The sequence below is a fragment of the Bordetella bronchiseptica genome (assembly GCF_900636925.1).
Lineage (GTDB): Bacteria > Pseudomonadota > Gammaproteobacteria > Burkholderiales > Burkholderiaceae_B > Bordetella > Bordetella pertussis.
In genome coordinates this window covers 3,904,015-4,125,162 of the sequence record NZ_LR134326.1, presented here as the reverse complement: position 1 = coordinate 4,125,162, position 221,148 = coordinate 3,904,015, and the positions used below count along the sequence as shown (strand labels likewise).

General features: G+C 69.7%; 218 protein-coding genes (2 of these 218 cut by a window edge). 118 read left to right on the top strand and 100 right to left on the bottom strand.

The window, feature by feature from the left end; translation table 11 throughout:
• Positions 1 to 596 carry the 5' portion of an NAD(P)-dependent oxidoreductase gene (locus EL288_RS19340; RefSeq protein WP_225665673.1) on the bottom strand. It extends 313 nt beyond the left edge of the window, so 596 of the gene's 909 nt are visible here — the first part of the coding sequence; its start codon is at positions 594 to 596; its stop codon lies off the left edge, out of view.
• A gap of 253 nt (positions 597 to 849) precedes the next feature.
• Positions 850 to 1,536, bottom strand: coding sequence for a hydrolase (locus EL288_RS19335; protein WP_010926001.1), 687 nt, complete (start codon positions 1,534 to 1,536; stop codon positions 850 to 852).
• A 544-nt stretch (positions 1,537 to 2,080) separates the two neighbouring features.
• Between EL288_RS19335 and EL288_RS19330 the strand changes: the two genes are divergently transcribed.
• Genes EL288_RS19330 through EL288_RS19315 form a run of 4 tightly spaced genes read left to right on the top strand, consistent with a single transcriptional unit; the run spans position 2,081 to position 6,106 of the window.
• The gene (locus tag EL288_RS19330) at positions 2,081 to 3,712 is read left to right on the top strand and encodes an L-lactate permease (protein ID WP_003808649.1); all 1,632 of its coding nucleotides are present in this window, start codon (positions 2,081 to 2,083) and stop codon (positions 3,710 to 3,712) included.
• Between the two features lie 11 nt (positions 3,713 to 3,723).
• A complete protein-coding gene (locus EL288_RS19325) occupies positions 3,724 to 3,921 on the top strand; it encodes a hypothetical protein (RefSeq protein WP_010927725.1) in 198 nt (65 codons plus the stop codon).
• A 43-nt stretch (positions 3,922 to 3,964) separates the two neighbouring features.
• Positions 3,965 to 5,626, top strand: coding sequence for a gamma-glutamyltransferase (gene ggt / locus EL288_RS19320; RefSeq protein ID WP_003808651.1), 1,662 nt, complete (start codon positions 3,965 to 3,967; stop codon positions 5,624 to 5,626).
• Between the two features lie 18 nt (positions 5,627 to 5,644).
• Positions 5,645 to 6,106, top strand: coding sequence for a universal stress protein (locus tag EL288_RS19315; protein ID WP_003808652.1), 462 nt, complete (start codon positions 5,645 to 5,647; stop codon positions 6,104 to 6,106).
• Between the two features lie 17 nt (positions 6,107 to 6,123).
• On the opposite strand, the gene EL288_RS19310 is transcribed toward EL288_RS19315, so the two are convergent.
• The 4 genes from EL288_RS19310 to EL288_RS19295 form a co-directional block, all read right to left on the bottom strand.
• Complete coding sequence (locus tag EL288_RS19310) at positions 6,124 to 6,612, bottom strand: GNAT family N-acetyltransferase (RefSeq protein WP_225665679.1); 489 nt, start codon at positions 6,610 to 6,612, stop codon at positions 6,124 to 6,126.
• A 95-nt stretch (positions 6,613 to 6,707) separates the two neighbouring features.
• Positions 6,708 to 8,555: an acyl-CoA dehydrogenase family protein gene (locus EL288_RS19305; RefSeq protein ID WP_003808654.1), complete on the bottom strand. Its 1,848-nt coding sequence runs from the start codon at positions 8,553 to 8,555 to the stop codon at positions 6,708 to 6,710.
• A gap of 33 nt (positions 8,556 to 8,588) precedes the next feature.
• On the bottom strand, positions 8,589 to 9,815 hold the full coding sequence (locus tag EL288_RS19300; protein WP_003808655.1) for a CaiB/BaiF CoA transferase family protein: 1,227 nt from the start codon (positions 9,813 to 9,815) through the stop codon (positions 8,589 to 8,591).
• Between the two features lie 48 nt (positions 9,816 to 9,863).
• Positions 9,864 to 10,853 (bottom strand): Bug family tripartite tricarboxylate transporter substrate binding protein, encoded by a 990-nt coding sequence (locus tag EL288_RS19295; protein ID WP_003808656.1) that lies wholly within the window; start codon positions 10,851 to 10,853, stop codon positions 9,864 to 9,866.
• Positions 10,854 to 10,993: 140 nt separating this feature from the next.
• On the opposite strand from EL288_RS19295, the gene EL288_RS19290 reads away from it, so the two are divergent.
• On the top strand, positions 10,994 to 11,887 hold the full coding sequence (locus EL288_RS19290; RefSeq protein WP_003808657.1) for a LysR substrate-binding domain-containing protein: 894 nt from the start codon (positions 10,994 to 10,996) through the stop codon (positions 11,885 to 11,887).
• 171 nt (positions 11,888 to 12,058) lie between these two features.
• Positions 12,059 to 12,715: a hypothetical protein gene (locus EL288_RS19285; RefSeq protein ID WP_232018704.1), complete on the top strand. Its 657-nt coding sequence runs from the start codon at positions 12,059 to 12,061 to the stop codon at positions 12,713 to 12,715.
• Here EL288_RS19285 and EL288_RS19280 read toward each other — a convergent pair.
• From EL288_RS19280 to EL288_RS19265, 4 genes are all read right to left on the bottom strand, one after another.
• Positions 12,699 to 13,682: a tripartite tricarboxylate transporter substrate-binding protein gene (locus EL288_RS19280; protein ID WP_003808659.1), complete on the bottom strand. Its 984-nt coding sequence runs from the start codon at positions 13,680 to 13,682 to the stop codon at positions 12,699 to 12,701. The genes EL288_RS19285 and EL288_RS19280 overlap by 17 nt on opposite strands.
• Before the next feature lie 80 nt (positions 13,683 to 13,762).
• Entirely contained in the window at positions 13,763 to 14,503 is a 741-nt protein-coding gene (locus tag EL288_RS19275) for a sulfite exporter TauE/SafE family protein (protein ID WP_003808660.1), read from the bottom strand.
• Positions 14,504 to 14,518: 15 nt separating this feature from the next.
• Complete coding sequence (locus tag EL288_RS19270) at positions 14,519 to 16,048, bottom strand: M81 family metallopeptidase (protein ID WP_003808661.1); 1,530 nt, start codon at positions 16,046 to 16,048, stop codon at positions 14,519 to 14,521.
• 12 nt (positions 16,049 to 16,060) lie between these two features.
• Positions 16,061 to 17,059: a Bug family tripartite tricarboxylate transporter substrate binding protein gene (locus EL288_RS19265; RefSeq protein ID WP_003808662.1), complete on the bottom strand. Its 999-nt coding sequence runs from the start codon at positions 17,057 to 17,059 to the stop codon at positions 16,061 to 16,063.
• 109 nt (positions 17,060 to 17,168) lie between these two features.
• On the opposite strand from EL288_RS19265, the gene EL288_RS19260 reads away from it, so the two are divergent.
• Positions 17,169 to 18,086, top strand: a complete 918-nt coding sequence (locus EL288_RS19260; RefSeq protein WP_003808663.1) for a LysR family transcriptional regulator — start codon at positions 17,169 to 17,171, stop codon at positions 18,084 to 18,086.
• On the opposite strand, the gene EL288_RS19255 is transcribed toward EL288_RS19260, so the two are convergent.
• The 13 genes from EL288_RS19255 to EL288_RS19195 form a co-directional block, all read right to left on the bottom strand.
• Entirely contained in the window at positions 18,083 to 19,246 is a 1,164-nt protein-coding gene (locus EL288_RS19255) for a GGDEF domain-containing protein (RefSeq protein WP_003808665.1), read from the bottom strand. The genes EL288_RS19260 and EL288_RS19255 overlap by 4 nt on opposite strands.
• A 140-nt stretch (positions 19,247 to 19,386) precedes the next feature.
• Positions 19,387 to 20,829 carry an FAD/NAD(P)-dependent oxidoreductase gene (locus tag EL288_RS19250; RefSeq protein WP_010926009.1) on the bottom strand — a complete coding sequence of 481 codons (1,443 nt, stop codon included), beginning with the start codon at positions 20,827 to 20,829 and terminating at the stop codon, positions 19,387 to 19,389.
• A complete protein-coding gene (locus EL288_RS19245) occupies positions 20,826 to 21,134 on the bottom strand; it encodes a (2Fe-2S)-binding protein (protein ID WP_003808669.1) in 309 nt (102 codons plus the stop codon). The genes EL288_RS19250 and EL288_RS19245 overlap by 4 nt, the downstream gene beginning before the upstream one ends.
• Entirely contained in the window at positions 21,118 to 22,272 is a 1,155-nt protein-coding gene (locus tag EL288_RS19240; RefSeq protein ID WP_003808671.1) for an NAD(P)/FAD-dependent oxidoreductase, read from the bottom strand. The genes EL288_RS19245 and EL288_RS19240 overlap by 17 nt, the downstream gene beginning before the upstream one ends.
• A gap of 27 nt (positions 22,273 to 22,299) precedes the next feature.
• Positions 22,300 to 23,349, bottom strand: coding sequence for a dipeptidase (locus EL288_RS19235; protein WP_003808674.1), 1,050 nt, complete (start codon positions 23,347 to 23,349; stop codon positions 22,300 to 22,302).
• Positions 23,350 to 23,407: 58 nt separating this feature from the next.
• A complete protein-coding gene (locus tag EL288_RS19230; RefSeq protein ID WP_003808676.1) occupies positions 23,408 to 24,526 on the bottom strand; it encodes an ABC transporter ATP-binding protein in 1,119 nt (372 codons plus the stop codon).
• Positions 24,523 to 25,296, bottom strand: coding sequence for an ABC transporter permease (locus tag EL288_RS19225; protein WP_010926011.1), 774 nt, complete (start codon positions 25,294 to 25,296; stop codon positions 24,523 to 24,525). The genes EL288_RS19230 and EL288_RS19225 overlap by 4 nt, the downstream gene beginning before the upstream one ends.
• Positions 25,293 to 26,159, bottom strand: coding sequence for an ABC transporter permease (locus EL288_RS19220; protein WP_033451774.1), 867 nt, complete (start codon positions 26,157 to 26,159; stop codon positions 25,293 to 25,295). The genes EL288_RS19225 and EL288_RS19220 overlap by 4 nt, the downstream gene beginning before the upstream one ends.
• A gap of 94 nt (positions 26,160 to 26,253) precedes the next feature.
• Positions 26,254 to 27,315 carry an ABC transporter substrate-binding protein gene (locus EL288_RS19215; RefSeq protein ID WP_003808682.1) on the bottom strand — a complete coding sequence of 354 codons (1,062 nt, stop codon included), beginning with the start codon at positions 27,313 to 27,315 and terminating at the stop codon, positions 26,254 to 26,256.
• Between the two features lie 239 nt (positions 27,316 to 27,554).
• Positions 27,555 to 28,475 carry a LysR substrate-binding domain-containing protein gene (locus EL288_RS19210; RefSeq protein WP_003808684.1) on the bottom strand — a complete coding sequence of 307 codons (921 nt, stop codon included), beginning with the start codon at positions 28,473 to 28,475 and terminating at the stop codon, positions 27,555 to 27,557.
• A 218-nt stretch (positions 28,476 to 28,693) separates the two neighbouring features.
• Positions 28,694 to 29,467 (bottom strand): enoyl-CoA hydratase/isomerase family protein, encoded by a 774-nt coding sequence (locus EL288_RS19205; protein ID WP_003808686.1) that lies wholly within the window; start codon positions 29,465 to 29,467, stop codon positions 28,694 to 28,696.
• Between the two features lie 44 nt (positions 29,468 to 29,511).
• The gene (locus EL288_RS19200) at positions 29,512 to 31,131 is read right to left on the bottom strand and encodes a class I adenylate-forming enzyme family protein (RefSeq protein WP_003808688.1); all 1,620 of its coding nucleotides are present in this window, start codon (positions 31,129 to 31,131) and stop codon (positions 29,512 to 29,514) included.
• Between the two features lies 1 nt (position 31,132).
• A complete protein-coding gene (locus EL288_RS19195; RefSeq protein WP_003808690.1) occupies positions 31,133 to 32,101 on the bottom strand; it encodes a Bug family tripartite tricarboxylate transporter substrate binding protein in 969 nt (322 codons plus the stop codon).
• Between the two features lie 168 nt (positions 32,102 to 32,269).
• Here EL288_RS19195 and EL288_RS19190 point away from each other — a divergent pair, with 168 nt between their 5' ends.
• Positions 32,270 to 33,181, top strand: a complete 912-nt coding sequence (locus tag EL288_RS19190) for a LysR family transcriptional regulator (RefSeq protein ID WP_010926012.1) — start codon at positions 32,270 to 32,272, stop codon at positions 33,179 to 33,181.
• Between the two features lie 16 nt (positions 33,182 to 33,197).
• Here EL288_RS19190 and EL288_RS19185 read toward each other — a convergent pair whose 3' ends face one another.
• The 6 genes from EL288_RS19185 to phnA all read right to left on the bottom strand — a co-directional run bounded on the left by EL288_RS19185 (position 33,198) and on the right by phnA (position 40,872).
• Complete coding sequence (locus EL288_RS19185) at positions 33,198 to 34,847, bottom strand: dipeptide ABC transporter ATP-binding protein (RefSeq protein ID WP_033451776.1); 1,650 nt, start codon at positions 34,845 to 34,847, stop codon at positions 33,198 to 33,200.
• An 8-nt stretch (positions 34,848 to 34,855) separates the two neighbouring features.
• Positions 34,856 to 35,776: an ABC transporter permease gene (locus tag EL288_RS19180; protein WP_010926014.1), complete on the bottom strand. Its 921-nt coding sequence runs from the start codon at positions 35,774 to 35,776 to the stop codon at positions 34,856 to 34,858.
• Positions 35,773 to 36,606 carry an ABC transporter permease gene (locus tag EL288_RS19175; RefSeq protein WP_003808706.1) on the bottom strand — a complete coding sequence of 278 codons (834 nt, stop codon included), beginning with the start codon at positions 36,604 to 36,606 and terminating at the stop codon, positions 35,773 to 35,775. Before EL288_RS19175 ends, EL288_RS19180 begins: the two co-directional genes overlap by 4 nt.
• Positions 36,606 to 38,129, bottom strand: a complete 1,524-nt coding sequence (locus tag EL288_RS19170) for an ABC transporter substrate-binding protein (protein WP_225665683.1) — start codon at positions 38,127 to 38,129, stop codon at positions 36,606 to 36,608. The genes EL288_RS19175 and EL288_RS19170 overlap by 1 nt, the downstream gene beginning before the upstream one ends.
• 23 nt (positions 38,130 to 38,152) lie before the next feature.
• A complete protein-coding gene (locus EL288_RS19165) occupies positions 38,153 to 39,460 on the bottom strand; it encodes an alkaline phosphatase family protein (protein WP_003808711.1) in 1,308 nt (435 codons plus the stop codon).
• Between the two features lie 152 nt (positions 39,461 to 39,612).
• Positions 39,613 to 40,872 (bottom strand): phosphonoacetate hydrolase, encoded by a 1,260-nt coding sequence (gene phnA, locus EL288_RS19160; protein WP_003808715.1) that lies wholly within the window; start codon positions 40,870 to 40,872, stop codon positions 39,613 to 39,615.
• Positions 40,873 to 41,011: 139 nt separating this feature from the next.
• Here phnA and EL288_RS19155 point away from each other — a divergent pair, with 139 nt between their 5' ends.
• Positions 41,012 to 41,905: a LysR substrate-binding domain-containing protein gene (locus EL288_RS19155; RefSeq protein WP_010926018.1), complete on the top strand. Its 894-nt coding sequence runs from the start codon at positions 41,012 to 41,014 to the stop codon at positions 41,903 to 41,905.
• Between the two features lie 19 nt (positions 41,906 to 41,924).
• Here the strand turns inward: EL288_RS19155 and lhpI are convergent, their stop codons facing one another.
• The 9 genes from lhpI to EL288_RS19110 form a co-directional block, all read right to left on the bottom strand.
• Positions 41,925 to 42,857 (bottom strand): bifunctional Delta(1)-pyrroline-2-carboxylate/Delta(1)-piperideine-2-carboxylate reductase, encoded by a 933-nt coding sequence (gene lhpI / locus EL288_RS19150; protein WP_015064444.1) that lies wholly within the window; start codon positions 42,855 to 42,857, stop codon positions 41,925 to 41,927.
• Between the two features lie 36 nt (positions 42,858 to 42,893).
• Positions 42,894 to 43,940, bottom strand: coding sequence for a histone deacetylase family protein (locus EL288_RS19145; protein WP_003808723.1), 1,047 nt, complete (start codon positions 43,938 to 43,940; stop codon positions 42,894 to 42,896).
• A gap of 40 nt (positions 43,941 to 43,980) precedes the next feature.
• The gene (gene leuB / locus EL288_RS19140) at positions 43,981 to 45,093 is read right to left on the bottom strand and encodes a 3-isopropylmalate dehydrogenase (RefSeq protein ID WP_003808725.1); all 1,113 of its coding nucleotides are present in this window, start codon (positions 45,091 to 45,093) and stop codon (positions 43,981 to 43,983) included.
• Positions 45,094 to 45,096: 3 nt separating this feature from the next.
• Entirely contained in the window at positions 45,097 to 45,726 is a 630-nt protein-coding gene (gene leuD, locus EL288_RS19135) for a 3-isopropylmalate dehydratase small subunit (protein WP_010926020.1), read from the bottom strand.
• A gap of 40 nt (positions 45,727 to 45,766) precedes the next feature.
• Positions 45,767 to 47,161, bottom strand: coding sequence for a 3-isopropylmalate dehydratase large subunit (gene leuC, locus EL288_RS19130; protein WP_003808729.1), 1,395 nt, complete (start codon positions 47,159 to 47,161; stop codon positions 45,767 to 45,769).
• 4 nt (positions 47,162 to 47,165) lie between these two features.
• A complete protein-coding gene (locus tag EL288_RS19125; RefSeq protein ID WP_003808730.1) occupies positions 47,166 to 48,230 on the bottom strand; it encodes an ABC transporter substrate-binding protein in 1,065 nt (354 codons plus the stop codon).
• Between the two features lie 92 nt (positions 48,231 to 48,322).
• Positions 48,323 to 49,075: an ABC transporter permease gene (locus EL288_RS19120; RefSeq protein ID WP_080707688.1), complete on the bottom strand. Its 753-nt coding sequence runs from the start codon at positions 49,073 to 49,075 to the stop codon at positions 48,323 to 48,325.
• 46 nt (positions 49,076 to 49,121) lie between these two features.
• Positions 49,122 to 49,955, bottom strand: a complete 834-nt coding sequence (locus EL288_RS19115) for an ABC transporter ATP-binding protein (RefSeq protein ID WP_003808734.1) — start codon at positions 49,953 to 49,955, stop codon at positions 49,122 to 49,124.
• 152 nt (positions 49,956 to 50,107) lie between these two features.
• Positions 50,108 to 51,019, bottom strand: coding sequence for a LysR family transcriptional regulator (locus EL288_RS19110; protein ID WP_003808735.1), 912 nt, complete (start codon positions 51,017 to 51,019; stop codon positions 50,108 to 50,110).
• 143 nt (positions 51,020 to 51,162) lie between these two features.
• Here EL288_RS19110 and EL288_RS19105 point away from each other — a divergent pair, with 143 nt between their 5' ends.
• Positions 51,163 to 51,549: a YkvA family protein gene (locus EL288_RS19105; RefSeq protein WP_003808737.1), complete on the top strand. Its 387-nt coding sequence runs from the start codon at positions 51,163 to 51,165 to the stop codon at positions 51,547 to 51,549.
• A gap of 7 nt (positions 51,550 to 51,556) precedes the next feature.
• On the opposite strand, the gene EL288_RS19100 is transcribed toward EL288_RS19105, so the two are convergent.
• From EL288_RS19100 to EL288_RS19090, 3 genes are read right to left on the bottom strand one after another with little or no spacing between them, the layout of a single operon-like run.
• Positions 51,557 to 52,087, bottom strand: a complete 531-nt coding sequence (locus tag EL288_RS19100; protein WP_033451403.1) for a GNAT family N-acetyltransferase — start codon at positions 52,085 to 52,087, stop codon at positions 51,557 to 51,559.
• Positions 52,088 to 52,134: 47 nt separating this feature from the next.
• Positions 52,135 to 52,272 (bottom strand): hypothetical protein, encoded by a 138-nt coding sequence (locus EL288_RS19095; protein WP_010926024.1) that lies wholly within the window; start codon positions 52,270 to 52,272, stop codon positions 52,135 to 52,137.
• A 19-nt stretch (positions 52,273 to 52,291) separates the two neighbouring features.
• Complete coding sequence (locus EL288_RS19090) at positions 52,292 to 53,215, bottom strand: LysR family transcriptional regulator (protein ID WP_010926025.1); 924 nt, start codon at positions 53,213 to 53,215, stop codon at positions 52,292 to 52,294.
• A gap of 98 nt (positions 53,216 to 53,313) precedes the next feature.
• Between EL288_RS19090 and EL288_RS19085 the strand changes: the two genes are divergently transcribed.
• Complete coding sequence (locus EL288_RS19085; RefSeq protein WP_010926026.1) at positions 53,314 to 54,645, top strand: arylsulfatase; 1,332 nt, start codon at positions 53,314 to 53,316, stop codon at positions 54,643 to 54,645.
• A gap of 40 nt (positions 54,646 to 54,685) precedes the next feature.
• Positions 54,686 to 55,648: a tripartite tricarboxylate transporter substrate binding protein gene (locus tag EL288_RS19080; RefSeq protein ID WP_033459305.1), complete on the top strand. Its 963-nt coding sequence runs from the start codon at positions 54,686 to 54,688 to the stop codon at positions 55,646 to 55,648.
• A gap of 115 nt (positions 55,649 to 55,763) precedes the next feature.
• Here EL288_RS19080 and EL288_RS19075 read toward each other — a convergent pair whose 3' ends face one another.
• The gene (locus EL288_RS19075; RefSeq protein ID WP_003808741.1) at positions 55,764 to 56,720 is read right to left on the bottom strand and encodes a LysR family transcriptional regulator; all 957 of its coding nucleotides are present in this window, start codon (positions 56,718 to 56,720) and stop codon (positions 55,764 to 55,766) included.
• Between the two features lie 128 nt (positions 56,721 to 56,848).
• Between EL288_RS19075 and EL288_RS19070 the strand changes: the two genes are divergently transcribed.
• Positions 56,849 to 57,823: a Bug family tripartite tricarboxylate transporter substrate binding protein gene (locus tag EL288_RS19070; protein WP_003808742.1), complete on the top strand. Its 975-nt coding sequence runs from the start codon at positions 56,849 to 56,851 to the stop codon at positions 57,821 to 57,823.
• A complete protein-coding gene (locus tag EL288_RS19065) occupies positions 57,820 to 58,596 on the top strand; it encodes an enoyl-CoA hydratase/isomerase family protein (RefSeq protein ID WP_003808745.1) in 777 nt (258 codons plus the stop codon). Before EL288_RS19070 ends, EL288_RS19065 begins: the two co-directional genes overlap by 4 nt.
• A gap of 38 nt (positions 58,597 to 58,634) precedes the next feature.
• Here the strand turns inward: EL288_RS19065 and EL288_RS19060 are convergent, their stop codons facing one another.
• Entirely contained in the window at positions 58,635 to 59,606 is a 972-nt protein-coding gene (locus EL288_RS19060) for a Bug family tripartite tricarboxylate transporter substrate binding protein (RefSeq protein WP_003808748.1), read from the bottom strand.
• 317 nt (positions 59,607 to 59,923) lie between these two features.
• Here EL288_RS19060 and EL288_RS19055 point away from each other — a divergent pair, with 317 nt between their 5' ends.
• The 4 genes from EL288_RS19055 to EL288_RS19040 are packed head-to-tail and all read left to right on the top strand — an operon-like array spanning position 59,924 to position 63,779.
• On the top strand, positions 59,924 to 60,844 hold the full coding sequence (locus EL288_RS19055) for an NAD(P)-dependent oxidoreductase (protein WP_003808750.1): 921 nt from the start codon (positions 59,924 to 59,926) through the stop codon (positions 60,842 to 60,844).
• 2 nt (positions 60,845 to 60,846) lie between these two features.
• Entirely contained in the window at positions 60,847 to 61,701 is an 855-nt protein-coding gene (locus tag EL288_RS19050) for a hypothetical protein (protein ID WP_232018703.1), read from the top strand.
• Between the two features lie 24 nt (positions 61,702 to 61,725).
• Entirely contained in the window at positions 61,726 to 62,421 is a 696-nt protein-coding gene (locus tag EL288_RS19045) for an HpcH/HpaI aldolase family protein (protein ID WP_003808754.1), read from the top strand.
• Complete coding sequence (locus EL288_RS19040) at positions 62,418 to 63,779, top strand: four-carbon acid sugar kinase family protein (protein ID WP_010926028.1); 1,362 nt, start codon at positions 62,418 to 62,420, stop codon at positions 63,777 to 63,779. The genes EL288_RS19045 and EL288_RS19040 overlap by 4 nt, the downstream gene beginning before the upstream one ends.
• A gap of 40 nt (positions 63,780 to 63,819) precedes the next feature.
• On the opposite strand, the gene EL288_RS19035 is transcribed toward EL288_RS19040, so the two are convergent.
• The gene (locus tag EL288_RS19035) at positions 63,820 to 65,091 is read right to left on the bottom strand and encodes a ribulose-bisphosphate carboxylase large subunit family protein (RefSeq protein ID WP_003808758.1); all 1,272 of its coding nucleotides are present in this window, start codon (positions 65,089 to 65,091) and stop codon (positions 63,820 to 63,822) included.
• 175 nt (positions 65,092 to 65,266) lie between these two features.
• Here EL288_RS19035 and EL288_RS19030 point away from each other — a divergent pair, with 175 nt between their 5' ends.
• Entirely contained in the window at positions 65,267 to 66,148 is an 882-nt protein-coding gene (locus EL288_RS19030) for a LysR family transcriptional regulator (protein ID WP_003808761.1), read from the top strand.
• Between the two features lie 10 nt (positions 66,149 to 66,158).
• Here the strand turns inward: EL288_RS19030 and EL288_RS19025 are convergent, their stop codons facing one another.
• Positions 66,159 to 67,058 carry a LysR substrate-binding domain-containing protein gene (locus EL288_RS19025; RefSeq protein WP_003808763.1) on the bottom strand — a complete coding sequence of 300 codons (900 nt, stop codon included), beginning with the start codon at positions 67,056 to 67,058 and terminating at the stop codon, positions 66,159 to 66,161.
• 128 nt (positions 67,059 to 67,186) lie between these two features.
• Here EL288_RS19025 and EL288_RS19020 point away from each other — a divergent pair, with 128 nt between their 5' ends.
• Genes EL288_RS19020 through EL288_RS19010 form a run of 3 tightly spaced genes read left to right on the top strand, consistent with a single transcriptional unit; the run spans position 67,187 to position 70,214 of the window.
• Entirely contained in the window at positions 67,187 to 67,963 is a 777-nt protein-coding gene (locus EL288_RS19020; RefSeq protein WP_003808764.1) for an enoyl-CoA hydratase/isomerase family protein, read from the top strand.
• Positions 67,964 to 68,008: 45 nt separating this feature from the next.
• Positions 68,009 to 68,974, top strand: coding sequence for a Bug family tripartite tricarboxylate transporter substrate binding protein (locus EL288_RS19015; RefSeq protein ID WP_003808766.1), 966 nt, complete (start codon positions 68,009 to 68,011; stop codon positions 68,972 to 68,974).
• Complete coding sequence (locus EL288_RS19010; protein WP_232018702.1) at positions 68,958 to 70,214, top strand: CaiB/BaiF CoA transferase family protein; 1,257 nt, start codon at positions 68,958 to 68,960, stop codon at positions 70,212 to 70,214. Before EL288_RS19015 ends, EL288_RS19010 begins: the two co-directional genes overlap by 17 nt.
• 4 nt (positions 70,215 to 70,218) lie before the next feature.
• Here the strand turns inward: EL288_RS19010 and EL288_RS19005 are convergent, their stop codons facing one another.
• A complete protein-coding gene (locus EL288_RS19005) occupies positions 70,219 to 71,109 on the bottom strand; it encodes a LysR family transcriptional regulator (RefSeq protein ID WP_003808771.1) in 891 nt (296 codons plus the stop codon).
• 124 nt (positions 71,110 to 71,233) lie between these two features.
• Between EL288_RS19005 and EL288_RS19000 the strand changes: the two genes are divergently transcribed.
• Genes EL288_RS19000 through EL288_RS18980 form a run of 5 tightly spaced genes read left to right on the top strand, consistent with a single transcriptional unit; the run spans position 71,234 to position 77,102 of the window.
• Entirely contained in the window at positions 71,234 to 72,217 is a 984-nt protein-coding gene (locus EL288_RS19000) for an ABC transporter substrate-binding protein (RefSeq protein WP_003808773.1), read from the top strand.
• 27 nt (positions 72,218 to 72,244) lie between these two features.
• Positions 72,245 to 73,309, top strand: a complete 1,065-nt coding sequence (locus EL288_RS18995) for an ABC transporter ATP-binding protein (RefSeq protein WP_003808774.1) — start codon at positions 72,245 to 72,247, stop codon at positions 73,307 to 73,309.
• A complete protein-coding gene (locus EL288_RS18990) occupies positions 73,306 to 74,964 on the top strand; it encodes an ABC transporter permease (RefSeq protein ID WP_003808776.1) in 1,659 nt (552 codons plus the stop codon). The genes EL288_RS18995 and EL288_RS18990 overlap by 4 nt, the downstream gene beginning before the upstream one ends.
• Positions 74,961 to 76,187: a pyridoxal phosphate-dependent aminotransferase gene (locus tag EL288_RS18985; RefSeq protein WP_003808777.1), complete on the top strand. Its 1,227-nt coding sequence runs from the start codon at positions 74,961 to 74,963 to the stop codon at positions 76,185 to 76,187. Before EL288_RS18990 ends, EL288_RS18985 begins: the two co-directional genes overlap by 4 nt.
• A 42-nt stretch (positions 76,188 to 76,229) precedes the next feature.
• Positions 76,230 to 77,102, top strand: a complete 873-nt coding sequence (locus EL288_RS18980; protein WP_003808778.1) for a phosphonopyruvate hydrolase — start codon at positions 76,230 to 76,232, stop codon at positions 77,100 to 77,102.
• 15 nt (positions 77,103 to 77,117) lie between these two features.
• Here the strand turns inward: EL288_RS18980 and EL288_RS18975 are convergent, their stop codons facing one another.
• The 7 genes from EL288_RS18975 to EL288_RS18945 are packed head-to-tail and all read right to left on the bottom strand — an operon-like array spanning position 77,118 to position 83,475.
• The gene (locus tag EL288_RS18975; RefSeq protein WP_003808780.1) at positions 77,118 to 78,089 is read right to left on the bottom strand and encodes a Bug family tripartite tricarboxylate transporter substrate binding protein; all 972 of its coding nucleotides are present in this window, start codon (positions 78,087 to 78,089) and stop codon (positions 77,118 to 77,120) included.
• A 46-nt stretch (positions 78,090 to 78,135) separates the two neighbouring features.
• Positions 78,136 to 79,056: an SMP-30/gluconolactonase/LRE family protein gene (locus tag EL288_RS18970; protein WP_003808782.1), complete on the bottom strand. Its 921-nt coding sequence runs from the start codon at positions 79,054 to 79,056 to the stop codon at positions 78,136 to 78,138.
• Positions 79,057 to 79,096: 40 nt separating this feature from the next.
• Positions 79,097 to 79,942, bottom strand: a complete 846-nt coding sequence (locus tag EL288_RS18965; protein WP_010926031.1) for an HpcH/HpaI aldolase family protein — start codon at positions 79,940 to 79,942, stop codon at positions 79,097 to 79,099.
• Positions 79,939 to 80,940, bottom strand: coding sequence for a 2-hydroxyacid dehydrogenase (locus EL288_RS18960; protein WP_003808786.1), 1,002 nt, complete (start codon positions 80,938 to 80,940; stop codon positions 79,939 to 79,941). The genes EL288_RS18965 and EL288_RS18960 overlap by 4 nt, the downstream gene beginning before the upstream one ends.
• Positions 80,937 to 81,248, bottom strand: a complete 312-nt coding sequence (locus tag EL288_RS18955; protein WP_033448261.1) for an AtuA-related protein — start codon at positions 81,246 to 81,248, stop codon at positions 80,937 to 80,939. Before EL288_RS18955 ends, EL288_RS18960 begins: the two co-directional genes overlap by 4 nt.
• On the bottom strand, positions 81,248 to 82,609 hold the full coding sequence (locus EL288_RS18950) for an acyclic terpene utilization AtuA family protein (protein ID WP_033452074.1): 1,362 nt from the start codon (positions 82,607 to 82,609) through the stop codon (positions 81,248 to 81,250). Before EL288_RS18950 ends, EL288_RS18955 begins: the two co-directional genes overlap by 1 nt.
• Positions 82,606 to 83,475, bottom strand: coding sequence for a TauD/TfdA dioxygenase family protein (locus EL288_RS18945; RefSeq protein WP_003808787.1), 870 nt, complete (start codon positions 83,473 to 83,475; stop codon positions 82,606 to 82,608). Before EL288_RS18945 ends, EL288_RS18950 begins: the two co-directional genes overlap by 4 nt.
• Before the next feature lie 121 nt (positions 83,476 to 83,596).
• On the opposite strand from EL288_RS18945, the gene EL288_RS18940 reads away from it, so the two are divergent.
• Both EL288_RS18940 and EL288_RS18935 read left to right on the top strand, forming a co-directional pair.
• Complete coding sequence (locus tag EL288_RS18940; RefSeq protein WP_033459297.1) at positions 83,597 to 84,565, top strand: LysR family transcriptional regulator; 969 nt, start codon at positions 83,597 to 83,599, stop codon at positions 84,563 to 84,565.
• Between the two features lie 145 nt (positions 84,566 to 84,710).
• The gene (locus EL288_RS18935; RefSeq protein ID WP_003808794.1) at positions 84,711 to 86,006 is read left to right on the top strand and encodes an O-acetylhomoserine aminocarboxypropyltransferase/cysteine synthase family protein; all 1,296 of its coding nucleotides are present in this window, start codon (positions 84,711 to 84,713) and stop codon (positions 86,004 to 86,006) included.
• A 47-nt stretch (positions 86,007 to 86,053) separates the two neighbouring features.
• On the opposite strand, the gene EL288_RS18930 is transcribed toward EL288_RS18935, so the two are convergent.
• From EL288_RS18930 to EL288_RS18920, 3 genes are all read right to left on the bottom strand, one after another.
• A complete protein-coding gene (locus tag EL288_RS18930; RefSeq protein ID WP_003808796.1) occupies positions 86,054 to 86,578 on the bottom strand; it encodes a carboxymuconolactone decarboxylase family protein in 525 nt (174 codons plus the stop codon).
• Between the two features lie 100 nt (positions 86,579 to 86,678).
• The gene (locus EL288_RS18925; RefSeq protein ID WP_003808798.1) at positions 86,679 to 87,473 is read right to left on the bottom strand and encodes a DUF899 domain-containing protein; all 795 of its coding nucleotides are present in this window, start codon (positions 87,471 to 87,473) and stop codon (positions 86,679 to 86,681) included.
• A gap of 125 nt (positions 87,474 to 87,598) precedes the next feature.
• Positions 87,599 to 88,258 carry a GntR family transcriptional regulator gene (locus tag EL288_RS18920; RefSeq protein ID WP_003808801.1) on the bottom strand — a complete coding sequence of 220 codons (660 nt, stop codon included), beginning with the start codon at positions 88,256 to 88,258 and terminating at the stop codon, positions 87,599 to 87,601.
• Between the two features lie 195 nt (positions 88,259 to 88,453).
• On the opposite strand from EL288_RS18920, the gene EL288_RS18915 reads away from it, so the two are divergent.
• The 8 genes from EL288_RS18915 (at position 88,454) to EL288_RS18880 (ending at position 96,162) form a co-directional block, all read left to right on the top strand.
• A complete protein-coding gene (locus EL288_RS18915; protein WP_003808803.1) occupies positions 88,454 to 89,641 on the top strand; it encodes a CaiB/BaiF CoA transferase family protein in 1,188 nt (395 codons plus the stop codon).
• Positions 89,642 to 89,720: 79 nt separating this feature from the next.
• Positions 89,721 to 90,725: a TRAP transporter substrate-binding protein DctP gene (gene dctP, locus EL288_RS18910; protein WP_003808804.1), complete on the top strand. Its 1,005-nt coding sequence runs from the start codon at positions 89,721 to 89,723 to the stop codon at positions 90,723 to 90,725.
• A 23-nt stretch (positions 90,726 to 90,748) separates the two neighbouring features.
• Entirely contained in the window at positions 90,749 to 91,276 is a 528-nt protein-coding gene (locus tag EL288_RS18905; RefSeq protein WP_003808807.1) for a TRAP transporter small permease, read from the top strand.
• Between the two features lie 21 nt (positions 91,277 to 91,297).
• Entirely contained in the window at positions 91,298 to 92,554 is a 1,257-nt protein-coding gene (locus tag EL288_RS18900) for a TRAP transporter large permease (RefSeq protein WP_003808809.1), read from the top strand.
• Between the two features lie 2 nt (positions 92,555 to 92,556).
• Entirely contained in the window at positions 92,557 to 93,357 is an 801-nt protein-coding gene (locus EL288_RS18895) for a sugar phosphate isomerase/epimerase family protein (protein ID WP_010926035.1), read from the top strand.
• Positions 93,358 to 93,362: 5 nt separating this feature from the next.
• The gene (locus tag EL288_RS18890) at positions 93,363 to 94,256 is read left to right on the top strand and encodes an alpha/beta fold hydrolase (RefSeq protein ID WP_003808813.1); all 894 of its coding nucleotides are present in this window, start codon (positions 93,363 to 93,365) and stop codon (positions 94,254 to 94,256) included.
• On the top strand, positions 94,253 to 95,260 hold the full coding sequence (locus tag EL288_RS18885; protein WP_003808814.1) for an NAD-dependent epimerase/dehydratase family protein: 1,008 nt from the start codon (positions 94,253 to 94,255) through the stop codon (positions 95,258 to 95,260). Before EL288_RS18890 ends, EL288_RS18885 begins: the two co-directional genes overlap by 4 nt.
• On the top strand, positions 95,257 to 96,162 hold the full coding sequence (locus tag EL288_RS18880) for a DMT family transporter (protein WP_033459292.1): 906 nt from the start codon (positions 95,257 to 95,259) through the stop codon (positions 96,160 to 96,162). The genes EL288_RS18885 and EL288_RS18880 overlap by 4 nt, the downstream gene beginning before the upstream one ends.
• 46 nt (positions 96,163 to 96,208) lie before the next feature.
• On the opposite strand, the gene EL288_RS18875 is transcribed toward EL288_RS18880, so the two are convergent.
• Complete coding sequence (locus tag EL288_RS18875; protein ID WP_225665688.1) at positions 96,209 to 97,168, bottom strand: tripartite tricarboxylate transporter substrate binding protein; 960 nt, start codon at positions 97,166 to 97,168, stop codon at positions 96,209 to 96,211.
• Between the two features lie 14 nt (positions 97,169 to 97,182).
• On the bottom strand, positions 97,183 to 98,664 hold the full coding sequence (locus EL288_RS18870; protein WP_003808822.1) for an aldehyde dehydrogenase family protein: 1,482 nt from the start codon (positions 98,662 to 98,664) through the stop codon (positions 97,183 to 97,185).
• Between the two features lie 123 nt (positions 98,665 to 98,787).
• Here EL288_RS18870 and EL288_RS18865 point away from each other — a divergent pair, with 123 nt between their 5' ends.
• The 5 genes from EL288_RS18865 (at position 98,788) to EL288_RS18845 (ending at position 103,950) form a co-directional block, all read left to right on the top strand.
• Positions 98,788 to 100,383, top strand: coding sequence for a GMC family oxidoreductase (locus tag EL288_RS18865; RefSeq protein WP_225665690.1), 1,596 nt, complete (start codon positions 98,788 to 98,790; stop codon positions 100,381 to 100,383).
• 32 nt (positions 100,384 to 100,415) lie between these two features.
• Positions 100,416 to 101,213 (top strand): N-acyl homoserine lactonase family protein, encoded by a 798-nt coding sequence (locus EL288_RS18860; protein WP_003808825.1) that lies wholly within the window; start codon positions 100,416 to 100,418, stop codon positions 101,211 to 101,213.
• A 154-nt stretch (positions 101,214 to 101,367) separates the two neighbouring features.
• Entirely contained in the window at positions 101,368 to 102,189 is an 822-nt protein-coding gene (locus EL288_RS18855; protein WP_033459289.1) for an ABC transporter permease, read from the top strand.
• Positions 102,190 to 102,201: 12 nt separating this feature from the next.
• Positions 102,202 to 102,954, top strand: coding sequence for an ABC transporter ATP-binding protein (locus EL288_RS18850; protein WP_010926036.1), 753 nt, complete (start codon positions 102,202 to 102,204; stop codon positions 102,952 to 102,954).
• A 42-nt stretch (positions 102,955 to 102,996) separates the two neighbouring features.
• Positions 102,997 to 103,950 (top strand): aliphatic sulfonate ABC transporter substrate-binding protein, encoded by a 954-nt coding sequence (locus EL288_RS18845; RefSeq protein ID WP_003808831.1) that lies wholly within the window; start codon positions 102,997 to 102,999, stop codon positions 103,948 to 103,950.
• A 20-nt stretch (positions 103,951 to 103,970) separates the two neighbouring features.
• On the opposite strand, the gene EL288_RS18840 is transcribed toward EL288_RS18845, so the two are convergent.
• A complete protein-coding gene (locus EL288_RS18840; protein WP_003808833.1) occupies positions 103,971 to 104,657 on the bottom strand; it encodes a GntR family transcriptional regulator in 687 nt (228 codons plus the stop codon).
• Positions 104,658 to 104,800: 143 nt separating this feature from the next.
• Here EL288_RS18840 and EL288_RS18835 point away from each other — a divergent pair, with 143 nt between their 5' ends.
• The 9 genes from EL288_RS18835 (at position 104,801) to EL288_RS18795 (ending at position 112,094) form a co-directional block, all read left to right on the top strand.
• On the top strand, positions 104,801 to 105,208 hold the full coding sequence (locus tag EL288_RS18835) for a carboxymuconolactone decarboxylase family protein (protein ID WP_003808835.1): 408 nt from the start codon (positions 104,801 to 104,803) through the stop codon (positions 105,206 to 105,208).
• A 48-nt stretch (positions 105,209 to 105,256) separates the two neighbouring features.
• On the top strand, positions 105,257 to 106,111 hold the full coding sequence (locus EL288_RS18830) for an amidohydrolase family protein (protein ID WP_003808838.1): 855 nt from the start codon (positions 105,257 to 105,259) through the stop codon (positions 106,109 to 106,111).
• A 5-nt stretch (positions 106,112 to 106,116) separates the two neighbouring features.
• Complete coding sequence (locus EL288_RS18825; RefSeq protein WP_003808840.1) at positions 106,117 to 106,974, top strand: amidohydrolase family protein; 858 nt, start codon at positions 106,117 to 106,119, stop codon at positions 106,972 to 106,974.
• Positions 106,975 to 107,032: 58 nt separating this feature from the next.
• Positions 107,033 to 108,007: a Bug family tripartite tricarboxylate transporter substrate binding protein gene (locus EL288_RS18820; protein ID WP_003808841.1), complete on the top strand. Its 975-nt coding sequence runs from the start codon at positions 107,033 to 107,035 to the stop codon at positions 108,005 to 108,007.
• 13 nt (positions 108,008 to 108,020) lie between these two features.
• On the top strand, positions 108,021 to 109,283 hold the full coding sequence (locus EL288_RS18815) for an alpha/beta fold hydrolase (RefSeq protein ID WP_003808844.1): 1,263 nt from the start codon (positions 108,021 to 108,023) through the stop codon (positions 109,281 to 109,283).
• Between the two features lie 192 nt (positions 109,284 to 109,475).
• Entirely contained in the window at positions 109,476 to 110,153 is a 678-nt protein-coding gene (locus EL288_RS18810; RefSeq protein ID WP_003808846.1) for an isochorismatase family protein, read from the top strand.
• A 225-nt stretch (positions 110,154 to 110,378) separates the two neighbouring features.
• A complete protein-coding gene (locus tag EL288_RS18805) occupies positions 110,379 to 111,290 on the top strand; it encodes a LysR substrate-binding domain-containing protein (RefSeq protein WP_033459329.1) in 912 nt (303 codons plus the stop codon).
• 54 nt (positions 111,291 to 111,344) lie between these two features.
• Positions 111,345 to 111,842, top strand: coding sequence for a GNAT family N-acetyltransferase (locus EL288_RS18800; RefSeq protein ID WP_033459286.1), 498 nt, complete (start codon positions 111,345 to 111,347; stop codon positions 111,840 to 111,842).
• A 96-nt stretch (positions 111,843 to 111,938) separates the two neighbouring features.
• Entirely contained in the window at positions 111,939 to 112,094 is a 156-nt protein-coding gene (locus tag EL288_RS18795; protein ID WP_033448253.1) for a DUF3309 family protein, read from the top strand.
• Between the two features lie 27 nt (positions 112,095 to 112,121).
• Here EL288_RS18795 and EL288_RS18790 read toward each other — a convergent pair whose 3' ends face one another.
• The 5 genes from EL288_RS18790 to EL288_RS18770 all read right to left on the bottom strand — a co-directional run bounded on the left by EL288_RS18790 (position 112,122) and on the right by EL288_RS18770 (position 117,146).
• On the bottom strand, positions 112,122 to 113,342 hold the full coding sequence (locus tag EL288_RS18790) for a CaiB/BaiF CoA transferase family protein (RefSeq protein ID WP_003808851.1): 1,221 nt from the start codon (positions 113,340 to 113,342) through the stop codon (positions 112,122 to 112,124).
• A gap of 16 nt (positions 113,343 to 113,358) precedes the next feature.
• Complete coding sequence (locus EL288_RS18785; RefSeq protein ID WP_223851111.1) at positions 113,359 to 114,015, bottom strand: TetR/AcrR family transcriptional regulator; 657 nt, start codon at positions 114,013 to 114,015, stop codon at positions 113,359 to 113,361.
• Between the two features lie 75 nt (positions 114,016 to 114,090).
• Positions 114,091 to 115,095, bottom strand: coding sequence for a tripartite tricarboxylate transporter substrate binding protein (locus tag EL288_RS18780; RefSeq protein WP_003808856.1), 1,005 nt, complete (start codon positions 115,093 to 115,095; stop codon positions 114,091 to 114,093).
• A 62-nt stretch (positions 115,096 to 115,157) separates the two neighbouring features.
• On the bottom strand, positions 115,158 to 116,336 hold the full coding sequence (locus tag EL288_RS18775; RefSeq protein ID WP_003808858.1) for a thiolase family protein: 1,179 nt from the start codon (positions 116,334 to 116,336) through the stop codon (positions 115,158 to 115,160).
• A gap of 30 nt (positions 116,337 to 116,366) precedes the next feature.
• Positions 116,367 to 117,146 (bottom strand): enoyl-CoA hydratase/isomerase family protein, encoded by a 780-nt coding sequence (locus EL288_RS18770; RefSeq protein ID WP_003808859.1) that lies wholly within the window; start codon positions 117,144 to 117,146, stop codon positions 116,367 to 116,369.
• 82 nt (positions 117,147 to 117,228) lie between these two features.
• Here EL288_RS18770 and EL288_RS18765 point away from each other — a divergent pair, with 82 nt between their 5' ends.
• From EL288_RS18765 to EL288_RS18745, 5 genes are all read left to right on the top strand, one after another.
• Entirely contained in the window at positions 117,229 to 118,014 is a 786-nt protein-coding gene (locus EL288_RS18765; RefSeq protein WP_003808862.1) for an SDR family NAD(P)-dependent oxidoreductase, read from the top strand.
• Positions 118,015 to 118,336: 322 nt separating this feature from the next.
• Complete coding sequence (locus EL288_RS18760; protein WP_003808863.1) at positions 118,337 to 119,131, top strand: enoyl-CoA hydratase; 795 nt, start codon at positions 118,337 to 118,339, stop codon at positions 119,129 to 119,131.
• Positions 119,131 to 120,267, top strand: a complete 1,137-nt coding sequence (locus EL288_RS18755) for a CaiB/BaiF CoA transferase family protein (protein ID WP_003808865.1) — start codon at positions 119,131 to 119,133, stop codon at positions 120,265 to 120,267. Before EL288_RS18760 ends, EL288_RS18755 begins: the two co-directional genes overlap by 1 nt.
• 39 nt (positions 120,268 to 120,306) lie before the next feature.
• Entirely contained in the window at positions 120,307 to 121,221 is a 915-nt protein-coding gene (locus tag EL288_RS18750) for a LysR family transcriptional regulator (RefSeq protein WP_033459283.1), read from the top strand.
• Between the two features lie 112 nt (positions 121,222 to 121,333).
• Positions 121,334 to 122,317, top strand: a complete 984-nt coding sequence (locus EL288_RS18745; RefSeq protein WP_003808868.1) for a Bug family tripartite tricarboxylate transporter substrate binding protein — start codon at positions 121,334 to 121,336, stop codon at positions 122,315 to 122,317.
• A gap of 41 nt (positions 122,318 to 122,358) precedes the next feature.
• Here EL288_RS18745 and EL288_RS24550 read toward each other — a convergent pair whose 3' ends face one another.
• A complete protein-coding gene (locus tag EL288_RS24550) occupies positions 122,359 to 122,484 on the bottom strand; it encodes a hypothetical protein (protein WP_255288051.1) in 126 nt (41 codons plus the stop codon).
• A 155-nt stretch (positions 122,485 to 122,639) separates the two neighbouring features.
• On the opposite strand from EL288_RS24550, the gene EL288_RS18740 reads away from it, so the two are divergent.
• Positions 122,640 to 123,617: an Lnb N-terminal periplasmic domain-containing protein gene (locus tag EL288_RS18740; RefSeq protein WP_003808871.1), complete on the top strand. Its 978-nt coding sequence runs from the start codon at positions 122,640 to 122,642 to the stop codon at positions 123,615 to 123,617.
• On the opposite strand, the gene EL288_RS18735 is transcribed toward EL288_RS18740, so the two are convergent.
• The 3 genes from EL288_RS18735 to EL288_RS18725 all read right to left on the bottom strand — a co-directional run bounded on the left by EL288_RS18735 (position 123,598) and on the right by EL288_RS18725 (position 126,145).
• Positions 123,598 to 124,077, bottom strand: a complete 480-nt coding sequence (locus tag EL288_RS18735; protein WP_003808872.1) for a thioesterase family protein — start codon at positions 124,075 to 124,077, stop codon at positions 123,598 to 123,600. The two genes, EL288_RS18740 and EL288_RS18735, sit on opposite strands and share 20 nt — an antisense overlap.
• Positions 124,078 to 124,199: 122 nt before the next feature.
• On the bottom strand, positions 124,200 to 125,171 hold the full coding sequence (locus EL288_RS18730; protein ID WP_003808874.1) for a Bug family tripartite tricarboxylate transporter substrate binding protein: 972 nt from the start codon (positions 125,169 to 125,171) through the stop codon (positions 124,200 to 124,202).
• 92 nt (positions 125,172 to 125,263) lie between these two features.
• Positions 125,264 to 126,145 carry a LysR substrate-binding domain-containing protein gene (locus EL288_RS18725; protein WP_003808876.1) on the bottom strand — a complete coding sequence of 294 codons (882 nt, stop codon included), beginning with the start codon at positions 126,143 to 126,145 and terminating at the stop codon, positions 125,264 to 125,266.
• A gap of 112 nt (positions 126,146 to 126,257) precedes the next feature.
• Between EL288_RS18725 and EL288_RS18720 the strand changes: the two genes are divergently transcribed.
• The 19 genes from EL288_RS18720 to EL288_RS18630 all read left to right on the top strand — a co-directional run bounded on the left by EL288_RS18720 (position 126,258) and on the right by EL288_RS18630 (position 147,672).
• Positions 126,258 to 127,379: a CaiB/BaiF CoA transferase family protein gene (locus tag EL288_RS18720; protein WP_050486117.1), complete on the top strand. Its 1,122-nt coding sequence runs from the start codon at positions 126,258 to 126,260 to the stop codon at positions 127,377 to 127,379.
• Between the two features lie 72 nt (positions 127,380 to 127,451).
• A complete protein-coding gene (locus tag EL288_RS18715; protein ID WP_003808878.1) occupies positions 127,452 to 129,110 on the top strand; it encodes an acyl-CoA dehydrogenase family protein in 1,659 nt (552 codons plus the stop codon).
• Between the two features lie 35 nt (positions 129,111 to 129,145).
• Positions 129,146 to 130,141, top strand: coding sequence for a Bug family tripartite tricarboxylate transporter substrate binding protein (locus tag EL288_RS18710; protein ID WP_003808879.1), 996 nt, complete (start codon positions 129,146 to 129,148; stop codon positions 130,139 to 130,141).
• Between the two features lie 426 nt (positions 130,142 to 130,567).
• A complete protein-coding gene (gene mgtA, locus EL288_RS18705; protein ID WP_033473368.1) occupies positions 130,568 to 133,324 on the top strand; it encodes a magnesium-translocating P-type ATPase in 2,757 nt (918 codons plus the stop codon).
• An 88-nt stretch (positions 133,325 to 133,412) separates the two neighbouring features.
• Positions 133,413 to 134,486, top strand: coding sequence for a sensor histidine kinase (locus tag EL288_RS18700; RefSeq protein WP_126622010.1), 1,074 nt, complete (start codon positions 133,413 to 133,415; stop codon positions 134,484 to 134,486).
• 8 nt (positions 134,487 to 134,494) lie between these two features.
• Positions 134,495 to 135,106 (top strand): response regulator transcription factor, encoded by a 612-nt coding sequence (locus tag EL288_RS18695; RefSeq protein WP_033468060.1) that lies wholly within the window; start codon positions 134,495 to 134,497, stop codon positions 135,104 to 135,106.
• A gap of 243 nt (positions 135,107 to 135,349) precedes the next feature.
• Complete coding sequence (locus EL288_RS18690; protein ID WP_003808885.1) at positions 135,350 to 136,348, top strand: Bug family tripartite tricarboxylate transporter substrate binding protein; 999 nt, start codon at positions 135,350 to 135,352, stop codon at positions 136,346 to 136,348.
• A 56-nt stretch (positions 136,349 to 136,404) separates the two neighbouring features.
• On the top strand, positions 136,405 to 137,556 hold the full coding sequence (locus tag EL288_RS18685) for an aromatic ring-hydroxylating oxygenase subunit alpha (protein WP_033473370.1): 1,152 nt from the start codon (positions 136,405 to 136,407) through the stop codon (positions 137,554 to 137,556).
• A gap of 11 nt (positions 137,557 to 137,567) precedes the next feature.
• A complete protein-coding gene (locus tag EL288_RS18680; protein WP_230594818.1) occupies positions 137,568 to 138,659 on the top strand; it encodes a hypothetical protein in 1,092 nt (363 codons plus the stop codon).
• Between the two features lie 34 nt (positions 138,660 to 138,693).
• Positions 138,694 to 139,014, top strand: coding sequence for a 2Fe-2S iron-sulfur cluster-binding protein (locus EL288_RS18675; protein WP_126622009.1), 321 nt, complete (start codon positions 138,694 to 138,696; stop codon positions 139,012 to 139,014).
• Positions 139,015 to 139,021: 7 nt separating this feature from the next.
• Positions 139,022 to 140,272 carry an NAD(P)/FAD-dependent oxidoreductase gene (locus EL288_RS18670; RefSeq protein WP_126622008.1) on the top strand — a complete coding sequence of 417 codons (1,251 nt, stop codon included), beginning with the start codon at positions 139,022 to 139,024 and terminating at the stop codon, positions 140,270 to 140,272.
• A gap of 29 nt (positions 140,273 to 140,301) precedes the next feature.
• Positions 140,302 to 141,207 (top strand): 4-hydroxy-tetrahydrodipicolinate synthase, encoded by a 906-nt coding sequence (gene dapA / locus EL288_RS18665; RefSeq protein ID WP_003808893.1) that lies wholly within the window; start codon positions 140,302 to 140,304, stop codon positions 141,205 to 141,207.
• Complete coding sequence (locus tag EL288_RS18660; RefSeq protein WP_015064424.1) at positions 141,204 to 142,397, top strand: alpha-hydroxy acid oxidase; 1,194 nt, start codon at positions 141,204 to 141,206, stop codon at positions 142,395 to 142,397. The genes dapA and EL288_RS18660 overlap by 4 nt, the downstream gene beginning before the upstream one ends.
• Positions 142,394 to 142,996, top strand: a complete 603-nt coding sequence (locus EL288_RS18655) for a flavin reductase family protein (protein ID WP_003808897.1) — start codon at positions 142,394 to 142,396, stop codon at positions 142,994 to 142,996. Before EL288_RS18660 ends, EL288_RS18655 begins: the two co-directional genes overlap by 4 nt.
• Positions 142,997 to 143,048: 52 nt before the next feature.
• Positions 143,049 to 143,885, top strand: a complete 837-nt coding sequence (locus EL288_RS18650) for an IclR family transcriptional regulator (protein WP_003808900.1) — start codon at positions 143,049 to 143,051, stop codon at positions 143,883 to 143,885.
• Between the two features lie 56 nt (positions 143,886 to 143,941).
• The gene (locus tag EL288_RS18645) at positions 143,942 to 144,862 is read left to right on the top strand and encodes a LysR family transcriptional regulator (protein WP_003808902.1); all 921 of its coding nucleotides are present in this window, start codon (positions 143,942 to 143,944) and stop codon (positions 144,860 to 144,862) included.
• A gap of 171 nt (positions 144,863 to 145,033) precedes the next feature.
• A complete protein-coding gene (locus EL288_RS18640; RefSeq protein WP_003818730.1) occupies positions 145,034 to 145,831 on the top strand; it encodes an SDR family NAD(P)-dependent oxidoreductase in 798 nt (265 codons plus the stop codon).
• A 37-nt stretch (positions 145,832 to 145,868) separates the two neighbouring features.
• On the top strand, positions 145,869 to 146,843 hold the full coding sequence (locus EL288_RS18635) for a Bug family tripartite tricarboxylate transporter substrate binding protein (RefSeq protein ID WP_232018701.1): 975 nt from the start codon (positions 145,869 to 145,871) through the stop codon (positions 146,841 to 146,843).
• Between the two features lies 1 nt (position 146,844).
• On the top strand, positions 146,845 to 147,672 hold the full coding sequence (locus EL288_RS18630; protein WP_033448255.1) for an acetoacetate decarboxylase family protein: 828 nt from the start codon (positions 146,845 to 146,847) through the stop codon (positions 147,670 to 147,672).
• Between the two features lie 13 nt (positions 147,673 to 147,685).
• On the opposite strand, the gene EL288_RS18625 is transcribed toward EL288_RS18630, so the two are convergent.
• Genes EL288_RS18625 through EL288_RS18615 form a run of 3 tightly spaced genes read right to left on the bottom strand, consistent with a single transcriptional unit; the run spans position 147,686 to position 150,030 of the window.
• Positions 147,686 to 148,618: a carbon-nitrogen hydrolase family protein gene (locus EL288_RS18625; RefSeq protein WP_003808910.1), complete on the bottom strand. Its 933-nt coding sequence runs from the start codon at positions 148,616 to 148,618 to the stop codon at positions 147,686 to 147,688.
• Between the two features lie 41 nt (positions 148,619 to 148,659).
• The gene (locus EL288_RS18620) at positions 148,660 to 149,022 is read right to left on the bottom strand and encodes a cupin domain-containing protein (RefSeq protein WP_033459274.1); all 363 of its coding nucleotides are present in this window, start codon (positions 149,020 to 149,022) and stop codon (positions 148,660 to 148,662) included.
• A 39-nt stretch (positions 149,023 to 149,061) separates the two neighbouring features.
• Positions 149,062 to 150,030, bottom strand: coding sequence for a Bug family tripartite tricarboxylate transporter substrate binding protein (locus EL288_RS18615; RefSeq protein ID WP_033449445.1), 969 nt, complete (start codon positions 150,028 to 150,030; stop codon positions 149,062 to 149,064).
• 221 nt (positions 150,031 to 150,251) lie between these two features.
• Between EL288_RS18615 and EL288_RS18610 the strand changes: the two genes are divergently transcribed.
• Positions 150,252 to 151,145 carry a LysR family transcriptional regulator gene (locus EL288_RS18610; protein WP_003808916.1) on the top strand — a complete coding sequence of 298 codons (894 nt, stop codon included), beginning with the start codon at positions 150,252 to 150,254 and terminating at the stop codon, positions 151,143 to 151,145.
• A 15-nt stretch (positions 151,146 to 151,160) separates the two neighbouring features.
• Here EL288_RS18610 and EL288_RS18605 read toward each other — a convergent pair whose 3' ends face one another.
• Both EL288_RS18605 and EL288_RS18600 read right to left on the bottom strand, forming a co-directional pair.
• Positions 151,161 to 151,787: a response regulator gene (locus EL288_RS18605; RefSeq protein WP_003808918.1), complete on the bottom strand. Its 627-nt coding sequence runs from the start codon at positions 151,785 to 151,787 to the stop codon at positions 151,161 to 151,163.
• A 19-nt stretch (positions 151,788 to 151,806) separates the two neighbouring features.
• Positions 151,807 to 152,796: a tripartite tricarboxylate transporter substrate binding protein gene (locus tag EL288_RS18600; RefSeq protein WP_003808920.1), complete on the bottom strand. Its 990-nt coding sequence runs from the start codon at positions 152,794 to 152,796 to the stop codon at positions 151,807 to 151,809.
• A 155-nt stretch (positions 152,797 to 152,951) separates the two neighbouring features.
• On the opposite strand from EL288_RS18600, the gene EL288_RS18595 reads away from it, so the two are divergent.
• On the top strand, positions 152,952 to 154,049 hold the full coding sequence (locus EL288_RS18595; protein WP_003808922.1) for a PAS domain-containing sensor histidine kinase: 1,098 nt from the start codon (positions 152,952 to 152,954) through the stop codon (positions 154,047 to 154,049).
• On the opposite strand, the gene EL288_RS18590 is transcribed toward EL288_RS18595, so the two are convergent.
• From EL288_RS18590 to EL288_RS18575, 4 genes are read right to left on the bottom strand one after another with little or no spacing between them, the layout of a single operon-like run.
• Positions 154,046 to 154,834, bottom strand: coding sequence for a crotonase/enoyl-CoA hydratase family protein (locus EL288_RS18590; protein ID WP_010926045.1), 789 nt, complete (start codon positions 154,832 to 154,834; stop codon positions 154,046 to 154,048). The two genes, EL288_RS18595 and EL288_RS18590, sit on opposite strands and share 4 nt — an antisense overlap.
• Before the next feature lie 19 nt (positions 154,835 to 154,853).
• On the bottom strand, positions 154,854 to 155,651 hold the full coding sequence (locus tag EL288_RS18585; RefSeq protein ID WP_003808929.1) for an enoyl-CoA hydratase: 798 nt from the start codon (positions 155,649 to 155,651) through the stop codon (positions 154,854 to 154,856).
• 9 nt (positions 155,652 to 155,660) lie between these two features.
• Positions 155,661 to 157,538, bottom strand: coding sequence for an acyl-CoA synthetase (locus tag EL288_RS18580; RefSeq protein WP_010926046.1), 1,878 nt, complete (start codon positions 157,536 to 157,538; stop codon positions 155,661 to 155,663).
• 26 nt (positions 157,539 to 157,564) lie between these two features.
• Positions 157,565 to 159,352: an acyl-CoA dehydrogenase C-terminal domain-containing protein gene (locus EL288_RS18575; protein WP_003808932.1), complete on the bottom strand. Its 1,788-nt coding sequence runs from the start codon at positions 159,350 to 159,352 to the stop codon at positions 157,565 to 157,567.
• Between the two features lie 117 nt (positions 159,353 to 159,469).
• Here EL288_RS18575 and EL288_RS18570 point away from each other — a divergent pair, with 117 nt between their 5' ends.
• Positions 159,470 to 160,690 (top strand): helix-turn-helix domain-containing protein, encoded by a 1,221-nt coding sequence (locus EL288_RS18570; protein ID WP_003808934.1) that lies wholly within the window; start codon positions 159,470 to 159,472, stop codon positions 160,688 to 160,690.
• A gap of 35 nt (positions 160,691 to 160,725) precedes the next feature.
• Complete coding sequence (locus tag EL288_RS18565) at positions 160,726 to 161,364, top strand: Vgb family protein (RefSeq protein ID WP_010926048.1); 639 nt, start codon at positions 160,726 to 160,728, stop codon at positions 161,362 to 161,364.
• Between the two features lie 19 nt (positions 161,365 to 161,383).
• Here the strand turns inward: EL288_RS18565 and EL288_RS18560 are convergent, their stop codons facing one another.
• Genes EL288_RS18560 through EL288_RS18545 form a run of 4 tightly spaced genes read right to left on the bottom strand, consistent with a single transcriptional unit; the run spans position 161,384 to position 165,986 of the window.
• Positions 161,384 to 161,977 carry a DUF2894 domain-containing protein gene (locus EL288_RS18560; protein WP_003808938.1) on the bottom strand — a complete coding sequence of 198 codons (594 nt, stop codon included), beginning with the start codon at positions 161,975 to 161,977 and terminating at the stop codon, positions 161,384 to 161,386.
• A complete protein-coding gene (locus EL288_RS18555) occupies positions 161,970 to 162,617 on the bottom strand; it encodes an OmpA family protein (RefSeq protein ID WP_003808940.1) in 648 nt (215 codons plus the stop codon). The genes EL288_RS18560 and EL288_RS18555 overlap by 8 nt, the downstream gene beginning before the upstream one ends.
• Entirely contained in the window at positions 162,614 to 165,247 is a 2,634-nt protein-coding gene (locus tag EL288_RS18550) for a DUF802 domain-containing protein (RefSeq protein ID WP_003808942.1), read from the bottom strand. Before EL288_RS18550 ends, EL288_RS18555 begins: the two co-directional genes overlap by 4 nt.
• Positions 165,248 to 165,257: 10 nt before the next feature.
• Complete coding sequence (locus EL288_RS18545) at positions 165,258 to 165,986, bottom strand: DUF3348 domain-containing protein (RefSeq protein WP_003808944.1); 729 nt, start codon at positions 165,984 to 165,986, stop codon at positions 165,258 to 165,260.
• Between the two features lie 323 nt (positions 165,987 to 166,309).
• On the opposite strand from EL288_RS18545, the gene EL288_RS18540 reads away from it, so the two are divergent.
• The 4 genes from EL288_RS18540 to EL288_RS18525 are packed head-to-tail and all read left to right on the top strand — an operon-like array spanning position 166,310 to position 168,690.
• Positions 166,310 to 166,741, top strand: coding sequence for a YciI family protein (locus EL288_RS18540; RefSeq protein WP_003808947.1), 432 nt, complete (start codon positions 166,310 to 166,312; stop codon positions 166,739 to 166,741).
• Between the two features lie 58 nt (positions 166,742 to 166,799).
• Positions 166,800 to 167,546, top strand: coding sequence for a GntR family transcriptional regulator (locus tag EL288_RS18535; RefSeq protein WP_010927760.1), 747 nt, complete (start codon positions 166,800 to 166,802; stop codon positions 167,544 to 167,546).
• Positions 167,543 to 168,397 (top strand): sulfite exporter TauE/SafE family protein, encoded by an 855-nt coding sequence (locus tag EL288_RS18530; protein ID WP_003808951.1) that lies wholly within the window; start codon positions 167,543 to 167,545, stop codon positions 168,395 to 168,397. Before EL288_RS18535 ends, EL288_RS18530 begins: the two co-directional genes overlap by 4 nt.
• Positions 168,394 to 168,690: a DUF1634 domain-containing protein gene (locus EL288_RS18525; RefSeq protein WP_003808952.1), complete on the top strand. Its 297-nt coding sequence runs from the start codon at positions 168,394 to 168,396 to the stop codon at positions 168,688 to 168,690. Before EL288_RS18530 ends, EL288_RS18525 begins: the two co-directional genes overlap by 4 nt.
• On the opposite strand, the gene EL288_RS18520 is transcribed toward EL288_RS18525, so the two are convergent.
• Positions 168,691 to 169,353, bottom strand: a complete 663-nt coding sequence (locus tag EL288_RS18520; RefSeq protein ID WP_003808957.1) for a GntR family transcriptional regulator — start codon at positions 169,351 to 169,353, stop codon at positions 168,691 to 168,693.
• 94 nt (positions 169,354 to 169,447) lie between these two features.
• Between EL288_RS18520 and EL288_RS24360 the strand changes: the two genes are divergently transcribed.
• From EL288_RS24360 to EL288_RS18480, 9 genes are all read left to right on the top strand, one after another.
• Positions 169,448 to 169,618 carry a hypothetical protein gene (locus tag EL288_RS24360; protein ID WP_019249309.1) on the top strand — a complete coding sequence of 57 codons (171 nt, stop codon included), beginning with the start codon at positions 169,448 to 169,450 and terminating at the stop codon, positions 169,616 to 169,618.
• Positions 169,615 to 171,000, top strand: a complete 1,386-nt coding sequence (locus EL288_RS18515; protein ID WP_010926055.1) for an amidase — start codon at positions 169,615 to 169,617, stop codon at positions 170,998 to 171,000. Before EL288_RS24360 ends, EL288_RS18515 begins: the two co-directional genes overlap by 4 nt.
• A gap of 2 nt (positions 171,001 to 171,002) precedes the next feature.
• Positions 171,003 to 172,199, top strand: a complete 1,197-nt coding sequence (locus EL288_RS18510; RefSeq protein WP_003808961.1) for a CaiB/BaiF CoA transferase family protein — start codon at positions 171,003 to 171,005, stop codon at positions 172,197 to 172,199.
• A gap of 20 nt (positions 172,200 to 172,219) precedes the next feature.
• Positions 172,220 to 173,023: an enoyl-CoA hydratase gene (locus EL288_RS18505; protein ID WP_003808963.1), complete on the top strand. Its 804-nt coding sequence runs from the start codon at positions 172,220 to 172,222 to the stop codon at positions 173,021 to 173,023.
• Between the two features lie 79 nt (positions 173,024 to 173,102).
• Positions 173,103 to 174,080, top strand: a complete 978-nt coding sequence (locus EL288_RS18500) for an ABC transporter substrate-binding protein (RefSeq protein WP_003808964.1) — start codon at positions 173,103 to 173,105, stop codon at positions 174,078 to 174,080.
• A 40-nt stretch (positions 174,081 to 174,120) separates the two neighbouring features.
• Complete coding sequence (locus tag EL288_RS18495; RefSeq protein WP_003808967.1) at positions 174,121 to 174,978, top strand: ABC transporter permease; 858 nt, start codon at positions 174,121 to 174,123, stop codon at positions 174,976 to 174,978.
• A gap of 7 nt (positions 174,979 to 174,985) precedes the next feature.
• Entirely contained in the window at positions 174,986 to 175,735 is a 750-nt protein-coding gene (locus tag EL288_RS18490) for an ABC transporter ATP-binding protein (RefSeq protein ID WP_003808969.1), read from the top strand.
• A 21-nt stretch (positions 175,736 to 175,756) separates the two neighbouring features.
• Positions 175,757 to 176,629 (top strand): polysaccharide deacetylase family protein, encoded by an 873-nt coding sequence (locus EL288_RS18485; RefSeq protein ID WP_003818697.1) that lies wholly within the window; start codon positions 175,757 to 175,759, stop codon positions 176,627 to 176,629.
• Between the two features lie 28 nt (positions 176,630 to 176,657).
• Positions 176,658 to 177,437, top strand: a complete 780-nt coding sequence (locus tag EL288_RS18480) for an SDR family oxidoreductase (protein ID WP_010926057.1) — start codon at positions 176,658 to 176,660, stop codon at positions 177,435 to 177,437.
• 33 nt (positions 177,438 to 177,470) lie between these two features.
• Here EL288_RS18480 and EL288_RS18475 read toward each other — a convergent pair whose 3' ends face one another.
• Positions 177,471 to 178,268 (bottom strand): IclR family transcriptional regulator, encoded by a 798-nt coding sequence (locus EL288_RS18475; protein ID WP_010926058.1) that lies wholly within the window; start codon positions 178,266 to 178,268, stop codon positions 177,471 to 177,473.
• Between the two features lie 251 nt (positions 178,269 to 178,519).
• Here EL288_RS18475 and EL288_RS18470 point away from each other — a divergent pair, with 251 nt between their 5' ends.
• The 9 genes from EL288_RS18470 to EL288_RS18430 are packed head-to-tail and all read left to right on the top strand — an operon-like array spanning position 178,520 to position 186,675.
• Positions 178,520 to 179,734: an ABC transporter substrate-binding protein gene (locus EL288_RS18470; protein WP_003808975.1), complete on the top strand. Its 1,215-nt coding sequence runs from the start codon at positions 178,520 to 178,522 to the stop codon at positions 179,732 to 179,734.
• Positions 179,731 to 180,210: a MaoC family dehydratase gene (locus EL288_RS18465; protein WP_126622007.1), complete on the top strand. Its 480-nt coding sequence runs from the start codon at positions 179,731 to 179,733 to the stop codon at positions 180,208 to 180,210. Before EL288_RS18470 ends, EL288_RS18465 begins: the two co-directional genes overlap by 4 nt.
• Positions 180,211 to 180,226: 16 nt before the next feature.
• The gene (locus tag EL288_RS18460; RefSeq protein ID WP_126622006.1) at positions 180,227 to 181,858 is read left to right on the top strand and encodes an acyl-CoA synthetase; all 1,632 of its coding nucleotides are present in this window, start codon (positions 180,227 to 180,229) and stop codon (positions 181,856 to 181,858) included.
• A 30-nt stretch (positions 181,859 to 181,888) separates the two neighbouring features.
• Entirely contained in the window at positions 181,889 to 182,281 is a 393-nt protein-coding gene (locus EL288_RS18455) for a RidA family protein (RefSeq protein WP_003808978.1), read from the top strand.
• Positions 182,275 to 183,141 (top strand): branched-chain amino acid ABC transporter permease, encoded by an 867-nt coding sequence (locus tag EL288_RS18450; RefSeq protein ID WP_126622005.1) that lies wholly within the window; start codon positions 182,275 to 182,277, stop codon positions 183,139 to 183,141. Before EL288_RS18455 ends, EL288_RS18450 begins: the two co-directional genes overlap by 7 nt.
• Positions 183,142 to 183,144: 3 nt before the next feature.
• Positions 183,145 to 184,107: a branched-chain amino acid ABC transporter permease gene (locus EL288_RS18445; protein ID WP_003818691.1), complete on the top strand. Its 963-nt coding sequence runs from the start codon at positions 183,145 to 183,147 to the stop codon at positions 184,105 to 184,107.
• Positions 184,104 to 184,892 (top strand): ABC transporter ATP-binding protein, encoded by a 789-nt coding sequence (locus EL288_RS18440; protein WP_003818689.1) that lies wholly within the window; start codon positions 184,104 to 184,106, stop codon positions 184,890 to 184,892. Before EL288_RS18445 ends, EL288_RS18440 begins: the two co-directional genes overlap by 4 nt.
• Positions 184,885 to 185,574 (top strand): ABC transporter ATP-binding protein, encoded by a 690-nt coding sequence (locus tag EL288_RS18435; RefSeq protein ID WP_126622045.1) that lies wholly within the window; start codon positions 184,885 to 184,887, stop codon positions 185,572 to 185,574. Before EL288_RS18440 ends, EL288_RS18435 begins: the two co-directional genes overlap by 8 nt.
• A gap of 18 nt (positions 185,575 to 185,592) precedes the next feature.
• A complete protein-coding gene (locus EL288_RS18430) occupies positions 185,593 to 186,675 on the top strand; it encodes an NADH:flavin oxidoreductase/NADH oxidase (protein ID WP_126622004.1) in 1,083 nt (360 codons plus the stop codon).
• A gap of 10 nt (positions 186,676 to 186,685) precedes the next feature.
• Here EL288_RS18430 and EL288_RS18425 read toward each other — a convergent pair whose 3' ends face one another.
• From EL288_RS18425 to EL288_RS18405, 5 genes are all read right to left on the bottom strand, one after another.
• Complete coding sequence (locus EL288_RS18425; RefSeq protein WP_004568332.1) at positions 186,686 to 187,426, bottom strand: IclR family transcriptional regulator; 741 nt, start codon at positions 187,424 to 187,426, stop codon at positions 186,686 to 186,688.
• 128 nt (positions 187,427 to 187,554) lie between these two features.
• Positions 187,555 to 188,331, bottom strand: a complete 777-nt coding sequence (locus EL288_RS18420; RefSeq protein WP_004568331.1) for a citryl-CoA lyase — start codon at positions 188,329 to 188,331, stop codon at positions 187,555 to 187,557.
• Position 188,332: 1 nt separating this feature from the next.
• Positions 188,333 to 188,854: a MaoC family dehydratase gene (locus EL288_RS18415; RefSeq protein ID WP_033474022.1), complete on the bottom strand. Its 522-nt coding sequence runs from the start codon at positions 188,852 to 188,854 to the stop codon at positions 188,333 to 188,335.
• Positions 188,851 to 190,017, bottom strand: coding sequence for an acyl-CoA dehydrogenase family protein (locus tag EL288_RS18410; RefSeq protein ID WP_004568329.1), 1,167 nt, complete (start codon positions 190,015 to 190,017; stop codon positions 188,851 to 188,853). The genes EL288_RS18415 and EL288_RS18410 overlap by 4 nt, the downstream gene beginning before the upstream one ends.
• Positions 190,018 to 190,045: 28 nt before the next feature.
• The gene (locus EL288_RS18405; RefSeq protein ID WP_033474024.1) at positions 190,046 to 190,798 is read right to left on the bottom strand and encodes an SDR family NAD(P)-dependent oxidoreductase; all 753 of its coding nucleotides are present in this window, start codon (positions 190,796 to 190,798) and stop codon (positions 190,046 to 190,048) included.
• Between the two features lie 259 nt (positions 190,799 to 191,057).
• Here EL288_RS18405 and EL288_RS18400 point away from each other — a divergent pair, with 259 nt between their 5' ends.
• The 5 genes from EL288_RS18400 to EL288_RS18380 are packed head-to-tail and all read left to right on the top strand — an operon-like array spanning position 191,058 to position 197,646.
• Positions 191,058 to 193,160, top strand: coding sequence for an acetate--CoA ligase family protein (locus EL288_RS18400; RefSeq protein WP_033474026.1), 2,103 nt, complete (start codon positions 191,058 to 191,060; stop codon positions 193,158 to 193,160).
• 54 nt (positions 193,161 to 193,214) lie between these two features.
• A complete protein-coding gene (locus EL288_RS18395; RefSeq protein ID WP_033474027.1) occupies positions 193,215 to 194,186 on the top strand; it encodes a Bug family tripartite tricarboxylate transporter substrate binding protein in 972 nt (323 codons plus the stop codon).
• 11 nt (positions 194,187 to 194,197) lie between these two features.
• Positions 194,198 to 195,247, top strand: coding sequence for a CaiB/BaiF CoA transferase family protein (locus EL288_RS18390; protein WP_033474028.1), 1,050 nt, complete (start codon positions 194,198 to 194,200; stop codon positions 195,245 to 195,247).
• A complete protein-coding gene (locus tag EL288_RS18385) occupies positions 195,248 to 195,871 on the top strand; it encodes a flavin reductase family protein (RefSeq protein WP_050483206.1) in 624 nt (207 codons plus the stop codon). It begins immediately after the preceding gene.
• 14 nt (positions 195,872 to 195,885) lie between these two features.
• A complete protein-coding gene (locus EL288_RS18380; protein ID WP_033474030.1) occupies positions 195,886 to 197,646 on the top strand; it encodes an acyl-CoA dehydrogenase in 1,761 nt (586 codons plus the stop codon).
• A 314-nt stretch (positions 197,647 to 197,960) separates the two neighbouring features.
• Here the strand turns inward: EL288_RS18380 and EL288_RS18375 are convergent, their stop codons facing one another.
• Entirely contained in the window at positions 197,961 to 198,830 is an 870-nt protein-coding gene (locus EL288_RS18375; RefSeq protein ID WP_033474032.1) for a LysR family transcriptional regulator, read from the bottom strand.
• Between the two features lie 70 nt (positions 198,831 to 198,900).
• Between EL288_RS18375 and EL288_RS18370 the strand changes: the two genes are divergently transcribed.
• The 3 genes from EL288_RS18370 to EL288_RS18360 are packed head-to-tail and all read left to right on the top strand — an operon-like array spanning position 198,901 to position 201,318.
• A complete protein-coding gene (locus tag EL288_RS18370) occupies positions 198,901 to 199,596 on the top strand; it encodes an ankyrin repeat domain-containing protein (protein WP_010926062.1) in 696 nt (231 codons plus the stop codon).
• Positions 199,586 to 200,089, top strand: coding sequence for a nucleoside deaminase (locus EL288_RS18365; RefSeq protein WP_050483207.1), 504 nt, complete (start codon positions 199,586 to 199,588; stop codon positions 200,087 to 200,089). Before EL288_RS18370 ends, EL288_RS18365 begins: the two co-directional genes overlap by 11 nt.
• Complete coding sequence (locus EL288_RS18360; RefSeq protein ID WP_033474033.1) at positions 200,086 to 201,318, top strand: cyanate transporter; 1,233 nt, start codon at positions 200,086 to 200,088, stop codon at positions 201,316 to 201,318. Before EL288_RS18365 ends, EL288_RS18360 begins: the two co-directional genes overlap by 4 nt.
• 46 nt (positions 201,319 to 201,364) lie before the next feature.
• Here EL288_RS18360 and EL288_RS18355 read toward each other — a convergent pair whose 3' ends face one another.
• Positions 201,365 to 202,066, bottom strand: coding sequence for a riboflavin synthase (locus EL288_RS18355; RefSeq protein WP_003809002.1), 702 nt, complete (start codon positions 202,064 to 202,066; stop codon positions 201,365 to 201,367).
• Positions 202,067 to 202,380: 314 nt separating this feature from the next.
• On the opposite strand from EL288_RS18355, the gene EL288_RS18350 reads away from it, so the two are divergent.
• Positions 202,381 to 203,370 (top strand): Bug family tripartite tricarboxylate transporter substrate binding protein, encoded by a 990-nt coding sequence (locus tag EL288_RS18350; RefSeq protein ID WP_010931174.1) that lies wholly within the window; start codon positions 202,381 to 202,383, stop codon positions 203,368 to 203,370.
• A gap of 100 nt (positions 203,371 to 203,470) precedes the next feature.
• Entirely contained in the window at positions 203,471 to 203,932 is a 462-nt protein-coding gene (locus EL288_RS18345) for an Lrp/AsnC family transcriptional regulator (protein ID WP_003809010.1), read from the top strand.
• 15 nt (positions 203,933 to 203,947) lie between these two features.
• Here EL288_RS18345 and EL288_RS18340 read toward each other — a convergent pair whose 3' ends face one another.
• Both EL288_RS18340 and EL288_RS18335 read right to left on the bottom strand, forming a co-directional pair.
• Entirely contained in the window at positions 203,948 to 204,496 is a 549-nt protein-coding gene (locus tag EL288_RS18340; protein WP_010926066.1) for a cysteine dioxygenase family protein, read from the bottom strand.
• Between the two features lie 141 nt (positions 204,497 to 204,637).
• Positions 204,638 to 206,128 carry a class I adenylate-forming enzyme family protein gene (locus EL288_RS18335; protein ID WP_003809014.1) on the bottom strand — a complete coding sequence of 497 codons (1,491 nt, stop codon included), beginning with the start codon at positions 206,126 to 206,128 and terminating at the stop codon, positions 204,638 to 204,640.
• A gap of 105 nt (positions 206,129 to 206,233) precedes the next feature.
• On the opposite strand from EL288_RS18335, the gene EL288_RS18330 reads away from it, so the two are divergent.
• The gene (locus EL288_RS18330; RefSeq protein ID WP_003809015.1) at positions 206,234 to 207,325 is read left to right on the top strand and encodes a M14 family metallopeptidase; all 1,092 of its coding nucleotides are present in this window, start codon (positions 206,234 to 206,236) and stop codon (positions 207,323 to 207,325) included.
• A 3-nt stretch (positions 207,326 to 207,328) separates the two neighbouring features.
• Here EL288_RS18330 and EL288_RS18325 read toward each other — a convergent pair whose 3' ends face one another.
• The 6 genes from EL288_RS18325 to EL288_RS18300 are packed head-to-tail and all read right to left on the bottom strand — an operon-like array spanning position 207,329 to position 212,445.
• Entirely contained in the window at positions 207,329 to 208,111 is a 783-nt protein-coding gene (locus EL288_RS18325) for an ABC transporter permease (protein WP_003809017.1), read from the bottom strand.
• A gap of 9 nt (positions 208,112 to 208,120) precedes the next feature.
• Positions 208,121 to 208,909: an ABC transporter ATP-binding protein gene (locus EL288_RS18320; RefSeq protein ID WP_003809019.1), complete on the bottom strand. Its 789-nt coding sequence runs from the start codon at positions 208,907 to 208,909 to the stop codon at positions 208,121 to 208,123.
• Between the two features lie 11 nt (positions 208,910 to 208,920).
• The gene (locus tag EL288_RS18315; RefSeq protein ID WP_003809021.1) at positions 208,921 to 209,997 is read right to left on the bottom strand and encodes an ABC transporter substrate-binding protein; all 1,077 of its coding nucleotides are present in this window, start codon (positions 209,995 to 209,997) and stop codon (positions 208,921 to 208,923) included.
• 36 nt (positions 209,998 to 210,033) lie between these two features.
• The gene (locus EL288_RS18310; RefSeq protein WP_003809022.1) at positions 210,034 to 210,468 is read right to left on the bottom strand and encodes a PaaI family thioesterase; all 435 of its coding nucleotides are present in this window, start codon (positions 210,466 to 210,468) and stop codon (positions 210,034 to 210,036) included.
• Positions 210,465 to 211,475, bottom strand: coding sequence for a zinc-binding dehydrogenase (locus EL288_RS18305; protein ID WP_003809024.1), 1,011 nt, complete (start codon positions 211,473 to 211,475; stop codon positions 210,465 to 210,467). Before EL288_RS18305 ends, EL288_RS18310 begins: the two co-directional genes overlap by 4 nt.
• 43 nt (positions 211,476 to 211,518) lie before the next feature.
• Positions 211,519 to 212,445, bottom strand: a complete 927-nt coding sequence (locus tag EL288_RS18300; protein ID WP_003809025.1) for a VOC family protein — start codon at positions 212,443 to 212,445, stop codon at positions 211,519 to 211,521.
• Between the two features lie 286 nt (positions 212,446 to 212,731).
• On the opposite strand from EL288_RS18300, the gene EL288_RS18295 reads away from it, so the two are divergent.
• The 5 genes from EL288_RS18295 to ycaC all read left to right on the top strand — a co-directional run bounded on the left by EL288_RS18295 (position 212,732) and on the right by ycaC (position 218,513).
• Complete coding sequence (locus EL288_RS18295) at positions 212,732 to 213,100, top strand: cupin domain-containing protein (protein WP_126622003.1); 369 nt, start codon at positions 212,732 to 212,734, stop codon at positions 213,098 to 213,100.
• Positions 213,101 to 213,199: 99 nt separating this feature from the next.
• Positions 213,200 to 215,689, top strand: coding sequence for a heavy metal translocating P-type ATPase (locus tag EL288_RS18290; RefSeq protein ID WP_033450289.1), 2,490 nt, complete (start codon positions 213,200 to 213,202; stop codon positions 215,687 to 215,689).
• A gap of 48 nt (positions 215,690 to 215,737) precedes the next feature.
• Positions 215,738 to 216,430, top strand: coding sequence for an HD domain-containing protein (locus EL288_RS18285; RefSeq protein ID WP_003809037.1), 693 nt, complete (start codon positions 215,738 to 215,740; stop codon positions 216,428 to 216,430).
• 72 nt (positions 216,431 to 216,502) lie between these two features.
• Positions 216,503 to 217,702 (top strand): amino acid aminotransferase, encoded by a 1,200-nt coding sequence (locus tag EL288_RS18280; protein ID WP_010926068.1) that lies wholly within the window; start codon positions 216,503 to 216,505, stop codon positions 217,700 to 217,702.
• 184 nt (positions 217,703 to 217,886) lie between these two features.
• Positions 217,887 to 218,513: an isochorismate family cysteine hydrolase YcaC gene (ycaC, locus tag EL288_RS18275; protein ID WP_003809041.1), complete on the top strand. Its 627-nt coding sequence runs from the start codon at positions 217,887 to 217,889 to the stop codon at positions 218,511 to 218,513.
• Between the two features lie 48 nt (positions 218,514 to 218,561).
• Here the strand turns inward: ycaC and EL288_RS18270 are convergent, their stop codons facing one another.
• Complete coding sequence (locus EL288_RS18270; RefSeq protein ID WP_003809044.1) at positions 218,562 to 220,538, bottom strand: bifunctional diguanylate cyclase/phosphodiesterase; 1,977 nt, start codon at positions 220,536 to 220,538, stop codon at positions 218,562 to 218,564.
• Positions 220,539 to 220,553: 15 nt separating this feature from the next.
• Positions 220,554 to 221,148, bottom strand: partial view of a transglutaminase-like cysteine peptidase gene (locus EL288_RS18265; protein WP_126622002.1) — the 3' portion only. The gene runs 89 nt beyond the window's last position; 595 of the gene's 684 nt are visible here — the last part of the coding sequence; its start codon lies off the right edge, out of view; it ends in the stop codon at positions 220,554 to 220,556.

The following is a 221,148-nucleotide window of genomic DNA, read 5'->3' as shown; positions in this document are numbered from 1 at the left end:
GCGTCGATGCCGGCGCGGCTGCCCAGCACCAGGCCCTCGAAGCTGGCCAGCGTCGCCGCGGCGCAGATGGTGTTGTTGATCACCTTCATCAATTGGCCCTGGCCGGGTTCCTCGCCCAGGTAGAAGAGGTTGCGGCCGATGACCCGCAGGATGCCGGATACCGTTTCGTATGCCTGCGGCGCGCCGGAAACCATGATGCTCAGGCTGCCGTCGGCCGCGCCGGAGGTGCCCCCGCTGACCGGCGCGTCCACTAGCTGGATCGCGCGCCCGGCCAGGCGCTCGGCGGCCCGCTTGGAGACTTCCGGGCCTGTCGTCGAGGTGTCGACGATGAACTTGACGGCCTTGCCATGGATCAGCCCCTGGGCCCCGGTCAGCACCTCTTCCACCACGGCCGGCGTCGGCAGGCTGACCACGACGGTCGAGACCTGGTCGGCCATGGCCTGGGGGCTGTCCGCCCAGCTTGCGCCGATCGCCTCGAAGGCCGCGCGCCGGGATGCGTCCACGTCGAATACCGCCGGCGCGTAGCCCGCCTCGCACAGGCGGCGTGCCATGTGCGCGCCCATGTTGCCCAGTCCGATAAAGCCGATCTTGTCCACCTTGCGCCCCTCCCTCGATAAGTGTTGGGTAATCGCCAAGTCCCGGGCCCGGCTGTTGGGGCGGAACGGGTTTTCCGGCATGTGAAGGCGTCGACGCGGACCCTGTTGCTGGCCGTCCGGGCCAACCGTCCCGCCGGGCAGGCGCCTGTTGCGCAGCGCGGCCGCCCGGCGGGATGAGTGATTCTACGTATTTCCTGTATGAGAATCAATATTCACTAGTATGAATTTATCGGCCGGCACGGCGCGAGCCTCCTCAGCGTTGGGAATCCAGCTGTTCCTTGTTGGTCACGACGGCCTGCGCCTTCAGGTAGCTCTCGATGAGCAACTGGTAGTCCGGGAATACCGCGCTATAGGCTTCGGCCCATTTTTCGGCGTCCGGACGGTTCCAGGTGCGCTGGATTTCGGAGCATACCGCCGCGGTGTCCATCGGCACGACGCCTGCCTGCACGACCCGGGCCAGGGTGATTTCCTGCGCCATCTTGGAGTAGGTTCCCGAGGCGTCCACCACGGCGAATACCTGATAGCCCTCGGCGACGGCGGCGATGCAGGGAAACGCCATGCACACGCTGGTGATGGTGCCGGCGATGATCAGCTGTTTCTTGCCCGTTGCCTTGACGGCTGCCACGAACTCCGGGTTGTCCCAGGCGTTGATTTCCCCTTTGCGGGCGACGTATCTGGCGTGGGGCGCCGATTCGTGGATCTCCGGGATCAGCGGGCCGTTGGGGCCCTGCGGCACCGAGGCGGTGGTGATGACCGGCATCTTCGCCAGGGTGGCGATCCTGGCCAGCGTGGTGGCGTTGGACCGCAGGGTGGGCATGGGCATGTCATGCACGGTCTGGAACAGCCCGCTCTGGTGGTCGATCAACAGCATGACGGCGTTGTCAGGGTCGATCCTTGGCACCTGCCCGTTGAAATTCGCTATTTGCGCAAAGACGCTCATCGAAATTCTCCTTGAGGTTGTCGTAGCGGCAGCCGTCGCTACGCTGCGTTCGCCGCGTCGGGCAAGGGTGGCCGCGACGCCGCGAGCAAACAGCTTATCGCCGCGCCAGGCGCGCCAATAGTCTGGAAAACGCGCCGCAGAGTCCTGCATCGGGAACGACGGCAGCATTGCCAGGCGCCGTGCCACATGCGCGATAGACGCGCTGCATGAATCGCCATGGGCCCATTGGATCGCCGACGGAGTTGACTTGCATCAAGGCAGGCTATGGCCAAGCCACGCTAGGATGTCTGCATCAATCTCAAGAGCGCTTGCGTGCTTTCGAGAGCCCCCGCCACGGCAATGGTTTGCCGCGCTGTACCCGCACCGGCGGGCACGACAGTCCGGGCAATGACCCGCCCATCGCTGTCGCGCCACGCCGCTCCAGTCCGGACCGAACGCGTCCGCGGCTGGCGGCATGTGTCCCGTAGACCAGCAAGGCAAGCCCCGATGGCGTGGGGCCGATCCGCCATTCATTTCTCGACCGCATGAAGGAGAGCTTCCGCCCATGGATTCCACCCCTGGTTTGATGCATTGGTTGCTTGCGGCGTTGCCGATCGTCGCGCTGATTGTCCTGATGGTGGCCATGCGCTGGACCGCGCAACAGGCCGGCACGACCGGGATCTTCATCGCATCGGCCGTCGCGGTCCTGGCGTTCGCGACGCCGCTGGATACGCTGGCGGTGGCTTCGGCCAAGGGCGTCTGGGACGCGCTGTTCATCCTGTATGTCATCTGGCCGGCCCTGTTGCTCTACCACGTGATGAGCCATTCGGGCGGATACGACGCCCTGCGGCGCGGCATCGAGCTGATGTCCCGCAACGAACTGTTCGTCATCGTGGCGCTGGGCTGGGTGTTCGCGTCCTTCCTGCAGGGCATAGACGGCTTCGGCACGCCCATCGCCGTGGTCGCGCCCCTGCTGGTCGCATTCGGCATGCGTCCGGTCTACGCCGTGGCGATACCGATCATTGCCCATATCTGGGCCAAGTTCTACGGCACGCTCGGCGTGGGTTGGCTGGCCACCTTGCAGGTCGTCGATATCGACGCGGCGACCACGGCGTCGACGGCCCTGCAGGCGGCGCTGCTCATCAGCATCCAGGCTGTCCTGGGCGGGTTCACCATCGTGTGGCTCTATGGGCGCTGGGCGGCGATCCGGTCCGGGTGGCCGCTGGTGCTGGTCATCGCCGCCATCCAGGGCCTGGGGCAGGTGGCGGCCGTTTATGTCGATCCGGTGCTGGCGGCGTTCCTGCCGGCCACGGCGGCCCTGGTGGCGCTGATTCCGCTGTCGCGCTGGTCGCGCTACCGCGAGCCGGACGCTTCCATCGTGGAGCGTCCCGCCATGCTCGACCATGCCTCCAGGAAGCGGGTCGACGCCGAGCCGCCGATGGGGCTGTGGACCGCGCTCGCGCCGTATGGGCTGCTGACCGTGCTGGCCCTGTGCGTGTCGATGATCGATCCGCTGCACAGCCGCCTGGATGCCGTGGCCTGGGGGCTGGCGTTTCCGGAGGTCGCGACCGGCCTGGGGATGACCACCGCCGCCGCCGCGCAGTATTCCGCCTTGCGTCCGTTCAGCCATCCGGGCGCCTACATCCTGCTGACCGCTCTCCTGACCTTCGTGGTTTTCCATCGGCGCGGCTATTTCCGCAAGTGGGCCGAGCAGCATGGCGAGCCGCCGGCGCGCATCGTGCCCGAGCTGCTGCAGGGCGCGGTGCCCGCCTCGATCCCCATCATTGCGTTTCTGGTGATGGCTTCGATCATGAAGCACTCGGGCCAGAACCTGACGCTGGCCATGGGCATCGCCGCGGTGGCGCCCGCCTACGTGTTCGCGTTCCTGTCCAACGCCATCGGCATCCTGGGCGCCTTCATGACATCGAGCAGCACGTCTTCGCAGGTCATTTTCTCCGATGTGCAGATGCGGCTGGCGCAAGCCAAGGGCCTGCCTGTTTCCACCATCCTGGCGGCCCAGAGCGCGGGCGGGGCGATCGGCAATGCCATCGCGCCGGCCAACGTGGTGATGGGCGCGAGCACGGCGGGGATCGCCGGGCAGGAAGGCGAGATCCTGCGCAAGACGCTGCCGTGGACCGTGCTGGCCTTCGTCCTGACCGGCGTCGCCACCGTGCTGCTTGCCTTGTTCATGCAATGACGGAGCCAACCATGATCAAACGTTTTCTGCAGAATCGTATGTCTTATCTGGGCCTGTCGTTCGTGCTGTTCATCGCGGCGCTGCCGCTGATCAGCATCGGCGCGGCCGGTCCGTCGCGGGGGCTGTTCTGGCTCGGGTTCGTATCGATGGGGGTGGCGGCCGCCATCCCTCCGGTGCAGCGGCTGCTGTATCCGCCGAAAGCATCCTGAGCGGACGGCCGGGTCTTCGCTTGCTATCCAAAGGAGTGTTCTCATGATTCATGCCAATGGGCCGCGCACAGGGCGTCCGCCCGCGCTGGGCCGCAGAGGAATGGTCAGTTCCCCCCATTACCTGGCCAGCGGTTCGGGCCTCGAGGTCCTGCGCCGCGGGGGCAGCGCGGTCGACGCCGCCATCGCCACCAACGCGACGCTTTGCGTGGTGTACCCGCATATGGCCGGATTGGGCGGCGACGCATTCTGGCTGATCGCCGCAGGCGCCGCGCAGGGCGTGCAGGCGCTGCAGGCGTGCGGGCCGGCGGGCGCGCTGGCCGATATGGATTTCTATCGCGGCAAGGGCCATGCCGAGGCGATTCCCGCCCGTGGCGCGCTCGCCGCGCTGACCGTGCCGGGCGCGGTGGACGGTTGGCGGCTGGCCCACGAGCGCTACGGCAAGCTGCCGTGGGAAAGCCTGTTCGCCGACGCGATCGAGTACGCGCGGCACGGCGCGCCCGTCAGCCGGTCCCTGGCGGACTGGCTGGCCGCGGACGCCGCTATCCTGGCCGCCGACCCGGGCATGGCGGGCATCTACCTGCCCGAAGGAAAGCCGCAGCGCGAGGGCAGCTATCTGGTCCAGGCCGATCTCGCCCGCACGCTGGAAACCCTGGCCCGGCTCGGGCCGCGCGAGGGGTTCTACGAAGGCGAGGTCGCGCGCGAGATCTGCCGCTATCTGGAAGCGGCCGGAGGGCCGCTGCGCGCCGCGGATTTCGAGCGCTATCGCGCCGAGTGGGTGCAACCCATTTCGGGGACCTATCGCGGCTACGAGGTGTTCCAGATGCCGCCTCCGACGCAGGGGTTCGCGGCGCTGCAGATCCTGAAGCTGCTCGAGCAATGCGACGTCGCGGCCTGGGGCGCCGAGAGCGCGGAGTACTACCACCACGTGGTGGAGGCCATCAAGATCGCGTTCGCCGACCGCGACGAATGGCTGTCCGACCCGGCCTACGTCGACATGCCGCTGGCCACGCTGCTCTCCAGCGAGTACTGCAGGCAGCGGCACGCCCTGATCCGCAGCGAGTCCGCGCTGGCGCTCGACCGGATCGAGGCGGGCATCAAGTTCGGCGGCGCCGCGTCGCGCAAGAGCCCGGACGGTGATACGGTGTACTTCTGCGTGGCCGACGCCGACGGCCTGGTCGTGTCGACCATCCAGTCGATCTACCATGACTTCGGCGCTGCCGTGGTGGGCGGCAATACGGGCGTGATCATGCAGAACCGGGGCTCGTTCTTTTCCCTGGACGCCGATCATCCCAATTGCCTGCAGCCCGGCAAGCACACCTTCCATACGCTCGTGCCGGCCATGCTGATGAAGGACGGGCAGCCCGTGCTTGCCTACGGGACGATGGGCGGCGAAGGCCAGCCGCAGACGCAGGCTGCCTTGCTCACCCGCATGGTGGATTTCGGTTATGACGTGCAGCAGGCGATCGAGGCGCCGCGCTGGCTGATGGGCCGCACCTGGGGCATGAGCTCGCGCGACCTCTGGCTGGAGGCCCGCATCGCCGATGAAACATTGCGGGAACTGCGCTTGCGGGGGCATCCGGTGAAAACCGTGCCGAACTGGGACGGGACCCTCGGCCACGCCCAGGCGATCCGGATCGATCCCGTGACGCGCGCATTCGAGGGCGGCGCGGATCCCCGCGGGGATGGCGCGGCGCTGGGCTTTTGACGACAGGAGTACACAAATATGTTCAAGAAGATTCTGATTCCTACCGATGGGTCGTCGCCGGCGACACAGGCCGCCCACGCGGGCATCGATTTTGCAAAATCCATCGGCGCCGAAGTCGTGGTCGTGAGCGTGGCCCAGCCGTTCGCGGCGGCCTTCGCCTACGACGGGCTGGGCTCCGGCTATGCGTTCAGCGAGGAAGACATCGACAAGTCCATGCTGGAGCAGGCCGAGGCGTACGTGCAGCCGATCGCCGAGCGCGCCCGGGAGGCCGGCCTGCGGGTGGATGGCCGCGCGGTTTCGCATATCAACGTGGCCCAGGGCATCGTGCAGGCCGCCACCGATTCGGGCTGCGACCTGATCTTCATCGGCAGCCATGGCCGCAGCGGCCTGTCGCGCCTGTTGCTGGGCAGCGTAACGGCGAAAGTGCTGCCCCTGGCCTCGATGGCGGTCCTGGTGCACCGCGCCAAGGAAGAACAGTAGCGGGTCCGTCCGCCAGGCTAGAGCGCCAGGGCCCAGAACTCCTGGTCGAATGTCTGGCCGTAGGCGTGTTGGCCCGGCGCCACCATGGTCGCGCGAAACCCCAGGCGGTGATAAAGCGCCCTGGCGTCGACCAGGCAGCTGTAGGTTTCGAGCTGCACCTCTCTGGACCCATGCGCGCGCGCATGGGCCAGGGCCGTTTCCATCATGGCGCGGCCGGCGCCCCTGCCCCGGTAGCGGGGCAGGACCAGCACGAAGTTGAGGAAGGCGATGCCGCCGGGCCGGTCCGAGACGGCGATCGAGGCCGCGCGCTCGTCTTCCACCCAGCCTACCCAGATGCGGTCAAGGGCGCCCGGGCGCCGCCGCAGGGCGGCCATCTTCGCGGCGATGCCGTCGCGAAACCGCCGGTCGAAGCCGAACTCGGCCGCGTAAACCTGCGCGTGCGCGGCAACGATCCATTCGAGGTCGTCCTGTCGGGCGGTTCGTATCGCCAATTCGCTGGCCGTCACGGGTGATCCTGATTCGCTGGGGTGAGCATGGCATTTTCCGCATGCGCAGCCAACGATACACAACCCCCAGTCCCGCGTCACGCCGCGCCGCGGCCTCAGGCTTGGGCGGGCGCCGCGGCGTCCGCCCGTGCCTGGCGGGCAGGCGCGACGCCGGCGTCGTGCGGCGCGAGCAGGTCGGCCGCCTGCCGCAGGCTCAGCTTTTCGCCCTGCAGCATGGCCAGGTCGCGAGCCAGCATGGCCGCCGAAGGCGCGGCCAGGGGGTCGCGCGGCAGCAGGCGCGTGCGCAGCATGGCGTCGGCCAGCAGCAGCCGGCGGCCGTCCACCCCTTCCTGCGTGGCTTCCCAGGCCATCAGCACCGCCGCGCTGGCATGGTAGAGGGCGGACGCCGCCCGGCGTACCTCGGACTCGTGGCGCGGGTCGCCGGCGACGCCTTCGGCAAGCTGGCAGGCCGCCGCGACCGCCTCGGCCAGCGGGCCGGCGATCACCGGCGCCTGGGCGCGCACGGCCCGCAGCTTCTCCAGCAGCAGGGCGCGCAGCGCGATGTGCGCCTGGTCCTTGCGCACCGCGCGCTCGATGGCGTCGAGCGCATTGATATTGCTGGTGCCTTCCCACAGCACGCCGATATGGGCATCGCGCACCAGGCGGGCATTGACGAAGTCCTCGATATAGCCGTTGCCGCCGCGCACTTCCATCGCGCCGGTCGCCACGGTGACGTTGTCGCGGCACGCCCGCAGTTTCAATAGCGGGGTAAGCAGGCGCAGCGCCGCCTTGCATTGCGCGTCGCCGCCATACGCCTTGGCCATCGCGTCGGCGGTTGCCATGGTCATGGTAAGCGCGGCCTCGGTCGGCACGAGCAGCTTGAGCAGCTGGCGCTGCATGAGCGGGTAGTCGACGACCTGCCGGCCGAAGGCCTGGCGATGACGGGCGGCCTGCATCGATTCGTTCAGGCAGCGGCGCATCATGGCCGCGGCGCGTACCGCGTGCGACAGGCGGGACAGGTTGACCTGCTCCATCATCTGCTTGATGCCCTGGGTCGGGTCGCCGACGAGATAGGCGAAGGCGCCGTCGATGCGCAATTCTCCGCTGGCCATGCTGCGCGTGCCCAGCTTGTCCTTGAGGCGGACAATCCGGTAGCTGTTGCGGCTGCCGTCTTCACGGTAGCGCGGCATCGCGAACAAGGCCAGTCCCCGCGTGCCCGCCGGAGCGCCTTCCGGGCGCGCCAGGATCAGCGCGATGTCGGCGTCCACATGGGACGAGAACCATTTCTCGCCATGCAGATGCCACTGACCATCGATCTGCCGGGCGGTGGTCTCGACCTGTCCCACGTCCGAGCCGCCCGATTTCTCCGTCATGAACTGCGTGCCTTTCCAGAGATCCTGCAGATTGTCGGCCAGCATGCGAGGCAGCAGCCTGGCCTGGAGGGCCTCGCTGCCGAACTTGCGTATCAGGTGGATGGAGGTGTCGGTCACGCTGATCGGGCACATCTGGCCGAACTCGGACTGCACGAACAGGTACTGAAAGACGTATTTCGTGATGGGCGACAGGGTGCCGGCGTAGCCCATGGCCCCCGGCCGGTGCGTCATGGCATGGAACTGGAATTGCTCGAACGCAATATGTTCCATCTCCTGGTAGGCGGGGTGGTACTCGATCCAGTCCTCGTCTTCGCCCCAGCGCGAGCGCGCATGCAGGACCGGGCCGTGCTTGTCGGCCACCATCGCCAGTTCATTGAGCCGGCCGCCGGCCAGTTTTCCCATGCGCTCGAAATGCGGCCGGAAGTATTCCAGTTCGGCGCCTGGCACGTAAACGGACAGGAGCTGTTGCAGGCTCGGGTCGATGGCGAAGAAGTCCAGGCCGGCGCAATCCGGCGCCAGCTTTTCCGAACTCTGTGTCGAGCGGGCGGGCCGTTTCCGGGCGAAAGAACCATAGTCGGGTTGGTAGGCCATGAGCGGTCTCCGTGTTGTCGAAAGGGGCGAGGCTCAGATCACGCCGGCCTGGCGCAGGCCGGCCTGTTGCGCTTCATCCAGGCCCAGGCGCTCGCGCAGCACATCGGCCGTGTGCTGGCCCAGCATGGGCGGGCCGGCCAGGTGGTCGAGCGGGGTCTCGGAGAACCGCAAGGGGCTGGCGATGGTGCGAAAGACCGCGCCGTCTTCCAGCGCGATGTGGGTCTCGATGTTGCGCGCCTTGACCTGCGGGTCCGCCAGCGCCTGCTCGAAGTCGTTGATCGGGGCGCAGGGAACGCCCGCGGCGTCCAGCACGGCGAGCCATTGCGCGCTGGTCTTGCCTGCCATGACGACGGCCAGCTGCGAGAGCAGCTCGTCGCGGTTCTGCAGGCGCCCGGACACGGTTACGAAGCGCGCATCGGCGCACAGGTCGGGGCGTTGCGCGGCGCGGCAGTACGCCGCGAACAAGGCATCGTTGCCGACGGCCACCACGATCTGGCCGTCGCGGGTGTCGAATACCTGGTACGGCACGGCGTTCGAATGGGCGTTCCCGTAACGGCGGGGCATGCTGCCCGAGGCCATGTAATTGACCGCCTGGTTGCTGTTGAACGCCATGGCGCAGTCCAGCAGCGCCATGTCCAGGTGCTGGCCCCGGCCGTGGCTTTCGCGCTCGAGCAGCGCGGCGAGCACGGCCACGGTCGAATACATGCCGGTGGTGATGTCCGCGACGGCGATGCCCACCTTCTGCGGCCCGCCGCCGGGCAGATCATCGCGTTCGCCGGTGATGCTCATCAGTCCGCTCATGGCCTGGAACACGAAGTCGTACCCGGGCTTGTGGCGGTATGGGCCGGTGTGGCCGAAGCCCGTGACCGAGCAATACACCAGGCCGGGGTTGACGGCCTTCAGGTCCTCGTACCCCAGGTCATAGCGCGCCAGGGTGCCGGTCTTGTAGTTCTCCACCAGGACGTCGCAGTCGGCCGCCAGCTGCCGGACCAGGGCTTGCCCCTGCGCGGTGGTGAAGTCGATGGTGATCGATTTCTTGCCGCGGTTGGCCGAGCCGAAGTAGGCGGAGTCGCGGCGCTTGCTGGCCGCTCCGGCCGGGATCCAGGGAGGTCCCCAGCCGCGCGTTTCGTCGCCGACGCCGGGGCGCTCCACCTTGATGACCTCGGCGCCCAGGTCGGCCAGGTTCTGGGTGCACCAGGGGCCGGCCAGCACCCTGGTCAGGTCCAGTACGCGATATTTCTGCAGTGGTTTGTTTGGCATGGTGTTCGCTGTATCTCGCATTCCGCGCCGTCCGCTCCGGCCGGACGCTCACTCGGCCCTGATGCCGGCCTGTTCGATGACGGTCTTGTAGCGGGCGTTTTCGTCGCGCATGTACGCGGTGAAATCCTGCTGGTAATAGCCCACTGGCTCGGCGCCGCTGCCGATCAGCTTGGCCTGTACCTCCGGGTCCGCCATGACCTTCCTGATTTCGGCCGCCAGCCTCGCCACAATGCCGTTGGGCACGTTTGCCGGCGCGACGAAGCCCACCCAGGCCTGCATGTCCATGCCGGGGTAGCCCACCTCGGCCACGGTGGGTACGTCGGGCAGGGCCGGGGAGCGCTTGTCGCCCATCAGCGCGATGGGCTTGAGCTGGCCGCTCTTGATCAACGGCGCCGCCGTGAACGCGGGTTCGAACGTCATGGAAACCTCGCCGGACATCGTGGCGGTCTTGGCGGGCGCGCTGCCGCGGTACGGCACGTGCAGCACGGCGATGCCGGCGCGGCTGCGCAGCATCTCGCCGGCCAGGTGGGCGCTGGAGCCATTGCCGTACGAGGCGTAACTGAGGCTGCCCGGCCTGGCCGAGGCCAGCTCGACCAGTTCGCCGATATTGTTCGCGGGCACCTTGGGGTTGACCACGATCACGCTGGGCGCCTTGGCCACCAAGGCGATCGGGGTGAAGCTCTTCTGCGCGTCATAGCGCAGGTTCTTGTAGAGCCAAGGGTTGATGGTGAGCGTGGTGTTGGTGGCCACCAGCAGCGTGTAGCCGTCCGGCCTGGCGCCGGCCACGAAGTCCGCGCCGGTGATCGTGGAGGCGCCGGGCTTGTTCTCCACCACCACCGCCTGGCCCAGGCCCTCGCCCAGTTTCTGGCCGACGATGCGCGCCACCAGGTCGGTCATGCCGCCCGCGGCATACGGCACGATCAGGCGGACGGTCTGGCGCGGGTAGTCGGCGCTTGCCGGGCTGGCGGCGGCGGACGCGGCGCAGAGGGAAAGCGATGTTGCAAGAACTGCGGCCAGCTTGGTGGTATCGAGGCCCATGGCTTGTCTCCTGTTTGAATGTGCGGATCTGGTGTCCGGGCAGGCAGCAGCCATTCTTCTTGACTCAATCTATATCGTCCAATACATTTTTTCGAGAAATTAATCTAATTTGTATATCAATTGGCGAGGGCGGTTTCGCAATGGAATTGAGACAACTGCGCTACTTCGTGGCCGTGGCGGAAGCGCTGCACTTCGGGCGGGCCGCGCGGCGGCTTTCGATTTCCCAGCCGCCGCTCAGCTTCAACATCGCGAGGCTGGAAGAGTCGCTGGGATATGCGCTGTTGCGGCGCAGTACGCGCGCGGTGGAACTCACGGCCGCCGGCAAGGTTTTCTATCAGGAAGCATGCCGGATCCTCGCGCTGGCCGACCAGGCGCGGGCGCTGGGCCAGCGCGCGGCGCGAGGCGAGGTCGGCAGCCTGCGCGTCGGTTTCGTCGGCGCGTCGCTGCTGTCGCCGATGGCCAGGGTGCTGCGGCAATTCGAGCAGGACCGTCCGGGCCTGATGCTGTCGGTGCACGAGCTCAACAGTTTCGAGCAGATCCACGCGCTGCAGCGTGAGCAGATCGACTTCGGCATCATGCACCCGCGCAGCATCCCGGACGGCATCCTGGCCCGGCTGCTGCATCGCGAGCCTTTCGTCTGCGCGCTGCCGGACAGCCATCCCCTGGCCGCCCGGCAGCGCATCCGGCTGCAGGCGCTCAAGGATGAGTCGTTCGTGCTGTTTCCCCGGCACTTCTCGCCGGAGTACCACGACCAGATCATCGCCCTGTGCATGGACGCGGGTTTCACGCCCCACATCCGCTACGAGGTGCGGGCCAACGCCACGGTCGTCGCGCTGGTGGCGGCCGGATTCGGCGTCGCCATCGTGCCCCGTTCGGTCAGCCGCGTCGCTATCGACGGCATACGGTTCCGGCCGTTGGCCAAGGCGGGAGTCGAGTCGCAGCTGCTGGGCGTGTGGCGCGACGACGGGCACGACAGCCTGATCCAGCCGCTGCTCGCCGCCATGGCGTCGTTGCTGCCGGCCGCGCGTCGATGATGTCTTGCTCGCCGGCCATGTTCGCGGCCGCGACGGGCAACGGCATCACGCCGCGCGGGTCCGATCATTGCCAAATGGTAATGAGCGGGTAATACCGTCTGCGCGTCTTTTGACTACGATCTGCCCATCGGCGCGGCAATGGCGGCGCCATTCACGAAATGGTTTTGCATCATGCAAGATGTCGACGTCAGCCCCGACCTGGACCGCGGTCTGGGCATCTTCCGGCGCGTCAGTTTCTACGAACTGATGGAGATCATGACGTTCAGCCGGCTGCCTTTCGCGCCCGCGGCGCGGCGGCGCGGCGCGAGCGTGGTCGACCTGTCATGGCGTTTCCTCGACGGCGCCGGCCGCGTGCGCGCGGCGCCGCGCAAGCGCGGCGAGCCCTGGATATGCCTGGTTTCCACGGTCGACTCCCTGGCCGCTTCCCTGTTCACGCAAGCCGACATGGCGGTGCGGATGGAAGCGGCGGGCCGCGCCGCTTCGGCATCCGGGGACGCGGCTGCCGCGTTCCAGGCCGGGCCCGGCGCGCTGGCCGTGGTGCTGAGCGCGGCGGGCGAGGGCGGCGAGGCGCAACGGCGCGGCCATGGCGTGCGCCTTCTGGTCGACCTGGGCACGCTGCTGTCGGGCGTGCTGGTGTCGCCGGCCGCGCCGGCGTCGTTCGTGGGGCTGGTGGGCGAGATCGTCCAGCGCAATACCGGGGCATGGGTGTCGCGCGGCCCGCTGCGCAAGGCCGATGCGGGCGCGCGGGAGCCGGCGCTCATGCCGGCCAGGCCGCCGGCGCGGGGGCGCCGGCCAGCCGTCGGGCGCACGCCTACTGCAGGGCCTTGAAGCCCGATGCCTTGACCACGGGCTGCCATGCCTGGCGCTGCGCCTGGATCATGGCGGCCAGCTCGGCGCCGGGCTTGCCGGTCGAGACCAGCCCCACCTGGGCGACGCGGGCCGAGAACGCCGGGTCCTTGACGATCTTGATCAGGGCGCGTTCCAGCTTGTCGGTCACCGCCTTGGGCGTGCCGGCGGACACGAACGCGGCGTACCAGCCGGAGGACTGCTCGAACCCCGGCGCGCCGCTTTCGCCCAGCGTGGGCACGTCGGGCAGCAGGGCGGAACGCTCGGTGCCGGTCACGCCCAGGTACTTGATCTTGCCCGCCCGGGCCAGTTCGCTGGTGGCCGCCACGGTGTCCATGCCGATGGGCAGCACGCCGCCGATTTCATCGGTGAGCATGGCCGGCGCGCCCTTGTAGGCGATGGGCATCAGGTTCAGGCCGCTGTGCTGGTTCAGTTTCAGCAGGCCGAAATGCAGCGCGCCGCCCAGCGAGACCATGCCCACGCCGACGCTGTCGGGGTTCTTCCGGACCCACGCCAGGTATTCGTGCATGGTGGAATAGGGGCTGTTGCTCGAGGTCGACGCCACCAGCGGCGTGTCGGCCAGATGCGCCACCGGGACCAGGTCCTTGTCCGCGTCGTACTGCAGCCTGTCGTAGGTCAGGGGAAACAGCACGAAGGGGGGCGCCGGGGAGATCAGGATGGTGTTGCCGTCCGGCGGCGAGCGCTTGACCGTCTGCAGGGCGATCTGGGTGCCGGCGCCAGGCTTGTTCTCGACGATCACCGATTGTCCCAGCTCGGCTTTCAGTTGTTCGGCGATGGCGCGCGACATGTTGTCCAGCGCGCCGCCGGCCGAGAATCCGATCACGATCCTGACCGGGGCATGGTCCTGCGCGCGTGCCGTCATGGCGCCGCCGGCAAGCACGATCGCCAGCGCCATCGGCGCGCATCTGGATAGGTTCAGTTTGAACATGGTCTCCTCGCTAATCGAGTTTTCTTGTGGGGGGCTATTGCGTCATCGCCTGCGTTGCGCGGCTAAGGGTTTGCTGGCGGCTAGCCCTGCTGCAGGGTATGGACGACCAGGGTCAGCCCGCTGACCACCAGCAGGCCGCAAATGAGTTTGCGCAAGGCCGCCGGCGATACATGGCGGGCCCAGCGATGGCCCAGCAGCACGCCGCCGGCCGCCACGCCGACCAGCGCCAGCCAGCGCGTCCACAGCTCGGGCTGCGACAGGCGGCCCGCCCAGCCCATCGCCAGCAGCACCGAGCAGGCGCTGACGGTGATGACCACGGGCGTGCTGGCGCGCAGCGCGTGCACGTCGGGCAGGCGCCGGCTCAGCCAGGCGACCACCAGCGGGCCGGCGGTGCCGAACAGCATTTCGACCACGCCGATGGCGCCGCCGGCGGCCAGGGCCCAGGGCGCGGCGGCGGGCGGGCGCGGCCGCGCCGGCCGCGGCCGCAGCGCCTGGGCGCCCACCGCCGCCACGTACAGCCCCAGCACCAGCAGGGGCCAGCTGGCATCCAGCGAGCGCGACAGCCACAGGCCGGCCAGCGCGCCGGCCACCATGCCCGGCAGCAGGCGCCGCAGTTCGGCGAAGTCGACCTGCCGCAGGTTCAGGCCGCCCAGCAGCAGGGAGGCCATCACGTCCAGCAGCAGGGTCAGCGCCACCACCTCGGGCAGCGGCCAGCGCCAGGCCAGCAGCGGCACGACGACCAGCGCCGAGCCGAAGCCGGTGATTCCCAGCACCACGTAGCCGAGCAGTACCGCGCAAGCGGGAAAGAGCAGATCGATCATGGCCGGGGCAGGGGGTCAGGCATCGCCGGCGATCCAGCTTTGCGCGTGTTCCAGCGTGGCGTCGGCGTCCAGCGGATAGATGGGGCGGCTCAGGTGCCTGAACGGGAAGATCCCGTAGTCCGAGCTGCACACGCCCGGGCCGCCGACCAGGACGATGTGCCGGGCGAACGGCTCGAAGCCGGCGCGAAAGTGCTGGCGCGACTTGAGCAGCACGTAGCGGGACTGCGCGGGGTCCACGCCGGCATGGGTGAAGACGCCCGTGTCGTAAGGCTCTTGCGGACGCTCGGAGATGAAGACGCGCACGGTGCCCACGCGCAGCACCGCGGTGCGGCCCAGGCTCAGGCGCACGCCCGTGAACATCGGGCCGGTCACGGTGTATTCGCCGTCGGTCAGGCGTTCGACCACGCCGGTCAGGCGCAGCGGCCGGCCGGCCAGGCCCAGCGCCGGCATGTCCGTCTTGCCGCCGACATCCAGCGTGACCTCGGCGTCCACGCCTTGCTCGAACAGGGCCGCCACCGCGGCCGGGTCGCAGAAGGGGCCCGCCACCACGTCCTGCAGCCCCTGGCGCAAGACCTCCTCCAGCACATCCATCACGTCGGTGGTGCCGCCGGCGCCGCAGTTGTCGCCGTGGTCGACCAGGATGACCGGCCCCTGCTCCAGCGTCCTGGCATGGGAGATGGAGTCCGCCACGGGTTCGGATGGAAAGACGAAGTCGGCCCGGCGCGACCAGGCCAGCCCGCACAATTCGTCGAGCAGGCGCTGCGCCGCCTCGAGGCGGGCGCGCTCGGCGACGATGACCACGGACAGGCCGGCGCAGGCGATGTCGGCCAGCGGAAAGCCGCCGAAGACCGAGGCGTTGCAGACCTCGCCATCGCGCTCGGCCTGCATGGCCCGCGCCATGATGTCCTTCATCGGTTGCAGGGCGGGCGTCTGGCGCAGCATGTGCGTGAGCATCGGCAGGCGCCGCCACAGCACGACGGGCTGGCTGCGGCCTTCCAGCAGCGCGCGGATGGTGCGGCCCACGCGCGCGCCGGTTTCGTACACGTCCACGTGCGGATAAGTGCAGTAGCCGGCGATGGCGGTGGCGTTGCGGATGAGCTCGCTGCTGAAATTGGCGTGGAAGTCCAGCGCCACGCCGATCGGCAGGCCCGCCGGGGTGCAGGCGCGCAGGCGGCGCAGCAGTTCGCCTTCCGCATCGGGGTAGCCGTCGACCACCATGGCGCCGTGCAGGTCCAGCAGGATGGCGTCGCACCCTTGCCGGGCGCTGTCGAGCACGGCGTCGCACAGCGCCTCGAAGGCCGCGCGGCTGACCAGGCCGCTGGGCACCGCGCTGGCGTAGACCGAGAAATCGACCTCGGCGCCCATTTCGCGCGCCAGGTCCAGATACGCGGCCGCGGCGTTGTTGGTGCCTTCGCAGGCAAGGCGCGCGGCCTCGCCGTGGGCCGGGCCGTCACCGCTGGTGCCGCGCCGGAAATCGCTCAGCTCGGTGCCGACGGGAGAGAAGGTATTGGTTTCGTGGCGAATCAGCGCAATGACAAACTTCATGAACGGACTTCCTTATTGCTTTTCCAGGCCGGATTGTTCGACCAGCGCGCCGTAGCGCCGGGTTTCCCGCGCCAGGAAGGTCCTGGCTTCGGCAGGCGGCAGCATGACGGCATCGAGGCTCAGCATGTCCAGCGTGCCGGCGAAATCCTTGTCCTTCACGCCGGTCTGCAGGGCGGCATACAGCCGCTCGAGCAGGGCGGGCGGGGTGCCGGCGCGCACCACCACCGACAGGTTGGATTGCACCGCCAGCGCCTTGGGGTCCTTGCTGTCCTGCGCGACCGCCTTGGGAAACTCCGCGAGCGGCGTGTCCTGCAGGATGGCCACCGGCAACACGCGCGCGCCGCGGGCATGGGCGATCGAGGAACCCACCACGTCCACATGGGCGTCGGTGTGGCCGCCGATCAGGTCGGCCACCGCCGGCGGCGAGCCGCGGTACGGAACGATCTCGAATTCCAGGCCGTTGCGCCGGCGCCAGTTGTCCAGGGCCAGGTAGGCGGCGCCGCCGATGGTATTGACGCTGATGGATATCTTGCCGGGATTGGCGCGTATCGCCTGCACCAGCGCGTCGAAGCTGTCGTACGGCCCCTGCGGATTGACGATCAGCCAGTGCGGATAGGTGTTGAGCACCGTCACCGGCGTGAAATCCCGGTCGCCGTCGTAGCGCGCGTCCTTGAGCAGCCAGTGATTGATGTTGAGCGTGTTGTCGCTGGCCATGAACAGGGTATGGCCGTCGGCCGGCTCGCGCAGGACCGCCATGGCGCCGGGCACGGTGGCGCCGCCCGAGATGTTCTCCACGATCACGCTGGCCTGGGGAAAGGCCTTGGCCAGCTTGCCGGCCACCATGCGGCCCATGGCGTCGGCGGTGCCGCCCGCCGGGTAGGGAACCACGACCTTCATCGTGCGGGCCGGCCATTCGGCTTGCGCCAGGGCCGGGCTCGGGCCCAGCAACGGGGCCAGGCAGGACGCGATTGCCAGGCCCACGACCCGGCGGCGGATACGACGCATTTCCATGTCTCCTGTGGCAGCGGGATTGCTGCTCGCTAGTTCTATGCGTAGGAGTCTAGAAACCCCGTTGATTAATGTCTAATATATATAAAATCTATTTCTATATAGTTTGTATATGGACGAGCACCGTCTCAAATGCTTTGTCGCGGTTTACGAGGAAGGCAGCGTGTCGGCCGCGGCAGTGCGCCTGCACATGACCCAGCCGCCGCTGAGCATCCTGCTGCGCAAGCTGGAAGACGAGCTGCGGGTCGGCTTGTTCGATCGCAGCGGACGCCGGCTGGCGCCCACGGCGGCCGGCGAGCTGTTCTACCTGCGCGCCAAGGCGATGCTGGCCAATCTGCAGACCATCCGCCGCGAGCTGCGCGAGGTCGAGCAGGGCGCGCGCGGGCTGGTGCACATAGGCTGCTCCACCGCGGCCAGCCTGTTCATCGTGCCGCGCGTCATGGAAGACCTGGCCGCCGAGGGCCTGGAGATTGTCCTGCACGTGCACGAAGGCGAAATCGGCTACATGCTGCAGCAGCTGCGCGAGCGCAGCCTGGACCTGACCATCTGCCGCAGCCAGCACATGGCCCCGGACCTGGAGAGCCAGGTCATCATGGAGGAGCCCCTGTTCGTGGCCCTGCCGCCGGGTCATCCGCTGGCCGGCCGCGAACGCGTGCGGCTGGTCGATCTGCGCGACGAGCGCTTCCTGCTGCACCGCTCGCCGCTGGGCACCGGCATTTCCGATATGGTGCTGCGGGCATGCAGGAACGCGGGCTTCGCGCCCAACGTGGTGTATTGGGGCGGAGAGACGCTGCCCATGCTGCTGATGGCGCGGCGGGGCCAGGGGATCGCTTTCGCGCCGCAGAGTTTCGCGCAGCTGGGCTTGCAGGGGCTGGCCGCCCTGGTGCCGGTGGCCGATGCGGAATTCAGGACGCACCTGAACATGATCTGGCCGCGCCAGCAGGCGCTCTCGCCCATCGCCAGCCGGGTACGGGAACTGATCATGAGGCGCTTCGGCCCCGGCGGCGGCGACAAGCGCGCCGCGTCTTAGGCGGCGCCGGCCGCGATCTCCAGGCGGTTGCCGCCCAGCGATTTGGCGCGGTACATGGCGCGGTCGGCGGCCATGAGGCTGGCGGCCAGCGTCGCGTCGCCGGGTTCGATGCGCGCCAGGCCGATGCTGACCGTCACCGGCAGGCTGATGTGCGCGAGGCGCCCGGCGACCGCCTGGGTAAATCGGCCGGCGACTGCTTCGCCCAGGGCCTGGGCCTTCAGGGCGTCGTCGCCGCGCAGCAAGGCCGCGAACTCTTCGCCGCCGATGCGCGCCAGCACGGCGCGCGGTCCGATGACGTCCTGGGCGGCGCGCGCGAAGGCCTGCAGGACTTCGTCGCCGGTCTGATGGCCGTACATGTCGTTGATGGCCTTGAACTGGTCCAGGTCGAACGCCAGCACGGCCAGCGGGGACGACCCGGCGGGACGGTGCTTCAGCAGGCGCGCGCCCTCTTCGAAGAACCAGCGGCGGTTTCCCAGGCGGGTCAGGTAGTCGGTTTGCGATTCGCGCAGCAGCTCGCCGTGGATTTCCTCGCGCAGCAGGCGCAGCAAGGCCATCGGAAGAATCACGGAATACAGCACGCCTTCATAGATGGTGAACTTGCCGGCGAGGGCCTGCACCGGCAGGCCGTGTTCGCGCACCAGCCAGGGCAGGACGAGGGCCCGCCCGGCGTAGATGAGCGCATGCAGGCCGGTCATGGCGATCACCATGCGGCGCGCCGGAAACGGCCGCATGGCCGGGTTGCGCCACATGGACAGCGCGGTCATGGCGTTGATGAGGGCGATCGGCGCCGCGCTGACATGGGACCAGGTGGCGTCCATTTCGGCGGGGTCGCTCAAGGCCCAGACCGCGGCCATGACGGCCAGCACGGCCGCGCCGAAGGCGCCGTGGCGCGATCCCCTGAGCGCGCCCACGCCTTGCAGGACGAGCAGATAGGCGCCGATCATGATGAGATTGGCGAGCGCCGACCCCCATACGCCGGGCAGGTCGCGCCGGTACAGGGCCGCGACGCAGCCGAGCGCCAGCGTCGCGAAGCCGGCCGCGAACAGGCCGAGCGCCCTGCCGCGCCCGGGATTGGCGCGGTACTCCCAAAGCATCATGCCGGCGCTGGCGATGAGCGTGCCGGTCGCGAGGAGGTAAAGAGTGGTGAGATCGACGTTCATCCCTGACGCAGGGCATTGCGCCGGAGCAGCGCGGGGAGCACGGGATTTTACGATGAAAACATGACGCTCCCGTGGCGCGCGGCGCCACGGGGGGCGGCTTGCGGCCCTGTTTTCCCGCGCACGCGCGCCGCGCGGCCGCGTCAGGCGGTTTTCTTCAGGCGCACCACCGCCTGGCGCGAGGCCTCGGTCTGGGGCAGCGAGGCCAGCTCGCCCAGCGTGACCGGCTTGGTGGGGAAGCGCAGGCGGTAATAGCCGACTTCGGGCAGCGGCACGCCGCGCTCGTCGGCGATCAGTTCGCTGACGGTCAGGCCGCAGAGCCGGCCCTGGCAGGGGCCCATGCCGCAGCGCAGGAAGGCCTTCATCTGGTTCGGCCCGGAACAGCCCAGCCGGACGGTCGCGCGTATCTGGCCCGCGGTGATTTCTTCGCAGCGGCATACGATGGTGTCGTCGCCCGGACGGCGGTAGGCGTCGGCGGGGCGGTACAGCACGTCGAAGAAGGCGCGCCCGCGCATTGCCCGCGCCAGCGCCCGGCGCGGCGCCCGGGCCTCGCGATCGCGCCGGGCGTCGTCGATGCGGCCGAGCGCGACGGCGGCCTGCAGGGCGGCCAGGCGGCCGCGGTGCTCGGCCGCGACGGCGCCGCCGATGCCGGCGCCGTCGCCGGCAATGCCGATGCCCGCCACCGACGTGGCGCCCCAGTCGTCCACCCGCGGCTGCCAGCAGGCCTGGGTCGGGTTCCATTGATGGTCCACGCCCAGTGCGCGCGACAGGTTCAGGTTGGGGACGACCCCCTGGTGCAGCATCAGGTGGCGCGCCGGCATGTCGTGCGTGCGCCCGCCGGCGCGATAGCTCAGCGATTCCAGCCGTTCGCGTCCCTGCGCCCGCAAGTCCTGCACGCCCCGCGTGATGGGCACGTGGGCGCGCACCGCACGCATCAGTTTCAGGCCTTTCGCCAGGTAGGGCGAACGCAGGAAGTCCAGGGCGTGCGGCAAGGCCCGCGCCAGCCCGCCCGGCGCGGTGGTTTCGAGCAGGCGCTCGATCCTGACGCCGGCGTTGAGGTATTGCCATGCCAGCAGGTACAGCAGCGGTCCGCCGCCGGCCAGCACCGCGTGCTCGCCCGGCACGATCGCGGCGGTCTTGAGCAGGATCTGCGCCGCGCCGGCGGTCACGACGCCGGGCAGGGTCCAGCCCGGGATGGGGAAGGGCCGCTCCAGGGCGCCCGTGGCCAGCAGGATGTGGCGCGCGCGCAGGATGTCGGCCTGTCCGCCGACGGAGTAGGCCACCTCGAAGACGCCGCCGTCGCCGGCCTCGGCGCTGCGCGACACCGCCCATACCGTCGCGCCGGACAGGTAGGCGGCCCCGCTGGCGCGCAGCGGTTCGAGCAGGCTGGCGCCGTGCCAATAGTCGGGCCCGAGGATGTCCGGCCGGGTCAGCGCCGTCGTCGTGATGGCGCGGTAGATCTGCCCGCCCGGCGTCGCCTGTTCGTCCAGCAGCAGCGTATCCACGCCCAGCGCGGCGGACTGGGTTGCCGCCGCCATGCCGGCCGGGCCGGCCCCCACCACCAGCAGTTCGCAACGGCGCGTCATGGCAGGACCTCCCGCGCGCGCTGCTGGCGTTCCACCCGCATGCCGTCGCGCACCGGCGTCATGCAGGCCTGGCGATTGGGCTGTCCGTCGATGGTGACCAGGCAGTCGTAGCACACGCCCATCATGCAGTAGGGGCCGCGCGGCACGCCGCCGACCACGGTCGCCCGGCAGGCGTCGTGCCCGGCCGCCAGCAGGGCGGCGGCCACGCTTTCGCCGGCCCGGCAGGACACGGCCTCGCCGTTGACGTCGATATGGACGACCGGCCGCGCCGGCAGCCCGGGCGCCGCCTCAAGCCTCTTGAACATGAAACCTCCGTGCAGAGAAGGGAGCCATATCGCCGGCCAGCGCGCCGTCGGCGATCATGGGGGCGAGCAGCAGCGCATGGGCGCCGGCCAGGGTGACGCCGCTGTGGCAGGTGGCCACGAAGGCGCCGGGGCAGGTCGCGGACTGCGCGTAGATGGGAAAGCCGTCCGGAGACATCACGCGCAGCGCCGACCAGGAGCGCACCACGTTGACCTCGCGCAGCGCCGGCAGGGTGCGCACGGCGCGGTCGGCCAGCGTGCCGAGTATGGGCAGGCTGACTTCGTTGTCGGCGTAACCCGCTTCTTCCTGCGAGTCGCCGATCAGCCAGCTGCCCTCGTCCATCTGCCGCAGCGTGCTGATCGGCGTGCGCAGCACCCGATGGGTGCGTTCCAGCACGATGATCTGGCCGCGCTGCGGCCGCACCGGGATGTCCAGGCCGACCTGCGCGCCCATGGCCTGGTTGCCCAGCCCGCATGCCAGCACCAGGCGCGGCGCCTGCAAGCGGCCGCGCGGGGTGTCGACGACGAACATGCCGTCGGCATGCCGGCTGATGGCCTGCGCCGGGCAGCGCGGCAGGTAGTCCACGCCGTTGCGCTCGAAGGTGGTGTGCAGGGCGCGCAGCAGCTTGAGGGGGTTGGCGATGCCGTCGACCGGCGTCCAGCTGGCGCCGCGCACCTCGGGGCCGATGCCGGGCACCAGGTCGGCCAGCTCATGGCGATCGAGCAGCTTCCATGCGTAGTCGCTCATGCCGGGTTGCGCCAGCAGCCGCGTCATGAAGTCGATGCGCGCCTGTACCTCCTCGTCCGACAGCAGCACGTGCAGGCCGCCTTGCTGCTCCAGGTGCACGTCGATGCCGGATTCCTCGAGCAGCCGCGCCGCCAGGTCCGGCCATGCCCGCTGCGAGGCCATGGTCCACACGCCGTAGCGCGGCATGCCCATGCCCTTGCTCTGCACCCATATCAGGCCGAAGTTGCCGCGCGAGGCGCGGTAGGCGAGGTCGCCTTCGTCCAGCACGGCCACGCGATCCAGGCGGCGGCGCAGCCCATAGGCCAGCGCGGAGCCTACCAGTCCGCCTCCCACGACGATGACATCGTGGCCGGAGAACCTCGGCGCCGCGTCCGCCGCTGCACTGATTGCCATGTCCGTTCCTCCTCGCCGCGCGGCGCCTCAATCGCGGAATACCGCCTTGACCACCCGGTTGGCGTTCTCGCCCAGCACCTTGCGGATCTCGTCGTCCTTGAAGTCGCGCTTGACGAGATAGGCGATGACGTAGTGCAGCGTGCCGGGGCCGACGTCCTTGGGGTGCATCAGGTCGGTGCGCAGCCCGGGGCCGATGATGGCCACCTCGGGATGGCGGGCGTGGAACTCGGCCATCCTGTCGGGGCTGTACTTGCGCAAGTCGCCGACGTCGGTGCCGATGCCGACGTGATCGATGCCGACGAGGCCGGCGATGTAGACGACGTGGTCGATCATGTCGTTGATGGTGCTGCCGGTCTCCAGGCCGTCCTTCTTGAGAAAGCCGGACTTCCCGGCGATGCCGATCACGCCGCCCTTGGCCGCGATGGCCTTGATCTCGTCGTCGGTCTTGTTGCGCGGCGTATCGACGATGGCGCGGGCGGCCGTATGCGTGGCCATGATGGGCCGCTGCGACATGTTGGCGCAGTCGATGGTGGTGCCGATGCCGACGTGGGAGGTGTCGATGACGATGCCGAGCTCATCCAGCTTCTCGACGAACTTGATGCCCAGCTTGCTGAGCCCGGACTGGAATCGCTCGCCGCAGCCGTCGCCGAACAGGTTGCGGTCCTGGTAGGTGGGCTGCACGAAGCGGATGCCCAGGTTGTAGAAAACCTCCATCCGGTCCATGTCGCCCTCCAGGGCGGTGACGTCCTGGAAGCCCATGAAGATCGCGGTGCGGCGCTCCTTGCGGGCCCGCTCGATGTCGGCATACGTCTTGGCGATGAAGCCCACGTCCGGCCGGGCATCGTAGAGCCGCGTCCAGTGGGCGACGTTCTTCACGCCTTCGGCGAAATCCACGGTGTAGCAGACCGTATGGTTGATGGCCGTGACGTTGGACGCCTTGACCTGCTCCAGGTAGGTTTCGTCGCCGCACTCGCGCGTGGTGGAGTCGCACAGGTTCCAGTAGACGAATTCCTGGCGGATGCGCGCCACCCGTTCCTGTTCGGCCTCCGAAAGTTCGAGTCCAAATGCTTTGCTCATTTTGCTTTTCCTCTGGTTGATGGAATGACGTCACGCAGGCGGCGTGAGGCTTGGCGGTTCACAAGGACAGCACGAGGCTTTCTTCCTCGGGCCAATAGAGGTAGATGGCGGCGCCGGCGGCCAGGTCCGGCGGCACGCAGGCCGACGAGCGCAGCACCGTCATGGTCTGGCCGCCCGCCTGGCATTCGACCTTGGTTACATGCCCCAGGAAATGCACATCCGCGACGCGGCATTGCATGGTGGAAATGCCCGGGCGCTCGCGCAGCGCGAGAAACTCCTCGTGGGACAGGGTGTAGCTGACCCGGTCATGCTTGACGGACAGGAAGACCGGCTGCTGCGCATCGAAACGCAGGGCCGAGCGCCCCTTCAGCACCTGGCCGGTTTCGGTGGCGCTGACTTCGCAGCCGGTGTGGTCCGGCGTCTGGCTGAGCAGGGTGGCGGCGATGAAGTTCGTGTTGCCCAGGAAGGCGGCGGCGAACGAGTTGGCCGGGTTGTTGTAGATCTCGCGCGGGGAGGACAGCTGGGCGATGGCGCCGTCCTTCATCAGCACGATCCGGTCGGACAGGAACATCGCCTCTTCCTGGTCGTGCGTGACGAACACCGAGGTAATGGACAGCTCGCGCAGGATGCGCTTGAGGTCGCCGCGGATCTCGTGCCGCAGCTTCGCGTCCAGGTTGGACAGAGGTTCGTCCAGCAGCAGCACGCGCGGCTCCATCACCATGGTGCGCGCGATGGCCACCCGTTGCTGCTGGCCGCCGGAAAGCTGCCTGGGCTTGCGTTGCGCGTACTGTTCCATGCCGACCAGGGCGAGGGCGCGCATCGTGCGTTCGCGGATCTCGGCCTTGGCAACGGACTTGATGCGCAGGCCGTACGAGACGTTGTCGAACACCGTCATGTGGGGAAACAGCGCGTATCCCTGGAACACCATGCCGACGTTGCGCCGGTTGATCGGAACGTCGGTCTGGTCCACGCCGTCGATGACGACCGAGCCCTTGCGCGGCACGATGAGCCCGGCGATGGCGTGCAGCGTGGTGGTCTTGCCGCAGCCGCTGGGACCCAGCAGCGACAGGATCTCGCCGCGTCGCACGTCGAGGTTCAGGCCGCGGATGATGTCGCGCTCGCCGTAGGCCAGTGTCAGGTCCCTGAGCTCGATCGAGCAGTCTTGGCGTGCCTTCATTTTCTTGGTCCCATGTTGTCCAGGCCGGAGACTCTGCTGATGATGGAAACCACCACGCAGGAAAGCAGGATCAGGATGGTCGACAGGGCGGCGATCGCCGGATCCAGGCTGAATTCGACATAGTTGTAGATGGTGATGGGCAGGGTCATGGTCGAGGCGTCGACCAGGAACAGCGATATGACGGTGTTGTCGAAGCTGGTCAGGAAGGCGAACAGCGCGGCCGCCACGATGGAGTTCTTCATCAGCGGCAGGGTCACTCGCACGATGGTGCCGCCCCGGCTGGCTCCCAGCAGCAGCGAGGCGTTCTCCAGGCTTTCGTTGATCGCGCTCACGCCGTTGTAGAGCAGCCGTACCGTGTAGGGCAGGCAGATGACCGTGTGGGCCAGCACCAGGGTGAGCAGGTCGGTGGCGAGGTTCATCAGCGTCAGCATCTGCAGCAGCGCCAGGCCGATCACCAGCTCCGGGATCACCAGCGGCGAGAGCAGCAGGCCCAGGATGGTCTCGCGGTAGCGGCCGCTGCCGCGGGCCAGCGCATAGGCCGCAAGCAGGCCCAGCGCCACCGACAGCACGGTCGCCAGCACGCCGACGATCAGGCTGTTGGTCGCCGCATCGAGGAACGCCGGGTCCTGCAGGACCCGGCCGAACCAGGTCAGCGATACCCCGTGGGGCGGGAACCGCAGGATCTCCTGCGGCTCGAAGGCCGCGCCGATCACGATGAGCAAGGGGCTGCACATGAAGACGATGTACAGCGCGCTGAGGGCTTTTTTCATCGGGCCTGGCCCGCTTCGACGGGGCTGGAATCGAAATTCAGGCGGTTCCTGAGCGCGCCTATCAAACCGAAGATCAGCATGGTGAAGACGAACAGGATGACGGCCAGGGCGGCGCCGGCGGGGACGTTGCCGACGATCATCACCTGCTGGTAGATCAGGGTCGCGATCATCTTGATGTTGATCGAGCCGAGCATCGCGGGCAGGACGAAGGTCGCCAGCACATGCAGGAAGACCAGCAGCGAGCCGACCACGAACCCGGGCGCGCAGAGCGGGATGATGACGTGCAGGAACACGTCGCGGCGCCGCGATCCGAGCACCATCGCGGCGTCGATGATGCTCTTGTCGATGGCCCGCAGGCTGGCCAGCACCGGCAGGATCATGAACGGCAGCAACAGGTGCGTGAGCGCGATGATGACGGCGGACTCGGTGTACAGAACCTGGATGGGCTGGCTGACCAGGCCGGTCCACAGCAGCAGCGCGTTGAGCGGGCCCTCGCGGCCGAACACGATGATCCAGCCGAAGCCGCGCACCACGACGCTGACGAACAGCGGCAGCACGGTCACGACGGTCAGCGTGGTGGCCAGGGTCTTGCCGGATACCGAGATGATGTAGGCGATGGGAAAGCCGATGACCAGGGTGGCCACGGTCACGGTGGCGCCGATGCGAAAGGTGTTGAGGATGCTTTCCCAGTAGATCGGGTTGCTGAACGCCTCGACATAGTTGCCGAAACCGGGCAGGGCCGGCCCGCCGTACAGGTAGTCCTGGTCCATGAAGCTGAGGTACAGCAGGTACAGGAACGGCACGAACAGCAGCAGGGTAATGAACAGCAATGCCGGCGACAGGAACAGCACGCGTTGCTTCATGGTTCGACACTCCACGGCCGTTGCGCGCGCGGCGCAGGGCGGACGAAATACGTGGTTCGCGTTGGCGGGGCGGCCCCGCGGGCTCAGGCGGGCGTCAGCTGGCGATGCGCTTGTTCCACAGGTCCAGCAGCGCGCTCATGTTCTTGATCAGCAGTTCGGTGTCGACGAGCTGGACGGAGTCGATGCTGGGCAGGCGATGCTTGAGCTTTTCGCTGTATTGCACCTTGCGGTTCACCGCGCCGTAGTACATGGCCTCGCAGAATGCCTTCTGCGCCTCCTCGCCCAGGGCGTAGTTCATGAAGGCCTTGGCCAGGTCCTCCTTGCCGCCCTTGACCACGGCCATGACCGGGCCGCTGGAGACCGCGCCTTCGGTGGGGTCGACCCACTTGACCATGCCCTTGGTCGAATCCTCGGCGATGAAGGTGCGTCCGTCCCAGCCGGGGCCGATGGCGCCCTCGCCGCTGGTCAGCAGCACGACCGGATCATTGAACGCCGTGAAGAACTTGAAGATGTGCGGCTTCATCCGTTCCAGCGTGGCGATGGACGCCTCGATGTCGCCGTATCCGCTGCCGTAGATCTTGCCGAACATGGACAGCACTTCGGCGCCGCGCACATTGGAGCTGAGGTTGTTGAAGAAAACCTGTTTGCCGAATTCGCCGGCGACGGTGCGCTCGACGAACTCCTTCCAGGACTTGACGCCGCCCTGGATCTTGTCCGGCCGGTAGGCGATGCCGACGCTGCTGTAGTCGTACAGCGACCCGCAGCCTTCCCAGTCGGCCTTGAATTTTTCGGGTACGTCAGCCAGGCTGGGCACGCTTTTCTCGTCGACCTGGGCCAGCTTCTTCGCCCGTATCAGCCGGTACATGTCGTTGCCGCCGAAGGCCGCCACGTCATAGGGAGGCGTGCCGCGGCTCGACAGGATCTTGAGCGCGTGGGCCGGGTTGGTGCCCGGCACCAGGGTCACCTTCACCCCGGACTGCTTCTCGAAGGGCTCGGCCATGTGCTTGCGCACGTTCTCCAGGAACGAGCCGCCCGAGCTGGTGACATAGATGTGATCGTCGGCCGTGTGGCCGATGCGCAGGTAGCTGCCGCCGATGGCAGCCAGGCCGATGCCGGCCGATCGTTTCAGGAAGGTGCGCCGGGTTGCCGTATCCATGATGTTTGTCCTGTCCAGTGTGCGTCCGTGCCGGGGGGGCGCAAGGGGCGCCCCGGCTGCCGGGTACTACCTGAAAGTCAACTACCACGTCTTCCGGCACTGGCTGATCGCCAGGCGCCGGCCTGCTCGCTCTTGTGTCCTATGGTGTTTCACGCCCCGCGCAGCGTCAAATCAAAAAAAACGCAGCCGCCATAAATTATTTATATGCAGGCGGTGCGGCTTTGCGGCCGGGCGGGGCGTCAGTCGCAGACGGCGAGCTGCGAGGGCGTGAAGCGCTCGTTGAGCACTGCGCCCAGGCAATCGATGAAGGCGGCCACCAGCAGGCTGCGGGGCCGGTGGCTGGATCGAAGCAGGGTGATGGGGAAATGGATGGCCGGGCGGAACTCCCTGACCACCAGGCCGTGGCAGCGGAAGTCCTCGGCGATGACGGCGTTCAGCACGCTCACGCCCAGGCCTTGCGCCACCAGATGGCAGATGGTGGACGCGTTCTCGGCCTCGACCTCGATCTTGCGCGTGACCTTGGCCTTTTCGAACAGGCTGTCCACGTGTTCGCGGCTGCCGTTCTGGCGCGCGATCGAGACGAACGGCTCGCCCTCCAGGTCGCGCGCGTGGATCACGTCGCGCGAGGCCAGCCGGTGGGCCTGGGGCAGCAGGCACACGCCGCGGATGCTGGCGATGCGTTCGGCCTCCAGGCCGGGTTCGGTGACGTGCCCGATGAACGCGGCCAGGCCCAGGTCGCACAGCTGGGAGTTCACCAGCTGTTCGACCATGTACGAGTTACAGGTGCGTATGGACAGCGTGACGCGGGGGTGGCGCTGCGTGAACGCGGTCACGGCGCTGGCCAGGAACCCGTGGCTGAGCGCCGGCGCGACGGCGATGTGCAGCCTGCCGCCGCCGAGCTGCTTGATGGTGCGGGCCGCGTCCTTGAGCGCGCGCAACCCGGCGTAATGCTGCTCGACCTCCTTGAAGAAGGCGGCGCCTTCGTCGGTGACGTGCAGCTTGTTGCCTTCGCGGATGAACAGCTTCAGGTCGAGCTCGGCCTCCAGCATGGAAACCAGGCGGCTGATGTTCGGCTGGGTCGTGTGGATGATGCGCGCTGCGCCGGTCATCGAGCCCGTCCGCATGACGGCGCGGAAGGCTTCGAGTGCCCGCACGTTCATTGGCCCTTTTTCGGCGCCCATGAGCCATTCCCCCGATCTTTTTCGCGGCGCAGGCCAGGTGAACGGCTTGCGCGCCTTGCTTCGCTTGCCGGGAGCCGCGCCCAGACATGGCGGGCCTCGGGTACGAATCGGGTTTCAGCTTACTGAGATCACCCGGGCGGGTCAATGCATGGCCGGCGGATCGGGGGACGGGGCGACGGCGGCCCGGGGCCGCCGCCCTAGGCCGCGGGCGCGGAGAACTGCCGGCGCGCCTGCACCGCGGCCGCGCTCATGCCGCACAGCACCGCCTGGTCGACGTCCATGTGCGTGGACAGGTGCGCCAGGGCGTTGGCGTAGCTGTTGATGCTCTGCTTGGTCATGGTGATCACCAGCCGGGGGTTGCGGTTGACGTCCCGGGCGACCTCCAGCGCCGCGTCCAGCGCGGTGCCGGGCGGCACGACCAGGTCCACCAGCCCCAGCTCCAGCGCGGCCTGGCTGTCGAGCTCCTTGCCGCGCAGGATCAATTGCTTGGCCTTGGCCGGTCCCACCAGGTTGACCAGGCGCGGGACCGTCTGCCAGCTCAGGGGGATGCCGATCTGCGCCTCGGGCAGGCGCAGGCGGGCGGTTTCCGAATGGATGCGCCAGTCGCAGCACAGCGTCAGGGCGATGCCGCCGCCGACGTTCAGGCCTTCGACCGCCGCGATGGTGAGCTGGGGGATGCTCTCCCAGGCGCGGCACATCCGGGCGCCGCGTTCGGAGGCCATGCGGATCCCCTCGATATCGCCGGCGTCGATTTCCCAGCGGGCCGGGTCCTTCAGGTCGACGCCGGCCGAGAAGATCTCCTGGGTGCCCGCCAGGATGACCGTGCTGATGTCGCGCTCGCCGCGCAAGCCCTCGGCGACTTCGGTCAGTTCGGCCATCACGGCCTGCGACAGCGCGTTCCTGTTCTGCTTGCGGTCCAGCGTGACGATGGCGGTTGCGCCGTCGCGGCGTATGCTTACTGCTTGGTTCATGCGTGGTTCCTTCGCGCGATTTTGCGCATGCGTTGCAATGGTGCTCAGCCGGCCGCCGCGACGGCGGCGTCCCGGGCGGCCGCCGCCTGGAGCGCGACCTTGTCCACCTTGCCGATGGCCAGCATCGGCAGCGCGGTGCGCAGTTCGATGCGCTTGGGCACCTTGTAGTTGGCCAGCCGTTCCTTGCTCCAGGCGGTCAACTGGCCGGCGGTCAGCGCGGTGCGCGGCTCGACCAGCACGTAGGCGTGGCCGACCTGCTGGAACATCGGATCGTCCACCGCCACCACGGCGGCCATCTTCACCTCGGGGTGCGATTCCAGGGCAAGCTCGACTTCGCGCGGATAGACGTTGTAGCCGCCCGACTTGAACATCTCCTTGATGCGCCCGGCCAGCTTGAAGCTGCCGTCGGGCAGCAGGGTGGCCAGGTCGCCGGTCCTGTACCAGCCGTCCTCGGTGAAGGCGGCGCGCGTGGCGGCCGGGTCGTTCAGGTAGCCCACCATGCAATAGCGCCTGCGGATCTGCAGTTCGCCTTCGATGCCGGGGCCGGCCGGCTCGCCCTGCGCATCGGCCACGCGCATTTCGTCGCCGGGGATGGGGCGTCCGATGCTGTAGGCGACCGCGTCGAACGAGTCGTCCAGGCTGGCATAGGTCACGGTCGAGCAGGACTCGGTCGAGCCGTACACCGAGCCTACCCGCGGGCAGTTGGCCGCCAGCAGCTTCAGGGCGGGCACGGGCAGGGCCGCGCCGGCCGAGATGTACCACTCCAGCTGCCGGAATATGTCGACGTCGAAATCCGGGTGCGCCATCAGCATGTTCAGCATGGTGGGGCCGAGCATGAGCATGTTGATGCGGTGGCGGCGGATCAGCGCCAGGGTCTCGCCGGGCTGGAAGCGTTCCTGGAAATGGATGGTGCCGCCGGCGGCCAGCTGGACCAGCGAGCGGAACTGCATGCCGCCCACGTGGTTGATGGGCGAGAAATTCAGGATGCAGGGCGGCCGGCTGGTGGCGAAATAGTCTTTCTGCACCGTGGCGCGAAACAGCGAGGCGAACTCCGCCAGCAGCACGCCCTTGGGACGCCCGGTCGAGCCCGAGGTGTACACCAGCATGCAGGCCTGGCCGGGTTGCGCCGCTGCCGGCCCGGGCAGGGCCGCGTCGCCGCCGCGCTCCTGCGCGGCCCCCCGCAGCGCGGCGAACAGGTCGTCGTGCGTCGGCTGTTCGCGGCCGAAGAACACCGTGGCAATGGCGTGGCCGCTGTCGCGCCCGATGCCGGCGACCACCTGCTCGACCGTCTGGACATACTCGGTATTGTCGAACTCGCGCACCGACATCAGCAGCGTGGGCCGCGCATGGTCGAGGATGTAGTGGATCTCCGGGGCCTTGTACTTGGGATTGAGGGCCAGCCAGACCGCGCCCAGCCTGGTGCAGGCCAGGAATGTGATGATGGCCTCGGGCCTGGGCGGCGAGAGCAGGGCGACGCGGTCGCCGCGCCGCACGCCCAGCCGCGCCAGCAGCGCCGCCGCCTCGTCGACGACGGCCAGCAGCCGGCTGTAGCTGAGGGTGTGGCCGTCCAGGCCCAGGGCGGTCCGCTCGGGCGTGGCGGCGGCGTGCTGGCCGACCACGTCCAGCCATGTCGGGCCGGCCGGCTTGATGTCGCGGATGTCCATGTCAGTTGAACGTGATCTTGCGCTCGACGATGATGCGGCGGAAGCGCTCGGCTTCGGCATCGATATAGGCCTTGGTCTGCGCCGGCGTCATGTGCATGGGCATGGACTTCGTCTGCTCGATCTTCTCGATGATCGCCTGCTCGCCCATCACCTGGGAGAAGGCCTGGTACAGCTTGTCGATGACCGGCTGCGGCGTGCCCTTGGGCGCGGCGAGAATGTAGGAGATGGTGCTGGTGCTGGCGTTGGGATAGCCGATCTCCGTCAGCGTGGGCGTATCCGGCAGGAATTTCGTGCGGGTGTGCTGCAGCGTGACCAGCGGGATGATCTTGCCGGCCTGGATCATCGGCGTGGGCGAGTTCACGCCATCGACCATGGCATCGACCTGGCCGCCGGCCACCGCCGTGACCGCCTCGAAGCCCTTGTACGGCACCTGGTTGAGCTTGATGCCCATGTCGCCCATCAGCACCTCGGCGGCCAGGTGGGTAATGCCGCCCACGCCATAGGTGGCGTACGAGTAGGCGCCCGGCGATTGCTTCACCTTGGCGATGAACTCCGGGAAGTTCCTGGAGAACCCGGGGTGGGTGGTCAGGATGAGCGGCGTTTCGCCCAGCGCGGTGATGTATTCCAGGGTCTTTTCCGGATCGTAGGGCTGCGGCGACTGGGTATAGGGGATCAGGCTGTAGCTGGTGTTGGTGGACAGGGCCAGCGTATAGCCGTCGGGCTTGGCGGCGATCACTTCCTTCATGCCGATCACGGTGCTGGCGCCGGGCCGGTTGAGAATGATGATGGGTTGGCCCAGCAGCGCCGATACCTGGGGCGCGACGATGCGCAGCACCTGGTCGGTGCCGCCGCCCGCCTGGTATGGCACGACGATCTTGATGGGCTGGTTGGGAAAACCTTCGGCCGCGTTGGCGGCGCCGGCCGCCACGGCGACGGCGGTCAGGGCGATGGCGCCCAGAATCTTCTTCATTGTGTCTCCTGCCTGCTTCTGCTTGGTTCGAGTCCTGCTGCAGGCAGTCTAGCGGCGCCCGGACACCGGTTTGATTCTTTCTTTTCGATGATATATTGAAAAACTACATATATTGGAACGGTGTTCCGGGACCGCCATGCACGGGCCGGCGGGCGCAACAAGGGCAACATGAAGATCATCAAGCTGAATGTCACGCTCAGGCAGTTGCGAGCGTTCTCGCTCGTGAACCACCTGGGCAGTTTCGGCAAGGCCGCCGAGGCGCTGTCGATGACGCAAGGCGCGCTCAGCCACCTGGTCCAGGAGCTCGAGCGGCAGATCGGCTTCAAGCTGTTCGACCGCACCACCCGCCGGCTGGCGCTGACGCCGGAGGGGCGCACTTACCTGACCCATGCCGAGCAGGTGCTGATCGAAGTGCACCGGTTGCACGACGCCGCGGACGACCTGGTGCAGCGCAAGAACAAGCAATTCCGCCTGGGCGCCACCGGCGCGTTGATCGCCTCGCGCATGCCGGCCTGGCTGCTCGAGTTCTCGCGCCTGCACCCGGACGTGCGCATCGATCTCAAGGACGTCAATCCGGATGTGCTGCCGGTGCAAATGGCCGAAGGCACGGTGGACCTGGGCATCGGGCCGATCCGGCACCGCATGCCGCCGGCGGTGGCCTGCCAGTACCTGTTCAGCAGCCCCATCATGCTGGTCGTGGCCCAGCATCATCCGTTCGCCCGGCGGCGCGCCGTCACCTGGGAAGACGTGTCGCGGCAGACCCTCGTGCTGTCGCACCGCAGTTCACTGGAGCAGTTGCACGCCGACACGGGCCGCGACTTCTCCCGCATGCCGGTCATCGAGCTGTCCCAGCTGCACAGCATCCTCTCGGTGGTCGAGTCGGGCGACGGCGTGACCATCTTCGCGGAGTACGCGCTGAAGTACCTGCGCATCCACAAGGTCGTGGCGATCCCGGTGGTGGAGCCCGAGGTGATGATCCGGGTCGGCCTTTACACGAACCGCGGCGTGACGCTGTCGGAGGCGGCGCGCAGTTTCCACGACTTCATCGCCACCAATCACAGGCTGTACGGGCAGGAGTGATCCGGCCTGGCTTCCTTCAGGTGAACAACGCCTGCTGCCCGAACCCGGATGCCAGGGTGGTGGCGCGGGGCTGGCGCCGCGCCGCACGGGCCTGCGGCGCCGGGCTCGGCGTGTCCGACAGGCGGCTCGCGTCGAGCAGTTCGCGGGTATAGGGGTGGCCCGGGTTGGCGAAGACGCGGGCGGCCTCGCCGTGCTCGACCACGCGGCCGCGCCGCATGACCAGGATGTCGTCGGCCAGCGAGGCCATGACGCCCAGGTCGTGGCCGATGAAGACCAGCGTCAGGCCGTGCTGGTCGCGCAGCCTGGCCAGCAGCGCGAGGATCTGGTTGCGCACGCTGGCGTCCAGCGCCGAGACCGGTTCGTCGCAGATGAGCACGCGCGGCTGCATGGCCAGCGCGCGGGCGATGACCACGCGCTGGCGCTGTCCGCCCGAGATCTGGTGCGGAAAGCGCGCCAGCAGCTCGGGGGCCAGGCCCACGTCCTCGAGCATGGCGATGCAGTGTTCGCGCAGGCTGGCGCGCGGCAGCCCGCGCGCCAGCAGCGGCTCGGACAGGGTCTGCAGCAGGGTGCGCCGGGGGTTGAGGCTGCCCGACGTATCCTGGAAGACATACTGGCAGGTGGCTGCGAACGCGCGCCGGCCGCGTCGGGCGGCGGGGTTCAGGCCGAACACGCGCACCGAGCCGGCGCTGGGTTCGAGCAGCCCCATGATGGCCTGGGCCAGCGTGCTCTTGCCCGAGCCGGATTCGCCGGCGATGCCCAGCGTGGCGCCGGCGCGTACTTGCAGCGTCACCTGTTCGAGCGCGCGCTTGGGTTTCCAGCGCCCATAGTCCACGCATACGCCGTCCAGTTCGATGGCCGTTTCGGCCGAGGCCGGGGCGTGCCGGCGCTTGAGCGGTTGCGGGGCATGCGCGGCCATCAGGGTGCGCGTGTAGTCGTGCCGCGGGGCAAGCAGGACTTCGCGGGCCGGGCCCTGTTCGACCAGGCGTCCCCCGCACATGACGGCGACGCGGTCCGACATGGTCCGCACGGCGTCCAGGTCGTGCGAGATGAACAGCATCGCCATCCGCCGCTGGCGCTGGATGCCGCGCAGCAGGCCGAGGATCTGTGCCTGCGTGGTGACGTCCAGCGCGGTGGTGGGTTCGTCGGCGATCAGCAGGGCGGGCTCGGCCGCCAGGGTCATGGCGATCATCGCGCGTTGCTGCTGGCCGCCCGACAGTTCGAAGGGGTGGCGGCCGAGCATGGCGGCCGGGTCGGGCAGGCCGACTTCGTCGAGCAGCTTGATGGCGCGCGCGCGGCGGTAGGCGCGGCTGTCGCCCGGCATGGGCTTGAGGTTCTCCAGGATCTGCGCGCCCAGCGTCATGATGGGATTGAGCGAGGCCATGGGGTCCTGGAAGACGATGCCGATCTTGCGCCCGCGCACGGCCCGCCAGCCTTCCTCGTCCAGCTGCATCAGTTCGATGTCCTGGTAGCGGATGCTGCCGACCGGATCGATGCCGTCGGGGGTCAGGCCCAGGCAGGCCAGGGCGGTCAGCGACTTGCCGCTGCCGGACTCGCCGATCAGGCCCAGCGACTGGCCGGCCTGCAGGTCGAGGTTGATGTCGTGCAGCACGCGCGCCGGGCCGTGGCTGGCGCAGAGATTGCGGATGGAGAGCAGGGGGGCGGGCATGGCGGTTCTCAGGCGGCGCGGCGCGCCAGGCGCGGGTCGGCCCAGCGTTGCAGCGCGGCGGCGGCGATGTTGACGAGGATGACGAAGGTGGCCAGGGCCATGACGGCGACCTGGATGACGGGATAGTCGCGGCTGCGGATGGCTTCCAGCGTCAACCCGCCCAGCCCGGGCTGGGCGAACAGCGCCTCCATGGTGAGCGCGCCGCCCACCAGGCCGCCCAGGATGACGCCGGACAGCGCGATGACCTGCGACAGGCAGTTCGGCAGCACGTGGCGCCAGATGATGCGCCAGCTGGACAGGCCCTTGGCGCGCGCCGTGCGCACGAAGCCGGCGCGGGCGGTCTGTTTCAGTTCTTCGTGCAGGGGCTTGGCGATCTGGCCGGCGATGTCCAGGCCGAGGATGATGACGGGCAGCAGCATCTGGCCCCGGATGGGCAGCCACTTGAGCCAGATCGAGAACACCAGGATGCCGAGCACGCCGGTACAGAAGCTGGGCACGGCGATCGACCAGATATTCAGGCCCTCGATCAGCGCGCCCAGGCGCAGGCGCTTGAAGGCCTGTGCGGCGACGGCCAGCCCGACGCCCAGCGCCAGGCCGAAGGCCAGGCTGGCGGCGGCCAGCCGCAGCGTGTGCGGCACGGCTTCGGCCAGCATGGCGGCGACCGGCGAACCGTAGCGCATCGATTCGCCGAAGTCGCCTTGCGACGCGTGGGCGAGCCAGCGCTGGAACTGCACCGCCAGCCCATGGTCCAGCCCCAGGTCGGCGCGCAGCTGGGTCAGCCCGGCGGCGTCGTAGTCGCCGCGCGCGGCGTAATAGTCGGTGATGTCGCCGGGCGCCGCGCGTACCAGCAGGAAGATCGTGAACGCGATCGCGGCGATGGAGAACAACTGTCGTGCGCATTGCGTGGCGCAGCTCAGCAAGGCATTCACGGGCAGGCTCCAGCGGGGCGGGAAAGCGGATCGAAGCGGCGGCGCAGCCGGTTGCCGGCCACCGACAGGGCCAGCGAGGTCAGGGCGAGCGCGAGCACGGGAAAGAGCAGGGCGGTCGGCGCCTGCTCGGCATACGGCACCGCGGTGGCGATGATGCGGCCCCAGGTCGGCACGTCGGGCGCCACGCCCAGGCCGAAGAAGCTGAGCACCGATTCGGTGACGACGGCGCGCGGCACCACGATGGCCAGCTGGGTGAGCAGGGTGCCGGCGATGTTGGGCAGGATGTGGCGCCAGGCGATGGCGGCCGGCGCCACGCCCAGCACGCGCGCGGCGCGCACGTAGCCCGATGCGGTTTCGCGTTCGTAGGCGGCCCGCGCGACATAGCCGAACAGCGGCATGAACGAGATGCCGACGGCGACGATGACCGAGCCCGTGCCTACCCCCAGCGCCACCATCAGCGCCAGCGACAGCAGGATGGGCGGCAGGGTGCGGATCAGGTCGAACACCAGGTAGACGGCGGCGCGCACGGCGCCGCCCAGCGCACAGGCCAGCAGGCCGACGGCGGCGCCGCCCAGCAAGGCGATGGCGCCCGAGCAGAACGCCACCAGCAGGGTCAGGCGGGTGCCCATCACGATGCGCGCGTAGACGTCGCGGCCGAAATTGTCGGTGCCCAGCCAGTGCGCGGCCGACGGCGGCAGGTTGCGCGCCAGCAGGTTCTGCGCGTAGGGGTCGTGGGACAGCAGGGCGGGGCCGGCCGCCGCCAGCAGCGCGGCGGCCAGCAGCAGCACCCACGGCCAGTGGCGGCCCGGCCGGACAGGCGCCGCCGCCATCACGCCGCCAGCCAGGTGCGGGCCAGCCCGCCGTCGACGCGGTTCTGGCTCCAGGTGTAGCCGGTGGCGTAGCCGCGCACCGAGGGCGCCACGCCGATGGCGTCGGCCGCATGGCCGATCCCCACCGTGTAGAGGCGGTCCATGACGTGCTGCCACGCCTGCAGGTAGCCGTCGCGCGCCTGCTGCGCATTGGGGGCGCTGACGGCCGCGGCGATCCTGGCGTCGAGTTCCTTGTCCTGGATGCCGCCCCACAGCATGGGGCTGGGGCCATCGGAGAGCAGGCGCGCATAGCGCAGGTAGACGTCGGCGCGCGGGCCGGAGTGGAACGGCGCCAGGTCCCAGTCGTACAGGGCGAGGGCGCGCTGCGCGCCGATATCGTCGAGCGACTGGTGGTCGATCCTGAAGCCGAGTTCGCGCACCATCTGCACCGCGACCTGCGCGTAGTCGTTCTGCCAGGAAACCAGCTTCAGGGTGTGTCCTGCCGGATCCACGCCGGCCTCCCGCAGCAACTGGCGCGCGCGCGCCAGGTCGGGCTTCGCGTAGGGGTCGCGCGCTTCGAGGGCGCGGTCCCAGTAGAACGTGTCGGGCCGCATCGGCTGGTCGCTGGTCAGGGCGCCCTTGAGCACGAAGTCCATGTAGACGCGCTTGTCCAGGCTCAGCGCGATGGCCTGGCGCACGCGCGCGTCCTGCATCAGCTTGCCGGGCTTGCGGTTGTTGAACGACAGGAAGTACCAGGCGGTGTCCTTCAGGTGCTGCACGCCGATGTTCTCGTTGCGCAGCGCGTCCAGCTTGTCGTTGCCCACGTAGGCGACGTGCAGGTCGCCCGAGCGCAGCGACAGGCTGTTGTCGCGGTCGCCGCGCAAGTCGAATTCCACGGCCTGCAGATACGGCAGGCCGGGCTGCCAGTAGTTGTCGAACGCCGGCGCGTGAAAGCGCACGTCGGGCTGCCATTTGCCGAAGGTGAACGGGCCGGTGCCGATGGGCTGGCGGATCGTGTCGTCCCAGCCGGGCGATTCCGGCGCGATGATCCAGAGTTCGGAGAGCAGGTTGAGGAAGGGGGCGTAGGCCTCCTGCAGTTCCACCTGCAGCGTGTCCGCGCCGGCGACGGTCAGGCTGCTGACCTGCTTCATGGCGCCGCTCAGCCAGCCGCCCTTGACCTTGTCGCGCACGCGCTCGAAGTTGGCCTTGACGTCCTGGGCGGTCAGCGCGCGGCCGTTGTGAAAGCGTATGCCCTTGCGCAGCACGAAGGTGTAGCGGCGGCCGTCGGCCGACAGTTCGAAGCGCTCGGCCAGGAAGGGCTTGACGGTGCCGTCGTCGGCGATGCTGGTCAGGGTTTCGGCATAGACCTGCTGCACGGCGATCGAGCCGGAGTGGCGGTGCGGATCGGAGGTGTCCAGGCCCAGCAGGGCGATTTTCAGCGTGCCGCCACGGCGCGGCTCGGCCGCCTGGGCGTGCGCGAAGGCGGGGTACAGGCCGCCGATGCCGGCGGCGCCAAGAAGTTTGAGTAGGGTACGGCGTTGCATGTGCATGGGAATCGAGTGCAGGGTCAAAGGGCTCGATGAGCCGGGGAAGGGGCGGGGAAGGAATGGGGCAGGGGGCGGCCGTCCATGCCGTCGGCGGGCAGGCCGAGATGGCGCAGCACCGTCGGGGCGTAGTCGATCAGGCTGACCGCCTGGTCGCATACCGCGCCGGCGGCGAAGCCGGCGCCTTGCGCGATGAGGAAGGGCGCTTGTTCGTTGGGGCCCAGGCCGCCGTGCTGGCCGCGGCCGTCGTAGCGCTTGGCGTCGCCGCGGTCGGCGGCGATCCAGGCGGCGCCGGGCACGCCGTGGGCATTGGGGCCGGGGTCGTGGCGCATCGTCACGGCCAGGGCGCAGGCGGGATCGTCCTGCGGCATGCCGATGCCGGCGAGCGCGGCGCCGCCGAAGACCTGGCCGCACCACGCCTGGCGGCGCAGGAAGGCCGCGACGGCGGCCGTGCGCGCCGCCGCGTCCGGCGCGATGCCGATCACGCACGCGGTGCCGTTGGGCGCGACCACCAGCTCGCGGCTGTCCGGGCTGTCTTTCAGTCCGGCCTGGACCAGCGCGGCGGCGACATCGATTTCGCCCAGCACGGTCTCCATGCCGTGGTCCGAGCCCACCATCAGCAAGATGTCTTCGCCGCGGGCGCGCAGCGCGTCGACCGTATCCAGCACCTGCGCCACGCAGCGCTCGGCGTGGGCGATCGCCGCCAGGTGGGCCGGGCTGCCCAGCGCATGGCCGTGTCCGGAGTGGTCGGGCTCGGACAGCCAGAGCGTGGCCATGGCCGGCGCGCCGGGCGCCTGCAGCATGGCGCAGAAGCGCCGCGTCATCTCGGCGTCGCCGGCCGCGCCGCTGGCGATCTCCAGCGCCTCGGCTCCGCTGTAGGGCCGGCGGCCCGGGCCATAGGAACCGGCGCGATGGTAGACCCGTCCGTGGCCGTCGGGGTCGTGGAAATAGGCGGCGCCCGGCGACACGTTGGAGTAGATGGCGGCGCCGCCATGCGCGGCCAGCCGTTGCGCCAGGGTGGGCACCCGCAGGGCATGTCCGGTGGCGGCGCGCAGGCGCTCGACGAACCCGGGGTCGCCCGCCGAATGGTTGGCCAGGCCGTCCGCCTCGCGCAGCAGCATGCAGTTGCCGAGCAGGCCGTGGCGCGCCGGCCGGCAGCCGGTGGCGATGCTGGCCGAGCTGACGCGGGTGGTGGAGGGAAACACGCTGCCGGCGCGGCTGAACCAGGTCGATGCCTGGGCCAGCCCGGTCAGGGTCGGACAGGTTCGCGCCGTGACCAGGTCGCGGCGCAGGCTGTCGCAGATAATCAGGATTGCACGCTTGCTTTTCATGCGAAAAATAATAATTTTTCAGTGTTACCGTGCGATGACTCCGCGCAAAATAAATCAACGCAACATGTTGTTTTTAAAAAGAAAAAGGCATTCCACGGAAAATGGAATGCCTTGCCCAGGAAGGCCTGGGCATTAATCGCGCCGGGATACTGTCAGGCGTCGGCCGCGGCCTGCGTCTGCACCCCGTTCAACGCAAAATCGAAGATGTCGAAGTTGCGCAGGCCGCCTTGCGCGGCGCGTTCGCGATAGGCTGGCGACAGCGGCTGCGACAGGAAGAACGGCACCGGCTGCTCGGAGTAACCGCCATGCGAGCGCAGCGGATGGTCGCCGACCGTGGACAAGTCATGCTCGTCGGCGCGCGAGCCCAGCACGTACGACTCGTGCGAGATGACGACGAAGTCGGCTTCGCGGTCCAGCGGCAGGCCCAGCCGCTGCGCGGCCTGTTCGCGCGACAGGACTTCCTGCACGCCGTCGATGGCGGCGGCCGCCTGCATCATGGCCTCGATGTCGGCGGGATTGCGGGCGTACCCGCGCACGAACGACCCCAGCGCGCCGTGGTGGCGCACGAACGGGTCGGTGATCGGGCAGATGATGCGCGCGCTGCCGGCGCCGAACCGGGCTTCGAGCAGATCCTGCAGGAAGATCGCGTTGGGCCGGCCTTGAGCGTCGGTCTTGTGGGACATGCCGTGGTCGGCAATGCAGGCCACGACCGCGCCGGCATCCACGAAGGCCTGCAGGCGAGCGTCGATGGCGCGCAGGAATGCATCGGACTCCGGCTCGCCGGGGGCGTGCTTGTGCTGGATGTAGTCGGACAGCGACAGGTACAGCAGCCGGGCGCGGCCCTGGCGCAGCAGGGCCAGGCCGGCGTCCAGCACGTACAGGGACAGGTCGCCCGAATACATGTCGGGCCTGGGCCGGCCGACCAGCGCCGCCACGTCGGCCACGCCATGTTCGGCTTCGCTGCATTGGTCGGCCTTCTCGGACGAGAAGCAAATGCCTCGCAGGCCATGGCCCAGCACCTTGCGCAGCTTGTCCTTGGCGGTGATCGCGGCGGTGGGCACGCCGGCCTGCGACATCAGGCCCAGCAGGGTATCGCCGCGCAGCAGGGCCGCGTCGGTCATCATGATTTCGCGCCCGGTGTCGCGATCGAGGTAGTAGTTGCCGCCGATGCCGTGCACCGCCGGCGGCGCGCCGGTCACCACCGACACATTGTTGGGATTGGTGAACGAGGGCATGACGCAATCGGCCACGGCGCCAAACCCTTCCTCGAAGAAGCGCGCGATGGCCGGGCAGACCCCGTCGGCGATGCCGCGGGCGATGTATTCCGGGTCGCAGCCGTCGATGCAGACGACGACGGTGGGACGTTGGGGCAAAGCGTAATGACGGCCGTGCAATGCAATGGGTGCGGACATGTGGGCGTGAAACTCATGAGTCAGACAGTGCGCCCAGCATATCGTGCGTAAAATGGGTTTGCTGTGATAGGTTTTGCCGGTTTTGTGAGTTCTGCTCACGCCTTTGGTCATTGATTGGTCATATTCACCGTTCCCGCCGATGTCGCGTATTCCCCCCTTGCCGGCGCTGCGCGCCTTTCTCGCCGCCTGTCGCCGCGGCAGCTATACGGCCGCCGCCGAAGAGCTGAACGTCACGCATGGCGCCATCAGCCGCCAGGTGCAACAGCTGGAGGAGTGGCTGGGGCAGAAGCTGTTCGTGCGCACGGGCCAGCGGATGGCGCCGACGCCGCACGCGCTGGCGTTCGCGCAGGAAGTCAGCGCGGCCATGCAGCGCATCGAGGACGCCGCGCGCCGCTATGGCCGCGGCAGCGCGTCGCGCCTGCTGCGCGTCAACGCGCCAGCCACCTTCGCCATGCGCTGGCTGATTCCGCGCCTGCCGGATTTCTATGCCCGCAACCCGGACATCCTGGTGCAGGTGCAGACCGCGACCACGCAGCAATTGACGCTGGCCGGCAGCTTCGACGCGGCCATACGCATCGGCCCGGTCAATGCCGGCCACTTCTCGGCCTTGCCGTTCCTGGACGAATGGCACACCGTGCTGGCGGCGCCCGCCCTGCTGGCGCGCCAGCCGTTGCATACGCTGGAGCAACTGGCCGATCATGTCCTGCTCGACACCGAGACGCGGCCCGGCATCTGGCAGCAATGGCTGAACGCGGCCGGCTGCGCCGGCGCGATCCCCGCGCGGCGCCTGCGCTTCGACCACTACTACGTGACCTATAGCGCGCTGGTCGACGGCCTGGGCATCGCGCTGGGGCCGTTGCCGACGCTGGACCACGATCTGGAAACCGGCCGGCTCGCGCAGCCCTTTCCCGATCTGCGCACCCCGCCGCAACGCTATGCGTGCCTCACGCCCGCCGGCGTGGTCAAGACGGTGGCGCATCGCCGCTTCGAGGACTGGCTGCTCGAGCGCGGCGCCTTGCTGGCGCGGGACTGAAGGCCGGCCGGGCCGCGGCTCAGGCCGCCTGGTAGACCAGGATGGCGGCGGCCAGGTCTTCCGACGCGGTGCCGACGGCCTTGTAGACGGTGATTTCCTCGTCCGACCGGCGCCCCGGGTGCGCGCCGCGGCACAGCTCTTCCAGCGTCGCCTGCAGCTTGCCGGCGTCGAACAGGCCCAGCGCCATGGGCGCAAGCAGGTCGCCCGATTTCTCCAGCGCCTCGCCGGTGTCGACGAAGACCGAGGTGTCGGCGAAGGCGGCGTCGTCGGCTTCGCGCATGCCGGGCTGGAAGCTGCCGATGAGATCCAGGTGCGTGCCCGGCCGCAGCCATGCCCGCAGGACGAGCGGCGCGCGCGACAAGGTGGCGCAGGTGATGATGTCGGCCTGGCGCGCCGCCGGCTCGAGGTCGGCGACGGCGCGGGCGCGCATGCCCTGGTCGCGCAGATGCGCGGCCAGCGCCTCGGCCTTGCCGGGGTCGATGTCCCAGACCTCCACGGTATCGATGGCGCGCACGGCGGCGTAGGCGGGGGCCAGCGCGCGCGCCACGTTGCCCGCGCCCACCACCAGCAGGCGGGCGGCGTCCCGCCGCGCCAGGTAGCTGGCGGCCAGCGCCGAGGCGGCGGCGGTGCGGCGCACGGTGATCTGGTCGCCGTCGATGATGGACAGCGGCCGGCCGTTGCGCGCGTCGAACAGCGTGTACGACGAGTGCAGGCCGGGCCAGCCCTGGGCGCCGTTTTCCGGGTAGATCGTCACGTGCTTGATGCCCAGGTAGCGGCCTTCCTGCCAGGCCGGCATGATCAGCAGCGTGTCGGCGGTGTCTGCGCGCCGCGCCAGCGTGTGGCTGTGGCGTCGCGGCACTTCGCAGCCGTCGACGAACATCTGGCGCAGGGCGGGGATGAGGCGGTCAAAGGGCAGGCGCGCTTCGGTCGCCTGGCTGTCGAATGTCTTCAAGGGTGTGCTTCCGTCAGGAGTGTGGCGAGGTCCGGGTCAGCGCAGCGTGGCGGTGGGGCGGTGGTGCTGGCAGAAACCGTCGAGGAAAGTGGCCAGGTTCTCGCCCAGTTCGTCGGACAGGTAGCCGCCTTCCTGGACCAGCACGGTGGGCAGCGCCAGGCCGGCGATGGCCTGGCCGATACGGGCGAAGCCGGGCGTGGTGATGCGAAAGGCGTTCAGGGGATCGCCTTCATAGGTGTCCAGGCCCAGCGCCACGACCACCACGTCCGGCTTGAAGTCGAGCACGCGCCGGCAGGCGATGCGCAAGGCCGCCAGGAAGGCCTCGTCGTCGGTGCCGATGGGCAGCGGCAGGTTCAGGTTGCAGCCCGCGCCGATGCCGCGGCCGGTCTCCTGCGCGTAGCCGGTGAAGAACGGATAGAAGTACGCGGGGTCGGCGTGCAGCGAGACATGCAGCACGTCGTCGCGCTCGTAGAAGATGTCCTGGGTGCCGTTGCCATGGTGCACGTCCACGTCCAGGATGGCCACGCGCGCGACATGATGGCGCAGCCATTGCGCTGCGACCGCGGTGTGGTTGAGAAAGCAGAAGCCGCCGGCGCGGTCGCGCGTGGCGTGGTGGCCGGGCGGGCGCGACAGCGAATAGGCCGCCGGCGCGCCTTCGATCACCAGCTGCGCCGCGGTGCAGGCCGAGTGGCTGGCGGCCAGGGCCGCTTCCCAGGTGTGCGGGCCCATGGGGCTGGACGTGTCCGCGATATGGAAGCCGGCGCGGCCGATGATGCTGACGGGATACCCGGATTCCTCGCGCGGCGGGTGGACGTGGGGCGTGATCTCCTGGCTGGCGCCGGGCAGCGCGCGCCATTGCGCGTAGCCGTTCTTGAGGAAGTCGAGATAGCGCGGGCAATGCACTTCGGCCAGGATGGCCTCGCCGAAGTCGCGCGCCTCGACCCGTTCGTGGCCGCGGCGCTGCGCGGCCGCCAGCAGGCGGTCGGCGCGCTCGGGCTGTTCGGTGCTGCGGGTGATCTGGCCGCGCACGATGAAGAACTGCGGATCATGGCGGCGGTGGGTTTCGCTGTGGACGAATTTCATGGCTTGGACCTGTCGAACGGGGGGCGGGGACGCGGGCGGATCACGCCGCCAGGGTTTCAAGGGCCTGCAGCACGGCGTCGGCCATGGCGCGGGTGGACAGCGCCGGCGCGGCGGCGCCGGCCAGCAGGTCGAGCGTGCGCGCGCCGCCAGCCAGCGCGCGCTCCACCGCGCGTTCCAGCAGGTCGGCCTCGGCCGGCTGGCGGAACGTCCAGCGCAGCGCCAGCGCCAGGCTCAGGATGGCGCCCAGCGGGTTGGCGATGCCCTGGCCGGCGATATCGGGCGCGCTGCCATGCACCGGCTCGTAGAAGCCGCGGCGGCGGCCGCCGTCCTCGGCGCCGAACGAGGCCGAGGGCAGCATGCCCAGCGAACCGGCCACCGCGCCGGCGGCGTCGGACAGGATGTCGCCGAACAGGTTGTCCGCCAGCAGCACGTCGAAGCGCGCCGGCCGCAGGCACAGCTGCAGGGCGCAGTTGTCGACCAGGATGTGTTCGAGCTCCACGTCCGGATACTCGGCGTCGCGGCAGGCCTGGACTTCCTCGCGCCACAGCAGGCCGCTTTCCAGGACATTGGACTTGTCGACCGAGCAGACGCGGCCGCCGCGCGCGCGGGCCAGCTCGAAGGCCACCCGGGCGATGCGGCGGATCTCCAGGTCGTCATAGCGCTGGGTGTTGGTGCCGACGCGGCGGCCGTCGCCGGTCTGGTCGATGCCGCGCGGCGACGCGTAGTAGATGCCGCCGGCCAGCTCGCGCACGATCATCATGTCGACCTTCTCGACGCGCTCGGGCACGAAGGGGCACAGCTCGGCCAGGGCCGGCCAATAGCGCACCGGCCGCAGGTTGGCGTAAAGCCCGAGTTCGCGCCGGATGCGCAGCAGGCCTTCCTCGCGCACCTGCTCCAGCGGCAGCCGGTCGTACTCCGGCCCGCCGATGGCGCCGAACAGCACGGCATCGGCCGCGCGGATCTGCGCCAGCGTATCGTCGGTCATGATGCGGCCGGTACGGTTCAGCACCTCGACGCCGAACGCCGCCTGTCCGATCGACAGCGGCAGGCCGCGCCGGGCGGCGAACCATTGCGCGATGCGCCCGGCTTCGTGGACCACTTCGGCGCCCACGCCGTCGCCGCCGATCAGCAGCAATCGATTCTGCTCGCTCAACTTCTACTCCTGGATTTGGGTGTCGTAGGCCCAGGGCGCGCGCGCCCGGTGGGCCTGCTGGAACGCGTCGATGCGGTCGCTCAACCGCAGCGTGCGCTGGATCTGGTCGGCGCCGGCCATGAGAGCCTCGCGCCAGAAATCATCGATCTCGAACGGCTGCGCCAGGCGTGCGGCGGCATCCGTGATGAGGCGCTGGCGCAGGTCCACCACCAGCGGGCGGCCCGGGGACGCCTCGGCCGCCTGCCGCACCCGCTCCAGCGCGGCGGCGTCCAGGCTGATGGGCAGCACGCCGTTCTGCAGGCAGTTGGCGCGGAAGATGTCGCCGTACGTGGTGCCGATCACGCAGCGGATGCCGAAGTCGGCCAGCGCCCAGACGGCGGATTCGCGCGAACTGCCGCAGCCGAAATTGGGCCCGCACAGCAGGATGGAGGCATGCCGCCAGGGCTCGCGGTTGAGCACGAAGTCGGGGTTCTCGCTGCCGTCGGGCCGATAGCGCAGCACTTCGAAGGCATAGGGGCCGAACTGGCCCGGGTCCAGGGCCACCAGCCGCTCGACGCGCACGATCACGTCGGTGTCGATATTGGCCATGGGCAGGCTGGCCGCCACGCCTTGGTGTTGGATGAAAGGAGTCATGTCAGGGATGGCCGCGGTGGCGCATGGAACAGGTGCGGGGTCAGGGCAGCGGCGCGGCGATCACGCCGGCGATGGCGCAGGCCGCGGCGGTGGCGGGGCTGGCCAGGTGGGTGCGCACGTCGCGCCCCTGGCGGCCGACGAAATTGCGGTTGGAGGTGGCCACCACGCGCTGTCCCGGCTCGGCCAGTTCGCCGTTGGCGGCCAGGCACATCGAGCAGCCGGGTTCGCGCCAGTCGAATCCGGCGTCGGTGAACACGCGCGCCAGTCCTTCGGCCTCGGCCTGCCGCTTGACCGCCTGCGAGCCCGGCACCACCCAGGCGGTCACGTGATCGGCGACGCGGCGTCCGCGCACTTGCGCCGCGGCGGCGCGCAGATCGTCGAGCCGGCCGTTGGCGCACGAGCCGATGAACACCCGGTCCACCGCCAGGCCGGCCAACGGGGCCCCGGGCGTGACGCCCAGGTAGGCCTGGCCGGCGGCGGCGGCGCGTTGCCGCGCCGGATCGGCATAGCCGCGCGGGTCGGGCGCGACGCCGGCCACGTCCATGGCGTCCTGCGGGCTGGTGCCCCAGGTGATTTGCGGCGCCAGCGCGCCGAGGTCCAGGTCCAGCTCGCGGTCGAACACCGCGTCCGCGTCGCTGCGCAGCGCGCGCCAGGCGGCCAGCGCCTGCTGCAGCCGTGCGCCGCGCGGCGCGTGCCGGCGGCCCGCCAGCCAGGCGAACGTGGTGTCGTCGGGGGCGATGAGGCCGATCTTGGCGCCGAACTCGATCGACAGGTTGCACAGCGTCATGCGCTCTTCGATGTCCATGGCCGCGACGGCCTCGCCGGCGTATTCGACCGCATGGCCGCTGCCGCCGGCCGCGCCGATGACGCTGACCAGGTGCAGGGCCACATCCTTGGCCGTGACGCCGGGACGGCGGCGCCCGTGCAGCCGCACGCGCAACTGGCGCGGCTTGCGCTGCACGATGGCCTGCGTGGCCAGCACGTGCTCGACTTCGCTGGACCCGATGCCAAAGCCGATGGCGCCCAGCGCGCCATGCGTGCAGGTGTGGCTGTCGCAGCACACCACGATCATGTCGGGCAGGGTCAGGCCCTGCTCCGGCGCGATGACGTGCACGATGCCGTGCGCGTCGTCGTCGGCGGCGATGTAGCGGATGCCGGCGGCCTGGCAGCGCGCCTGCAGGTCGTCGACCAGGCGCAGCACGATATGCGGAATGGGGCTGACGCGCCCCGGCCCGGTGGCCACCGTATGGTCGGGGATGGCCACGGTCAGGTCCGGCGCGCGCACCGCCAGGCCGCGCGCCGCCAGCGCCTTCAGGGCCGGCGCGCCGCCCAGGTCGTGCAGGTAGTGGCGGTCCACGTGCAGCACGTCGCCTTCCTCGGTGGAGGCGATGACGTGGCTGTCCCAGATCTTGTCGAACAGTGTGCGTGCGGCCATGTCGTCACGGTTTGGCGGCGGCCAGGCTGGCGGTCGCGCGCGTCACGAAGTCGTTGGTGTAGGTCTGGTGCAGGTCGAAGTCGCCCGCCTTGGCCACGCTGTTGTCGAACTTCTTGAGCACGCGGTAGGCCGTCTCGGCGTCTTCCTGGCGCATCAGGCCATCGGGCGAGTACAGGTGGATGCTTTTCTCGATCACGGCCAGGTACAGCGCCTTGTCGCCCAGGTAGTAGTCGGACGGCATGGCGTCGACGATCTGCTGCGGCGTGGCGGCGGCGATCCATTGCAGGGTGCGCACCATGGCGCTGGCCAGCTTCTGGGCGACTTCCGGCTGCTTTTCCAGCAGGCCGTTGCGCGCGTAGAGCACGGCGGCCGGATAGATGCCGTCGTAGACGGCGCGCGTGCCGGCCTCGGTGCGCGTGTCGGCCACGACCTTGATGTCGCCGTCGCGCTCCATCATGGTGGTGACCGGCTCGACGTTGACCACCACGTCGACCTTCTGCTGCTTGACGGCGGCCACGACCATGGGGCCCACGCCCACCGCGACGATGGACGGCGCGTCCAGGGCGACGCCTTCCTTCTGCAGCAGGTAGTTCAGCATGAAGTGGGTGCTCGAGCCCGGGCCGATGACGCCCACGCGCGCGCCTTTCAGGTCCTGCAGGCCGCGGTACTTGTCGGCGAACCCCTTGGTCACGCCCATCACCAGCCCGGGGTAGCGGCCGGTCTGCACGAAGGCGCGGATATCCTGGTTCTTGGCGTGCATCTGGATGGTGTGGTCGTAGTAGCCCATGACCACGTCGGCGCTTCCGCCCACCAGCGACTGCAAGGCCTTCGAGCCGCTGGCGAAGTCGGTGATCTTGACGTCCAGCCCTTCGTCCTTGAAGTAGCCCAGCCGCTCGGCCAGGGTCAGCGGCAGGTAGTTGACGGACGATTTGCCGCCGACGGCCAGGGTCACGGCGATGGGCTTGGCGGCGCCGGCCGAAGCGGGCAGCAGTGCCGCGCCCAGCAGGGCGGAGCAGGCGAACAGGCCGCGGGCCATCCCGCGGCGCAGTGGTTGGAGCAGGTCGTGCATGATGTGTTTTCCCTTGTTCTGCCCGTCATGGAAGGACGAGACGCGTTGTCGAAGGCCGCCGGGGCGGCCCGCGGTGTTGCGGCAAGCCGGCTTCAGGGCCGGTTTGCGGGTTGCCAGCTGAGCAGGCGCTTTTCGGCGATCGAGACCACGAAATCCAGGATGACCGCGAACAGCGTCAGCACCACGATGCCGGCGAAAACCGTATTGATGTCGAAGACGCCTTCGGCCTGCAGGATCAGGTAGCCCACGCCCGCCGACGAGCCCAGGTACTCGCCGATGACCGCGCCGACGAAAGCCATGCCCACGGCATTGTGCAGGCTGGAGAACAGCCAGCTGGTGGCTGAGGGCAGGTAGACGTGGCGCAGCAGGTCGCGCGGCCGCGCGCCCAGCATGCGGGCGCTGGCCACCACGTTGGGGTTGACGTCGCGCACGCCCTGGTAGACGTTGAAGAACACCACGAAGAACACCAGCGTCACGCCCAGGGCCACCTTGGAGCCGATGCCCAGGCCGAACCATACGGCGAAGATGGGCGCGAACACCACGCGCGGCATCGAGTTGATGGCCTTGATGAACGGGTCGAACACGGCGGCCCAGAACGGGTGCAGGGCCAGCCACAGGCCGACCGCCAGCCCCGTCGCGCTGCCCAGTCCGAACGACAGCAGCGTCTCGGCCAGGGTGACCAGCAGGTGCGGATAGATCTCGCCGCTGGCGAACCAGTCGGTCACCGTGCGCGCGACTTCCACGGGCTGGCCGAAGAAGAACACCGGCAGGACGCCGGTCTCGCTGAGCAGGTGCCAGGCGGCCAGGAAGCCGGCCAGGATGGCGAGCCGGGTGACGGCCACCAACGTGGCGCGCCGGGCGGGGCGCGGCCGGCGGGCGGCCGGCAGGGATTCAGTGCGTGCGGCCAGCATAGGCTTTCAGGACCTCGTTTTTCATGGCGTCCCAGATCTTCCGGTGCAGTTCGGAGAACTCGGGGGTCAGGCGGATTTCGGACACGTCGCGCGGGCGCGGCAGGTCGATGGCGAATTCGGCGATGGGGCGCGTGGCCGGGCCGGCCGACAGCACCACCACGCGGTCGGACAGCGAGATCGCTTCCTCCAGGTCGTGGGTGACGAACAGCACGGTCTTGCGGCTGGACATCCACAGGTCCAGCAACTCGTTTTCCATCAGCAGGCGGGTCTGCACGTCCAGCGCGCTGAACGGCTCGTCCATCAGGATGATGTTGGGATCGAGCACCAGGGTCTGCGCCAGCGCCACGCGCTTGCGCATGCCGCCGGACAGCTCGTGCGGCAGCTTGTGCACATGCGCGGCCAGGCCGACGCGGGACAGCCAGTCGCGGGCGCGCGCCTCGGCCTCGGCCGCCGGCACGCGGTGAAACGCCAGGCCGGCCTTGACGTTGTCCAGCGCGCTGCGCCAGGGCAGCAGGGTGTCGGCCTGGAACAGGTAGCCGGCACGCGTGTTGACGTCGGCCAGCGTTTCGCCGAACACGCGCACGCGTCCGGCCGACGGCTGCATCAGCCCCGCCACCAGGTTGAGCAGCGTGGACTTGCCGCAGCCGGTGGGCCCGACAATGGAAACGAATTCGCCCTGGGCGATCGATAGCGTGGTGGCGGCCAGCGCGGCGTAGTCCTTGGCGGGGGTCGAACCGAAGTAGGTTTTTTCGGCCCCCTGGAACTCGATGGCTGGGGTGGCGTCACCGGGCGTGCCGTTGACGGGCATGGACATGGCGGAATCCCCCTGAGAAATGCTCCGGACGGCTGTTGCCGATCTCGGATGCAAATTCTAGGGAGACCGCCGCGGCCCGGGTAGCGGTCTTGTACGAAGGCTGCTTCGCGGATCGCGCGACCTGGGTTTACCCTGATGAGCGCGCGCGGCCGCTATTCGACGCCGGCGAAGCGCTGTTCCTGCAGGAAGGTAAGCAGCATGCGCGCGGCCACGGGCAGGCGCTCCAGGTCCTTGACGCAGACATACAGCTGGCGCGCCGCCCAGGTTTCGTCCAGGGGCACGGGCGTGACCGCGATGGCGCGGTTGATCTGGTTGAGGTAGTGGCGCGGCACCACCGCCACGCCGAGGTCTTCGTGCACCATCTGGCACAGCGTGTCGAACGCCGAGATGCGCATGCGCGGCTTGATGTCGCGGCCCAGCTCGCGGGCCGCCTGCAGGATGAGGGACTCCAGCGTGCTGCCCTTGCGCGGGCCGACGATTTCGTAGTCCAGCAGCTGCCCCAGCTTGAGCGCCGCGCACGAGGCCAGCGGGTGGTCGTTGGGCACCAGGGCGGTCAGCACATCCATGTGATAGGGGAACATCTGCAGGCCGGCCGTGTTGGCGCCGGCGAACATGATGCCCAGGTCCGCCGTTCCTTCGTGCACGGCGTCGGCCACGATCTGGCTGACGTCTTCCTGCAGGTCCACCCGGATGCCCGGGTAGCGCTGCAGGAACAGCGCCAGCTCGCGCGGCAGGTACTGGCAGGTGGCCGCCATGGTGGTGATGATGCGCACGTAGCCGGAGATGCCGTGTTCGTCGCCATGGGCCATTTCGCTCATCTGCGCCAGGTCGCGCATGACATTGCGCACGTAGGGCATCATCTGCTCGGCCAGGGGCGTGGGTTCGATGCCGCGGTGGTTGCGGATGAACAGCTCCCGGTTGAGCATCTGCTCCATGTCGGTGATGCGCTTGCTCAAGGCCGACGGCGCGATGAACTCGCGTTCGGCCGCCTTGGACAGGCTGCGCTCTTCGTAGACGGCGACGAACAGGCGCAGGGTCACCAGGTCAAAGCGTAGCCTTTGCATTTCTTCGTTCCCATAAGCCATGAACCGGGCGCGCGGCGGCGGCCTGCGCGGCCCGGCATGGTTGGAAAGTATATCCGCCGCTTCGCGCGGCGCCGCCGCGCGCGCCGATACAATATCCGGCCCCCACCCCATTTCTCCGCATCATGCGCATCGGCGAGGCATTGAAGGCCTGGGCCAGGCGGATCAGGCGCGACGGCGTGACGCTGTGGTTCGCGGTCAGGCACCCTGGCACGCCCTGGTACGCGAAAGCGCTGGGCCTGCTGGTGGTGGCCTATGCGCTCAGCCCCATCGATCTGATTCCGGATTTCATCCCCGTGCTGGGATACGTGGACGACGTCCTGCTGCTGCCCGCCCTGATCTGGCTGGCCATACGCATGGTGCCGCCGCAAGTCCTGGCGCAATGCCGCAACCAGGCCGACGAGTGGATGCGGGTGCGGGGCGGCAAGCCGCGCGTGCGCGCCGGCGCCGTGCTGGTGGTGGCGGTCTGGCTGGCGGCCGGCGCGGCGCTGTGGTGGTGGCTGGGCACGTAGGCCGCGCCTACGGAACGAGCGCGTAGACCGACGCCGATACGGCGGCGCCATGCAGCTGCAGGCGATTGCGGGCGATGCCTTCGAATTGCGCGCCAACCTTGCGCGCCACGGCCTCGCTGGCGTGGTTGCCGGCGGCGATGACGATCTCGACGCGCTGCATGCCCAGCGTGCCGAATGCGTAGGGCGCCAGGGCCTGTACCGTGCGCGGCGCCACCCCGCGCCGTTGCGCCGACTGCCTGACCCAGTACCCGAGATTGCAGAAGCGGTTCTGGCGGTTGATCGCGTTCAGGCCCGCGCCGCCCAGCAGCGCGCCGGATCCCTGCGAGAACACGCCGAACTCGTAGCCCGTGCCGGCGTCCAGGCTGTCGCGGCACAGCTGGAACCAGGCGAGCGCGTCCTGCTCCGAAAACGAGGGCGTGCACCAGGGCATCCAGCGCCCGACCGTCCCGGTGGATTCGCGCGCCGCGTCGGCGAACGACCGCGCATCGGCGTCGCGGAACGCCCGGAAAACGAGGCCTTCGAAAACAATTGGTTCCATGGCGCGGATTCTCGTGTGGATGGCGTCCAGGGCGGCGTTTCGTGCAATCAGCGCACCGGGTCGCGGCTGAGCAGCAGCCAGCCGCGGATGCGCGAGGCGCCGTACGCGAAGGCCGCGCCCGTGGCCAGGCCCAGCATTTTCGAGGCGAGGGCCAGGAACAGCAGCAACATTTGCAGGGTGGGCATGGCGGCAGGCGGCGGGGACTCAGGGGCTGGAATTGTAGTGCGGTCCGTCCTGCGCCATGCCGCCCAGCACCGCGGCGCGGAACTCGCTCATCAGCGGCGACCAGGCCGCGCCGTGGCGGGAGATCAGCACGATGCTGCGGCGCATGGAACGCCCCAGCGCCACCGGCAGGACGGCGATGGCCGCGCCCATTTGCAGGGCGCTTTGCGGCAGCAGGGCGAGGACGTCCGAGCGGGCCAGCATGGCCAGGGCGCCGCTGGAGAAGTGCTGCACTTCGAGCGCGGCCGGCGGCGGCTGCAGGCCGGCGTCGGCATAGCGTTGGTCCAGGGCCTGGCGGGCCACCGAGCTGGGATGCGGCAGGATCCAGCGGTGCCCTTCGAGGTCGCGCAGCGACAGCTTGCGCCGCGCTGCCAGCGGATGGCCCTGGCGCGCGGCCACGCACAGCCCGTCCTCGGCGATGAGGTCCTGGCGCAGGGCGGGCTGGATGTCGCCGTAGATGGGGATGACGGCGAGGTCCAGCCTGCCGCTGGCGACCTGCGCGTTGAGGTCGTCGGACAGCCCTTGCGTGAGTTGCACGCGCAGGGCCGGGCGCAGCGGCAGCAGACGCTGCAGGGCGGGCATGACGTAAGCGTCCATGGTCGCGCCGGTGGCGCCCACGCGCAGCAGGCCGGCTTCGCCGACCCGCAACTCCATGGCGTGCCGCACGGCGTCGCGGTATTGCGCCCACAGCTTCTGCGCGTGCTCGCGAAACGCCAGGCCGGCCGAGGTCAGGCGCAGGCCGCGGCCGCCGCGTTCCAGCAGCGCCAGTCCGGTGTCCGCTTCCAGGCGCTGCAGCGACTTGGACAGGGCGGGCTGGGTGACGCCGCAGGCGGTGGCCGCGCGGCCCAGGCTGCCATGCTCGATGACGGCCAGGAAATATTCGATGTCGCGCAGGGAGAGATTCATGAACGTTGGTTATGGATAAACGTGCTTTGTGGAATATTACGCCGGGCGCGGGCTCCTAGAATCCGGGGAAACTACCCAAGCAACGTCAAGGTGGAGCAATGAGCACGAAGCCCAACATCGTTTTGATCGTGGCCGACAACCTCGGATGGGGGGAGCTGGGCTGTTACGGCGGCGGCGCGCTGCGCGGCGCGCCCACGCCCAATATCGACCGGCTGGCCTCGCAGGGGCTGCTGCTGCAGAATTTCAACGTGGAGAGCGACTGCGTGCCGACGCGCTCGGCGCTGATGAGCGGGCGCCACCCGATCCGCACGGGGTGCCTGCAATCGGTGCCGCCGGGCCTGCCGCAGGGGCTGGCGCGCGACGAAATCACGCTGGCGCAGCAGCTGTCGGGCCAGGGCTACGCCACCGCGCACTACGGCAAGTGGCACCTGGGCGACGTGCCGGGCCGCTATCCATCCGACCGCGGCTTCGACGAGTGGTACGGCATTCCGCGCACCACCGACGAAAGCCAGTTCACGGCGTCCATCGGTTTCGACCCCGCGGTCGCCGACCTGCCGTACATCATGCAGGGCCGCGCCGGCGAACCGTCCGAGAACGTGAAACTGTACGACCTGGAGTCGCGCCGCCGCATCGACGAGGAACTGGTCGAGCGCTCGCTGGGCTTCATGCGCGGCAATGCCGCGGCGGGCCGGCCGTTCTTCCTCTACCTGCCGCTGGTGCATCTGCATTTCCCGACCCTGCCGCATCCGGATTTCGCCGGGCGCACGGGCGCCGGTGATTTTGCCGATTCGATGGTGGAGATGGATCATCGCGTCGGCCAGGTGATGGCGGCGGTCGACGAACTGGGGCTGGGCGACGATACCGTTTTCATTTTCTGCAGCGACAACGGGCCGGAGTTCCGCAAGCCGTACCGCGGCACGGCGGGCCCGTGGTCGGGCACCTACCACACCGCCATGGAAGGCAGCCTGCGCGTGCCGTTCATCGTGCGCTGGCCGGGCCGGGTGCAGCCGGGCCGCGTGTCCAACGAGATGGTGCACGTGACCGACCTGTTCACCACGCTCAGCCTGATCGGCGGCGCGACCGTCCCGCAGGACCGTCCCATCGACGGCATCGACCAGACCGCGTTCCTGACCGGGGCCAGCCAGACCTCGCCGCGCGAGGGCTTCCTGTTCTACATCAAGAACGACCTGCGGGCGGTCAAGTGGCGCGACTGGAAGCTGCACTTCTATTGGGAGCCCGAGGTCAACGAGGGCAAGGGCAAGCTGGAGTCGCCCTACCTGTTCAACCTCAAGCAGGATCCCAAGGAAGAAAGCGACATCCTGATTTTCAATACCTGGGTGCTGGGCCCCATCATGAAGATGGTGCAGGCGTTCAATCAATCCTGCGCGGCGCATCCGAACACGCCGCCCGGACGGCCGGACCGGGCCTGAGGCCGGCCCGCCGCACGCAAGAGAACAAAGGGGAACGACGATGAAGTTCACGCTTACCTGCGCGGCCGCCGCGCTGGGCCTGGCCCTGGCCAGCCCGGCCGGCGCGGCCGCCGATTCGCTCGACTGGCCGGCCCGGCAGATCACCTGGCTGGTCGGGTTCGTGCCCGGCGGCACGGCCGATGTGCTCACGCGCATTGCCGCCCAGGAGTTGGCCCGCAATACCGGCCTGAACGTGGTGGTCGAGAACCGGCCCGGCGCCTCGGGCGCGATCGCGCTGCAGCTGCTGGCGCGCAGCAAGGCCGCCGATGGCTATCTGCTGACGGTGCCCGGGCCCATCATCTATCCCACGCCGCAGCCCGAGGTGGGCGCGGCGCTCGCTCCGGTCGTGCTGATGGCGCAGGGCCCCATGGTGGTGGTCGGGCCGGCCAAGGACGCGCGCGCCGACTTGCAGGCGGTGCTGGCCGATGCCAGGAAGCGGCCCGAAGCCTGGAGCTATGGCAGCTCGGGCACCGGCACGTCGCAGCACCTGGCCGGGGAATTGCTCAATCAGTATGCCGGCACGCGCATCGTCCACGTGCCGTACAAGGGCGGCGGCCAGGCGGTGGCGGACGTGAGCGGCGGCCAGATTCCGCTGGCCATCCTGGGATCGTCCACGGTGCTGCCGCAGATCAAGAGCGGCGCGCTCAAGGGATACGCGGTCACCACGACCTATCGCCTGGACAGCCTGCCCGAGGTGCCCACGGTGGCGCAGTCCGGCTTCAAGGACTTCGACGCCAGCCAGTGGTTCTCGGTGGCCGCCAGCAACACCATCGCCGCGCGGCAGCTGGACCAGATGAACGCGGCCCTGCGCGCCGCCATGGACACGCCGCAGTTCAAGACCGCCGTGGCCAACGCCGGCATGGTGGCGGGCGGCGGCTCGCGCGAGGACTTGCTGAAGTTCATCCAGACCGACCGCGCCAAGTGGCGCAAGCTGATCGACAGCGGCGCGGTGAAACTGGACTGAGCAGCGAGTGTTCATGGTGTAGAGCGGTGTGCCTGTCCCAGCGGGGACAGGCACACGCTGGCGCGGATGCCAGTTCCCATCCGGCGACCGGCGCGCCGCGCGCCGGTCGCTGCCTTCAGTTACCGGGCCGGCCGATCCACTTGCCTTCGCGCACCAGGCTTTCCACGGTTTCGACGATGAGCGATTCCATGGCCAGCGCGGCGTTGGATGCCGGCGCGTTCTCCAGGCGGCACAGGAACACCTGCCGCTCGACCTGGGGGTTGACCAGCCGGGCGGCGCAGACCCGGCGCTGCAGCACGTCGGCGCGCACGGCGGGATACGACAGGATGGTGTAGCCCAGTCCTTCCGCGCACAGGGAGATCAGCTGCGGCACGGCGTCCACGTCGGCCAGCACGCGCATGCGGGCCTGGGCCTGGCTGGCGTGGCGTTCGATCAGCTGGCGCAGGCTGTGCCGGTGCGATGGCAGGAACAGCGGCAGCGCCGCGATGTCGCGGAAATCGACTTCCCGCATCCGCCGGTGGTCATCGCGCGAGCCGTTGGCCCCGAACGCGCCGGGCGGGCCGAGCAGCACCAGTTCTTCGTCGATCAGCTTGCGATATCGCAGGCCGCTGTTCCTCTCGCGCAGGAAGGTGATGCCCAGGTCGACATCGCGGTCCCGCAGGTGGCCGGGCACGTGGCCGGTGGAGCTTTCGATGATCTGCAGGTCGAGCCTGGGCCAGCGCCGCAGCGCTTCCTGCACCAGGCGCACCGTCAAGGCCATGCCGGTCGATTGCGACATGCCGATGGACACCGGCCCGGTCGGCTCGCTGGCCGCGTCGCGCACATCGTCGCAGGCGAACTGCGCGCGCGCGAGCAGGTCCTGGCTGTGCGCCAGGAAGCGCTGGCCGGCCGCGGTCAGCACGATGCCCTTGGCCGTGCGTTCCAGCAGGCGCACGCCCAGCTCTTCTTCCATGCGCTTCATGTGCAGGCTCAGCGCGGGCTGGGCCACATGAACCTCGCCGGCCGCCTTGGAAATGGAGCCGCAGGTCGCGACCGCGACGAAATACCTGAGGTTGCGTAGATCGATGGGCATGCGGGCGTCCGCCTTGGCCGAGAGCCATAACGCTTCAATATACCTTTCATCCTGATTATGTATTGGCCTTATGGGACCGGCAGCCCAGATAATCCGCTCCATAACAGAGGGACCAAGGAGACAAAGCAATGCCCACCCGCCGTTCATTCATGCTGGGAGCCGGCGCGCTGCTGGCCGCGCCCGCCCTGGGCTCGCCCGCGTGGCCGTCCAAACCCCTGCGCATCGTCGTGCCCTTTCCCCCGGGCGGGCCGACCGATTTCGTCGTGCGCCAGCTGTCGGTGCCGCTGGCGGCCGCGCTCGGCCAGCCCGTCGTGGTGGAAAACCGGCCCGGCGTCAGCGGCAACCTCGGCGCCCAGGCCGTGGCCGAATCGGAGCCCGACGGCTATACGCTGATCCACAACACCGTCGGGGTGCAGGCCATCAATCCGCTGATGTTTCCCAATGCCCGCGTCGACCCGCGCAAGGATTTCATCGGCATCGCGACGACGGCGACCATGCCCAACGTGGTGGTCGTCAATCCGGCCAGGCTGCCCGTGGCGTCGCTGCGGGAACTGGTGGAGCTGGGCCGCGCGCAGCCCAACCGGCTCAGCGTCGCCACGTTCGGGCCGGGCACCTCGGCCCATATATACGGCGCGCTGCTGCAGAAGATCGGCGGCTTTACCGCGGTCGAAGTGCCGTATCGCGGCAGCCCGCTGGCGCTGACCGACGTGATCGGCGGACAGGTGGACTTCCTGTTCGACAGCATGACCACCAGCATCGGCCACGTGCAGGCCGGCACGCTGCGCGCGCTGGCCGTGACGGCGCCGCAGCGCACCGCGCTGCTGCCCGACGTGCCCACCATGGCCGAGGCGGGCTTCGGCGGCATCGACCTGAAGTTCTGGTTCGCGCTCTATGCGCCGGCGCGCACGCCGGCGCCCATCGTCGAGAAACTGCGGGCCGCGATCTACAAGGTGTTGTCCGAACCGGCCTATGCCGAAGGGCTGCGGGCGCGCGGCGCCGAGCCGCTGCTGGTCGCGCCGTCGGCGCTGGAGCAGTTCCTCGCCACCGACACCCAGCGCTGGTCGGACGCCGCGCGCCAGGTCGGCATCAAGGCCCAGGCATGACGGACGGCGCCATCGCCTATGCGGTCAACGAGGGCATCGCCGAAATCGTCCTGGCGCGTCCGCCGGTCAACGCGCTGGACCTGGCCACCGTGCGCTCGCTCATCGCCGCCCTGGCGCGGGCGCGGCAGGACGCCGAGGTGCGGGCCGTGATCATCGGCAGCGCCACGCCCGGGCGGTTCTGTGCGGGGCTGGACCTCGGCCAGGTGCAGGGACGCTCGACCCTGGAGATGCACGAACTGCTCTCCACCCTGTACGTGGCGCTGCACCAGGCGCAGGCCGGGCTGGGCAAGCCCTCGATCGCCGCCATCGACGGCGCGGCGCGCGGCGCCGGCATGACGATCGCGATCTCCTGCGATGTCCTGGTGTGCGACGCAAGCGCCACGTTCGGCTATCCGGAAATCGACGTCGGGCTGATTCCCGGCATCCACTTCGCGCACCTGCCGCGCATCGTCGGCAAGCACCGCGCGTTCGAGCTGCTGTTCAGCGGACGCGCCTTCGATGCGCCCGAAGCCGCGTCCCTGGGCCTGGTGAGCCGCGTCGTGCCGGCCGGCCAGGCCATGGCGCAGGCCCGTGAGCTGGCGCGCATCTTCGCCGCCAAGCCGCCGACCGTCATGCGCCTGGCCCGCGCGGCCTTCGTGCGGACCGTGGACATGGGTTACGAGCGCAGCGTCGCCGAGGTGGTCGAAACCTTCTGCACCGTCGCGGGCACGGACGAGGCGCGCGAAGGCGTGGCGGCGTTCGCCGCCAGGCGCGCGCCCGGCTGGGCGAAATAGGCCGGCGCGCAGGCGGCGCCGGCCGTGGCGAGCCGGCCTTACTCGGCCGAGATGCCGGCTTCGCGGATCACGGTCGACCAGCGTTCCTGGTCCTGTGCGATACGCTGCGCGGCCTGTTCGGGCGTCGAGGGGTTGACGCTGGCGCCGCGTTCGGCCATCAGCTTGCGGGTCCCGGGTTCGTCGATCGCCTGGCTGAGCGCCAGCGAGAGTTTGCGCACCACATCGTCGGGCGTGCCGGCAGGCGCCATGATGGCGCCCCAGGACACGGCGGCGAAATCCTTGGCGCCGCCTTCGGCCAGGGTGGGCACGTCGGGGAACTCGGGGTCGCGCTGCGCGCCCGATACGCCCAGCGCGCGCAGCTTGCCGGCCTTGACCTGGGTGGCCGCCGACGGGATCGAGTCCAGCATGGCGTCCAGGCGGCCGCCCAGCAGGTCGGTCAGCGCCGGGCCGCCGCCCTTGTACGGGGCGTGCAGCAGCTTGATGCCGGCGCTGTGCTGGAAGTACTCCATGAACAGGTGGCTGCCGCCGCCCACGCCGGACGAGCCGTAGACCAGCTTGCCGGGGCTGGCCTTGGCCAGCGCGATGAATTCCTCGGTGGTCCTGGCCGGCAGGTCGGGCCGCACCACCAGCATGTGCGCCGTTTCGTAGGTCAGCCCCACCGGCGTGAAATCCTTCTGCACGTCGAAGTTGATCGACTTGTACAGATATGGGTTGGCGGCCAGCACGCCCTGGGTGCCGTACAGCAGCGTGTAGCCGTCGGCCTTGGCGCGCGCCACCACCGATGCGCCGATGTTGCCGCCGGCGCCGCCGCGGTTCTCGACCACGATATTGGCGCCGATCTTCTTTTCCAGCGCCTGGGCGACGATGCGCGCCGTGATGTCGGTCACGCCGCCGGGCGGGAAGGGCACCACCAGGGTGATGGGCTGGCTGGGAAATGCCTGCGCGGCGGCCAGGGCCGGCGCCAGCGCGCTGGCGGCAAGCAGCGCGACGAATGATCTTCTGGTTGTCATGATGTCTCCTGTACTGGGGCGCGGGGGCGTGCACGGCCCCCCCGGCTATGGAAGCAGGGGCTCATGCTGACAGCATGGGTGCCTCGCGGGCAAAGGATATTTTTGCGCGGCGCTGTTCCCCGGGCTCACAGGGGCGCGGCGCCGGCGTGCGCGCGGGGCCGCCGCGCCGCGCGAGCTGGAGAAAAATTCACAGCCTCGTTCTAAAAACTCGTTTGCGGCGACCATGCCGGGCTGGCTATGCTGCCACACTGGGCATCGTGCCGCGCCGACGCGCCGCGCACGCAGCCCTCATCGCCAGCAACAACGGAGACAAGACTATGAGCGACGCTGCGCCGATGCGCATCGGCTTTATCGGACTGGGCGCGATGGGCGGGCCGATCTGCGGCCACTTGGCCGCCGCCGGGCACGATGTGGCGGCCTATGACATCCAGCCCGCCGCGGTGCAGGCGGCCGCCGCGCGCGGCGCGCGGCCGGCGGCCAGCGTGCGCGAGGCGGCCGACGGCGCGGCGCTGCTGGTGGTCATGGTGCACAACGCCGGGCAGGCCGATGCCGTGCTGTTCGGCGAGGGCGGCGCGGCCGCGGCCTTGCCGGCCGGCGCCACGGTATGGCTGGCCAGTACGGTGGCGCCGGCCTATGCGCGCGGGCTGCAGGCCCGCTTGCGCGAGCACGGTGCGGGGCTGGTGGACGGGCCGGTCAGCGGCGGCGCCACCGGCGCGCAAGCCGGCGCCCTGACGATCATCGCCTCGGGCCAGGCGCAGGCCCTGGCGGCCGCCGAGCCGGCCATGCGCGCCTGCTCCAGCATCATCCATCGCGTGGGCGAGGAGGCGGGCGCGGCATCGACGGTCAAGCTGGTCAACCAGTTGCTGACCGCCTCGCATATCGCGCTGACCGCCGAGGCGCTGGCGCTGGGCGCGCGCGCCGGCGTCGATCCCGATGTGCTGGTGAAAGTGATTTCGCAAAGCGCCGGCACTTCGCGCCAGTTCGAAAAGCGCGCGCCGCGCATGGCTGCGGGCGATCACGCGCCGCAGTCCACCGTCGACATCTTCCTGAAAGACCTCGAGATCGCCCTGGATGCCGCGCGGGCGCTGCGCTTTCCGGTGCCCATCGCCGCGTCGGCGCACCAGGTGTTCAGCATGGCGGCCGGCGCCGGCGACGGTCCGAACAGCGACACCACGGTGTTGCGCGTATACGAACGCAATGGCGGGGTCGACGTGGCGGCCGCGCGCAAGGAGGCATGATCATGGCGCAGTTCCCGCATCGGGCGGATGAAGGCGCGTCGCGCGGCGAGGTGCTGCTGGCGCCCACCACCACCAAGCTGCCGGACGCCGCGCCGGGCGCGGTCATCGTGTCGGGCTCGCATGGCGGCCGCTATCCGGGCTACACGGTGGCCGGCGCCGGCGTGCGCGCGGTCATACTCAACGACGCCGGCGTCGGCAAGGACGGCGCGGGCACGGGTTCGCTGCCCTACCTGGAGGCGCTGGGCATCGCGGCCGCGACGGTGTCGCATGCATCGTGCCGCATCGGCGACGCCGAGGACATGATGGCGCGCGGCACGATCAGCCATGCCAACGCGGCGGCCGCCGCCCGCGGCGTCGTCGCGGGCCAGCCGTGCGCGCAGGCGGCCGAGCTGCTGCGCAACGCGCCGTGGCGCCGCGTCGATCCGCCCCGCCTGGGCGAGGCCCGCTCGGAGGATGTGCCGGCCGGCGCGGTGCGCCGCATCGTGCTGCTGGACTCGGCCGCGCTGGTGCAGCCCGGCGACGCCGGCCAGATCGTGGTGACCGGATCGCATGGCGGCCTGGTCGGCGGCGTGCCGGCCATGGCCCTGCGCACCGACGCCTACGCCGCCGTGTTCAACGACGCGGGCGGCGGCGCCGACGACGCCGGCCTGACGCGTCTGCCGGCGCTCGACGAACGCGGCATCGCCGCCTTCGTCGTGGCCGCTGGCAGCGCCCGCATCGGCGAGGCCGTGTCGTCGTACCGCGACGGCGTGATTTCGCGCGCCAACCGGACCGCGCAGCGGCTGGGCGCCATGCCCGGCGCGCCGGCCCTGCAGGTGCTGCAGGCCTGGGCGATGGGCAACCCCTATCGGATCTGAACTTTCTTTCTAGCAGGTTGAACGATGTCAGCAGCAACATTCAAGGCCAAGCTGGCCGCCCGCCAGACCGCGTCGCTGGTCAACCCGGACCATCCCAGCAGCAGCCTGGTCAGTTTCATGTGCACGCTGGGCGTGGACGCCTTCATGCTCGATTGCGAGCAGGGCAGCCCCAGCTTCGAGAACATCGAGGACATGACGCGCGCGGCCCGGCTGGGCGGCGCGGCATCCCTGGTGCGCATTCCTTCGCCCGAACCCTGGACCATCGAGCGCTACATGATGCGCGGCGTGGACGGGCTGGTGGTGCCGCGCCTGGACGACGCCGCCACCGCCGCGCGCGTGGTCGACGATATCCGCTATTGCGCGCCGCGCGATTTCGACCGGAAGACGGTGATCGTGCAGATCGAGTCGGCGCAGGCGGTGGCCGGCCTGGACGATTTCCTGGCGGTCGATCATATCGACTGCTATTTCATCGGCGTGGTGGATCTGTCCAAGAGCATGGGCTTTCGCGGCGACTACGGCGGCCCCGAAGTCATGGCGGCGCTGGACGAGACGGTGGCGCGCATCCTGCGCGCCGGCAAGTGCGCCGGCATCATGGTCAAGGAGCACGACCTGGCGGCCTGGTCCGGCAAGGGCGTATCGATGCTGTACACCCACCTGAACGATTTCGCGGCGATGGGCGCGCGCAGCTGGCGCGCCCTGGCCAAGGTGGACGGCGTATGAGTCCGGGCGGCCCGGTCTGCTTCTACGGCGACGATTTCACCGGCGCCACGGCGCACCTGGCGGGCTTTCACGAAGCCGGCCTGAATGCGCTGATGTTCTTGCGCACGCCCACCCTGGCGCAGGCGCAGCGCCACCTGGCCGACGAGGATGTGCTGGGCGTGGCGGGCATCAGCCGTTCGTTGGCGCCCGCCGCGATGGACCAGGAGATCGGTCCGGCCTTCGCGCTGTTTCGCGCGCTGGGCGCGCGCCAGGCGCACTACAAGATCTGCTCGACCTTCGATTCGTCGCCGCGGCTGGGCAGCATCGGCCGCGCCATCGAGATCGGGCGCGCATGCTTCGGCGCGGCGCCGGTGCCGGTGGTGCCCGCCTGCCCGTCCTTCGGCCGCTACGTGGTGTTCGGCAACCTGTACGCGCAAGCGGGCGATGCCGTGCACAGGCTGGATCGCCATCCCGCCATGTCGCGCCATCCCGCCACGCCCATGAACGAGGCCGACCTGCGCCGCCACCTGGCCGGGCAGACCACGCTGGCCAGCGCGCTGGTGGACTGGCGCGCGGTGCGCGCCGGCGGCCCGGCCCTGGCCGAGGCCTGGCGCGAGGCCGCGGCGGGCGACCCCGGCGCGGTCGTGTTCGATACGCTCGAAGATGCAGACCTGGACCGCATCGCCGCCATGCTGTGGGAGGCCAGCGCGGCGCGGCCGCTGTTCTGCGTGGCGGCCCAGGGGCTGGCCGAAGGCCTGGGGCGCCATATGGCGCAGGTCACGCTGGCGCGGCGCCGGGTCCAGGCCGGCATCGCCGACGCCGGGCCCATGCTGGTCCTGTCGGGCAGCGCCGCGCCGCAGAACGCCGTGCAGATCGAGCGCGCGCTGGCGGCGGGCTGGGAAGGCATCCGCGTCGATATGGCGCGCGCCCTGTCCGAAACGGACCGTCCCGGACTGGCCCGCGAGGTGGGCGAGGCGATGCTGGCCGCGCTGCGCGGCGGGCGCAGCGTGGTGGCCTATACGGCCCGCGGGCCGGACGATCCGGCCATCGGGCAGGTGCGCGGCCTGGGCCTGTCCGAGGACGTCTCGGTGGCGGCCGTGACCGGCCTGCTGTTCGCGCAGTGGGCGCGCCTGGCCGTGCAGGGCGCCGGGCTGGGCCGGCTGGTGCTGGCCGGCGGCGATACTTCCAGCCTGGCCATGCGCGGCCTGGATGCCTATGCGTTGCGTATCGCGGCGATCGCGCGCCAGGGCGGCCGGCTGTGCCGGCTGGTCTCGGACCAGGACTGGCTCGATGGCGTGGAGGTGATGCTCAAGGGCGGGCAGGTGGGCGGGCCGGACGCGTTCGTCGACGCCGCGCGCGCCGAGGCCTGGCGCGTATAGCGCGCCAGGCGCGCGCAGGCCTGGCGCCGGCCGCGCGCTTTCAGGCCTTGCGCACGGGTTTGCCGCGCGCCAGCGCCGCGGCCAGTTCGGGGCGCGACTGCGCATAGGCGCGCAGTTCCTGGCCGGCGATGGCGGCCTCCCAGGCCTGGCGCAGGCTGGCGCAGCCGGCGGCCAGGCCGTCGGGGTGGCCGAAAATGCCGCCGCCCGAGGCGAAGATCAGGTCGGCCGTGCCTATGCCCTGGTAGGTGGGCGCCACGTCGAAGATGGTGGAGCCGCCCGAGAACACGGGCAGGGCGCGGTCGTCCGCGGCGCCGGCCTGCGTATCCAGCGGCGTCAGGCACTCGTGGGCCGCTTGCAGCACGCTGTCGGCGTGCTCCCAGAACTTGCCGCCCAGGCCGCTGACATGCAGGTGGTCGACGCCGGCCAGCCGGTGCAGCATCTGGTAGGGCTGGAATTCCATGCCCAGCGCCGGGCAGCGCGTCATCATGGCCCAGCCGGCGCGATGGCCGTGGATAGGCAGCTGGCTGTGGCGGCGCAGCGCCAGCAGGGCCGACAGGCCGACGCTGTTGAGGTTCACCATGATGCAGGTGCCGCCGGCCTGCACGACGGCGTCATGATGGCGCCGCATTTCGTCCAGGCCGTCGGTGATGTTGACGGCGTACATGGTCCGCCGGCCGGTGCGCTGGGCCGCCTCGTCCAGCGCGCGCAGCACCAGGGTGGCGCGCCGGGCCACGGGCGAATAGGGCGGGTTGGCCAGCAGTTCGTCGTCCTTGATGAAATCGACGCCGCCTTCGGCGAGCTGGCGCGCCATGGCCGCGGTCTGTTCCGGCGCCAGGCCGATGTTGGGCTTGACGATGCTGCCGATCAGCGGACGGCCTTGCACGCCGGTCAGGCGGCGCGTGCCGGCGATGCCGAAGGCCGGCCGCGGCTGCGCCGCGATGAAGGACTGCGGCATGGCGACGCGTTCGAGGCGGATGCCGCTCAGGCGCCGCATGCCGGTCTGGTTGCCCAGCAGCGTGGTGAGCAGCATGGGCAGCGAGTCGCCGATATTGTGCAGCGGCCACGACAGCGTCAGGCGCGCGCGGTGCACGCGCTGGCCCGGCGTATGGGCAACCGGCAGGCTGGGCGCCTCGGCCGGCGGCAGCGCCTCGATGTGTTCGACGCGGGCGCCGAAGTCGCGGATCAAGGCGTCGGTTTCGCCCGGCATGCGGCTGGACGTGGCGGTGGATTGTTCGCCGGCCAGTTCCTGGGCGACGCTTGCGACGTCATGCGGCGTCTCGATCAGGTAGGTCGCCTCGAAGCGATCGGACATCTTGGATGTTTCCTTTTTGCGGACAGGGCGGCGCCGCGAGCGCGGGCGCGATGCCGACCATTGTCCCGGCGCGGCGCGGGCGCCGACAAACGAGATTTGCGCGGCGACATGTGCGCTAAACTCACAGCTCTCTCGTGTGCGCGCCCGAGACAGGCGCGCGGCCGGCCCTTCTGTCATGTCACGTATTCCATCCTTTACCACCTTGCGGGCTTTCGAAGCGGTGGCCCGCCTGGGCAACATGACGCGCGCCGCCGAGGAACTGTCGGTCACGCACAGCGCCATCAGCAAGCAGGTGCAGGCGCTCGAGGAAGAGTTCGGCATCCAGCTGCTGCGCCGCATGCCGCGCGCCATCGAACCCACGCCCGAAGGCGCGCGGCTGGCCGCCACCCTGGGCACGGCCTTCGGCCTGATCGAGGCCGGCATCAACCAGTTGCGGCCGGGCCCGCTGTCGCTGTCTTGCTCGGCCAGCATCATGATGCGCTGGCTGATCCCGCGCCTGGCGAACTTCAAGAAAATGCGGCCGGACATCGACCTGCGCGTCTCGGCCGACCACGGGCCGGTGGACCTGCTGCGCGAAGGCATCGACGTGGCGATCCGCAACAACGTCGTGCCCACGCCGCAGGACGTGGTGATCAAACCGTTGATGCGCGAATGGGTGGGGCCGGTCTGTTCCCCGGAATACGCCAGCTCGGTTCCCTTGCGGGCGTTGGCGGACCTGGGCGCGGCCCGGCTGCTGACGACGTCCTCGCGTCCGGACGCCTGGTCCGATTGGGCGGCGCTGTCGGGCTGGGCCGGCGAGCCGCTGGCCGAGCACGAGTCGTTCGAACATTTCTACCTGGTGCTGCACGCCGCCGCCTGCGGACTGGGCGTGGCCATGGCGCCGCGCTTCCTGGTGGCCGACGACCTGGCCTCGGGGCGCCTGGTGGCGCCGTTCGGCTTTCTGGAGGGGCGGCGCACCGTGGTGCTGTGGATCACCCCGCAATTGCGCACGCGCGAGGATATCCGCGCGCTGTCCGATTGGCTGCAGGCCGAGGCCTTGCAGGCGGACGCGGATTGAATCGCCGCGCCTAGGCGCCGATTTCCTGCCTGACCACGCGGTGCCAGGCCTGGACGATGGCGCTGTCGCCATCCCCCTTGAGCCAGGCGCCGTGCACGATGGATTCGACCGTGCTGTCCTCGATGGCGGAAAAGCGTACGCCGGGCAGGTCCGCGCGCGATAGCGCGCGCGGCACCAGGGTGATGCCCATGCCCTTGGAGACGCACGCCACGACGGTCAGCCAGTGCCGGACCTGGTGTTTGATGTCGGGATGAAAGCCCGCGGCCAGGCAGCGGGCGACGACCTGGTCGTAGTAGGACGGCGAAAACGTGCGGGAGAACAGCACGAACGGCTCGGCGCGGAAGTCGGCCAGTTTCTGCCGGCGCCGGTGGCGCGCCGGGTGGCGCTGCGGCAGGCACAGCAGGAAGGGCTCGCGCAGCAGCTCGCCGGCGGCGATTTCGGCCGGCAGCCGGGTGCTGTGCACGAACCCGTAATGGATGTGCCGGCGCAGCAGCGCGGGGATCTGGTCCGAGGTGCTGAGCTCCAGCAATTGCAGGTCCACGGTGGGATACGTGGCGCGGAACCGGTCTACCGCGCGGTCCAGGCCCCGATAGAGCATCGATGCGAAAAACCCCACGCACAGCACGCCGTCCAGGCCGCCATGCACGCGCGCCGCGACGTCGGCGGCCTGGCGCACCTGCGACAGGGCCTTGCAGGCTTCGCTGTAGAACGCCGTGCCGGCCGGCGTCAGCCGGACGTCGCGCGAGGACCGCTCGACCAGCGCGAAGCCCAGCTGCTCTTCCAGCTGGCGGATGGAGACGCTGAACGGCGGCTGCGAAATATTGCAAAGCCTGGCCGCGCGCCCGAAATGCAACTCCTCGGCGAGCGCGGCGAAGTGCTTGAGATGGCGCAGTTCTATTCCGGTAGTCATTCGCGTGGCGTATCGATCGTTCCGGGAAAGATATTGGACGCAGGGCGGGTCCGTGGCCGACATTATGTCCCGATTCCCGCCGCGCCGGTCCATTCCGGGACCGGCCGCCGCGGCAAGAGGAGAACGGGATGGCGCAGTTCGTGCAGTACGAGGTCGTGGAAGGGGTGGCGGAAATCACCATGAACCGCGGCCCGGTCAATGCGATCGACATGCAGCTGGCGCGCGAGGTGGTCGACGCCTACCAGCGCGCGCGGCACGACGACGCGGCGGGGGCGGTCATCCTGAAGAGCGCGCTGCCCACGGTGTTTTCCGCCGGCGTGGATCTCAAGGTGGCGCTCGAATTCGACGGCCAGGCGCTGCGCCGGCTGATCGAGGTCTTCTACTACGAGATGCACGAGGCGCTGTACCGCATGGGCAAGCCGGTCATCGCGGCGGTCAACGGGCACGCGCGCGCCGCCGGCGTGACCTGGGCGGTGTCCTGCGACATGGTGGTCGCCGCCGAGGAGGCCGGGATGGGCTATCCGGAAATCGACGTGGGGCTGCTGCCGGCCATGCACCTGGTGCACCTGCCTCGCCAGGCCGGGCGCCATCGGGCGGCGCAGCTGCTGTTCACCGGCGATATCGTCAGCGCGCGCGAGATGATGGCGCTGGGCGTGGTCAACGAGGTGGTGCCGCGCGACCAGGTGCTCGAGCGCGCCCGCACGCTGGCCAGGCGGCTGGCGCGCAAGTCGCCGCTGGCGATGCGGCTGCTGCGCGACGCCTTCATGCGCGCCAACGACCTGGATTACCGGCGCGCCATGGAGAGCGTGGTCGAGACCATGTGCCTGTTGAAGGAGTCGGAGGATTCACGCGAGGCGCTGAGCGCGTTCGTGGAAAAGCGCGAGCCGGTATTCCGGGGGCGCTAGTGGGCCGTTGGCGGGTCGATGCAATAACAGAACAAGGAGACAACCATGGTTGGAAAAACAGGGCTGGGTATCGCGGCGATACTGATGGCCGTATCGTTGGGCGCCGCCCGGGCCGACGGCGCCTATCCCAGCCGTCCGGTCAAGATCGTGGTGCCGTTTCCGGCCGGCACGGCGACCGACACCGTCACGCGCATCCTCGCCGGCGGGCTGGCGCAGTCGCTGGGGCAGCCGGTCGTCGTGGAAAACCGCGCCGGCGCCGACGGCGCGATCGGGGCGGTGGAGGTGGCGCGGGCCGAGCCCGATGGCTATACGCTGCTGATGTCCACCAACGGCTTTTGCGCCGTGCCGTCGTTGCGCAAGAACCCGCCCTACCATCCCATCGACGATTTCTCGCGCATTTCCATGGTGGGCCGCTACTCGTTCTTCCTGTACGTGAACGAGACGGTGCCGGCGCGCTCGCTGGCCGAATTGCTGGACTACGGCCGCGCCCATCCCGGCAAGCTGAACTATGCCACCGGCAACCCGACCGGCATCGTGGCGACGGGCCAGATGCTTTCGCTGGCCAAGGTGGACATGATGCAGGTGCCCTACAAGGGCGAGCCGGCCGGCGTGGCCGACCTGGTCGCCAACCGGGTGCAGGTGATGTTCGCCACGCCCACCACGGCGGGCCAGTATGTCGCCCAGGGAAAGCTGCACATGCTGGCCACCACCTTGCCGGCGCGCAGCCCGGCCTTCCCGGATGTGCCCACCATGGCGCAGGCCGGCGTGCCGAAGTTCTCGGTGTCGTCATGGGCGGCCTTGCAGGGGCCGGCGCGCATGCCGGCGCAGCGGGTCGAGCGCCTGTCGCAGGCGGTGGCGCAGGTGCTGGCCCGGGCCGACATCCAGGAGCAGCTGGCGCGGCAGAACTTCCTGCCGGCCAGCTCCACGCCCGCGGAACTGCAGGCCTTCGTCGAGGAACAGCTGGTTGTCTATGGGGAAACCCTGAGGGAGGCCAATGTCCAGCCCGAATGACGCGGCGCCCGGCGGCGCGCTCGACGGGATCGTGGTGCTGGACCTGACGCGCATCCTGGCCGGCCCCTGGTGCACCCAGATCCTGGCCGATTTCGGCGCGCGGGTCATCAAGGTCGAACGGCCCGGCGTGGGCGACGATACGCGCAGCTGGGGACCGCCGTGGATGCCCGGCGCCGACGGGGAGCAGGCGCGCCATTCCACCTACTTCGCGGCCGCCAACCGCAACAAGCAATCGGTGTCGGTGGACATAGCCACGGCCGAGGGCCAGGAGATCGTGCGCGCGCTGGCGATGCGCGCCGATGTGCTGATCGAGAATTTCAAGGTTGGCGACCTGGCCCGCCACGGCCTGGACTACGCCTCGCTGTCGGCCGTGAACCCGCGCCTGGTCTATTGCTCGATCACCGGCTACGGGCAGACCGGTCCGTATGCCGACCGTCCCGGATACGACCTGATTTTCCAGGGCGAGGGCGGCCTGATGAGCGTGACCGGCGAGCGTGACGACCGGCCTGGCGGCGGGCCGCAGAAGGTCGGCGTGGCCATCGCCGACATCGTGACCGGCATGTACGCGTCCAGCGCCGTGCTGGCCGCGCTGCAGCGGCGGGCCGCCACCGGCGCGGGCCAATACATCGATATCGCGCTGCTCGACTGCATGGCGGCGTTCGGCGCCAACCTGGCCTTCAACCACGTGGCGACCGGCGCTGTGCCGCCGCGCTACGGCAACGCGCATCCCACCCTGGTGCCGTACGAAGTGCTGGCCGCCAGCGACGGCCACGTCATCGTGGCCGCGGGCAACGACGCGCAATGGCGGCGCTTCTGCGCCGCGCTGGGCCGGCCCGACCTGGCGGCCGATGCGCGCTATGCCACCGGCAGCGGCCGCATCGTGCACCGCGACGCGTTGATGCCGGAGATCGCGCGCACCTTCGCGACCGAACCGGCGGCGCACTGGCTGGCGCGGCTTACCGAGCACGGCATACCGAACGGCCGCATCAACGATTACAAGCAGGTGTTCGAGCATCCCCAGCTGCTGCATCGCGGCATGCGGGTCGAAATGCCGGATGGCGCGGGCAATCCGGTCGCGGGCGTGGCCAACCCGGTCAAGTTCTCCGCCTCGGCGGTGGCTTACCGGCACGTCGCGCCGGCCCTGGGCCAGCACACCCGCGAAGTCCTGTGCGGCCTGCTGCGCATGGACGAGGCCCGCGTGCAGGCGCTGGCCGCGCGCGGCGTGCTCGGCGCGCGCTAAGGCCCTAGGCCGGCGCCTTGCCGCGGTTGCGCAGCGTGTTCTTCAGCCAGCGGCAGAACTGGCGGGCCTGCTGCACGTGCGGACTGTGGGCGTTGACGTAGGCCACGTAGCTGGCGCCGGAGGCAATCGGCGGATCGGCCGAGGGCACCAGCGTGCCGGCGCCCAGGTGGTCCAGCACCAGCAGCTGCGGCGCGACCAGGAAGCCGGTGCCGCCGATCGCCGAGGTCACGGCCAGGAACAGATGGTCATACGTGGCGACCACATTGATGGCGTCCGGCGCGATGTCGTGCACCAACGCCCAGGTCGCGATGAGGTCCGGGCGCGAGCGCGCCGCCACCATGGGCCAGTGCCGGGCCGATTGCTCGCGGTGCGCGTCGGCCACGGCCGGCGCGCCCACGCAGATCAGTTCCTCGCGCGCCAGCTCCCAGCTTTCGGTGCCCGGCAGGCTGAGGTCGCGCGAGATCAGCACGTCGAATTCGTCCTGCGGCTGCGGCGGCGCCAGCGACGTGATCAGGTCCACCTGCACCCCGTGCGCGGCCGAATACGTGCCCAGGTGCGGCACCACCAGCGTCATGGCGAAGCTGGGCATCGAGGTGCGCACCTTGAGGCGGTCGTGCCGATGGCCGCGCTGCACCAGCAACTGCATGGTCAGTTCGATGGTGGACATGGCGTCCTTGACCGCTTCGTACAGCTGCAGGCCGGCCGGCGTGAGCGCCACCGTCGAGCCCCGGCGGTCGAATAGCCGGCAGTCCGCATATGTCTCCAGCGTCGCGACGTGGTGGCTGACCGCGCCCTGGGTGATGCCCAGGGTGCCGGCGGCCTGCGTGAAACTTTCGTGGCGCGCCACGGCCACGAAGGCGCGCAGCGAGACCAAAGGCGGATTGGCAGTTTTCATTATTAGGAATACTGATCGACGCATCAGGCGCACGCATGGCCGGCAGCGCGGACATCTTGCCGCCGCGCGCGCGGTCGTCAATCATAGGCGAACGTATTCCAACAGCCAACAAGGGGAAAAAAACATGCCACTCGCACTGTTTCGGATATTCGTATTCCTGATGGTCCTGCCCGCCTGCGCGCGCGTCGCGCTGGCCGCGGAGGTCGTGCTCTATTCGTCCAACAACGTGGAAACGGTCAACGGCGTCATCGATGGCTTCGCCAAGGCGCATCCCGACATCAAGGTGTCGGTCGTGCGCGCGGGCACGGGCGCCTTGATGCAGCGCATCAAGGCCGAGGCGGCCAATCCGCTGGGCGACATTTTCTGGTCCGGCGGCCTGTCGACGATCAGCGAGTTTCGCGACATGTTCGCGCCCTACCAGTCGCCCGAGGCGGCCGCGGTCGCGCCCGCCTTCCGGGAAGCCAGCGGGCTCTGGCTGGGCACCAACACCCATGTCACCGTGCTGATGGCCAACCTGCGCCAGGCGCCGGGCGGCAAGGCCCCGCAGGCCTGGGCCGACCTGGCCGATCCGGCCTGGAAAGGCAAGATCGTCATCCCCGACCCGGAGCGCAGCAGCTCCTCGTTCGTGGCGCTTTATGGCCTGCGCGAACTGCTGGGCAAGGAGATGCTGGCCAAGGTGGCGCGCAACGCGGTGATCGTCGGCACGACGTCGGCCGCCTACGAAGGCGTGGCCAAGGGCGAATTCGCGGTGGCGGTCACCATGGAGTACGCCGGCTACGAGTACGTGGCGGGCGGCCTGAAGGAGATCCGCCTGGTCTATCCGCGCGAAGGCACCTTTCTCTCGCCGGAGGGCATGGCCCTGATCAAGGGCGGGAAGAACCCCGAGGCGGCGCGCAAACTATATGAGTACCTGGCATCCGCGCCGACCCAGACCGAGGTGTTCAAGAGCGCCTATCGGCGGCCCTTGCGCGGGGACATCGACGTGAGCAAGTACGCCGACATCCCTGCCATGGCCGATATCAAGATCGTCGAACTGGACAGCGCCCGGATGGGCAGCGATCGGGCCGCCTTCATCGCCGAATGGCGCCAGCTCGCCAACGCTCGCTGAGCGCGGCGCTTCGACCAGGGCTGCGCGATGCAAGTATCCTTTCAAGCCATCCATCAACGCTACGGCGAACAGACGCTGTTCGAGAACCTGGACCTGACCTTGCCCAGCGGCAAGTTCTTCACGCTGCTGGGCCCGTCGGGCTGCGGCAAGACGACGCTGCTGCGCATGCTGGCCGGGTTCATACGCCCCAACGACGGACGCATCCTGTTCGGCGATACCGACGTGACCCGTATCCCGGTCCACCGGCGCGACGTGGGCATGGTGTTCCAGGACTATGCGCTGTTTCCCGACCGGTCGGTGCTGACCAACGTCTGCTACGGGCTGGCCGCGCGCAACGTGCCCGCGCCGCAGGCGCGCGAACGCGCCATGGCGATGCTCGAGCGCGTCGGCCTGGCGGCGTTCGCGCAGCGCTCGCCCGCCCAGTTGTCCGGGGGGCAGCGCCAGCGTGTCGCGATGGCGCGCGCGCTGGTGATCGAACCGCGGCTGCTGTTGCTCGACGAGCCGCTTTCGGCCCTGGACGTGAAGCTGCGCGCCGAACTGCGCGGCCTGATCCGCGGGCTGCAGGTCGAGGCGGGCATCACGACGGTGTTCGTCACGCATGACCAGGAGGAGGCGCTGGCCATGTCCGATTTCATCGCGGTGATGGACCGGGGCCGCGTCATGCAGGTGGGCGAGCCGCGCGAGATATACACCCGGCCCGGCAGCAGCTTCGTGGCGGACTTCGTCGGCAGCGCCAACCTGATCCCCATCGAGCGCGAGCTCGCCTCCGCGCCCGGGGAGCCCCGCCGCCTGGCGACCGGCGCGGGCGTGGTGCGCACGCGCAGCCCGATCGCCTGGCGCGCCGGCGCGCTGCTGGCGGTGCGGCGCGAAGACCTGACGCTGGCCGAGGCGGCCTGCGCCGAGGAGGGGCATTTCCCTGGCGTGGTCGAGCATGTCGAGTTCCGCGGCAGTGTCACCGGCTACGCGGTGCGCACCGCCGCCGGCCTGCTGAGGGTCGAGGCCCGCGTGCGCCCGCATGAGCCGTCCTACGCGCGCGGCCAGGCCGTCAGCGTCGGGATTCCGCTGCATTCCCATATCGTGGACGCATCATGATGCTGGGTACCTTGCGCAGAGATCCCGCCTGGCTGACGGTCGCGGTGCTGGCCGTCGGCCTGCTGGGCGTATTCCTGGTCTGGCCGCTGGTTTCGATGCTGGCCAAGTCGTTCGTCGCCGCCGACGGCAGCGTGGGGCTGGCCGGCTACATCCGCTTCTTCTCCGAGCCCGCCTATCGCGAGGTGTTCGTCAACACCCTGATCCTGGGGGTGGCGGTCACCGCGACCTCGATGCTGGTGGGCGGCAGCCTGGCCGTGGTGGTGGCGCGCTGCAGCTTTCCGCTGGCCGGCCTGGTCGCCGCCTTGCCGCTGGTGACGCTGGTCATCCCCGACGTGGTCGTGGCCGCGTCGTGGGTGCTGATCCTGGGCAGGCAGGGCCTGCTCAACGGCTGGCTCGAGCCGCTGGGCATCCAGCTGCCGGCGCTCTACTCATGGTGGGGGCTGGTCTATGTGATGACGCTCAACAACTACGTCTACGCCTTCGTGGCCGTGCTGGTGGGCATGAAATCCATGGACCGCAACCTCGAGGAAGCCGCGCTCAGCCTGGGGCGGCCCGAGTGGCAGGTGCTGCGCGGCGTGACCTTTCCGCTGCTGCTGCCGTCCGTCTTCGCGGGCGCGCTGATGGTGTTCACGCACGTGATAGGCAGCTTCGGGGTGCCCGCCATCCTGGGAGCGCGCACGCCCGTGCTCGCGGTCAAGGCCTACAACGAGTTCGTCAGCGAGATGGGCGGCAACCCGCAGATGCAGACGACCATGGCTTCGCTGCTGGTGTTCCTGGGCGCCGGCATGCTGCTGATCCAGAAGCTGGTGGTCGAGCGCCGGCAGTTCCAGATGGAGGCCGGGCGCAGCCCGGTGGCGCGGCCGGTGCGGGGCTGGCGCGCCATGCTGGCGACCGGATCGGTGTTCATCGTGGTGGCCTTGTCGCTGTTGCCGGCCGTCGTGGTCGTGGTGACCGCCTTCACGCCGTCCATCGGCCCGGTGCTGCGCTACGGCGGCTTCACGCTCGATCACTTGCGCCATGCGCTGGTGCGCGCGCCCGAGCCGCTCTACAACTCGCTGTTCCTGGCTTCCGTCGCCACCGTCGCCGGCGTGCTGTTCTCGGTGGTGTCGGCCTACCTGATCGTCAAGCGGCGGGCCGCGCTCACGCATGCGCTGGATCTCCTGGTGATGCTGCCCCTGACGATCGCGGGAACCGTGCTGGGCATCGCCATGATCAATTCCTTCAACACGGGGTGGCTGGTGCTCACCGGCACCTGGGTCATCATGGCGCTGGCGTATTTCCTGCGGCGGGTGCCCACCAGCGTGCGCGCCGCCGTCGGCCCGCTGCACAACCTGCGCGATTCGATCGAAGAGGCGTCCATGAGCCTGGGCGTGGGGCCGATACGCAGTTTCTTCAAGGTCGTGCTGCCGGTCATCATGCCGGCCGTGGTCGCGGCGGCGGTCCTCATGTGGGTCACCACGCTGTCCGAGCTGTCGGCCACCGTGGTGCTGTATTTCGGCGGAATGAACACCATGCCCATCGAGATCTTCCAGCAGGTCGACAGCGGCCGGCTGGCGCTGGCGTGCGCCTACAGCCTGGTCCTGCTGGTGACCATTTTCGTGCCGCTGGCCATCGCGCGCGGGATATTCAAACTGAAGGTAGGAACCATCGAATGAGCTCAAATGAACAGACCCGGCGCGGCTTTCTCGCCGATCGCGTGCTGGGCGCCAAGCCCTCGGCCACCAAGGAGATGACGCGGCTGGCCAACCAGCTGCGGCAGGAGGGGCGCGACGTCATCGCGCTGAGCCAGGGCGAGCCGGACTTCCCCACGCCCGAGCATGTGCGCGAGGCCGCCAAGGCGGCGATCGACCAGGGCGAGTCGCGCTACACGGAGGTGGCCGGCACGCTGGCGTTGCGCGAGGCGGTCGCGCGCAAGTTCGAGCGCGACAACGGCCTGGCGTATTCGCCCGAGCAGATCCAGGTCGGGTGCGGCGCCAAGCAGATTCTCTACAACGCGCTGCAGGCGACCATCAACCCTGGCGACGAAGTGGTGGTGCCCACGCCGGCCTGGGTGTCCTATCCGGAGATGGTCCTGCTGGCGGGCGGGCAGCCGGTCATCGTGCGCTGCGGCGCCTCCAGCGGTTTCAAGCTCAGCCCCCGGCAGCTGGAGGAGTCCATCACCCCGCGCACCAAGTGGCTGATGCTGAACTCGCCCTCCAATCCCAGCGGGGCGGTGTATTCGGCCAAGGAGCTGGCCGCCCTGGCCGAGGTGCTGGCGCGCCATCCGCAGGTCTGGGTCATGGCGGACGACATCTACGAGAAGATCCGCTACGACGACACGCCGTTTGCCACGCCCGCGGCGATCGCGCCGGAGCTGGCCGCCCGCACCCTGACGATCAACGGCGTGTCCAAGGCCTATGCCATGACCGGATGGCGGGTGGGGTTCGGCGCCGGGCCGGCGGCGCTGATCAAGGCCATGAACCTGGTGCAGTCGCAGTCCACCTCGCACACCAGTTCGATCAGCCAGGCGGCGTCGATCGCGGCGCTCGACGGCCCCATGGACTTCCTGCCGGCCTTCGTCGCCGCCTTCCGCCGCCGGCGCGACAGCGTGGTGGCGCGGCTCAACGCCATCGAGGGCCTGGCCTGCGACCTGCCGCCGGGCGCGTTCTACGCCTTCCCGGGCTGCCAGGCCCTGCTGGGCCGGCGCGATCCCTCGGGCACGCTGGTTTCCACGGACCTGGATTTCGCGCTCTATCTGTTGCGCGAGGCCGGCGTGGCCATCGTGCCGGGCTCGGCGTTCGGCCTGTCCGGGCACTTTCGCGTTTCGTACGCGGCGTCGGACGAGCAACTGGCGCAGGCCATGGCGCGCATCGCGGCGGCCTGCGCCCGGCTGTCCTGAGCGCCGCGGCTGTTCTTTCATCATGACCGACGGAGTTTCGCAGTGACCAAGAATCGATCCCTACGCGCCGCGCTCGAAAGCGGCCAGCTCTTCACGGCCATGGCCGCGCACAATCCCCTGGCGGCCAGGCTGGCCGAGGAGGCCGGATTCGGCGGCATCTGGGGCAGCGGCTTCGAGCTGTCGGCCAGCTACGCCGTGCCGGACGCCAACATTCTTTCCATGGGCACGCACCTGGAAATGATGCGCGCCATCGCCGCGACCGTGTCCATCCCGCTGATCGCCGACATCGATACCGGCTTCGGCAATGCGGTCAACGTGCATTACGTGGTGCCGCAGTACGAGGCCGCGGGCGCTTCGGCCATCGTCATGGAGGACAAGACCTTTCCCAAGGACACCAGCCTGCGCGCCGAGGGCCGCCAGGAACTGGTGCGCATCGAGGAGTTCCAGGGCAAGGTCGCCGCCGCCGCGGCCGCGCGCAAGGACCCCGACTTCGTCGTGATCGCGCGGGTCGAGGCGCTGATCGCGGGCCAGGGCCAGGACGAGGCGATCCGGCGCGGCCTGGCCTACGAGGAAGCCGGCGCGGACGCCATTCTCATCCATTCCAAGCAGAAGACGCCCGACGAGATCCTGGCCTTCGTCGCCGCGTGGCCCGGCCGCAAGCCCCTGGTGCTGGTGCCCACCGCGTACCCGCAGCTGGGCGAGCGGGATATCGCCGCGCTGGGCAAGGTGGGCGTGGTCATCTACGGCAACCACGCCATCCGTGCCGCCGTGGGCGCCATGCGCGAGGTCTTCGCGCAGATCCGGCGCGACCAGGGCATCGGCCAGGCCGATCGCGGCCTGCCCACGGTCAAGGAGATCATCGCCCTGCAGGGCGATGCGCGCATGCGCGAGATCGAGGCCCGCTACCTGAAGTAGGCCGCCCGCGCGCCGTTACTTGGCCGTGATCTTCGCGTCGCGGATGATGCGCGCGAAGTTGTCGACGTCCTGGCGGAAGAACTTCTCGAAGCTGGCCTGGTCGCGGTACTCGACGCGCGCGCCGGTGCTTTCGAGCGACTTGACCAGTTCCGGGTCGGCCATGATGCGGCCCACCGCGTCCGACAGCTTCCTGACCACGGGCGCGGGGGTTCCGGCCGGCGCGAACAGGGCGATCCATGAGCTCATGACGAAGTCCGGATGGCCAAGCTCGACCAGGGTGGGCAGGTCGGGGAAGGGCGCCAGGCGCTTGGATCCGGTGACGAACAGGGCGCGCACCTGGCCCGCCTTGACGGCCTGGGCCACCGAAGGCATGGCCACCAGCGAGGCCGGAACCGAGCCGCCCATCGTGTCGGCGAACGCCATGGAATCGCCCCGGTAGGGGATGACCTGCATGTCGATGCCCAGCTCCCGCTTCAGGCGCTCGCCGGCGATGTGGGTGATCGAGCCATGGCCCGACACGCCATAGCTGTAGTGGCCGTTCTCGCTCTTGACCAGCTTGACGAACTCGTCGGCGTTGTGGGCGGGCGAGCGGTTGTTGACGATCATCACCAGGTCGTTGGCGATGGCCTGGGCGACCGGGATGAAGTCGGTCAGGGGATCGTAGGGCAGGGTCTGGAAGTTCTGCGGGATCGCCATGGCCCCCGAGGTCGCCACCATCAGGGTGTAGCCGTCGGCCGGCTGGGCCTTGAGAGCCTGCGCCGCCAATACGCCGGCCGCGCCCTGGCGGTTCTCGACGATGAACGGCTGGCCCAGCTGCTTCTGCAGCCCTTCGGCGATGAGACGGGCATGCAGGTCGGCGGCGCCGCCGGGGGCGTAGCCGACCAGCACCCGCACCGGCTTGGCCGGGTAGTCCGCCTGGGCATGGGCCGCGGTGGCGGCACAGGCGCCCAGCGCCATGGCCAGCAAGGTCCTGAGAACGCGTTTCATGGGTAGTCTCCTGGTTTTATCGGAATTATTGTGGGTCGCGCCGCGGTCAGATCTCGAACAGGCGCAGGCCGGGGCTGGCCCAGTCGATCTCGACCAGGCGGCCGGCGTACGACTGGGTCACATAGGCCTTGCGCATGCCTTCGCCGCCGAAGCACAGGTTGGTGATGTGGGTGTCGCCCGCGACCGGGACGAAGCTGGCCGAGCCATCCGGCCGCACCGTGGTGATGCCGCCGCGGTCCAGCGTGCCGATCGCGACCGCGCCATCGGCCTGCACCGCCAGCGAGTCGAAACGCTGGTAGACCGGACTGGCGTACGCCAGCCGGCTGCCATGCGGCGAGGCCGGCGAGGCGGCGGCGGGCGCGGCGAGCCGGCCCGGGCCGGCCAGGTCCCAGGCCCACAGGCGCGCGGTCTCGGTTTCGGCCACGTACAGGGTCCGGCCGTCGGGCGACAGGCCGATGCCGTTGGGCTTGTGGATGGGGAAGACCTTCTCCTCGATGTGCGAGCCGTCGATGGTGGCGTAGCAGATGCTGCCGCGGTCCCAGTCGCGATGGCGCGTCTTGCCCGGGTCGGTGAACCAGATGCCGCCGGCGGCGTCGATCACCAGGTCGTTGGGGCCGCGGATGTTGCGCCCGTCTATCCTGTCGTACAGGACTTCGACCTTGCCGGTTTCGATATCGACGCGTTCGATGCGCCCGGTGCGGTAGTCCTCGGGCGTGCCGCTGGTGACCCAGCGGCCATCCTCGCGTTGCCGGAAAGCGAAGCCGCCGTTGTTGGCGACGTAGCAATACCCGTCGGGCCCCATCGCCGCCCCATTGGGGCCGCCGCCCAGTTCGGCCACGATGTGCTTGCGGCCGTCCGGAAAAATGCGCGTCAGGGTCTTGCGCCGGATCTCCACCACCAGCAGGCTGCCATCGCCCACCCACACCGGACCTTCCGGAAACCACAGATCTTCAGCCACTACTCGCATGCCAGCTCCTTGTGTTGTCTTATTGTGTCGCCGATCGCCGTCAAGCGGCCGGGCGGCCGCCGTCGTCCGCCGGCAGGCGCAGCGCGCGCAGCATGCGCGCGCGCCGCGTCGCCTCGGTCATCATGAACGCCCATTCGTTGCCGCCGGTCAGGAAGCGTACGCCCAGCGCCAGCATGGATTCCATGACCTCGGGGTTGTTGCCCAGCCCGCCGCAGCCCGCCACCAGGCCGTGGCGCCGGCAGGCCCGCGCGACCCGCGCCACGCATTCGGCGATGCGCGGATGGTCGAACTGGCCGGGAATGCCCAGCGCGTCGCACAGGTCCGAGGTGCCCACGTGCAGGATGTCCACGCCCGGCACCGCGGCGATCGCGTCGGCCTGTTCGATGGCCTGCGGGGATTCCAGCATGACGATGACGGTGGTGGCGTCGTCGAGCAGCTTGCGCGCGGTGGCGGCGGGGTACTTGCGGTAGCCCAGCTGCGGCCAGCTGCTGGAGACCGAGCGCTCGCCGGCGGGCGCGAAACGCGCCGCGCGCGCCACCTGGCGCGCCTGCTCGGCCGACTCGACGTGCGGCGCAACGATGCCCTGGGCGCCGGCGTCCAGGATGCGGTTGATGGCGTGCGCGTCGTGGGTCGGCACGCGCACCAGCGGCGTGACGCCCATGCGCTGCGCCATCAGGCAGATCTGCGCGGCGGCCGACTCGGGAATCACCGAGTGCTCCAGGTCGATGTTGATGGCGTCGTAGCCGGCGGAGTGCGCGGCGATGGCGATATCGACGCTTTGCACCTGCTTGACGATCATGGACAGGCCCAGGCCGCCGCCGCGCAGGCGCGCCATCAGCGGGTTGTCCAGCGCCGCCGGCGCGTCGGGCGTGGGGACGGTACTCATGGTTTCCTCCGGTCTTCCGAGACGATCAGGTCCTGCGCGGGCAGGGGCTGGCCGGCGACGAACCTTTCCAGGTTGCCCAGCACGTGGGCCGCCACCGGCGCGACGTTGTCGAACACGCCGCCGCCGGCATGCGGCGTGACGACCACCTGGTCGAGCGCCAGCAGCGGGTTGGCCGGGTCGGGCGGTTCCGGGTCGAAGGCGTCCAGGCCGGCGCCCAGCAGGTGGCCGCGCTGCAGCGCCTCGGCCAGCGCCGCTTCGTCGACCAGTTCGCCGCGCGCCGTGTTGATGAGGACCGCGCCTTTCTTCATGTGCTGCAGCGCGGCGGCGTCGATCAGGCGCCGGGTGCTGGCGGTGCAGGGCAGGTGCAGGCTGACGATGTCGCTGGCGGCCAGCAGCTCGGGCAGTTCGACCCGGCGCGCGCCCAGCGCCCGCTCCACCTCGGCGGGGGCGGCCTGCTGGTCGCAGTACAGGATGGCGTCGGGCTCGAAGCCGGACAGGCGGCGGGCCAGCTTGCGGCCGATGTTGCCGAATCCCACCAGTCCGATGGTCTTGCGGTGTATCTGGAAGCAGGATTCGCGCATTTCCGCCTTGGGCCACTGCCCGGCGCGCATCTCGCGGTTGACGTAGCAAAGCCGCCGATACACCCCGAGGATCAGCGCCACCGCCAGTTCGGCGACCGGGCCGGCGTTCGAGCCCGCGGTGATGGCCAGCGGAATGCCCAGCCGCCGCGCCGCGTCGACGTCGATGCGGTCCACGCCTATGCCCCATTTGTGCACCGCGCGCACGCGCGTGGCGGCCTCCAGCATGCCGGCGGTCAGCCGCGCCCAGCCGGGGACCAGGAAGTCCGCCTCGCGGCACAGCGCCAGCTGGTGCCGGTCGTCGTAATTGGCCGCGAACCGCACCTCGAAGGGCGGCCGGAACACCGACAGGATCACGCGCTGCACCGCCGGGGCCAGCACGTCCATGAATGCGACGGTATAGGTGGTCGGCTGGCTCATGGCGTCCCCGGCAGTTCGATGGTCATCATCAGCGACGACAGCGACTTGCCGTGCGCGTCCTGCGCCAGCGAACGGGTCACGCCGCCGCCCAGCGCGCCGTGGATGACGAAGTTGAGCGCCTGCAGGCGGGGCAGCTCGTAGCGGATCACGGGGCCGGAGGCCACGTGGGCGAAGGCCCGCGCGACGACGGCCTCGGTCAGCTGCTCGCGCAGGATCCGCCAGCCGGCCTCGTCGAAGGCGATGACGGAGATATTGGACGTATTGCCTTTGTCGCCGGCCCGTCCATGGGCCAGGTCATTGACGCGCATCATGTGCGGAACTCCCGGATGGTGACTTGGGGATCGACCTGGCCGCGCGGGATGAGGACCGACTGGACGGCCAGTACCTCCCGGACCACCGGGTCCGAGCCGCCGGCGCCGCCGGCCGGGCCGTTGACGTGCAGCGCGCGGGTCTCGAAGCCGACCGCCTCGGCCGCCTTGCGGTCGGTCGTGCGGGCGGCGATGCGCAGCCGCACTTCGTACGGGTCGGCGTCCAGGGCGCGCCGGGCGTGCAGGCTGTCGATGCCGATGAGGTCGACCCGCATCTCGCCGTAGCGATGGCCGGCGTCGTCCAGGCGCTGGCGCACGGCGGCCGCGGCCATTTCGGCGCGCGCCACGGCGTCGATGCCGGCATAGGAAATCTGCCCTTCGCCGATATACCCGTCGGTATAGCCGACGGTCACCTTGTAGGTGTCGGTGCGCGGGCGCGCCCGGGCGCCCGCGATGCGCACGCGGTTCTCGCCCTCCTGGCGCATTTCCAGCCCGGTGATGTCGAGCACGCAGTCCGGCGTGATGTAGGCCGCCGGGTCGTGCACTTCGTAGATGAGCTGCTCCTTGCAGGTGGCCAGGTCCACGCGGCCGCCGCTGTCCTGCAGCTTGCTGACGACGAACGACCCGTCGGGCTGCATGTCGACATACGGGAAGCCCAGGCGTCCCAGGTCGGGCACCGCCTTGCGGCCCGGCGCGGCGAAGCATCCGCCGCTGACCTGCGCGCAGCATTCGAGCAGGTGGCCGGCCGCCGTGCCCGCCGCCAGGCGCGTCCAATCGGTGTACGACCAGCCATAGTGATGCATGGCGGCGGCCAGATACAGGGACGGGTCGGCCACCCGTCCGGTCACCACCAGCTGGGCGCCGGTCGCCAGCGCCCGCACGATCACGTCGGCGCCCAGGTAGGCGTTGGCGCTGACCATGCGCGGCAGCAATTCCTCCAGCGGCGCGCCGGACTCCAGCAGCGGCAGGCCGGGCTGGCCGCGCAACTGCTCGGTCACGTCGTCGCCCAGCACGGCGGCCGAATGCAGCGGGCCGACCGGCTGGGCGCGCGCGAACTCGTGCACCAGTTCGACCGCCGCGATGGGATTGGCCGCGCCCATGTTGGTGATGATTTTCACGCCCTTGCGCAGCGCCACCGGCAACACCTGGCTCATCCGGTCCATCAGCCTGGGCGTGTAGCCCAGGCTGGGATTCTTCAGCCGCGACTGGTTTTCCCGCGCCACGGTGCGCTCGGCCAGGCACTCGAACGCCAGGTAGTCCAGTTCGCCGCGCTCGGCCAGCTCCACCGCCGGCGCGATCCGGTCGTCGGCGAAGCTGGCGCCCGCGCCGATGCGCAAGGGGCGTTCGCGGGCGGCGCTCATTGCAGCCCCTCGAGCGCGTCGCCCTTGAGCATCAGGCGATAGAGGAAGCGCAGCTCCCGCGGATCGAAGTCGGCGTTGGCCTGGTGCATGACGCTGCGGTTGTCCCACAGCACGAAATCGCCCTTGCGCCATTGGTGGCGGTACTCGTAGCGCGGCTGGGTGGCGTGTTCGTACAGCATGTTGATCAGCGCGAAACCTTCGTCCTCGGGCAGTCCGTCGACGCCTTCCATGCGGCCGGTGTTCAGGTACAGCGCGGGGCGGCCGCTGACCGGGTGCACGATCACCAGCGGCTGGCTGGACGAGGCGGCCTCGGCGCGCTGCTGCGGCGTCAGCGCGGCCATCTTGCGCGGACTGCGGCTGCTTTCGTAGACATGGTCGGAGCGCAGCGACGCGATGCGCGCCTTGGTCTGTTCGGGCAGGTCGTCGTAGGCGGCGCGCACGTCGACGAACTGCGTGTCGCCGCCGTGCGAGGGCAGCTCGATGGCATGCAACATCGTGCCCATCGGCGGCTCGCGGAAGTTCGAGTGGTCGGTGTGGTAGTTCTCGCCGCGCACGTGCAGCTTGCCGTCGCGGATCGGCAGGTCGCGGCTGGAGATGGTGCCGACCAGCGGGTAGTCGGGCAGCGAGAACTTGCCCAGCTGCTGGGGCAGTATCTCGCCGAAGACGCCCGCCGCCCGCAGGAAGCCGGGCGGGTCCAGCCGCTGGTCGCGCACCACCAGCACCGCATGTTCGCTCCACAGCGCGCGCAGCGTCCGGGCCACTTGCGCCGGGAGTTCGGCGCCGAGATCGACGCCGCGCACTTCGATGCCCAGCCCGTGCTGGGTAAGGGGGCGCGTCTGCAGGCGCGCCGGGTTCGGGGTGTTCATTCGTCCGTCCTCGTTTGGCTAGGGTTCGAACGAATTCTGGGCTTGCAGGGTATTTGTGGCTAATGAATATTTTTGGGTACTCTATCACTCAAACTGATGGGATGAACGGGGAGCGCCAGCCATGAACCTGCGGCACATCGAAGTCTTCTACGCGATCATGCAGGCGGGGTCCGTGACCGGCGCCGCGCACCTGCTCAACGTGACGCAGCCGGCGGTCAGCAACGTGCTGCGCCATGCCGAGCAGCAGCTGGGCCTGAAACTGTTCGAGCGCATCGCCGGCAGGCTGCAGCCCACACCCGAGGCCTATGACCTGTTTCCCGACGTGCAGGAAATCTTCGGCCGTATCGGCACGCTCAACCGTCTGGTCGAGGAAATGCGGGGCGGGCGCGCCGGGCGGCTGGCCATCGCGGCCTCGCCCACGCTGGTCAACGTGTACCTGGCCCGCGCGATCGCGCGGCTCAAGGCCCATGGCGGCGGCACGCAGGTCACCATCCAGTCGCTGCCCACCGTCATCGCCATCGAGCGGGTCGAGCGGCGCGAGGTCGACGTCGGGCTGGTCTACGGGCCGGTGACGGATCCGGGCGTGATCGTGGAGGACCTGGCGGGCTCGGACGTGGTCTGCGCCCTGCACCGCGCAGCCCCCCTGGCCCGGCGCAAGACGCTGGGACCGGATGACCTGGCGTCGGTGGCGGTAGTGTCCACCGGCCGCACCACCCGCATCGGCGTGGCGGTCAAGCAGGCGTGCGAAGCGCAGGGCCTTTTCGTGCCCGAGGTATCGGTGGAGGTGAACTCATCGCTGGCGGCCTGCCTGATGGCGGCCGAGCACGTCGGCGTCGGCCTGGTGGACCTGGCCGCGGTGAACCAGTATGCCTTGCCGGACGTGGTGTTCCGGCCGTTCCGGCCCCGGGTGGAGCTGCGCCTGTGCCTGATCTACCCCAAGGATCGCCCGCGCTCGCGCGCCACCCTGCGCTTTACCGCGGCGCTGCGCGAGCTGTTCGGGCAGGGCGCGCCCGAGCAGCCGCAGGCGGCCGGACGCGGCGCCCGCGCGGCCCGCGCGCCGCGTGCCGGCCAGGGCGGGCCAGGCCGCTGAAAACCGGGCGGTTGCCGGCATTGTGGGGTATGGTTACGTGCGCCCGCCACCGGGCGCCCGGACACAAGACAAGGGGCTGCTTTCCGCGCGGAAGGCGGTCCGGACACGAACCCGATACACACACCATCGATCCCGAGGAGCAAGAATGAGCGAACCGAAGCAACCCAGCTGGCGGCTGGAGACCATCGCCGTACATGGGGGCTACCGGCCCGACCCGACCACGCGCGCGGTGGCGGTGCCGATCTACCAGACCGTGGCCTATGCGTTCGACGACACCCAGCATGGCGCGGACCTGTTCGACCTGAAGGTGCCGGGCAATATCTACACCCGCATCATGAACCCCACCACCGACGTGCTGGAGCAGCGCGTGGCGGCGCTGGAAGGCGGCGTGGCCGCGCTGGCGCTGGCCTCCGGCCAGGCGGCGGTGACCTATGCGATCCTGACCATCGCCGAGGCGGGCGACAACATCGTGTCGTCCAGCACGCTGTATGGCGGCACGTACAACCTGTTCGCCCACACGCTGCCGCAGTACGGCATCACGACCCGCTTCGCCGATCCGCGCAACCTGGCTTCGTTCGAGGCGCTGATCGACGAGCGCACCAAGGCCATTTTCGCCGAGTCGGTGGGCAACCCGCTGGGCAACGTCACCGACATCGCCGCGCTGGCCGAGATCGCGCACCGCCATGGCGTGCCGCTGATCGTCGACAACACGGTGCCGTCGCCCTACCTGCTGCGCCCCATCGAGCACGGCGCCGACATCGTGGTGCAGTCGCTCACCAAGTACCTGGGCGGGCACGGCACCAGCCTGGGCGGGGCCATCATCGATTCGGGCAAGTTTCCCTGGGCCGAGCACAAGGCGCGCTTCAAGCGCCTGAACGAGCCCGACGTGAGCTACCACGGCGTGGTCTACACCGAGGCGTTCGGCGCGGCGGCCTATATCGGCCGCGCCCGCGTGGTGCCGCTGCGCAATACCGGCGCGGCCATTTCGCCGTTCAACGCCTTCCAGATCCTGCAGGGCATCGAGACGCTGGCGCTGCGCGTGGACCGCATCGTCGAGAACTCGGTCAAGGTGGCCGGGTTCCTGCGCGACCATCCCAAGGTCGAATGGGTCAACTATGCCGGCCTGCCCGACCATGCCGACCATGCGCTGGTGCGCAAGTACATGGGCGGCAAGGCCCCCGGCCTGTTCACTTTCGGCGTGAAGGGCGGCCGCGAGGCCGGCGCGCGCTTCCAGGACGCCTTGCAGCTGTTCACCCGCCTGGTGAACATCGGCGACGCCAAGTCGCTGGCCACGCACCCGGCTTCCACCACGCACCGCCAGCTCAACCCCGAAGAGCTCGAAAAGGCCGGCGTGCGCGAGGAAACGGTGCGCCTGTCGATCGGGATCGAGCATATCGACGACCTGATCGCCGACCTGGAACAGGCGCTGGCGCAAGTCTGAGGGCGGTGCCGCGCGCGGCCGGCGCGTGCGCGCCGGCCGCGCGGGCCTCAGCGCGGATCGTCGCTGTGGATGCCGAACGCTTCGAGAAAGCGCGAAACCATGTTGTACGCGGCGACGGTGGCCACCAGCTCGACGAGCTCCTGGTGGCTGAAGTCCTCGCCCAGTTGCGCCATCAGCGGCTTGTCGACGTGCACCTGGCGGGTCATCTGCTCGGTCAGGGCGAGCACGCGCCGTTCCTTGTCGCTGAACCGGCTCGAGGCCTCCCAATCGGCCAGGTCGTCGATCTGCGCCTGGCTGACGCCTTCCTTGAGCGCGATGGGGATGTGCTGGTCGGCCTCGTATGGGGCGCCGTTGATCTGCGCGACGCGCACGATCACCAGTTCGCGCAGCGCGCCGCTCAGGCTGGCCTTCTGGCGCACCGCCGTGAGGTAGTTGAGCCAGCCCTCGGCGATGGGCGGACTGTGCAGCAGCATCTGGTACAGGTGCAGGACGCTGCCGCGTTCCGCGACGATGCGCTCGACCAGCGGGCGCGCCTGCTCGCTGCCGAGATCGGCGTACGGGATTCTAGCCAAGGCTTGCTCCTCCTCGTGGCGGGTTGCCGCATGGCGGCATTCCCGTTCGGGTACGGGTTATTCATGGGGTGCATGAATCATACCGTGGGCGCGCCGGCGCTCAGGGACGCGCCTTGCCGTCCTGCCGCAATGCCTCATCGCTGGCCTGCGACACCCTGACCCATTCACGGTCGGGCGGCGCGCCGGCCACATAGCTGTCGTGCCAGTTCCACCACTTGTAGGGCGGCGTCTGCGGATATCCGGCCGGCGAGTCTTCCCAGTCTTCCTGGCGGCCCAGCGGGGTGATGTCGAGGTAGTTCCAGGTGCCGCCCATCTGTTCGTCGCCGCGGTTGTTGACGAAATAGGTGCGGAACAGCCGTGCGCCTTCGCGGATGAACACATTGGTGCCGTGCCATTCGTGCACGCCGAAGTCGGCGTCGAAGCCGTCGGTGATGGTGTACCAGGGCATGTCCCAGCCCATGCGCGCCTTCAGCCGGGCGATGTCGGCCTGCGGCGCGCGCGAGGCGAACGCCAGGGTCGTGTCGCGCGCGTTGAGGTGGGCCAGGTGGGCGACCTGGTCGGCCACCATGGAGCAGCCGCGGCATGCATGGTCGGGCCAGCCGTAGACGCCCGGCTCGTAGAAGGCGCGGTACACGATGAGCTGGCGCCGCCCCTCGAACAGGTCGAGCAGGCTGGCCGGCCCCTGGGGACCTTCGAAGGCGTAGCTTTCCCGCACCGCCATCCAGGGCATGCGCCGGCGCTCGGCGGCCAGGGCGTCGCGGGCGCGGGTGTGGGCTTTCTCCCTGGCGAGCAGGCGCTCGCGCGCCGCTTCCCATTCCTGGGCGGACACCACCGGCGGCGTGTCCATGGCGGGCGGGGAGGGTGGGGAGGTGGAAGTTCCGGCTGGACGGGTCATGATGCGTCTCCTGGTTCGGGCCAGGCCGCGCGCCGCATGCGCGCGGCCCCGAAACAGTGTGGCACCGCCGGCCGCCGCCAGGGAGTAACAAATGTGGCGCCCTGGCGCCTGCCCGCCGCGCGGCCTCAGCTGAGCAGCGAGCGCGGCATGTTGACGATCATGTCGGCCACCCCGCGCGTGCCGTGCCCCGGGCTCATGTGTTCGAACATGGCCTTGGCCGCCTGGGCGGGCTGGTTGGCGAGCACCGCGTCGAGCACCAGCTGGTGGTGTCCGTAGGAGGTCGGGATGCGTCCGACCGCGCCGAAGGCGTGCCGCCGATAGGCGCCGGTCTGGGTGCGCATGCGCAGGATTTCCTGGCGCAGGTAGGGATTGCGCGAGCCCTTGTACAGCGCTTCGTGGAAGGCCAGGTTCATTTCCTGCCAGCCCACTTCGTCGTTGGTTTCGACGATGGGGGCGGCTTCCTCGTGCAGCTGCCTGAGCACGGCGCGCTCCTCGTCGGTCATGCGCTCGCAGGCGTAGCGGGCGCACAGGCTTTCCAGCTCGGCCAGCAGCTCCCACATGGACAGCAATTGCTGCACGTCCATCTTGGCCACCACCATGCCGCCGCGCGGCAGGCTGGTCAGCAGCCCCTGGGCCTGCAGCTGCAGCAGCGCCTCGCGCACCGGCGTGCGCGACACATTGTGCTGCGCGGCCAGCTTGCCGTCGTCAACCGGGTCGCCCGGCAACAGCGTGCCGTCCTGGAGTTGCCGTTCGATGTCGATCCGAATTCTGTCGCTGACCTTCATTTTTCTCCCGCATCAGTAGAAACCCCGATATTTTTTGGATGCGTGCATATAGATTAGCATGCTATAAAATATATCGAAGATGCAGTAAAAAATATTTATAAGGCTTTGGGAAATTCTCATCCAGGTGGAAGATCGCCGCGCGCCAGCGGCGGTCCGCGCCTGTTCCCAAGGCGTCACATTAAGGATTCCCTGACCATGTCCGGCTCCAAGCCTCTGTCCCAGATTCGCGTTCTCGATCTTTCCCGCGTTCGCGCCGGCCCCGCATGCGTGCGCATGCTGGCCGATTTCGGCGCGGACGTGATCCGCATCGAGCCGCCCCGGGGGGTCGATCCCAACGAGGCCATGTTCGCGGCCGACCGCATGAGCGGGGATTTCCAGAACCTGAACCGCAACAAGCGCTCGCTCACGCTGAACCTGAAATACCCTCAGGGCCGCGAGATTCTCTACAAGCTGGTCGAGACCGCCGACGTGGTGGTCGAGAACTGGCGCCCCGACGTCAAGGCGCGCCTGGGGCTGGACTACGAGACGCTGCGCGGCATCAACCCGCGCATCATCCTGGCCAGCATTTCGGGCTACGGCCAGTCCGGCCCGTATGCGCGGCGCCCGGGCTTCGACCAGATCATCCAGGGCCTGAGCGGGCTGATGTCCATCACCGGCGAGCCGGGCGGCAAGCCCATGCGCGCGGGCCTGGCGGTGGCGGACGTGGGCGCCGGCATGTACGCGGCCATGGGCATCCTGATGGCGGTCATCGAGCGCCAGCGTTCCGGCCAGGGGCAATGGGTGCAGGCGTCCCTGCTGCACAGCCTGATCGCCATGCTGGATTTCCAGGTGGCCCGCTACCTGAACGAGGGCGATGTGCCGGTCGCGGTGGGCAACGACCACCCGACCAGCTCGCCCATGGGCCTGTACCAGGCCAGCGACGGTCCGTTCAACCTGGGCTCGTCGGGCGAGGGCACCTGGCAGCGCCTGTGCCGCATCCTGGGCCGCGAGGACCTGGTCGAGGTGCCCGAATACGGCAGCGAGAAGCTGCGCGTGCGCAACCGTGCCATGCTCAACGACGTGCTGGCGCCGATCTTCGCGCGCCACGACGTGCAGCATTGGGTCCGGGTGCTGAACGAAGGGGGCGTGCCGGCCGGTCCGGTCTACACGATTCCGCAGGTCATCGCCGACGAACAGGTGCGGCACCTGAACGTGGCGGTCACGGTGCCGACCAGCGTCGATCAGGACGTGACGGTCATCACCCAGCCGGTGGTGCTGTCGCGCACGCCGGCCGAGGTGACGGCCGGCGCGCCGCAATGGGGCGAGCACAGCGAAGCCATCCTGGCCGAGCTGGGCTACCAGCCGGCCGACCTCGAGCGCCTGCGCGCGCAAGGGGTGTTCTGACCGGCCGCTGCGGCCGGCATCGAACGCAGTTCAACCATCATCGAGCAACGAGTCCACATACCATTCCCAGGGGAAAACGATGAAATACTGGAAAATCCTTTGCGCCGCCGCGCTGGCGTGCGAACTGGTCGCGTTACCCGGCCTGGCCGCCGCGGCCGATCCCGTGGTGCTGAAGTTCTCGCACGAGGCGCCCGAAACGCAGGCCAAGGGCCGCGCCGCCAACTACTTCGCCGAGAAGGTCGCGCAGTTGAGCGGCGGCAGCCTGAAGATCGAGGTGTTCCCCAGCGCCCAGCTCATTCCCACCAAGGACGAGGTGCGCGCGGCCATGCGCGGCCAGGTCGACATCATCGCGCCGCAGACCAGCTACTTCATCCCGATCGACAACAGCTGGGACGTTTTCTACATGCCCATGCTGTTCGACAACGCCCAGCAGGGCATGCGCATCGTGCAGGGCGAGCTCGGCCGCGAGATGCTGGCCGGCCTCAAGCGCAACCGCCTGCACGGGCTGGGCATCTGGCATGACGGCCCGGGCTACGTGTTCGTGCGCGGCAAGCCGGTGGAAAAGCCCGCCGACCTGGCCGGCAAGAAGATCCGCATCTTCCCCTCGGCGCCGCTGGAAGCCGGCATACGCGCGGCCAACGGCATCCCGGTCTCGCTGCCCGCGCCCGACGTCTATGTGTCGCTGCAGCAAGGACTGATCGAGGGCGTGGTGTCGGCCATCACGTTCGCCGCGCCCAGCCGCTGGTACGAGGTGGTCAAGGGCGGGACCCGCATGACGCTGTTCGTCGGCGGCTATGGCGTGGTGGTCAACGACCGCCGCTGGGAGTCGCTCAGCGAGGAACACCGCAAGGTGCTCGAGGAAGCCATGCGCCTGACGGAGAAATGGAACTACGACCATACCGTCGAGAACATCGCGCAGTCCGAGAAGCTGATGACCGACAACGGCGTCACCTTCGCCGACCCGACGCCGCAGGAGCTGGCCCAGTGGCGCGAAGTCATGAAGCCGGTCTACCAGAACCAGCCCGAGAACATCCGCCAGCGCATCGAACAGGTCGAGAAGCTGAAGGCCGCGATGGCCAAATAATCCCGCCCCCCGGAAAAGACATCATGCTGACATTACTGCGCAGACTGGGGCAGGCCTGGGACACGGTCGAGCTGATGGTCGGGGGGGTCTTCCTGACCCTCTCGGTCATCCTGATCGTCGCGGAGATCGCCGGCCGCAACCTGTTCGGGGTATCGATGGTCGGGGCCGACGAGATCGCCTCGTACATGGTCATCTGGAGCGTGTTCTTCACGGCGTCCATCGCCGCCAAGAAGAACATGCACATCCGCATCGACGTCATCTTCACGCTGGCCTCGCCCGCGGTGGGGCGGATGCTCGATATATTCGGCAGCCTGATGTCCGCCGCGTTCGCCGCCTACCTGACCTATTCGGGCATGGTGCTGGTGCACGACAGCTGGATCTTCGGCGAGACCACCATGACCATGCTGAGGCTGCCGCTGTGGGTGCCGCAGCTCATCATGCCCATCGGCGGTTTCCTGCTGACCGTGCGGCTGGTCCAGCGCGTCGTCCACCTGCTCAAGACTCCCGCCTCGGCGCTGGTTTCGGAAGCCGTCCATAGCCCCACGGCCTAGCGCTCGATCTGAGAGAAAACCATGTTCGCTACTTTTTCGACGCTGTTCGCCGCGCTGGTCGGCGGCATGCCGGTGGCCTTCGCCCTGGGCGCCTGCGGCCTGGCCTATCTGCTGACCCAGAACGCCGCGGCCGACGCCCTGGCCTCGCAGCTGTTCGGTTCGCTCAACTCGTCCGGGCTGCTGGCCATTCCGTTCTTCATCCTGGCCGCCGAGATCCTCAGCCGCACGGGCGCCACCATGCGCCTGATCCACCTGATCGACACGTTCCTGCGGCACACCCGCGGCGGGCTGCTGGCCATCGCCGTCATCGCCACGGCGATGTTCTCGTCGATCTGCGGCAGCTCGGTGGCCACGGCCGCGGCCATCGGCACCGTGATGATCCCGGAGATGGTCAAGCGCGGCTATGACCGCACGCTGTGCGTGGGCCTGATCGCCAGCGCCGGCGGGCTGGGCATCCTGCTGCCGCCCAGCGTGCCGCTGGTGGTCTACGGCATGGTGACCGAAAGCTCGATCGCCGGGCTGTTCGCCGCCGGCGCCGCGGTGGGCATCGTGCTGACCATCTGCCTGGTCATCGTGGCCTACATCTTCGGCTGCAAGTCCGGCGTGGCGCCGCAGCCCAAGGCCACGGCCGCCGAGCGCTGGAAGGCGTTCAAGGCCGCGCTGGGCGTGCTCATGTCGCCGGTGATCGTGCTCGGCGGGATCTACTCCGGCATCTTCACGCCCATGGAAGCGGCGGCGGTCAGCTGCGTCTATGCGCTGGCGCTGGCGCTGTTCTATGGCCAGACGGCGCGCAAGCTGCTGGCGGTGCTGACCGACGCGGCCACCACGTCCTCGCTCATCATGCTGATCCTGGCCGGCGCGCAGCTGTTCGGCTATGCGATGACCAACGAACGGGTGCCGCACGCCATGTTCGACTTCGTGTCGTCGATGGACCTGTCCAAGGCGGGGTTCTACATCGGGGTGATGCTGTTCTTCCTGGTGATAGGGATGTTCCTGGAAGTGATCTCGGTCATCCTGATCACCATGCCCATCCTGCTGCCCATGCTGGCCGGATTCGACATCAATCCGATTTTCTTCGGTATCTTCGTGATCCTGAACATGGAGATCGCGGTGATCACGCCGCCCATCGGCCTGAACCTGTTCGCCATCAGCGCGATCAGCGAGGTGCCGGTGATGCGGGTGTTCCGCGGCTGCGTGCCGTTCGTGCTGCTGCTGTTCGCCTTCATGGTGGCCATGGTGTTCATCCCCGGCGTGCCGGAATTGTTCGACTACTTCTAGCCATGCAAACGGATCGCCCGCCGCTGTACGCGGTAAACCACTACCTCTGCCCGGCGGATACGCCGCTGCCCGTGTTCGCGGCCCGGGTGGCCCAGGCCGGCTTCGGCGGCATCGGCCTGACCGCCGCCGCGCTGGACGAAATGCCCCTGCCGGCGATCGCGTCGCTGCTCGATGGCCTGGGATTGCGCGTCTCGTCCATCAACACCGCCGGGTTCTTCCGGGGCGGCGCGGCCGACCAGGCCGGGCGCAACCTGCGGCTGCTGGAGGCGGCCGCCGCGCTCGACGCGGCGGCGCTGAACGTCATCGTGGGCGCCGACGACGAATCCGTGCCGCTGCAGCAGGCGCGGCAGGCCGTGGCGCAGGCGCTGCAGGGCTTTGGCGCGCAGGCGCGCGCGGCCGGCGTGCGGCTGGCGATCGAGCCGCTTAACCTCTCCAACGTTTTTTCCAAGAGCTGCGTCAACACCATCGCGCAAGTGGAGGCGCTGCGCGATGCCTTCGGCGAAGCGACGATCAATGTCGATTATTTCCACCTGTGGGCCGACCCGGACCTGCCGCGGCTGCTGGACGGCCAGGGCGTGCCCATCGGCCTGACGCAGTGGTGCGACGTGACCTGGACCGGCCATCCGGGCCAGGCGCGGCGCGCCCCGCTGGGCGCCGGCCGCCTGTCGGCCGACGGCTACCTGGACGGGCTGGCGGTGGGCTGCCCCGTCGAGTTGGAGCTTTTCATCGATCAACTTCCCGGGATGGACTATGCGCGGATCATCGACGATTCCGCGCGGCATCTCGGCCTCAAAGGCGAGTAGAAACCATGGCAACCGCGATAGCTTCCGATGGCGTGCGTCTGCACTACGAAACGACCGGGGCGGGCACCCCCATCGTCTTCGTCCACGAGTTTGCCGGCAACCTGCGCAGCTGGGAGCCGCAGGTGCGGCATTTCGCGCGCCAGTACCAATGCATCCGCTTCAACGCCCGCGGCTACCCGCCCTCCGAGGTGCCTGAAAGCGTCTCGGCGTACTCGCAGGCGCAGGCGGTGCGCGACATCGTCGCGGTGATGGACGCGGTTGGCGCGGCCAAGGCGCACGTCGTCGGCCTGTCGATGGGCGGCTTCGCCGCCCTGCACCTGGGCCTGACGCATCCCGAGCGCGCGCTGTCGCTGTGCGTGGCGGGGGCGGGCTATGGCGCCGAGCCCGGCCGCCGCGACCTGTTCCGCCAGGAGTCCGAAACCAGCGCGCGGCTGCTGCTCGAACTGGGCATGCCGGCCTTCGCCGAGCGCTATACCCAGGGCCCCACGCGCATGCCTTTCCTGCGCGCGGACCCGCTCGGTTTCGCCGAGTTCGTCGCGCTCATGAAAACCCACTCGGCGCTGGGCTCGGCCAACACCCAGCTCGGCGTGCAGCGCGAGCGCCCGTCGCTGTACGAGCTCGAGGAACAGCTGGGCAGGCTGACCGTTCCCACGCTGATCCTCAACGGCGACGAGGACTGGCCCTGCCTGGCGCCGGGCCTGATGCTCAAGCGCGTCATTCCGTCGGCCGCGCTCAGCGTCATCCCCAACTGCGGCCACACCATCAACCTGGAGGCCAGCGAAGCCTTCAACCGCGTGCTGGGCGATTTCATGGCGCAGGCGGCCAGCGGCCGCTGGCCGCAGCGCGATCCGCGCGCCATGGCCGATACCATCACCGGCATGTCGGGAGGCAAGTCTTGAACATCCTGGTCACCGGCGGGGCCGGCTTCGTCGGCCTGAATATCGTGGAGCGCCTGCTCAAGGCGGGTATGAGCGTCGTGTCGTACGGCAGCGAGGCGCCGCCGCCCCAGGTCATGGACTATCTCGGGGCGCTGGGCGGACGGTTCGAGGCCGTGCAGGGCGATGTGCGCGACGGGGCGCGCCTGCGCGCCGTGTTCGCGCAGCACGGGATCACCGACGTGGTCCACGGCGCGGCGATCACCGCGGGCCTGGAGCGCGAGCGCGCCCAGCCGCACGCCGTGATCGAGGTCAACCTGCTGGGCACGCTGGAGGTCCTGGCGGCCGCCGCGTCGTGCGGCATCCGGCGCGTCGTGCAGCTGGGCACGGGCTCGGTCTACGGCGCGCGCTGCCGCACCGACGGCCTGCTGGATCCGGACCAGGACCCGCCGGTGCCGGATTCGCTGTACGGGGTGACCAAGTACGCGGCCGAGCGGCTGGCTTGCCGCTACCGCGCCCAGCACGGGCTGGACGTGGTGGTGGCGCGCCTGGGCGTGGTGTTCGGCCGCTGGGAGCACGACACCGGCGTGCGCGACACGCTCAGCATCCCGTACCAGATCCTCGGCCAGGCCCGCGCGGGCGGAACCGCGGCGCTGGCGCGGCAACTGCCCGACGACTGGGTCTATGCCCCGGACGTCGCGCAGGCCGTGCACAAGCTGCTGCTGGCGCGCGAACTGGGCCGGCCCGTCTACCAGATCGGCACCGGCGGGCGCTGGTCGGCCCAGCAGTGGTGCGAGCTGGTGCGCGCCCGCTTCCCGGGCTTCGAATACCGCTTCGTGGATACCCCGGAGCAGGTCAACGTCGGGCGCCAGACGCCCACGCCGCGCGCGCCCTTCTCCATCGCGGCGCTGCGCGACGAGGTCGGCTACCGCCCCGAGTACGACGCCGCCGCGGCGTTGGACGACTACCTGGCCTGGCTGGCGCTGGGCCTGTATGCCACCGGGCGGAACCCCGCCCAACAAGGATGACGGACATGAACCCAGCGGGATCCAAGGCCGGCGGCGAGAGCGGCGGCCTGCTCATGGGCCTGGTCGCCGTGGCCATTTTCGCCATGTCGCTGCCCATGACGCGGCTGGCGGTCGGCGATACCTCGGCGCCCCAGCTTTCGCCGGTCTTCGTCACCTGCGCGCGCGCCGCCCTGGCCGGCCTGCTGAGCATTCTCTACCTGCTCGCCATCCGTTCGCCGCTGCCGCCCAGGCGGGTGCGCATGTCGCTGTTCGCCAGCGGCATGGGCACGGTGGTCGGTTTTCCGCTGTTCCTCGCGCTGGCGCTGCGCTACGTGGACGCCATGCAGGCGGCGGTGTTCACCGGCGTGCTGCCGCTGGCGACGGCGGTGTTCGGCGCCATCCTGTTCCGCCAGCGGCCCTCGGCCGCGTTCTGGCTGTGCGCCGTGGCCGGTTGCGCGCTGGTGCTGGCCTTCGCCCTGTATCGCGGCAACGGCCAGGTCGGCTATGGCGACCTGATGCTGCTGGCGGCGGTCATCGTGGGCGCCATCGGCTATGTCACCGGCGCCAAGGCGTCGGCGGCCATGTCGGCCGGCGAGGTCATCAGCTGGATACTGGCCGTCACGTTCCTGCCGATGCTGGCCGTCAGCCTGGCCTATTGGCCGGCCGACGCGGTCTCCTGGCAGGCCTGGGGCGGGGTCGGCTACCTGGGCGTGTTTCCCATGTGGATCGGGTTCTTCATCTGGTACCGCGCCATGACGGTGGGCGGCGCGGTGCGCGTGAGCCAGGTCCAGCTGCTGCAGCCTTTCCTGGCCCTGCTGTTCGCCGTGCCCATCGTCGGCGAGTCGCTCGACGGGCTGACCATCGCCTTTTCGCTGGCCATCATCGCCATCGTCTACCTGGGCAAGCGCGCCCGGGTGAACTAGCGCGCCGCCGCCGGCCTGGCCTTGCGCCAGGCCGGTCCCGCGCCGCCTATTCCGTGATGCCGGCGCGGGTGGCGATGCCCTGGAATTTGTCGACCTCCTGGCGGATGTAGTCGTCGAATTCGGCGGGCGGCAGATACTTCAGCGATACGCCCTGGGCTCGCAGCGGCGCGGCGATATCGCCCTGCTCGTTGACCTTGCGGATCGCGGCGGACAGCGCCGACACGGCCGGTGCGGGCGCGCCGCGGCGCATCAGCACCCCATACCAGATGCCGTACTCGACGCCGGGCAGGCCGGCTTGCCCGGTCGTGGGCGTATCCGGAATCAGGTCCGAGCGGGCGGCGTCCATGATGGCGGCGCCCGCCAGTTCGCCCGCGCGCAGCAACGGCAGCGGCGTGGCCACGGGCGGGCAGGCGAAGTCGATGCGCCCCGCCCGGACTTCGGCCACATATTCGTTCGAGCCCTTGTACGGGATATGCAGCGGCTTGATGCCGGCGGCGGCGGCGAAGTATTCGCAGGCCAGGTGCGCCGCGCTGCCTATGCCGGCCGAGCCGTAGGTCAGCTCGCGCGTTTTCGCCTGCTTGAGCAGCGCGTCCAGCGTGCCGATGCCGGCCGCCGGGTTGGTGACGACGAGCGTGGGGGTGCTGCCCAGCAGGGCGACGCCGGAGAAATCCTTGACGGTGTCGTAGGGCAGGCGGGGGTTGAGCGCCGGCGCGGCCGCGTGGGCCGACGATACGAACAGCACCGTGTAGCCGTCGGCCTGGGAATTCAGGACATGTTGCGCGGCTACGGTGCCGCCGGCGCCGGGCTTGTTCTCCACGACGAAGGTCTGGCGCAGCTGCCGCGACAGTTCCTCGGCGTACTTGCGGGCCATCAGGTCCGTGACCGTGCCGGGCGGGAACGGCACGACGATGCGCACGGTCCTGTCCGGGTAGGCAGCGGCCGGGCCGCCGGCCAGCGCGAGGGCCGCGCCGGCAAGCAGGGGGGCAATCCGCGCAAAGCGAATCATGGTCTTTCTCCTTGTCATGCGTGGCTGAAGTCGAGGGTGACGCTCTTGCGCTGGGTGAAGCTGTCGAGCATGCCTTCCAGGGAAAACTCGCGGCCGAAGCCGCTGTTCTTGACGCCGCCGAACGACACGCCCACGCCCGGGGCGTGGCCGCGATTGACCTGGATCCAGCCGGCGTCGAGCGCGCTGGCGCCGCGCATGGCTTCGCCCAGGTCGGTGGTCCAGACGTAGGCCGCCAGGCCATAGTGCGTGTCGTTGGCCATTTCCAGCACTTGCCGCTCGTCCGACCAGGGTATGGCGACCAGTACCGGGCCGAAGATTTCCTCGCGCGCCACGCGCCAGCCGTTGTCGACCCCGGCGATCAGGGTCGGCAGCGCGAAGTAGCCCTGGGCCAGCCTTCCTTCGCCGGGCGACGGGCCGCCGGCGAGCAAGCGGGCGGACGGTTCGGCCAGCCCGCATGCGATGTAGTCGTTCACCTTGGCGTGCTGGCGCTGGTTGATCAGCGCGCCCATGTCGGTGGCTTCGTCCAGGGGATCGCCGACCACCAGCCGGTCCAGCCGGCCGGCCAGCTTCCGCAGGAAGTCGTCGTAGATGTCGCGATGCACGAACAGGCGCGAGCCGGCGGTGCACGACTGGCTCTGGCGCGTGAAGCGCATGGCCGTCATGACGCCGTCGACCGCCCAGTCGCAGTTGGCGCTGGGATAGACGATCGAGGGGCTCTTGCCGCCGAGTTCCAGCGAAACCGGGACGATCCGGTCGGCCGCGGCGCGCATGATGGCCTTGCCGGTTTCGGTCGAGCCGGTGAAGCTGATCTTGCGCACGCCCGGGTGCATGGCCAGGGCGGCGCCGCATTCGCTGCCATACCCGGTCAGGCAATTGACCACGCCGGCGGGCAGGGCGGCGTTGCACAGCGCCGCCAGCTTCAGCGCGCTGAGCGGCGCGTCCTCGGCGGTCTTGACGACGATGGTGTTGCCGACCGCGATGGCCGACGCGATCTTGACCGCGGCGGCGGCCACCGGCGAGTTCCACGGAATGATGGCGGCCACCACGCCCAGCGGCTCGCGCACCGAGTACGCCAGCGTTCCTTCGGCGCCGGGCACGGTCTCCCCCTTGGCCTCGCCCGCCACGCCGGCGTAGTAGCGGAAGATGCCGGCGGCGCCCTGGGCCTCCGGCCGCGCCGCCGTCCTGAGCGCATTGCCCGTCTCCGTGGCCAGCAGGCGCGCCAGCGCCTCGCTTTCGGCGGCCAGGCTGTCGGCGATCCGCAGCAAGGCGTCGGCGCGCTCGCGCGGCGAGCAGGCGCGCCAGCCGGCATAGGCCTGGCTGGCGGCGGCGACCGCCAGGTCCACCTCGGCCTGGCGGCCGCGCGGCACGCGCGCCAGGGGCTGGCGAGTGGCGGGGTTGGCGATCTCGATGGTCTGGCCGTCCTGCGCCAGGGTTTCGCGCCCGCCGATCCACATCGCGGCCAGGCCCGATTGGCCGTTGTCTTGACTGTCTTGCACGTCCTTCCCTCCAGGTTACAAAACCGATCATTGATCATATTGTCGTACAATAGTACTATTCTTCAGGAAGTCGGGCCCAGGTGTCAACAACTTTGAGCGGGAAGCAAGGTGGAAAAGAAGCGCGTGTTTGACTACATCGTCGTCGGCGGCGGCTCTGCCGGATGCGTGATCGCAAGCCGCTTGTCCGAGGAGAGCGGGCGCAGCGTGCTGCTGCTGGAGGCGGGCGGCAGCGACCGGCGCCTGTGGGCGCGGATACCGCTGGGCGTGGGCAAGCTGGTCAACGATCCGTCCTGCCTGTGGGAGGCCGAAGCCGGTCCCGAACCCTTGCTGGGCGGGCGCGCGGTGCGCTGGACCAGCGGGCGCATCATGGGCGGCGGCAGCTCCGTCAACGGCATGCTGGCCGTGCGCGGCAATCCGTCGCGCTATGACGACTGGGCCGGGCTGGGCTGCCCGGGCATGGGCTACGAGGACATGCTGCCGTACTTCAGGAAGCTGGAGACCTGCATGTTCCCGGCCTCGGGCGAGCGCGGGACGCAGGGACCCATCGGCATATCGCGGATCGCGCCGGAGCCGGTCGGCGCCGCCTTCGTGCAGGCCTGCCAGGCGAGCGGGCTGGATCTGCTCGACGACTTCAACAGCGATTTCCGCGCCGGCGCGACGTACATGCAGGCGTCGATCCGCAACGGGCGGCGCGCCAGCGCGTCGCGCGGCTATATCGATCCCGTGCGCGGCCGCGGCAATCTCGTCATCGAGGAGAACGCCGTGGTGCACCGCGTCCTGTTCGAAGGCCTGCGCGCCACCGGCGTGGAGGTCGAGATCGGCGGACAGCTGGCGCGGATTCGCGCCGACGCCGAAGTGATCCTGTGCGCGGGCGCCATCCGCTCGCCCCAGCTGCTCGAGCTCAGCGGCATCGGCCAGCCCGGGATCCTGGCCCGCCACGGCGTCGCGCCGGTGCTGGCGCTGCCCGGGGTGGGCGAGAATCTGCAGGACCACTACATGGTGCGCGTGTGCCTGCGCAGCGCGGTTCCCCGCACCATTTTCGACTTCCTGCGCAGCCCCTGGTACCAGGCGCGCGAACTGGCCAAGTATGTGCTGGCGCGGCGCGGCATGTTCGCGTGCGGTTCGCTGACCGCCATGGCCTTCGTCAAGAGCCGTTTCGCCACCTCGCACCCGGATGTCCGCATCCAGCTGGGCCTGTCCAGCGGCGCGCAGCGCGTGTCGAAAAACGAGGGTTCGGGCCTGGACCCGTTCTCGGCCTTTCATATCGGCGGCTATTTCATCCATCCGCATTCGCGTGGCGCGCTGCATATCCAGAGCCGGGACCCGCGCCAGGCGCCGCGGATTTCCGCCAACTACCTGCAGGCCGAGCGGGACCGCCAGGTGACGGTCGATATCGTCAGGACCATCCGCGATATCGCCGCCCGCGCGCCCCTGAGCGAGCTGGTCCGGGAGGAAATACGCCCCGGGCCGGCGCTCGATACGGACGAGCAGCTGCTGCGCTACGCGCGCGAGACCGGCGATACCTGCTGGCATCCGCTGGGAACCTGCCGCATGGGCACCGACGGCATGAGCGTGGTGGATCCCGCATTCCGCGTGCACGGCCTCCAGGGCCTGCGCGTGGCCGATGCGTCGGTGGCGCCGTTCCAGGTGTCCAGCAATACCAATATCCCGACGATCGCCGTGGCCGAACGGGCCGCCGCGCTGATCCGCGCCGCCTGACTTTCACACTGCCTGACGGAACCTGTTCGAGCATGAACGACAACTACGAAGTGTTTGCCATCAAGTACGCCACCTACCAGCAACGGCGGCGCAACGAGAATTTCCTGCCGGCCGACGAGCACGACGCCGGCCTGATGCCGCTGGACTATTACGTGTGGCTGCTGAAGTCGCCCGCCCGGACGATCCTGGTCGACACCGGGTTCAATCCGCCCGAGGCGGCCGCCCGCAACCGCGAGCAGAGCCGCTGCCCGATCGAGGCCCTGCGCCTGCTGGACGTGGCGCCGGACGATATCGACGATGTCATCATCACCCACCTGCACTACGACCATGCGGGCAACCTGGAGAAGATTCCGCGCGCCCGCTTTCACATCCAGGACAAGGAAGTCGAGTTCGCCACCGGCCGCTGCATGTGCCATGCGCCGCTGCGGTTCGCCTACTCGCCCGCCGACGTATCGAATTTCATCCACAAGCTGTATGCCGGCCGGGTCGTGTTCCACGACGGCGCCGGCGTGGTGGCGCCAGGCGTGGAGGTGTTGCACGTCGGCGGCCATACCAAGGGCCTGCAGGCCGTGCGCGTCATGACCCAGCGGGGCTGGGTCGTGCTGGCTTCCGATGCCAGCCATTTCTACGAGAACCTGGAGGCCGCGCGGCCGTTTCCGCTGGTCGCGGACGTGGCCGAGATGCTGGACGGGTTCGAGCGGCTGGTGCGCGCCGCCGGCTCGCCCTCGCACGTGGTGCCCGGCCATGACCCCGCGGTCATGACCCGCTATCCGACCCATCCCCGGGACCCGCAAGGGATAGCCCTGCTGCACCTGCCCACGCTCGCCTAGCCAGGCGCCGGCCACGCCGGCGCGGCGCCGCCCGCTAGGGAAAGCACCAGTTTAGTTTGTACGATTGTATGTCAATATGATGAAAATGACTGTGCGAGAGGCTGGCTGAAGCGCCGGCTGTCGGGAACGGAACATGAAAAGAGGAGACCGGAAAATGTCGAATGCAACGTCGCCGGGGGCGGCGGCCCCGCGCGCCGCGCGCCAGCGCGCCCAGGGGCTGGCGCTGGGCTGGTGGAAATACCTGGTGCCGCTGGCCTTGCTGGCGGTGTGGCAAATGGCCGCCACGCTGGGCTGGGTGGACGAATACATCCTGCCGGCGCCCACGGTGGTGTTCACGACCTTCATCGACCTGCTGGCCAGCGGCGAGCTGCTGCGCGATGTGGGCATCAGCGCGCTGCGGGTGGCGCAGGGCTTCGCGCTGGCCGCCGTGGCCGGCCTGGGCCTGGGCCTGGCGATGGGCCTGTCGAAGAAATTCAACGCGGCCAGCGATTTCCTGCTGAAGATCCTCAAGCCCATTCCCCCGATCGCCTGGATCCCGCTGGCGATCCTGTGGCTCGGGCTGGGCGAGGCGGCCAAGGTGTTCATCATTTTCATCGGCGCCGTCTTTCCCATCCTCTTCAACACCCTGGACGCGATCCGGCAGACCGACGGGCGCTACGTGGACCTGGCGCGCGTGCTGGAGCTCAAGCGCGGCGCCTTCGTGCAGAAGATCATCCTGCCGGGCGCGTTGCCCCAGATCATGACCGGCCTGCGCATCGGCATCACCATCGCGTGGATGTGCGTGGTGGCTGCCGAGCTGATCGCCGCCAGCAGCGGCGTGGGGTATCTCATCATGCAGGCGCGCGCGCTGGCCCAGAGCGACGTGGTCATCGTCGGCATGCTGGTGACCGGCCTGCTGGGCAAGTTGACCGACGACGCGCTGCGGCTCGTGGAGCGCAGTCTCGTCAAGTGGCGCCAGGATTTCCCCGGCGCGTAAAGGAACATCGAGATGACATCACCTTGCATACGCGCGCGCGGCATTTCCAAGACCTATCCCGGCCGCGAAGGCCGCCCGGTGCAGGCGCTGGCCAATGTGTCCATCGAGGTAGGAACTGCCGAGGTGCTGGCCATCCTCGGCGCCAGCGGCTGCGGCAAGAGCACCTTGCTGCGCATCATGGCCGGGCTGGACCAGGACTACACCGGCGAGATGGTCGTGCACGGCAAGCCGGTGACCGGGCCGGGGCTGGACCGCGGCTTCGTGTTCCAGGACCACCGGCTCGTGCCGTGGATGACGGTGCGCGAGAACATCGGCCTGGGCCTGCATCGCCTCGACGGCGCGGCGCGGGCGCGCGCCATCGAGGACAAGCTGCGGCTGGTCGGGCTGACCCGCTTCATCGACGCCTATCCGGCCCAGCTGTCGGGCGGCATGGCGCAGCGCGTGGCGATCGCGCGCGCGCTGGCCTACGCGCCCGACGTGCTGCTGCTCGACGAACCCTTCGGCGCGCTGGATGCGCTGACGCGCGTGGCGATGCAGGCGGAGGTGCTGCGCATCCAGCAGCAGGAAAAGCTGTCGTGCGTGCTGGTCACCCACGATATCGAGGAGGCCATTTTCCTGGCCGACCGGATCCTCGTGCTGTCGAGCAGCCCGGGCGCGGTCGAGGCCGTCATCGACGTGGACATGCCCAAGCCGCGCAGCCGCGGGGCGGCCGCGTTCACGGCGCTGCGCGAGCACATCTACGACACCCACTTCGCCACCCATTGACCGGGCGGGCCGCACGCGGCGCCCACGAACAAAGGAAACACTATGTCGACGTTCATCCATCGCATGGCCTGCCTACTGGCCCTCCTGGCGCTCGTGGCGGGCAGGAACGCCTGGGCCGATGACATCCGCATCGGCTTCATGCCCTATCTGCCTTACACCAACGTGCTGTACGCCAAGCAGAAGGGCCTGATCGAAGAGGAACTGAAGCAGGCCGGCATCGACAAGGGGGTGACCTGGCGCCAGTTCAGCGCCGGCGGCCTGGTCAGCGAGGGCATGGCCGCCAAGGAGCTGGACCTGGGCATCCTGGGCGTGGTGCCCGCCACCATCGGGCGTTCGGCCGGCCAGGATTCGCGGATCGTCGCGCTGGGTTCGACCGCGCCCAGGAGCCATGCGCTGGTGGTGCGCGCGGACCTGGCCATCGCCGACGTGGCCGGCCTGAAGGGCAAGCGGGTGGCGACAACCTATGGCTCGACGGTGTATGAACTGCTGTACCGGATACTCGACGAGGCGGGCATGACGGTGAAGGATGTCGAACTGGTCAACATGCAGCCGGCGGACATGAACGTCAGCCTGCGCAACAAGAGCATCGACGCGGCGGTCATCTGGGATCCGCTGCTGCCGCGCCTGCGCGCCGATGGCGTCGTCAGGGAGCTCAGGAACGGCACGGGCATCAACGACAACATCAATGTGATCGTGGCGCGCGGGCCGTACATCGAGCAGCAGCCCGAGGCGGTGCGGGCCGTGCTGCGCGGCATCGCCCGCGCCAACGAGGCGATCAAGGCCGACCCCGGCGCCGCCGGCGCGCTGTTCGCCGCTACCTTCGACCTGCCCGATACGGTGGCCCGCGATGCGGTCGGGAACTACGCGTTCTCGCTGCGCATGCCGCAGGCCGTGCAGGCCCAGATGAAACAGTCGGCGGCCTTTCTCAAGGACGAGCGCATCATTCGCCGTCCGGTCGACGTGGACGCGTTCCTGGATCTTGCATTGATCGATTGAGGCGAGCGGCGTTGGCGCGCCTAGGAGGCGTCGGCCAGTTGCTGGCGCAGCAGCGCCAGCGCCGCCTTGGCGGCCTGCCGTACGTGATGGGAGCAGGCCTGGCGCGCCGTTTCCGGATCCTGGTTGCGGATGGCGGCCATCACCGCTTCGAGTTCGGCCAGGGTTTCGAGCGGCCGGTCGGAGGCCGACAGCGAGATGGCCCGCAGCCGGCGCACGCGTCCGTTCAGCCGCAGCAGCGTTTCGCGCGCCACGTCGTTGCGGGCGCCATTGAGCAGGGTGCGGTAGAACGATTCCTTCAGCTCGATCAGGCGCGCGTACTCGCCGGCCTTGATCGTGGCGCGGATGGCGTCGAAGCACTCGTCCAGCTCCTGCCGCTCGGCCGGCGTGGCCAGCGCGGCGAACTGCTGGCCGGCAAAGCCTTCGAGCAGTTCGCGCATCTGGTAGATGTCCTCGGCTTCTTTCAGCGACAGGTACGCCACTTCCGGGCCGCGGTACGGCACCAGGTTGATCAGCCCTTCGGCCTCGAGCTGGCGCAGCGCTTCGCGCAGCGACGTGCGGCTCACGCCCAGCCGCTCGCACAGATCGCGTTCGATCAGTTTTTCGCCCGGCTTGAGCAAGCCCCCGTGTATGGCCTCGCGCAGGCGATCCTCGATCTGCCGGCGTACAGGGGCAAGAGCAGGTGAAATGGACAGAGGGCTGGCGGTCATTTTTGCTTGGGCTACGAGAGACAGGCCGTCCGGCGGCGGACATCCCTGGATATCGGCAGAGAGTCTAGCACTCCCCATCGCCAGAAATGGCTTGCTCAACGGTAGGATTGTATGTCAATATGACGAATCTTTGGGAGGATGATATGAGTACCGAAATGTTCGACAAGGGTCTGCAGGTCAGGAGGGAAGTGCTGGGCGCCGAGTACGTCGACGGCTCCATGCGCAGCGCCAACGATTTCATGATGGCGTTCCAGGACATCACCACCCAGTGGTGCTGGGGCTATGCCTGGACCCGTCCCGGCCTGGAGCGCAAGACCCGCAGCATCATCAACCTGGCCATGTTGACGGCGTTGAACCGGCCTGGCGAAATCAAGCTGCACGTCAAGGGCGCGCTGACCAACGGCGTGACGCCCGACGAAATCAAGGAAGTGCTGCTGCAGGCCACGGTCTATTGCGGCATCCCGGCGGGCCTGGATGCGTTCAAGATCGCCAACCAGGTGCTGATCGACGAAGGCGCCATCGAGGCCGGCGCCATCGGCCACGGCAAATAGCGGCGTGGCGGCCAGGCGGCCGCCACCGCGTTACGACGGAATCGAGTCATGACCATAGACATGCGTTTACGCCCGCCGCTGCAGTCCTGGAAGTCGACCGCCCAGTTCAAGGAAGGGACGGCGTACTACCCCACGCGCTACGGTTTTCCGCGGCCGAAGTCGGTGGGCACCCAGGACATCGGCGACCTGCTGGCCGAAATGGACGAGGCCGATATCACCTGGGGCGTGGTGATGGGCCGCCAATCGGCTCCCCCGCACGGGATCGTGCCCAACGAAGAGATCTCGGACTTCGTGCGCCAGCACGCGGACCGCTTCGTCGGATTCGCCGGCATCGACCTGCGCGACATCGACAAGGCGGTGGCCGACCTGGACGGCTACGCCAGGTCCGACGAATTCAAGGGCATTTCGATCGAGCCGGGCGCCGGCTTCGTGCCGCTGTATTCCGACGACCCCAGCCTGTTCCCGCTCTACGAGCGCGCCCAGGAACTGCAGCTGCCGCTGTCCATCACCCTGAGCGGCTACCTGTCCTCGATGGCCGGGCATCCCACCAGCTACGGCAATCCGTCGCCGGTGGCCACGGTGGCGCGCAAGTTCCCCCGCTTGAAGATCGTGGTTTCGCACGCGGCATGGCCCAACGTCATGCCCATGCTCGAAGTCGCCTTCCTGCACGACAACGTCTACGTATCGCCGGACCTGTACATGAACCACGTGCACACGCCCGGCGCGCACGAATACATCAACGCCGCGAAGTTCTACCTGGCCGACCGCCTGCTGTTCGGCACCGCCTATCCCAGCCGGCCGCTCAAGGAGAGCGTGGCAGGCTTTCGCCAGTGGGATCTCGACAGCGAACTCGCCGAGAAAATCCTGCACCGCAATGCGGCCAGATTGCTAGGACTGGAGTAAGAGAAATGAACCGAATCATAGATATGCGCTGCCGGCCGCCGTTGCCGGAGTTCCGCGAATACTTCGATATCCCGCGCATCACCTGGCACGGAGCGCGAACCGGCGCCAAGCAGGTGTCGCGCGCGTTCGTCGAAGGCTCGATGGACTTGTTCTTCGAGGAAATGGACCAGGCCGGCATCGAGATCGCCGTGGTCCAGGGCCGCAACAGTCCGGCCGTGTTCATGGGCAAGCAGTTCAACGCGGCCTTCATTCCCAACGAGCGGCTGGCGCAGATCCAGGACCAGTACGCCGGCCGCTTCGTCTGCTTTGCCGGCATCGACGTTTCCAATACCGCGCACAACGCCGTGGAGGAAACCGTCCGTTCGATCAAGTCGCTGGGCCTGAAGGGCATCTTCATCGAACCGGGCCGGCAGATCCAGAGCACGCCGGACGACGAGCGCATTTTCCCGGTCTACGAGAAATGCATCGAGCTGGACATTCCCGTCAACCTCATGAGCGGGCCCTATGCGGGCGCCGACATCGGCGTGTCCGATCCCCTGTACGTCGATCGCCTGTGCACGCGCTACCCGGAACTGAAAATCATCCTGGGCCACGGCGGCTACCCGTATGTGCAGCAGATCCTGGGGGTCGCGTTCAAGCACACCAACCTGTTCGTGTCGCCCGACATGTACGTCTTCGCCCCGGGCGGGCAGGCCTACATCGACGCGGCCAACGGCGCGCTGCGCGACCAGATGGTGTACGGGTCGGCCTACCCGCTGCGTCCCGTCACGCAGACGGTCAGCGACACGCTCGGCCTGGGCCTGTCGGCCGACAGCGAGCGGGCCTATCTCGAGCTCAACGCGCGCAAGCTGTTGAATATCTGACCACAGGAAGCCGGGCGGCGGGGCTCGACCGCCGCCTCGGCCCGGCAAGGAGACAGCCATGATTTCCAAGTTTGCGGTATCCGCCCTGGTGGCGATGGGGCTGGCTATCGGCCAGCCCGGCATGGCGGCGGCCGGCGCGTTTCCGGACAAGCCGGTCACGATCGTGGTGCCCTGGCCGGCAGGCGGGGGCACCGACATCCTGGCGCGCGCGCTGGGGCAACGCCTGGGCGCGGCCTGGGGGCAGCCGGTGGTGATCGAGAACCGCGCCGGCGCGGCCGGTTTCATCGGCGCGCAGGCCGTGGCCAACGCCGCGCCCGACGGCTACCGGATCATGATGACGTCCATGGCGGTGGCGACCAACCGGATCTTCCTCAACAAGACCGAGTTCGACCCCATCGAGGATTTCGCGCCGATCACCTTGCTGGCGGGGGCGCCCCACGTGCTGGTGGTGCGGCCGGACCTGCCCGCCAAGGACGTCAAGCAGCTGCTCGAACTGGCCAAGCCCGGCAAATCGACGCTGAAATACAGCTCGGCCGGGCCGGGCAGCCCCTGGCACCTGGCCGCGGAACTGTTCAAGGCGCAAACGGGCGCGGACATCCTCCACGTGCCGTACAAGGGCGGCGCGCCCGCCGTGACCGACGTGCTGGGCAAGCAGGTGGACCTGACTTTCGCCAACATCATGCTGGTGCGGCCCTACATCAACGACGGCAAGCTGCGGGCGCTGGGCGTCACGACCAGGCAGCGCGCCGGCGCGCTGCCGGATGTGCCGACGCTGGCCGAGCAGGGGCTGGACGGCTACGACTTCACTTCCTGGTATGCGTTCTTCGCGCCCAAGGGAACCGACCCGGCGATCCTGGACAAGCTCAGCGCCGATATCCGCGCGGCGGTCAATGCGCCCGAGGTCAAGCGCACCTACGTGGAGTCGGGGCTCGAAATCATCGGCAGCACGCCGGCCGAACTCACGCAATACCTGCGCCAGGAAATGGAGCGATGGACACGCGTCGCCAAGCAGGCGCATCTCACCGCAGATTGATCGGAGTACCACGATGCAGGACAACAAGGAATTGAACGCGGCCGTCGACGCATGGCTGGACGATGCGGTGGCCGACGCGGTACTGGCCAGGGCTGCGACCGGGCTGAGCGCCACGCTGGCGCTGGCGGCGCCGTCCGGCCGCTGGCGGCTGGCGGTGGGGCCGCACGGGTGGGCCGTGCAGCCGGGGGCGCCGGCCGACGCGGCCGATGTCGCCATCGAGGCCGACGACCTGGCGTGGCTGCAGCTGCTGAAGGCGGATCCGGTCGAGCCCGGCTGGCAGAGCTTCGGGGCGATCATCCGGCAGAACGAGCGCTTCAGCGTCACCGGCGAGCCGCTGCGGCTTGCCCATCTGCTGCCCTGCCTGGAGCGCCTGGTCGAACTCGCGCACCGCGGCAAGCGCCGGGCCGAGGCGCCCGCCGCGGCGCGCGACATGGCGCTCATCCAGGGACGCTATACCGTCCATGGCGCCGGCCATTCGCCGGTCAGCCCGGTCTATTGGGAGGAGTCCGGCGCCGGCGCGCCTATCGTCATGCTGCATACGGCGGGCGCCGATTCGCGCCAGTTCCGCCATCAGCTGAGCGATGTCGAGGTGGCGCGCGACTGGAAGATGTATGCCTTCGACATGCCCGGGCACGGCCGCTCGGGCATGCCGGCCGGCTGGAGCGACGGCGAGGCGTACCTGCTGACCCAGCAAGCCTATCTGGATGCGTGCGTGCAGTTCCTCGAGCAGGTCGTCAAGGCGCCCGCCATCGTCATGGGGTGCTCGATGGGGGCGGCGATGTCGCTCGTCCTGGGTGCGCGCCGCCCCGACCTGGTGGCGGGGGTCATCGCGCTGGAGGCGCCCTGGCGCGCGCCCGGCCGCCGCAGTCCCTTGCTGGCGGATGCCCGCGTCAATGCCGGCCTGCACAATCCGTCGTATGTGCGCGCGTTGCTCAGCCCGACCAGCCCGCAGGCCTATCGCGACGAGGCGTGCTGGATCTACAGCCAGGCGGGGTTCGGCATATACAGCGGCGATCTCGGCTTCTACAGCAACGAGTTCGACGGCGAACTGGTCGGGCGGGAGCTCGCCCGCACCGACGTGCCGGTCTATCTGCTGACGGGGTCCTACGATTACTCCGCCTCGCCCGACAACACCCGGAAACTGGCGGCGCTGGTGCCGCAGGCCGAGTTCCACGAGATGGCCGATCTGGGGCACTTCCCCATGAGCGAAAACCCCGACGGCTTCCGGCCGTACTGGCTGGGCGCGCTGGCCAGGCTGCGCGGGCAGATGCGCTAGCGGGCGGCGGCGCGGCTCGCGGCGCCGCGCCGGCCTCGCAAGCGGGGCGGCCGATCGCGCTTTCCCGCATCGTTCCTTTTTTGCGACGATGCGTGGAGAAATTTGGATCTAGTGCCAGGATCGTCCTGTTTTTACTATGTGCGGACCGTTACTTTTCGCGCCTTCCAGGGCGCGTCTCTCCAGGAGAAAGTCATGTCCGTACCCGCCAACTTCAACGGCCTGCGTCCCGTCATCGATCCCGCCGACGCCGTGATGCTGCTGATCGACCACCAGAGCGGCCTGTTCCAGACGGTGGGCGACATGCCGATGCCGGAGCTGCGCGCCCGCGCCGCGGCGCTGGCCAAGATGGCCACGCTGAGCAAGCTGCCCGTCATTACCACGGCCTCGGTGCCGCAAGGCCCCAACGGCCCCCTGATTCCGGAAATCCACGCCAACGCCCCGCATGCCCGGTACGTGGCGCGCAAGGGCGAGATCAACGCCTGGGACAACCCCGAGTTCGTCGCGGCGGTCAAGGCCACCGGGCGCAAGACGCTCATCATCGCCGGCACCATCACCAGCGTGTGCATGGCGTTCCCGTCGATCAGCGCGGTGGCCGATGGCTACAAGGTCTTCGCGGTGATCGACGCCTCGGGCACCTATTCAAAGATGGCGCAGGAGATCACCCTGGCCCGCGTGGTGCAGGCCGGCGTCGTGCCGATGGACACGGCCGCCGTGGCCTCCGAGTTGCAGCGCACCTGGAACCGCGAGGACGCGCAGCAATGGGCCGAGGTCTACACCCAGGTGTTCCCCGCCTACCAGTTGCTGATCGAAAGCTACGTCAAGGCGCAGGACGTGCTGAAGAACAACGAAATCCTCGATTCCCGGCGCTGAGGGACGGCCGCCATCGATGCGCGGGGCGCCTGTCCCCGCATGGGGAGCGGCACCTGCGGCAAGGGTGCCTTTTCCCCGCGGGGACAGATACCGTCTTGGCCGTCAAGCGTCGATGGCGTACGGCAGTGTGCCTGTCCCCGCGGGGACAGGCACACGCACGGCCAGGCGCCTGCGCGGGCTGGCCGCCGCGGGGTGCGTCGGCGGATATCCATTCGGGAGAAGAGCCTGGAAAACCTCAATGATCTCTATTACTTCGTGCAGGTGGTGCGCCACGGCGGCTTCGCGCAGGCCGGGCGGCTGCTGAACATTCCCAAGTCGCGCCTGAGCCGGCGCGTGGCGGCGCTGGAGGAACGGCTGGGCGTGCGGCTGGTGCACCGCTCCAGCCGCAGTTTCTCGGTGACCCACATCGGCCAGGAGTACTACGCCCAGTGCCAGGCCATGCTGGCCGGCGCCGAGGCCGCGCAGGAAGTCATAGACCGCGGCCACGCCGAGCCCCAGGGCATCCTGCGCGTAACCGCGCCGCCAGCGCTGATCCAGGGCGCGCTGGCGCAATTGGTGGCGCGGTTCATGATCCAGTGCCCCAAGGTGCATGTGCATCTCAAGAGCCTCAACCGCCCGGTGGACGTGCTGAGCGAGGGGTTCGACCTGGCGGTGCGAGTGCGCTTCGGGCCGGTCGAGAGCAGCGACCTGGTCATGAAGCCGCTGGGTGTCGCGCGCCAGCGCCTGGTGGCCAGCCCGCGCCTGCTGGCGCGGGGGGCGGCCATTCGCGGGCCCGAAGACCTGGCGCGCCTGCCGTCGGTGGCGCTGGGCACGGACCTGCGCGAAGGGCGCTGGGACCTCGAGGACGACCAGGGCCGCCGCTTTGCCGTGGCCTTGCGGCCGCGGCTGGCGACCGACGACGCGACAGCGCTCAAGGCCGCGGTGCTGGCGGACGTGGGGGCCGGCGTGTTGCCGCTGGTGATGGTGCGCGAGGAACTGCGCGCTGGCACGCTGGTGGCCTTGTGCGAGCCGTGGCAGCCGGCGCCCGGCCAGGTGCATGCGGTCTTTCCTTCGCGTCGCGGCGTGATGCCCGCGGTGCGCGAGCTGCTGGAGTTTCTGGGCAAGGAGTACCCGCGCGACGACGACGGAGGACTATGATGCCCGGGGCGCGCATCGCCGCGCCGCCATGCCCGTATCCGCCGAGTCGTTGCCGTGTCTCCAGCCCAGCCCCTGTTCCGCCCCGCCGTGCCCGCCGACGCGGCGCGCTGCCACCAGATCGAGATTTCCGCCTACGAGGGCGACGAGGCGGCCACGCGCGAGAAAATCGCCCGGCGCATCGCGCTGTACCCGAAGGGCTTTCTCGTGATGGAGCTCGATGGCGCCGTCATTGGTTTCATCAACAGCGGCTGCGCCCATGAGGTCGTCATGTCCGACGAGGCCTTCAAGGAGCTGGTCGGGCACGATCCGCAGGCGCCCAACGTCGTGATCATGTCGGTGGCGGTCGACCCGGCCTGCCAGGGGCGCGGCCACGCCACGGCCATGATGCGCGTCTTCGTCGCGCGTATGCGCGCGCTGGGCAAGCGCACCATCCACCTCATGTGCAAGCAGCGCCATGTCGCGCTGTACGAACGGCTGGGATACCGCTACGTGCGGCCGTCGGCCTCCGATCATGGCGGCATGGCCTGGCACGAGATGCTGATGGCCCTCTGACGCCGCGCGCATGGCGCGGCGCCTGCGGGCTGGGCCCGATACTTGCTGGCGCTCTCGGACCGCGCGCCGCTGCGCGATCGAATAGGAGCATGCGCCATGTTGGGAACCATCTTGATAATCCTGTTGATCCTGGCCCTGATCGGGGCGGTGCCGGCCTGGCCCCACAGCCGCGGCTGGGGCTATACGCCCAGCGGCCTGCTGGGCGTGGTGCTGCTCGTCCTGATCGTCCTGCTGCTCATGGGCAGGATCTAGCCGCGCCGCGCGCGGCGCCGCGGCCGTTCAGATGGCGCCGCGCGCCGCCAGGCCGGCGATGCTTGCCTCGCTCAGGCCCAGCAGGCCGCCCAGCACTTCGGCCGTGTGCTCGCCCAGCGCGGGGGCCGGCGCGATCGGCCCGGCCGGGGTGGCCGAGAACTTGGGGCCGACCCCTTGCATTTTCAGCGGCCCCAGGCGTGGCGTGTCGACCGTGACGATGTTCTGCCGCGCCGCGTAGTGCGGGTCGGCGAAGATGTCGGCGATGGAATAGGTGGTGGCATGGGCGATGCCCTGGGCCTGCAGGGCCGCGAACACGTGCTCGGGGTCGTTGTCCTTGATCCAGGCGGCGACCGTGCCGTTGAGTTCGCCGATGTGCTGCCAGCGCAGCTCATGGGTGGCGTAGCGCGGCTCGGCCGCCAGCGCGGGCTGGTCCATCGCGGCGCACAGGCGCGCGAACATGGCGCTGTTGGAGACCGTCAGGATGAGGAAACGGCCGTCGCGCATTTCGAAAGTCTCGCCGGGCGCCGCGGCGAAATGCACATTGCCCTGCCGCTGGCGCACCGTGCCCAGCCGGTCGTGGGCGGCCGACAGCACATCGGTGAAGCGAAACACCGATTCGTACAGCGCCAGGTCGATGTGCTGCCCCGGGCCGCCGCAGGCGTCGCGCTGGTACAAGGCCATCATCAGCGCAAACGCCCCGAACAGCGCCGACTGGTAGTCGGCCAGCGAGTTGCCCGATTTCAGCGGCGGCCGGTCGGGGTAGCCGGTCAGGTGCATCAGTCCGCCGAAGGCCAGGGCGATGCGGTCGTACGCGGCCCGGCTCGCGTTCGGCCCGGTCTGGCCGAAGCCGGAAATGCTCAGCATGACGATGCGCGGATTGGCCCTGGCCAGCTCGGCGTAATCCAGGCCCCACTTCGCCAGCGTGCCCGGACGGAAATTCTCGACCACGGCATCGGCCTGGCGGGCCAGGTCGCGCAGCAGGGCCTGGCCTTCGGGCAGGCGCAGATCGAGGGTGACCGATTTCTTGTTACGCCCCTCGACGTTCCAGTACAGGCTTTCGCCCTGCTCGAAGGGGCCGATCTGCCGCAAGGTGTCGCCCGTGCCGGGCTGCTCGATCTTGATCACCTCCGCGCCGAAGTCGGCGAGCAGGGTGCCCACCACGGGCCCGGCGATCATGGTGCCCAGTTCGAGGATCCGCAGTCCCGCAAGCGGGCCGCTGCGGGCCGGGGTGGTCGTGTCTTTCGTCATGCTTGGCTGCCGATGGCTATCCGCGGCCTGGCGGCGCGTTGCCGCGCTCGCCCCGCATGCCGCAGGAAATGAGATTGGAGAAAATGCGCGCCACCTGTTCGCCGGGAATCGGGCCTTCCGGGTTGAACCACAGCGGAATCTGGTTGATCGCGCCCATGAAGAACGCGACCACCAGGCCGGGATCGTTGTCCGCGATGTCGCCGTCGGCGATGGCCTCGTTCACCCATTGGCGCAGGGCCGAATCGAACTGGCGGCGCCGCTTGAGGATGGCCTGCCGCTCGGGTTCGCGCAGCGACGTGGCCGGTTCGGTCAGGACGGCGTAGCTGCCCAGTTCGCCGTTGATCATGTGCACATACCGGAACACAAACTCGCGCAGCCGCCCGAATGCGGTGGCCTGCGCGGCGCGGGCTTCTTCCATGGCGCGGTCGCCCAGATCGAGCGCGAAGTTGTGGCACTCGAACAGGATTTCGTTCTTGTCCTTGACGTAGTAGTAGAGCGCCGGCTTGGATACATGCAGGGCGCGGGCGACGTCGTCCAGCGACGCGTTGTGGTAGCCCAGGCGGCTGAACGATTTGCCCGCTTCGCGAATCAGGGCGCGCCGCTTGACCTGGAACATTTCGTCGCGCGATGGAAGGTCTGCCCCCCACTTGGAGTTTGCTGGTTTGCGAGCCATGTCGGATGCCGTAGTCAGAAGAAAGCAAAGGGCAAAGATACACCAGGCTGTCTGCGGACCACGGCATGCGCGGGCTCACTCCAGGCTGCCGCGCGCCTTGGCCTGGGTCACCACCTTTTCCCACATGGCCGCTTCGCCGCGCTGGAACTGCAAGGCCGCGGCGGGCGTGCCGGGCGCCGGTTCGAAGCCGCGGTTGCGCAGCGCCTCCTGCGTGGCGGCTTCGCCCAGGAAGGCGTTGGTGGCGGCGTTCAGGCGCGCGACCACGGCATCGGGGGTCCTGGCCGGCGCATACAGACCCAGCCAGGTATCGACCGCGTAGCCGGGCAGGGTGGCGGAGGCCGAGGGCACCTGCGGCAACTCGCGCGAGCTGCCCGGGCTGGCGATGGCAAGGGCGACCAGGCGGCCGGCGCGGATGTGCGGCATGGCCGAGATGGTGTTGGTCACCATCAGGTCGATCTCGCCGCTGGCCAGCGCCGTCTCGGCCTGCGACGCGCCCTTGTAGGGGATGTGCGTGAGCTCGATGCCGGCGGCCTGCTGCAGGAATTCGGCGCCCAGGTGCAGCGCGCCGCCCTGGCCGTTGGAGCCGAATTTCAGCTTGCCCGGATTCTGCTTCGCGTAGCGGATGACGTCGTCCAGGGATTTCAGGCCGGACGCGCTGCTGGCCACGAGGACGGTCTCGGCATGGGCCAGCAGGCCCACCGGGCGGAAATCGCGCTCGAAGTCGTACGGCACCTTGGAGACCAGCGGATTGACCACGGCCACGCTGCTGGGCGCGAGCAGCAGGGTGTAGCCCTCGGGATCGGCGCGCGCGACGTGCTGGGCGCCGATCGAGCCGGTGGCCCCGGGCTTGTTCTCGACCACGACCGGCTGGCCCAGGGCCTGCGTCAGGTGCTGGGCCAGCAGGCGCGCCAGCACGTCGGTGGCGCCGCCGGGCGACATGGGCACGACGACGGCGATCGATTTCGACGGGAAGGCGTCGGTACCGGCCAGGGCCGGCGCGGCGCAGGCGGCCAGCGCCAGGGCGAACATGCGGCGCAGCGCCAGGCGCCTGGCCAGTTTGTGGCGAAAGTCATGGAACACGGTTGTCTCCTGTGGATATTGTCTTGGCAGAGTGCCTGGGCAAAGCCTGCCGGGGTGTTGCATCAAAGATGAAGAATCGTCGCCACGGCCACGGCGGCGTCGCCGCCGAGCTGTCCGCCGTTGTTCTCGGCCAGCCCCACCTTGGCGTGTTCGCGCTGGCGCGCGCCGGCCTCGCCGCGCAATTGGTGGGTCAGTTCGACCAGTTGGGCCACGCCGGTCGCGCCGATGGGATGGCCGCGGCTGAGCAGTCCGCCGCTGGCGTTGACCGATACGCGGCCGTTGAGATCGGTCGCGCCGCTGCGCAGCAGGTCCACGCCGCCGCCCGGCGGGCACAGCCCGAGGTTTTCGTAATGGATCAGTTCGGCCGGCGCCGAGGCGTCGTGCACTTCGGCTACGTGGATCTCGGACGGGGCGATGCCGGCCTGCCGGTAAACGGCCTGCGACACGCGGGTGGCGCAATTGGGCTGGTCGGCGTCGTCCAGCGCCGTCACCAGCGTCGAGCCGCCCACCCAGACGGGCCGGGCGCCGGTCAGGCCGGCCAGGGCGCGGGCCGAGCACAGGACGATGGCCGCTGCGCCGTCGCCGATCGACGAGCACATCGGCAGCGTCAGCGGATCGCTGATCATGCGGCTGGCCAGCACTTCCTCGATGGTGGTTTCCTTGCGGAACTGGGCGTTGCCGTTGCGCGCGCCGGCCCGCCGGCTCTTGACCACGATGCGGGCGAAGTCCTGCGCGGTCGCGCCGGTGGCGCGCATGAACTTGCGCGTCTTCTCCGCATAGATGTCCATGAAGATCGTGCCCGAGCCGGACCCGATATGCTCGGGCATGGGCTCTTCCAGGTCGACCGCCTTGCCGAAGGCGCCAAACGACACGCTCTTGTCGGGGTGGGAAAGTTTCTCGGCGCCCACGACCAGCACGATGTCGGCCTGGCCGCCCTGGATGGCCTGCCAGGCCAGGTGGAACGCGGTGCTGCTGGAGGCGCATGCGTTCTCGACGTTGAAAATCGGCTTGCCCGCCAGGCCGGTGTGGCGCAGGGCCGCCTGGCCACGGATCATTTCCTGGCCGGTGATCAGCCCTGCGGCCGCGTTGGCGAAATAGACCTGGTCCACCTGCGCCGGCGCGATGCCCGCGTCGCCGAGCGCATCGCGCACGGCCGCCTCGGCCAGGCTGCGCGTCGAGCGGTCCAGGAACTTCCCGAACGGGGTCATGCCCACGCCTGTCACTGCTGTTCTTTGAGTCATGGTTTGCCTAGGATGAAAGAGGAGGCGCGTTCAACGGCCCTGGAAGCGGGGCGGACGTTTCTCGCGGAATGCCGCCAGCCCCTCGGCGCGATCGAACGACAGGCTGTGCAGGTGGTTGAGTTCGCGCTCGCGCCGCATGGCCACGGGCGCGGGCTGGTCGGTGGCGTCGTTGAGGGCGCTTTTCATGCGGGCGATGACCAGCGGGCTCTTGCCGGCGATCTGGCCGGCCAGTTGCGCGGCGTGCTCGGCCAGCTGGTCGGCCGGCACCGCGCGCGCCACCAGGCCCAGCGCCACCCACTCGCTGGCCGGCAGCGACTGGCCGGTGAACATCACGTACTTGGCGTTGCCGATGCCGATGCGGCGGGGCAGCCGCACGGTCGCGCCGCCGCCGGGAAACATGGCGTAGTTGGCGTGGGCATCGCCCAGCCGCGCGCTATCGGCCGCGAGCACGATGTCGCAGGCCAGCACCAGCTCCAGCCCGCCGGCCACGGCGATGCCGTTGACGGCGGCGATCACCGGCTTGGCGCCCGCCTCGATCAGCTCGGTCAGCGCGCCGATGGCGCGGATGAACGCGACATTGCTGCCTTGCTCCTGGGCGCGGCGCTCGGTCTCCTTGAGGTCGGCGCCGGCGCAGAAGGCCCGGCCGGCGCCCGTCAGGACGATGGCGCCGATTTGCGGGTCGGCCTGCGCCTGGCCGATGGCCTCGGTCAGCGCGGCCACCAGCGCGGCATTCAGGGCATTGAGGGCGTGCGGGCGGTTGAGCGTCAACCAGCGCACGCCGTCTTTGGTTTCGATGATGAGTTCTTCCAAGCCAGCCTCGCTTCGCGTACAATTTTACTTTGAAGTAAATAACTATACTTAATATTCAAAGCAAGTCAAGGAGAGGTGTCGCATGAATTATTTTTCGCTCGAAGGGCGCAACGTACTGGTGACCGGCGCGGGCCAGGGCGTGGGCCGCGCCATTGCGCTGGCGATGGCGGGGCACGGCGCCGGCGCCGTGGTGGTCAACGATTTCCATGCCGAGCGCGCCGAGGCCGTGGCGGCCGAGCTGCGCGCGCTGGGTTGCCGGGCGCTGGGCGTGCAGGCCGACGTCACCGACCGGGCCAGCGTCAAGCGCATGTTCGATGCCATCAGGCAGGCATTCGGATCGCTGCATGTGCTGGTGAACAATGCCGGCAACGCCGGCCCGGGGGCGGTGAGCGCGGACCTGCCGAAGTTCTGGGAGAGCGACGAAGCCGATTGGCAGAAATGGATAGGCACCAACTTCAATGGCGTGCTCAATTGCTGCCGCGAGGCGATTCCGTTCCTGATGGAACACCAGGCCGGGCGGTTGATCACCATCGTCTCGGATGCCGGGCGGGTGGGCGAGTCCGGCTACGCGGTGTATTCCGGCGCCAAGGCCGGGGCCGCCGGCTTCATGCGCGCCATGGCCAAGGAGCTGGGCCGGTTCATGGCGACGGCCAATTGCATTGCCCTGGCCAGTGTCGAAACGCCGGGGCTGGCGCAACGCAATGCCGACCCGGACCTGGTCAGGAAGAAACTGGCCAAATACGTGATCCGCCGCCAGGGCCGGCCGGAAGATGCCGCCGGGGCGGCGGTGTTCCTGGCTTCCGACGCGGGTTCATGGATCACCGGGCAGACGCTGCCGGTCAACGGGGGGTACTCGTTCAACCAGTGAGGGGGGCTGCCTGCGGGTGCCTGTCCCAGCGGGGACAGGCACCTTGGGGCAGGCACTCGGGCGTCTGCTGGTGCCTGTCCTCGTGGGGGACAGGCACCCCGGGAGTCAGCAGGTGCCTGTCCGCGTAGGGACAGGCACACCGGAAGTCGGCAGGTGCCTGTCCGCGCGGGGACAGGCACCCCGGAAGTCAGCTGGTGCCTGTCCGCGCGGGGACAGGCACCAGATTTATTCCTGTTCAGACTTATTCCATGAAATTTACTCGCTTGTTGTGATCAAACCCAGCGCTTAGCATAGGTCCCTGAACCCACAGCAGGAGCCCCGCATGAGCGCGCCCATTCCCGAATTCGCCCACAGCCTGGTCACGCGCGATGCGCGCGGTGTCTATACGCTGCAGATCCACGACGCCAAGAGCCTGAACATCCTGGCCACGCCGGTCACGCTGGGCCTGACCGCCGCGGCGCGCTGGATCGCCGCGCAGGAAGACGCGCGCGCGGTGGTCATCCGCGGGTCGGGCGAGCGCGCCTTCATCGGCGGCGCCAATATCTACGAGATGGCCGAGCTCGATCCCGACGGCGCGCGCGGCTTCATCACCAACCTGCGCCACCTGTGCGACGCCGTGGCCGATATTCCGGTGCCGACCATCGCGCGCATTCCGGGCTTCTGCCTGGGCGCCGGCATGGAGCTGGCCGCGGCCTGCGATATCCGCCTGGGCACGCACGACGCGGTGTTCGGCATGCCCGAGGTGCGGGTGGGCATTCCGTCGGTGATCCACGCCGTGCTGCTGCCGGCGCTGATCGGCCCGGGCGCCACCAACTGGCTGCTGCTGACGGGCGAGACGGTCGATGGCGCGCAGGCGCTGCGCTGGGGCTACCTGCAGTTCGCCTGCGAGGCGGCCGAGCTCGACGCGCTGGTCGAACGCACCGTCGCGCCCATCGCGGCCAGCGGCCCGCGCGCGGTGCGTTCGCAGAAGTCGCTGCTGCGCTACTGGAGCCATTCGAGCGTCGAGGCCGGGCTGGACCGCAGCGTGGCGGCGTTCGGCGAGGCGTTCACCACGTCCGAGCCGCGCGAGTACATGGCGCCGTTCCTGGCCCGCAAGCAGCAGCGGGAGCAACAGTAATGTCCGGCCCGCTGCGCGGCGTGCGCGTCATCGACATGACGTCGGTGGCGATGGGGCCCTACGCGACCCAGATCCTGGGCGATATGGGCGCCGAGGTCATCAAGGTGGAGGCCCCGGAAGGCGATGTGTTCCGCACTTCGGCGCCGGCCGCGCACGCGGGCATGGGGCCGGCATATCTCAACCTGAACCGCAACAAGTACAGCGTCACGCTGGACGCCAAGGCGCCGGCCGACCTCGACCGGCTGCTGGCGCTGATCGCCGGCGCCGACGTGTTCGTCTCCAATGTGCGGCCGCGCGCGCTGGCCCGGCTGGGGCTGGACGCGGCCACGCTGTGCGCCCGCCATCCGCGGCTGGTCTATTGCTCGGCGGTGGGGTATGGGCAGGATGGCCCGTATGCGGCGCAGCCGGCCTTCGACGACATCATCCAGGCCCGCAGCGGCCTGGCCGACCTGCAGGGACGCAACGGCGACGCGCCCGCCTACGTGAATACCATCCTGGCCGACAAGGTGGCCGGGCTGACGCTGGCCTACGCCATCCCCATGGCGCTGTACGAGCGCGAGCGCTCGGGCCAGGGGCAGGCCATCGAAGTGCCGATGTTCGAGACGCTGGTGTCGTTCGCGCTGGCCGAGCACATGAGCGGCCACACGTTCGAGCCGCCGCGCGGCCCGATGGGATACAGCCGGGTGTTGTCGCCGCAGCGCCGGCCCTACCGCACGCGCGACGGCTACCTGGCCCTGCTGCCGTACACCGACGCGCAATGGCAGCGCTTCTTCGCGCTGGCGCAGCGCGCCGACCTGGCCGCCGACCCGCGCTATGTGGACGCCGCCGCGCGCGCGCGCCACTTCGACGCGCTGTACCAGGACCTGGCGGACATCGTCGCGCAGCGCGGCACGCAGCAGTGGCTCGACCTGCTGGCCGACGCCGATATCCCGCATTCGCGCGTCAACACGCCGGAGGGCCTGTTCGACGATCCACACCTGCGGGCCACGGGTTTCTTCCAGCAGGTGGACCACCCCACCGAGGGCGCGCTGGTGACCACCGCCATCCCGGTGCGCTTTTCGCGTACGCCGGGCTCGGTACGCCGGCTGGCCCCGCGCCAGGACGCCGATCGCGATATGCTCGACGCTGGGCGCTGAGGCCGGCATGGCCGGCGGCGCATAGGGCAACGACGGACCATGAATATCACCCTCAAGCAATTGCGCGTGTTCTGCGCGCTGTACGAACTGCGCAGCTTCACGGCGGCCGCCCGCGCCGCCTTCGTGACCCAGTCGGCCGTCAGCAAGCTGTGCGCCGAACTGGAGGCGGAGGTCGGGCAGCCGCTGTTCGAGCGCTCCACCCGCAGCGTCACGCCCTGTGACGGCGCGGCCGATTTCTATGCGTACGCGCAGGACATCCTGGGCACGGTGCGCGCGGCCGAGCGCAGCATGGCGGGGCTGCGCGCGCTCGAACGGGGCATGGTGGGCGTGGCGACGTCGCCGCTCATGATGATCGGCCTGCTGGGCGAGGTGGTGACGGCCTATCACCGTGCCTACCCCAGCGTGAAGCTGGAGCTGTTCGAGCTGACCACCGACGACACCATCGAATACGTGCGCCACGGCCGCGCCGATTTCGGCATCGCGTCGCTGGAGGCGCCGCCCGAGGAGCAGCTGGAGGCGCGCGTGATCTACCGCGACACCATGTACGCGGTGTGCGCGCCCGGCCATGCGCTGGCCGCAAAGCGCAGGCTCGCGTGGGCCGACGTCGCGGCGCACGAGCACATCATGCTGCGCAATGCCTACAGCGTACGGCGCAGCCTGGATCGGGTGGCCGCCGAACTGGGGCTGACGTTCCGTTCGCGCATCGAGGCGGGCCTGCTGTCGTCCGTGCTCAACCTGGTGGGCGAGGGCCTGGGCATCACGGTCGTGCCGGGCTACGCCTGCGGGCCGGCGCGCCAGCTCGGGCTGCGCGTGCTGCCCATCACCGGCGCGCGCCGGCATGGCCACGAACTGTGGCTCATCCAGCGCCGCAGCGCGCGGCTGTCGCTGGCGGCCAAGACCTTCCTGGACGACGCGCTGGCATACCTCGAGGCGCGCCAGGGCCGGGGCGATTGATCCCGAAAAAGAATAAGTCTATGAATATTATTCGCTTGTTGCGATAAGCGCGCCGGTCCATCATGGATGCCTGGTTCAAGAGGGCCGGCCCCGGCCCCCGCAGGAGACAGCTATGACCCGAGTATTCGAAGGCGCGCGCCGCCGGCTGCTGGCAGCCGGCACGCTGGCGGCCTTTGCCGCGCTTGCCGGCGCGGCCCACGCCCAGGCGACCTATCCCGACAAGCCCATCACCATCGTGGTGCCGTTCTCGCCAGGCAGCGCCACCGACACCAGCGCGCGCATCATTTCCGAGAAGCTGGGCCCGCGCCTGAACGTGCCCATCGTCATCGAGAACAAGCCGGGCGCCTCCGGCACCATCGGCGCCTCGTTCGCGGCGCGCGCGCAGGCCGACGGCTACACGCTCATCCTGACCAGCAGCTCCACGCACTCGGCCACGCCGGCGCTGTTCCGCAAGCTGCCGTTCGATCCGACGGGCGACTTCATCCACGTGATCCGCATCGCCACCATCCCCATGATGCTGGTGGTGCGCGACGACGCGCCCTACAAGTCGGCCGAGGAGCTGGTCAAGGCCACGCAGGCCAAGCCGCTGAACTACGCCTACGGCTCGCCCACCAGCCAGATCGCCGGCGCCACGTTCAATACCGTGGCCGGCGCGGCCGCCGCGGGCGTGCCGTACAAGAGCCAGCCGCCGGCCGTGACCGACCTGCTGGGCGGCCACGTCGACTATCTGTTCGCCGACCTTTCGGTGGTGACCTCGTTCATGCAGGGCGGCAAGCTGCGCGGCCTGGCATTCACCGGGCAGACGCGCGCCAAGGACTTCCCGGACGTGCCGACGCTGGCCGAGCTGGGCTACCGCAATTTCGACCTGGTGGTGTGGGTCGGGGTCGCCGCGCCCAAGGGCACGCCCGACGAGGTGGTGCAGCGCGTGAACCGCGAAGTCGCCGCCGTGCTGGCCGAGCCCGACGTGATGCAGCGCTTCGAGTCGCTGGGCATGCAGGTATTGCCCAACAGCGTGGCCGAGCACCGGGAATTCGCCCTGGCGCAGCGCAAGGTCTGGACCCAGCGCGCGGTGGACGCGAAAATCGAACCGCAGTGATGCGGCAAGCGGGCGGCCCGGGCGGGCCGCCTTTTTTTGGTTCATCGAGCATTGCCGGGGAAGGCGGCGCGGATTTTGAGGAAGAAGTATTCCTGGTCGCGGTAGCCGGCCGCGACGTAGAGCAGGGCCCATAGCAGGGTCATCGAGCGGCGTGTGACGGCGGGCATCGCATGTTCCTTCAGCCGGGGGGGGCGCGGTCGGACTATGGCAGTATATGGCACTGTTGCGCCCGGCCTGTCAACCGGGCCTTGGGAGTCTTCGTGCACGATCGCCTCGGCAAGCATCGCTTCATCCCGGCCCGCGCGTTGCGCGCCGCGTCGTCATGCTAGCGGGCCAGGCGCTGGCGGCGCTGGCCATCGCGCTGGGCGCGGCCTGGGGGACGCTGGCGCTTGCCGTGCGCGGTCCGGCCCGTCTGCGCGCGCCGCTGGCCGGCGCCTGGCTGGTCGCCGCCGCGCTGGCGCTCTACGCGCTGTATGCCCGCGCCTGGTCCGGGCTCGCGCCGTTCGCGGCCGCCGCGCTGTGCCTGGCGTGGTGGTGGCGCGGCATCAAGCCTTCGCTGGACCGGCCCTGGCAGGCCGAGGTCGCGCGCCTGCTGGCCGGCAGTACCGACGGCCAGCGCGTGCGGCTGAGCAATGTGCGCGATTTCCATTGGCGCGGCGCCGACGACTTCGACGCGCGCTGGCGCGACGACGAGTACGACCTGGGCCTGCTCGAATCGGTCGACCTGGTGCTGTCGTACTGGGGGCGCGCGGCCATTGCGCACACCATGGTGTCGTTCGGCTTCGCCGACGGCCGCCACCTGGCGTTTTCGGTCGAGATACGCCGCAAGGTGGGCGAGAAATTCTCCGAGATCGGCGGCTTCTTCCGCCAGTACGAGCGCTGCATCGTCGCCGCCACCGAGCAGGACTGCATGCGGGTGCGCACCAACATCCGTGGCGAGGACGGCTATCTCTATCGCGTGCGCATGCCGCGCGAAGGGGCGCAGGCCCTGTTCCTCGCGTACGTCCACGCGGCCAACCAGCTGCGCGAGCGGCCGCGCTTCTACAACACCCTGACGGCCAATTGCACCACGATTGTCTTCCGCCTGGCCGAGCAGGTGGCGCCCGGGCTGCCGCTGGATTACCGGCTGCTGCTGTCCGGCTACCTGCCCGGCTATCTGTACGACCTGGACGCGCTCGAGGGCGTCGGCACGCTGGCCGAGCGCCGCGCCGCCGCCCGCTATACGGACCTGGCGCGCGCCGAGCCCGACCCGGCGGCCTATTCGGCGGCGATCCGCGCGCCTAGGCGCGCGGCGGCTTGAGCGGCAGGATGCGCCGGTAGCCCGCCGGCAGCGGCGCCTGCGCGTGTTCGCTGACCGTGCGCGCCAGGCGCTCGGCCAGGGCCGGATCGAACGGCTTGGAGCGGCGCGTGCGCAGGTCCACGTGCAGCGACAATTGCTCCATGGTCGCGGCCAGGTAGTCGTCCCGCGTCTGCCACAGTTCCATCAGGCACAGCACCCGCTTGTCGTCGGCCTCCAGCAGGCGCACGCGCAGCATGAGCGGATCGCCGGCCAGCACCTCGCGCAGGTACGCGACCTGGATGTTCATGGTGTAGATGCCGCACTGGGTGGCCTCGGTGTAGTCCAGCCCCACGCCGACTTCGCGCAACAGGTCGAAGCCGACGCGATCGAAGACGCCGACGTATTCGGCGGCGTTCATATGGCCGTACGCATCGATCCAGGCGGGATCCACGCTGAGGGTGGTGCTGGGCAAGGCAGGCATGATCGGACCTCGGGAGTGGAGGGGGAGCGGGAAGGTGCCTGTCCCCGCCGGGACAGGCACCTTCCTGCAGGGGCGGGCACCCGTGTTCGCGGCAGGGTAGCACACCGGGCGCCCAAGCCGCCTCAGTCCAGCTGCACGCCCAGCTGGCGCACCAGTCCGCCCAGCCGCTCGGCCTCGGAGCGCACCAGCGTGTCGAACTGCGCCGGCGTGCCGCCCACCACGTCGCTGCCGATGGCTTCCCAGCGGGTGCGGAACGCCGGGTCGGCGAAGATCTCGTTGAGCGCCGTGTTGTAGCGCGCGATCACCTCGGGCGGCGTGCCGGCGGGGGCCACGATGCCGTGCCAGGCGTAGTAGTCGAAGCCGGGCAGGCCGGATTCGTCGATGGTGGGCACGTCGGGCAGCAGCGGCGAGCGCGCCTTGGTCGTGATGGCGATCGGCGTGAGCCGCTTGCTGTTGATGTGCTGGATGGAGCTGCCGAGAATGTCGAACATGCTCAGGATCTGCCCGCCGATCAAGTCGTTGAGCGCGGGGCCGGCGCCCTTGTACGGGATGTGCTGCAGCGGGGTCTGCGTGAGCGTCTTGAACAGCTCGCCGCCCAGGTGCTGCGGCGAACCGTTGCCGGCCGAGCCGAAGGTCGCCTTGCCGGGGTTGGCCTTGGTGTAGGCGATGTACTCGGCCACCGTCTTGATGCCGGACTCCGGGTTGACTTCCAGCACCAGCGGGAAGCGCGATATCTGGATGATGGACGCGAAGTCCTTGATCGGGTCGTAGGGCAGGCTCTTGAACAGCGTCTGGTTGACCGACATGTTGCCGCTGGCGGCCAGCAGGATGGTGTAGCCGTCCGGCGCGGACTTGGCGACCTGGGCCGAGCCGACGTTGCCGGCGGCGCCGGCCTTGTTCTCGACGATGACGCTGGTGCCCAGTTTCTTCGACAGCGGCTCGGAAATCAGCCGCGCCATCAGGTCGGTGGGGCCGCCGGGAGGAAACGGGACGACGAAGCGGATGGGCTGGCTGGGCCAGTTGTCGGCGGCCAGGGCCGGCGCGACGGGCGCGGCCAGGAGCATGCCCAGCAGGATGCCGGCGTAGCGTTTCATGGTGTCTCCTTGTTTTGGTTATGGGTGGCGCGCGCCGGCCGGGCCGGGCGCAGGGGCCATTCTGGCCGCGCGCGGCGCCCAGGGCAAGGCTTCTAGCGGTAGCGGCGCAGCGCGAACGCGACGAACTCGCGCAACAAGGGGTCGCTGGCGTCGCGCTTCCAGGCGAAATGCGCGTACGAGCGGGAATCGCAGGCCTTCAGGCGCAGATAGCGCACGCCGTCCAGGCCGGCGTCGACGAACGGGTCGGGCACCAGGGCCACGCCGCCGCCGCGGCTGATCAGCAGCAGCGCGGTCAGCCAGTGGGCGACCTCGTGCCGTATCCGCGGCGAAAAGCCCGCGTCCATGCACAGGGCGATCACGCTGTCGTAGTAGCCGGGCGAGACATCGCGGGCAAACAGCACCATGTCCTCGCCGGCCAGCTGGCGCACGTCGATGACGCGGCGCCCGGCCAGCCGATGATCGCGCGGCACGCAGGCCACGAAGGGTTCGTCGCGGATCACCTGCCCCTCCAGTTCGGGCGCCAGCAGGCCGGCATGCAGGAAGCCCGCCGACAGCTGGCCGCGCGCGATCGCCTTGGCCTGTTCGGCCGAGCTGGTTTCGTGCAGCGTGACGATGACTTCGGGATTGCGCTGCGCGTAGTCGCGCACGATCTCCGGCAAGCCCCGCAGCAGCATGCCGCCGACAAAGCCGATGCGCAGGTGGCCGCGCTTGCCGGCGCCCACTTCCCTGGTCACCGCGCAGGCCACCTGCAGCTGCGCCAGCACCTTGAGCGCCTCGGGGTAGAACGCCTGCCCGGCCGACGTCAGCGCGACCGACTTGGTGGTGCGCTCGAACAGCGCGGTGCCGAGTTCTTCCTCCAGCAGCTTGATGGCGTGGCTGAGCGGCGGCTGCGAGATCGACAGCCGCGCCGCCGCGCGGCGGAAATGCAGTTCTTCGGCCAGCGCCACGAAGTATTTGAGCTGTCGCAGGTCCATGACGTTTGATATTTTTTAAGGATCAATTGGTCCAAATATTGAATTGGACTATATCACTGCGCTTGCCCATACTCGATCCGGACCAATCAACGACTAGCATGGGAGACACGCAGTGGCCGGCCTGGGATTCGAACCTCATTCGCCAGGACAGACGGGCGCCCTGGCGGGCATCCGCGTCCTGGATCTGTCGCGGGTGCTGGGCGGTCCGTACTGCACCCAGATCCTGGGCGACCATGGCGCCGACGTGCTCAAGATCGAGCCGCCGGGCGGCGACGAGACGCGCGCCTGGGGCCCGCCGTTCCAGGACGGGACCGCCTCGTACTACCTTGCCGTCAACCGCAACAAGCGCACCGCGCGGCTGGACCTGTCCACGCAGCAGGCGCAGCAGGCCGTGCTGGGCCTGCTGCCCGAATGCGATGTGGTGGTCGAGAATTTCCGCGCCGGCACGATGGAGAAATGGGGGCTGGGGCCGCAGGCGCTGCAGGAGCGCTTCCCGCGCCTGGTCTATTGCCGCGTGACGGGGTTCGGCGAGACCGGCCCCATGGGCGGGCTGCCCGCGTATGACACCGCCGTCCAGGCCATGGTGGGCCTGATGAGCCTGAACGGGCCCGCCGACGGGGGCCCGTGCCGGGTCGGCTTTCCGGTCATCGACCTGGTGACGGGCATGAACGCCGCCCTGGGCGTCATGATGGCGCTGCAGGAACGCCAGCGCAGCGGCCGCGGGCAGTACGTCGAGGCGGCCCTGTACGACAGCGGCATTTCCCTGCTGCACCCGTACGCGGGCAATTACTTCCTGAGCGGCCAGCCGCCGGCGCGCGTGGGCAACGCGCACTCGAACATCTACCCCTACGACGTGTTCGATACCGCTACCGTGCCGATCTACCTGGCGGTGGGCAACGACATGCAGTTCGAGCGCCTGATGCGCCACCTGGGCCGGGCCGATGTGCTCGACGACCCGCGCTTCGGCGCCAACCGCTCGCGCTCGGAACATCGCGCCGCGCTGCGCGCGCTGCTGGCCGGCCTGTTCCAGGTCCTGGACGGCGAAACGCTGGCGCAGGCGCTGCTCGATGCGGGCGTGCCCTGCAGCCCCGTGCTGACGGTGGAGAAAGTGCTGGCGCATCCGCAAACGGCCGAGCGCGCCATGGTGGCCAGGATAGGCGAGCACTACACCGGGCTGGCCTCGCCGATCAAGCTGGGACGCACGCCCGCCAGCTACCGCATCGCGCCCGCGTAACGCATCGATCCGAAAGCCGGCGGCTTGCCGCGCCGGTCCGTAGAACCCATTTCGTCAGCAAGGAAGCATGCCATGTCATCTCCAGAAATCGCGGCGCGGTTGGCCGACCCCATTCCCGACAGCCTGGGCCAGAACCTGTACCTGGCCGACGCCGATCTTCCGGCGCTGTTGTCGCTGTACCTGGCGCCGGACCTGCTGGCGCATCTCACGCCGCACCTGCATCGGCTGGGCGAGCTGGCCGGCGGCCGGCTGGAGCAGCTGGCCGCGCAGGCCGACAAGCACACGCCCGAACTGGTGGTGCGCACGCGCCAGGGCCACGACTGCAGCGAGGTGGTCAAGCATCCTGCCTATGTGGAGCTGGAGCGCTGGGCCTTCTCCGAGTTCGGCCTGGCCGCCGCGTCGCACGCCCCGGGCGTGCTCGGCTGGCACGAACCCCTGCCGGCCGCGGCGAAGTACACGCTGTTCTACCTGTTCTCGCAGTCCGAGTATGGGCTGACCTGCCCGGTCAACATGACCGACTCGTTCACCCGCACGCTCAAGAAGTACGGCGAGCCGGCGCTGGTGCAGCGCTACCTGGCGCGCCTGACCTCGCTGGATTTCGACACCTATTACCAGGGCGCCATGTTCATGACCGAGCAGGGCGCCGGCTCGGATATCGCGCAGACGGCCGCGACGGCCCGCCGCGATGGCGAACACTGGCTATTGTCCGGCGACAAATGGTTCTGCTCCAATGCCAGCGCCGACCTCGCCATGGTGCTGGCGCGTCCCGACGATGCGCCGGCCGGCATGGCCGGCGTGAGCCTGTTCCTGATGCCGCGCGTCAAGGCCGACGGCACGCCCAACGCCTACCGCATCATCCGGCTCAAGGACAAGCTGGGCACGCGTTCCATGGCCAGCGGCGAGATCCGCCTGGAGGGCGCGCAAGCCTATCTGATCGGCGAAGTGGGCAAGGGATTCCAGCAAATGGCCGAGATGGTCAACAGCTCCCGGCTGTCCAACGGCGTGCGCTCGGGCGCGCTGATGCGGCGCGCGCTGAGCGAGGCCAGCTATGTCGCCGAGCATCGCCGCGCCTTCGGCAAGCGGCTGGCGGACCTGCCGCTGATCCGCCGCCAGCTGGACAAGATGCGCCTCATGACCGAGCAGGCCCGCACCTTCGCCTACCATACCGCGCAGGCGCTGCGCGGCGCCGACGAGGGCGACGAGACGGCGCGCCGGGTCGTGCGGATCATGACGCCCCTGATCAAGTTCCGCGCCTGCCGGGACGCGCGCAAGGTGACCGGCGACGCGATGGAAGTGCGCGGCGGCTGCGGCTACATCGAGGAATGGCCGGAAGCGCGCCTGTTGCGCGACGCGCACCTGGGCTCGATCTGGGAAGGCACCAGCAACATCGTCGCGCTGGACGTATACCGCGCCATCAACCGCGAGGATGCGCTCACCGCCTACGAGGGCGCGCTGCGGAACTTGCTGGGCCAGGCGAGCGGCCCGCATGGCGCCGCGCTGGCGCAACGGCTGGACCTGGTGTGCGCCTATGCCGCGCGCCAGGCGGGGGCGCAATGCGAGGAAGCGGCGCGCGAGGTGGCCTCCGCGCTGTACCACGTCGGCAGCGCCATCCAGTTTGCCTGGGAGGCGAGCCAGGGCGGGCAACTGGCGCACCGGCATGCCTATGCGGCCGACGTCCTGGCGCACCGGCTGGATCCGCAGCTGCGCCGCGCCGGCCTGCTGCACGACTGAACACGCCCATACCAAAAACCAACGGAGGAGACACCATGCCTACTTATCGCAGACTGCGCCGGCTGGCGCTATCGATCGGGGCGGCGCTGCTGGCGGCCGCCCTGTCGCCGGTCCATGCCGCCACCGGCGCCTATCCGGCGCATCCCATCCAGATGGTGGTGCCGTTCACGCCAGCCGGGCCCACCGACGCGCTGGCCCGCGTGCTGGCGCGGACCATGCAGGACACGCTGGGGCAGTCCACCATCGTTCTCAACAAGCCGGGCGCGGGCGGCAACATCGGCACCCAGTATGTCGTCAAGGCCGCGCCCGACGGCTACACGCTGCTGTTCGCCAATTCGGGCGCGCTGTTCATCAACGCCAATCTCTACAAGGATGCCGGCTTCGATCCCAAGCGGGACTTCACGCCGATCGCGTACCTGGGCGAGATTCCCAATGTGCTGGTCGTCAACAAGGACCTGCCGGTGCGCAGCCTGGGGGATTTCGTGAAATACGCGAATGCGCACCAGAACCTGTCGTATGCGAGTTCGGGCAGCGGCAGCACCAACCACCTGGCCGGCGAGATGTTCAACAAGCTCAACGGCACCCGGCTGGTGCACGTGCCGTACCGGGGCACCTCGCCGGCCATGAACGACCTGCTCGGCGGGCAGGTCACCGCGATGTACCTGGACGTGCTGAGCGCGGCGCCCTACATCAAGGACGGGCGCCTGCGGGCGCTGGGCGTGGCATCGGTGCAGCGTTCGAAGATCCTGCCCGAGGTGCCTACCTTCCGCGAACAGGACGTACCCACGCTGGAGCGTGGCGTGGCCTTCGGGCTGGTGGGCCCCGCGGCGTTGCCCGCGCCCGCGCTGGCGACGCTGGAGCGCGCCGCCCGCGCCGCGCTGCAGGCGCCGGACATGCGCGCGACCCTGGAAAAGAACGGGGTGCAGACGCCCGAGACCATTCTCAGCCAGGCGGAGTTCACCGAGTTCCTGGCGCGCCAGGTCGACGGCTGGAAGGAAATCATCGAACGCACCGGCGCGACGGTGCAGTAGGCATGCCCGCCCGCGCCGCGCATGGCGCGGTTATGGGTGCCTGTCCCCGCTGGGACAGGCACCCATGCGGCTGTCCCCGCTGGGACAGGCACCCGTGCGGCTGTCCCCGCTGGGACAGCGCCCGTGCGGCTTCGCGACACGGGATATACCAAGGTATAGCCCGGTTGCCCCAATGCCTGCTGGCGGCCAGGCGCGGCCGCGGGGACAATTCGCATTGTCGCCAACCCAGGCCCGCCGCGCCGCCGCGCCGGCCGGCCACGAAGCAGGAGGATGCGCATGGACCCCGACCCGCACAGGCGCCGCGTCGCGCCCCTTTTCCCGAACCACATGAACGCAACAACACATCGGGTACCGGTCCCGGCATTCTCGCCCGCCTGAGCGCGCGAGAGGCCTGCGCGGCGGCGTGCCCGCGGAGGTCTCATTCCGATGAAAATCATCGACACCCTGCTCAAGCGCCTTTTCAGCCGATTTCTCCAGGGGCGGCACGCGAATCGCCATTTCAAGCGCCAGGCCATTCTCGAAACCCTGCGCGGCGCCCATGGCGCGGCGGCGCGGGCCGGGGCCGGGCGCGTCGCACGCGACATGCGGCGGATCGCCTCCGATGACGTCGCCGCCGCCATGGCCCGCATGGGCTCGCGCGAGGGGGGGCTGAGCGCGGCCGAGGTGCACGAGCGCCGGACCCGTTTCGGCCCCAACGAGGTCGAACACGAGAAGCCCCTGCCCGGGTGGCTGCACCTGTGGCACTGCTACAGGAATCCGTTCAATCTTCTGCTGAGCGTGCTGGCCGGCATTTCGTTCGCGACGGATGACATGACGGCGGCCGCGGTCATCGGCACGATGGTGGCCTTGAGCACCCTGATCCGCTTCGTGCAGGAAGGCCGTTCCAGCCGGGCGGCCGAGCGGCTCAAGGCCATGGTCGGCAACACCGCCACGGTCATCCGGCGCCGGGAGGACGGCGAGCCGGCCGGCCCGCCCGGGCGCGCCGCGCGGGCGGAAGTGCCGATCCGCGACCTCGTGCCCGGCGACCACATCGTGCTTTCCGCCGGCGACATGATTCCGGCGGACTGCCGCCTGCTGGCCGCCAAGGACCTGTTCATCGCCCAGGCGGCGATGACCGGCGAGTCGCTGCCGGTGGAGAAATTCGCCGGCATCAACGAACCGTTCGAGACGATATTCGACGCGCCCAACCTGGTCTTCATGGGCACCACCGTGGTTTCCGGCGCGGCCACCGCGCTGGTGATCGCCACGGGCGGCCGGACCTATTTCGGCGGGCTTTCGGCGCGCGTGACCGCCGCCGATCGCGCGCCGACCGCGTTCGAGAGCGGGGTGAACAGCGTCAGCTGGCTGCTGATCCGGTTCGCGCTGGTCATGGCGCCGGTCGTCCTGCTGATCAACGGTTTCACCAAGGGCGACTGGCTGGAGGCTTCGCTGTTCGCGCTGTCGGTGGCGGTGGGCCTGACGCCGGAGATGCTGCCGATGATCGTGACGTCCACCCTGGCCAAGGGCGCGGTGGTGATGTCGCGCAAGAAAGTGATCGTCAAGCGCCTGGACGCGATCCAGAACTTCGGCGCCATGGACGTGCTGTGCACCGACAAGACCGGCACGCTCACGCAGGACCGGATCGCGCTGGAGCGGCACACCGACGCGTTCGGCAACAGCTCGGACGAGGTGTTGCGGTATGCCTATCTCAACAGCTATTACCAGACCGGCCTGAAGAACCTGCTCGACCATGCGGTGCTCGAGCACGCCGAGCTGCAGCGGGAAATGCGGGTGGCGCTCGACTATCGCAAGGTCGACGAGATTCCGTTCGATTTCGAGCGGCGGCGCATGTCGGTGGTGGTGTCCGAGCGCGACGATCATCACGAACTGATCTGCAAGGGCGCGGTCGAGGAAATGCTGTCGGTCTGCGACCGCATTCGCATCGAGACCGCGCAGGGGCCGCGCCATGTTCCGCTCGACGGCGAACAGCTCGACCGCGTGCGCGCGTTCACGCATGCCTTGAACGAACAGGGCTTGCGGGTGGTCGCGGTGGCCATGAAGGCGCTGCCGGCCTCGCAGTCGGCGTATTCGGTGGCCGACGAAGCCGGGCTGACCCTGGTGGGCCATATCGCCTTTCTCGATCCGCCGAAGGAATCCACCGAGCCGGCGCTGCGCGCGCTGGCCGGGCATGGCGTGCGGGTCAAGGTGCTGACCGGCGACAGCGAACTCATCGCGGCGCATGTGTGCGGCAGGGTGGGGCTGGAGCACGGCCGCTACCTGCTGGGCGCGCAGATCGAGAACATGAGCGACGGGCACCTGGCCTGCGCGGTCGAGACGCACCAGTTGTTCGCGCGCCTGACGCCGCAGGACAAGGAGCGCATCGTGCGCGCCCTGCGCGGCAATGGCCACGTGGTCGGCTTCATGGGCGACGGCATCAACGATGCCGCGGCCCTGCGTGCGGCGGACATCGGCATTTCGGTGGACGCCGGCGTGGACATCGCCAAGGAAGCCGCCGACATCATCCTGCTGGAAAAAAGCCTGATGGTGCTGGAGGAGGGCGTGGTGGAGGGCCGCAGGACGTTCTGCAACATGCTCAAGTACATACGCATGACGGCCAGCTCCAACTTCGGCAACGTTTTCTCGGTCCTGGTGGGCAGCGCGTTCCTGCCGTTCCTGCCCATGCTGCCGCTGCAATTGCTGGTGCAGAACCTGCTGTATGACATCTCGCAGATCGCCATCCCGTTCGATGACGTGGACGAGGAGCTGGTCGCCAAGCCGCTGAAATGGAATCCGGCCGACATCGGGCGCTTCATGGTGTTCTTCGGCCCGCTCAGCTCGGTCTTCGATATCGCTACCTACGTGCTCATGTGGCATGTCTTCGCGGCCAACACGGTGGGCGAGCAGGGGTTGTTCCAATCGGGCTGGTTCGTGGTCGGCCTGCTGACGCAGACCTTGATCGTGCACATGATCCGCTCGCCCAAATTGCCGTTCATCCAGAGCCGGGCGGCCTGGCCGCTGCTGCTGATGACCGCGCTCATCATGGCCATAGGCGTGGCCTTGCCGATGAGCCCGCTGGCCGGCTATTTCAACCTGCAGGCGCTGCCCCCGGCCTATTTCCCGTGGCTGCTCGCCATCCTGCTGGGCTACGCGCTGCTGACCACGGCGATGAAGAAGATCTATATACGGAAGTTCGGCTGGCAGTGAGAGGCCGCGTGCTAACCTACTTCACCGCAGCGCTTTGCGCCATGCCCGGATCCAGTCCTGCCATCGCCAAGTACCTACAGGTTATGCCATGCAGCCGTTTGGGATATCCACCTCGCCGCGGATACGCCTGCTCCTGAAGTTTGCCCTGGTCGCGCTCGCCACGGCGGTCATCTTCGTGGCGGACACGGGCACCCGCTACGAGGTCGCCGCCGCCGTGTTCTATGCCGTCGTCATCCTGACGACGGCGCGTTTCCTGGGCCGGCGCGGGCTGCTGGCGCTTTGCGCGGTCTGCATCGCCATGACGGCGCTCAGCTTCGGGCTGACGCCTCATGGCGACCTGCGCTCCGGCCTGATCAATACCGGCATCAGCATCGCGGCCATCATCCTGACCACCTACCTGGTGCTGAAGATGGAGGCGGCCCGGGCCGCCGCGCACACCGCGCAGGCGCGCCTGATGCGCATCGCCCGCGTCCAGGGCCTGGAAAGCCTGACCACCTCGATCGCGCACGAGGTGAACCAGCCGCTGGCCGCCATCGTCGCCAGCGGCAATGCCGGCCAGCGCTGGCTGGCGCAGGATCCGCCCAACCTGGACAAGGCGCGCCAGGCGTTCGAGCGCATACTGGGCGACGCCGGCCGCGCCAGCAACATCATCGCCCGCGTGCGCAGCCTGACCCGGGGCGAGCCGCCGGACACCAGCGAGTTCGACTTCAACCAGGCCATGCGCGAGGTGCTAGAGCTGTCGCGCGCCGAAATGGAACGCAACGATATTGTCCTGGCCACCGACTTCGCCGAGGGCCTGGCGCCGGCGCTGGCCGACCGCGTGCAGATACAGCAGGTGGCCGGCAACCTGGTGCTCAACGCCATCGAGGCCATGGCGGCCGTGCCGGCGCGCAACCGGCTGCTGCGCGTCGGGTCGGCCGCCGCAGACGGCGCCATCGTGCTGTCGGTGGCCGATTCCGGCGCGGGCATCCCGCCCGGCCTGCACGAACATATCTTCGAGGCCTTCTGGACCACCAAGGAGGAGGGCATCGGCGTGGGCCTGAGCATCAGCCGGAGCATCGTCGAGGCCAATGGCGGGCAGATATGGGCCGAGCCCGACGCGGGCGCCGGAGCGACCCTGCGCTTCAGCGTGCCGGCCCTCGCGCGGGAGCAGCGGCCGTGACGGCGGATATGCAAAAGGCGGCGGGCATCGTCTATATCGTCGACGACGACAGTTCGGTGCGCGCGGCGCTCGCGGACTTGCTGGCTTCGGTGGGCCTGCGGGCGCTGACGTTCGGTTCGACCGGGGAGTTCCTGGCCCAGGCGATGGAGGACGCGCCAGGGTGCCTGGTGCTGGACGTGCGCATGCCGGGGCAGAGCGGGATGGATTTCCATCGACGCATGGCGGGGCTGGAAATAAACCTGCCGGTGATTTTCATCACCGGCCATGGCGATATCGCCATGGGGGTGCAGGCCATGAAGAATGGCGCCATCGAGTTCCTGGCCAAGCCTTTCAGGGAGCAGGACCTGCTCGATGCGATCCATGCCGGCATCGGGCTGGACCGCCAGCGCCGCGAGCGCGCCGCGCACGCCGCCGAGCTGCAGGCCCGATGGGCGTCGCTGAGCGCTGGCGAGCAGGACGTCGTGCGCCTGGTGGTGCAGGGCCTGCTGAACAAGCAGGTCGCGGCGCGCCTGGGCATCAGCGAGATCACCGTAAAGGTTCGCCGCGGACACGCCATGCGCAAGATGCAGGCAGGTTCGCTGGCCGAGCTGGTGCGCATCACCGAAAAGCTGAAATCCTAGACTCGGACGTCTGTCCCCGCGGGGAAAGGGTGCCCGTCCCCGCCGGGACAGGCACGCCTACGTAAAAATAATCGCCTAGCGATTGTTTTAATTAAAAATTGACGTGTCGGGATCGGATTCCTAGAATTCGTCCCACTTGTGGGTTTCGCTTGAACGAAATGCTCAAGAGTTGTGCGTCCCCGCGCCGACCGCCCATGGCGGCGGGCAGCGCGGGCTATCGGTCTGCTCAGCAGGAGAACCCCTGTGATTGCCTCTTTCGTACACCAGCTCAAATTCGCCGTGACAGCCGTGGCCTGTTGCGCGGCGCTTGCCCCTGTGGCCCATGCCCAGGACTCCTATCCTTCGCGGCCGACCCGCCTGGTCGTGGGCTTCAGCCCCGGCGGTCCGGTGGACGTGGGCGCGCGGCTGCTGGGCGAACACCTCAGCCGGACCATGGGCACCACCTTCCTGGTCGAGAACCGCGTCGGCGCCAACGCCATGATCGCGGCCGAGTCGGTCAAGCGCGCCGCGCCCGACGGCTACACGGTGTTCGTCAGCAGCAGCAGCGCCATCACCCTGAGCCCGGTGCTGCACAAGAACACCATCCGCTACAACCCCGAGGAAGACTTCGCGCCGGTCGCGACCATCATGGAGATGCCGCTCATCCTGGTGGTCAACAACAACGACCCCAAGATGAAGTCCGTGCGCACGCTGCAGGACCTGGTCGAACTGGCGAAGAAGAACCCCGGCCAGATCACCTATGGCTCGGCCGGCCCCGGCAACATCACGCAGATCGCGTTCGAGGTGCTGTCCTCGCGCGCCGGCATCCAGATGGTCCACATCCCCTACAAGGGCACGGCCAGCGCCCAGTCGGCGATCCTGGCCAATGAGGTCAACATGGTGTTCGACTCGCTGTCGGTGATGGCGCACATCAAGTCCGGCGCGGTGCGGCCGCTGGCCATTTCCTCGAACCGGCGCCTGGCCGAGCTGCCCGACGTGCCGACGGTGCAGGAGGCGGGCTATGGCGATTTCAACGTGGCGTCGTGGGTCGGGCTGTTCGTGCCCAAGGCCACGCCGCAGGCGGTGATCGAGCGCTTGAACAAGGAGGTGGACGGGGCCCTGAAGGACAAGGAACTGGCCGCCAAGCTGACGGTGCAGGGCCCGGTGCTGGCCATGTCGCCCGAGGAGTTCCAGCAACGGATCCGCAAGGAGTCGGCCGAGCTGGTGGAAGTGGTCGAGAAGGCCAACATCAGCATCAACTGACGCGGCGGCACGCCGCGTGGCGTGCCCCGTTTCCTTCCCAGCCATTTTCAGACGCCATGCCCAACCAGAACCCCCTCTTCGACGCGGCGCTTTATGCGGGCGCCCGCCGGCCGCTCGAGGAAGCGACCTCGCTGCCGCCGCAGGCCTATCACGCCCCCGCGTTCTACCAGCGGGAGATCGACCGCATCTTCATGAAGCGCTGGAATTTCATCGGCCATGAAGGCCGCCTGGCCGCGCCGGGCGCGTACTTCGCGATGGACTTCGCCGGCGTGCCCATCATCGTCTCGCGCGGCGAGGACGGCCAGGTGCGCGCCTTCGCCAACTCGTGCCGCCACCGTGGCGTGCGCCTGGTCAACGGCGAGGGACAGGGCCGGGCCTTCGTCTGTCCCTACCACGGCTGGAGCTATGCCGGCAATGGCGAGCTGCGCGCCGCGCCGGGGATGGAGGGCACGCATTGCTTCGACAGGAAGGACAACGGCCTGCTGCCGGTGCGCCTGGAGAAGCTGGGTCCGTTCATGTGGGTCAATTTCGATCCGGACGCGGCCCCGCTGGCGAGCCAGCTCGGCGACCTGCCATCCAAGATCGAAAGCCACGGGCTCGACGAGCTGGTGCTGACGCGCCGCGCCGAGTACCAGGTCAAGTGCAACTGGAAGGTCTATGTCGAGAACTTCATGGACTATTACCACACCCCCACCGTGCACAAGAACAGCCTGGCGCGCGGCAGCCTGTCCGTCTACCACCGCAAGCCGGTGGCGCTGGAGCAGTGCGACGGCGACTACCTGGTGCTGTACGCGCAGCACGAGGGTACGGCCGGCCTGCTGCCGGGCAAGGAAGGGTTCGCGCACTGGCCGGGCCTGCAGGGCCGCTGCCGGGAAGGCTCCACCTTTGTCCACACCGCGACCAGCGCCCTGTTCGGCTTCACCAAGGACTGTGTCTGGTACGTGAAGCTGAACCCGACCGGGCCGGAGTCCATCGACCTCACGGTGGGCTCGTGTTTCCACCGCAGCACGGTGGCGCGGCCGGATTTCGACGAGAAAGTCCAGGCCTATTACGACCGCTGGGACGTCGCCGTGGCCGAAGACAACGAGATCGTCGAGCAGCAGCAGCTGGGCGTGCGTTCGCCGCTGGCCAGGCCGGGCCGGGTGTCGCCGCTGGAGGCCGTGTCGTATGCGTTTCGCCAGCGCCTGCTGGACGCGCTGGCGCTGTGAAGGAGCCATCCATGACTGCCTCGACTGACCTGATGCTGCTGGGCACCGGCGAGTTCGCCGCGCGCCTGTTGTTCGATATCGCCGCCAGCGCCGACCAGCCGGTGCGCGTGACGGTGGTGGGCCGCAGCGCGCCGCGGCTGGCCTGGCTGCGCACCGCGGCCAACGCGCGCGCCGTGCTGTTCGGCCGGCCGGTGCGGTTCGAGACGCGCCAGTGTGCGGACTTCGAGACCGATACCCTGGCAGGGGTACTGGCGCAGGTCCGGCCCCGCGTGGTGATACAGACGGCGTCGCTGCAGACGGCTTCCGTGCTGCGTTCGAGCGACAACGCCTGGAGCCGGCTGGTCGCCAACGGCGGCCTGAGCGTGACGGCCGCCTTCCAGACCGTGCTGTCGCTGAAGGCGGGGCGCGCCGTCGCGGCCGCCGCGCCGGGCGCGCACTATCTCAATGCCTGCTTCCCCGATGTGACCAACGGCTTGCTCAGGCACGCCGGGGTCGACGTCCTGTGCGGCGTGGGCAATGTCGGCATTCTTTCCAACGCGTTCGCGGGCGCGCTCGATGCGCGCGAGCCGGGCCGCGTGCAAGTGCTGGCGCATTATCAGCAACTGGGCCTGTGGCGGCGCCTGCCCGGCGAGCGCCGGGGGTCGGTGCCGCGCGTCTGGCTCGACGGGCGCGAGATCGACGACGTGCCCGGGGTGTTCCAGGACGTCATGCTCTCGCCGCAGACCGCGTTCGACATTTCCGGCGCCACCGGCGTGCCGCTGGCGCTGGCGCTGGCGGCGGGGCGGTCCTGGTCGGGCCACGTGCCGGCGCCCGAGGGCCTGCCCGGCGGCTATCCGGTACGCGTGGACGAGCAGGGCGCCATGGCGCTGGACCTGCCGGCCGGCCTGTCGCGCGAGGAGGCCGTCGCCTGGAACGCGCGTTTCGAGCGCGACAACGGGCTGGTGATCGACGGGCAGGGCAATGCCACGTACACCGGCGTGCTGCACGAGGAGCTGCAACGGCACGACGCGCAGCTTGCGCAAGGGTTCGCCGCGCGCGATGTCGAGCAGGCGGCCGAGAGCCTGGCGGTGCTGCGCGACCGCCTGCAGGCGCAGGCCTGCTGATGCCCTGCGCCATGCACCAGCCGATGGACACACCATGAACGCCATTTTCATTACGCCGGCGGGCGAGACGCTGCACGTCGAAGTCGCCGAGGGCGACAGCCTGATGCACGCCGCCATCTTCGCCGGCGTGCCGGGCATCCTGGGCGAATGCGGCGGCAGCTGCAGTTGCGCGACCTGCCATGTCTTCGTCGAGCAACCGGCGCTGGACGCGCTGGAACCGATGGGCACGGCCGAGGCCGAGGCCCTGGAGTGGACCGCCGAGCCGCGCCGGCACAACAGCCGGCTGTGCTGCCAGTTGCGGATGAGCGCGGCCCTCGAGGGCATTACCGTGCGCATCGCCGACACGCAGAACTGAGGCGGCCATGCAGCATGCTCCGGTAATCCAGCAAGACGCGCCCGGCCTGGTGGTGGTGGGCGCCGGCTGCGCCGGCGTCGAGGCGGCGTTCGCGGCCCGCAACGCCGGGTGGCAGGGGCCGATCACCCTGCTTGGCGAGGAAAGCGCCGAACCCTATCACCGGCCGCCGCTGTCCAAGGCCTTTCTGCAAGGCGCGGCCGGCATCGACAGCCTGGGGCTGAAGCAGGCCGCGCTGTACGAGCGCGCGGCGATTGCACGGATCGGCGCCGCGCGCGTGACGCGCATCGACCGCGCCGCGCGCAGGCTGCATTGCGCCGACGGACGCACGCTGCCCTACGGCAAGCTGGTGCTGGCCTGCGGGGGGCGCGCGCGCCGCCTCGACGAGGCGCTGGCCGAGGGCGGCGGGCACGTCCATTACCTGCGCACGCTCGACGATGCGCGCGGCCTGCGCGCGCGGCTCGAACACAGCCGGCGCGTGGTCATCGTGGGCGCCGGCTACGTCGGGCTGGAAGTGGCGAGCGCGTGCCGTGCGCTGGGGCTGGCCGTGACCGTGCTGGAGGCCGCGCCGCGCGTGCTGGCCCGGGTGACGGCGCCGGTGGTGTCGGCCTTCTACGAAGCGACCCATCGCGGCCAGGGCGTGGACCTGCTGCTGGATACGGGCGTGGCCGCGCTCGAGCCGGCCGGCGACGGCGGGGTCGCGGCCGTGCACACCAGCGATGGCCAGCGCATTCCCACCGACCTGGTGATCGCCGGCATCGGGCTGGCGCCCAACGTGGAGCTGGCGCGCGAGGCCGGCCTGGCGGTCGGCGACGGCATCGTGGTCGACGCCATGCTGCGCACGGAGGATCCGGACATCCTGGCCATCGGCGACTGCGCGCTGGCCTACAACCCGCGCTACGGGCGCGCGATGCGCATCGAATCGGTGCCCAACGCGCTGGAGCACGCCCGCCAGGCGGCCGCCACGGTGTGCGGCAAGCCGCGCGAGCTCGATCCGCTGCCGTGGTTCTGGTCGGATCAATACGGCCTGAAACTCAAGATGGCCGGCGTGGCGCACGGCCACGACCAGGTGGTGGTGCGCGGCGACCCGCGGCAAGGGGCGTTCAGCGTCTTCTACCTGAAGTTGGGGCAGCTGCTGGCCGTCGATACCGTCAACCGCCCGGGCGAATTCATGGCCACCCGCAAACTGATTTTCTCGACCATCGGCCAGGCCGACAGGCTGGCCGATGAAACCCGCGAACTCAAGCACTGGCTGGCCTGACGACGGCCGGCCCACTACGAGGAAACCTCATGATCGACGCTACCTCCCTGCGCGGCATCCTGACCGCGTTGCCCACGCCTGTCGACGCCCAGGGCGTCGTGGACACCCGGGCCGCGCGCCTGCTGGTGGAATACCAGTTGCGCCACGGCATCGATGGCCTGGTGCCGATCGGCGGCACGGGCGAGTACGGCTCGCTCGCGCGCGCCGAACGCTGTCGCATGGTCGAGGCGACCGCCCAGGCCGCGCAAGGCAAGGTTCCGGTGGTCGCTGGCGTGCTGGACACCGGCTACTTCGACGCCTTGCAATCCGGGCGCGAACTGGCGGCGGCCGGCGCCGACGCCCTGATGGTCGTGACGCCTTACTACACCAATCCGACCCAGGCCGGCCTGCTCGATTACTTCCTGCGCTACGCCGACGAGTCGCCCGTGCCGCTCATCATCTACGAGATTCCGTACCGCACGCGGATCGCGCTGGCGCCCGAGGTGCTGCACCAGCTTTCCAGCCATGAGCGCATCATCGGCATGAAGGCCTGCAACACCGACATGTACCACTTTCTGCGCGTGGTGGCCGGGGTATCCGATACGTTCTCCGTGCTGAGCGGGGAAGACACGCTGCTGCCGCTGCATCTGCTGGGCGGCGCGCGCGGCGGCATCGTCGTGACCGCCACCATGCTGCCGGCCGCCTGGCTGCAGCTGTTCCAGCTGGCGACGTCGGGCCGTGGCGCCGAGGCGCTGGCGCTGCACCGCGAACTCATGCCGGTCATGGACCTTGCTTTCGCCGAGACCAACCCCGGCCCGCTGAAGGCGGTCTGGGACCTGATCGGCATCGAGGCGCCGGACGTGCTGGCGCCGCTGCGCGAGGCGGCGCCCGAGCTGCAGGCGGCGCTGCGCGCGTGCATGGCGTCGATGGTCCAGCGCTTCGGGCAGGTTGCATGAGCGCTCGCCCCGGCCTGGAGTCGGCATTGGCCTGCGTGCACGACTATCGGTCGCTGGCGCGGCGCCGGCTGTCGCGTTTCGCGTTCGATTACCTGGAAGGCGGCGCCGAGGACGGCAGGACGCTGCGGCGCAACCTGGCCGCCTACGGCAAGCTGGTGTTCAACCCGCGGGTATTGACGGACGTCAGCGCGGTCGACACCCGCGTGCCGGTGCTGGGGCGCGAGCAGCACTCGCCCATGATCGTCGGCCCGACCGGCCTGAACGGGCTGTACTGGCCCCGCGCGGACGAGGCGCTGGCCCGCGCGGCGCATGCGGCCGGCCTGCCGTTCGTGCTGTCGACGGCCTCGACCTCGCTGATCGAGGACGTGCGCGCGGCCAGCGCGGGCGACCTGTGGCTGCAACTGTACGTGCAGACCGATCGCTCGATCGCCGAGACCATGATGCGCCGCGCCCGCGAGGCGCGCTTTTCGACGCTGATGGTGACGGTGGATACGCCGGTGCATGGCACCCGCGACCATGATGTGCGCAATGGCTTTCGCCTGCCCCTGCGGCCCGGACCGCGGCTGATGCTGGATTTCGCCGCGCATCCGCGCTGGTGCCTGCGCATGCTGCGCCAGCGCGGCGGGCCGCAGCTGGTCAACCTGGCGCGCAGCATGGGCGAGCAGGCCAGCCTGAACCGGCAGGCCGCCACCATGAGCCGGCAGATGGACATGGGGCTGGGCTGGGACGCGCTGCCATGGCTGCGCCGGCACTGGCAGGGGCCGGTGCTGGTAAAGGGCATCCTGTCGGTCGAGGACGCGCGCCTGGCGCTGCGCCACGGCGCCGATGGCATCGTCCTGTCCAACCACGGCGGGCGGCAGCTCGAGGGCGCGCCCAGCGCGCTGGAGGTATTGCCGCGCGTCATGGACGCGGTGGGGACGCGGCTTGCCGTGCTGGTCGATGGCGGGGTGCGGCGCGGCAGCGACGTGGCCAAGGCCCGCGCCCTGGGCGCGCAGGCCGTGCTGCTGGGCCGTGCGCCGCTGTACGGGCTGGCCGCGCGCGGGCCGCGCGGCGTGGCCGAGGTCCTGGCCATCCTGCAGCGCGAGCTGGAGACGACGCTGCGGCTGGTCGGCTGCCCCGCGGCGCGGCGGCTGGGCGATCATGCGCTGCTGCCGGTTCGCGATGACCCCGCGCAGGAGGCCGCGCCGTGACGCACGCTCATGCCAGCCTGGACCTGGGGCGGTTCGACCACGACCAGCGCTACAAATTCCTGATGGCCAGCGTCGTGCCGCGGCCGATCGCGCTAGTGACCAGCCTGGGCGAGGACGGCGTGCTCAACGCGGCGCCGTTCAGCAGTTATGTCGTGCTGTCGATCGACCCGCCGATGCTGGGCATCTCGGTCGCGTTCCGCGACGACGGCGCATGCAAGGACACGCGCCGCAATATCGAGCGCTCGGGCGAGTTCGTCATCAATTCCGTCACCGCCGACATGGTGGCCCAGGTGCAGCAGTGCGGCCAGGCCTATCCCAGCGACGTGAGCGAGGCGCAGGCCGCCGGCCTGACGGCCATTGCGTCGCAGGTGGTCAGCGTGCCGCGCATCGCGCAGTCGCCGCTGCAGTTCGAGTGCCGGCTGCGCCATTGCGTGGAGTTCGGACAACGGCGCTCGGCGCTGCTGGTGGGCGAGGTGGTGCTGGCCCACGCGGCCGTGGGGCTGGCCCAGGCGCACCGCGTCGACCCCGCCGTGCTCAACGCGGCGGGCAGGCTGGCGGGGACCACGTATTGCCGGGTTTCGGACACCATAACGGTATAGCGATATGATGCCCGGGCGGGTAGCCCAGGAATCGTCAACGATACAATCGAGCATGCCTTCAGAACCAGCCAAGCCTACGTCCCTCCCGCCGCCGGCGCACGCCGTCGATGGTGACGATTCGCCGCTCTATGTGCAGGCGATTGCACGGGCGTTCCAGGTCTTGCAGGCATTCGACGGGCCGCGCCGCGAGATCACGCTGGCCGACATCGCCAAGGCGGCCGGCATGGGCCGCAGCGCCGTGCAGCGCGTCGTGTACACCCTGGAAAGCCTGGGCTACCTGGCGCGCGTGCCGGATTCGAAGAATTACCGGCTGACCTCGCGCCTGCTGCAGTTCTCGTACAACTACGTGCGCAACAACGAGCTGATCGCCAAGGCGCTGCCGTACCTGCAGGAGCTGAACCGCACCTTCGACGAGACCATCAATCTCCAGGAGCTCGACGGCACCGAGATCGTCCTGGTGGCGCGCTTCCTGAGCCGCCACCTGATGAACATCGAAGTGGCGGTCGGCAGCCGGCTGCCGGCCTTCTGCACCGCCTCGGGCACCGCCATCCTGTCGCGGCTGCCGGAAAAGGAATGCGACGCCATCCTGCGCGCCAGCCGGCGCGTGGCCCTGACGCCCTCGACCGAGCTGGACCTCGACCGGCTGCGCCAGCGCATCCGCACCGCCGCCGCGCGCGGCTACTCCATCGTGGCCAACGAGTCGGTGGTCGGCGACATCTCGCTGGCCGCGCCGGTGCTGGACCAGGGCGGCTGGCCGGTGGCCGCGGTGAATATTTCGGTGCCGGTCGCGCGCTGGACGGTGGAGCAGGCCGAGACCGAACTGGCCAACCATGTGCAGGCCACGGCGATGATGCTGTCGGGCGCCAAGATCAGCCCCTTCATGGGGTGACGACGGCGGCGCGCCGAATCGCTTAACCTAGGGCCTGTTTCCCACGGGCATCTGGCATGCGTATCGAAGACCTGGCCATCTTTACCGCCGTGCACGACTATGGCAGCTTCCAGAAGGCGGCCGACGTGCACGGGCTTACCCAGTCGGCGGTGACCAAGATCGTGCGCCGCCTGGAGACGCACTACGGCATGGCGCTGGTGGAGCGCGGCGCGCGCACCACGCTGACGCAGGCCGGGCGGGCGCTGTACGACCGCGCGGTGGAGCTGCTGAAGATCGCCAATACCATCGAGCGCGACCTGCTCTCGGAAGACGCCGCCAGCCTGGGCACGCTGCGCATGGGCGCGGTGCCGGCCCTGCTCGAACTGCTGGTGCTGCCGGCGGCGGCCCTGCTGCTGCGCCGCTACGCCCATGCATCGCTGACCACGCGGGTCAAGCTGACCAGCGAGCTGGTCGATCTGGTCATCGACGGCAGGCTGGACCTGGCGGTGGGGTTCGAGGCCTCGTCGTTGCCCGAGGACATCGTGGCCGCCTCGCTGGGCCGGCAGCACTACAAACTGGTGGTGCGCGCCGGCGGGCCGCTGGCCGGCCGGCGGTTGAGCCTGCAGGCGCTGGCGGACTGCGAATGGCTGCTGCCGTCGCGGGACATCGCGCTGCGCCGCCAGCTGGACCGGCATTTCGAGGATGCGGGCCTGAACCCGCCCCGGGTGCGCCTGGAAACCGATACCTCCGCCATGCTGTTCGCGCCGCTGATCCGGGAGACGGACCTGATCGCCATCATGGCCGAGCAGTCTTACCTGCAGGCCGCCAGCCGGGATATCGCCGCGCTCGACACCGCGCTGCCGCCCATCCACGGCGATGTGATGCTGTACTACCGGCGCCAGACCCCGTCCACGCCGATGTTCGCCGAGGCGCTGGGCCTGCTGCGCGCCAACGCCGCCGCCTGTTTCGGCCACGCGGGCCTGGCGCCGGGCGCCTGAGCGGGCGGCGCCTGCTGCGCGCCGCCGCGGTATTCCGCAATGGAAGGCAGATAGGACAAAAAGTCGTCGCGTCCGCGCTTACAGTCTCGCCCTGGGGCTGGCGCCGCCTCCCGGCATGGATGCGGGGCATGGGCTGCTTGGGCGCCCGCCTGTTCTACGAGGAGTTTTCCAGTGTCTGAAGCATTACGCGGACGCCGCGCCGTCGTCACCGGCGCCGCGTCCGGAATCGGCCTGGCCACGGCGCAACGCCTGGCCCGCTCGGGCGCGTCGGTGGCGATGGTGTACCTGCCCGGCGACGAACGCGGCGCGGCCATGTGCCGGCAGCTCGAGGCCGAAGGTTGCAGCGTGTTCGCCGCGCCCGGCGACGTGACGCAGGAAGCGGGCATCCTGGCGACCATCGAGGCCGCCGCGCAGGCCATGGGCGGGATCGACCTGCTGGTCAACAGCGCGGGCATCCCGGGCGTGAAGGCGGTGGTTCCGGCGGCGCGCCTGGACCTGATCACCGGCGACATCTGGGACGCGGTGCTGGCGGTCAACGTCAAGGGCCCGTTCTTCTGCGCCAAGGCCGCCGCGCCGCACCTCAAGCGCGCCGGCGGGGCCATCGTCAATATCGCTTCGCTGGCCGGCCTGGATTCGCCGGGCAGCAGCCTGCCCTATGCGGCCTCCAAGGCGGCGGTGATCAACATGACGAAGAATCTGGCCCGCGCCCTGGCGCCCGAGGTGCGCGTGAACGCCGTGGCGCCCGGCTATGTGGATACCGGCTGGCAGATCGAGGGCTGGGCCGAGCGGGGCGAGGTGTCCAGGCGCCTGTCCCTGCTGGACAAGGTCTGCAGCGCCGACGACGTGGCGGGGCTGATCGAATACCTGGGATTTTCGGCCACGCTCACCACCGGCGAGACCGTCAAGGTCGACGGCGGTTTCTGGCTGACCGACGCCCGTACCGGGCAACAACGGCTGGCGCAAATCTAGCGCCGTCCGCAAATCGAAAATGGAAGGGACGAAAATTATGAAGACGATGACCAAGCGCTGGCTCGGCGCGGGCGTGGCCGCGGCCTCGATGATGGCCGGCACCGGGGCGTACGCCGCGGATTACCCGCAGCGCCCGATCACCCTGGTGGTGCCGTACGCCGCTGGCGGAACCACCGACATCCTGGGCCGCGCGCTGGCCGAGGCGCTGGCCGGCGAGCTCAAGCAGGCCGTGGTGGTCGAGAACAAGCCGGGCGCCAACGGCACGCGCGGCGCCTCGGGCATGAAGCAGGCCAGGCCGGACGGCTACACCCTGACCATGGTGCCGCTGGGCGTGTTCCGCCAGCCCTATATCCAGCAGGTCAACTACGACCCGCTCAAGGATCTGACCTACGTGTCCATGGTGGGCGGCTACAACTACGCCATCGCGGTGGCCGACAAGGCGCCGTGGAAGACCATCCAGGAGCTCATCGAGCACGCGCGCAGCCATCCCGGCGAGATTTTCTACGGCGTGTCGGCCCGCTACAGCGTCAACGAATTCCTGATGATGGACCTGGGCAGGAAGGCCGGCGTGGACTGGACCAGCGTGCCCTTCAAGGGCGACTCCGAAGCCGTGACCAACCTGCTGGGCGGGCAGATCCAGGTGGTGTCGGCCACCAACACCATCCTGCCGTTCGCACAGCAGGGTTCGGTGCGCGTGCTGGCCACCGCCGGCGAGGCGCGCTCGCCCGATTTCCCCGACGCGCCGACCCTGGCCGAGGCGGGCTACCCGGTCACGGTGACCTCGCCGCTGGGCATCGCCGGACCGGCCGGCATGGCGCCCGAGACCGTGCGCATCCTCGACGAGGCGATCGCCCGCGCGGCGCGCAACCCCAAGCTGCTGGAGACGGCGGCGCGCTACGGCATCGGCGTCAAGTACCTCGACCATGCCGGCTACACCGCCTACGCGCACAAAGCGGCGGTCGAAGAGAAGGACGCCGTGGCGCTGATGCTGCAAGGCGCGGCCAAGCCCTGACATGGCCGATCCGCGCAACGCCGGGCCGGGCGACGGCCGCCTTTATCGCATGCCGACCGCGTTCGGCCCGGCCCTGGGGCCGCGCCAGGCGCCGGCCGGCATGCGCCACGACCCCGCCGCGAGCCCGCGCAAGTCGTGCGCGTACGCGGCCTGGCGCACCGACGCCGGGCTGCTCGGGGGGCTGCTGCCGCCCGGCTTCGCGCTGCGCGGCGAGGCCGTCGTCGTGTTCGAGTTCAGCTACATGACCGACATCGCCTGGCTGGCGGGCCGCGGCTACAACATGCTGACCGTGCGCATCCCCGCCACCTACCGGCACGGCGATACCAGCGTCGACGGCTATTTCCAGCCGGTGGTGTGGGAGAACCTGACCGAGCCCATCCTGAGCGGGCGCGAGGAACTGGGCTGGGCCAAGATCTACGCCGACCTGCCGGCCGCCACGCACGAGCACGACGAGATCGTCTGCCGCGCCGAATGGATGGGTTTCCGCTTCCTGGAATTGCGGCTGGGCGCGCGCGCGGCCGGCGGCGGCGCGCTGCAAAGCGGGCCGGTGCTGCATCGCAAGTACATTCCGGCCACCCAGCACTGGGGGCAGGCCGACGTCGACTACGTGACGCTCACGCCCGGCGGCGGCAGCCAGGCGCGCCTGCTCGACAGCGCGACGGCGCAGCGCTGCGCGTTGCGCATCGCGCGCCCGCGCTGGGAGGACATGCCGACGCAGCACGCCATCGTCGGCGCGCTGGCCGACCTGCCCCTGCTCGAGTGCGTGCGCGCCGGGACGTACCAGACCGTGGGCGGCAAGGACCTGTCGGACCAGGTGCGGCTGGATTGAGCCCGGCCTGGCGCTAGGGCTTGAGCGTGGTGACGGGCGGCTTGGGCCGCTCGTCCACCGTCAGCGAGAAGATGTCCGGGCGCGCGTAGTGCCCGACCACGTCGAAGTCCATCTTGCCGCGCGTGACGGCATCGAGGTCGATGTCGGCCACCAGGATCGCGTCTTCGTCGTAGACCGGGCCGGCCAGCAGCTGGCCCATCGGGTCGACGATGCAGCTGCCCCCGCGCATCAGCACGGTGTCGGGCTGTACGTCCAGGGCATTGTGGAATTCCGGCGGGAAGTCCTTGCCGCGCAGGTGCTGGCAGGCCGACAGCACGAAGCAGCGGCCTTCCAGGGCCACGTGCTGCATGGTCGACACCCAGGTCGGCTTGTCGTCGGCCGTGGGCGCGCAATAGATCTGGATCTGCTTGCCGTACATCGCCATGCGCAGCAGCGGCATGTAGTTCTCCCAGCAAACGACCGCGCCCAGCTTGCCCAGCGGGGTGTCGTACACCGGAAACGTGGAGCCATCGCCGTAGCCCCACAGCAGGCGCTCCAGCGCGGTGGGCATCAGTTTGCGGTGCTTGCCCAGCAGTTCGCCCTCGGGGCTGAAGAACAGGATGGTGCAGTACAGGGTGCCGCCGTCGCGCTCGATGACGCCGACCACGATGAACATGTCCTGTTCGGCGGCGATCTGCCCGATGCGCTCGGTCACCGGACCCGGCACGGCGATGGCGGTCTCGGCGTAGCGCTGGTATTGCGCGCGCCCCTGCGGCGTGCGTCCGCCCAGGAAGATATGGAAATCGGCGCCCTTGGGGTAGCCGCCCACGAAGGCCTCGGGAAACAGCGCGAGCCGCGCGCCCTGCGCCTTGGCGCTGGCGGCCAGGCGGCTCATTTTCTCGGCGGTGGCCATGGCGTCGCCCGGCACCGGTCCATCCTGTATGACGGCGATTCGATGTGTGGTCATGGGATATCCGTGTAGTGGAAGGGAAAGCGAAACGGGGCGCGCTACGGCGCGTCGCCGGGCGCGGCGACCGGCTCGAAGTCGTACAGGCCGGCGCCTTGCGCGTCGCCGATCACCAGGAACCGCGCGGGCGCGGCGCTGGCGCTGGTGACGCGGTGCGGCCGGCCGGCCAGCACCTGGAAGACCTGGGCCGGGCCGAGCACGACTTCCTGGCTGGGTTCGGTGGCGGCCACGCGCAAGGCGCCTTCGATCACGTAGAACGTGTCGATGACGGTGGTGTGCCGATGCCATGGCACTTCCTGGCCGTGCTCCAGGATCAGTTCCGTGATCTTGAAGCCCGGCCGTTCGCCGTAGCGTTGCCGGTTCCTGACCGGATACAGATGGGTGCCATCCGCGAGTTTGACCATTGCTGCTCCTGGGGTTGGGCGGCGCGGGCGCGCCGTGGTTCAGTTGGGCTTGATGCCCAGTTCGCCGATGAGCTGGCCGCGCTGGTCCAGTTCGTTGTCGATGCGCTGGCCCAGCACGGTGGGCGGTCCGCCCACCGGGGTGACGCCGCGCCCGGCCAGCTGCGCGCGTATCGCCGCGTCGCCCAGCACCTGGTCGATCTCCGACGACAGCTGCCGCACGATGGCCTCGGGCGTGCCGCGCGGCGCCAGCACGGCCTGGTAGGTGCCGCGTTCGGCGTTGGGGCGGCCCAGGGCTTCGGTCAGGGTCGGGACGTCCGGGATCAGCGGCGAGCGCGCTTCGGCGGCGACGGCCAGCGCCTTGACCCGCCCGCCCTTGACCATGGGCAGCGCGTCGCTGAAGGTGCCGAACAGGAACTCGACCTGGCCGCTCATCAGCGCCGTCATGGCCGGCGCGGTGCCGTTGTACGGAATGTCCACGGCGCTCAGGCCGGCATCGCGCACCAGCGCGGCGCCGGCCAGGTGCAGGATGCCGCCCTTGCCGGTGGTGGCGTAGTTCAGGCCGCGCTGCGCGCGCCGCGACTGCTCGACGAACTCGGCCAGGGTGCGCGCCGGCGAGGCGGCGTTGACCAGCAGGACCAGCGGTTCGGCGGCCACCAGCGAGACGGGTTCGAGATCGCGGCCCGCGCCGTAGGTGGGTTGCTTGAGCAGCAGCGAGGTGATGACGTTGCTGCTGGAGATGTACGCCAGCGTGTAGCCGTCGGGCGCGGCCTTGGCCACCGCCGCGCCGCCGATCGAGCCGCCGGCCCCGGGGCGGTTCTCGACGATGACGGGCTGGCCCAGGCGCTGGCCCAGGGCCTGCGCCAGCAGGCGCGCGTTGCCGTCGGTGGCCCCGCCCGGCGGCCATCCCACCACCAGCTTGATCGGTTGTTCGGGATAGGCGCCGGCCTGCGCGTCGTGCATGGCCAGCGCGGCGACGAATATCCCGGCGAGTATGGGCAACTTCAGCATGGACTTCCCCCTTGGTGTGCGGTGCGGTAGTGCAGTGCATCCTAGCGGGGGCGCGGCCGGCGATTGATGCCAATTCGGTCGGGATTCGGACCGATTCGGTATGAATCGCCCATCGGCCGCGCGCGGCGCGCCATGTAAGGTTTCCCCGTATGGATGCGGCCCGGCCCGGCCATGCATACTGCTGGATTGCGCCACGCGGGAGCGATTGCTGGGGAAGCTGGATGAATCTGCGGCATGTCCACTACTTCGTGACGCTGGCCGAAGAGTTGAACTTCACCCGGGCCGCGGCGCGCTGCCACATCGAGCAGGCGCCCCTGAGCCGCGCCATCAAGGCGCTGGAGCGCGAGCTGGGCCTGACGCTGCTGATACGCAATACGCGCAATGTCGAGCTCACGCCCGCCGGCCGCCTGTTCTGCGACTGCGCCAGGGTGGCGCTGGAAGAGCTGGAACTGGGCGCGCGGCGCGCCCGGCGCGCGCAGGAAGGGGCCATCGGCCAACTGACCATCGCGCACGTGGGCTCCACCGTCTACGAACTGCTGCCCAGCATCATCCGCGCGTTCAAGCGCGGCTATCCGCTGGTGGATCTGCGCATACGCCAGCTGACCACCCGCGAGCAGATTCCCGGGCTGATCGCCGGCGACATCGACGTCGGCTTCGTGCGCGTGGCGCCCGACAGCGGGCAGCTGGCGGCCGCGCGGCTGTACGCCGAACCGTTCGTGTGCGCGATTCCCGACTGGCATCCGCTGGCCGGGCGCGAATCGGTGGCGCTGGGCGAGCTGGCCTCATCGCCGTTCATCATGCTGATGCGCAGCCCGGCGCCCAGCCTGCACCAGCAGGTGCTGGACCTGTGCCGCAAGGCCGGCTTCGAACCGCGCATCGCCCAGGAAGTCGAGCAGATCGAAAGCACCGTCGGCCTGGTCGCCTCCGGCATCGGCGTGGCGCTGGTGCCGGCTTCGCTGCGCAAGCTGTCGATCCGCTCGGTGTGCTATGTGCCGCTGTGCGACGTGGCCGAGCAGGTCGAGGTGTGGGTGGCGTGGCCGCGCGAACAGGCCTCGCCGGTGGCGCAGGCGTTCCTGCAATGCGCGCGCGACACGCTGCCGGACCCGCGCGCCTGAGCCCCGCGGCGCGCCCTAGTCGATCAGCCGGTGCCGGATCGCGTACTGCACCAGTTCGGCGTTGCTGCCGACCTTCAGCTTCTGCAGGATGCGCTGGCGGTAGGTGCTGATGGTCTTGACGCTGACGATGAGCTGGGTGGCGATGTCCGTCAACCGCGTGCCTTGCACCATCAGCATCATGATCTGGTGCTCGCGCGGCGACAGCTTGTCGTGCAGGTCCTCGCCGCGCGCCATGGCCGACACCGCCTTGTCGGAGATCTCGGCCGGGAAGTAGCGCCCGCCCGAGGCGGCCTGGCGGATCGCCAGCGTCAGCGCCTTGTAGTCCATGTCCTTGGCGACATAGCCGCTGGCGCCGACCTCGAAGGCGCGCAGCGCGTATTGCTCGGCCGGATACATGCTCAGCACGATCACCGGCAGGCGCGGCCATTCGGCCCGGATCGACGGCAGCACGTCCAGGCCGCTGCGCCCGCGCAGGTTCACGTCCAGCAGCACCACGTCGTAGCTGTGGGCGCGCAGCAGGCGCAGGGCGTCCGAGGCATCGGCGGTCTCGCCCGTGACGCTGATGTCGTCTTCTTCGGCCAGCAGCCTTTTCAGGCCGTCGCGGAAGATGGTGTGGTCGTCGACGATCAGGACACGGATCATGGAGGCGGCTGCGACGGCGTTATTGCCCGCCGCGGGGAACGTTGAGGGAAGCAAGGATGCGGTTTTCCTTTTCGACGGACTCCTGCGCGAACTGGCGGTAGGCCGGTCCGTCCAGGTATTGCTGTTCCATATCATAGTTCGCCAGCGCGTCCTGGAACGGCTTTTGCGCCATGGCCTGCCTGAACCCGTCGTGCAGGCGCGCGATGACCTGCGGCGGCGTGCCCTTGGGCGCGGCCAGCCCCCAGGGCGAGGTCTGCACCATGTCGATGCCTACCTCGCGCAGCGTCGGCACGTCGGGAAAGCGCGGCACGCGTTTTTCGGTCCACACCACCAGCAGGCGCATCTTGCCGGAAGTGACGTAGGGCACCCACGACGAGGCGTCCGCCACCGACATGATGTGTCCGCCCATCAGGGCGGGCAGGGCCTCGGCCACGCCCTTGTAGGGGATGTTGCTGAGCTGGATGCCCAGGCTGGCCGAAATCTGCTCCATGGTCAGGTGCTGCGTGGTCAGGCTGCCCACCGTGCCGTAGGTCAGCTTGCCCGGGTTCTGGCGGGCGTAGGCGACGTAGTCGTCGAAGGTCTTGATGGGCGAGTCGGCCGCCACCACCAGGCCCCAGGTGAAGCCGGTCAGGCGGATGACGTAGTCCAGGTCGGTGACGGGGTTCCACTTGATGTTGGCGATGTAGGGCAGGCGGAACACGCTGTGCGCGATCAGCCCCACCGTGTAGCCGTCGGGCGCGGCGGTCTGCAGCTGGTAGGCCGGCATGACGCCGCCGGCGCCCAGCTTGTTCTCGACGATGATGGGCTGGCCGAAAATGTTCGAGGCGCTTTCGGCCAGCGCGCGCACCACGATGTCGGTCACGCCGCCGGCCGAGAAGCCCACCAGCACGCGGATCGGCTTGGCCGGAAAGGCATCGGCGGCGCGCGCGGCCGAAGGCAGGCCCAGCGCGGCCGCGCCGGCGGCCACGGTGGCGGCGCCGCCCAGTTTGATGAAGGAACGTCTTTGCACAGTAGGTCTCCCGTTACCCTGGTCCATGCCCCGCCGATTGACATGCAACGTAGGGGTCATTTAGTGTGCGGACAGTGTAAAGAGCGACAGGATGATTTATCTGTCAGATTTACCCGATTTATTTGTCATCGTTTTCTTACATTGCACCGACGTCCATGCATGATTTTCGCTGGCCCCTGGATCAGGATGATGCCAATTATCGCTTGCTGTTCGAGGGGTTGATCGAGCAGTCGGTGGCCGGCATCTATCTGCTGCAGAACGCCCACCTGGTGTATGTGAACGAGGCGTTCGCGCGCATGTGCGGCGTGCCGCGCGAGAAGCTGATCGGCCGGCCGCTGGCCAGGGTGGCGCCGCCGCAGCAGCGCGAGTCGCTGCTGCAGCAGTACGAGCGGCGCCTGACCGGCGGCGACAAGGATGCCACCTTCATGGTGCACGTCCAGCGGCCCGACGGGCAGCCGGTGGCGATCGAGATCCATGGCCGGCTGATCGACTTCCGCGGCCAGCCGGCCGTCATCGGCGTGGGCATCGACGCCACGCTGCGCCTGCGCCGGCAGGAGGAGCTGCAGCAGTCGCGGGCGGCGCTGTCCGAACTGGTCAGCCATATCGAGTCGGTGCGCGAGGCGGAGCGCCAGCGCATCGCCATGGAACTGCACGACGCGGTCGGCGGCATGCTGTCGGCGCTGAAGTTCGACATGTCGCGCCTGGCGCGCCATATCGACCGGACGCTGGGCGGGCCGGGCCAGGACGAGCGGCGCGCGCAGCTCGAAGGCGTGGTGGGCGAGTGCCTGGGCCTGGTGCAGGACACCATCGCCACGGTGCGGCAGATTTCCGAAGACCTGCATCCCAGCGCGCTGCCGCACCTGGGCCTGGCGGCGGCCATCGCCAACCACCTGCGGCAGTTCGAGGCGCGCTACGGGATCGCGTGCCGCTACGCCGGCGAGACCGGCGAACTGGGGCTGGACATGGAGGCCATGGGGCACCTGTACCGCATCTTCCAGGAAAGCATGACCAACGTGGCCAAGCACGCGCAGGCCAGCGAGGTACAGGTGCGGCTGGGCCGCGATGCGGCGACGCTGGTGCTGTCGGTGCGCGACAACGGCGTGGGGCTGTCGGGCGATGACCGGCGTCCGGGCGCCTACGGCCTGCTGGGCATGCGCGAGCGGGCGCGCCGCCTGGGCGGCACGCTGTCGGTCGGCGCGGCGCCCGAAGGGGGCACCGTGCTGACCGTGGAGATTCCCGCGCCGGGCGGCTAGCGGCCCTGGAAGCGCGCGTCGCGGCGCTCGATGAAGGACTGGATGCCTTCCTTGAAGTCCTCGGAGGCGAACACCTTGGCGCGGATTTCCGGAATGCAGGCGATGGCGGCCTGCTCGCCGCCTTCCAGGTACGCCAGCGCGGCCTGCTTGGTGGCGCGGATGCCCAGCGGCGCATTGCGGCAGATGCGCCGCGCCAGGTCGAGCGCGCGCTCGATATGCTGGCCGTAGGGCACCACCTCCTGCACGAAGCCCAGCTCCAGCGCCCGCTGGGCGCCGAACTCCTCGCACAGGAACAGGTGGTACATGGCGTTGCCCCAGCCGGTGCGGGTCAGGTAGCGGAAATGCGCGCCGCCCAGCGGCGCGATGCCGCGGCGCGATTCGAGCTGGCCGAAGCGCGCCGTGTCGGCCGCCACCACGATGTCGCACGCCAGCATGATCTCGATGCCGATGGTGAAAGTAATGCCCTGCACGACGGCGATGACCGGCTTGGTGGTGCGCCGCTTCAGGCCGAACGGGTCGACCCAGGCGTCCGGGCGCGGCTTGGCGGTGGCGTCGGGGCCGAAGAATTTCGGCATGTCCAGGCCGGCGGTGGTGTGCTCGCCGGCGGCGCACAGCACCGCCACCCACAGGCTGTCGTCTTCCTCGAAGGCGGTCAGGTGCCGGGCCAGCTGGTCCATCATCTCCGGCGAGAAGGCGTTCTTCTTGGCGGCGTTGTCGACCGTGATGATGCACAGCGGGCCGTCGCGCTCCAGGCGCACCTCGCCGGCTTGCTTGATTGCTTCCATGTCTGTCTCCGTGCGAGGCTCAGGATACGGCCTTGGCGCGCTTGATGGTGGAGTCCAGCCCGCGCTTGAGGTGGGCCTGGAATTCCTCGGTGACGTGCGAGAGCTGATGCACGTCGAAGTGGGCCTGGACGGCGGCGCGAAAGCCCTGCGCGTCCCAGGTGCGGTTCAGCGAGCGCTTGGTGAAGCGCAGGCCGTAGGGCGGGGCGGCGGCGATGGTGTTGGCCAGCTCCAGCGTGGCCTGCTCCAGTTCGGCCAGCGGCACCACGCGGTTGATCATGCCGATCTGCAGCGCCTCGGCGGCGGGCAGGCGCGCGCCGGTGAAGATCAGTTCCTTGGCCTTGCGCATGCCCATCACCCAGGGGTGGATCAGCACCTCCAGGCTGGCGGTGCCCATCGAGTGCGCTACCGGGTCCGAGAAGAAGGCGTTGTCGGCGCAGACGATCAGGTCGCACATGTTGGCGACCATGTAGCCGCCGGCGATGCAGGCGCCCTGGACCTGGGCGATGGTGGGCTTTTTCAGGTCGTGGATGCGCAGGCAGTATTCGAGGAAGTGTTCTTCCTCGTACTCCCAGCGTTCTTCCACGGTGGGGTTGGGGCGCTCGACGCGGGCCGATTTCAGGTCGTGGCCGGCCGAGAAGTGGTCGCCGACCGCGCCGATGATGAGCACGCGCACGGCGTCGTCGGCTTCGGCCGCGCGCACGGCGTCGTCCAGCTCGCGCAGCAGCGAGCGGCTCTGGGCGTTGCGCACTTCGGGGCGGTTCAGGTAGATGCGGCAGACCGGGCCGAGATGCTCGACGCGGATGAACTCATAAGACATGGCGATCTCCTACACTGCGGCCGGGTCGGCCGTCTCGATGAAATACGGGATGGTGAACGTGGCCAGGGCGTCGCGCACCTGTTGCGGCGCCAGGCCGGGTACGAGCAGGCGGATGCGCACGGCCGGGCCGTCGGCCAGCGCCAGCGCATAGCCGGTTTCGATGCCGGCGCCGCGCAGCGCCTTTTCGAAGCCGCGCAGCATGGCGTCTTCGCGCAGCCGATGCTTGAGGATCTTGCCCACCGGCGACTTGGGCAGCGCGGCCATGAGGTAGCAGTCCTTGGGCACGGCGGCGCGCTCGGCGATGTCCGGACGCACCTCGGCCAGCAGCCGGGCCGCGTCGAGGTCGGCGCCGTCGACCAGCTGCACATAGGCCACCGGCACTTCGCCGGCGTAGCCATCGGGGCGCGCCACCACGGCTGCCTCCAGTACCTGCGGATGGCGGTAGAACGCTTCCTCGACCGCCTTGGGGTCGATGTTGTGGCCGCCGCGGATGATCAGGTCCTTGGTGCGTCCGGCGATCCAGATGTAGCCATCGGCGTCGATGCGCGCGACATCGCCCGTATCCAGCCAGCCCGGCTCCAGGAATCCGCCTTGCGCGCCGGCCGCGTAGCCGTCGAACACGGTGGGGCCTTGCAGCGCCAGCACGCCGGTCTCGCCCGGCGCGCAGTCGCGCGGCGCGGCGCCCGGTTCCAGGCGCGCCACGCGCGCGCGGTGGTACGGGAACAGCAGGCCCACCGAGCCGGTCTTCACTGGTCCGCCGCGCGGATTCATCATGCAGACCGAGGTGGTCTCGGTCATGCCGTAGCCTTCGCGCACCGGCAGGCCGGTCAGCGCCAGGAAGCGCCGCGCCACGTTCTCGGACAAGGGAGCCGAACCCGACAGCACGCCCTTGACGCACGAGATGTCGTGGCCGCCGATGGGCATCTGCACCAGCTGATTCATGATGGTCGGCACGATGGTCAGGTAATTGACCTGGCAGGCCTGCACCACTTCCCAGATGCGCGCCAGCAGCTGCGGGTGCTTCCAGCCCACCGAGGTGGCCAGCACCAGCGTGCCGCCGCGCGCCAGCGTGGCCAGCGAGCCGGCGAACGCGCCCACCACGTGGTAGAGGGGCGTGGCCGACAGGCGGCTTTCGCCCTCGACGATGCCGGCCACCGCGGCGCTGAGCCAGGCGCTGACCACTTCGTTCCAGTGGCTGTGGCGCACCAGCTTGGGATCGCCGGTGGTGCCGCCGGTCGGAAACAGCGCGGCGAGGTCATGCGGCCCGATGGCGCGCGCGAAATCCAGCGCGTCGGCGCGGTAGCCGTCGATCACCGCGTCGTAGTCCAGGAAGCGCCGGCCGGCCGGCGCGGCGCCGGCGCGCGAGCCGCCCAGCCGCACGATGGTGCGCAGCTGCGGGCACAGTTCGGCCACGCGCAGGACCTTGTCCCAGATGTCGAGCTGCGCGTCGCCGCCGTAGGCCATCAGCATGCGGGCGTCCGCCGCGCGCACGATGGCGGCGATCGCCTCGGGTTCGAGCATCCAGTTGATCGGGTTGACGATGGCCGCGGCCTGGCCGCCCCACAGCGCGTACTGGCCCTGCGGCGTGTTCGGCAGCAGCAGGCTGACCACCTCGCGCGGGCCCACGCCCTCGGCGTGGATCAGGTTGGCGGTCTGGTGCACGCGTTCGAGCAGGCGGCCGAAATCGATGTCCTCGCGCTCGTGGCAGGCGGCCGGGTCGGGCAGGTAGCGGATGGCCGTGGCGCGCGGCGCCTGGCGGCAGCCGCGCGCCAGGAAGGCGTAGGTGCTGTCCGGCAGCCCGCGTTCGTGCAGCGGCACGGCTTCGAACTGCCGGATGCGCTCGGCCGTGGACAGGTCGGCGCGGACCCAGTATCGGGGTATCTCCATATGCTCTTCGGGGCGGTGCGCGGGCTTCAGGCGGCCAGCGCGCAAGGGGTTGTCAGGCAGTCGGCGGGCACGAACAGCCGCCGCAGGCGCATTTCGGTCTCGGGAAACAGGTGCTCGAAGTAGAAACGCGCCGTGGCCAGCTTTTCGGCCCGCAAGGGGTCGTCCTCCGGCAACCGGGTCAGCGCGGTTTGCGCGGCCCGGCTCCAGAAGTAGCCGTATACCAGATGTCCGACCAGGCGCAGGAAGTCGGTGGACGAGGCGCCCACCTGGGCGGGGTCGCGCGCGGCCAGTTCGGCCAGGCGCGGTACGGCGTCGGCCACCTGGCCGGCCAGCTCGCGCAGCGGCTGGCCGAAGCGCGCGCCGCCTTCGACGGCGCTCACCGCGGCGGCCTGCGCCTGCGCCATCGCCAGCAGCTGGCTCAGGCGCGCGCCCTGGTCGGCCAGCACCTTGCGCGCCAGCAGGTCGTGCGCCTGCACGCCGTTGGTGCCTTCGTAGATGGGCAGGATGCGCACGTCGCGCAGGGTCTGCTCGATGCCGGATTCGACGATATAGCCGCTGCCGCCGTGGACCTGCACCGCCAGGTTCACCGACTCCACCGCGTTGTCGGACACGAAGGCCTTGGCCACCGGGGTGAGCAGGCTGAGCAGGCCGCCGGCGCGGTCGCGCTCGGCCGGGTCGGCGGCGTGCAGCTCGGTGTCGATCTGCAGCGCCAGCCAGTAGAGGAACATGCGGGCGCCCTGCGCCCAGGCCTGCTGGGTCAGCAGCATGCGGCGCACGTCGGGCTGCAGGATGATGGGGTCGGCGCGCGTGATGGCCTTCTCGTGGCCGGGCGCGCGCGATTGCAGGCGTTCGGCGGCATAGGCCAGCGATTTCTGCAGGGCCGTCTCGGTCAGGCCCAGCGCCTGCGCGCCGGTGCCCAGGCGCGCCGAGTTCATCATGACGAACATGGCGGCCAGGCCCTTGTTGGGTTCGCCCACCAGGTAGCCGCGGGCGTTCTCGAAGCGCAGCACGCAGGTGGCGTTGGCGTGCAGGCCCAGCTTGTGTTCGATGGCGTCGCAATAGACGCCGTTGCGCTCGCCGGGCTCGCCCTGCGCGTCGGGCAGGCGCTTGGGCACCACGAACAGCGAAATCCCGCGCGTGCCGGCCGGGGCGTCGGGCAGGCGGGCCAGCACCATGTGCACGATGTTGGAGGCCAGGTCGTGCTCGCCCGAGGAGATGAACATCTTGCTGCCGCTGATGCGGTAGGCGCCGTCGCCGTCCGGTTCGGCCCGGGTGCGCAGCAGCCCCAGGTCGGTGCCGGCCTGCGATTCGGTCAGGCACATGGTGCCGGTCCATTCGCCGCTGGCCAGCCGGGGCGCGTAGATCGCCTGCAGCGCCGCGCTGGCGTTGGCGCGGATGCAGCGGTAGGCGCCCTCGGACAGGCGCGGGTAGAGCGCGAACGAGATGTTGGTCGCGCCCAGCATTTCGCCGACGATGGCCGAGGCGACGGTCGGCAGGCCCTGGCCGCCATGGTCTGGGCTGGCGCACAGGCCCGACCAGCCGCCTTCGGCATAGGCGCGATAGGCCTCGACGAAACCGGCGGGAGTGCGCACTTCGTGGCCTTCCAGGCGGCAGCCGGCGCGGTCGCCGCTGGCGTTCAGCGGAGCCAGCACGCCGTGGCACAGGCGGTCCGCGCCCTCGATGACCTGGTCCAGCGTCTCGCGGTCGATGGCCATGGGGGCCGCGCGCCTGGCCAGTTCGCCTTCGATGTCCAGCACGTCGTAGAGCGCAAACTGCATATCGCGCTGAGGCGCCGTGTATAGCCCGTCTTTCATGTCGTCCTGCCGCTCCTATCTATGATGAATGGCAGTGTGCATCAGGCATTGCCGTGAGGTAATGTCAGAATTTGACTATGTATCTGTCAGATAAATCTGAATAGTGACGGGGTGTCCATGGACGAGGGTATCGCCGCCGCGGCGCGCGCGCTGGCCCTGGGCGATGCGCTGGCGGCGCTGAACCAGGTGGCCTTGCGCGACGACGCGCCGGCGCTGGCCCTGCGCGGCATCGCGCTGGCGCAGCTGGGCGATTTCGACCGGGCGCGCGCGCTGGTGCGCCGCGCCGCGCGCGCCTTCGGGCCGGGCAATGCCGTGGCCCGGGCGCGCTGCGCGCTGGCCGAAGGCGAGATCGCGCTGGCCGCGCGCGACCTGGCCTGGCCCGGCGCCGCGCTGCGGGCCGCGCAACGCACGCTGGCCGCGCATGGCGACTGGCGCAACGCGGCCTACGCGCAGTACCTGGAGGTGCGGCGCCTGCTGCTGGTGGGCGAGCTGGAACGGGCGGCCGAGTGGCTCGAGCGCCTGGAGCGCCCCTTCCTGCCGCACGACCTGCGCGCCATCCACGACTTGCTGGCCGCCGGCCTGGCGATGCGCCAGTTGCGGGCGGGGGCGGCGCGGGCGGCGCTGGCGCGCGCGGCCCAGGCCGCCCGCCATGCCGCCATTGCGCCGCTGGCCGCCGAAGTCGCGCGGGCGGCCAGCCTGCTGGATGCGCCGGTGGCGCAGGTGCGGTCGCGCGGCGGCGAGCGGCCGGCGCGCCTGGACGAGGTCGAGGCCTTGCTGGCCGGGCCGGTGCTGGTGGTCGACGCCTGCCGTTATGTGGTGTGCGCGGGCGCCGCGCGGGCCGTGCTGTCCCGCCGTCCGGTGCTGTTCGCGCTGGCGCGGGCGCTGGCCGAGGCGTGGCCGGGCGAGGTGGCCCGCGAGGCCTTGATCGACCAGGTGTTCCGCACGCGCGTGCCGGACGAGTCGCACCGCGCGCGCCTGCGGGTGGAAATCGGGCGCCTGCGCGCGGCGCTGCGCGGCATGGCGGCGCCGCGGGCCACCGGCCGCGGCTATGTGCTGGCGCCGGACGGGGCGCGCCAGGTGGCGGTGCTGGCGCAACCGGTGCAAACGCCGCATGCGGCGGTGCTGGCCTTGCTGGCCGACGGGCAGGCGTGGTCGAGTTCGGCGCTGGCTCTGGCGCTCGATGCCAGCCAGCGCTCGGTGCAGCGGGCCCTGCAGGCGCTGGCCGCGGCCGGACGCGCGCAGGCCCTGGGGCGGGGGCGCACGCGCCGCTGGGTGGCCGCGCCAGCCGCGGCATTCGCGACAAACTTGTTGCTGTGCACCGCCTTGCCGGCGTTCTAGCATGAGGCCGTATCCAACTTTCTCCGGAGCCAGCCATGAAGCGATCCCCCGCCCATATCGTCCGCGAATACGGCCCGTTCGCGGGCGTCGAACAGGTGCACGGCCTGACCTATGACGGGCGCCACGTCTGGTTCGCCGTCGGCGACAGCCTGGCCGCGCTGGAGCCGGAAAGCGGCGAGGTGGCGCGCCGCATCGATGTGCCGGCGCAGGCCGGCACCGCCTTCGACGGCCGGCACCTGTTCCAGATCGCCGGCGACGTGATCCAGAAGATCGACCCGGCCAGCGGGCGCGTGCTGGGCACCATCGCGGCGCCGCCGGGCGGCTGCAACTCGGGCCTGGCCTGGGCCGAGGGCATGCTGTGGGTGGGGCAGTACCAGCCGCGCCAGATCCTGCAGCTCGATCCGGCCACCGGCGCCATCCTGCGCACGCTGCAATCGGACCGCTATGTCACCGGCGTGACCTGGGTGGACGCGCAGCTGTGGCATGGCACCTGGGAAGATGGAACGGCCGACCTGCGGCGCGTCGACCCCGCCACCGGCGAGGTCCTGCAGGTGCTGGAGATGCCCGCCGGCGCGGGGCTGTCGGGATTGGAGTCCGACGGCGCGCAGCGCTTTTTCTGCGGCGGCGGCGATCGCGCCGTGGTGCGCGTGGTGCGCCGGCCGGCCGCCGAATAGCGCCGCAGGCGCGGCGCGCCTAGCGCGAGCGGGCGCGCGCGGTCTTGCGCGGCGTGGCGCGGGCGGTGTCGCGCGCCGCGGGTGCGGCGTTGGCGGTGAGTTGCTCCAGCCAGCCCAGCGCGTCGACGTACGACAGGAACTGCTGCAGGTAGCCGGGCGAAAGCCCTTGCATCAGCGCCAGCGAACGGTGCGCCAGATGGCTGGAGTTCAGCGGGCCGGCATTCTCGGGCACCAACTGCTCCGACTGGCGCAGTTGCCGGTCGGTGCTCAGGCGGGTCCAGGCCTGGCGGAACTCGTCGAGCAGAGGCAGTTCCGGATAGGCGGGCCGCGCCGGCGCGGCCGCCGCGATCTGCGCGCACAGCTGGCCTAGCGGGCCGGGCGCGCGTGCCGGGTCCGGCCCGGCCGGCGGCGCGGCCGCCGCGGTCTCGGGGCAGGCGGCCATCAGGCCGGCCAGGCGTTCGTCCAGCAGCTGGCGCGCCTGGCCCTCGTGGCCGGCGGCGCGGCGCGCCAGCGCCTGCAGGTAATGAAAGCGCAGCGGGTCGGCCTGCTCGCCGCCGCGCTCGCGCCAGGCGTCGAGCCGGGCCTGGGCCTGGCGCGCGGCGTCGTCAGTCACGGGCTGGCACCTTGTCGGCCGATTGGCGTGGGATGGGGGCGATCTCGACGCGCCGGTTCTGCGCCCGGCCGGTCTCGTCGGCGTTCGAGGCCACCGGCTGCTCGGCGCCGAACGCGGCGGCGAAGACCGAGGCGGCCGGGATGCCGGCGTCGATCAGCGCGCGCGTGACGGTCAGGGCGCGTTGCGCGGACAGCTCCCAGTTGTCGGCGTAGCGGCGATTGCCCTGGTGCACCTGCTGGTCGTCCGTGAAGCCGCTGACCATCAGGATTTCGTCGTGGGCGCGCAGATAGGCCGACAGCGGCGCGACCAGGCTGGCCAATATTTCGCGGCCCTCGGGTTGCAGCTGGTCGGAGTTCAGGGCGAACAGCACGTTGCCGCTGATGCCGATCCGGCCGTCGACCAGCGTCACGCGGCCGGCGGCCAGCGGCGCGGCCAGGGCCTGCTCGAGCGCCTCGCGGCGCTGCGTTTCGGCCTGGCGCTGCTCGACTTCCGCCTCCAGCCGGGTGGACAGTTCGATCTGCATGCCGACCACGCCCACCAGGATCAGCACGAAGGCGCCCAGCAGTACCGACATCAGATCGCCGAACACCGCCCAGGTGGGCACGGCGGCGTCGGGGCCGGCGTCGAGATGCTCGTTCATGGCGTTTCGGCGGCTTCGGCGCCGGCCGGCTCGGGCTGCTGCGCCAGGCGCTGCAGGTCTTCGAGGATCTGCTTCTGCGACAGGACGCTGAGGTCGACCACTTCGCGCGCCTGCGCCACGTAGTAGGCCAGTTGCTCATCGCTGCGCGCCAGCGATTTGTCCAGCGCCGTTTCGATGCGGCCCAGCTGCTCGGCCAGCCTGTCGTTGGCGGCGCCGAACACCTGCGCCGCGGCGCCGAAGGCCTCGCCCAGGCTGGCCACGTCGGCCGCGCTGGCGGTGGCCTGCGCGCTGGCCGCTTCGAGCCGGCCGGCGCCGCTTTCTATGCTGTCGGCAAAGCGCGCGCCCACGCGTTCGAGCAGGTCGGCCGACGAAGCCACCAGGGCGTCGATCGCCTCGCGCTGCTCGCTGGAGGCGTGATTGACCGCGCCCAGCAGCGTCTCGACCGTCGCCAGCAGGCGGCTGCGCTCTTCCAGCATGGCGTTGTCGCGTTCCATGCTGTCGACCAGTTTCTGGCGCAATTCGGCCACCACGTCGGCCGCGGCGCGCGGCGCCTGCGCGGCCGCTTCGAGCAGCTGGCCGATCTCGGCGACGGTGCGGGTGGCGTGTTCGCGCGACTGCGAGGAAATGTCCTGGGCGGTCTGCGCCAGCGTGGCGCAGATTTCGCGCTGCTGCTCGGCCGTCTGTGCGCCGGTTTCCTGCCAGGCGGTGCGCAACTGCGCCGCCATGGCTTCCAGCGCGTGGGTCCAGGCGCTTTCGCGCTGCGCGTCGCGCGCGGCCAGCTCGGCCTGCAGTTGCGTTTGCGATTGTTCCACCGCGTGCAGCAGCTCGGCCGTGTGGCGCGCGAAGGCGCCGGCCGCCTCGGCCACGGTCTGGCCTTGCTGGCTGGCCAGCGCCGCGGCCGCCTGCTCCTGCCGCGTCACGGCGTCGCGCCAGCCGTCGCGCACCTCGTCGGTGGCGCCTTGCAGGCGCGCCGCCACGGTGTCGAGCAGGGCGGCCGAGCGCTGCTCGAAATGCGCCGCCAGTTGCTGCTGCGCGCTGCGCAGCGATTCGGCCAGCGATTCGCTGGCCTGCTGGTGCCGCGCCAGGGCGTCGTTCCAGATGCCGGCCACGCCGGCGGTGCTGGCTTCGAAGCGGCCCGACAGTTCGGCCAATTGCTGTTGCACGGCCTGCCCGATGGTTTCGCGCCAGGCGGCCGTCTCGCTGGCCAGGCCGGCCAGCGTTGCCTGCACGGCGGGCTGGATGGCCGCGCCGGCGGCCTGGGCGCTGGCGGCGACGCTGTCGTTGAGGGTCTGCCGCACCGACGCCGCCAGGCCGGTATAGGCTTGGGCGGCTTTCTCGTGGAAGGCGTCCTGGCCGGCGGCCAGCCGCTCGGCCATCGCCTGGCTGTGCTGGCCGAGCGCGTCGGCCACGGTCCGGCCCTGCTGGTCCAGCCTGGCGGCCAGTTCGCGCGTTTCGCCCGCCAGGGTGCTGGCCAGCGATTCGCCCTGTTGCGTCAGGGCGGTGGCCAGCGACGCGTTCTGTCCGGTGAGGGTGGCGGCCAGCGTGTCGCCCTGGCGCGCCAGGCCGTCGGACAGCGCCGCGCCTTGCTGCGTCAGCGTGGCGGCCAGCGACTCGCCCTGTTGCGTGAGGGTCTGCGCGAGCGTGCTGCTTTGCCGCGCCACGGTATCCGAGAGCGTATCGCTTTGCCGGGTCAGGCTGGCGGCCAGCGTCTGGCTGTGCTCGCCCAGGCTGGCGCCCAGGCGCCGGCTTTGCTCGTCCAGGCTGCTGGCCAGGGTCTGGCTCTGGCGGTCCAGGCGTTCGGCCAGGGTGTCGCTTTGCCGCGTCAGGGTGTCGGCCAGGGTCTGGCTCTGGCGGGTCAGGGCGTCGGTCAGCTGGCGGCTTTGCTGGGCCAGGCCGTCGTTGACCGCCTGGCTGTGCTGCGCCATGGCGGCCAGCATGGCCTGCAGGCGATCGACCAGGGCCGGCATGCCCTCGGCCTGGCGTTGCAGCAGCTGGAAGCTGGCTTCGCGCTGGTGGGCCAGCGAATGCGGGCGCAAGGTGGAGGCAATGCGCGCGTCCAGCGCCTGGCCGGCCTGGATGCGTTCGCGCCGGCACAGCGCCGACAGCAGCCCCAGCATGGCCGAGGCGGCCACGCCCGCCACCGAGGTGCCGAAGGCGAAGCCCAGGCCCTTGACCGGCGCGGCCAGCGAGGCGCGGATGGCTTGCAGGTCGGTGGCGCTTTCCAGCGCGATGCCGGTGCCGCGCAGCGTGGCCACCATGCCCAGGAAGGTGCCGAGCATGCCCAGCAGCACCAGCAGGCCCACCAGGTAGGGCGTCAGCGCGGGGCCGGGCAGGGCGACCCGCTCGCCGGCGATGCGCAGCCGCGTGGCATTGCGCAGGCTGGGATGCAGCGGCGCCAGCCAGGCCGCCAGGTCGGCGGGCGGCTCGGTGGTGGCGGCCAGCGCATGGTCCAGGGTGGCGGTGGCGCGCTGATAGCGGTAGAGCTCGAGCGCGCCGGCCAGGTAGATGATGCCCACCAGGGCGGTGATGGCCAGGCCCAGGGGGTTGGAGCCGACATAACCGGCGCCGATCCAGCAGACGGCGCCCAGGCCAGCCAGGAAGACGGCAATGTTGATGAGGGTTCTGATCATGGGTTTCTGGTTAGCTGGCGCGAAGGGCTGCCAGCAGCCCTTCGACCGGTTGTAGACGAATATCGAGCTCGGCCAGCAGCACGCTGCGCATGTCGCGGCCGAACGTGGCCAGCCATGCGCCAGGCTGCGGCGGCGCCGCGTCGCCGGCCTCTTGCGGTCCGGCCAGCGCGGCCTGGCGCAGGCGCTCGAAGTGGCGTTCCAGCAGCGTCGGCACGGCGGCCAGCAGCGTGCGTTCGCGCGCGCCCAGCGAGCGTTCCATGATGGCGTCGACCACCGCCAGGCGCGTGTGCGCCGGCGCGCGGGCGGCCAGCGCGGCGCGCAGGCGGCCGCGCAGGACGGCAATGGTGTTTTCCATCGTCTGCTGCAAGGCCTGGTAGCGCTGCCGATACTCGGTGTATTCGACGTCCTCGTCGCGCGGCGCGGGCCGGGCCGGCGCGCGCGCGCGGTTGCGCGCGGCCGCGTTCCTGCCCTTGCCGGCAATGGCCTCGATCAGCGTGGCGCGCACGCGCTCGCATTCCTGGGCTTCGGCGCTGCCGTCGGCGGACTGGCCGCGCGGCACGGCCGGCGGTTCGCCGTTGAGCGCCGCCGATAGCGCGATGGCGTCGGTCCAGCCGAGCCAGTGGCTCAGCCGGTCCGCGAGGGACTGTCGGGATTCCGGAGCATCGACCTCGGTCAGGCGCGTAAGCAGGCGTACGAGCGTCGGACCGCTGAAACCGGTTCGCTGTGGCACTTGCACCATACCGGCAGAGTCAAAAACCGTGCAGTTTACACGCGGGGCGGGCGGTCTTCTAGCGAAACGGCCTGGCGGCGGCGTCCATGCGGGCGCAGGGTGAAGTGATTTGATACAAAGCGACGGCGCTTTGCGCTTTCGCCGAACTCCGGTCGGGGCCGGCCGTCCGGCGGTCCGGCCCCGTCCGCAGCAAGTGGCTTGCCTGGCCCGGCCCGTGGAATCGATGCTTGCGCCGCGCGGCGCGGCGGACCTACGCTGGCGGTAGTGCCTGGTTTTCCCGCCGCGCGGGGCCCTGGGAAGGCGCGCCGCGCATCTACACGACGAGGTCCGAAATGCGATTCATGGTACTGGTCAAGGCCGACCGCAACAGCGAAGCCGGCGTCATGCCCGAAGAACGGATGCTGGCCGAAATGGGCAAGTTCAACGAAGCGCTGGTGCAGGCCGGCGTCATGCAGGCCGGCGAAGGCCTGCACCCCAGCTCGCGCGGCGCGCGCGTGCATTTCTCGGGCAAGGACCGCAAGGTCGAGCATGGGCCGTTCGACACGCCCGGCCTGATCGCCGGCTTCTGGCTGTGGCAGTGCGCCTCGCTCGAGGAGGCGATCGATTGGGTCAAGCGCTGCCCCAATCCCATGCTGGGAGACTCCGAAATCGAGATCCGCCAGATCTTCGAGGCCGAGGATTTCGGCGCGGCGTTCACGCCCGAGCTGCGCGAACAGGAAGCGCGTTTGCGCCAGCAGATCGAAGCGGAAGCGCGCAAGCCGTAGGTGCGGGGGGCCTGGCGGTCCTGCTGCAGGCGTGCTTGGATCATGACATAATGACGTCATGATGTCTGAATCGAACCATGCCCCGCTCTATGCCCGGGTCGAGGCCGTGCTGGCCGAGGCGATCGCCGCGGGCGAACTGCCGCCGGGCAGCCAGTTGCCCGCCGAAGACGGCCTGATCGCGCGCTTCCAGGTCAGCCGCACCACGGTGCGCAAGGCCATCCAGAACCTGGCCGAGCGCGGGCTGGTCGAGATCCGGCGCGGCAAGGGCACCTTCGTGGCGCAGCCGAGGGTGGTGCAGGAGCTCACCGAGCTCACCGGTTTCGTGGAGGACATGCAGGCCTTGGGCCGCGTGCCCTCGGCGCGCCTGCTGGACGCCGAGATCGTGGCCGCCGGCCAGGCCGTGGCGCGCCAGCTGGCGGTGGCGCCGGGCACGCAGGTCATGCGCATCCGGCGCGTGCGCCTGGCCGATGGCGTGGCCATGTCGCTGGACGAAACCTATCTGCCGCGCGAAATCGGCGAACAGGTCGTCACGCACGACCTGGAGGCCGAGCCCATCTTCGCGCTGCTGGAACAGAAATACGACTTGCCGCTGGTCGAGGCCGAATACCGGCTCGAGGCCGCCATCGCCACGCCCGAAGTGGCGCGGGCCCTGGCGGTGCCGCCCGGCAGCCCGGTCTTCCTGATCGAGCGCACCTCGTATTGCGCGGGCCCCCGGCCCATCGACTACGAAAAGCTGTACTACCGCGGCGACCTGATCCGCTTCGTGACGCGGCTGGCGCGGCGCGCGCGGCCCGTGCCGGCATGACCGTGGCCGGCCTGTGGCTGTTCGCCATGGCGCTGGGTGCCAGCGCGCTGGGCGGCATGCTGGGCATGGCCAGCGGCATCTTCATCGTGCCCCTGCTGGTGCTGTGGGGCATCGACGTGCACGCCGCCATCGCGGCCAGCATTGTTTCGGTGATTGCCTGTTCGTGCGGCAGCGCGGCGGCCTTCCTGCAAAGCGGGTTGACGCACGTGCGGCTGGCGGTGGTGCTGGAGACGGCCACCACGCTGGGCGCGCTGACCGGCGTCTTCCTGGTGGGGGCGGTGCCGGTGGCGGCGCTGTATGCGCTGTTCGCCGTGGTGCTGGTGGTATCCGCCTGGCAGATGCTGGCGCGCCGGCGCGACCCGGCGCGCGCGAGCGGTGCGCCGGCGTGCCGCTGGGCCGGCGCCTTGCGGCTGCATGGCCGCTACCGTGATCCCGCCGCCGGCCGGCACCGGCGCTACCGCGTGCAGCGCCTGCCGCTGGGCATGTCGCTGATGTACGGGGCCGGCGTGCTGTCGGCGCTGCTGGGCATCGGCAGCGGCGTGCTCAAGATCCCGGCGATGGACAGCGCGCTGCGCCTGCCCCTGAAAGTGTCGTCGGCGACCTCCAATTTCATGATCGGAGTGACCGCGGCGGCCAGCGCCGCGGTGTATTTCGCGCGCGGCGAGATCGATCCGGCGGTCGCCGGACCGGTGGCGCTGGGCTCGGTCGCCGGCTCGGTGCTGGGCGCGCGCATCCTGATGCGCGTGTCCGGCGAACGGCTGCGCCTGCTGTTCGTGGCGGTGCTGGCGCTGCTCGCGGTGCAGATGCTGCTGATGGCGCTGGGCGTGCAATGGCCCGGAGGCGGCCGATGAGCGCGCGCGCCGGAGCGGGGCTGGAGATCCGCCTGGCCGTGCTGTTGCGCGCCGGCACCTGGGCGGCCTGCCTGATCATCGCGGCGGGCCTGCTGCTGGGCATGATCGACGCGCCGGCCGGCGCGCGCGTGGTGAACGCGGGGATCGTGCTGTTCATCGCGCTGCCGGCGGCGCGCCTGCTGGCCATGCTGGCGGCCTTCGCGCGCCAGCGCGACTGGCGCTATGCGCTGATCGTGGCGCTGGTGCTGGCCATCATGGCGGCGGGCCTGGCGCTGGGCTTGCGCGCGGGCTAGCTAGGGCTTGACCATCGAGCGGGGCAGGTTGATGAGGAAGTCGGCCAGGCCCTTGGCGCCTTGCGCCAGGCTGATGTGGCGCATCATCATCCGGTGCGCGCGCTCGGGGTCGTGGTCGAGGATGGCTTGGACCAGCTCGCCGTGCTGCTCGTACGAGGCGCGCACCCGGCCGACCGCGATGAAGGCGTGGCGCAGATAGGCGCCGGTGCGCGCGCGCAGCGCCAGCAATTGCTCGCGCAGGTAAGGGTTGCGGCAGCCGTGGTACAGCACTTCATGGAAGCGGTGGTTGGCCTCGCGCCAGGCCTGCGCGTCGTCGGCCTGCGCCACCGGCGCGGCCTCGCGATGCACGCGGGCCAGCTCGGACCGCTCCTCGGCCGTCATGCGCTGGCACGCCATGCGGGTGCACACGCCTTCCATCTCCGCCATCAGCTCCCAGATCGCCAACAGTTCCTGCACGTCCATGCGCGCCACCACCGCGCCGCCGCGCGGCTGGCTGTCGAGGATGCCCTGGACCTTGAGCTGCAGCAGCGCTTCGCGCACCGGGGTGCGCGAAACCTGGTGGCGGGCGGCCAGTTCCTGTTCGTCGATGGCATCGCCCGGCAGCAGGACGCCGTTGCGGATATCGGCTTCGAGCGCCTGCCGGATGCGGTCGCTGACCTTCATGGCATAGGGACAAACGTGGCTTGCATGAAATTATTCGGTGGTCTATAAATATATTTATACTCTGATTAAATAATACATCAAGGGGTGTTTGGGTATGCAGGATCAACCACTGGCGCCGTCCGACCCGGCCGTTGCGCCGCCCGATGAAGCCGCCGTGCGCGCCCTGTTGGCGAGCCAGGGCATCGCCGCCAGCGAGCGCGAGGCGCGCGCGGTGGCCAGGGCGTTGGCGCGGCTGGCGGGCGCCGCGCCGGGAGGCTCGGCATGACCCCGGCCGGCTTGCCCGACAGCATTGCCGGCCTGCGCGCGCAACTGGCGGCTGGCGCGCTGGACGTGGCGCAGGCGCTGGCGCTGCAGCGCCAGGCCTGCGAGGCCGATGGCTGGCATTGCGTGGTGGCGCTGCCCGACGACGCGGGCGAGCCGCCGCCGGCATCCCTGCCGCTGGCCGGCGTGGGGCTGGCCCATAAAGATATCTTCGTGCTGCCCGGCCGCGTGCCCGAGTGCGGCGCGCGCCATCCCTGGCCGGATGCGCCGGTGCGGGCGGCCACGGTGATCCGCCGCCTGGCCGCCGCCGGCAGCCGGCCCCTGGCGGCGCTGGCCATGGCCGAACACGCCAGCGGCGCCACCGGCGAGAACCCGCGCTATCCCTTGCCGCGCAATCCGCTCGACGCGGACGCGGCGGTGGGCGGCTCGTCCAGCGGCTCGGCCGTGGCGGTGGCCGCGGGCCTTTGCTATGGCTCGCTGGGCACGGACACGGCGGGGTCGGTGCGCATTCCGGCCGCCACCTGCGGCGTGGTGGGCCTGATGCCGACGCGCGGCCTGCTGCCCGGCGACGGCGTGGCGCCGCTGGCCGGCGAACTGGATACGGTGGGCGTGCTGGCGCGTTGCGCCGACGACGCGCAGGCGGTGCTGCACGCCGCGCTCGACGCCGCGCAGGCGGCCGCGCTGGACGCGTCGGCCACGCCGGCCATGGAGCGGTGGCGCATCGCCACGTGCTGGATCCATCCCGACCCCGCGGTGCGCCTGGACCCGGCCGTGCATGCCGCGCTGGAGGACTACGCCACCGAGTGCAGCGCGCGCGGCCGGCGCCGCGAGGCGCGCCTGGCGGCCTTGCCGCAATGGATACGCCTGGCGCAGACGCTGCTGTATGCGGGCAGCGCCGCCGCGCATGCGCAGGCCCTGCGCGGGCAGGCGCCGGCGCTGGGCGCGCTGGCGCGCAACCTGGCGCTGACCGGCGCGGCCATGCCGCCAGCCTGGGCGCATGCCGCCCTGGCGCAACGCCGCGCGCAGGTCGACGCCTTCGTGGCCGAGGCGCTGGCCGACAGCGACGTGCTGCTGACGCCCGCCTTGCCCGGGCCGGTGCCCGACTGGTCGCAGGTGCTCACCAGCTCGCCCGGTTTCGAGGCGCGGCGCCTGCTGGACCTGTTCTGCTGGCTGTCGTTCGTCAATTACCTGGGCCTGCCGGCGATCGTGTTCCCGGTCGGCCGCGACGCGGCGGGGCGGCCGATCAGCGTGCAGGCCATCGCGCGCCCCGGCGGCGAGGCCATGTTGCTGGCGCTGGCGCGCCAGGCCGGGCATAGCCGTTTCGGCGGCCGGGGCTTCGCGCAGCAGCCCGGCCTTCCCCTTGCCCGTTCCCGAGAGCGAGTCTGACCATGCCCCAGCTATCCGCATCGCCGGCACTGCAGCGCTTCCGCGTCCTGGACCTGTCGCGCGTGCGGGCCGGCCCGACCTGTGTGCGCATGCTGGCCGATTTCGGCGCGGACGTGATCCGGATCGAACCGCCGCCGGGCGTCGATCCCAACGAGGCGATGTTCGCCGCCGACCGCTGGAGCGGCGATTTCCAGAACCTGAACCGCAACAAGCGGTCGCTGACGCTCAACCTGAAAAAGCCCGAGGCGATGGCGGTGCTCAGGCGCCTGGTGGCCGGCGCCGACGTGGTGGTGGAGAACTGGCGCCCGGACGTGAAAGCGCGCCTGGGCGTGGATTATGAATCGCTGCGCGCCATCAACCCGCGCATCATCCTGGCCAGCATTTCCGGCTTCGGGCAAAGCGGCCCGTATGCCGGCCGGCCCGGCTTCGACCAGATCGCGCAGGGCATGGGCGGCCTGATGTCGGTGACCGGGCTGCCCGGCCAGGGGCCGGTGCGCGCCGGGCTGGCGGTGGCCGATTCCAGCACCGGCCTGTACGCCGCCATCGGCATCCTGACCGCGCTGCTCGAACGCGAGCAGTCCGGGCAGGGGCAATGGGTGCATGCCTCGCTGCTGCATGCGCAGATCGCCATGATGGATTTCCAGGCGGCGCGCTACCTGAACGACGGCGACGTGCCCGCGCAGGAAGGCAACGACCATCCCACCAGCAGCCCCATGGGGCTGTTCGCCGCCAGCGACGGCATGTTCAACCTGGGCGCCTCGGGCGAAGGCAACTGGAAGCGCTTCTGCCAGGTGCTGGGGCAGACCGGGTGGCTGGCCGATCCGCGCTTCCAGACCGAGAAGCTGCGGGTGCGCAACCGGCGCGATCTCAACGCCCTGATCGGCGAGGTGTTCGCCGGCGGCACCGTGGCGCATTGGGTCGGCCTGCTCAACGAGGCCGGCGTGCCGGCCGGGCCGGTCTACACGGTGCCGCAGATGTTCGACGACGCGCAGGTGCGCCACCTGGACGTGGCGCGCCGCTGCCAAGCCTGGCAGGGCGGCGAGCGCGTGATGATCACGCAGCCGGTGACGCTGGCGCGCACGCCGGCCGACATCGCCCGCACCGCGCCGGGCTGGGGCGAGCACACCGACGAAGTGCTGCGCGAAGCCGGCTACGGCGAAGACGAAATCGACAAGCTGCGCGCGGCAGGCGCGGTCTGAACCACCAAGGAACCCGATCCATGAGCACGGACACCCATCCTCCCGGCCGCCTGGCCATCGACGACGCCGACGGGCTGCTGCGCGTGCGCATCGTCAACCCGGCGCGCTACAACGCCATGTCGCTGTCCATGTGGGAAGCGCTGGGCCAGGCGGTGCGCGACGCGCAGGGCCGCGACGATCTGCGCGCCATCGTGCTCGAAGGCGAGGGCGAGCGCGCCTTCGTGTCCGGCGCCGATATTTCCGAGTTCGCCTCGCAGCGCAAGGATCCCGCGCAGATCGCGCGCTATGACCGCGCGGTGACGCAGGCGCAGCAGGCCCTGTCCGAGAGCGCCGTGCCCACCATCGCGCTGGTGCGCGGCATCTGCATGGGCGGCGGCATGGGCCTGGCGCTGGCCTGCGACCTGCGCTATTGCAACGAGAGCGCGCGCTTTCGCATGCCGGCCGCGCGGCTCGGCCTGGGCTACGCGCTCGACGGCGTCAAGCGCATGTGCGACATGCTGGGGGCGGCGCGCGCCGCCGACCTGTTTCTTACCGCCCGCACCTTCGACGGCGCCGAGGCCGGCCGCATCGGCCTGGCGCATGAAGTGTTCGCCGACGCCGACTTCACGCAGGCGGCGGCCGAGCGCGTGGCGGCGGTGGCGGGCAACGCGCCGCTGACGCTGCGCGCGGCGCGGCTGGCCCTGCGCCACCTGCTGGGCGGCGCGCATGCGCCGTCGGCCGACAGCGTGGACCAGGCCGTGCGGACCTGCTTCGACAGCGAGGATTACCAGGAAGGCCAGGCGGCCTTCCGCGAAAAGCGCCCACCGGTTTTCAAGGGGAGGTAGGCCCGCGCCGAACTCCCGCCATCGAACGGCCGCCCGCAGTCTGCTTTGGCCACCATGCAGCAAGCACAAGGGGAATCGCATGAAAACGCTCCATCGGACGGCCCTGGCTGTCCTGTTTTCCGGGTATGCCGCGGTCGCCGCGGCGCAGTCCGCGCAGCCGCCGGCCGCGCCGCAGAAACAAGTGCTGACCATCGGCTATGTGAAGGTGGGCCATCTGTCGCCCATGATCTTTGTCTCCGAGCCGCTCAAGGCCTGCAACGTGGAGGTCAAGCCGGTCGAGTTCGTGCGCTATGCCGACGCGCGCACCGCGCTGCTGTCGGGCTCGATCGACGTGTCCGGCATCGGCCCGGCCGACCTGGCCATCGCGCTGGCGCAGGGCAGCGACAAGATCGTCGGCCTGGCCGGCGTGGCGTCATCGCCCAAGTACCTGGTCACGCGCAAGGGCGTGAAGATGGACGACTGGAAAGACCTGGCGGGCAAGCGCGTGGGCATCGCGCCGGGCTCGGCGGTGTGGTTCCAGTGGGCCGCCACCCTGGCCGAGAAGGGCATTCCGTACAACAGCTTCACGGCCGTCAACATCCAGGGCGGCGGCACCGCGTTCGTGCAGGCGCTGCAGCGCGGCGACGTCGACGCGGTGGCGCTGTGGGAGCCGTTCGAATCGCAGCTGGTGGCCGACGGCACCGCGTTCTTCGCCAAGAACCTGGAATACAGCCAGTCCAAGGCGGTGGGCGCCGAGCTTGGCCTGCTGGCGGCCACGCGCGAGGCGCTGCAGACCAAGCGCGAGGCGGTCAAGTGCTTCCTGTGGGCCTACCAGCGCGCCGAGAAGCAGCTCGAACAGGATCCCGAGGCGTTCGCCCAGGCCTATTCCAAGTACACCAACCTGCCGCTGTCGGTGACGCGCGAGTCGGTCAAGCTGATCAAGCTGGGCGGCGTGCTCGATCTCGACCAGTTGCGGCGCCAGGCCAAGACCTTCAACGAGCTGGGCGTCATCCCCAAGGATGTCAGCGGCCAGATCGACAAGGTCTGGGACCCGACGCTGGCCCGGGAAGTCAGGTAAGCACGTGGCGCGCCGGTGCGCCGGCGCCAAGGAGATGGCGGTGAGTTCTTCCATATTGAAGCGTCCCGCGGCTCCCGCGCCAGCGGCGCCGGCCGGCGCGCCGGCCGGGCGGGCCCTGCGGCGTCTCGGGCTGGGGTTGGCCGTGCCCGTGCTGATTCTCGTGGTGTGGCAATTGGTGGGGCAGTCGGCCGCGATGGCCGGCGTGGTGCCCACGCCGGTGCAGGTGGCGCGCGCCTGGTATGCGTGGATCTTCGGCGATCCGGGCATGGGGCTCAATCCCTACCAGGGTACCTGGGTCAGCAACGTGCAGTATTCCACCATGCGCGTGGCGCAGGGCTTCGCGCTGGCCATGGCCACGGGCATACCGCTGGGCCTGGCCATCGGCTGGAGCCGCCTGACCTCGCAGCTGCTGGACCCGCTCATCCAGGGGCTGCGGCCGATTCCCATCACGGCCTGGCTGCCGTTCTCGATCGCGCTGTTCGGCATCCGCGACATGGGCTCGATCTTCCTGATCTTCCTGGGCGGTTTCTACGCCATCGTGGTCAACACCACGCAGGGTGCGCGCGACGTGGACCGCAACCTGGTGCGCGCGGCCAGCATGATGGGCGCCTCGTCGGGCCAGTTGATGCGCCGCGTGGTGCTGCCGGCGGCGATGCCGTCGATCTTCACCGGCTTGCGCATCGGCCTGGGCATTTCCTGGACGGCGGTGATCGTCTCGGAAATGGTGGCGGTCAAGTCGGGCCTGGGCTATGTGCTGTGGGACGCCTATTACGTGGGCCGCATGGACATCGTGCTGGCCGACATGGTGTCCATCGGCATGATGGGCTTTCTGAGCGACCGGCTCATCGTTGCCATCGAGCACCGCGTCCTGGCTTGGCGCATGCTGCAAAACCACTGAGGCCGCCATGTCGCACATCTCCGTTACGCAACTGAGCAAGACCTATCCCGGCGTCACCCCGGTGCATGCGCTGGACCAGATCGACCTGCAGGTCGCCGAGGGCGAGTTCATCGCGCTGCTGGGGCCGTCGGGTTGCGGCAAATCGACCCTGCTCAACCTGATCGCCGGGTTCGAGGCGCCGTCGGGCGGCGAACTGCGCGTGGGCGGGGGCGCGGTCGAGCGGCCCGGCCCCGAGCGCGGCGTGGTGTTCCAGGAGGCGGCGCTGTTTCCCTGGCTCAACGTCTGGGAGAACGTGGTGTTCGGCCCTAAGATCGCCGGGCTGTCGCGGCGCGAGTACGCCGCGCGCGCCGAGGAGATGCTGGAGATCACCGGGCTGTCGGCCTTCAAGCGGCACCTGCCGGTGCAGCTGTCGGGCGGCATGCGCCAGCGCGTGGGCATCGCGCGCGTGCTGACGCTGGGCTCGAGGGTTCTGCTGATGGACGAGCCGTTCGGCGCGCTCGACGCGCAGACGCGCCTAACCATGCAGGAGCTGCTGCTGTCGGTGTGGCAGACGCTGCGCACCACGGTGGTGTTCGTCACCCACGACATCGACGAGGCCATCCTGCTGGCCGACACCATCTACGTCATGTCGGCGCGCCCGGGCCGCATCGCCACCCGCATCGAGGTGCCCATCGAGCGGCCGCGCTCGCTGGACCTGATCACCGGCGAAGTGTTCAACGGGTTGAAGCGCGAAATCCTCAAACAGATGCGGCACTGAGCCGCCACGCCGGAGCCCGCCATGGCCAACCCCCGCATTGCCCACGCCTTTCCCGACGACCGCGCGCCGTGCGCGCCGCCCGCCGGCGGGCGCATCATGGTGCACCTGGTCGTCAACGTCGAGAACTGGCGCTTCGACCAGCCCATGCCGCGCACGCTCATCACGCCGCCGCATGGCCGCGAGACCGTGCCGGACGTGCCCAACTTCAGCTGGGTCGACTACGGCATGCGCGCCGGCCTGGCGCGCATGCTGCAGGCCATCGGCGAGCGCGGGCTGCCGGCCTCGACCAGCTGCAACGCCAGCGTCATCGACGCCTACCCGCGCGCGGCCGAGGCCATGCTGCGGGCCGGCTGGGAGTTCATCGGCCACGGCATGCACCAGCAGTCGCTCAACCATGGCGGCGGCGAGGCCGAGCTGATCGCGCAATGCCTGGACAAGCTGCGCGCCTTCACCGGCGCGCGTCCGCGCGGCTGGCTCAGCCCGGGCCTGCGCGAAACCGTGGATACGCCCGACATCCTGGCGGCCGCGGGGGTGGAGTACGTGTGCGACTGGGTGGTCGACGATCTGCCCAACTGGATGCGCGTCGAGCGCGGCGCGCTGATCCAGATGCCTTACAACCTGGAGCTGAACGATTCGGTGATCTACGCGGTGGAAAAGCATTCCTCGCCCGAATTCCTGCTGCGCCTGGAGCGCACCCTGGCCCTGTTCGAGCGCGAGTGCCGGCGCTGGCCGCGGGTGCTGGCGCTGGGCCTGCACCCGCACCTGATGGGCGTGCCGCACCGCTACGGCTATTTCGAGCAGATGCTGGACTTGCTGGCCGGCCACCCCGACGTGGTGTTCATGAACGGCGGCCAGATCGCGGATTGGTTCAAGTCCCAGTATCCTGCCCCCTGATGGGCCACCCTGTACAACCGGAGCACATATGGATCTGCAATTGGCGGGCAAGCGCGTATTGATCACCGGCGCTTCCAAGGGCATCGGGCTGGCCTGCGCGCTGTCGTTCGCGCGCGAGGGCGCCACGCCGGTGCTGGTCGCGCGCGACGCGCAGGCGCTGGCGCGCGCGGCCGACGCGGTGCGGGAGCAGACCGGCCAGGCGGCCGAGACCCACGCGCAGGACCTGGCGCTGCCCGGCGCCGCCCAGGCGCTGGCGGCGCGCGCCGGCGAGATCGATATCCTGGTCAACAACGCCGGCGCGGTGCCCGGCGGCGCGCTCGACCAGGTCGAGGACGAGCGTTGGCGCGCCGGCTGGGAGCTCAAGGTCCATGGCTATATCAACCTGGCGCGCGTCTACTATCCGCGCATGCGCGCCGCCGGCGCGGGCGTGATCGCCAACGTGATCGGCATGGCGGCTTCCAGCCCGCGCTACGACTACGTCTGCGGCGCCGCGGCCAACGCGGCGCTGGTGGCGTTCACCCGCGCGCTGGGCGGCGAGGGGCCGCGCCATGGCGTGCGGGTGTTCGGCGTCAACCCGTCGCGCACCCGCACCGACCGCGTGCTGGGCCTGGCGCAGCAGCGCGCCCAGGCGCGCTGGAACGATCCGGACCGCTGGCAGGAGACCCTCGGCGGCCTGCCGTTCGACCGGCTGATGGAGCCGGCCGAAGTGGCCGACGTCGTGGTGTTCGGCTGTTCGCCGCGCGCGGGCTACCTGAGCGCGACGGTGATCGACCTGGACGGCGGCGAGCAGTACCGCGGCGCCGCGTAATCCGGCGCGCCGCGTCCGCGCGGCGCCGCCGCTTCAGGACAGGCCGGCGGCGCGCGCGCTTTCGGCCGACAAGCCGGCCGACAGGCCGCTGGCCATGCGCGCCGCGTAGGCCATCATGCGCTCGGCGGCGCGTTCCACGCCCAGCGCCATGACCCGGTTCATCGGGCCGGTCAGGCCCAGGCTGTACAGCCCGGCCGCGCCGCCCACCTCGATGGGCACGGCCACGGCCGCCAGCCCCTCGTCGATTTCGCCGATGCAGGTCGCCACGCCCGACTGGCGGATCGCCGCGTATTCCTCCAGCAAGCGCTCCTTGGACAGATTGGTCTGCGGCGTCAGCCTCTCGAACGGCTCGCGCAAGGCGCGCTTGAGCGTGGCGGCGTCCTGGAAGGCCAGGATGGCCTTGGCCGAGGCGGCCGCGTTGGGGTGCATTTCGTAGCCCGGCAGGATGAAGCCGCGCCAGGGCGTCTCGGGGGCCTCGAACGCGATCGTGCGCACCGAGGCGCCTTCGAGCCGCGCCACGAAAGCGGTTTCGCCCATCTCCTGGGTCAGCTCGCGCAGGAAGGGCCGCAGGATGGCCACCACCCATTGCGCGTCGGCGCTCATGAACGCCAGCTTGCGCAGGCGCGGGCCGGTCACGTAGGTGGCCGAGCCGGGACTGCTGGTGGCGGCCAGCTCCAGTTCCTGCAGGGTCTTGATCAGGCGGTGCGCGCTGGCCTTGGGCAGCTCGATCATCGCCGACAGTTCGCTCAGCGCCAGGCCGTCCGGGAACGCGGTCAGCAGTTCCAGCATGCGGATATAGCGTTCGAGCGGGGGAAGTTTCTCTGTAGCCATGGGTTCGGATAGGAACGCCCGCGCGGGCGGGCCGGAAGGGTTCTGGTCTGGCCGCGCAGCGTACCCCTTCTGGGGCGGCATTGGTGCAAACACCAATGTTCTCACGTCGGCTCTGTTCTTATCATAATCGAAAATAGAGACAAAGTTCCGAAAATCGAGACTTATTTTTCAGGGAGCGGCCCGGCCGGACGCACCTGGTTTTCGAAGCGCAACCCATGCGCCGCCCGCGGCGCCACCCTAGCGAGGACCTTATGCTTCCCACTTCCCTCATGCGCCGCCTGGCGCTCGTCGCCCTGCCGCTGGCCCTGTCGGCCGGCATGGCGCCCGCCGCCGCCGAACCCGGCGTGACCGCCGACAGCCTCAAGATCGGCATCCTGGGCAGCCTGACCGGCCCGTTCGCCATCTTCGGCTCGGGCAACCTGGCCGGCGCCACGCTGGCCTTCGAGCAGGCCAACGCCGCCGGCGGCATCCACGGCCGCAAGCTGGAGTGGCTGTCGCTGGACGACGAGTCCTCGCCGCCCAAGGGCATCGCGGCCTACAAGCGGCTGGTCGGCCCCGAGCAGGTGTTCGCCGTGTTCGGCCCGTCGGCCAGCGCCGTGGGCCAGGCCATGGTGCAGACCTTCAAGACCTCGACCACGCCGACGTTCATCTCGGTGTTCTCCACGCCCATCGTCACCGACCCGCCGCTGCCCAATGTGTTTCGCACCGGGCCGATGAACGACCGCGAGCAGGGCGTGGCCATCGCCAACTACGCGCTCGACCATCTCAAGGCCAAGCGCGTGGCGCTGATCCGCCAGTCGGACGAGTACGGCAAGAGCGGCGGCGAAAGCGTGCTGCAGCGCCTGAAGGCGCGCGGCGCCGAGCCCGTGGCGCTGGAAGTGTTCAACGTGTACGACACCGACTTCAACGCGCAGCTGACCAAGATCGCCGCGGCCAGGCCCGACGTGCTGGTGGTGTACGGCTATCCCAACCCCTCGGCCATCATCACGCGCCAGGCGCGCCAGCTGGGCGTGGAGGGCGTCGTCCTGGGCTCGAACTCGGCCGGCAGCCGCAAGTATCCGGAGATCGTCGGCAAGGCCGCGGCCGGCACGCAGAACATCATGACGCTGGAGATCCTGCCCGAGTCGTCCAGCACGCCGCAGGCGCAGGCCTTCCGCGAGGCGTTCGTGGCGCGCTTCCCGGACCTGGCGCGCCAGGGGCGTCCGGACCTGGGCGACGCGCTCGGCTACGGCGGCGCGCTGGCGTTCCTGGAAGGCATCAAGCGCGCCGGCGCGCAGCCCACGCAGCAGGGCCTGGTCAAGGCGCTGGAGTCGCTGCAGGGCTTCGAGACCGGCATCACGCTGCCCACCACTTTCGGTCCCGGCGTGCGCGAGGGCAACCGCGCCACGCGCATCGTGGAGGTCGGCGACGATCTGTCGCGCAGCATCCTGCCCATCGTGGTCAGCGTCGATGGCGTGAAGCAATGAACACGGCCAGCCAAGGCGGGCAATCCGCCCAGCTGTACGGCGTGGACCTGCGTCCCGGGCTGGCCAGCCATGGCTCGCCCGCGACCATCACCCGCACCGAGAACCTCGGCTTCGCCGCGCTCACCGGCGACAGCCATCCCATCCACTACGACGAGGCGTTCGCGGCGCACACGCGCCATGGACGCTGCGTGGTGCACGGGCTGCTGCTGGCCTCGCTGGGCGCGTTCGGCGCCACGCCGCTGTCGCGCCGGATCGAGGACGCCATGGTCGCCTTCGTCGACAGCCAGTTCTCCTTCCTGAAGCCGGTCTTCATCGGCGACACCGTCACCAGCCATTTCGAGGTGGCGCAGGTCGAGCACAAGCCGGCGCGCAACCTGTCGCTGCTGCGCTTCGACATGTGGCTGACCAACGATGCGGGCGACACCGTCATGCAAGGCAAGCACACGTACCTGGTCCGGATGCAACCGGACACCTGACAGAGGATCACCAAGCATGACTCCCGAATACACCGCCGCGCTTGAACGGTTCGACTGGCGCGCGGTACGCGGCGCGCTGGGCTGGGGCGAAGCCCACGCCGTGGACCTGGCGCACGCCATCATCGACCGTCACCGCGACAGCGGGCGCACGGCGCTGGTCTTCATCGACCAGCAAGGCCGCGAGTCGCGCCACTCGTACGCGGAACTGGCCGAGCAAAGCGACCGCGCCGCCAACCTGCTGGCCCGGCTGGGCGTGCGGCCGGGCGACCGCGTGGCCGGCTTGCTGCCGCGCGGCCCGGAAATCCTGGTCGCGATGCTGGCGGCCATCAAGATCGGCGCGATCTACGTACCCATCTTCACCGGTTTCAAGCGCGACGCCATCGAATACCGCCTGGGCCACAGCGGCGCGCGCGTGGTCTTCACCCACGCGGCGCTGCGCGGCCAGTTGCCGGCCGTGCTGCCGGGCCAGGCGCGCTGCGTGACCGTGGCGGCAGGCGCCGCCGACACGGCCGCAGGCGATATCGATTTCGCCGCGGCGCTGCGCGAGGCCGAGCCGCGCTTCGCGGCGCCGCCGCGCGAGCGCGAGGACATCGCCGCGCTGATCTATACCTCGGGCTCGACCGGCCGGCCCAAGGGCGGCGCCATCGCGGTCAACTTCCTGGCCGCGGTCTGGCCCTACCTGACCTACGGCGCGGACATGCGCGCCGACGACGTGGTCTGGCCCACCGGCGATCCGGGCTGGGGCTACGGCTTCGTGTGCTACCTGGGCGCGCTGGCCATGGGGGCGACCATTGTGTCGCTGGCGGCCAATCCGACGCCCGAGGTGTGCCTGGATGTGCTGGCGCGCCAGCAGGTCAGCAACTTCGCGACCACGCCTACCCTGTTGCGCGGCGTGATGGCGCTGGGCATGGACGCCGTGCGCGCGCGGCCCAACGCGGTGCGCGCCATATCCAGCTGCGGCGAGCCGCTCAACGGCGAGGTGGTGGAATTCTTCCAGCAGGCCTGGGGCCGCACGCCGATGGACCATTTCGGCGCCACCGAATACGGCCTGCCGGTAGGCAACTTCAATGCGGTCGCGGTGCCGGCCAAGGCCGGCTCCATGGGCCTGCCGTTTCCCGGCTACGAGATCGCCGTGCTTGACGACGCCGGCCAGCCGCTGGCCGGCGCGCACGCCAGCGGCTGGCTGGCCAAGCGCCGCAGCGCCGATCGGCTGTATTGGAGCCATTACTGGGACGACGCCGGCGCCACCGCCGAACTGGAGCGCGGCGAGTGGATCGTCACCGGCGACCTGGCGCACCGCGACGCCGAGGGCTACTACTGGTTCGACGGCCGCGCCGGCGACATGATCAAGAGCGCGGGCTATCGCATCGGCCCGTTCGAAGTCGAGAGCGCCCTGCTGGCCCACGGGGCGGTGGCCGAGGCGGCCGTGGTCGGCGTGCCCGACGCCCTGCGCGGCGAACTGGTCAAGGCCTACATCGTGCTGCTGCCCGGCCATGCGGCCAGCCCGCGGCTGGCCGAGGAGATCCAGCTGTTCGTCAAGACCCACTGCGGCGCGCACCTGTACCCGCGCATCGTCGAGTTCGTGCCCGACCTGCCCAAGACCGACACCGGCAAGATCCAGCGCTTCGCGTTGCGCCAGCGCGCCTAGGGCCTTGCAACCACTACGAGGAAATCCAGCATGTCCAGAATCGAAGCCATCGTTCCCTATCCCTGGCATCCCGGCTACACGTACTCGCCGGCGGTGCGCATCGGCAATACCGTCTACCTGTCGGGCACCACCGCGACCGACGAGCAGGGCAACCTGGTCGGCCCGGGCGATATCGAAGCCCAGACCCGGCAGATCTACCGCAAGTTCGACCTCATCATGCGCAGCGTGGGCGGGTCGCTGCGCGACATCGTCGAGACCACCGACTACGTGCTGTCGCTGGACGAGTACCGCAAGACCGCGCGCGTGCGCCGCGAAGTGTTCGGCGATCCCTGGCCGGCGGCCACCGGCGTCGTGGTGGCCGGCCTCATCCGCCCCGACGCGCTGATCGAGATCAAGGCCATCGGAGTGCTGCCATCATGTTGATGCAAATCCTGATCGGCTCGCTCACGGCCGGCGCGGTCTACGCGCTGGTCGCGCTCGGGTTCGTGCTGATCTACAAGGGCACCGGCGTGGTGCACTTCGGCTACGGCGAGCAGCTGACCTTCGGCGCCTACATGGCGCTGATCGGCCAGTCGCTGCTGGGGCTGCCGTTCGGCCTGGCGCTGCTGTTCGCGCTGGCGGCCTCGGCGCTGCTGGGCTGGCTGATCTTCGGCCTGTTCGCCGGGCCGCTGCGCCACGCCACGCTGTGGACCCGCATCATCGCCACCCTGGCCATCGGCATCGCGCTGCGCGAGGGGCTGCGGGCCTACATGGGGCCGACGGCCTGGCCGTTCCCGTTCCTGCTGTCGCAGCAGGCCTTCGAGGTGGGCGGCATTTACCTGGTGCCCGCCAACCTCGCGATCGCCGGCATCGCAGTGCTCATCCTGGCGGCCCTGTTCCTGTTCCTGGAGCGCACCCTGCGCGGCAAGGCGATCCTGTCGGCGTGCGAGAACCGCACCGGCGCCAGCCTGGTCGGCATCCGCGTCTCGCGCGTGTACCTGACCATCTGGATCCTGGCCTCGCTGCTGGCGGCGGTGGCCGGCATTCTGATCGCGCCGCAGCTCACGCTCTCGCCCGACATGGGCGTCATCGCCATCAAGGGCTTCACGGCGGCGGTCATCGGCGGCTTTGCCAGCCTGCCCGGCGCGGTGCTGGGCGGGCTGCTGCTGGGCGTGCTCGAAGGCCTGGCCGGCGCGTACGTGTCCAGCGCCATGAAGGACGTCATCAGCTACGCCGTGCTCATCCTGGTGATGCTGCTGATGCCGCACGGGCTGTTTGGAAAACTCATCGTCAAGAAGGTGTAGAACATGCTTGCGAAAAAACTGCTGGCGTACGCCGCGGCCGCGTTGCTGTTCGGCCTGGCCTATCGATACCTGCCCGAGTACCAGCTCTACCAGGTCAGCCTGATCGCCGCCACGGCCATCATCGTGCTGGGCCTGGTCGTGGTGTGCGGCATCGCGGGCCAGATCTCGCTGGGCCAGGCCGCCTTCGTGGCGCTGGGCGGCTATGGCGCCGCCATCCTGGCCACGCGCCTGGGCGTGCCGCTCTACGCCGGCATACCGCTGGCGGCCGCGGCATGCGCGCTGCTGGGCTACCTGCTGGGCCTGGCCACGCTGCGCGTGTCGGGCCACTACCTGGCGCTGGCCACCATGGCGGTGACGGCCATCGTGCAGCTGGCCGTCATCAACCTCGACGATCTGACCGGCGGCGCGGCGGGCATGCCCATGCCGCCGCTGGAGATCGCCGGCCACGTGCTGGACAACGGCGCCTCGCTGTACCTGGTGATCGTGCCGGTGTTCGCGCTGTCGTATGCGCTGGTGCGCAACCTCATGCGCTCGCGCATCGGGCGCGCCTTCGGCGCGGTGCGTCAGGGCGAGATCGCGGCGGCCGCGATGGGCGTGAACGTGCTGCACTACAAGGCCAGCGCGTTTGCCGCCAGCGGGTTCCTCGGCGCGCTGGGCGGCGGGCTGCTGGGCGCGCTGTCGTCCTATCTCGATCCGTCGCAGTACGGCATCACGCAGACGGTGTATTACCTGGCCATCGCGGTGGTGGGCGGCATGGCCAGCCCGCTGGGCGCGCTGATCGGCAGCGCCATCTTCGTGTTCATCCCCGAAGTGCTGCAGGGCCTGCAATCGTACCTGGGCCTGGTGTTCGCGCTCCTGCTGCTGGCCTTCATCATGCTGCGCCCGGCCGGGCTGGCCAGTTTCATCGTGCGCCCGCGCCCCGCGCCGGCCGCGCTTTCCACCGCGCCCGGGGAGGCGAGCAAATGACCCATCCCATTCTCGAAGTGGCGCGCGTCACCATGCGCTTTGGCGGCATCGTGGCCCTCAACGACGTCAGCCTGCAGGTGCGCCAGGGCGACATCCACGCGGTCATCGGCCCCAACGGCGCGGGCAAGAGCACGCTGCTCAACGTCATCACCGGCATCTACCGTCCGACCTCGGGCGCGGTGCGCCTGCAGGGCGGGCAGCTCGATCGCCTGCCGCCGCATCGCATCTGCCGCCTGGGCGTGTGCCGCACCTTCCAGAACACCGAGCTGTTCGGCGAGATGTCGGCGCTGGAGAACGTGCAGGTGGGTTTCCACCTGGCGCCGCCTTACGGCATGGCCGGCGCGCTGCTGCACGGCCCGCGCTACGCGCGCGGCGAGCGCGCCCTGCGCGCGCAGGCCATGGAGCTGCTGGAGCTGGTCGGGCTGGCGCAGGACGGCGACACGCCGGCCGCCGCGCTGCCGTTCGGCAAGCAGCGCCGGCTGGAGGTGGCGCGCGCGCTGGCCACCGGGCCCAGCCTGCTGCTGCTGGACGAACCGGCGGCGGGCCTGCGCGCCGCCGAGATCGAAGGGCTCAACGACATCCTGCTGCGCGTGCGCCGCGAGCGCGGCCTGTCCATCCTGGTGATCGACCACGTCATGGCGCTGGTGATGAAGATCTCCGACCGCATCACGGTGCTGAACTTCGGCCAGAAGATCGCCGAGGGCCGGCCCGAGGAAGTGCGCCAGTCGCCGGCGGTCATCAAGGCTTATCTTGGGGAAAGGGGGCGCGATGCTGTCCTTGCATAACGTAGACGCCGGATACGGCGGCAAGACTGTCCTGAAGTCGGTCAGCCTGACGGTGCCGCAGGGCGCCATCGTGACCCTGCTGGGGGCCAACGGCGCGGGCAAGAGCACCACGCTCAAGGCCATCGTGGGCCTGGTGCAGCCCACGGCCGGCAGGATCGAGCTCGATGGCGCGCCCATGCCCAACCGGCGCGCCGACCAGGCGCTGGCCGCCGGCGTGGCGCTGGTGGCCGAGCAGCGCGAGCTGTTCCCCAGCATGAGCGTGGCCGACAACCTGCTGCTGGGCGGCTACCTGCAGCGCGACCGGGCGCAGGCGCGGCGCGACTACGAGTCGTTGCTGGACCAGTTTCCGCGCCTGCGCGAACGCGCGGCGCAGCCGGCCCGCACGCTGTCCGGCGGCGAGCAGCAGATGCTGGCGATCGCCCGCGCGCTGATGGCGCGGCCCAGGCTGCTGCTGCTCGACGAGCCTTCGCTGGGCCTGGCGCCGCAATTGGTGGACGACATGTTCCGCATCATCCGCCAGATCAACGCCAACGGCACCACCATCCTGCTGGTGGAGCAGAACGTGGCGCTGGCGCTGGACGCGGCATCGTACGGGTACGTCATGGAGACCGGCGCGATCACGCTGGCGGGGCCGGCCGCCGAGCTGGCGCATTCCGAGGCCATACGCGCCTCCTATCTCTGATTTCGCCCGGAGGAAAGCATGTCGGCATTGTTCTCTGCCTTGCAGATCGGCGCCCTGGAGCTGCCCAACCGTATCGTGGTGTCGCCCATGTGCCAATACTCGGCGTGCGAGGGCCAGGCCAACGAGTGGCATATGCAGCATCTGATGCAACTGGCCCTGTCTGGCGCCGGCCTGGTGATGGTCGAGGCCACCGCGGTCGAGCCGCGCGGGCGCATCAGCCAAGGCTGCCTGGGCCTGTATTCCGACGCGACCGAGGCGGCGCTGGCGCGGGTGCTGGCCGCCGCGCGCGCCGTGGCCGCGCCGCATGCGCGCCTGGGCATCCAGCTGGCCCATGCCGGGCGCAAGGGGGCGGCCGATGCGCCCTGGCTGGGCGGCCGGCCCCTGGCGCCGCAAGCCGGCGCCTGGCGCTGCGTGGCGCCGTCGGCCACGCCGTTCGCCGAGGGCTGGCCGACGCCGCAGGCGCTGGACGAGGAGGGCATCGCCGGCGTGATCGAGGCCTTCGGCGCGGCGGCGCGGCGCGCGGCCCGGCTGGGGTTCGACGTGGTCGAGCTGCACGCCGGGCACGGCTACCTGCTGCACCAGTTCCAGTCGCCGCTGGCCAATGCGCGCACCGACGCCTGGGGCGGGACGGCGGCCGGGCGCCAGCGCCTGGCGCTGGCGGTGGCGCGACGCATGCGCGAGGCCCTGCCGGCCGGCTGCGTGCTGGGCGCGCGCATCACCGGCACCGACTGGCTGCCCGGTGGCCTGGACGTCGAGGATGCGGTGTCGCTGGCCGGCCAGCTGCGCCAGGCCGGCGTGGACTATGTGTGCGTGACCAGCGGTTTCGTGGTGCGCGGGGCGCGCATTCCGTTCGGCCCCGGCTACCAGGCCGGGCTGGCCGCGCAAGTGCGCCGCCGCACCGGCATGCCGGTGCGCGCGGTCGGCGGCATCGCCGATCCGCGCCAGGCGCAGGCCATCATCGAGACGGGGCAGGCCGACCAGGTGGCGCTGGCGCGCGCGTTCCTGGCCGATCCGCGCTGGGTGTGGCGGGCCGCCGAGACCTTGGGCGCGCCGGCCTATTATGCGCCGCAGTACCGGCTGGGCGCCGGGTTGCGGGCCTAGCGCGCCGGCATCAGGCGTCGTTGGGGAACAGGCGCGCGGCTTCGGCGCGCAATGCGGCGATGTATTCGTCGCGGTTGGCGCTGAAGCGGTCCGTCGGGCCCGAGATCGCGATCGCGATGGGTTCGTCGCTCAGCAGGCCGGACACCGCCAGCGCATCGGCGCCGTCGCTGCCTTCGCCGCGCGTGTGGTACCAGCCGCGCTCGCGGCTGGCGACGACTTCCTCGACCAGCGCTTCGGGTTCGGTGACGGTCGTCGCCGTCAGCTTGCGCAGCTGCTTGGTCTTGAGCAGCTTGCGGGCCTCGTCGGGGGGCAGCCGGCCCAGCAGCGCCTTGCCCATGGCCGAGGCGTGCAGGGCGATGCGGTCGCCCAGGTTGAGGATGTAGCGCAGCGGATACCGGCCTTCGCGCACTGCCACGATCTTGACCGCGGCGCCCTCGATGCGTCCGACATAAGCCGTTTCGCCGGTCTGCTGCGACAGCTGTTCCAGCGCGTCGCGGGTGGCATGCACGACGAGGTCGAAGGTGCTGATCTGTTGCGCCGCCTGCAGCAGCTTGCCGGTGGGGTAGTAGCGGCGCGACTGGGTGCGCAGCAGGTAGCCCAGTTGGTGCAGGGTGTGCAGCAGGTCCAGGCAGCTGCTGTCCGGCAGTTCCAGCAGGCGGGCGAGGTCCGAGTTGGACAGCTCGCGCTTTTCCCGGGCAAACACTTCAAACACCGCCATGGCCCTGGCGGCGGCACTGACGAAAGTGGGCATATGGCGCTCTATTGGCAGGGGATTGCCGCGTGGCCGCCAAGCGGCCGTGGGGCAAAGCGCGAGGGCCGGGCGCGACGGCAGGCCGCCGTGCCGCGCCCCTTTATTTGGCGTCGGAAGTGTATCCCATGTCAGCGAGCAGGAGCAACATTGCGCGGGTCCTGCGCCAGCACGAGATCCCACAGTTGCTGGCCGATCGGATCCTGGCGTTCCTCGTACAGGTGGGCCACCAGGCCGCCGGCGCGCCCCACCAGCATCAGGCCGCGCGCGATCATCGGATCCAGGCCCATGTCGCAGATGATGGCGCCGACCGCGCCCACCGCGTTCATCGGCAGGTTCTTGCCCTTGTCCTGCAGGAACACCCGTTGCACCGCTTCCATCAGGCGCCAGTGCTTGCCGTAGTAGCCCAGTTCCTGCGCCAGGCGGCGCAGGGTCGGCACGCGCGGATCGCCGTCGACGTGGATGGGGTGGCCGATGCCGTAGATGGGCTGCTTCTTCTCGCGGCTGGCCGCCATCAGCGCGCGCGCGGCCGCGTCGACCTCGGCGTCCGGCGCATCGGGCGCCAGGCCGGCGCCGCCGGCGGCCAGGATCTCGGCGCAGTTCTGCGTCGTGCCCAGGAACACGCTGCCCGCGCCCAGCAGGCCGGCGGCCACCGCCGCCTGCATGGCCTCGGGCGCGCCCAGGTAGGTCAGGCGCGCGCTCATGGCGCTGGGCGTCAGGCCGTGGTCGCAGGCGGTGACCAGGATGTGGTTGACCATGGTTTTCTCGGCCGGGCTGGGCAGGTGGCCGAAGATGGTCATGAGCATCATGTCGACGAAGTCGACCTGGCCCAGCAATTCGTTGGCCAGGTCCTTGCCGCGGACGGTAATGCGCTCGGGGGTGGTGTAGCCGATTTCTGTCTTGACCAATTCAGGCCTCGTTCGGTTGGAGGTGGGGGGAGGGGGCGCGGCGCGCCACCAGCAGCTTGGCGACGCAGGCGCAGACGGTATCGCCGTGCTGGTTGATGCCCAGGCGCTCGAATTCGACGACGCCGCGGCGCGGGTCGCTGGACGGGCGGCGCGCCGTCACCGTGATGCGCACCTTGATGGTGTCGCCCACGAAGGTGGGCCGGGTGAAGCGGTATGTCATTTCCAGCAGGCCCAGGATGGACGGCTCCAGGCACTGGTTGAGCACCGTGCGCGTGTTCAGGCCCGACATGATGGACGCCACCAGCATGCCGTGCGCGATGCGCTGGCCGAACTTGCTGGCGCCGGCGTACACGGCGTCGGTGTGAAGCCGGTTGTAGTCGCCGCTGAGCGCGGCGAAGCCCACCACGTCGGATTCGGTGATGGTGCGCGCGGCCGACTCGACCACCAGGCCGGGTTCAAGATCGTCCCAGTCGTAGCGCAGGGTTTCCAGCGCGGCCGGCGCCAGGGTGTCGATGGACGTCATGCCTTGTGCTCCGCGGCGTTGATGGCGGACATGCCCAGCACTTCGCGCCCGACGATCAGGGTCTGCACTTCGGCGGTGCCTTCGGGAATGACGCCGCCGCTGGTGTCGCGGAAAATGCGTTCCAGCGGGTATTCGGTCGAATAGCCCAGGCCGCCGTGCACGCTGAGCGCGATCCTGGCGACCTCATGGGCGGCCTCGGCCGCGTACAGCTTGGCGATCGAGCACTCGATGCGCGCCGGCTGGCCTTTCTGCATCGCGGCCGCGGCCTTGTAGCCCAGCGCGCGTGCCGCTTCCGTGCGCACCATCATGTCGACGATGTGCTTCTGTATCAGCTGGAACTCGCCGATCGGCCGGCCGAACTGGCGGCGCGTGCGGGCGTACTCGACCGACAGGTCCAGCGCCGCCTGCGCGGCGCCCACCGCGCCCATGGCGATGTTGAGCCGGCCGTAGTTCAGGCCGGTCAGCATGGTCTTGAGCGCCACGCCTTCGGCGCCCAGCAGGTTTTCCTTCGGCACGCGCACGTCGTCGAAGCTGAGTTCGGCGGTGCCCGAGGCCTTGAGCACCATCTTGTCCACCAGCCGCGCCGCGTAGGGCGAGGCCGCGCGCTCGACCAGGAACAGCGAGGGCTTGCCCGCGCAGGCGTCGCTGTACGTGCGCGCCAGCACGATCGCGTAGTCGGCGTTCACGCCGTTGGTGATCCACAGCTTGCTGCCATTGAGCAGGTAGTGGTCGCCGCGGTCGTCGGCGCGGCACTCGATGCCGGCCACGTTGGAGCCGTGGTTGGGTTCGCTGATCGCCACGCACACGCCTTTTTCCGAGGCCAGCACCGGCGCGAGGAAGCGCTCGCGCTGCTGCGCCGTGCCGTGGCCCTGGACGATGCGCAGGAAGATGTTGGTGATGTTGACGATGGTGCGCAGCGAGCCCCAGCAGTAGCCCGCTTCCTCGACCATCATGGCCCAGGTGACGAAGTCCAGGTCGAAACCGCCGGCCTCCTCGGGCAGCAGGCCGCCGATGTAGCCGAACTGGGCCAGGCCTTGCAGCACGTCCTGCGGAATGCGCCGCTCGGCCTCGCAGGCGTCGATGCGCGGGGCCACTTCGGCCTTGAGATAGCGGCGGATGCTGTCGCGCAGCGCCTGCTGGTTGGAGTCGAAATCGAAATCCATGTCGTCCTCGATGTTGGCGCGGCGCCGGTCAGGAAGAAAAGCGTCCGCCGGTGACATACAGCGTCACGCCGGTGATGTAGCGGGCCCGCTCCGATGCCATGAAGGCCACGGCGTCGGCGATATCGCCGGGCTGGCCCAGGAAGCCTACCGGGTTGCGGGCCAGCGCGCCTTCGCGCAGCCGCTCGTAGGTGGGCAGCGACTGGATCAGCTCGGTTTCGACGAAGCCCGGCGCGATGGCGTTGACGGTAATGCCGAACTTGGCCTGTTCCAGCGATAGCGCGCGGGTGAAGCCCACCAGGCCCAGCTTGGCCGTGGTGTAGTTGGTCTGGCCGGGGTTGCCGAACACCGAGCGCGAGGCGATGTTGACGATACGGCCCCAGCGCTTCCGCATCATGCCGGGCAAGACGGCCCGGCTGCAGTGGAACGCGCCCTTGATGATGGTGTCGACCACGGCGTCCCAGTCGTCCTCGGCCATCTTGCCCAGGTACTGGTCGCGCGTGAACCCGGCGTTGTTGACCAGGATGTCGATGCCGCCGTAGGCCTTGGCGGCGGCGGCGACCAGGGCGTCGACGTCCTCGCGCCGGCATACGTCGCACTTGACGCCGATCGCCTCGTGGCCGTCGGCGCTCAGCCGCGCCGCGGTCTCGCGCGCCGTTTCCTCGTTGATGTCGGTCACGACGACGCGCGCGCCTTCTTCGGCCAGGGTGCGTACGGTCTGGGCGCCGATGCCGCGCCCGGATCCGGTGACCACCGCGACTTTTCCTGCAATTTTCAGATCCATGGGGTTGCTGCTCCTGCGCGGGCCGCGCCAGCCGGGCGGTCCGCTTGCGATTCAGAAAAAGGGGGGGCGCCAGGCGCCGCCGGGCCCATATCCGGGCGCCGGCAATGCCGCGCTTAAATTCATAATATCGTATTAAACAACGATATGTCGAATTAATTGTTCGTTGACGAGTACGATATATCGAATTAAAATTCGGTTTCTCGTATAAAAGCGACGGGTTTCCGCCCAAGGGGGCCCGGATTTTCAGCCAAGGAATCGCATGTTCCAGAACCTCGCGCCCCTGTTCGCGCCCGAATCGCTGGTATTGATAGGCGCCTCGGATCGTCCCGCCAGCATTGGCCAGCGCACGCTGGTCAATATCGTCGAGCACTCCCGCTTCGACGGCGAACTGTTCCTGGTCAACGCCACCAAGGACGAGGTCATGGGGCGGCGCGCCTATCGCTCGGTGCTGGACCTGCCGTATGCGCCGCAGACCGCCATCGTGGTCGTGCCGGCCAAGGCGGCGGTGGAGGTGCTGGCCGAGTGCGGGCGCAAGGGCGTGCGCTTTGCCATCGTGCTCAGTTCGGGCTTTGGCGAAACCGGCGAGGCGGGGCGCCAGCTCGAGGAACGGATGCGCGCCATCGTGCGCGAGACCGGACTGCGCATCTACGGGCCCAACTGCCCGGGCATGACCAACAACAATCGCGGGCTGGGCTTCACGTTCTCGCCGGCGTACCAGTACGACCGCATGGCCGGCCCCATCGGGCTGGTGACGCAGGGCGGCGGCCTGGGCCGCACCTTCCTGCAGGCCTGCGGGCGCGGCGTGGGCATCGGCCTGTGGTGCTCCAGCGGCAACGAGGCCGACCTGACCGCCAGCGACTACATCAACCACATGGTGGCGATGCCGGAGATCAAGGTCATCGTGGCGCTGCTCGAAGGCATCAACGATCCCCCGCGCTTCGCGCAGGCGGCGCTGAACGCGGCGCGCCAGGGCAAGCCCATCGTGGCGCTGAAGGTCGGCAAGTCGGCCTACGGCGTGCAGGCCACGCAATCGCATACCGCCGCGCTGTCGGGCAGCGCCGACGTCAACAGCGCGGCGTTTCGCCAGCTGGGCATCGTCGAGGTCGACGATATCGACGAGCTGATCGATACCGCGGCCCTGCTGGCGCGCGGCGCGCCCACGCGTCCCATTCGCGCCGCGGTGTATTCGTTCTCCGGCGGCACCGTCGCGCTGGCGGCCGACATGCTGGGCTCGGCCGGGCTGGAGCTGTCCCGCTTCGAGCCGGCCACGCGCCAGGCGCTGGCCGACATGCTGCCTTCGTATGCCGCCATCGACAATCCGGTGGACACCACGGCCGAGATCCTGGTGCAAAGCGACATCAGCTACGGCTCGCTGCTGTGCGTGGCGCGCGACCCCAACGTCGACGTGGTGCTCTACCCGATTCCCATGGAGTACGGCGACACCACGCTGGCGGCCTGCCGCAACATGGTCAGGGCGCAGGCCGAGGTCGACGTGCCCATCGTGCCGGTCTGGATGAGCGACAAGCTGGGCGCGGGCTTCCAGTGCCTGGTCGACGCCGGGCTCACGCCGGTGCGCACGCTGGGCAAATCGGTCAAGGCCCTGGCGCACTGGAACCGCCATGGCCAGTGGGTGCGCCGCTTCGAGCGCGACTGGGAGCCTGCCGTGGTGCGGTCCGCCGGCGCCCCGGCGCGCTCCGAGCCGCGCACCTACGCCGAACTCGAAGCCAAGCAGATGCTGGCCGCCGCCGGCGTGGCCGTGCCTTTCGGGCAGGTGTGCCGCAGCGCCGACGAAGCGGTGCAGGCCGCCGCGCAATGCCAGGGGCCGGTGGTGGCCAAGATCGTCAGCGCGCAGATCCTGCACAAATCGGATATCGGCGGCGTGGCCGTCGGTCTGCAGACACCGCAGCAGGTGCGCGAGGCCTGGGAGACCATCAGCGCCAACGCGCGCGCCGCCTGCCCCGACGCGCGCATCGACGGCATCCTGGTCGAGCAGATGATCGGCGGGCCGGGCGTCGAGACCCTGGTCGGCGTGCACGAAGACCCCTTGTTCGGCCATGTCATGACCTTCGGCCTGGGCGGCGTTTACGTCGAAGTGTTCAAGGATGTCAGCCGGCGCCTGTTGCCGCTGACGCCCCAGGACGCGCGCGACATGATCCGCGAGACGCGCTGCCATCGATTGCTGCAGGGATGCCGTGGCCAGGCCGCGGCCGACATCGAGGCGCTGGAGCGCCTGCTGCTGGCGGTGTCCGATTTCGTCGTCGACGGCCCGTGGCACATCAAGGAGCTTGACCTCAATCCGGTGCTGGCCGGTCCGGCCGGCGCGACGGCGCTCGACGCGGTGCTGATCGGCGCGCCGCGCTGACAGCCCAGGCAATCCGCCGCGCAAGACGGCGACTTCAACTCTAGGAGACTCTATATGTTCAACAAGCACGCCCTCATCGCGGCGCTGGCGGCGCTGGCCGCCTGCGTGGCCGCGCCCGCGCTCGCGCAGGCCTATCCGGAACGGCCGATCCGCTTCGTGGTGCCGTTCACGGCGGGCGGCATCACCGACAATGTCGCGCGCACCGTGGGCGCGCGCGCCGCGGAGCTGCTGGGCCAGCCCATCATCGTGGAAAACCGCGCCGGCGCCGGCGGCAACATCGGTACCGAGTACGCGGCCAACAGCAAGCCGGACGGCTACGTCATCTTCCTGGGCACGCAGGGCACGCAGGTGACCAATCCGCTGCTCTATACCTCGGCGCCCAGTTCGGCCGACAGGCTGCAGGCCGTGCAGGGCCTGACCGCCATTCCCAACATCGTGGTCGTCAACGCCGAGCGCCCCTACGACACGCTGGCCAAGCTGGTCGACTACGCGCGCGCCAACCCGGGCAAGCTGAACAATTCCAGCGCCGGCGCGGGCACCGGCACGCACCTGGCCGCCGAGCTGTTCCAATCGGTGGTCGACGTGAAGTTCAGCCACATTCCGTTCAAGGGCAGCGCGCCGTCGATCACCGCCCTGATCGGCGGACAGGTCGATCTGTCGTTCGACTACCCGGTGTCCACCGAAGCGTACGTCAAGGCCGGCAAGATCCGCGCGGTGGCGGTGACCGGCGAAACCCGCCTGGGGGCGCTGCCCGACGTGCCGACCCTGGCCGAGCTGGGCTACCCGCAGGCCACTTCGGTGTCGTGGATGGGCGTGTTCGTGCCCGCCGGCACGCCGGACGCCGTGACGGCCAGGCTGCGCCAGGCCTTCGCCGCCGCCATCGCCGAGCCGCAGATCGCCGCCAAGCTGGTCGAGTTCGGCGGCGTGCCGCTGCAGAAATCGGGCGCCGACTTCACCGCTTTCGTGCAGGACGAGGCGGTGAAATGGGGCAAGGTGGTCAAGGCCGCCGGCGTCAAGCTGGATTGAGGCCGGACGCCATGACCCACGCCGCCCCGCTTGCCGGCATCACCGTCGTCGACTTCTCCGAGCTGCTGCCCGGGCCGTTCCTGACCCAGAACCTGCTGGAGCTGGGCGCCACGGTTGTCAAGGTCGAGCGCCCGCCGCACGGCGACAACGCGCGCCGCCTCTACCCGGGGGTGTTCGCCTCGGTCAACCGCGGCAAGCGCAGCGTGATGCTGGACCTGAAACAGGCCGATGGGCGCGCCCGGGCGCGCGAGCTGGTGGCGCAGGCCGATGTGCTGGTCGAGGGGTTCCGGCCAGGGGTCATGGCGCGGCTGGGGCTGGACTACGAGCAGGCGCGTGCGCTCAACGGGCAACTGGTGTATGTATCGCTCAGCGGCTACGGGCAGGACGGCCCGCAGGCGCGCCAGCCGGGGCACGATATCAACTATCTGGCGGCCGCCGGCGCCCTGGCGCTGGCCGGCAACGATCCGGCCGAGCCGGCGCCCGGCGCGGGGCTGCCCGTGGCCGACCTGTGCGGCGCGATGTATGCGCTGTCGAGCACGCTGGCGGCGCTGCTGCAGCGCCAGCACACCGGCCGCGGCCAGTGGCTGGACATTGCGCTGGCCGATTGCGTCATGCATTGGATGAACCCGCGCCTGGGCCAGTTCGCCTCGGCCGGCCTGGCCACGCTGGAGCGGCAGCGCCACGACGTGCTGTGCAAGCCGGCCTACGGCGTATTCCGCACCGCCGACGATGCCCATGTGGCCATCGCCGCGCTGGAGGACCATTTCTGGCAGGCGCTGCGGGGCGCCTTGCCGCTGGCGGGCCTGGCCGGCCCGCTGGCGACCTACCGCGAGCGCGAGGCCCAGGCCGGCCCGATCAACGACGCGCTGGCGCGCGCCGTGCGCGGCCATGCGTGCCAGGCGCTGATCGATCGCCTGACGGCGGCCGACGTGCCGGTGTCGCGCCTCGAGACGCCCGGCGAACTGGCGCAATCGGCGCTGGCGCGCCAGCGCGGCCTGTTCGACGGCGGCGATGGCTACGTGCGCTATCCGGTACGGCTGGACCACATGGGGGCGGGGTGAATGGATGCCTCGCGCACCGGCCTGGACGCGGCCGGGCTGTCGGCCCGTGATACCTATCGGCTGCTGACCTCGTGCCTCGTGCCCCGGCCGATTGCCTGGGTGTCCACCTGCGACGCGCAGGGCACGGGCAATCTCGCGCCGTTCAGCTTCTACACCATGGTGTCCACCGTGCCGCCGCTCATCGCGCTGAGCATCAGCCTGCACCAGGGCCAGGAAAAGGACACGCTGGCCAACATCCGCCAGACCGGCGAGTTCGTCGTCAATGTCGTGACGCGCGAACTGCTGGCGCCCATGCACGCCTGCGGCGAGCGCCATGCGCCCGAGGTCGACGAAGCGCAACTGCTGGGCGTGCAGATGCGGCCCAGCCAGCGCGTGCGTCCGTCCGGCGTGGCGCGCAGCCCCGTGCGGCTGGAGTGCCGGCTGTCGCAGGTGCTGGAATTCGGCGTGCACGCGGCGCGCCTGGTGGTGGGCGAAGTGCTGCACTTCAGCATCGCCAGCGAATACATGCGCGACGGCCGTCTCGACGGCAAGCGCCTGGACCCGGTATGCCGCCTGGGCGGCCCCTGGTATGGCGTGCTGGGCGAGCGCCTGGCCGCGCCGGATCCATCCACTTCTTCAACCTGATTGCGGCATTCTCCATGAGCCAGTACCGAGCCCCTTGGGACGATATCGAATTCCTGCTTGAACATGTATTTGCGCCCGATGCGCGCGACGGCCGGGCCGCCCTCGATCTCGACCTGGCGCGCTCGGTCGCACACGAGGCCGCCAAGTTCGCGCGGGCCTTTCTCGAACCGGCCAACCGCGCTGGCGACCAGGCCGGCGCGCGTCTGGAGCAGGGCGCGGTCGTCACGCCGCCCGGCTTCGCCCGGGCCTACGCGGCGTTCCGCGAGGCCGGCTGGAACAGCCTGCGCCATCCCGAGCGCTTCGGCGGCCAGGGCCTGTCGGCCGTGCTGTCGACCCTGACCGAGGAAATCTGGCATGCCTGCAATGCCAGTTTCGCGCTGTGCCCGATGCTGACCGGCGGCGCCATCGAAGCCTTGCTGGCGGCGGCCGATCCCGCGTTGCAGGCGCGCCTGCTGCCGCGCCTGGTGAGCGGCGAGTGGACCGGCACCATGAATCTGACCGAGCCCGGCGCGGGCTCGGACCTGGGCGCGGTCAAGACGCGCGCGGTGGCGCGCGGCGACGGCAGCTACGCCATCACCGGGCAGAAGATCTTCATCACCTATGGCGACCACGACATGGCCGCCAACATCATCCACCTGGTGCTGGCCCGCACGCCCGACGCGCCGGCCGGCGTGCAAGGCCTGTCGCTGTTCGCGGTGCCCAGGCAGCTGTTGCGCGACGACGGCTCGCCAGGCGAAGCGAACCGCGTGGCCTGCGTGGCGCTGGAGCACAAGCTGGGCATCCACGGCAGCCCCACCGCCGTGATGCAGTTCGGCGACGACGAGGGCGCGACCGGCTACCTGGTGGGCGCGCTGAACGACGGCCTGAAGACCATGTTCGTCATGATGAACGAAGCCCGCCAGGCGGTCGGCATCCAGGGGTTGGCGCTGTCCGAGCGCGCCTATCAGCACGCCGTCTGGTACGCCGGCGAGCGCCGCCAGGGCCGTATCGTCGGCGAGGACGGCTCGCGCGGCGATACCATCCTGCGCCACCCCGACGTGCGGCGCCTGCTGCTGGGCATCAAGTGCCGCATCGACGCCATGCGCGCGCTGGCGATCTACCTGGCCTTGCAGCGCGACCAGGCGCACGGCGGCGCGCAGCCCCAGGCGGGCGCGGCGGCCCAGGCGCGGCTGGACCTGCTGGTCCCGGTGATGAAGGGCTGGTTCACCGAGACCGCCCAGCGCGCCACCTGCGACGCCATGCAAGTGTTCGGCGGCATGGGATACATCGAGGAGACCGGCGCCGCGCAGTACTACCGCGATGCGCGCATCCTCACGATCTACGAGGGCACCACCGCGATCCAGGCCAACGACCTGGTGGGCCGCAAGACGGCGCGCGACCAGGGCGCCGAAGCGCGGCGGCTGCTGGACGAAATCGCCGCCGCCGCGCCGCCCGGGCACGACGCCGAGGGCCTGGGCGAGGCGCTGCGCGCGGCCTGCGCGGACCTGCGCGCCGCCATCGACGCCATCCTCGAACAGGCTGCCTCGACCCCGCGCGCGGCCTACGCGGGCGGCGTGCCGTACCTGGAGCTGTGGGGCGTGGTGGCCGGCGGCTGGATGCACGCCCTGCGCGCGCGCGCCGCCGCGCACTTGCCCCAGGCGCGGCGCCAGGCCGTGCTGGCCAGCGCCGCCTTCTATGCCCGCCACGTCCTGCCGCAGGCCGCGGCGCTGCGCCACGCCATCGTCCATGGCGGCACGCAGGCGGATGCGTACCCGGACGACTGCTGGGTGGCCTAGGAGAGGGAGGGCGCCTGGAGAAGGCGTCTGGAGAAGTTGCCTGGCTCCCGCCGCGCGGCTCGTCCCGTGCAGGCAGGCCTGCGTGGCGGGTGCCTGGAGAGGGTGCCTGGCTCCCGCCGCGCGGCTCGTCCCGTGCAAGCAGGCCTGCGCAGCGGGTGCCTGGCACCGAAGTGCCGTCGCCTCGGGCACGGCCCCAAGGTGTCAGGCACCCGCCGCATGCAGCCTGCTGCTTGCCGTGGCCCGCGTAGCGGGAGCCAGACACCCGCCCGAGGCGTCAGACACCCGCCCGAGGCGTCAGGCACCCGCCCGAGGTGTCAGGCACCCGCCATGGCCGCGGCGCGCCGCCCGCAATGGGCGGCCAGGGCGTCGCGCAGGTCGCGTCCGGCCGCGCCCAGCCGCGCGCGTGCGTACAGCCCCAGCTGCAGGCCGTCGACCGCCGGGAAACCGTCGCGCTTGCGCAGCACCCGCAGCTCGCCGCCGGCGCTGGCCGCCGGCAGCAGGCTTACGCCCAGTCCGGCGCCGACCGCCGCCACCAGGCCGGCCAGGCTGGTGCTGGCGTAGCGGATATGCCAGGGCCGGCCGCTGGCTTCCAGCGTGCGCGTCATCTCCTGGCGGTACAGCGCGCCGGCCGGGAACACCGCCAGCGGCACCGCCTCGCCAGCGGGCAGGGTGGGGCCGTCGCGCGCGGCCACCCAGCACAGCGGTTCCGGCCAGTGCGCCTGGCAGTCCGCGTCCACCTCCCATTGCTTGACCAGCAGCAGGTCGAGCTCGCCATCGCGGTAGCGCCGCAGCAGCTGGTGGCTCAGTCCGCTGTCGAATTCCAGCCGCAGCAGCGGATAGCGCGCCAGCAGCGGCGCGAGCACGGGCATCAGCGCCGCGCCCATGAAGTCCTCCGGCGCGCCCAGCCGCAGCACGGCGTTGCCCTGGGCCGCGGCCACGCTTTCGCGCGCCTCGTCGGCCAGCCGCAGGATGCTGCGCGCATAGCCCAGCAGGCGCTCGCCTTCCTCGGTGGGCAGCACGTGGCGCTGGCCGCGGTCCAGCAGCCGGCAGCCCAGGTTTTCCTCCAGGCGGATCACGTGCTGGCTGACCGTGGACTGGGTCAGGTGCAGGTGTTCGCTGGCGCGCGTGAAGTTGCCGGTATCCACCACCGTGACGAAGCTGCGCAGCAGTACGGGATCGAGCATCGCGTTTCCCACTGATATTCATTAAACCAATTAATTTCATAATACTTGAACAAACCCCGATACTGGCAGCATGTTCAAGCAAGGAGGATTGGGTATGCCCATCATCCGGTTTTATCGATGCTGGCTGGCCGCGTGTCTGGTGTCGCTGGGCGGCGCGTCCGTGGCGGCCGGCGATGCCGGCCAGGCGCTGCTGCAGGCGGCCGCCGACGGCGACGCGGCGCGCGTGAAGACATTGCTGGCCGGGGGCGCGCCGCTGGAGGCGCGCGACGCGCAAGGCAATACGCCGCTGCTGCGCGCCACGCAGGGCAACCATGCCGAGGCGGCCGGCGCGCTGATCGAGGCCGGCGCCGACGTCAACGCGCAGAACGGCATCCAGGACAGCGCCTACCTGCTGGCCGGCGCGCGCGGCTACCGCGCAATCCTGGCCCTGACCCTGGCGCACGGCGCCGACCTGAAAAGCACCAACCGCTACGGCGGCACGGCGCTCATTCCGGCCTGCGAGCGCGGCCATGTCGAAGTGGTCGACATGCTGCTGCGCGCCGGGGTCGACCCCGACCACGTCAACCGGCTGGGCTGGACCGGCCTGCTCGAAGCCATCATCCTGGGCGACGGCGGCACGCGCCACCAGGCCATCGTGGCGCGCCTGATCGAAGGCGGCGCCGACGTGAACCTGGCCGACGGCGATGGCGTCTCGCCCCTGCGCCACGCCCGCCAGCGCGGCCAGGCCGCCATCGTCCAACTGCTGGAGGCCGCCCATGCGCGCTGATTCGAACCCGGGCGTCGCCGCGCCGGACGACGACACCCTGTTGCGCGAAGCGATCGCGCTGGCGCGCGCCAACGCGCGCGCCGGCGGCCGGCCGTTCGGCGCGCTGGTGGCCAGGGACGGCGTGGTGCTGGCGCGCGGCGTCAATCGCATGCTGGCCGACCACGATCCGACCGCGCATGCCGAGTTGCTGGCGCTGCGCGAGGCGGGCAGGGCGCTGCGCTCGGCGCGGCTGGACGGCTGCGTGGTCTACGCCAGCGGCCAGCCTTGCCCGATGTGCCTGGCGGCCATGCGCATGAGCGGCGTGGCGCGCGCGGTCTACGCCTATTCCAACGAGCAGGCCGAGCCCTATGGCCTGTCCACCGCGGCGCTGGCCGCCGAGCTGGCGTTGCCGCCGCAGCGCCAGCCCGGCTTCGCCTTCGAGCACCGGCCCGGCGCCGTCGCGCCGGATGCCGACTTGTACCGCGAGTGGCAGGACGGGCCGCAAGCGCCATGACGGCCCCGCGCTTGGGCGCCGCGCCGCGCGCCTGGGCCATGCTGGCGCTGGTGGCGCTGATCGGCCTGAACCTGCGTCCCTTCCTGACCGGCCCCGGCACGGTGCTGGCCGGCATCGAAGCCGACACCGGGCTGGGCCACCTGGGCGCGTCCATGCTGACCGTGCTGCCCATGCTGCTGATGGGCGTGGGCGCCTTCCTCGCGCCCGCGCTCCAGGCGCGCGTGGGCACGCGGCGCGGCGTGCTGGCCGCGCTGCTGGCGCTGGCCCTGGGGTCGGCGCTGCGGCTGGCGGCCTGGGACGGCGTGCTGCTGGTCGCCACCGCCGCGCTGTGCGGCCTGGGGGTGGCCTACATCCAGGCGGTGTTTCCCGGCGTGATCAAGGACCGCTTTCCCGGCCGCATGGCCGCCGTCATGGGCGTGTATTCCGCCATGATGATGGGCGGCGGCGCGCTCGGCGCGCGGCTGACCTCGCGGCTGGCCGGCGGCGCCGGCGACTCGTGGCGCGCCGCCCTGGCCTGGCTGGCCGTGCCGGCGCTGATCGCCTTCGCCGCGGCCTGGCGTTACCTGGCCGAGACGCCGGCGGCGGGGCGCGATGGCGCGCTGGCCGGCACGCTGATGCGCCGGCCCCGCACCTGGCTGCTGATCGCGGCGTTCGGACTGGTCAACGGCGGCTATTCGTCGATGGTGGCGTGGCTGGCCCCGGCCGTGCAGGCGCAGGGCTGGAGCATCGCGCAAAGCGGCGACCTGATGGTGGCCATGACCATCGCGCAGGCCGCGGCGGCGCTCACGCTGCCGGCCCTGGCCGCGCGCCGCGCCGACCGCCGGCCGTGGCTGTACGCCACGCTGGCGATGCAGGCGGCGGGCTTTGCCGGCATGGCGTTCTGGCCGGCGGCGGCGCCGCTGGCCTGGGCGGTGATCGGCGGCGCCGGCCTGGGCGGCTGCTTCGCCCTGACCTTCATCGCCGCGCTCGATCACTTTTCGCAGGCCGAGCCGGCCGGCGTGCTGGCCGCCCTGATGCAGGGCGGGGGCTTTCTCATCGCCGGGCTGGCGCCGTTCGCGGTCGCGGCGCTGCGCGCGGCCACCGGCGGCTTCGCGGCCGGCTGGACGATGCACCTGGCGTGCGTGGCGATCGCGTGCCTGCTGATCCAGCGGCTCGATCCCGCCAGCTATGCCCAGGTCATGGAGGCGGAGCCTGGCGCGGCAGCGACACGTCGCGTATCCAGCGCCTGAAAGCGCCGCAGTCGCCCTGGTCCACGGTCCGGCCGGGCGGCTTGCTTTACTTCAGCGCCGGCGGGCGCACGAAGTCTTCCAGGCTCAGGCCCTTCTCCTTGAGGATGGCCTCGAGCACCGGCTGCAGCTTGCCCAGGCTTTCCTGCACGGCTTCGCGCACCGTGTCGACCACCACCTGGGTGCTGCGCTCGATCTCGATGTTCAGCGCATCGCCGGCCTGCTTTTCCTCGAACACCGTCATGCGGCGCGTTTCGGGAATCAGCCACACCTCGAACCAGCCTTCTTCGCGGTCGACTTCCGAGACGGTCAGGCTGGCGCCGTTGACGGCGATATAGCCCTTGGCGAACACATACTTGCGAAACGCCGGCGGGATGCCGATGCGCAGCACGCGGTTGTTGTCCAGGTTCCGGACGCGTTCGACGGCGGCGGCGAAATCGATATGGCCCGACAGCGGGTGGCCGCCGATCTCGGCGCCGTCCCTGGCGGCGCGCTCGACGTTGACGCGCGCGCCGACCGCATACCCGCCCAGCGTGGTGACGTCCAGGCTTTGCAGCATGACGTCGAAGGTGGCGGTGTCGGCCGATACGATGTGCGTGACGGTCAGGCAGACGCCGTCGACCGATACGCTGGCCCCGATGGCCAGGTCGACGCAGAAACCGGCCGGGAAATCGATGGTGAAGGTGCGCAGGCCTTGCCGGTCGGCGATGCCGGCGATGGTGGCGGTGCCTTGGACGATGCCAGTAAACATACAGCTCCTGATGCGGGCGAGGCGGCGGGGCGCCTGGACAAACGACGAGAGTAACCGACTTCGCCGCCGGCGGCCGGGCGGCCGGCGCCGGACGCGTCCAGTCCGCCTATAGAGAAAAATAGCCGCACGATATAACGAATAATTGTAAGGGATTACCCTGCAACCCGGGATATATTAGAAATTAATTCCCGGTTTGGCCGTTTTCGAGCCAGAAGTCGCAAATATATTTTCCTGCGCGACTTCCATAATGCCGGGAACGGGGGCTGATGCTGGCAAGGCGCAGCCATACAACACCTCTAATAAGGGAATTTCCAATGAAGTCCATTCAATCCCGCCTGCTGGCGACCTGGGCCGTGTGCGCCGCCGCGGGCATGCTGGCCGGCCCGGCCGTGGCGAGCGGGGCCGCGTATCCCACCAAGCCCGTGACGATGATCGTGTCGTTCCCGCCGGGCGGCAGCTCGGATTTCTTCACGCGCCTGGTCGCCAACAATCTCAGCAAGATGTGGGGCCAGCCCGTGGTGGTCGAGAACCGGCCCGGCGCCGGCGGCAATATCGGCGCCCAGGCGGGCGCCCACGCGCCGGCCGACGGCTACACGCTCTACATGAGCTCGATCAACACGCACGCCATCAATCCGGGCCTGTACCAGAACCCGGGCTACGACCACATCAAGGACTTCGCGCCGATCTCCGAGATCGCCACCGTGATGAACGTGCTGGTGGTCAATCCGTCGGTGCCGGCCAAAAGCGTCAGCGAACTGCTGGCCTATTTCAAGGCCGACCCGTCCAAGGCGTTCTACGCCAGTCCGGGCGCCGGCACCTCGCCGCACCTGTCGTCCGAACTGTTCAAGCGCATGACGGATACGCCCATCACGCACGTGCCCTACAAGGGCAGCAACGCGGCGCTCACCGATGTGATGGCGGGCATGGTGCCGATGGCGATCGACAATCTTCCCGCCGCCCTGGCGCATATCAAGGCGGGCAAGCTGCGCGCGCTGGCGGTGACCTCGCCCAAGCGCTCGCCCGACCTGCCCGACGTGCCCACGATGGACGAGGCCGGGGTCAAGGGCTACGACGTGACGACCTGGTGGGCGCTGTTCGCGCCGGCCGGCACGCCGCAGCCCATCATCGCCAAGATCAACAAGGACGTGAACGCCTTGCTGGCCCTGCCCGACGTCAAGCAGAGCATCGCCAAGCAGGGCGCCGAGCCGGCGCCGTCCACGCCCGAGGAACTGGCCCGGCTGGTGGAGCAGGAGACCGCGCGCTGGGGCAAGGTCATCAAGGACGCCAAGGTCACCATCGATTGAGCGGTACGGCCGCGGCGGGCGCAGCCGCGCCCGCCGCTCATCCCGGCGCGGACGGCTTCCTTCACGGGAGGCCGCCGCGCCTTTTCATGGCGGTGCGAACATGGATGCCACAGACAGGAAGATCATTGCGATTCTCCAGGAGAACGCGGAGACGCCGATCCAGTCCATTGCGGACCAGGTCAGCCTATCGACCACGCCATGCTGGCGGCGGGTGCAGAAGCTGAAGGAAAGCGGGGTGATCCGGCGCCAGGTTGCGCTGTGCGATCCGGTCGCGCTCAACGTGGGCGTGACGGTCTTCATTTCGGTCAAGACCAACCAGCACTCGCAGGCCTGGCTGGACCGCTTCGCCGACCACGTGACCGACATCCCCGAGGTGGTCGAGTTCTACCGCATGAGCGGCGACATCGACTACCTGATCCGCGTGGTGGTGCCCGATATCTCCACCTACGACACGGTCTACAAGAAGCTGATCCGCATCGCCGACCTGCACGACGTCAGCTCGTCGTTCGCCATGGAGCAGCTCAAGTACACCACCGCGCTGCCCGTCGACTACGCGTCGTAGCGCCGGCGGCCGCCCTCAGGCGGCGCGGGCGATGCGGTTGACGTGGGTGGCGACCCGGTCGCCCTCGACGCCGTAGACGTGCAGCGAGATCGCCGTGCCGGCGCCGACATTGCGCAGCCGGTGGATGGCGTCGAGCCCCGCCAGGCTGGCCACGCAATCGCCCGGCGCGCGCGCGACCACGCGCGTGGCCAGCGCGCACTGGGCGGCCGCGTCCCAATCGTATTGTTCCTCCTGCATGGCGCCGCGCAGCACGGCGTAGGCGCACCAGGTGAAATGGCCGTGCACCGGCGTGCACTGCCCCGGCTGCCAGGCCAGCGCCACGATGCTGAAGCGCCCCAGCGGATGGGCGTAGAGCAGGTGGCGGGCGTAGTGCTCGGCGTTGCCGGCCTGCTGGGCCGGCGTCAGCAGTTCGTCGGGTTCGCGGTAGGCGGCCAGCACGCCGGCCACCGCGGCCGGGGTCTGGGCCGCGCTGGCCGAGGCGACGGCGCGGTCGATGTCGGCCGCCAGGCCGTGCAGGCGTTGCGGCTGCGCGGCGCCGGCAACCGATGTGGCATTGAAGCGCATGTCTCCACCTTATTGATCCGATGGATCCATGCTACGCGCCGGCGCGTGGAAAATAAGTGCCTTCTCGGGCGTGTCCGAGCCCGGAATTGGAATGGGCTGCTCATGGAGCAGCCCATTGCCGATCGGCACGGCCTTCTGGCGCTACGCCTCGGCCTGGGCGCGCAGCGCCAGGGCGCGCCGGTCCACCTTGCTGGTGGCCGCCAGCGGCAGCGACTCGACGAAGAACACGCGGCGCGGATGCTGGTAGGCCGGCGCATTGGCCAGGACGTACGACTTGACGTCCTGTTCCGACAGGCTCATGCCCCGCTGCAGCACCACGAACGCCACCGGCTTGTGGCCCTTGATCTCGTCGGCCACCGGCACCACGCAGGCCTGCATGACGGCGGGCAGGCGCTCGATGACCTGCTCGATCTCGCCCGGGTAGATGTTCTCGCCGCCGCAGTTGAACATGTCGTCGGCGCGGCCGATGAAGTAGTAGCAGCCGTCGCTGTCGCGCCGGAACACGTCGCCCGAGATATACCAGCCGTCCTCGGTCAGGACCTGGCGGGTCTTGTCGGGCAGGTTCAGGTAGCCCAGCATGTTGGCGGGCGTGCGCATCCACAGTTCGCCTTCGTCGGCGTCGCGGCCTTGCGCGTCCACCAGGCGCACTTCCACGTCGGGCAGCACCCAGCCCAGCCCGCCGCCGCCCGGCAGCGCGCGGCCCTGGGTGGGGCCGAAGACGATGGGGCCGGCCTCGGTCGTGCCGTAGCCGCCGGCGATCGCGGCATTGGGGAAGGCGCGCCGCACGGCCTCGTAGAGCTGGTCGGTGGCCGGCGCCGAGCCCATGCGGATATAGCGCACGCGGGCGGTGTCGATCTGCGCCAGCGCCTGTTTTTCCTTGACCACCAGCGCCATCATGGTGGGCACCGAGGTGATCCACGTCACTTCGTGCCGTCCCAGCGCCTCGATGAAGCGATGCGTGTCGAACTGCGGCAGCAGCACGATGCTGGCGTGGGCGGCCAGCGCGAACTTGCAGTTGGCCAGCGCGTTCATGTGGAACATCGGCGCGGCCACGATGAAGCGCTCGTTGTCGAAGTCCTTGCGGTTCAGGAAGCGCGAGCGGATGGTCCAGAGCTGGCCGTCGTGCGACAGCTGCACGCCCTTGGGGCGGCCGGTCGAGCCCGAGGTGTAGAGGATCATGGCCGTGGTGCGCGGCGGCGGCGCGTACGTCTCGAACGGACCCGGGTCGAGGAATTCGTCCCATTGCGCGGTGTCCAAGCGCACCGTGTCCAGCCCGGCCGGCGCCAGCGCCGCGCGCGGCTCGTCGACGAAGGCCAGACGCGCCTGGCAGTCCTGCAGCAGGAACGACAGCGTGTCGGGCGCCAGCTTGTAGTTGACCGGCACGGCCACCATGCCCGCGCGCATGATGCCCAGGTAGGCGATCAGGAACTCGGCGCGGTTGATGCCCATCAGGGCGACGGCGTCGCCCGTTTTCAGGCCCTTGCGCAACAGGCCGCGCGCGCAGGCGTTGGCCAGCCGGTCCAGGTCCCCGTGGGTGTAGATCCGCGGCGCCTCGTGGTCGAGGCAGTCGATCAGCGCAATGGCGGCGGGGTTCTTGTTCGGGTCAGTGAGCTGGCCCAGATTCAACGACATGATTTCACCTGTAAACGGTATATCTCGAGCGGGAAAACGAAAAAAAATTCCAGAACCATTCCGTAGAATGGGATTGAATTTGCCAACCCCTATCTAGGAGCCAATGTGCACGCGTCCGATCCTTTCTCCGAAACCTATGCGCAGGCCCGCGCCAAATTCCTGGAGGCGGCGCGCGCCGCCGGGGCCGATATCCATTCCTACTGCCACGATACACAGCGCGGCCCCGACGGTGAAGCGCTGTATCTCGACGTGGCGCGCCTGGGCGGCGCGCAGGCCAGCCGGATGCTGGTGGTGGGCTGCGGCACGCATGGCATCGAAGGCTACAGCGGCTCGGCGGCGCAGACCGACTGGCTGCGCCGTCTCGATCCGTCGCGCCTGCCGCGCGATACCGGCGTGCTGCTGCTGCACGCGCACAACCCGTGGGGGTTCGCGCATGCCTTGCGGTTCACCGAGGAAAACGTCGACCTGAACCGCAACTTCGTCGACTTCAGCCAGCCCCTGCCGCAGAATCCGCGCTACGCCGAGGTGCATGCGCTGATCGCGCGCGACCACTGGGACGAGCAGGACGTCGAGGCGATATTCCGCAAGCTGTCGGATTTCCGCGAATCGGTGGGCGAGCAGGTCTACTCGGATGCCTTCAACGGCGGGCAGTACAGCCACCCGACCGGCATCTTCTATGGCGGCACGCGCCAGCAATGGTCCAACCGCGCCTTGCGCGAGGCCATCGCCACCCATCTGGCCGGCGTGCGCCAGGCCGCCTTCATCGACCTGCACACCGGCATCGGTCCCGAGCGCGGCCACGTGTTCCTGTGTTTCCACGAGGCCGGCAGCCCGGCCTACGAACGGGCGCGGCGCTGGTGGGGCGAGCGCGCGGTCAACCGCGACGGCGTGACGCACAAGGCCGTGGCGCGTTACCAGGGCCTGCTGGTCGATGCCTTCGTGGCCATGCTGCCCGAGGCCGAGACCACGGCGGTGGTGGTGGAGTTCGGCACGCTGCCGCGTCCGCGCATGCAGCGCGCCTCGATGGCGGCGCGCTGGCTGTGGGAGCACCAGGACGCCGACGGCGCGCTGCGCGCCACGCTGATGCGCGACATCCGCGAGGCGTTCTACCCCAGCGCGCCGGACTGGCGCGCCGGGGTGCTGGTGCAATCGCGCGAGATCTTCGACCGCGCCTTGGCGGGACTGGGGCAAGATTAGCGCCTACTCGGTGAGGGTCCGTCCGGCTTCGCCGCGGTCCCAGAACACCAGCTTGCGATGCAGGGCCCTGATCAGCTGGCTGCCGGCGATGCCGAGCACCGCCAGGCTGATCAGCGCGGCGAACATGGTGCTGGTGTCCAGCGTGGTCGTCGCCGCGTTGATCAGGTAGCCCAGCCCCTTCGATGACGAGACGAACTCGGCCACCACCGCGCCGATCAGCCCCAGTACCACCGAGATCTGCAGCGCGGCGAAGATGTGGCTGGCCGCCGACGGGATCTTGATGCGCGTCAGGATGTGCCAGCGGCTGGCGGAGAACGCCCGCATCAGGTCCAGCAGGGCCGGATCGGTGGCCTTCAGGCCCACCGCCGTGTTGATGAACATGGGGAAGAAACAGACCAGGGCCACCATGATGGCCTTGGACTCCAGCCCGAAGCCGAACCACACCAGGATCAGCGGGGCCAGGGCCACCTTGGGCATGGACTGCAGGGCCAGCACGAAGGGATACAGCAGGCGTTCCAGCCAGCGGTATTCGGCGAACAGCACGCCGATGATGAAGGCCGCCGTGCAGCCGCCCACGTAGCCGATCGCCATGGACGCCAGCGTGAAGCCGAAATCTCCCCAGAAATCGCCCTGCACATAGCCGCGGTACAGCGCCGCCAGCACGCCTTCGACCGGCGGCAGCACGTAGTACGGCACGCCGAGGTAGCGGTTGGCGATGAACCACAGCACCAGCAGCGCGGCCAGCAGCAGCAGGGGGTAGACGATGGATTTGGTGCGCTCTTTCATGTCGGCCCCCTAGTGCGCCACGTTGGAGAACAGCGAGCGCAGCTCGGCGCACAGCTGGGCGAACTTCGGGCTGGCAAGCGTTTCCTCGGTCCGCGGGAAAGGCAGGTCGATGTCGATCTCGCGCAGCACCCTGGCCGGCCTGGGCCCCAGCACCACCACCTTGCTCGACAGGAACACCGCCTCGGGAATGGAGTGGGTGATGAACATGACCGACTTGCGGGTCTCGCTCCAGATGCGCTGCAGCTCCACCATCATGGTCTCGCGCGTCATCGCGTCGAGCGCGGCGAACGGCTCGTCCATCAGCAGCAGGCTGGGGTCGTGGATCAGGCCGCGGGCGATGCCCACCCGCTGCTGCATGCCGCCGGAGAGTTCGTGCGGATAATGCTGCTCGAACTTCTCCAGCCCCATGGTCTTGAGCAGGGCATGCGCGCGCGCGGTGCCCGCCGCGATGTCCATGCCCATGGTGCGGATCGGCAGCAGCACATTGTCCAGCACGTTCTGCCAGGGCAGCAGGGTGGCGTGCTGGAACACGATGCCGACGTCGCGCCGCGGGCCGTCGATGGCCTGTCCGCGCAGCTCGGCCACGCCGGCCGATGGCTTGAGCAGGCCGGCGGCCACCTTGAGCAAGGTGGACTTGCCGCAGCCCGAGGGGCCCAGTATGGACAGGAATTCGCCTTCGGCGACCGTGGTGCTGAATCCCTCGAGCGCCGTGGTCGGGCCGCGCGAGGACCGGTAGGTCACCTCCAGGCCCTGGACGCGGAAGACCGGTGCGCTGCCATTGTGTTGTGCCTGATTCACGCTGCCGGCTCCTAGTCCTTGAACGCCTTGGCCTGCGCCTGCACGGCAGCCGTGTCGAAGTCGGAGAACTTGTCCACGAACGCATTCGTATAGACGCTGTCCAGGTCCACGTCGAGCGTTTCGAGCTGCCCGCCTTCGTGCAGGGCGGCGGCGAAGTCGCGCCAGGTATCCGGATTGTACTGACCCCACTGGCGCGGCTTGCCTTCCGGGAACACCAGCATCTTGTTGAAGCGCGCCGAGAACACCTTGACGCTGTCGGCCAGCACCTTGGCGTCGTCGCCGGCCGGCTTGGTGTTGGGGTATTCCTTCCAGAACAGCCGCACGCAGGCCTCGCGGTTGGTCTCGCAGAACACGGTGGCCTTGGCCATGGCCCGGCCGAATCCGGCCAGCACCTCGGGCTTGTCGCGGATCATGTCCTCGTGCGCCACCATGCCATTGCTGAACAGCGCCTCGTAGCGCGGCAACTGCGGCAGGCGCCGGATGGCGGTGCCCTGCGTCTCCAGCGTGGCGTGCTGCGAATCGAACAGGTTGAGCGCGTCGATCTGCTTGTTCTGCAGCGCCAGGAAGGCGGCGCTGCCGATGCCCACCGGCACCATGCTCGCGTCGATGCCCAGTTCCTTGAACTCGGCCTTGGTGATGGGCACGTTGCCGAAGGTCATCGCGCCCACGCCGACCTTGCGGCCGTCGAGGTCCTTGAGCGACTTCAGGGGCGAGTCCGCCAGCACGGCGAACTCCCACCCCGAGGCGCGGGTGGCGTTGTAGAAGAACTTCAGCGGCAGCTTGTCCTTGCCCGGCGCGCGCGAAATGATCAGCGTGTCCGGGTTGGGATAGCCGATGTCCACCCGCTTGGCGAGCATCTGCGGGATCAGGGTGCCCGTGCCCTTGAAGCCCATCAGCTCCACATCCAGGCCCTCTTCCTTGAAGTAGCCGAGCTGCTTGGCGGCGACCATGGGCGCCTGCGACAGCGTCATGTCGGTGACGTTGCCGTATCTCAGCTTGGTCAGTTCGGCATGCGCCGGGGAGTACAACACCGTGGACATCACAATGGCGCAGGCGGCCCGCGCAAGGTTACTCGGTACAAGCAGCATGTTCGGCTCCTTCAGGTTCGGTCGGTTTGCGGAAATTCAGCCCGTGATCGGCACATAGGTGCCGCGCCCGATGGCCACCAGCTTGCCGGCCGGGCACAGGATGTCGATATCGACCACCGCGGCCGACTTGCCGGCCTTGCGGACCACGGCCACGCCGTCCACGTAGTCGCCCACGGCGGGACGCAGGTAGTCGATGCGCAGGTTCATGGTCGGCACGCCGCCGCCCACCAGCATGCCGATGGCGAAGTCGCCGACCACGTCGATCAGCGCCGCCAGCGCGCCGCCGTGGAACTGCTTGGTGCCGGGAGCGCCGCGCTCGTAGGTGTCCTGCAGCGGCATGCGCACCGAGAAGCGCGAGCCGGCATGGTCGATGTCGAGGATCTCCAGGTTCATCGCGCTGATGAACCGGGAACGGGCGAAGATGGCCTCGATGTCGGCCTTCTCCAGTTTGCGTGCGGCTTGCTGACTCATGGTTTCACCAGGATTTTGCCGAAGACCTGGCGGTCTTCGAGTTGACGGAACGCGTCGTTGATATCGGCCAGCCCGTAGGTGCGGTCGATGATGGGTTGCAGCTTGCCGGCGCGCACCTGCTCGAGCAGGGCGATCAGTTCGTCGCGGGTCCAGCCGTTCGAGCCCAGGATCTGCAGCTCGTAGCTCCAGATGAAGCGCAGGTCTTCCTTGGGGTCGTAGCCGGCGGTGGCGCCGCAGGTCAGCACGCGGCCGTTGCGGTGCAGCGTGCGCAGCGACTTGACCCAGGTGTCGCCGCCGGTGAAGTTGACCACCACGTCCACGCCGTTCTCGTAGAGGCGGCGGTGCGGCTTGCCGAACTTGGCGAAGATCGCCTTCATGAAGTCTTCCTGCTTGTAGTCGATCACGTGATCGGCTCCCAGCTCGGTCAGGCGCGCCAGCTTCTCGGGGCTGGAGGCCGCCGCGACGACCTCGGCGCCGGCCATCTTGGCCAGCTGCACGCAGCAGGTGCCGACCCCGCCGGAGGCGCCCAGGATGAGCACGCGTTCGCCGGACTGGATCTTGCCGATGGTCTGCATCATGCGCCAGGCGGTGCCGTAGGCCACCGGCAGGCAGGCGGCGGTCTCGAAGCTGACGTCGTCGGGCAGGCGCACCAGGTGGTGGTCGGGCACCGCGCAGTACTCGGCCAGCCCGCCGTGGCGCGCTTCGCCGATGACGCCGCCGAAGGTCTTGCGGTCCGACGGGTCGACCAGCACGCGGTCGCCGACCTTCCAGTCCTTGACGTCCGCGCCGACCTCGACGACTTCGCCGGCGAAGTCCAGGCCCATGATGATGGGCATGGGCACCGTGATGCCGGGCATGCCGTTGCGGGTGAACACGTCGTGGTAGTTCAGCGTGGCCGCGCCGACCTTGAGGATGACCTCGTCGGGCTTGGCGACCGGGTCGGGGAAGGCGGTCTCGTACTTGATGCTGCCGGGACCACCGTGTTCGTAAATGACTGCTGCTCTCATTGCTTTTCCTGTCAGGAAGGGGTTATTGGGTGTTATTGGAAGGTTATCGGGCCTGGATGAATTGCAGCGCCGCGCAGCTGGCCTGCGCGGGCGCCACCCAGATGGACGGCGCGGCCCCGTCCAGGTACGGGGCGGCGACGTAATCGATCTGGCGGGCTTGCAGGTATTCCTGCAGCGCCGGCAGCGACCGGACCTCGATGCAGGCGGCGGCGACCCGGTGCACGGGGCCGTCGGCCAGCACCGGACAGTGCTCGCGCATGGCCGCCTCGGACATGACCCAGAAGCGGCCGCGCCGCAGCTCGAAGCAATAGGCGTCGCCGTGCGCGCTGGGCGTGCCCAGCAGGCGCTGGAAGCGCTCCAGCGTGGCCGACAGGTCGGCGGCGGCGAAATACATGGCCGCCAGGCCGGTGGCGCCGTTCGGGTGGTCGAGCAGGTGGGGCTGCCACAGCACGTCGCGCGTGCCGTGCTCGATGACGATGAAGCGCGCCTCGGGATAGGCCTCGCCATCCAGGTTGATGTTGCGAAAGCGCGCGCGCCGGGTCTGGTCGTTGGCCGGCCCGAAGGCCGCGTCGCGCTCCAGCGTGGCCGGCGCCGGCGCCGGCACGCCCGCCGCCGTCAGCTGCGGGTGCATGGCGTCGGCCGACTCGCAGTCCATGGCCACGATGTGCAGGCCTTCGTAGCGGTCCAGCATGCGGCGCGCGGTGCTGGGCTTGTCCGGCTCCACCAGTCCCAGCAGTTCGAAGTAGCCGTTGCGGAACATGGCGCAATGGTTGCCCGATCCCCAGGGCACCACCGGGCCGCCCGGGGTCAGCGCGCCGGCGTGCATGCTGCGCGGCGTGAGGGTGAAGCCCAGGCGTTCGAAGGCCTGGCGCGCGTCTTCCAGCTTGAAGACGATCAATCCGGTATGGTCGAGGCTGAGGTTCAGGTTGGGCATGCCGATGGTGTCGTGGTCGGTAGAGTGCGAGGTCAATCGCGGGCAGCAATGATGGTACGCGGCGCGCGGCGAAATAACGTGCTCATGAAAACTGCGAAATCCCGGAAAAGTAGTTTTTTTTTCCAGAACGGAGTTTGACCTGAGTTTCGCATACTAAAACTAGGGTTTTCCATGAAATTTTAGGCTGGTGTTTATACGCTTTAGGCATATAGAGGCCCGCGGCGGGCGCGCCGCGCCTGCCAGAGCCGTGATTGGCTATAGTCCGGTTCCGGGCCGCCGCAGTGGCGGTGCTGGCCTTCCAGTGAACTTGCAAAGGGAACCCATGCCGCAACACGACAAATCGCGCCTGGTCCGCATCGATACGGGCCCCATGATCAACCCGGTGGCGGGCAAGCCCAGCCGGCCCATTGCCGGCGACGCGTCGTTTCGCACGGTGACCGCCTTCGAGGGCGGGCAGGGCAAGGTCGAGTCCGGCGTGTGGGAGAGCACCAGCGGCAGCTTCCAGTCCAACACCACCGGCTACATCGAGTACTGCCACATCATCGAGGGCGAGGCGCGCCTGGTGGACCCGGACGGCACGGTCCACGCGGTCAAGGCGGGCGACGCCTTCATCATGCCCGAAGGCTATACCGGCCACTGGGAAGTGGACCGCCACGTCAAGAAGATCTATTTCGTCACGCATCTGGCGTAAGGCGCACGGCGCCGCGCGCCGCGGACGCTTGACCTTCCAATCATGGCAAGGTCTACAGTGGGGTCATGTTGTCGAATCCCATTGTTTGAAGGAGCCATGATGAATGCCAGTTCCCTAGCCGGCGCGCCCTCGACGGGCGCCATCAGCCTGCCTATCGAGGGCATGACTTGCGCCTCGTGCGTGGGGCGTGTCGAGCGCGCGCTGAAGGCGGTGCCGGGCGTCAGCGACGCGGTGGTCAACCTGGCCACCGAGCGCGCCGACGTGCGCTTTGCCGGCGCGCCGGATGTCGGCGCGGCGGTGCAGGCGGTCGAGCAGGCCGGCTACGCCGTGGCCGCCAGCACCATGGAATTGGCCGTCTCCGGCATGACCTGCGCTTCGTGCGTGGGGCGGGTCGAGCGCGCGCTGAAGGCGGTGCCGGGCGTGCGCGCGGCCAGCGTCAACCTGGCGACCGAACGCGCCCATGTCGAAATCGCGGGCGCGGTGGCGCCGCAGGCGCTGGTCCAGGCGGTGGCCGCCGCCGGCTACGAGGCCCGCCCGCTGGATCCGGGCGGCGCCGCCGCCGATGCCGCGGCCCGGCGCCAGGCGGCCGAACTGCAGGGCCTGCGCCGCGCGCTGATCGTGGCCGCGGTGTTCGCGCTGCCCGTGTTCGTGCTGGAAATGGGCTCGCACATGATCCCGGCCTTCCACCATGCCGTGGCCGGCAGCATCGGCGTGCAGAACAGCTGGTACATCCAGTTCGTGCTGGCCTCCATCGTGCTGTTCGGCCCGGGGCTGCGCTTTTTCCGCAAGGGGGTGCCGGCGCTGCTGCGCGGCGCGCCCGACATGAACTCGCTGGTGGCCGTGGGCACGGCGGCCGCCTATGCGTATTCGGTCATCGCCACGTTCGCCGCCGGCGTATTGCCGCCGGGCACGGTCAACGTCTATTACGAGGCCGCCGCGGTCATCGTGGCGCTGATCCTGCTGGGCCGCTATCTGGAGGCGCGCGCCAAGGGCAACACCTCCGAGGCGATCAAGCGCCTGATGGGCCTGCAGGCCAAGACGGCGCGCGTGCGGCGCGACGGCGCCACCGTGGAAGTGCCGATCGCGCAGGTGGCGGCGGGCGACGTGGTCGAAGTGCGGCCGGGCGAGCGCGTGCCGGTGGACGGCCAGGTGATCGAGGGCACCAGCTTCGTGGACGAGTCCATGATCAGCGGCGAGCCCGTGCCGGTCGAGAAGCAGCCGGGCGCCGAGATCGTGGGCGGCACGGTCAACCAGAACGGCGCGCTGGCGCTGCGCGCCACCAAGGTGGGCGGCGATACCGTGCTGGCGCAGATCATCCGCATGGTCGAGCAGGCCCAGGGCTCCAAGCTGCCCATCCAGGCGCTGGTGGACCGCATCACCATGTGGTTCGTGCCGGCGGTCATGGCCGTGGCCCTGGCGACCTTCGCCATCTGGTTCGTGTTCGGCCCCGATCCGGCGCTGACCTTCGCGCTGGTCAACGCGGTCGCGGTGCTCATCATCGCCTGCCCGTGCGCCATGGGGCTGGCCACGCCCACCTCCATCATGGTGGGCACCGGGCGCGCCGCGCAGCTGGGCGTGCTGTTTCGCAAGGGCGAGGCGCTGCAGGCGCTCAAGGACGCCCGCGTGGTGGCGGTGGACAAGACCGGCACCCTCACCAAGGGCCGCCCCGAGCTGACCGACCTGGTGCTGGCCGAAGGCTTCGAGCGCGCGGCGGTGCTGGGCAAGGTGGCCGCGGTCGAGGCCAAGTCCGAGCACCCCATCGCGCGCGCCATCGTCGATGCCGCGCAGGTCGAGGGCGCCCGGCCGGGCGCGATCGAGGCGTTCGAGTCGATCACCGGCTACGGCGTGGCGGCGCGGGTCGACGGCGCGCGGGTCGAGATCGGCGCCGACCGCTACATGGCGCGGCTGGGGCTGGACGTGGCCGTGTTCGCCGCCGAGGCGGCGCGCCTGGGCGACGAGGGCAAGACGCCGCTGTACGCCGCCATCGACGGCCGCCTGGCGGCCATGATCGCGGTGGCCGATCCCATCAAGAACACCACCGCCGCGGCCATCCGCGCCCTGCATGGCCTGGGCTTGAAAGTGGCCATGATCACGGGCGACAACCGCCGCACCGGCGAGGCGATCGCGCGCCAGCTGGGCATCGACGAGGTCATCGCCGAAGTGCTGCCGGACGGCAAGGTCGACGCGGTCAAGCGCCTGAAGGCCGAGCACGGCGCGCTGGCCTATGTGGGCGACGGCATCAACGATGCGCCGGCGCTGGCCGAGGCCGACGTGGGCATCGCCATCGGCACCGGCACCGACATCGCCATCGAGGCGGCCGACGTGGTGCTGATGTCGGGCGACCTGGGCGGCGTGCCCAACGCCATCGCGCTGTCGCAGGCCACCATGGCCAACATCCGGCAGAACCTGTTCTGGGCCTTCGCCTACAACGTGGCGCTGATCCCGGTGGCCGCCGGCGTGCTGTATCCGGTCAACGGCAGCCTGCTGTCGCCGGTGTTCGCGGCTGGCGCGATGGCGCTGTCCAGCGTGTTCGTGCTGAGCAACGCGCTGCGGCTGCGCCGCTTCGCCGCGCCGTTCGCGGCGCGTTAAGATCCCCGTTTCGGGCCGTCGCGGCGGCCCCGCACGGAGGTCCGGACGATGACAAACCCTGGCGATGGCGCGGCAGGCGCGGTGGATTGCGCCACCCTCGACCACTGGCGGCCGCGCCTGGCCGCGATTGCCGCGGCCGCCGGCCAGGACGACGCCGCGCATGACCTGGGCCACCTGCGGCGGGTGTGGGACGCGGCGCGCGCCATGCTGCAGGCGCATCCCGAGGCCGACGCGCTGGTCGTGCTGGCCGCCAGCTACCTGCACGATCTGGTCAACCTGCCCAAGAACCATCCCGAGCGCCACCTGGCGTCGCGCCAGGCCGCCGCGGCGGCGCGCGAGCGCCTGGCGCGGGCGGGCTTTCCGGCCGCGCGGCTGGACGCGGTGGCGCACGCCATCGAAGCGCACAGTTTCTCGGCCGGCATCGCGCCGCGCACCATCGAGGCGCGCATCGTGCAGGACGCCGACCGCCTGGACGCGCTCGGCCCGGTGGGACTGGCGCGCATGTTCCATGTGGGCGGCAGCCTGGGCCGCGCGCTGGCCCATCCGTCCGATCCGCTGGCCGCGCAGCGCGCGCTCGACGACAGCCGCTATACCCTGGACCACATCGAGGCCAAGCTGGCCCGCCTGCCGCACGGCATGCAGACCGAGGCCGGCCGCCGCCTGGGCGAGCAGCGCCTGGCGTGGCTGCGCGACTTCCGCGCCGCCTTCGCGGCGCAGTGGGGCGGCGGCCAGCTTCGATAAAATCCTGTTACCGTATCGGTATCCGCGGGCGCGGGCGTGCCCGCGCCGTTATTCATTGCAGGAAGCCGTTCCATGTTCGAGCACGTTCAAGCCTATCCGGGCGACCCCATCCTCAGCCTGAACGAGGATTTCCAGAAAGATCCCCGGGCCGGCAAGGTCAACCTGACCATCGGCATCTATTTCGACGAAGCCGGCCGCATCCCCGTCATGGCCGCCGCCCGCGAGGCCGAGGCCGCGCTGCTGGCCGATATCGGGCCGCGCCCCTACCTGCCGATGGCCGGCCTGCCGGCCTATCGCGACCTGGTGCAGGAGCTGGTGTTCGGCGCCGGCAGCGCCGCGCGCCGCGCCGGCCGTATCGCCACGGTGCAGACGCTGGGCGGGTCGGGCGCGCTGAAAGTGGGCGCCGACTTCCTCAAGCGCTATTTTCCCAAGTCGGAAGTCTGGGTCAGCGACCCGAGCTGGGAAAACCATCGCACCATTTTCGAGGGCGCCGGCTTCGCGGTGCACACCTATCCCTATTACGACGACGCCAGCGGCGGCCTGCGCTTTGACGAAATGCTGGCCACGGTGGGCGGCCTGCCGGCCGGCAGCGTCGTGCTGCTGCACGCCTGCTGCCACAACCCGACCGGCGTGGACCTCGATCGCGCCCAGTGGGACGCGCTGATTCCGGTGCTGCGCGAGCGCGGCCTGATCGCCTTCGTCGACATGGCCTACCAGGGCTTCGGCGATGGCCTGGACGACGACGCCTATGCCGTGCGGGCCATCGCCGAGGCGGGCGTGACCTGTGTGGTGGCCAACTCGTTCTCGAAGAATTTCTCGCTGTACGGCGAGCGCTGCGGCGGGCTGAGCGTGGTGTGCGAAACCGCCGAGCAGGCTGGCTGCGTGCTGGGCCAGCTGACCAGCACCATCCGCGCCATCTACAGCAACCCGCCTACCCATGGCGCGCGCATCGTCGCCCAGGTGCTGGGCACGCCGGCGCTGCGGCAATCGTGGGAGGCCGAGCTGGGCGCCATGCGCGAGCGTATCCAGGCGATGCGGCGCGCCATCCATGACGGCCTGGCCGGCCGCGTCGAGCCGCGCATGCTGCAGCGCTACCTGTCGCAGCGCGGCATGTTCACCTACACCGGCCTGGGCGCCGAGCAGGTCGAGACCTTGCGGCGCGACCAGGGCGTGTATCTGCTGCGCTCGGGCCGCATGTGCGTGGCGGGCCTGAACCGCGACAACGTGGCGGTGGCCGCCGACGCCATCGCCAGCGTGCTGGCGCGCGGCTAGTTCACGGGCAATCTCCGAAACGGCGGACGGTCTCCCAGCGTTCTGTATTTGGGACGCTGAGGGGCCGATCCCGCATCTAGGCGGAAGCCGGGCGCCGGCCTTATCTTGTACTCCTGTTCAACGCGCGCGCCGGGCCCACCCTGCCGCGGCGCGCGAATCCTGTGTACCCACGAAGGAGCACATCATGGGCAAGCGCTATGCCAAGCTGGACAAGAACAACGTCGCCGTGCTGATGGTCGACCATCAGGTCGGCCTGCTGTCGCTGGTGCGCGACATCGACCCCGACAAGTTCAAGAACAACGTGCTGGCCGTGGCCGACCTGGCCACGTATTTCAAGCTGCCGACCATCCTCACCACCAGTTTCGAGGACGGCCCCAACGGTCCGCTGGTGCAGGAACTGAAGGACCAGTTCCCCGAGGCGCCGTATATCGCCCGCCCCGGCCAGATCAACGCCTGGGACAACGAGGACTTCGTCAAGGCGGTCAAGGCCACCGGCAAGAAGCAGCTGCTGATCGCCGGGGTGGTGACCGAGGTGTGCGTGGCTTTTCCGGCCCTCTCGGCCATCGAGGAAGGCTATGAGGTGTTCGTGGTGACCGATGCCTCGGGCACCTTCAACGAAGTCACGCGCCATTCGGCCTGGAGCCGCATGGAGCAGGCCGGCGCCCAGCTCATGACCTGGTTCGGCGTGGCCTGCGAACTGCATCGCGACTGGCGCAACGACATCGAGGGCCTGGGCGCGCTGTTCTCCAGCCACATTCCCGACTATCGCAACCTCATCGCCGCCTACACCACCGTCAAGGGCGGCAAGTAAGCGGCGCCGCGTCCCGGCCCGGCGTGCGCGCCGGCCCGGGGCGCGGTTTCACTCCTGCGCCGGCGGCGGCGTCACGCCCGGGCCGCGCATCACTTCCACGCCCATGCTCGCCAGGATGTCGCGCGTGGCCGCATCCGGCACGTCTTCGGCGTATACGTCGATATTCAGCGCCCGCGCGGTATCGATGACCGAGCCGGCCAGCTGGCGGCTGCCCGGGCTTTGCGACATGCCGCCCACGAAGCCGCCGCCCAGTTTCACATAGGCCAGCGGCAGCGAATGCAGGCGCGACATGGCGCCGAATTGCTGGGCCAGGCGGCGCAGGCCGACGTGCGCGCCGAAATGCGCGGCGATGCGCTCCAGCGCGATCACGTCGCCCTCGCGGTCGACCAGCCCGTGCGCGTCCACCTCCAGGTAGAGGCGGCCCACCTGGGCGCGCCGGTCGGCCAGCATCAGCTCCAGCTGGCGCAGGAAGCTGCGCTTGCCCAGCGAGGGCAGCGACAGCCGCACCGCCAGCTCGCCCGGCTGGGCGGCCAGCCAGTCCAGCGCCAGGCGCACGGCCTGCAGGTCGCACTCGGCCGACAGGTTCAGCCGCACCGCGGCCGGGATGAACAGCATCGCCGGTATCGGTTCGCGCGCATCGTCGTTGTGCAGCATCAGCATGGCTTCCATGCGCACCAGCCGCCCGTCCACGGCGTGCAGCGGCTCGAATGCCAGGCTGAAGCGTTGCTGGTCGAGCGCGGTGACCAGGGCATCCATCCAGGCCGACTGGCCGGCGGCGGAAAACGGGTCGGCATTGTCGGGGCCGACCAGCACGGCATGGTCGTCGCCGGCGCTTTCGGCGCGGGTCAGGCCGAAATCCAGCCGCGCCAGCACGCCGTTGAACTGCGTGCCCGGCGCATAATCGGCCAGCGCCATGGCCCAGCGGCACAGGCCGCCTTCGCCCACCGGAATGCGCAGCGTGCGCAGCTCGGCGCGCACCAGGTCGGCGATGACCTGGGCCTGCGGCGCGGCGCAATGCGGCAGCAGCACGGCGAAGTCCGAGCCGTTCAGGCGGGCCACCAGCGACTGCGCCAGGCCCTGGGCGGTGACCAGGGCGCTGATGCGCTGGCACACCGATTGCAGCCACTGGTCGATGAACTGGCGCGGCATGTGCCGGTTCAGGGCCGTCAGGTCGCGCTGGCGGAACACCAGCACATGGCCGCCGGCGCTCGACAGGCGCGCCGGCAACGCCGGCGAGTCGGCCGGCTTTTCGTCCAGGGCGCGGCGGAATTCATTGATGAAGTACTTGCGGTTGGCCAGGCCGGTGACCGGGTCCTGGTTCAGCTCCACTTCCAGCGATTCGATGCGGCTGCTCTGTTCCTCGGCCGTGGCGCGCACGCGTTCGCGCGTCTGCGCCAGGGCGTCGACGATGCCGGAGAACTCCGCCACGCGCGCGAACGCCTGTTCGCCGCTGGCTCGGCTGTCGATGGCGCGCACCTGTTCGCTCACCTGGAACAGCAGGCGCTTCTCGATCCAGCGCACCAGCGCGAAGGCGAACAAGGCCCACAGCACCCCCGCGCCCATGATCAGCGCCGCCATGCGCAGGCTGCTGGCCCACAGGGTTTCCCAGGCGTAGGCGTCGTTGGCGACCAGGGTGACCTCGCCGATCTGGCGCCAGCCATCGCTGACCGCGTGGCTGGCCGCGCGGTTGGCCAGCGGGGCCAGCGCCTGGAACCAGGCCGGCACGCTGGCCGCCGGCTGGGCGCCGCGCTCGACCATGACCGCGCCCTGCGGGTCGGCCAGCCGCACCAGCGAGAAATGCCCGCCGTCGAACAGCGCGGACACCAGCAGCTCCTGCGTCACCGGGTCGTTGTTGGCCGGCTGTGACAGCGACAGCGCCAGCGATACGGCGGCGTCGGTGCTTTGTACCTGCAACTGGTCGGACAGATAGCCGCGCGCCGCGTTGATGCTCAGCACGAGCGTGCCCAGCAGGATGATCCCGATGGCGAGGGTAAGGCTGAGCAGCAGTCGACGAAGTATGGACATAGGATTTCCTGGATCTCAGGGCCGCAGGCCCTCGCGCTCCATGCGCAGGAGCAGGTCGCGCCACCGGCTGAGCCGGTCCACCGGGCTGGCCTGCTTGCCGTCGACGTAGACGCCGTCGGCATTGAAACTGAAAACGGGCGTCAGGTCGCGCCGCTCGTTGGCCGGCATGATGGTCGAGATCAGGCTGTCGAGCACCAGCGGCACGGCGTTGGGCGTGGGATAGTAGCCCAGCACCATGTGCGCGATCTGTTGATTGCTGTACGGTCCGCCGATGCGGGCCCGCACATAGATGAAACGCAGCTTCTCGGTGGGCACGCCCAGCGAGATCAGCGAGAAATACTTGCCGATGACATAGTCCTCGCAGTCGCCGGCCCCCTTGCCCAGGGTTTCCAGCGGCGTGGCCCAGTAATCGGCGCGGCCCCAGATGTGCGTGTCCTCGCCGGACAGCACGCGCTGGTTCCAGAACGCGTTGACGCGCGCCAGCTGGTTGGCTTCGCTGGCGGAGGTGTCGTTGCGCAGCAATTGCAGCCAGTCGTCCACGGCGCGCGCGCCGCGCGCGCCGTAGCGGCTGGCCGCCAGGCTTTGCAACTTGCCGGTATCGACATCGAGC

What these genes read in the sequence shown, in the direction of transcription:
- EL288_RS18695 (WP_033468060.1), top strand. Translation starts at nt 134,495, where the DNA reads ATGCAAAAGGCGGCGGGCATCGTCTATATCGTCGACGACGACAGTTCG.
- EL288_RS18545 (WP_003808944.1), bottom strand. Translation starts at nt 165,986, where the DNA reads ATGGTGCAAGTGCCACAGCGAACCGGTTTCAGCGGTCCGACGCTCGTA.
- mgtA (WP_033473368.1), top strand. Translation starts at nt 130,568, where the DNA reads ATGAAAATCATCGACACCCTGCTCAAGCGCCTTTTCAGCCGATTTCTC.
- EL288_RS18975 (WP_003808780.1), bottom strand. Translation starts at nt 78,089, where the DNA reads ATGAAACGCGTTCTCAGGACCTTGCTGGCCATGGCGCTGGGCGCCTGT.
- EL288_RS19125 (WP_003808730.1), bottom strand. Translation starts at nt 48,230, where the DNA reads ATGCACGACCTGCTCCAACCACTGCGCCGCGGGATGGCCCGCGGCCTG.
- EL288_RS19300 (WP_003808655.1), bottom strand. Translation starts at nt 9,815, where the DNA reads ATGCCAAACAAACCACTGCAGAAATATCGCGTACTGGACCTGACCAGG.
- EL288_RS19000 (WP_003808773.1), top strand. Translation starts at nt 71,234, where the DNA reads ATGCCACTCGCACTGTTTCGGATATTCGTATTCCTGATGGTCCTGCCC.
- EL288_RS18310 (WP_003809022.1), bottom strand. Translation starts at nt 210,468, where the DNA reads ATGAGTCAGCAAGCCGCACGCAAACTGGAGAAGGCCGACATCGAGGCC.
- EL288_RS19170 (WP_225665683.1), bottom strand. Translation starts at nt 38,129, where the DNA reads ATGCAACGCCGTACCCTACTCAAACTTCTTGGCGCCGCCGGCATCGGC.
- EL288_RS18675 (WP_126622009.1), top strand. Translation starts at nt 138,694, where the DNA reads ATGAACGCCATTTTCATTACGCCGGCGGGCGAGACGCTGCACGTCGAA.
- EL288_RS18575 (WP_003808932.1), bottom strand. Translation starts at nt 159,352, where the DNA reads ATGAAAGACGGGCTATACACGGCGCCTCAGCGCGATATGCAGTTTGCG.
- EL288_RS18500 (WP_003808964.1), top strand. Translation starts at nt 173,103, where the DNA reads ATGAAAACGCTCCATCGGACGGCCCTGGCTGTCCTGTTTTCCGGGTAT.
- EL288_RS18905 (WP_003808807.1), top strand. Translation starts at nt 90,749, where the DNA reads ATGCTGACATTACTGCGCAGACTGGGGCAGGCCTGGGACACGGTCGAG.
- EL288_RS18440 (WP_003818689.1), top strand. Translation starts at nt 184,104, where the DNA reads ATGACCCATCCCATTCTCGAAGTGGCGCGCGTCACCATGCGCTTTGGC.
- EL288_RS18390 (WP_033474028.1), top strand. Translation starts at nt 194,198, where the DNA reads ATGACCCACGCCGCCCCGCTTGCCGGCATCACCGTCGTCGACTTCTCC.
- EL288_RS18750 (WP_033459283.1), top strand. Translation starts at nt 120,307, where the DNA reads ATGAATATCACCCTCAAGCAATTGCGCGTGTTCTGCGCGCTGTACGAA.
- EL288_RS19100 (WP_033451403.1), bottom strand. Translation starts at nt 52,087, where the DNA reads ATGGAACCAATTGTTTTCGAAGGCCTCGTTTTCCGGGCGTTCCGCGAC.
- EL288_RS19015 (WP_003808766.1), top strand. Translation starts at nt 68,009, where the DNA reads ATGGTTGGAAAAACAGGGCTGGGTATCGCGGCGATACTGATGGCCGTA.
- EL288_RS19110 (WP_003808735.1), bottom strand. Translation starts at nt 51,019, where the DNA reads ATGCAAAGGCTACGCTTTGACCTGGTGACCCTGCGCCTGTTCGTCGCC.
- EL288_RS18535 (WP_010927760.1), top strand. Translation starts at nt 166,800, where the DNA reads ATGATGTCTGAATCGAACCATGCCCCGCTCTATGCCCGGGTCGAGGCC.
- EL288_RS19260 (WP_003808663.1), top strand. Translation starts at nt 17,169, where the DNA reads ATGGACGAGCACCGTCTCAAATGCTTTGTCGCGGTTTACGAGGAAGGC.
- EL288_RS19255 (WP_003808665.1), bottom strand. Translation starts at nt 19,246, where the DNA reads ATGAACGTCGATCTCACCACTCTTTACCTCCTCGCGACCGGCACGCTC.
- EL288_RS18925 (WP_003808798.1), bottom strand. Translation starts at nt 87,473, where the DNA reads ATGACCCGTCCAGCCGGAACTTCCACCTCCCCACCCTCCCCGCCCGCC.
- EL288_RS19175 (WP_003808706.1), bottom strand. Translation starts at nt 36,606, where the DNA reads ATGGCGGCGGCGCCTGTCCGGCCGGGCCGCCACTGGCCGTGGGTGCTG.
- EL288_RS18340 (WP_010926066.1), bottom strand. Translation starts at nt 204,496, where the DNA reads ATGCGCTTCAATGCCACATCGGTTGCCGGCGCCGCGCAGCCGCAACGC.
- EL288_RS18645 (WP_003808902.1), top strand. Translation starts at nt 143,942, where the DNA reads ATGCGTATCGAAGACCTGGCCATCTTTACCGCCGTGCACGACTATGGC.
- EL288_RS18815 (WP_003808844.1), top strand. Translation starts at nt 108,021, where the DNA reads ATGCAGGACAACAAGGAATTGAACGCGGCCGTCGACGCATGGCTGGAC.
- EL288_RS18830 (WP_003808838.1), top strand. Translation starts at nt 105,257, where the DNA reads ATGACCATAGACATGCGTTTACGCCCGCCGCTGCAGTCCTGGAAGTCG.
- EL288_RS19275 (WP_003808660.1), bottom strand. Translation starts at nt 14,503, where the DNA reads ATGATCGATCTGCTCTTTCCCGCTTGCGCGGTACTGCTCGGCTACGTG.
- EL288_RS19230 (WP_003808676.1), bottom strand. Translation starts at nt 24,526, where the DNA reads ATGAAGGCACGCCAAGACTGCTCGATCGAGCTCAGGGACCTGACACTG.
- EL288_RS18485 (WP_003818697.1), top strand. Translation starts at nt 175,757, where the DNA reads ATGGCCAACCCCCGCATTGCCCACGCCTTTCCCGACGACCGCGCGCCG.
- EL288_RS19090 (WP_010926025.1), bottom strand. Translation starts at nt 53,215, where the DNA reads ATGAATCTCTCCCTGCGCGACATCGAATATTTCCTGGCCGTCATCGAG.
- EL288_RS18855 (WP_033459289.1), top strand. Translation starts at nt 101,368, where the DNA reads ATGTCGAATGCAACGTCGCCGGGGGCGGCGGCCCCGCGCGCCGCGCGC.
- EL288_RS19165 (WP_003808711.1), bottom strand. Translation starts at nt 39,460, where the DNA reads ATGAAAAGCAAGCGTGCAATCCTGATTATCTGCGACAGCCTGCGCCGC.
- EL288_RS19295 (WP_003808656.1), bottom strand. Translation starts at nt 10,853, where the DNA reads ATGGGCCTCGATACCACCAAGCTGGCCGCAGTTCTTGCAACATCGCTT.
- EL288_RS18450 (WP_126622005.1), top strand. Translation starts at nt 182,275, where the DNA reads ATGTTGATGCAAATCCTGATCGGCTCGCTCACGGCCGGCGCGGTCTAC.
- EL288_RS19105 (WP_003808737.1), top strand. Translation starts at nt 51,163, where the DNA reads ATGCGCATCGGCGAGGCATTGAAGGCCTGGGCCAGGCGGATCAGGCGC.
- EL288_RS18345 (WP_003809010.1), top strand. Translation starts at nt 203,471, where the DNA reads ATGGATGCCACAGACAGGAAGATCATTGCGATTCTCCAGGAGAACGCG.
- EL288_RS18955 (WP_033448261.1), bottom strand. Translation starts at nt 81,248, where the DNA reads ATGCGCGTCAATGACCTGGCCCATGGACGGGCCGGCGACAAAGGCAAT.
- EL288_RS18635 (WP_232018701.1), top strand. Translation starts at nt 145,869, where the DNA reads ATGAAGACGATGACCAAGCGCTGGCTCGGCGCGGGCGTGGCCGCGGCC.
- EL288_RS19220 (WP_033451774.1), bottom strand. Translation starts at nt 26,159, where the DNA reads ATGAAGCAACGCGTGCTGTTCCTGTCGCCGGCATTGCTGTTCATTACC.
- EL288_RS18970 (WP_003808782.1), bottom strand. Translation starts at nt 79,056, where the DNA reads ATGCGAGTAGTGGCTGAAGATCTGTGGTTTCCGGAAGGTCCGGTGTGG.
- EL288_RS18795 (WP_033448253.1), top strand. Translation starts at nt 111,939, where the DNA reads ATGTTGGGAACCATCTTGATAATCCTGTTGATCCTGGCCCTGATCGGG.
- EL288_RS18710 (WP_003808879.1), top strand. Translation starts at nt 129,146, where the DNA reads ATGCCTACTTATCGCAGACTGCGCCGGCTGGCGCTATCGATCGGGGCG.
- EL288_RS19200 (WP_003808688.1), bottom strand. Translation starts at nt 31,131, where the DNA reads ATGGACATCCGCGACATCAAGCCGGCCGGCCCGACATGGCTGGACGTG.
- EL288_RS18375 (WP_033474032.1), bottom strand. Translation starts at nt 198,830, where the DNA reads ATGCTCGATCCCGTACTGCTGCGCAGCTTCGTCACGGTGGTGGATACC.
- EL288_RS18475 (WP_010926058.1), bottom strand. Translation starts at nt 178,268, where the DNA reads ATGGCTACAGAGAAACTTCCCCCGCTCGAACGCTATATCCGCATGCTG.
- EL288_RS19050 (WP_232018703.1), top strand. Translation starts at nt 60,847, where the DNA reads ATGGCGCAGTTCCCGCATCGGGCGGATGAAGGCGCGTCGCGCGGCGAG.
- EL288_RS18985 (WP_003808777.1), top strand. Translation starts at nt 74,961, where the DNA reads ATGAGCTCAAATGAACAGACCCGGCGCGGCTTTCTCGCCGATCGCGTG.
- EL288_RS19065 (WP_003808745.1), top strand. Translation starts at nt 57,820, where the DNA reads ATGACGGACGGCGCCATCGCCTATGCGGTCAACGAGGGCATCGCCGAA.
- EL288_RS18650 (WP_003808900.1), top strand. Translation starts at nt 143,049, where the DNA reads ATGCCTTCAGAACCAGCCAAGCCTACGTCCCTCCCGCCGCCGGCGCAC.
- EL288_RS18570 (WP_003808934.1), top strand. Translation starts at nt 159,470, where the DNA reads ATGGACGAGGGTATCGCCGCCGCGGCGCGCGCGCTGGCCCTGGGCGAT.
- EL288_RS18550 (WP_003808942.1), bottom strand. Translation starts at nt 165,247, where the DNA reads ATGATCAGAACCCTCATCAACATTGCCGTCTTCCTGGCTGGCCTGGGC.
- EL288_RS18890 (WP_003808813.1), top strand. Translation starts at nt 93,363, where the DNA reads ATGGCAACCGCGATAGCTTCCGATGGCGTGCGTCTGCACTACGAAACG.
- EL288_RS18445 (WP_003818691.1), top strand. Translation starts at nt 183,145, where the DNA reads ATGCTTGCGAAAAAACTGCTGGCGTACGCCGCGGCCGCGTTGCTGTTC.
- EL288_RS18825 (WP_003808840.1), top strand. Translation starts at nt 106,117, where the DNA reads ATGAACCGAATCATAGATATGCGCTGCCGGCCGCCGTTGCCGGAGTTC.
- EL288_RS18670 (WP_126622008.1), top strand. Translation starts at nt 139,022, where the DNA reads ATGCAGCATGCTCCGGTAATCCAGCAAGACGCGCCCGGCCTGGTGGTG.
- EL288_RS19070 (WP_003808742.1), top strand. Translation starts at nt 56,849, where the DNA reads ATGCCCACCCGCCGTTCATTCATGCTGGGAGCCGGCGCGCTGCTGGCC.
- EL288_RS18990 (WP_003808776.1), top strand. Translation starts at nt 73,306, where the DNA reads ATGATGCTGGGTACCTTGCGCAGAGATCCCGCCTGGCTGACGGTCGCG.
- EL288_RS18835 (WP_003808835.1), top strand. Translation starts at nt 104,801, where the DNA reads ATGAGTACCGAAATGTTCGACAAGGGTCTGCAGGTCAGGAGGGAAGTG.
- EL288_RS18580 (WP_010926046.1), bottom strand. Translation starts at nt 157,538, where the DNA reads ATGGAGATACCCCGATACTGGGTCCGCGCCGACCTGTCCACGGCCGAG.
- EL288_RS18615 (WP_033449445.1), bottom strand. Translation starts at nt 150,030, where the DNA reads ATGCTGAAGTTGCCCATACTCGCCGGGATATTCGTCGCCGCGCTGGCC.
- EL288_RS18895 (WP_010926035.1), top strand. Translation starts at nt 92,557, where the DNA reads ATGCAAACGGATCGCCCGCCGCTGTACGCGGTAAACCACTACCTCTGC.
- EL288_RS19005 (WP_003808771.1), bottom strand. Translation starts at nt 71,109, where the DNA reads ATGAAAACTGCCAATCCGCCTTTGGTCTCGCTGCGCGCCTTCGTGGCC.
- EL288_RS18965 (WP_010926031.1), bottom strand. Translation starts at nt 79,942, where the DNA reads ATGAGTACCGTCCCCACGCCCGACGCGCCGGCGGCGCTGGACAACCCG.
- EL288_RS19155 (WP_010926018.1), top strand. Translation starts at nt 41,012, where the DNA reads ATGTCGCGTATTCCCCCCTTGCCGGCGCTGCGCGCCTTTCTCGCCGCC.
- EL288_RS19245 (WP_003808669.1), bottom strand. Translation starts at nt 21,134, where the DNA reads ATGTTCAAGAGGCTTGAGGCGGCGCCCGGGCTGCCGGCGCGGCCGGTC.
- EL288_RS18565 (WP_010926048.1), top strand. Translation starts at nt 160,726, where the DNA reads ATGAAGCGATCCCCCGCCCATATCGTCCGCGAATACGGCCCGTTCGCG.
- EL288_RS18430 (WP_126622004.1), top strand. Translation starts at nt 185,593, where the DNA reads ATGTCGGCATTGTTCTCTGCCTTGCAGATCGGCGCCCTGGAGCTGCCC.
- EL288_RS18510 (WP_003808961.1), top strand. Translation starts at nt 171,003, where the DNA reads ATGCCCCAGCTATCCGCATCGCCGGCACTGCAGCGCTTCCGCGTCCTG.
- EL288_RS18370 (WP_010926062.1), top strand. Translation starts at nt 198,901, where the DNA reads ATGTTCAAGCAAGGAGGATTGGGTATGCCCATCATCCGGTTTTATCGA.
- EL288_RS18715 (WP_003808878.1), top strand. Translation starts at nt 127,452, where the DNA reads ATGTCATCTCCAGAAATCGCGGCGCGGTTGGCCGACCCCATTCCCGAC.
- EL288_RS19195 (WP_003808690.1), bottom strand. Translation starts at nt 32,101, where the DNA reads ATGAAGAAGATTCTGGGCGCCATCGCCCTGACCGCCGTCGCCGTGGCG.
- EL288_RS19215 (WP_003808682.1), bottom strand. Translation starts at nt 27,315, where the DNA reads ATGGATACGGCAACCCGGCGCACCTTCCTGAAACGATCGGCCGGCATC.
- EL288_RS18820 (WP_003808841.1), top strand. Translation starts at nt 107,033, where the DNA reads ATGATTTCCAAGTTTGCGGTATCCGCCCTGGTGGCGATGGGGCTGGCT.
- EL288_RS19270 (WP_003808661.1), bottom strand. Translation starts at nt 16,048, where the DNA reads ATGAAGTTTGTCATTGCGCTGATTCGCCACGAAACCAATACCTTCTCT.
- leuD (WP_010926020.1), bottom strand. Translation starts at nt 45,726, where the DNA reads ATGACTCCTTTCATCCAACACCAAGGCGTGGCGGCCAGCCTGCCCATG.
- EL288_RS19080 (WP_033459305.1), top strand. Translation starts at nt 54,686, where the DNA reads ATGAAGTTCACGCTTACCTGCGCGGCCGCCGCGCTGGGCCTGGCCCTG.
- EL288_RS18290 (WP_033450289.1), top strand. Translation starts at nt 213,200, where the DNA reads ATGAATGCCAGTTCCCTAGCCGGCGCGCCCTCGACGGGCGCCATCAGC.
- EL288_RS18525 (WP_003808952.1), top strand. Translation starts at nt 168,394, where the DNA reads ATGAGCGCGCGCGCCGGAGCGGGGCTGGAGATCCGCCTGGCCGTGCTG.
- EL288_RS18460 (WP_126622006.1), top strand. Translation starts at nt 180,227, where the DNA reads ATGACTCCCGAATACACCGCCGCGCTTGAACGGTTCGACTGGCGCGCG.
- phnA (WP_003808715.1), bottom strand. Translation starts at nt 40,872, where the DNA reads ATGTCCGCACCCATTGCATTGCACGGCCGTCATTACGCTTTGCCCCAA.
- EL288_RS18875 (WP_225665688.1), bottom strand. Translation starts at nt 97,168, where the DNA reads ATGATTCGCTTTGCGCGGATTGCCCCCCTGCTTGCCGGCGCGGCCCTC.
- EL288_RS19335 (WP_010926001.1), bottom strand. Translation starts at nt 1,536, where the DNA reads ATGAGCGTCTTTGCGCAAATAGCGAATTTCAACGGGCAGGTGCCAAGG.
- EL288_RS18415 (WP_033474022.1), bottom strand. Translation starts at nt 188,854, where the DNA reads ATGACGTCCATCGACACCCTGGCGCCGGCCGCGCTGGAAACCCTGCGC.
- EL288_RS19185 (WP_033451776.1), bottom strand. Translation starts at nt 34,847, where the DNA reads ATGCCCGCCCCCCTGCTCTCCATCCGCAATCTCTGCGCCAGCCACGGC.
- EL288_RS19205 (WP_003808686.1), bottom strand. Translation starts at nt 29,467, where the DNA reads ATGAACCAAGCAGTAAGCATACGCCGCGACGGCGCAACCGCCATCGTC.
- EL288_RS19085 (WP_010926026.1), top strand. Translation starts at nt 53,314, where the DNA reads ATGAGCACGAAGCCCAACATCGTTTTGATCGTGGCCGACAACCTCGGA.
- EL288_RS19040 (WP_010926028.1), top strand. Translation starts at nt 62,418, where the DNA reads ATGAGTCCGGGCGGCCCGGTCTGCTTCTACGGCGACGATTTCACCGGC.
- EL288_RS18530 (WP_003808951.1), top strand. Translation starts at nt 167,543, where the DNA reads ATGACCGTGGCCGGCCTGTGGCTGTTCGCCATGGCGCTGGGTGCCAGC.
- EL288_RS18315 (WP_003809021.1), bottom strand. Translation starts at nt 209,997, where the DNA reads ATGCTGCTTGTACCGAGTAACCTTGCGCGGGCCGCCTGCGCCATTGTG.
- EL288_RS19235 (WP_003808674.1), bottom strand. Translation starts at nt 23,349, where the DNA reads ATGAGCAAAGCATTTGGACTCGAACTTTCGGAGGCCGAACAGGAACGG.
- EL288_RS18610 (WP_003808916.1), top strand. Translation starts at nt 150,252, where the DNA reads ATGAATCTGCGGCATGTCCACTACTTCGTGACGCTGGCCGAAGAGTTG.
- EL288_RS18400 (WP_033474026.1), top strand. Translation starts at nt 191,058, where the DNA reads ATGTTCCAGAACCTCGCGCCCCTGTTCGCGCCCGAATCGCTGGTATTG.
- EL288_RS19030 (WP_003808761.1), top strand. Translation starts at nt 65,267, where the DNA reads ATGTCACGTATTCCATCCTTTACCACCTTGCGGGCTTTCGAAGCGGTG.
- EL288_RS19095 (WP_010926024.1), bottom strand. Translation starts at nt 52,272, where the DNA reads ATGCCCACCCTGCAAATGTTGCTGCTGTTCCTGGCCCTCGCCTCGAAA.
- EL288_RS18680 (WP_230594818.1), top strand. Translation starts at nt 137,568, where the DNA reads ATGACTGCCTCGACTGACCTGATGCTGCTGGGCACCGGCGAGTTCGCC.
- EL288_RS18380 (WP_033474030.1), top strand. Translation starts at nt 195,886, where the DNA reads ATGAGCCAGTACCGAGCCCCTTGGGACGATATCGAATTCCTGCTTGAA.
- EL288_RS19305 (WP_003808654.1), bottom strand. Translation starts at nt 8,555, where the DNA reads ATGGCCTACCAACCCGACTATGGTTCTTTCGCCCGGAAACGGCCCGCC.
- EL288_RS18470 (WP_003808975.1), top strand. Translation starts at nt 178,520, where the DNA reads ATGCTTCCCACTTCCCTCATGCGCCGCCTGGCGCTCGTCGCCCTGCCG.
- EL288_RS18730 (WP_003808874.1), bottom strand. Translation starts at nt 125,171, where the DNA reads ATGAAACGCTACGCCGGCATCCTGCTGGGCATGCTCCTGGCCGCGCCC.
- EL288_RS18355 (WP_003809002.1), bottom strand. Translation starts at nt 202,066, where the DNA reads ATGTTTACTGGCATCGTCCAAGGCACCGCCACCATCGCCGGCATCGCC.
- ggt (WP_003808651.1), top strand. Translation starts at nt 3,965, where the DNA reads ATGATTCATGCCAATGGGCCGCGCACAGGGCGTCCGCCCGCGCTGGGC.
- EL288_RS19285 (WP_232018704.1), top strand. Translation starts at nt 12,059, where the DNA reads ATGCAAGATGTCGACGTCAGCCCCGACCTGGACCGCGGTCTGGGCATC.
- EL288_RS18620 (WP_033459274.1), bottom strand. Translation starts at nt 149,022, where the DNA reads ATGGTCAAACTCGCGGATGGCACCCATCTGTATCCGGTCAGGAACCGG.
- EL288_RS18660 (WP_015064424.1), top strand. Translation starts at nt 141,204, where the DNA reads ATGAGCGCTCGCCCCGGCCTGGAGTCGGCATTGGCCTGCGTGCACGAC.
- EL288_RS19060 (WP_003808748.1), bottom strand. Translation starts at nt 59,606, where the DNA reads ATGACAACCAGAAGATCATTCGTCGCGCTGCTTGCCGCCAGCGCGCTG.
- EL288_RS19075 (WP_003808741.1), bottom strand. Translation starts at nt 56,720, where the DNA reads ATGCCCATCGATCTACGCAACCTCAGGTATTTCGTCGCGGTCGCGACC.
- EL288_RS18505 (WP_003808963.1), top strand. Translation starts at nt 172,220, where the DNA reads ATGAGCACGGACACCCATCCTCCCGGCCGCCTGGCCATCGACGACGCC.
- EL288_RS18590 (WP_010926045.1), bottom strand. Translation starts at nt 154,834, where the DNA reads ATGGAAGCAATCAAGCAAGCCGGCGAGGTGCGCCTGGAGCGCGACGGC.
- EL288_RS18630 (WP_033448255.1), top strand. Translation starts at nt 146,845, where the DNA reads ATGGCCGATCCGCGCAACGCCGGGCCGGGCGACGGCCGCCTTTATCGC.
- EL288_RS18740 (WP_003808871.1), top strand. Translation starts at nt 122,640, where the DNA reads ATGCTAGCGGGCCAGGCGCTGGCGGCGCTGGCCATCGCGCTGGGCGCG.
- EL288_RS18280 (WP_010926068.1), top strand. Translation starts at nt 216,503, where the DNA reads ATGTTCGAGCACGTTCAAGCCTATCCGGGCGACCCCATCCTCAGCCTG.
- dapA (WP_003808893.1), top strand. Translation starts at nt 140,302, where the DNA reads ATGATCGACGCTACCTCCCTGCGCGGCATCCTGACCGCGTTGCCCACG.
- EL288_RS18360 (WP_033474033.1), top strand. Translation starts at nt 200,086, where the DNA reads ATGACGGCCCCGCGCTTGGGCGCCGCGCCGCGCGCCTGGGCCATGCTG.
- EL288_RS18455 (WP_003808978.1), top strand. Translation starts at nt 181,889, where the DNA reads ATGTCCAGAATCGAAGCCATCGTTCCCTATCCCTGGCATCCCGGCTAC.
- EL288_RS18410 (WP_004568329.1), bottom strand. Translation starts at nt 190,017, where the DNA reads ATGGATTTCGATTTCGACTCCAACCAGCAGGCGCTGCGCGACAGCATC.
- EL288_RS18490 (WP_003808969.1), top strand. Translation starts at nt 174,986, where the DNA reads ATGTCGCACATCTCCGTTACGCAACTGAGCAAGACCTATCCCGGCGTC.
- EL288_RS19045 (WP_003808754.1), top strand. Translation starts at nt 61,726, where the DNA reads ATGTCAGCAGCAACATTCAAGGCCAAGCTGGCCGCCCGCCAGACCGCG.
- EL288_RS19240 (WP_003808671.1), bottom strand. Translation starts at nt 22,272, where the DNA reads ATGGCAATCAGTGCAGCGGCGGACGCGGCGCCGAGGTTCTCCGGCCAC.
- EL288_RS18595 (WP_003808922.1), top strand. Translation starts at nt 152,952, where the DNA reads ATGCATGATTTTCGCTGGCCCCTGGATCAGGATGATGCCAATTATCGC.
- EL288_RS19020 (WP_003808764.1), top strand. Translation starts at nt 67,187, where the DNA reads ATGGCGCAGTTCGTGCAGTACGAGGTCGTGGAAGGGGTGGCGGAAATC.
- EL288_RS18760 (WP_003808863.1), top strand. Translation starts at nt 118,337, where the DNA reads ATGAGCGCGCCCATTCCCGAATTCGCCCACAGCCTGGTCACGCGCGAT.
- EL288_RS19325 (WP_010927725.1), top strand. Translation starts at nt 3,724, where the DNA reads ATGATCAAACGTTTTCTGCAGAATCGTATGTCTTATCTGGGCCTGTCG.
- EL288_RS19290 (WP_003808657.1), top strand. Translation starts at nt 10,994, where the DNA reads ATGGAATTGAGACAACTGCGCTACTTCGTGGCCGTGGCGGAAGCGCTG.
- EL288_RS19210 (WP_003808684.1), bottom strand. Translation starts at nt 28,475, where the DNA reads ATGAACGTGCGGGCACTCGAAGCCTTCCGCGCCGTCATGCGGACGGGC.
- EL288_RS18295 (WP_126622003.1), top strand. Translation starts at nt 212,732, where the DNA reads ATGCCGCAACACGACAAATCGCGCCTGGTCCGCATCGATACGGGCCCC.
- EL288_RS18945 (WP_003808787.1), bottom strand. Translation starts at nt 83,475, where the DNA reads ATGAACACCCCGAACCCGGCGCGCCTGCAGACGCGCCCCCTTACCCAG.
- EL288_RS18995 (WP_003808774.1), top strand. Translation starts at nt 72,245, where the DNA reads ATGCAAGTATCCTTTCAAGCCATCCATCAACGCTACGGCGAACAGACG.
- EL288_RS19010 (WP_232018702.1), top strand. Translation starts at nt 68,958, where the DNA reads ATGTCCAGCCCGAATGACGCGGCGCCCGGCGGCGCGCTCGACGGGATC.
- EL288_RS19055 (WP_003808750.1), top strand. Translation starts at nt 59,924, where the DNA reads ATGAGCGACGCTGCGCCGATGCGCATCGGCTTTATCGGACTGGGCGCG.
- EL288_RS18285 (WP_003809037.1), top strand. Translation starts at nt 215,738, where the DNA reads ATGACAAACCCTGGCGATGGCGCGGCAGGCGCGGTGGATTGCGCCACC.
- EL288_RS18685 (WP_033473370.1), top strand. Translation starts at nt 136,405, where the DNA reads ATGCCCAACCAGAACCCCCTCTTCGACGCGGCGCTTTATGCGGGCGCC.
- EL288_RS18305 (WP_003809024.1), bottom strand. Translation starts at nt 211,475, where the DNA reads ATGAGAGCAGCAGTCATTTACGAACACGGTGGTCCCGGCAGCATCAAG.
- EL288_RS19265 (WP_003808662.1), bottom strand. Translation starts at nt 17,059, where the DNA reads ATGGAAATGCGTCGTATCCGCCGCCGGGTCGTGGGCCTGGCAATCGCG.
- EL288_RS18700 (WP_126622010.1), top strand. Translation starts at nt 133,413, where the DNA reads ATGCAGCCGTTTGGGATATCCACCTCGCCGCGGATACGCCTGCTCCTG.
- EL288_RS18755 (WP_003808865.1), top strand. Translation starts at nt 119,131, where the DNA reads ATGTCCGGCCCGCTGCGCGGCGTGCGCGTCATCGACATGACGTCGGTG.
- EL288_RS18860 (WP_003808825.1), top strand. Translation starts at nt 100,416, where the DNA reads ATGAACGACAACTACGAAGTGTTTGCCATCAAGTACGCCACCTACCAG.
- EL288_RS18350 (WP_010931174.1), top strand. Translation starts at nt 202,381, where the DNA reads ATGAAGTCCATTCAATCCCGCCTGCTGGCGACCTGGGCCGTGTGCGCC.
- EL288_RS24550 (WP_255288051.1), bottom strand. Translation starts at nt 122,484, where the DNA reads ATGCCCGCCGTCACACGCCGCTCGATGACCCTGCTATGGGCCCTGCTC.
- EL288_RS18725 (WP_003808876.1), bottom strand. Translation starts at nt 126,145, where the DNA reads ATGGACCTGCGACAGCTCAAATACTTCGTGGCGCTGGCCGAAGAACTG.
- EL288_RS18605 (WP_003808918.1), bottom strand. Translation starts at nt 151,787, where the DNA reads ATGATCCGTGTCCTGATCGTCGACGACCACACCATCTTCCGCGACGGC.
- EL288_RS18520 (WP_003808957.1), bottom strand. Translation starts at nt 169,353, where the DNA reads ATGAAGGTCAGCGACCGCATCCGGCAGGCGCTCGAAGCCGATATCCGC.
- EL288_RS18900 (WP_003808809.1), top strand. Translation starts at nt 91,298, where the DNA reads ATGTTCGCTACTTTTTCGACGCTGTTCGCCGCGCTGGTCGGCGGCATG.
- EL288_RS18425 (WP_004568332.1), bottom strand. Translation starts at nt 187,426, where the DNA reads ATGCCCACTTTCGTCAGTGCCGCCGCCAGGGCCATGGCGGTGTTTGAA.
- EL288_RS19190 (WP_010926012.1), top strand. Translation starts at nt 32,270, where the DNA reads ATGAAGATCATCAAGCTGAATGTCACGCTCAGGCAGTTGCGAGCGTTC.
- EL288_RS18735 (WP_003808872.1), bottom strand. Translation starts at nt 124,077, where the DNA reads ATGCCTGCCTTGCCCAGCACCACCCTCAGCGTGGATCCCGCCTGGATC.
- EL288_RS19315 (WP_003808652.1), top strand. Translation starts at nt 5,645, where the DNA reads ATGTTCAAGAAGATTCTGATTCCTACCGATGGGTCGTCGCCGGCGACA.
- EL288_RS18765 (WP_003808862.1), top strand. Translation starts at nt 117,229, where the DNA reads ATGAATTATTTTTCGCTCGAAGGGCGCAACGTACTGGTGACCGGCGCG.
- EL288_RS18405 (WP_033474024.1), bottom strand. Translation starts at nt 190,798, where the DNA reads ATGGATCTGAAAATTGCAGGAAAAGTCGCGGTGGTCACCGGATCCGGG.
- EL288_RS19025 (WP_003808763.1), bottom strand. Translation starts at nt 67,058, where the DNA reads ATGACTACCGGAATAGAACTGCGCCATCTCAAGCACTTCGCCGCGCTC.
- EL288_RS18810 (WP_003808846.1), top strand. Translation starts at nt 109,476, where the DNA reads ATGTCCGTACCCGCCAACTTCAACGGCCTGCGTCCCGTCATCGATCCC.
- EL288_RS18555 (WP_003808940.1), bottom strand. Translation starts at nt 162,617, where the DNA reads ATGAACGAGCATCTCGACGCCGGCCCCGACGCCGCCGTGCCCACCTGG.
- EL288_RS18880 (WP_033459292.1), top strand. Translation starts at nt 95,257, where the DNA reads ATGACGGACATGAACCCAGCGGGATCCAAGGCCGGCGGCGAGAGCGGC.
- EL288_RS18940 (WP_033459297.1), top strand. Translation starts at nt 83,597, where the DNA reads ATGAACCTGCGGCACATCGAAGTCTTCTACGCGATCATGCAGGCGGGG.
- EL288_RS18775 (WP_003808858.1), bottom strand. Translation starts at nt 116,336, where the DNA reads ATGACTCAAAGAACAGCAGTGACAGGCGTGGGCATGACCCCGTTCGGG.
- EL288_RS18845 (WP_003808831.1), top strand. Translation starts at nt 102,997, where the DNA reads ATGTCGACGTTCATCCATCGCATGGCCTGCCTACTGGCCCTCCTGGCG.
- dctP (WP_003808804.1), top strand. Translation starts at nt 89,721, where the DNA reads ATGAAATACTGGAAAATCCTTTGCGCCGCCGCGCTGGCGTGCGAACTG.
- EL288_RS18325 (WP_003809017.1), bottom strand. Translation starts at nt 208,111, where the DNA reads ATGAAAGAGCGCACCAAATCCATCGTCTACCCCCTGCTGCTGCTGGCC.
- EL288_RS19115 (WP_003808734.1), bottom strand. Translation starts at nt 49,955, where the DNA reads ATGTCCATGCCCGTCAACGGCACGCCCGGTGACGCCACCCCAGCCATC.
- EL288_RS18850 (WP_010926036.1), top strand. Translation starts at nt 102,202, where the DNA reads ATGACATCACCTTGCATACGCGCGCGCGGCATTTCCAAGACCTATCCC.
- EL288_RS18840 (WP_003808833.1), bottom strand. Translation starts at nt 104,657, where the DNA reads ATGACCGCCAGCCCTCTGTCCATTTCACCTGCTCTTGCCCCTGTACGC.
- EL288_RS18395 (WP_033474027.1), top strand. Translation starts at nt 193,215, where the DNA reads ATGTTCAACAAGCACGCCCTCATCGCGGCGCTGGCGGCGCTGGCCGCC.
- EL288_RS18960 (WP_003808786.1), bottom strand. Translation starts at nt 80,940, where the DNA reads ATGAGCCAGCCGACCACCTATACCGTCGCATTCATGGACGTGCTGGCC.
- EL288_RS18585 (WP_003808929.1), bottom strand. Translation starts at nt 155,651, where the DNA reads ATGTCTTATGAGTTCATCCGCGTCGAGCATCTCGGCCCGGTCTGCCGC.
- EL288_RS19145 (WP_003808723.1), bottom strand. Translation starts at nt 43,940, where the DNA reads ATGAAATTCGTCCACAGCGAAACCCACCGCCGCCATGATCCGCAGTTC.
- EL288_RS18950 (WP_033452074.1), bottom strand. Translation starts at nt 82,609, where the DNA reads ATGAGCGCCGCCCGCGAACGCCCCTTGCGCATCGGCGCGGGCGCCAGC.
- EL288_RS19330 (WP_003808649.1), top strand. Translation starts at nt 2,081, where the DNA reads ATGGATTCCACCCCTGGTTTGATGCATTGGTTGCTTGCGGCGTTGCCG.
- leuC (WP_003808729.1), bottom strand. Translation starts at nt 47,161, where the DNA reads ATGGCCGCACGCACACTGTTCGACAAGATCTGGGACAGCCACGTCATC.
- EL288_RS18365 (WP_050483207.1), top strand. Translation starts at nt 199,586, where the DNA reads ATGCGCGCTGATTCGAACCCGGGCGTCGCCGCGCCGGACGACGACACC.
- EL288_RS18465 (WP_126622007.1), top strand. Translation starts at nt 179,731, where the DNA reads ATGAACACGGCCAGCCAAGGCGGGCAATCCGCCCAGCTGTACGGCGTG.
- EL288_RS18920 (WP_003808801.1), bottom strand. Translation starts at nt 88,258, where the DNA reads ATGAAGGTCAGCGACAGAATTCGGATCGACATCGAACGGCAACTCCAG.
- EL288_RS18745 (WP_003808868.1), top strand. Translation starts at nt 121,334, where the DNA reads ATGACCCGAGTATTCGAAGGCGCGCGCCGCCGGCTGCTGGCAGCCGGC.
- EL288_RS19035 (WP_003808758.1), bottom strand. Translation starts at nt 65,091, where the DNA reads ATGTCCGATCGCTTCGAGGCGACCTACCTGATCGAGACGCCGCATGAC.
- EL288_RS19225 (WP_010926011.1), bottom strand. Translation starts at nt 25,296, where the DNA reads ATGAAAAAAGCCCTCAGCGCGCTGTACATCGTCTTCATGTGCAGCCCC.
- EL288_RS18335 (WP_003809014.1), bottom strand. Translation starts at nt 206,128, where the DNA reads ATGTCGTTGAATCTGGGCCAGCTCACTGACCCGAACAAGAACCCCGCC.
- EL288_RS18540 (WP_003808947.1), top strand. Translation starts at nt 166,310, where the DNA reads ATGCGATTCATGGTACTGGTCAAGGCCGACCGCAACAGCGAAGCCGGC.
- EL288_RS18480 (WP_010926057.1), top strand. Translation starts at nt 176,658, where the DNA reads ATGGATCTGCAATTGGCGGGCAAGCGCGTATTGATCACCGGCGCTTCC.
- EL288_RS18515 (WP_010926055.1), top strand. Translation starts at nt 169,615, where the DNA reads ATGACCCCGGCCGGCTTGCCCGACAGCATTGCCGGCCTGCGCGCGCAA.
- EL288_RS19280 (WP_003808659.1), bottom strand. Translation starts at nt 13,682, where the DNA reads ATGTTCAAACTGAACCTATCCAGATGCGCGCCGATGGCGCTGGCGATC.
- EL288_RS24360 (WP_019249309.1), top strand. Translation starts at nt 169,448, where the DNA reads ATGCAGGATCAACCACTGGCGCCGTCCGACCCGGCCGTTGCGCCGCCC.
- EL288_RS18625 (WP_003808910.1), bottom strand. Translation starts at nt 148,618, where the DNA reads ATGACCACACATCGAATCGCCGTCATACAGGATGGACCGGTGCCGGGC.
- EL288_RS18935 (WP_003808794.1), top strand. Translation starts at nt 84,711, where the DNA reads ATGAGCGAACCGAAGCAACCCAGCTGGCGGCTGGAGACCATCGCCGTA.
- EL288_RS18385 (WP_050483206.1), top strand. Translation starts at nt 195,248, where the DNA reads ATGGATGCCTCGCGCACCGGCCTGGACGCGGCCGGGCTGTCGGCCCGT.
- EL288_RS18790 (WP_003808851.1), bottom strand. Translation starts at nt 113,342, where the DNA reads ATGACGAAAGACACGACCACCCCGGCCCGCAGCGGCCCGCTTGCGGGA.
- EL288_RS18785 (WP_223851111.1), bottom strand. Translation starts at nt 114,015, where the DNA reads ATGGCTCGCAAACCAGCAAACTCCAAGTGGGGGGCAGACCTTCCATCG.
- EL288_RS19250 (WP_010926009.1), bottom strand. Translation starts at nt 20,829, where the DNA reads ATGACGCGCCGTTGCGAACTGCTGGTGGTGGGGGCCGGCCCGGCCGGC.
- EL288_RS18915 (WP_003808803.1), top strand. Translation starts at nt 88,454, where the DNA reads ATGTCCGGCTCCAAGCCTCTGTCCCAGATTCGCGTTCTCGATCTTTCC.
- ycaC (WP_003809041.1), top strand. Translation starts at nt 217,887, where the DNA reads ATGGGCAAGCGCTATGCCAAGCTGGACAAGAACAACGTCGCCGTGCTG.
- EL288_RS18270 (WP_003809044.1), bottom strand. Translation starts at nt 220,538, where the DNA reads ATGTCCATACTTCGTCGACTGCTGCTCAGCCTTACCCTCGCCATCGGG.